We start from the raw sequence: 230686 nt of genomic DNA, 5'->3' as shown, positions 1-230686 counted from the left end.
TGGAGCGTCTGTTCCGCGATGACTTTGTCGATGGATCGCTGGAACAGCTGCTGCTGCTGCCCGCCCCGCTGCCGATAACGGTATTAGGGAAAGTGGCCGCTCACTGGGTGGTGACCGGACTGCCGCTGTTGCTGCTCTCTCCGCTGGCTGCGCTGCTGCTCTCGCTCGACTTTGCCCGCTGGCGCGCCATTGCGCTGACGCTGCTATTGGGTACGCCAACGCTGAGCCTGCTGGGCGCGATAGGCGTGGGGCTGACGGTCGGTTTACGACGCGGCGGCGTTCTGCTTAGCCTGCTGGTGCTGCCGCTGGCGGTGCCGGTACTGATTTTTGCCAGTGCAGCGATAGACGCGGCGGGACAGGGTTTACCGATTGACGGATTCCTGGCGATTCTGGGCGCCATGCTGGTCGCCAGCATTACGCTGGCGCCTTTTGCCACCGCAGCCGCGCTGCGCGTAAGCGTGCACTAACCGTATTTTTATAAAAAACACCAGAACGCTTTTTCTTTGAATGTGAGCAAAATAATAATGTGGAAATGGTTACATCAACAGGGCAAGCCTGACCGGCTCTACGGGTTATGCGGCCGGCTGTTCCCCTGGTTTGCCGTACTGGGGGTTGCCTCGCTCGGTTTAGGCTGGATATGGGGCTTCGGCTTCGCGCCCGCCGACTATCAGCAGGGCGACAGCTACCGCATCATGTATATCCACGTGCCCGCCGCGATGTGGTCGATGGGCATCTACGCCTCAATGGCCATCGCCGCGTTTGTCGGTCTGGTATGGCAGTGGAAAATGGCCGACCTGACGGCAGCGGCGATGGCGCCGGTTGGCGCGGTGTTCACCTTTATTGCGCTGGTTACCGGTTCGGCCTGGGGAAAGCCGATGTGGGGCACCTGGTGGATCTGGGATGCACGGCTGACCTCCGAACTGGTACTGCTGTTTCTCTATATGGGCGTGATTGCCCTGTCTAATGCCTTTGACGATCGTCGTATGGCCGGGCGGGCAGCGGGAATTTTGATCCTGGTGGGCGTGGTTAACCTGCCAATCATTCACTATTCAGTACAGTGGTGGAATACCCTGCACCAGGGCTCCTCCGGCATACTCCAGCAGGCCATTGACCCCAGTATGCGTACGCCGCTGCGCTGGTCGATTCTCGGTTATCTGCTGCTGTTTATCTCCCTGACGCTGATGCGTTTACGTAATCTGCTGCTCTTTACCGAGCGTCATCGCCCGTGGGTGGCTGACGTGGTGGCAAAAGGAGGGCAAAAACGATGACCCCCGCTTTTTCATCCTGGCCGGCGTTCTTCGCCATGGGCGGCTATGCCTTCTACGTCTGGCTGGCCGTCGCCTGTACCCTGCTCGCGTTGGGCGGGCTCGTGCTGCACACCCTGCTACAGCGCCGCTGGCTGCTGGCCGATATTCGTAAGCGCCAGTCGCGCGAACGCCGCGTCCGTGCGGCAAAAAGTCAAAAAGCCGCCGGTGAAGCGGCAGGAGATCAACCGTGAATACCCGTCGTAAAAATCGCCTGATGGTGGTGGTGGCGATCCTGGTCGGCCTTGGACTTGCCACTTCGCTGGTGATGTACGCGCTGCGTTCCAACATCGACCTTTTTTATACCCCCAGTGAAATACTGAATGGGAAAGGAGAGGATCACAGCAAACCCGAACCGGGCCAGCGTCTGCGCGTCGGGGGAATGGTGATGCCAGGCAGCGTGAAGCGCGATCCGAATACGCTACAGGTCTCGTTCAAACTGTACGACGGTAACGGCGTGATTAGCGTGACCTATTTGGGGATCCTGCCCGACCTGTTCCGTGAAGGGCAGGGCGTGGTAGCACAGGGGGTGCTGGAGAAGGGCAACCTGGTGAATGCCAAAGAGGTGCTGGCGAAGCACGATGAGAAATACACGCCGCCGGAAATTGAGGATGCAATGAAAAAGAACCATAAAAGTCCGGCCACGGCCTGGCAGACAGCCGCAGCGGAAGGCCAGTCATGATGCCGGAAATCGGCAGTTTCCTGCTCTGTCTGGCGCTGGCCCTTTCGCTGCTGCTGAGCATCTACCCCCTGTGGGGCGCGGCGCGTCAGGACGTCCGCCTTATGGGGCTGGCACGGCCGCTCAGCTATGCGCTGTTCGCCTGCATTGCCGCCGCCTTTATGATTTTGGTTCATGCCTTCGTCGTAAATGATTTCAGCGTGGCCTACGTGGCGGCCAACTCTAACACGCTGTTGCCGGTTTACTACCGGGTGGCGGCCACCTGGGGGGCGCACGAGGGATCGCTGCTGCTGTGGCTGCTGTTGCTCAGTACCTGGACGCTGTTAGTCGCGCTGTTCAGCCGGACCATGCCGCAGGATGCTATCGCTCGCGTACTGGCGGTGATGGGGATGATCAACCTTGGCTTTTTGCTGTTTATCACCCTGACTTCAAATCCCTTTACCCGCACGCTGCCTGATTTCCCTATTGACGGCAGCGACCTTAACCCGATGTTGCAGGATATCGGCCTGATCTTTCACCCGCCGCTGCTCTATATGGGCTACGTCGGCTTCTCGGTGGCTTTTGCCTTTGCTATCGCCTCGCTGATGGCGGGCAGACTCGACACCGCCTGGGCGCGCTGGTCGCGTCCCTGGACCACCGCCGCGTGGGTATTTCTGACCATGGGTATCGTCCTGGGGTCGGCGTGGGCCTATTACGAACTGGGCTGGGGCGGCTGGTGGTTCTGGGATCCGGTGGAAAATGCCTCCTTTATGCCGTGGCTGGCCGGGACGGCACTGATCCACTCCCTGGCGGTGACCGAAAAGCGCGGCACCTTTAAGGCGTGGACCGTGCTGCTGGCCATTACCGCCTTTTCCCTTAGCCTGCTGGGCACCTTCCTGGTGCGATCCGGCGTGTTGATTTCGGTGCATTCCTTTGCCTCCGATCCCGCCCGCGGCATGTTTATTCTCGCTTTCCTGGTAATCGTCATTGGCAGTTCACTCCTGCTCTACGCGATTAAGGGCAGCAAGGTGCGCAGCCGGGTGCAGAATGAAGTGTGGTCGCGCGAGTCCTTCCTGCTCGGTAATAACGTGCTGCTGATCGCCGCGATGCTGGTGGTGCTGCTGGGAACGCTGCTGCCGCTGGTGCATAAGCAGCTCGGACTGGGCAGCATTTCGATAGGGGAACCCTTCTTTAACAGCCTGTTTACCCTGCTGATGGCCCCGCTGGCCCTGATGCTCGGCGTGGGTCCGCTGGTGCGCTGGCGGCGTGACCAGCCGCAAAAGCTGTGGAAAAGGCTGGGCATTGCCGTGGCTGGTACGCTGGTGCTGTCGATTCTGCTGCCGTGGCTGATGCAGGATCGCATTGAGGCGATGGCCGTCGTCGGCCTGCTGATGGCGGTGTGGGTCATTTTCCTGACCCTGATGGAGCTGCACGAACGGGCGACGCATCGCCACCGCTTTTTTACCGGGCTGCGTCATCTCTCCCGCAGCCACTGGGGCATGGTGCTCGGCCATCTTGGCGTGGCGGTCACCGTTATCGGTATCGCCTTCAGCCAGAACTACAGCGTGGAACGCGATGTGCGGATGCGGCCTGGGGATACCGTGGATATTCACGATTATCACTTCACCTTCCGCGATGTACAGAAGATACAGGGGCCAAACTATACCGGCGGCGCGGGCATTATCGACGTAACCCGTCAGGGACATCACGAGGCGACGCTACAGGCGGAGAAACGCTACTACAGCGTGGCGCACACCATGATGACTGAAGCAGCGATTAGCGGCGGACTGACCCGCGATCTCTACGCTGCGCTGGGTGAAGAGCTGGATGACGGCTCCTGGGCAGTGCGCATCTATTACAAACCTTTTGTGCGCTGGATTTGGTTCGGCGGGGTATTTATGGCGGTTGGCGGCATTTTCTGCCTGCTCGACCCGCGCTATCGCTCACGCCGGAAGGCCGAAAGGGAGGCGACATGAATAAGAAGATACTTTACCTGCCGCTGGTGCTGTTTCTGCTGGTGGCCGCTGCGCTGATGTGGCAGCTGACGCGCAACGCCAACGGTGACGATCCCACGCTGCTGGAGTCCGCGCTGGTGGGCAAGCCGGTGCCGGTCTTTAAGCTGGAATCGCTTAACCAGCCGGGGACAACCTACGATCGCGCGGTGCTGACCGACGGCAAACCCGTGCTGCTTAACGTTTGGGCGACATGGTGTCCCACCTGCCGTGCAGAGCATCAGTATCTCAACGTGCTGGCCGCACAGGGCGTGCGGGTAGTGGGTCTGAACTATAAGGACGATCGCGGTAAGGCGATTAACTGGCTGAATACGCTGGGTAATCCTTACGCGCTAAGCCTGTATGACGGCGACGGTATGCTGGGGCTGGATTTGGGCGTTTATGGTGCCCCCGAAACCTTTTTGATTGATGGCAAAGGAATTATCCGCTACCGCCACGCGGGGGATATGAATGCCGACGTCTGGGCGAAGGAAGTGAAGCCGCTTTGGGATAAATACAGCAGGGAAGGTGTATGAAACGTGTTTTACTGATCGTGATAAGCCTGATTAGCCTGAGCGCGCTGGCCGGTAATATTGATACCTACCAATTCGCCTCGGTGGCACAGGAGCAGCAGTATCGCCATTTGACCGAATCGCTGCGCTGCCCGAAATGTCAGAACAACAGCATTGCCGACTCGAATGCAATGATCGCTGGCGATATGCGGCTGAAGGTTTACGAGCTGCTGCAGGCGGGGCAAAGCCCGGCGCAGGTCAGGCAGTATATGGTGGCGCGCTACGGCAACTTCGTGACCTACGACCCGCCGGTGATGCCGTCCACGCTGATCCTCTGGGCGGGCCCGGTGCTGTTTGTGATTATTGGCGCGCTGGTGATTATTCTGCGTAGCAGGAAGCGCCAGCTTACCGCCCCGCCACTGGATGATGCCGGGCAGAAGCGACTGGATGCGCTGTTGAAGAACAATGGGAAGCAATCATGAGTGCATTCTTACTAACCCTGCTGGTGCTGCTAATCGCGGCCTGCGGCCTGGTGCTGATTGCTGGTGGACGCAGGCATCCACCCCTGGCGGCGGAGCGCGATGCGCTAAATACGCGTTTTTACCGCCAGCGCCTGCGGGAGCTGGAAGAGGATGAAGCCCAGGGCGTGGTGGGTGAACGCGCGGAGATGATCCGTGAGCTGCAGCAAACGCTGCTGCTGGATATACCTGAGGATGAGCAGATCCACGCGCGCACCCTGAGCCGCTGGGTGCTGCTGCCTGGGATCCTGTTATTAATTGTCGTGACTCTGGGCTTTTATTTTAAAACCGGCGGCTTTGCCCAGGTGATGTCATGGCAGCAGGCACAGCTCGACCTGCCTGCGCTACGCGCCCAGGTGATGGATCCTAACGCCGAGCCTCTGAGTATGGACCAGCTGGCGCGGCTCGGGCTGGGGATCCGCACCTCACTGCAGAGCGATCCCAGGAACGTGAATGACTGGCTGATGCTGGGGCGTATTGGCATGGTGCTGAATAACGCGGCTACGGCGACACAGGCTTTCCAGCATGCGATGCAGCTTGCGCCGGATAACCCCGAGGTCAAACTGAGCTATGCTGATGTCCTGACGCGGTCGCAGGATCCGCAGAATCTCCGCCAGGCGGCGCAGATGCTGAGTGAAATGGCTAAGCAGGACGGGACGAATCTGCGGATTCTCAGTCTGTTAGCATTTAATGCTTTTGCCCGACAGGATTACGACCAGGCCATAGCAGAATGGCAAAAGATGTTACAATTGTTACCGGCTGACGATAAACGGTCGGACACAATACGGCGCAGCATTGAGCAGGCCCGCACCGATGCGGGCAGGCAGACAAGCCGACTGGCGCTCAACGTCACCCTGGCGCCGGAGGCAGAAAAAATGTTACCGGAAGGCGGAGTGTTGTATATTTCCGTTTCCGATGGTGTTTCTCCCGTCCCCGTGGCGGTAAAAAAAATGCCGTTAAGCCATTTTCCACTTACGCTGACGCTGGACGACAGCAATGCCATGATGCCGGAACGCCTGCTTTCCGCGCAGCATCAGGTTCTGGTTCGGGTGCGTATCTCACGCGATGGCAGTGCCAACCCACAGGCCGGAGACTGGTTCGGTACCAGCGCAGTAACGCCGTTTGACGGGCATCAGCAGCTGTCGATTGCGATTGGTCGGCAGCAGAAGTAACCGCAGGCGTTTGACTTCAGACTACAGGAAAAGAGATATGAGCTACCGTGTGACGGGTATCGCGCTGGCGAGCGTACTGCTGATAGGGTGCGCCAGCTCCCAGACGGCGGATGAGCCGCAGGGACGATCCGATCCGCTGGAAGGGTTTAACCGGTCAATGTTTAACTTTAACTATAACGTTCTGGACCCTTATGTGGTGCGCCCCGTTGCCGTTGCGTGGCGTGATTACGTGCCGATCCCAGCACGTACCGGTCTGAGCAACTTCCTCGGCAACCTCAGTGAACCTTCCACGATGGTGAACTATTTTGTTGAGGGTAAGCCCTATAAAGCGATGATCCACTTCAACCGCTTCTTCCTGAATACCGTGCTGGGGCTGGGTGGATTTATCGACGTCGCGGGGATGGCTAATCCCAAACTTGCTAAGGAAGAGCCGCGCCGTTTCGGCAGCACGCTGGGTAACTATGGTGTGGGCTACGGGCCATACGTGGAAGTCCCCGGTTACGGCAGCTTCACTCCGCGTGAAGACGCCGGTGGACTGGTGGATGATCTCTACGCACCGCTTAGCTGGCTGACCTGGTGGTTGTCAGCAGGGAAGTGGGCGCTGGAAGGGGTAGAAACCCGAGCTCAGCTGCTGGACTCCGATGCGATCCTGCGCAACTCTAACGATCCTTACGCCTTCGTGCGCGCAGCATATTTCCAGCGCCACGATTTCCTGGCCAGCGACGGTAAGCTGATCCCGCAGGAAAATCCGAACGCCTCGGCGATTCAGGGCGATCTCAACGATATCGACGCTAACTAAACCCTCCCGCACAGCGGCAGTGGAACGGCAGGGGAAACTCCCCGACCGTTCCTTGTCGCGCCCGTATTGACGGATTGCCTGAACCGCGCATCGGTGAAGGTCCCACTTTAAATTGACGCACGTTGAGCACAGGGAGCAGGGGAGAAGCGCGTTCTCCCCCCGACTGACTTCGTCTGTTGAAAGGTTAAATCAGAACTTGTAGTTAAAGTTTGCGCCGTACAGCCAGGCTTTGCCGGTAGAGTTGAAGGTGTAAGGCCCTTCTTCAACCGTGACGTGCTGGCCATGCATATAGGAGACGCCAACGTCGACAGAGGCATCCTGCGTGAAGGCGTAGGAGGCACCCGCGCTCAGCCACAGGCGATCCTGATCGGGAATGGAGATTGAACGCTTATCGGCAGGAACCGGGCTGTCATCAAAGGCAATACCGGTGCGGAACGTCCAGTTCTCGTCGTAGAAGTAGGAGGTGCCCAGCGCGATACGGTAAGCATCTTTGAAACCTTCATCTTTATAGAACAGCGTTTGGCCGCCGTTGCCGGTCGCTTTCAACTGCTGGAACTGGCTCCAGCTGGTATAAGCCAGACTGTAGTGGACGGCCCATTGTGGGGCGACTTTATGATAGCCGGAGACTTCCCACATTTCCGGCAAATCCAGGCTCAGCGAGCCGGGAATGGTATTGCCGTTGGTGCCGTAAGGCAGGCCGAGATTCAGCGCCTGGTTAATGGGATTGAGATAGCCCGGCACGCTGCTCTTGTAGTCGCCATCAAAATCGACTTTCACTTCAGAACGATAGGTAAAGCCAAAGCGGTTATCCTTATCCACTTCATAAAGAATGCCTGCGTTCCAGCCATAGCCCCACTCATCCCCTTTTAAGCGGGCGATCTGCGTATCCGCAGGGAGTCCAAGCGCTGAACCGGTTTCACCCGCATAGCGCTCAATTTTGGCACGGGCATAAACGGCATCGAAGCCCACGCCGAAGCTGAAATGTTCATTCAGACGATAAGCCGTGCTTAAATTAAGATTAACGGTCTGTAAATCGGTTTTACCGGCGTAAGGGCCTGCCGTGTAATCGCTATTATATTCCGTTGCCAGACCATAATTGGAGGTGGCGGAGGCGCCGAGCCACCAGCTATCGTTGAGCGGCTGAACATAATGAATATTCGGCACCCACTGGGTGGGGGCAATATTATTGGCATTCAGGCTGCGGCCCGTGGGGCTATTACCGTCAACCGAGACATCAGGGTCAATAAATACCGCACCGACGGAAAACATGGGCCGATCCATCAGCGCCATTGTGGCGGGGTTACGGCTGGCAGAGGCGGCGGTATCCCCCATTGCGCCTTCACCAGAATAGGCGCGTCCCAGACCAATAGCGGAAAACTCGTTAAGCTGAAAGCCGGCTGCTGAAACATTTGACGAGATAATTGCGACTGCCACCGCAAGAGAAGACTTATTAAACAGGGATTTATGGTTCATGACCACAACCTCATTATCGGGATTTTTTATTAAGCTCTGTTACATAACGTAACAGGGGATCGCGAATTGTAGGGGCTGATATACGGCTCACAAATCAGACCAGTTCCACAGTATAGGTCCGACCTGTGTCTAAGTAGCAATATTGTTTTATAAATATTGCAGAAATGATCATAAAAAAGAGATCTCTATTACAAATACCGCCGGATAACGTTTCAGGCCGCGTCAGTTTGCGGTAGATCAAATTTAACTGTGATTTTCATCACTAAACGCCGTTAATTCAGGCTGGCGTCAGACAAGCCTGAAAGAGAGGCGTAAACTCGGCGCAGACAATTAATAACGCGCTGCCCTGAGGCAGATAACTGGAGATCCTATGACGCATTCCATTAATAAATGCAGCGCCAATGAAACCGCGGCCTGCTGTTGTGTTGACGTTGGCACTATCATGGATAACACCGACTGCACGGCAAGCTGGAGTCAGCTGTATAACGATCAACAGCAGGCCGCTGCTATGCTGGCCCAGCTGACGGAAAAAGCCCGCAGCATTGAATCCGAACCCTGTGTTATCACCAGCCGCTATAGCGAAGCGCCAGAGGGCGTGCGCCTGGACGCAGACTTTACCTTTAGCTGCCAGGCTGAAACCATGATCTTCCAGCTCGGCCTGCGTTAAGTTCTTCGTGCCGGTGAGCGGCTGTCGCCTGCTCACCGGGGCACAAAGCGTGTGTTTCCTCTCATTTTTATCCCTCCCTCCGTGCACCTTGTAAAATCCTTGTTAACATTAGAGGTCTGACCTCTTTGGCAATGATGCCCGCGACCCTTTAACAGGTGATAAGAATGAGCAAAGCGCTACCTTTGCTAACGCGCAGCGGCGATCGCATCGCCATTACTCACGGATTACGCACTCCCTTTGCCCGGCAGGCCACCGCGCTTCACGGCATTCCCGCCGTGGCGCTGGGCCAGATGCTGATTAGCGAACTGCTCGCTCGCAGCGACTTTCCTCCCGAGGTAATTGAGCTGCTGGTTTTTGGTCAGGTGGTGCAGATGCCGGAGGCACCCAACATTGCGCGGGAAATCGTCCTCGGCACCGGGATGAGCGTCCATACCGACGCCTGGAGCGTCAGCCGCGCCTGTGCGACCAGCTTTCAGGCGGTAGCCAGCGTCGCGGAAAGCCTGATGGTTGGGCATATTCAGGCGGGTATTGCGGGCGGAGCCGATTCCTCTTCGGTCCTGCCCATCGGCGTGAGCAAAAAGCTGGGCAGGGTGCTGGTAGACCTCAGCAAGGCCAGGCACTTTTCGCAAAAAATGAAGCTAATCAGCCAGCTCCGGCCGCGCGATTTGCTGCCCGTTCCACCCGCCGTAGCGGAATACTCTACCGGACTGCGGATGGGCGATACCGCCGAACAGATGGCAAAAAGCCATGCGATTACCCGCGAGCAGCAGGATGCGCTGGCGCATCGCTCACATCAGCGAGCGGCGCAGGCATGGCAGGAGGGCAGGCTGAGCGATGAGGTGATGACCGCCTGTGTACCGCCCTGGCACGCTCCGTTTGCGCAGGACAATAATGTGCGGTTGAATTCAAGCCTTGCAGATTATGCAAAGCTGCGGCCTGCTTTCGATCGCCGCCACGGCACGGTGACCGCCGCTAACAGCACGCCGCTCACCGACGGTGCCGCCGCGGTGGTACTGATGAGCGAATCGCGGGCAAAATCGCTGGGCATTACACCGCTTGGCTACCTGCGCAGCTATGCCTTTACCGCTATTGATGTGCGCCACGACATGCTACTGGGACCGGCCTGGGCCTCACCGCTGGCGCTGGATCGCGCAGGCGTTACCCTCGGCGATCTGACGCTGATTGATATGCACGAAGCCTTTGCCGCACAGACGCTGGCCAATTTAAAAATGTTTGCGGATCCGCATTTTGCCCGCGATATTCTGAACAGACCCCAGGCGCTGGGGGAAGTGGATGACGAAAAATTCAACGTGCTGGGCGGATCGATTGCCTATGGTCACCCTTTTGCGGCGACCGGTGCGCGGATGATCACCCAGACGCTTAATGAGCTGCGCAGACGCGGAGGCGGCCTGGGCCTGGTCACCGCCTGTGCGGCCGGGGGCCTGGGTGCCGCAATGGTTCTGGAGGCAGAGTGATGGAAAATCCAACGGCGTTCACGCTAACCATGCGCACCGACAACGTGGCGGTGATCGCTCTGGACGTTCCCGGCGAGAAGGTGAATACGCTCAGGGCGGAGTTTGCCAGCCAAATCCGCGAGGTTATTGGCCGTGCCCGCGAAAATCCGCAGCTGGCCGGGATAGTACTTATTTCAGGTAAGCCGGACTCGTTTATCGCCGGGGCCGATATTGCAATGATCGCCGGATGTAAAACGGCGGGAGAGGCGGAAACGCTGGCGCGGGAAGGGCAAAAGGTGATGGCGGAGATTGCCGCGCTGCCGGTGCCGGTGGTGGCAGCGATCCACGGCGCCTGCCTCGGGGGCGGTCTTGAACTGGCGCTGGCCTGCAATCAGCGCGTCTGCACCCTGGATGATAAAACCCGCCTTGGCCTGCCGGAGGTTCAACTGGGCCTGCTACCCGGATCGGGCGGCACGCAGCGGCTACCCCGGCTTGTCGGTACTTCCGCCGCGCTGGATCTGATCCTTAGCGGCAAAACCCTGCGTGCCCGTCAGGCGCTGAAAATGGGGCTGGTGGATGAGGCGGTGCCGCAGTCTGTCCTGCTGGATACTGCGGTAAATCGGGTGTTGCAGGGGAGGACGCTGAAAAAGGCGCTGCCGCTGCGCCAGAGGCTGCTTAATGCGCCTGCCGGGCGGGCCTTACTTTTTGCCATCGCCGACAGACAGATCCGGGCCAAAACCCGGGGTAACTATCCGGCCACCGGCAAAATCCTCTCCGTGGTGCGTGTCGGCCTGCAGCACGGCAGCGGTAGCGGCTATGAGGCGGAAGCCAAAGCCTTTGGTCAGCTGGCGATGACGCCGGAGTCCGCCGCGCTGCGCAGTATTTTCTTCGCCACCAGCGAAATGAAAAAGGAGCCGGGAGCGGATGCGCAGCCTCATGAGATCGGCAACGTCGGCGTACTGGGCGGTGGGCTGATGGGCGGCGGGATCGCCTGCGTCGTGGCCTCGCGCGGCAGGCTGCCGGTGCGTATCAAAGATATCAACGGCGCGGGCATCAACCACGCGATGAAATACAGCTGGGATCGCCTGACTAAACAGGTCAATCAGCGGCGAATCAGCCCGGCCGAGCGACAGCAGCAGATGGCGCTTATCACGGGCAGTACTGATTTCTCGGGGTTCTCCCGGCGTGACGTGGTGCTGGAGGCGGTGTTTGAAGCGCTGCCCCTGAAGCAGCAGATGGTCGCGGAGGTGGAGGCGCACTGCGGCCCGAAAACGATATTTGCCTCGAACACCTCCTCTATTCCCATCGGCGATATCGCCGCCGGGGCGCAGCGGCCGGAAAATATTATTGGCCTGCACTTTTTCAGCCCGGTTGACAAAATGCCGCTGGTTGAGGTGATCCCGCATGCGGGTACCGGTGCCGAAACGGTTGCCACTACCGTCGCGCTGGCGAAAAAACTGGGCAAAACGCCAATTGTTGTGGCGGATCGCGCGGGTTTCTACGTTAACCGCATTCTGGCGCCCTATATAAATGAAGCGCTGCACTGCCTGCTGTCAGGAGAGCCGATAGAGGCGATAGATAACGCGCTGGTGCAGTTTGGCTTTCCGGTCGGTCCGATCCAGCTCCTTGATGAGGTAGGCATTGATATCGGTACGCATATTCTGCCCATTTTGACCGAGGCATGGGGAGAGCGTTTCAGCGCGCCCACAGCGGTAGAGGCAATCCTGAATGACGATCGTAAAGGTCGAAAAAATGGCCGGGGCTTCTATCTGTATGACGGCCGTCGGTTGAGCAGAAAAAAACGGGCCGATCCCGACATCTACAGGCTGCTTAACCTCACCCCCCGGGCACACCTCAGCCCTGAAAATATTGCCCAGCGCTGCGTGATGATGATGCTGAATGAAGCGGCGAGGACGCTGGATGAACAGGTGATCCGCTCTCCCCGCGATGGCGATATCGGCGCCCTGTTTGGCGTCGGCTTTCCACCCTTCCTGGGGGGGCCTTTCCGCTACATGGACAGGCTCGGTGCGGAAGAGGTGGTGCGGACCCTGGAGCGGTTGACACAGGTGCACGGTGAGCGATTTACCCCCTGCGAACGGCTGCGCGAAATGGCCCTGAGCCAGTCAAAATTCTGTCCTGACGGGAAGGATTTAAATAGCCATGCCGATTCAGCGGGTTAGATTTTTGCTCTCAGAAGGGGGATAATGGGGCTATTCTGCAAAGCGCTCATTTAGTAAACAATCGGTTGACTCGCATTAAGGCATTAGGGTACAACACAGCGTTCATTCACAGAATGAAGAGTCGGAGAGCTGTGTTTTCCGGCGTTTTTGTTTAACAACAGCGGTGCATTATGCAAGTTTTCATTATGCGTCACGGCGACGCGGCGCTCGATGCGGCCAGTGATTCAGTAAGACCTCTCACTCATTGCGGCTGCGATGAGTCACGCCAGATGGCTGTCTGGCTCAATGACCAGAAGGTGGATATTGAGCGGGTGCTGGTGAGTCCCTATTTACGCGCTCAGCAAACGCTGGCGACGGTGCGCGAGGCGCTGCCGCTGCCGGACGGGCAGGATGTGTTGCCGGAGCTAACGCCTGGCGGCGATCCGGCGCTGGTTGCCTGCTACCTTCAGGCATTAGCGAAAGAGGGCGTGCATTCCGCGCTGGTTATCTCCCATCTGCCGCTGGTGGGTTACCTCGTTTCCGAGCTTTGTCCCCAGGAAGCACCGCCCATGTTCGCCACCTCGGCTATCGCCTCCATTGAATACAATGCAGATAAAGACTGCGGGACGCTTGTCTGGCAGGTTAGCCCATCCAAGCTGGCAAAAGCGATGTAGTCTTCGGCAGCCCCGCCCCGCGCCGCTCAGAGAAGTTCGGGCGGCTGCCACTCTTCGATCTCAATCAATACCAGCAGTGCGGCATCGCCGCCGAACATCTTTGGTGCCTGGTGAAAGGCTGTGACCATCGGATGCTGCGCCAGCCACAGCGGCGTCTGCTGCTTAAGCACGTGTTTACCATGCCCATGCATCACGCTGGCACAAAAGATGTGCTCGCGGCGGCAGGCGGCAATCAGCGCGCCCAGCTCTGATTTAGCCTGCTTCTGCGTCAGCCCATGCAGATCCAGAAAAATCTCCGGCGTGTAATCACCCCGACGCAGCTTTTTCAGCTCGTAGTGGCTGACGTCGCTGCGTACATAACGCACCGGACCCTCTTCGGCCAGCAGCGGCTGGAACTCATCTGAAAAGTAGTGGCTGGCGTCAATTTGCTCTGACAGCAGGCGCCGCTGTGGTACCTCGCTTATCTTTTTGCGCACCGGCTTATGGACGATCGTATCCTGGGCCAGCTGACGCGTTCCAGTCATCAGCCCACGAAACAGGGCCAGGTCCTCGGTGCTGAGAGGTTTGTTTTTACTCATTTTCTGCCGTAATCCCGCTGAGTTGGACGCGGTTTATCCTGAATCCGCTGCAATAATACCTCCAGTCTACCTGACTTTTGCCATCTGAAAACAAATGTCAGCTTTTTCACGCTGCTGCGCTGAATTTAGCTGCGCTTCATGGCAAACTAGCGGCCAGAGAGTCGCCAGGCCTGTGGAGGGCACGTTGGACAAAATTTTCGTTGATGAGGCAGTCAGGGAACTGCACACCATTCAGGACATGCTGCGCTGGTCGGTCAGCCGCTTTTCCGCCGCCGGGATCTGGTACGGACACGGCACCGATAACCCGTGGGACGAAGCCGTCCAGCTGGTATTGCCGTCGCTTTATCTGCCGCTGGATATTCCTGAAGACATGCGCACTGCGCGGCTGACGACCAGCGAGCGTAATCTGATTGTTGAGCGCGTTATCCGCCGCATCAATGAGCGTATTCCGGTAGCTTATCTGACCAACAAAGCCTGGTTCTGCGGCCATGAATTTTACGTCGATGAGCGCGTACTGGTGCCCCGGTCACCGATTGGCGAGCTGATCAATGCGCGCTTTGACGGGATCGTCACCGATGACCCGCAACTTATTCTGGATATGTGTACCGGCAGCGGCTGTCTGGCCATTGCCTGCGCCTATGCCTTCCCGCTGGCCGAGGTGGATGCGGTCGATATCTCTACCGACGCGCTGGCGGTGACCGAGCAGAATATTGACGCACACGGGATGATGCACAACGTGACGCCCATCCGTGCCGACCTGTTCCGGGAGCTGCCGAAAACGCCTTACGATCTGATTGTGACTAATCCGCCGTACGTGGATGAAGAGGACATGGACGATCTGCCCGATGAATACCGCCATGAGCCGGTACTGGGGCTGGCGGCGGGCCGCGATGGGTTGAAGCTGGCGCGTCGTATTCTGGCCAATGCGCCGGATTATCTGAGCGAAAAGGGCGTGCTGATTTGTGAAGTGGGCAACAGCATGGTGCATATGATTGAACAGTATCCCGATGTGCCTTTTACCTGGCTGGAGTTCACCAACGGCGGGGACGGCGTGTTTATGCTGACGCGGCAGCAAATTATCGACGCTGCGCACCATTTCAGCATGTTTAAAGATTAAAAACCCTATACAGCATTGATAAGGCACCCCGCCGGAGGCCCTCACCAGAGGGTTTCCGGCGGCTAACAGTGAGCCTTTAAAACAGAATTAAGAGGTCAAGATGGCTGGTAACACGATTGGGCAGGTTTTCCGTGTCACCACCTTTGGGGAATCCCATGGGGTGGCGCTCGGCTGTATTGTTGACGGCGTACCGCCGGGAATTCCCCTTACCGAAGAGTGCCTTCAGCACGATCTTGATCGTCGCCGTCCCGGCACCTCACGCTATACCACTCAGCGCCGCGAACCTGACCGGGTCAAAATCCTGTCCGGCGTGTTTGAAGGCGTCACCACCGGCACCAGCATCGGCTTACTGATTGAGAATACCGATCAGCGCTCTCAGGACTATGGCGCCATCAAAGATGTCTTCCGCCCTAACCACGCGGATTACACCTACGAACAGAAATATGGTCTGCGTGACTATCGCGGCGGCGGGCGCTCCTCAGCGCGCGAAACGGCTATGCGCGTGGCGGCCGGGGCGATTGCCAAAAAGTACCTGGAAATGAAACACGGGATTGTGGTGCGTGGCTATCTGGCGCAGATGGGCGATGTGGTTTGTGAGCTGCGGGACTGGGATCAGATCGAACAGAACCCTTTCTTTTGCCCCGATCCGTCTAAGCTCGATGCGCTTGACGAACTGATGCGCGCGCTGAAAAAAGAGGGCGATTCCATTGGCGCTAAGGTCGCCGTAGTAGCCGGGAATGTCCCGCCAGGCCTGGGCGAACCGGTATTTGACCGCCTTGATGCTGACCTGGCCCATGCGCTGATGAGCATCAACGCGGTGAAAGGCGTGGAGATCGGAGACGGCTTTGCGGTGGTTAATAAGCGCGGGAGTGAGCATCGGGATGAGATCCGCGCGGACGGCTTTCAGAGCAACCACTCTGGCGGCATTCTCGGCGGTATCAGCAGCGGCCAGCAGATCCTTGCAACGATTGCCATGAAGCCCACTTCGAGCATTACCGTACCGGGTAAAACCATCAATCGCTTTGGCGAAGAGGTGGAAATGATCACTAAAGGTCGCCATGACCCCTGCGTGGGTATTCGCGCGGTGCCTATCGCTGAAGCGATGATGGCGATCGTCCTGATGGACCACCTGCTGCGCCAGCGTGCTCAAAACGCTGACGTGAAAACGGACATCCCACGTTGGTGACCCTGTGAAAAAAATTCTTTTCGCCCTGAGTGCGCTGCTGATTGGCACCGCCAGCTATGCCGCCACGCCCTGGCAATCTATTCGCCAGCCGATCCCCGGGGTGTCGCAGTCCATTGGCGCCTTTGCAAATGGCTGTATCGTAGGCGCGGAAACGCTACCGCTTAATGCCACCGGCTATCAGGTGATGCGTCAGGATCAGCGCCGCTACTTTGGTCATCCCGATCTGATCCTGTTTATCCAGCGGCTCAGCAATCAGGTGCATAACCTGCATCTGGGCGAGGTGATGATCGGGGATATGGGCATGGCGGCGGGCGGACGCTTTAGCAGCGGTCACGCCAGCCACCAGTCCGGGCTGGATGTGGATATCTGGCTACAGCTGCCTCAGACCCGCTGGAGTGAGCAGATGCTGCTAAAGCCGCAGCCACTTGATCTGGTCTCGGCCGATGGCAAAAGCGTTGTCGCCCGACACTGGCAGCCGCAAATCGACAGCCTTATTAAGCTGGCAGCGAAGGACAGCGACGTCACGCGCATTTTCGTTAATCCGGCGATTAAACAGCAGCTCTGCGCCGATGCCGGAGCGGATCGCGACTGGCTGCGCAAGGTAAGGCCCTGGTTTGGTCATCGGGCACATATGCACGTGCGTCTGCGCTGTCCGGCGGGAAGCCTGCAGTGTCAGGATCAGCCCGCTCCTCCGCCGGGCGACGGCTGCGGCGCAGAGTTGCAGAGCTGGTTTGCGCCGCCGAAGCCCGGCAGCGGGAAACCGGTAAAACGTGAGCCGCCGCCGCTTCCGGCCGCCTGTCAGGCACTGCTGGATAAACATCTTCTGTAAGGACAAAGAATGGACTGGTTTGTCGTCAGCCCGCTGCTGGTTGCGGGGCTGTTTTTTATCGCTATGCTGGCCGGATTTATTGACTCCATTGCCGGAGGTGGTGGGCTGCTGACGGTTCCGGCCCTGCTGTCGTTTGGGCTTTCCCCGGCGCAGGCGCTGGCGACGAATAAAGTACAGTCCGTTGGTGGCTCCTTCTCTGCCAGCCTCTACTTTGTCAGGCGTAAGGCGGTGGATCTCCGCGAGCAGAAGCTCAATATCGGCATGGCCTTTGTTGGCTCTGTACTGGGCGCAATCCTGATCCAGCATATCCATGCTGAACTGCTGCGTCAGGTCCTGCCGCTGCTGCTGATTGCTATCGGGCTCTACTTTTTGCTGATGCCGAAAGTGGGCGAAGAGGATCGTCATCGCCGGCTGCACGGTTTGCCTTTTGCGCTGGTGGCAGGAGGCTGTGTCGGCTTCTATGACGGTTTTTTCGGACCCGGCGCTGGCTCTTTTTACGCGCTGGCCTTTGTCACCCTCTGCGGCTATAACCTGGCCCGCTCCACCGCGCATGCTAAGGTCCTGAACTTCACCTCTAACCTGGGCGGCCTGCTGTTTTTTATGTTCGGCGGCAAGGTGGTGTGGGGAACCGGGCTGGTGATGCTGGTGGGGGCGATATGTGGTGCCAGACTGGGCGCGAGGATGGTGCTCAGCCGCGGACAGGCGCTGATCCGTCCAATGGTGGTCACCGTCTCTGCCGTAATGAGCGCCAAACTGCTGTATGACAGCCACGGCGCGGCAATTGCAGCCTGGTGTCACCAGCTATTTGCCTGAGATAATAACGGCGTTTGGGCCTGTCAGGGATGGCGCAGGCCGGTAACATTCTCCCTCCGACGCGCAGCAGCCATCCTGCGCGGATCTGTTCCAGAAGAAACGAATCATGAGAACGACACACGATTATTCACAGCTGATTGAGATTTTTGACCGCTGCTTTTATCAGGACTTTCAGACCCGCCTGATTAAAGGCGATGACGAACCGATCTATCTTCCTGCTGACGACGAGGTGAACTATCACCGCGTGGTGTTTGCTCACGGCTACTACGCCAGCGCCCTGCATGAGATTTCTCACTGGTGTATCGCCGGGGCCGAACGCCGCAAACTGGTTGATTTTGGCTACTGGTACTGCCCGGACGGACGCGATGCCACGACGCAAAGCCAGTTTGAATCCGTTGAAATTAAGCCCCAGGCGCTGGAGTGGCTGTTTTGTGTTGCAGCAGGGTTTCCCTTCAACGTAAGTTGTGACAATCTCAGTGGAGATTGTGAGCCGGATCGCATCGCTTTTCAGCGCAGGGTTCATGCACAGGTGATGACGTACTTTGAACAGGGCATACCCGCCCGCCCGGCGCGCTTTATTGCCGAACTTTGCACTTATTACTCAACGCCCCCGCTAACCGCGTCACAGTTTCCATGGCCGGAAGATCTGTGATGATGGGGGAAAGCAAGCAAGAGGAACGATATGATTGACGAATTTGAAGCGCGGATCCTGGCCCTGATCGACGATATGGTGGAGAGTGCCAGCGACGATGAGCTTTTTGCCAGCGGCTATCTGCGTGGTCATCTGACCCTGGCGGTGGCAGAGATCGAACAGTCGGGCGAACATACGCCGGAGGCCCTGCAAATTCAGGTGCAGCAAAGCCTGCAAAACGCAATCCAGGCCGGCGAGCTCTCGCCGCGCGATCAGGCGCTGGTGATTGGCATGTGGGACAATCTGTTTCTCCAGGCGCGTAAGTCTGCCTGATTAAGGAAAGGCTGTTAATTCTCATCTTTTACCCTTTGCTGAGAATTTGCATCCTTTCTGTTGGTATCACAAATCAGGTTTAGTCGAAGGTTTTCACCGCCTTTCCCTTCAGGAGCTTCCTGACCCAGTAACGGTTGGGATGCATCGCGGCCAGCGTATCGCGATCCAGCGGGATCGGTTCGCCGCATAGTTCGGCGGCCAGCACCTCGGCGGCGAGCGGGCCGCTGCATAATCCCCGCGACCCCAGCGCGCCCAGGACGAACAGGCCGTTATGCAGTGGGGCGTCTGATGCCTGGTCCTTATGCTGCGCCAGAGTGGCGTACTCCGCGAGCGTACGCGCATAGTCCGGCAGCGGCCCGCTCATCGGCATATGGTCGCGGGTGGCGCAGCGCACGCTGCTTCGGGCCTGGCCTGCGCTCACATCCACCTCCTCTGGCCACGCCTGATGGGGCAGACAGCGGATCAGCCGCTGGCGATTTTCCTGCTGATCGGCCTCGCGGTAGGCCGTTGAGCTGTCGGCGCGATGGTAGCTGGCACCGATGCAGTGATGCTGATTATGTCGATTAGCCGGTGTCAGGTAACCGTCGTAGCACAGTACCTGCTTTAGCTGCGCCAGCATGGGCGTGGTGGGAATATGGCTCACCTGGCCGCTAACCGGATAGGCGGGTAGTTTTTCACTTTGCGAAAAGGAGGCGAGTTCGTGTCCGGTCGCCAGCACGACAGTCGGAGCCTGCTGGCTCGGCAGGTCGGAAAAATTGAGCGTCCAGCGGCCATTCTGCTCCGTCAGCCCGGTCAGGCGGTGATTCCAGTGCAGCCTGAGCCCGCACTGTTCTGCCCGTTCAAGCAGCTGTGCCGTGAGCTGGGCGGGGGAAAGCCAGCCGCCCAGCGGGTAGGTCATGCCACCGCATCCTGTCTCAACGCCGCACAGCGCTTCGGCCTCCTGAGTATCAACCCTGCGGGCTATCTCATCCGGCAGCGCCAGGGTCAGCATTTTAGCGATTTTTTCCGCACTCTTTTCATCCCAGGCCAGCTGCGTGACGCCGCACCAGTCGTGATCGAACGACAGCGCAAGTGCGTCATAAAAGCGTCGGGCAAAGGTGAAGGCGGTGGGAAAAAAGGTCGCCAGCGCCGGGTCGTGATGATTAAGCAGCGGGTAGAGCGCGCCCTGGCGGTTACCGGAGGCGCCTGCGGCAGGCCGCGCGGCGGCGCTGTAGAGCGTGACGTTTTTACCGCGTCGCAGCAGCGCCAGGGCGAGCAGGGCGCTGGCTACGCCGCCGCCAATCAGCGCAATGTCGTCGCCTTCTGCCGCCGGGCGGGCGTACCACGGCTGCTGTTTACGCACGGGGGAGACCGCCTTCATCTCGCCGCAGGTCATCTCGCGTTTTGGGCCAAAACCTTTGCGCTTTCCTGCCTCAAAACCGGCATCGGTCAGGCCGCGTCGGACAAAACCCGCGGCGGTAAAGGTCGCCAGCGTACAGCCCTGACGCGCCAGCTTTGCCATGCAGGCGAACAGCTCCGGCGTCCACATATCCGGATTTTTTGATGGCGCAAAGCCATCCAGAAACCAGGCATCAACCTGCTGCGTCAGGCTGTCATCAAAAGTATGGATCAGCTGATTAATATCACCAAACCACAGATCGAGCGTGACGCGGCCCTCATCCAGCAACAGGCGGTGGCAGCCGGGCAGGGCAACGGGCCACTGTGCCTGTAGCGCGGCGGCATACTTCGCCAGCGTCGGCCAGCGGGACTGAGCACTGGTCAGATCGGCAAGATTAAGCGGATATTTCTCACAGCTGACAAAGTGTAAACGCTGTAATCTTGAGTCCGGATGCTGCTGCCTGAATTGATCGAACACCTGCCAGAGGGCTAAAAAGTTCAGTCCGGTGCCAAACCCCGTTTCCGCGGTAATAAACAGTGCTCTGGGATGGTGTTCAAATCGGTCGGGTATTTGGTTGCCGCCAAGGAAAACGTGTCGGGTTTCTTCAAGGCCGCTTTCGTTAGAAAAATAAACATCGCCAAATGCTCGGGATACAGGTGTACCTTCTTCATTCCAGCTCAGTTCAGCGTGCTCAATGGGGACATTTTTCACGGCAAAAGCTCAGTTATCAGGCAGTGCCGCGATTGTAACGGTGTGAGCCAGCTCGCGCAAATTTACAAAAGTAAAATGCTGATCGGACTTGTTCGGCGTACAACTGTAAGCTAAAGTGCTCCTCGAATCCTAATATAGAAGTTATGAGGTATTGAATGAAACGTGCAGTGATTACAGGCCTGGGAATCGTCTCCAGCATTGGTAATAACCAGGAGGAAGTTCTGACGTCCCTGCGTGAAGGTCGCTCCGGCATTACCTTCTCTCAGGAGCTAAAAGATTCCGGCATGCGTAGTCACATCTGGGGTAACGTCAAACTTTCTAAAGACGAAATCGCCAGCCTCATCGATCGCAAAAGTCTGCGCTTTATGAGTGACGCGTCCATTTATGCTTATATCTCTATGCTGGAAGCGGTTAAAGACTCTGGCCTGACCAACGAGCAGTACCAGAACAACCCGCGCGTGGGACTGGTTGCCGGTTCCGGCGGCGGTTCACCTTACAACCAGGCAGCCAGCGTTGACGGCATGCGCGCTAAAGGCCTGCGCGGCGTGGGTCCTTATATGGTTACCAAGGCGATGGCCTCCGGCGTTTCCGCCTGCCTGGCAACCCCGTTTAAAATTCACGGCGTCAACTACTCCATCAGCTCGGCCTGTGCGACCTCTGCGCACTGTATCGGTAACGCCGTTGAGCAGATCCAACTCGGCAAACAGGATGTGGTATTTGCTGGCGGCGGCGAAGAGCTGTGCTGGGAAATGTCCTGCGAATTCGACGCAATGGGCGCGCTCTCAACCCGTTACAACGAAACGCCTGAGCTGGCGTCCCGTACTTACGATACCAGCCGCGATGGTTTTGTTATTGCAGGCGGCGGCGGCATGGTCGTGGTTGAAGAGCTGGAGCATGCGCTGGCACGTGGCGCTCACATCTATGCAGAAGTGGTTGGCTACGGCGCAACCTCCGATGGTGCGGACATGGTTGCACCATCTGGCGAAGGCGCAATGCGCTGTATGCGACTGGCGATGCAGGGCGTGGATACCCCAATTGACTATCTGAATACGCACGGTACGTCCACGCCAGTGGGTGATGTGAAAGAGCTTGGCGCAATCCGTGAAGTGTTCAGCGATGCGATGCCTGCGATGTCAGCGACCAAAGCGATGACTGGCCACTCACTGGGTGCGGCAGGCGTTCAGGAAGCAATCTACTCACTACTGATGCTGGAGCACGGATTCATTGCCCCGAGCATCAACATTGACGAGCTGGATCCTGCTGCTGAGGGTCTGAATATCGTGACCAAACCGACCGAGCAGACGCTGAAGACCGTGATGTCCAACAGCTTTGGCTTTGGCGGCACCAACGCCACGCTGGTGATGCGCAAGCTGTAATCACCGTGGGTTGCAAAAAAAGGGAGAGTCCGTAAGGGCTGTCCCTTTTTTTATTGCCAGTCAGACGCTTTTTATTTAAGTTAACGCCTTCAACGTCGTCACGATGTTGCGTAAGCGTTTAACGTTAACCAACGCATCCGTTCCGCTGCTTCGGCATCGGCAACACGGGTGCGCCTAGTTAACGCACCCTTACGTTATTACAAGGAGAGGCGTGACACTATGTCTGCGGTTACTATCACATCCCCTGCCAGCGCGACGGTTTCGCTGGGCAGTATCTCATTCGCTGTATTCTTAACTTACCTTACTGCCGGGCTGGCGCTGCCGGTTATTCCGCTGTTTGTCCATCAGCAGCTCGGGCTGAATAACGTGATGGTCGGCGTGGCCGTCGGCATTCAGTTTTTCGCCACGCTGCTGACGCGCGGCTACGCGGGCAGGCTGGCCGATCAGCGTGGTGCAAAGCGATCGACGCTACAGGGCATGCTGGCCTGTGCGCTGGTTGGGGTCGCCTACGTACTGGCGGCGGTGCTGCCAGTACCGGTGATGGCAAAGTTTGCGCTGCTGGTGGTGGGCAGGCTGCTGCTGGGCTTTGGCGAAAGCCAGCTGCTTACCGGGAATCTGACCTGGGGCATGGGTCTGGTCGGGCCAAAGCGTTCGGGGCAGGTGATGTCATGGAACGGTATGGCGATTTACGGCGCGCTTGCGGCCGGTGCGCCGCTGGGATTATGGCTTCACAGTCAGTGGGGCTTTCTGGCGATGGGCATTGCAACGATTTTTTTGCCGCTGGTCGCTCTGCTGTTCAACGTCTGGGTCAAACCCGTGCCCACGCACGGAGGAGAACGTCCATCGCTGTGGAAGGTGATTGGGCAAATTCTGTCGCCGGGCTGTGCGCTGGCGCTCCAGGGGACGGGTTTTGCCGTTATTGGTACCTTTACCTCGCTCTATTTCGCCAGTCAGCACTGGGGCAATGCCGGGCTGGCGCTTACCGCGTTTGGCCTGGCTTTTGTTCTGGTCCGCGTCCTGTTTGGCGGATTGCCGGACCGCTTCGGCGGCGTGCGCGTGGCGCTAATTTCGCTGTTGGTTGAAGCCATTGGGCTGCTAATCCTGGGGTTTGCCAGTAGCGGAACGATGGCGCTGGCGGGCGCTGCGCTGACCGGCTGTGGCTGTTCGCTGGTATTCCCGGCGATGGGGGTTGAAGTGGTGAAGCGCGTCGCTCCCCAGGTACGCGGCACGGCGCTGGGCGGTTTCTCTGCCTTTCAGGATATCGCCTACGGTGCCAGCGGGCCGTTAACCGGGATCCTCGCAACATCTCTGGGCTACGGCTCGGTTTATCTCGCTGGCGCTACCTGCGCGCTGCTGGGTATTGCCGTAGTCATGACCGTCGGCCGTCAGTAGCGCAACCGCGCCAGCTTATCGACGGCATGAATAATCTCCGCTCGCGTCAGGGCGGAGAAACCGAGTAGCCAGCCCTGTGGCGGCGACGCTGAGGCATAAAGAGGCGACAGACGCGGTAGCAATAGCCCATCGGCGCGCGCCTGCTGCGATAATTTTTCTTCTTCCCCGCCGGTCAGGGTCACGGCCAGCTGTAACCCATTACCCCGGCTCATGATCTGCAGCTTGTCGCCCAGTTTATGCTGAATCTCATCCAGCAGCAGATTGCGGCGACTGGCGTAAAGCCTGCGCATTAATCGCACATGCGCCTGCAAATGACCGTTATGAATAAATTCGGCGGTGACGGCCTGCATTAATTGCGCACTGTGACCGTCCATCAGGCTGCGCAGTCGGCAAAGCGGATCGACAAGCGAAGAGGGAACAACCAGATACGCCAGCCTTAACGAGGGGAACATGACTTTCGAGAATGTCCCCAGATACAGCACGCGTCCGTCGTTATCAAGACCCTGCAATGAAGGTACTGGCGGCGCATCGTAATAAAACTCGCTGTCGTAATCATCCTCAATCAGCCAGCAATTATGCTCACGAGCCCATGCCAGCCATTGCAGCCGTCGATGGAGGCTCATGGTGATGCCGGTAGGATACTGATGGGACGGCGTCAGGTAGGCCAGTTTCATCCGCGTGTTTTCCGGAAGCACTGCCCCATCGTTATCAAGTGGCAGGCTGCGTTTGTCAGCCCCGGTGCTGATAAACGCATTACGCGCTCCCGGATAGCCGGGATCTTCCATTCCCACCCTGTCGCCTGGATCGCAAAGTAATACGGCCAGCATCTGCAGCGCCTGCTGAGAGCTGGTAACGATAATGACCTGGCCGGGATCGCATCTGACACCGCGCGATAGCGCAAGGTAGTTTGCCACTGCCTCCCGTAACGCTGGCAGCCCCTGAGGACAACCATAGCGCATCAGGGATTCGCCATTCTAACGAAGCGTTTGCGCGGTTATCCGCCGCCAGAGGCTATGGGGAAAAGCGCGGAGGTCCGGGGAACCGGCGGCAAATGCCTGGGGAAAGAGAGGATCGGTGCAGCCACCTGTTGCAACGATGCTGCGCCCCCGCGCAGACAGGCTAATTTTGGCGTCACCGGGCGCTTTTTTCTCCGCTCTGCCAGCCGGAAGTACAATCGCGACATAGGTGCCGCGTCCGGTTAAGCGATACAGATAGCCCTCACTCTCTAACTGGCTATAAGCGGCCTCCACGGTCACGCGTGAGATGCTGAGATCGCAGGCAAGCAGCCTTGATGAGGGCAGGCGGTCTCCCTTCTTTACTTTGCCACTGTTGATAAGCTGGCGCAGCGTTGCACAGAGTTTTTCTCGCAGGGTAAGGGCGGTCTGTGCAGCTAAAAGCGATATCAACGGCAGGGTAGTGAGCGCCACGGTGGTCTTATCCTCTGCATGAAATGGGTATCAGTATTAAGGCCATATCCCCGTATCATTACCTGATACCTTCAATAAAGGAAGTCACTATGTCTGGATCTGCCGTTCTGCAATTCCCGCCGCCCTCTGCCTCTCAAAGTGCAGGCTGGCTGCATGAAAAGCTTTCCCATTATACCGACGCCTGGGATCTCGCCCAGGATTTAGCCAATGGGATCCGGGAAATTATTGTGCTTGATGTACGATCCACCGAACAATATCTGGCCGGGCATATCTGCGGTGCGATAAGTTTCCCGCACCGGACGATGACGCATGAATCATTGCTACCGCTGGATCGTGACAAAGTCTATGTGACCTATTGTGATGGGATTGGTTGCAATGGTTCAACCAAAGGGGCCTGGAAGCTGGCGTCAGCGGGTTTGCGGGTAAAAGAGTTAATTGGCGGACTGGATTTCTGGCTGCGCGACGGTCATCCGCTGGTACAGGGGGAGGAGGCAGGGGGCTGGCCCACGCAGTCCCAGGTGCGGGACTGCGGCTGCTAACGGTCAGCGGTTAACTCAGAGAAGGACCCACAGCAGAAAGCCAACCAGCACCAGTACCGCGAAGGCCGTGAATACCGGGCGATTAACGATCGGTTGCAGTACCTGCGGCACATAGCCAAATAGCGGCGCCACAATCGGCTGGGGGTGGATCTCACTGTCCGCCAGCGGCTGTTCTCTCAGCCGTTCGGCTCGACGCGCAAACAGCAGATTCATCAAATCCTGTGCCTGGTACGGCGTTAATACTGCCTGCGGCGGTAGCTGGAAGCGCTGCTGACTGGCGTCTTCCAGCAGCCGCTGTTCTGCATGGTCAGAGGGCACTTTCAGCGAGGCCAGCAGCATTGGCAGCGTTGGCGCAGCGTGTTGACTCAGCGTTTGGCTAACCTGTAAATACTGGGTCAGGAGCGGAAAGAGACGCGAAGGGATCGGATCGCCGCTGTGCAGATTGACGACTTTGAGTACCGAAGCCCACAGCTTAACGGGCTGTTCGCCGGTCGCCGCCGCCAGTCGGGCAATCTGCTGGTTAAGCGTATGGTGTTCCGCAGGCAGCAGCGAACGATCGGTAATGCGGTTTTGCTGCGGCTGAGGAATAGCCATCTGACCATTTTGCAGCATCGTCAGCACCTGGCGCAGCTGATCGGGATTCAGCGAGCTAAGTACGGTATGACCAAACTGTTGACGAATAAAGTCGCTGACTGCCTGGCGATTGTTACCCGCGGGCAGCAGGTCGGTAAGCTGTTGAAACAGCTGGCGGGTGGCGTGGGTATTTTGTACCTGCGACAGACGTGTATTAAGAAACTGTTCGGCCGCGGGAAAGTGGCGCGCCAGCAGTCCTGCATCATTCTTTACACCGACTTCGTGGCGCATTCCTGCCCACAGCTCAGGCGATTTCAGCGCGCTGAGCGACATGATTTTTACAATCAGTCTTTCCAGCGTGGTGCGCTGCGCGGGAGACAGTGGCTGATCGCCCGGGCCAGTGCGACTGGCATCCGTTCTGGCATCGATCGTCGAGCGATCGCCGGGTATCGGCGCACCGGGGCCACTGAGAGGTTGCATGGCAAAAATCCTTCACTAAAGGTCTGTGTCCGGGGCGCGCCGGAAAGGTTGATTCACCATGATAACAATCCCGCTCTGCGATAGGTAGAGGCGAGGGGCTGCCAGGGCAATTATTTTCAGTACCGGGAAAAATGGGGCAGGTCTGCCAGCTGCGGGCAGACACGCACCGTCAGGGCGGGGGCGGGTTATTCCCATCTGCCCATGCCTTCCGGAACATCAGCGGCGTGCGCAGTCGCTGTGCCAGAATCACCCCCAGCAGAGTAATTCCCCCGCCAATATAGTGATAGCTGTGTAACTGTTCGTGCAGAAAAAGCACGGCAATAATGGCGGTAAAAATGGGGGCCAGATTCATAAAAACAGATGCCGTATTGGCACCCATACGCACCATGCCCTGGATCCACAGGAAAGGTGCCACCACAGAGGCCGGGATCCCGGCAAATAGCACCAGCGGGATATTATGCAGATTTAAGGAGACGTCCTGCGCCAGCAGAAAATTGGGCAGCAGCATCAGCACGCCGAACAGTATCTGTACGTAAAGGCTTTGCCAGCCCGGCAGGGCAATCGCCCAGCGCTTCGTCAGTACGCCGTAAAGGGCATACGAGGTGGAGGCCGCGAACATCATCAGCTCACCTTTACCCAGCCCCTGCGCCAGCAGCCGCTGAGGATGGCCCTCGCTGACCAGCCACACCAGCCCGCCAAACGAGAGCAGGCTACCGATGACGATCCCCATTGTGGGTGCCAGGCGCAGCAGTACAATTCCGATCAGCACGGTAAGCAGCGGGATCAGCGCGTTCAGTATCCCCATAAACAGTGCGCTAACGCTGTGCGCAGCGTAATAGGCCAGGCTTTGATACAGCACCATGCCCAGCAGTCCAAGAACCAGCAGCTTCCACCACAGCGGCTTAATCTGCTGACGATTGCGCCAGGCGCCGGGTAATACAAACGGCGTGAGCACCAGCAGGGCCAGCAGCCAGCGGTAAAAGGAGATGGCGGCGGGATCGATCGCGCCGGCAGAAACTTTGCTAACGATTGCGTTAACCGACCAGATTAATACGGCCAGCAGAGGGAACAGGAAATTCACAGGCAGCCCGGGATTACGTTCATCATGGTGACCAGTGTAACCTTCTCAGGTAGAGGACAGATACTGATAATCCGACTTTACCCTTACCGCAGAGGGCCGCCGCACCGAAGGCTTATCCCTTTAGCGGGTTTGTGGCAGAATGTCTGCCCTCACTGGCTTATGCAGGAAACCGATTGTGAAAATCCTCGTTGATGAAAATATGCCCTATGCCCGGGAACTCTTTAGCCGCACCGGTGATGTGGTGGCGGTTCCGGGGCGTCCCGTCCCCCCGGCAGCGCTGGATGATGCGGATGGACTGATGGTGCGTTCGGTCACTAAAGTGAATGCCGGGCTGCTGAGCGGTAAGCCGGTAAAATTTGTCGGCACCGCCACCGCTGGCACCGATCACATTGATGAGGTTTTTCTGAAAGAGCAGGGGATTGCCTTTTCGGCTGCCCCCGGCTGTAACGCCATTGCCGTGGTCGAATATGTCTTCTCTGCGCTGCTGCTGCTGGCGGAACGCGACGGCTTTCAGCTGACAGATCGGACGGTAGGTATCGTCGGCGTGGGTAACGTTGGCCGTCGTCTGCAGGCGCGGCTTGAGGCGCTGGGAATTCGTACCCTGCTGTGTGACCCGCCGCGCGCCGCGCGTGGCGACCCGGAGGATTTCCTGCCGCTCAACGCGGTGGTCGCCCAGGCGGACATAATCACCTTCCATACGCCGCTTTATAAGCAGGGTGAGTACAAAACGCTGCACCTGGCCGACGAGGCGCTGCTGCTGGCGCTGAAGCCCGGCAGCATCCTGATCAACGCCTGTCGCGGACCGGTGGTGGATAACGCCGCACTGCTGAAGGTTTTGCAACAGCGCAGCGATCTCAGCGTGGTGCTGGACGTGTGGGAACCCGAACCCGAGCTTTCCCTGCCGCTGCTGGAAAAAGTCGATATTGCCACCGCGCATATAGCCGGATACACCCTGGAAGGTAAAGCGCGCGGCACCACCCAGGTCTTTGAAGCCTGGACGGCCTGGCTCGGCCAGCCGCAGCAGGTGGCGCTGGATACGCTGCTGCCCGCGCCTGAATTTACCCATATTACCCTTAACGGCAGGCTGGATCAGGCAACGCTAAAAAGAGTGGTGCATCTGGTGTATGATGTGCGCCGCGATGATGCGCCGCTGCGGAAGGTGGCGGCTATACCGGGAGAGTTTGACCGGCTACGCAAAAATTATCTTGAGCGTCGTGAGTGGTCTTCACTGCGGGTAAGATGCGATGTGGAAGAGACGGCGCTTTTGCTGAAAAAACTGGGTTTTAATGCGGTTTTTCATCCGCTTTCCGCAGGCTGAACGCTGGCCGGACGGAATAGAATGCTTCTCCGGGCGGTACTGCACCGCCCTTAATTTTTTATGTCATTTCTGGAGTAAACCAACATGTCTGACGGCTGGAATATCGCGCTACTGGGCGCGACAGGCGCAGTAGGGAGAGCTTTACTGGAATTACTGGCTGAACGTCAGTTCCCGGTTGGTGAGCTGTATGCGCTGGCAAGCGAGCGCAGCGCGGGCGAAACGCTGCGCTACGAGGGCAAATCACTGCTGGTCACGGATGCGAATGAATTTGACTGGTCGCAGGTGCAGCTGGCCTTTTTCGTCGCCGGTCGTGAGGCCTCGGCACGTTATGCGGATGAGGCGGCGAACAGCGGCTGCCTGGTGATTGACTCCAGCGATCTGTTCGCGCTTGAGCCGGACGTACCGCTGGTGGTGCCGGACGTCAACCCGCAGGTGCTGGCCGACTACCGCAACCGCAATATCATCAGCGTTGCCGACAGCGTCACCAGTCAGCTGCTGTGCGCAATCAAACCGCTGGTTGATGTTGCTGGCCTTGGTCGTTTACAGGTCACCAGCCTGATTGCCGCCTCGGCGCACGGCAAAGCCGCCGTAGATTCGCTGGCGGGAGAAAGCGCCCGCCTGCTCAACGGCCTGCCGACGGAGGAAACGTTTTTCGATCGCCAGCTGGCGTTCAATATGCTGCCGCTGCTGCCTGATGCCGAGGGCAGCGTAGTGCAGGAGCGCCGCCTGGTCGATCAGGTGCGTAAAGTTCTTCAGGATGAAGGCCTGCCAATCACCGTTTCCACGGTTCAGGCGCCGGTTTTTTACGGCAACGCACAGGTAGTACATATCGAAAATCTGCGGCCCATGTCGGCTGAGGAAGCACGAGACGCGCTTGCGCAGGCGGAGGATATCCTGCTGTCTGACGAGGACGATTACCCCACCCAGGTCGGCGATGCCTCCGGGAGTGCTCAGCTCAATCTGGGATGCGTACGTAATGATTACGGCATACCTGAAATGGTGCAGTTCTGGTCAGTGTCAGACAACGTGCGTTTTGGTGGCGCGCTGATGGCGATTAAAACCGCCGAGAAGCTGGTGCAGGAGTATCTGTACTGATGTCAGACGCGGGACTGCCGCAGCCGTCACATAAAGTGGCGCTCGGCATTGAATATGACGGTAGCCGCTATTATGGCTGGCAGCGGCAGCAGGAAGTGAGAAGCGTCCAGGAAAAGCTGGAAAAAGCGCTGGCGGCGGTGGCGAATCATCCGGTCAGCGTTTTCTGCGCGGGCCGCACCGATGCGGGCGTTCACGGCACCGGCCAGGTGGTACATTTTGAAACCACGTCGGTGCGCAAGGATGCGGCCTGGACGCTGGGCGTGAATGCTAACCTGCCGCCTGACATAGCCGTTCGCTGGGTCAAAGCGGTGCCGGATGATTTTCACGCCCGCTTCAGCGCCACGGCGCGCCGCTATCGCTATGTTATCTATAACCGGCGTCTGCGCCCGGCGATCCTGCACGGCGGCGTGACCCACTTTTATCATCCTCTGGATGTTGAAAAAATGCAGCGTGCCGGTCAGTGCCTGCTGGGTGAGAATGACTTCACGTCATTTCGCGCGGTACAGTGCCAGTCGCGTACGCCCTGGCGCAACCTGATGCACCTGACCGTCAGCCGCTACGGAGCCTACGTGGTGGTAGATATCAAGGCGAACGCCTTTGTGCATCATATGGTACGCAACATCGTCGGCAGCCTGATGGAAGTAGGCTGTGGGAATCAGCCGGAAAGCTGGATGGCAGAACTGCTGGCGGCAAAAGATCGCAAGCTGGCTGCCGCAACCGGCAGGGCGGAAGGGCTCTACCTGGTGGCGGTCGATTATCCCGAACGCTATGATTTACCTCGTCCGCCGATGGGACCGCTGTTCCTCGTGGATTAATCCTGGTCCGAAGTATTAGGGAAACAAGTATGGAAATGATTCACACCCTGATTGATTTTATTCTGCACATTGATGTTCATCTACAGGCTATGGTTGCGCAGTACGGCATCTGGATCTACGCCATTCTGTTCCTTATCCTGTTTTGTGAAACCGGCCTGGTGGTTACGCCATTCCTGCCGGGCGACTCGCTGTTGTTCGTGGCGGGCGCGCTGGCGGCAATACCCGACAGTGCGCTGAATGTGCATATGATGGCGCTGCTGCTGTGCATTGCCGCCATTCTGGGTGACGCGGTGAACTACACCATCGGGCGTTTATTTGGCGACAGGCTGTTCAGCAACCCTTCGTCGAAAATCTTCCGTCGTAGCTATCTGGATAAAACGCATCAGTTTTACGAGCGCCACGGCGGGAAAACGATTATTCTTGCGCGCTTTGTTCCAATTGTTCGCACTTTTGCCCCCTTTGTGGCCGGTATGGGTAAAATGTCCTACCGCCACTTCGCGCTGTTTAATGTGACGGGCGGACTGCTTTGGGTGCTGCTGTTTTCCTACGCGGGCTACTTCTTTGGTAACCTGCCAGCGGTACAGAAGAATATTCATTATCTGATTGTGGCGATAATCCTGGTCTCTATTCTGCCGGGCGTCATAGAGGTTCTGCGTCACCGGCGTGCTGCAAAGCCGCCTAAATCGCAGTCGTAATGCATTAAACACGTGCCCGACGGCCAGATTTTTATCCACAGCGTCGGGCGGTTATGGTTTAATGAGCGACATTTACGGTCTGCGCTGCTGCTGCGGCGTGGAAAAAGAAAACTGGTTAAGCCAGGTTCAAACAGAAAGGTCATCAATGAGCTGGATTGAACGAATTCTCAATAAGAGCACAATCTCCCCAACGCGCAAATCCAGTATTCCGGAAGGTGTCTGGACCAAGTGTGACAGCTGCGGCCAGGTTCTCTACCGCGCCGAGCTGGAACGTAATCTTGAAGTTTGCCCGAAATGCGACCACCACATGCGTATGCATGGTCGCGATCGTCTGCACAGCGTGCTGGATGAAGGCTCGATGGTTGAGCTGGGCAGCGAGCTGGAGCCGAAGGATTTGCTCAAGTTCAGGGATTCTAAAAAGTACAAAGACCGTCTTTCAGCGGCTCAGAAAGACACCGGTGAAAAAGATGCTCTGATCGTCATGAAAGGCACGCTGTACGATATGCCCGTAGTCGCTGCTGCCTTTGAGTTCTCCTTTATGGGTGGATCGATGGGCTCGGTGGTCGGCGCGCGTTTTGTTCGTGCGGTTGAGCAGGCGCTGGAAGACAACTGCCCGATGATCTGTTTTTCAGCCTCCGGTGGTGCCCGTATGCAGGAAGCGCTGATGTCGCTGATGCAGATGGCGAAAACCAGCGCCGCGCTGGCAAAAATGCAGGCGCGGGGGCTTCCTTATATCTCCGTACTGACCGACCCGACCATGGGCGGCGTTTCTGCCAGTTTCGCCATGCTGGGCGATCTGAATATCGCTGAACCTAAAGCGCTGATCGGTTTTGCTGGCCCGCGCGTTATCGAACAAACCGTGCGCGAGAAGCTGCCGCCTGGCTTCCAGCGCAGCGAGTTCCTAATCGAAAAAGGCGCGATTGATATGATCGTGCGCCGCCCGGTGATGCGCTTTAAGCTGGCGACGATTCTGGCCAAGATGATGAATCTGCCAGAGCCGCATGAAGACGCCCCGCAAGAGGTGGTCGAAGATGCACCTCAGAGCCACGAGGCCTGATTGATTCCCGAAAGGGCGCAAGCCCTTTCCCCAATGCACCGTAACGTTGTGAACGGGACACATGGATAATCTTCCTCAAGCCACGTCGCCCCTGGCCACGTGGCTTCATTATCTTGAGAATTTACATTCTCAGGCTATCGAACTCGGGCTGGCACGCGTACAGCGCGTGGCTACCTCGCTCGACCTGCTTACCCCCGCCCCTTTTGTTTTCACCGTCGCGGGAACCAATGGCAAAGGCACAACCTGTCGTATGCTGGAAACGCTGCTGATGGCGGCTGGCTATCGCGTTGGCGTCTTCAGTTCGCCCCATCTGGTTCGCTATACCGAGCGCGTGCGTATTCAGGGCGAAGAGCTGGCTGAATCTGAGCATATTGCATCCTTTGTCGATATCGAGGCAGGGCGCGGTGAAACCTCGCTGACCTGGTTTGAATACGGCACGCTTTCCGCCCTGTGGCTGTTTAAACGTGCGGCACTTGACGTGGTGATCCTTGAGGTCGGGCTGGGTGGCCGTCTTGATGCCACCAATATTGTAGATTCGGATGTGGCCGTGATCACCAGCATCGCGCTCGACCATACCGACTGGCTTGGGCCGGATCGGGAAAGTATTGGTCGTGAAAAGGCGGGCGTGTTCCGTGCCGGCAAACCCGCCATCGTGGGCGAGCCCGATATGCCAGACACTATCGCAGAAGTGGCTGATTCACTGGGGGCGCATTTATTCCGGCGGGGTCATGACTGGTCATATACCGCCCAAGCGCACTGCTGGTCGTTCAGCGATGCACAGGGTACGCTGAGCGGGCTGCCGCTGCCGCAGGTGCCTTTACCCAATGCGGCGACGGCGCTGGCTGCGCTGCGTGCATCGCCGCTGAAAGTGGATGAGGCTATCCTGCGCGAATGGCTGGCTAAGGCCGTGTTACCGGGGCGCTTCCAGACCGTCGCACAGGGGCCACGGGTAATCCTTGACGTGGCGCATAATCCTCATGCGGCGGCTTACCTCGCCGAACGATTAGGCGAGCTGCCTGACGTCGGCAGGACCCATGCAGTGGTCGGTATGCTGCACGACAAAGACATCGCCGGTACGCTGGCCTGCCTCAGCCCGGTGATCGATAGCTGGTACTGCGCGCCTCTTGATGGGCCGCGCGGTGCCACGGCTGAACAGCTAATGGCGTATCTGCCCGCGGCGAAGGCATTTCCCAGCGTGGCTGACGCATATCACCAGGCACTGAAGCAGGCAGCGGAACAGGATATTGTACTGGTATGTGGCTCATTCCATACCGTAGCTCAGGTAATGGAAACGATAGAAGCGGAGAACGGCAGTGGCAAGTAAGTTTCAGAACCGTTTAGTCGGAACCATCATCATTGTGGCGCTGGGCGTGATCGTGCTGCCAGGGCTGCTGGACGGTAAAAAGAAGCACTATAAAGAAGAGTTTGCGGCAATCCCGCTGGTGCCAAAACCGGGCGATCAGCAGGAAACCGATATGGTTCCGTCGGTAACACAGCCGCTGCCCGCCCAGCCGCCGGAAGGTGCCGCGACGATGGGCAGCAACAGTGAGAACAGCTCACAGGCTGAGAGCGGTTCAACGGCGCCGCAGTCGGTAAACGAGCCGGATGTGGTCGCACCGCCTTCGGTCCAGCCATCTAAACCTGCCGCACAGCCGAAGCCGGTTGAAAAGCCGAAGCCTGTCGAAAAACCGAAGCCGGTGGAAAAACCGAAACCGGTTGAAAAGCCTGCGCCTAAGCCGGTTGAAAAGCCGCGGACCGCAGCAGAGGATGAATCCACCACTGTAGCGGAGTCGCGCCAGAAAGCGCAGCCGGAAGCCGCGCCGTCAGGCCAGGCCTGGGTCGTACAGCTGGGCGCACTGAAAAATGCGGCTAAGGTGAATGAGATCGTCGCGAAACTGCGTCTGTCCGGCTATCGGGCCTTTACTCAGCCCTCTACGCCGGTCCAGGGGCAAATCACCCGCCTTTATGTCGGCCCCGACGCCTCCAAAGCGAAAATGCAGGCCGCCGTTGGTGAGCTACAGGGAATTTCCGGACTGGGCGGCGTGGTTAAACCCTACAGCGCGCACTGATAACCTGCCTCGCAGACCTCCGGATCAGGGATAATCCCGGGGGCTGCGGGTCAGCTTAAATGCTCGCGGTATGAAGGAACCGCTTAAGCACGCTGGTGCTCGCGATGAAGGAGCAGTGTTAGCAACGTGGGTATTGGGGTACAGGAAACATTGAGGGCTCCTGTGAATTGCGCAGGGTTGTTCAGCGCCGCGGACTGTTAGTCTGTACCTGTTAATATAAAAGCCTCAGCCTTACAAAGCAGTTAATCGCGCGCCTGAGTCCCTTGCATTATCACTTCCAGTTGCCCCATTATTTATTATGAATCAAATGATTACTTTATCAGAGTGCAGCATCCTCATGAGTGGATGAGAGACGACATAAGTGCGTATTATTTTTGCGCAACATTTTAATTAAACTGGCAAAGGAAAACCGTACGCAAACGTTTTCTTTTTCTGTTAGAATTCGCCCCGAACTCCGGTTACGTCCTCTTTTTCTGCATAGTGAAGCACGTTTCTCACAGGCAACAAGAGGCGGGATCTGAGGCAGGGGCACAGTCGCTGGAAGAGTTCATGGTCTGGATAGATTACGTCATTATTGCGGTTGTCGGTTTTTCGGCACTGGTCAGCCTGATCCGCGGGTTCGTTCGGGAAGCTTTATCACTCGTCACCTGGGGATGCGCATTTTTTGTCGCCAGTCATTATTACGCCTTCCTGGCCGTCTGGCTCACTGGATTCAACGATGAACTGGTCAGAAATGGGATCGCTATTGCGGTGTTGTTCGTTGCCACGCTGTTAGTCGGGGCCATCGTCAACTACGTTATTGGTTCACTGGTTGAAAAAACCGGGCTGTCGGGTACTGACCGGGTACTCGGCGTCTGTTTCGGGGCGTTGCGCGGCGTGCTGATCGTATCGGCGATGCTGTTCTTCCTTGATACATTCACCGGCTTTTCTAAAAGCCCGGACTGGCAACAGTCCCAGCTGGTCCCCCAGTTCAGCTACATCATCAGGTGGTTTTTTGACTATCTGAAAAGCACGTCGAGTTTTTTGCCCCGGTAATTGAGCCGGGGTTGCGGCTTATGAGGAAATGACCCTATGTGCGGTATTGTCGGAATCGCCGGTTTTATGCCGGTCAACCAGTCGATTTATGACGCGTTAACGGTGCTACAGCACCGTGGGCAGGATGCCGCTGGCATTGTCACCATCGATGCACTGAATTGCTTCCGCCTGCGTAAAGCAAACGGTCTGGTTAGCGATGTATTTGAAGCCCGCCATATGCAGCGTTTGCAGGGGAATATGGGGATTGGCCACGTACGCTATCCTACTGCCGGAAGCTCAAGTGCTTCTGAAGCGCAGCCCTTCTACGTCAACTCGCCTTTCGGCATCACACTTGCGCATAATGGTAACCTGACCAATGCCCACGAACTGCGCCGCGCGCTGTTTGAAAGCGGTCGTCGTCACGTGAATACCACCTCCGATTCTGAAATCCTGCTGAATATCTTTGCGCAGGAGCTGGATCGTTTTCAGCACTACCCGCTGGAAGCAGAGAATATTTTTTCGGCGGTTGCGGCCGTGCATCAGCACGTTCGCGGCGCTTATGCCTGCGTGGCAATGATTATTGGCCATGGCCTGGTCGCTTTCCGCGATCCTAACGGCATTCGCCCGCTGGTTATCGGCAAACGCGGCATGCAGGACGGTCGCTGTGAATATATGGTGGCCTCTGAGAGCGTGGCGCTGGATACCCTGGGCTTTGAATTCCTGCGCGATGTGGCGCCGGGCGAAGCGGTCTATGTAACCGAGAAGGGCCAGCTTTTCACCCGTCAGTGCGCGGAAAACCCGAAATTCAATCCCTGCCTGTTTGAGTACGTCTATTTTGCCCGCCCGGACTCGTTCCTGGACAAAATCTCCGTCTACAGTGCACGGGTGCGCATGGGCACCAAACTGGGCGCGAAAATCGCCCGTGAGTGGGAAGATCTGGATATTGATGTGGTGATCCCCATTCCGGAAACCTCCTGCGATATCGCGCTGGAGATCGCCCGTATCCTCGACAAGCCGTATCGTCAGGGCTTTGTTAAAAACCGCTATGTCGGCCGCACCTTTATCATGCCGGGGCAGCACCAGCGCCGCAGCGCCGTGCGCCGTAAGCTGAACGCTAACCGCGCGGAGTTTCGCGGCAAGAACGTCCTGCTGGTTGATGATTCCATCGTGCGTGGGACCACCTCCGAACAGATTATCGAGATGGCCCGTGAGGCAGGCGCGAAAAAAGTCTACCTTGCCTCAGCGGCACCGGAAGTGCGTTTCCCTAACGTCTATGGCATTGATATGCCCAGCGCGACGGAACTGATTGCGCACGGACGTGAAGTGGAAGAGATCCGCCAGCTAATTGGTGCAGATGCGCTGGTGTTCCAGGATCTGGATGACCTGATCGAAGCCGTACGTGAAGAAAACCCGGATATCGTTCAGTTTGAGTGCTCGGTCTTCAACGGTATCTACGTGACCAAAGATGTCGATCAGCGCTATCTTGAGTATCTCCAGTCGTTACGCAATGACGATGCCAAAGCAATGGCGCGTCAGAATGAAGTAGAAAACCTGGAAATGCACAACGAAGGCTAATACCCTTAGCGAGAGTGCAACAGAGTTGATGGGCTGGAAGCGATTCCGGCCCATTTGTTTTTTTGGCGGGCGGGAGCTGGCCTTTCAATGATTAAAGCAGGTTAACCATGAAACGACTCATTATTGGCATTTCAGGCGCCAGCGGCGTGATTTATGGCGTTCGCACGCTGCAAATATTGCAGCAGGTCAGCGGGGTGGAAACGCACCTGGTAATGAGTCAGGCGGCGCGACAAACCCTGGCGCTGGAGAGCGATTATTCGCTGCGTGAGGTCCAGGCGATGGCCGATGTGGTTCACGATGCGCGCGATATTGCTGCCAGCATCTCCTCTGGCTCATTTAAGACCGAGGGGATGGCTATCCTGCCGTGCTCAATGAAAACCCTTTCCGGCATTGTTCACAGCTACACCGACGGGCTGCTAACCCGCGCGGCAGATGTGGTGCTTAAGGAGCGTCGTCGGCTGGTACTTTGCGTAAGGGAAACGCCGCTGCACCTTGGGCACCTGCGTATGATGACCAGCGCGGCCGAGTTAGGCGCAATCATTATGCCCCCCGTTCCTGCCTTCTATCACCGTCCGCAGCAGATTATGGATATTGTCGATCAGACAGTTAACAGAGTGATAGATCAGTTTGATATCGAACTTGATAAGGATCTGTTTACGCGCTGGCAGGGTGCATAAGATTCGCTTCCCTGCCCGATATTAGTGCAATAGCGGGCGCTGAATCGCATTTCGTGCATCTGCTGCACCAAAATGCAACATTGCCGCCGCTCCGCCTCAACAAATCTGCTATATATTTCCTCAGAATCCGGGCGCTTACGCTGTAACCGAGCGTGGCGACCGGACTGCGCAACCGTGGGGCACACCCGCGTAAAAGTGGCATGAAACCTGCAAATAACATTGTCCATAACGGCGCGAACAGATCATAACGCCATAATAAAAGTTCATCTTGAGGGTAATCTATGAAAAAGCAGGTCCTGGCTCTTTCTCTGCTGCTGGCTCTCTCTTCCGCAGGTAGCGCATTTGCTGCCGCACCGAAGACGCTGCGCATTGGTAACGATCCTACCTATGCCCCTTTTGAATCAAAGAATGCCCAGGGGCAGCTGGTTGGGTTTGATATCGATCTCGCTAACGAGATCTGCAAACGTATGGGGACCAAATGTACGTATGTAGAGAGCGATTTTGACGCGCTGATCCCCTCGCTTAAGGCGAAGAAGATTGATGCCATTATCTCTTCCCTCTCGATTACCGAAAAACGTCAGCAGGAGATCGCCTTCTCTGAAAAATTATTTGCAGCCAATGCCCGTCTGATTGCGCCTAAAGGTTCCAAACTGTTGCCAACAGTGGACTCGCTGAAGGGCAAAACTATCGGACTGCTTCAGGGTACCACGCAGGAAACCTATGCAAATCAGGAGTGGCGTCCAAAAGGCGTAACCATCACGCCTTATGCAAATCAGGACCAGGTGTATCAGGATCTGACGGCGGGTCGAATTGATGCGGCTTTCCAGGATGAGGTTGCCGCCAGCGAAGGGTTCCTGAAACAGCCTGCCGGTAAAAACTTTGCTTTTGCCGGTCCGGCGGTGAAGGATGAGAAGATCTTTGGCGTGGGAACCGGTATAGGCATGCGCAAAGATGAAACCGATCTGAAAGCGGCCATCGACAAAGCTTTTGAATCGATGCGCAAAGATGGCACCTACGACAAGCTGGCTAAAAAATATTTCGACTTTGACGTGTACGGCGGTTAAGAAAACCTGTCAGGGGGGCTTGCCGAAAATGGCGGCCCCTGTTTTACCTGCCTGCTGTCGGTAAAACGCGTAGTGAAATTTAAGACAGGAAATGCTTATGCTGTATGGATATTCTGATGTCATTTTCAGGGGCGCGCTGGTTACGCTTGAGCTGGCTCTCAGCTCGGTGCTGCTGTCGGTCATCCTCGGTTTAGTTGGTGCGGGCGCCAAACTCTCCTCTAATCGTCCACTGCGGATAATCTTTGAAGGCTACACCACTTTAATTCGCGGTGTGCCCGATCTGGTTCTGATGCTGCTGATTTTTTACGGCCTGCAAATTGCCCTTAACCAGCTTACCGACCTGCTGGGGCTTAGCCAGTTTGATATCGATCCGATGGTGGCCGGTATTATTACGCTCGGTTTCATCTATGGCGCGTACTTTACCGAGACCTTTCGCGGGGCCTGGATGGCGGTGCCAAAAGGGCAGGTGGAAGCAGCGACGGCGTTCGGCTTCTCCTCTTCACAGACTTTCCGCCGCATTTTGTTCCCGGCGATGATGCGTTATGCGCTGCCCGGTATCGGTAATAACTGGCAGGTAATCCTGAAAGCAACGGCGCTGGTTTCATTACTGGGGCTGGAAGATGTGGTTAAGGCAACGCAGCTGGCGGGAAAAAGCACCTGGCAGCCGTTTTGGTTTGCCATCGTGGCCGGCATTATCTATCTGATATTTACCACGCTCTCTAACGGCGTGTTGTGGTGGCTGGAACGCCGGTATTCGGTGGGTGTAAAAAGGGCTGACTTATGATCGATATTATTCAGGAATACTGGAAAGCCCTGCTGTGGACGGACGGTTATCGCTTTTCCGGCGTGGCGATTACCCTGTGGCTGCTGATTATTTCCGTTGTGCTGGGTGGATGTCTGGCAGTACTGCTGGCCATTGCCCGCGTTTCCCCCATCAGGGCGGTGCGCTTTCCGGTCTGGCTGTTTACCTATATTTTTCGCGGCACGCCGCTCTATGTTCAACTGCTGATCTTCTATTCCGGTATGTACACGCTGGAAGTGGTGAAGGGCAACGAATTGCTTAACGCGTTCTTCCGCAGCGGGCTGAACTGTACGCTGCTGGCACTGACGCTGAACACCTGTGCCTATACCACCGAGATCTTCGCCGGTGCGATCCGTGCCGTCCCTTATGGTGAAATTGAAGCGGCCCGCGCTTATGGCTTTTCTCCTTTTAAACTCTATCGCTGCATTATTCTGCCCTCCGCACTGCGCACCGCGCTGCCGGCCTACAGTAATGAAGTGATCCTGATGCTGCACTCCACGGCGCTGGCTTTTACCGCGACCGTACCGGACCTGCTGAAGGTAGCGCGGGATATTAATTCCGCCACCTATCAGCCGTTCGTGGCGTTTGGCATTGCCGCCATCCTCTACCTGATTATCTCGTATGTGTTGATTAGTCTGTTCCGCATGGCGGAGAAACGCTGGCTGGCGCACGTTAAACCCTCATCGACTCATTGAGCAAAACTATGGCCGAAAATAAATTAAACGTAACTGAACTGCATAAGCGCTACGGTGAGCATGAGGTGCTGAAGGGCGTATCACTGCGGGCTGACGCCGGTGATGTGATCAGTATTATCGGTTCATCGGGGTCGGGAAAAAGTACCTTCCTGCGCTGTATTAATTTTCTGGAGAAACCCAGCGAAGGGACGCTTTCTGTTAATAACCAGACCATTAACCTGGTGCGCGATACCGACGGTCAGCTTAAAGTGTCCAATAAGGAGCAGCTGCGGGCGCTGCGCACTAGTCTGACCATGGTGTTTCAGCACTTTAACCTGTGGAGTCACATGACGGTGCTGCAAAACGTTATGGAAGCGCCGATGCAGGTTCTCGGGCTGAGCAAGGCCGACGCGCACGATCGTGCCATCCGTTATCTGGAGAAGGTAGGGATTGACGAGCGCGCCCGGGCGAAATATCCGGTCCACCTGTCGGGCGGCCAGCAGCAGCGCGTGTCCATTGCGCGTGCGCTGGCGATGGAGCCAGAGGTGCTGCTGTTTGATGAACCGACCTCGGCGCTCGACCCGGAGCTGGTGGGCGAGGTGCTACGGATTATGCAGAAGCTGGCGGAGGAGGGCAAAACCATGGTGGTTGTCACCCACGAAATGGAGTTCGCCCGTCACGTCTCAAGCCATGTGATTTTCCTGCATCAGGGAAAAATAGAGGAGGAGGGGCCGCCGGACGAGCTGTTCAATAATCCCAAAAGCCCGCGCCTGCAGCAGTTTCTCTCCGGGGTGCTGAAGTAGACGGGTTTCGCACTGAGGTAACGGTTTTAGCTGAAAGTTAACAGGATCCTCCGCGCCGCGCGCCGGGATGATACGGAATGCGGCGCGGTTATCGCATAGCGACGAAAACAGGCATCCTGACGCCTGGGGCCAGTATGTGTGCGTATGCTGGCTGATACGGTGTTACCGTTCTGGTCGCGGTCCCTGTGGTTCAGACCACATTCTTAAGCGCCTCATCCAGCTGATACCAGCGGAAATCAAATCCCGATTCCTCCAGCCGCTTCGGTAGCACGTGCTGACCACCGAGTACCAATACCGATGACTCTCCCATTATCAGCTTTATCGCGCTGGCCGGGGTACGCATAAAGGCCGGGCGGTGCATTGCTTCTCCCAGGGTAGCGGCAAACTGTTCGTTGCGCACCGCGTAGGGAGCAACCATATTGAACGGACCGCGCAGGCTGCTGCTATCCAACAGCCAGAGAATAGCGCTTAGCATATCCTCAAGGTGGATCCACGGCATATACTGCTTACCGGTGCCGATCGGCCCGCCTATACCCAGCTTAAAGGGCAGCTTCATTTTGCTCAGGGCGCCGCCCTCTTTCGCCAGTACCACGCCGGTACGCAGCAGGCAGACGCGCGTCTGGTCACTTTCTGCCGCCAGCGCCAGCGACTCCCAGCGCGCGCAGAGCTGGTGTGTAAATTCGTCGTGACCGGGATCATCTTCGGTCAGTACCACATCGCCAGCATCACCGTAGTAGCCGGTGGCGGAACCGGAGATAAATACCGAGGGCGGTGTACTGCTGGCATGTATCAGGGCGGTAAGGCGCTCGGTTATCTGCCAGCGGCTTTCACACAGCCGCTGCTTCTGCGTGTCGCTCCAGCGCTTATCGGCGATGGGTTCGCCCGCCAGATTGATAACGGCGTCAACGGCGTTAAGATCGCGCTGCTGCTCCAGCCCTGACCACAGGTTGACCCGCTCGTCCAGCTTGCTGCGTGCGCTGGCCACATTACGGGTGACCACGCTGACGCTGTCGCCGCGCTGTAACAGGCGGGGGATAAGATGGCTGCCAATCAGGCCGGTACCGCCCGTCAGTAAAATGTGCATGCTGAGTGTCCTTTTAGAGTGGTGTTAATCATCTAACAGCCTGCTATTAGCTTAGGTGAATCTGACACAGGGTGCAGTAAAGCACATCCTTTTTGAGCAGAGAGCGTCACAGGTTTGAATTTCTCTTTTTTTCTGCGTGGTATTCCCACCGATCACGATTGCCTTCCAGTAAAAAAATGGGTAAACAGAATGCACACGCGATCTTCTCCGGAGCCGGGAATGAATTACCCTAACGTAACGTTGTGGTCAGATGCCTGTTTTTTTAGCCCCTATGTGATGTCCGTTTTCGTTGCACTCAGTGAGAAAGGCGTGCCCTTTACCACCCGGCGTATTGACCTGGCGAGCGGCGAGCATCTCTCTGCCGCATGGGGTGATATTTCGCTGACTCACCGTGTTCCGGCGTTACAGATCGATGACTTTGTGCTTTCCGAGTCCTCTGCCATTGAAGAGTATCTGGAAGCGCGTTTCCCTGCGCCAGAGTTTGAGCGCCTGTATCCGGGCAACCGTGAACAGTGTGCCAGGGCCCGCGAAATCCAGGCATGGCTGCGCAGCGATTTCTTACCTCTGCGGCAGGAGCGACCGACGGAAGTGCTTTTTGCTGCTGAAAAATTCCCGCCTCTCAGCGAGGCTGCAACGATCTCGGCCAACAGGCTTTTTTCAGGCGTCGGACGTTTACTGGTAGCAGGTCAGCAGAATCTGTTTGGGGAATGGTCAATTGTGGATACGGATGTGGCTGTGATGATTAATCGTCTGGCGCTTCACGGTGATCCGGTGCCAGATCGTCTGGTTGATTACGCCCATTTTCAGTGGCAACGCGCGTCCGTTCAACTCTGGCTGTCACAATCATTAAAAAACGCCGGTTAAGGACATCGAAGGATTATTAATTTTTGGTCGCTCGTGGCAAACTGCGCGGGCACGAATCAACGAGCGCAAAGCGCCAGAACGAATAAGGGTTACGGATGGTCGAGCAAGATCGCGGCACGGAATGGGTAGATATCGTTAACGAAGATAACGAGGTTATTGCACAGTCCAGCCGTGCGCAGATGCGGGCACAGTGTTTGCGCCATCGCGCAACCTATATTGTGGTACACGATGGGATGGGAAAAATTCTGGTGCAGCGTCGTACCGAGAGCAAAGATTTTATGCCGGGTATGCTTGATGCAACTGCCGGTGGGGTGGTGCAGAGCGGGGAGGAGATGCTTGAGTCGGCCAGACGCGAAGCCGAAGAAGAGCTGGGTATTGCCGCCGTTCCTTTCGCCGAGCATGGTCTGTTTTACTTTGAGGATCAGCACTGCCGGGTATGGGGAGGGCTGTTCAGCTGCGTGTCGCACGGGCCTTTTGCGATGCAGGAAGAGGAAGTTGATGAAGTTTTCTGGATGACGCCGGAAGAGATAACCGCCCGCTGCGACGAGTTTACCGATGATTCTTTAAAAGCTTTGTCACTTTGGTTGAGCCGTAATAACGAGCAGGGACGTACCCTGTCGCAAGCACAAGCATAGCGGTAGACGCTGTGTCGGTGGACAATGCCAGCGTTGGCTGGTTAGTTGTTTGGGCTGCGATACCTGCAATACCTGCAATACCTGCGATGCCGGTGGACAATCCCAGCGTTCGCCGGGCGTCCTCACGCCACGCTCCGCGTGGTGCCTTTGGCTCCGACTCCAGGCCGGACGGCCCGGTCGCGAGCGGGCGTCCTGCCCGCCGCTCCCTGAGTGCAGCATCCCTGCTGCCCTCGCCTGGCCTTACGTCTTCGCCGCAGCGCTGCGGATTGCCCGTCAACCGCAGGGATTGTCCACCTCTCAGGCTTCTAAGTTGCTTTAGATCGAACCATTTGTCGTTCCGCAATTACCTGAGCGACTTCAGGCGAAGCCCTGTTCGCATGCGGACTTTTGACCCCTTTCAATGACACTTACTTTCCTGAATTGCATAATTCATTTCGCATTAAACTTGGGGGAAATTTCCTGTACTCCCCGGAACTGCTTATACCCGCAACCAGAACAATACAAGAGGAGCAGACGGGTGGGGCCCGGTGACAGGCATTCCGATACCCTGCCTGTTGGCAGGCCGGTCGTGCAGGCTGCAATACCTGCGATACCGGTGGACAATCCCAGCGTTCGCCGGGCGTCCTCACGCCACGCTCCGCGTGGTGCCTTTGGCTCCGGCTCCAGGCCGGACGGCCCGGTCGCGAGCGGGCGTCCTGCCCGCCGCTCCCTGAGAGCAGCATCCCTGCTGCCCTCGCCTGACCCTCCGTCTTCGCCGCAGCGCTGCGGATTGCCCGTCAAACGCAGGAATTGTCCACCTCTCAGGCTGCTGAGTTGCTTTTAGTAAAACCCTTTAGTCTCCGCAGGTATCATCAGCACGACTTCCAGTTAAGCCCTAATAGCGCTCAGGCTTTGTAGCCCGCCCGGCCCACTAGCAGGTAATCCGGTAATGTGCTTTTGATAGCGCCTGCCCAGCCAATGGTACTGAATTTTTAGCACAGAAGTTTTCTTATTTGCAGAGTTCTTCCTCTTCCAAACCTGCCGAAAGAGTTTATGTTACCCCCGGAACCGCTCTTACCCGCAGCCAGCACAATGCAAGAGGAGCAGGCGGGTGGGGCCCGGGGACAGGCAATCCGCAGCGCTGAGTGGAGAGAGGAAGACCCGGATGGGCCAGCAGGGATGCTGGCACAAGGGCATGCCGGGACAGGGACGTCCCGTCATGCCCGGTCCGAAAGGTCGACGAACGAAGCGAAGGAACCGCGCCACGCGCGGCGCGAGGACCGCCAGGCACCGGGCCCTACCCGTAGGCGACCCCTACAACCTTCCCGCGCCTGACCCTACCCGTAGGCGATCCCTACAGCCTTCCCGCGCCTGACCCTGCCCGTCGGCGCCCCTCTGACCTTTGAGCATCGGATTCCACCCGTAGGCGACCCTTACAACCTTCCCGCGCCTGGTCCTACCCGTCGGTACCCCAGGCCTTTGCAGTCCGGGGCCCTCCAGGCGATAGCACTAAGCCCTTATCGCGCCATAATTCCCTCAGCCTGCTTCAAATGCAAAAAGGGCCAGCTCGCTGGCTGGCCCTTCGGGTAATGCGGATAACGATATTAATTAATGCACATTTACCTGATTAACCTGATGCGGCTGGCTTTTACGACCGGCCTTGCCCAGGAAACCTGCGATAACGGCTTCAATCAGCAGTATGATAAGTGTCACCCAGCTGGCTTTAGCCGTGGCAGAGGCTGCTTTATCACCGGCTTCACGCGCTTTCTGCTCAGCCTGTTTCTTCAACTCTTCATATTTCTGATACGCCTGCTGATAACTCTGCTGCGTCTGGGCAACGATCTGATCGACTTCCTGATCGCTTTTGCCTGTACGTGCTTTAATAATATTTTTCAGTGCATCAAGGTCAGCAGCCTGAAGCGTTGACTGATTGCGCTGAATAACGCCCTGGAACCAGTTGGCTAAATCAGTATCCGCTGACTGCTGATGCGTAGCGGTATTTTCAGCCTGGTTCTGTGCGTGATTTTTCTCATTGTTGGCATCCTGCTTGAGATTTTCAGGCTGCAACTCGGGTTTACCGGTCTGGCGCAGCGTGGTTTCAAGCTCATTCTGGATACTGTTAAGATCGATATTATTTTCCTGTAGCTTATCCTTTGCTGCCTGAGTGACAGAAGGCGCAACGGCAGAAATACCATTACCCAGTAAGCTGAAGCCAGAACCAATAACGCTGGCCGTGCCGCTTACCGCGCTGCTTAATACCGACACCACCAGCCAGACGCAAATCAGCGTATTAACTGCCCACATCAGCACGCCGTGCAGCGCGCCTTCACGCTGGGCCAGTCGACCGGTAATAAATGCACCCGCCGCAATAGAAATAAGCATTGAAAGGCCGGTCCAGATCAACGCGCCTTTACCGAGACCGTCCACTGGATTTTGTTCTTTAAGCGGGTCAATTGTCGTAGCACCAATTGCCGTACCTAAAATGGTGAGTAACAAATAAATAACGATGGAAATGATAACGCCTGCAAAAACGGCGCTCCACGAAATACGCTTAAGCTGTATACCCGTGTTTAATTCACTGTAAACCGGATGGATTTGAGTATCACTCATTGCGAAGTCTCCCTTAGTCGGATAGTTATTCGATGCCATAATCAAACATCGTTATTAATGACTTTATCTAATACGCCCTGCTGGTGATAAGCCTGGTCGCAATCGGTTGTTTCTACCAGAAAAAAAATAAAAAATTAAATTCTTGTTGGTAATTATTGAGTTAATGGAAGGTTGGATGAGGAAATGACTTTAGGGAGATGAATGTCTCAGGCGAAAATATAGGATTATGGAATGTTCTTAGGGGTATTTTGGGACTAAGATCGCCTTTTTGCCGCTAAAAGTTCACTCAACGGCTAAGCACGCTTTTTAATAAAAGGCGGGTCGAAAATGACCCGCCATAGAAAACTCAGATCCGATTAGCCTTCAGCCTGCTTTGACTGGATCGCAGTCAGCGCAATGGTATAAACGATATCGTCAACCAGCGCGCCACGTGACAAATCGTTGACCGGCTTGCGCATTCCCTGAAGCATTGGCCCGATTGAGATCAGATCGGCAGAGCGCTGCACGGCTTTGTAGGTGGTATTACCGGTGTTCAAATCCGGGAAGATGAACACGGTTGCCCGACCTGCGACCGGAGAATCTGGCGCTTTGGATTTCGCCACGTCAGCCATAATAGCTGCATCGTATTGCAACGGACCGTCAATAATGAGATCGGGACGCTTCTCCTTGGCAATGCGCGTCGCTTCGCGCACTTTCTCAACGTCGCTGCCCGCGCCGGAGTTGCCGGTAGAGTAGGAGATCATCGCCACACGAGGCTCGATGCCAAAGGCGGTGGCGGAATCTGCGGACTGAATGGCAATTTCTGCCAGTTGCTCCGGATTAGGATCCGGATTGATTGCACAGTCGCCATATACCAGTACCTGTTCAGGCAGCAGCATAAAGAAGATCGAAGAGACCAGCGAGCTGTTCGGGGCGGTCTTAATTAACTGTAGCGGCGGACGGATAGTATTCGCCGTGGTGTGTACCGCACCCGAAACCAGGCCGTCAACTTCTCCCCGCTCCAGCATCATAGTACCGAGCATCACGTTGTCTTCAAGCTGCTCCTGAGCGACGACTTCCGTCATGCCCTTGCTTTTACGCAGCTCGACCAGGCGCGGTACGTAATTCTCCCGCACGGCATCCGGGTCAACAATCTCGATCCCCTTGCCCAGCTCAACGCCCTGAACGGCTGCCACGCGCTGGATCTCATCCGGATTACCCAGCAGGATACAGGTCGCGATGCCACGTGCGGCGCAGATAGCTGCCGCTTTAACCGTACGCGGTTCGTCACCTTCCGGCAGGACAATGCGCTTGCCCGCCTCGCGCGCCAGCTCGGTCAGCTGATAGCGGAAAGCCGGAGGTGAGAGGCGACGGCTACGTTCGGAGGTTGCCGTCAGCGAGTCAATCCATTCGGCATCAATGTGGCTGGCGACATATTCCTGCACGCGCTCGATGCGCTGGGTATCGTCGGCAGGCACTTCAAGATTAAAACTTTGCAGGCTTAGTGAGGTCTGCCAGGTATTGGTTTTCACCATAAACACCGGCAGGCCGGTGGCAAAAGCACGTTCGCAAAGCTTACGGATCGGCTCGTCAATCTGATAGCCACCGGTCAGCAGTACGGCACCAATTTCCACGCCGTTCATCGCGGCCAGACAGGCGGCGACCAGCACGTCGGGACGGTCTGCTGAGGTCACCAGCAGAGAGCCGGGACGGAAATGCTCCAGCATATGTGGCAGGCTGCGCGCGCAGAAGGTCACCGATTTGACGCGTCGGGTCTGGATATCACCTTCATTAATCACATCGGCATTCAGATGACGGCACATATCAATCGCGCGCGTCGCGATCAGATCGAAACTCCAGGGGACGCAGCCCAGTACCGGCAGGGGGCTGTTGGCAAACAGCTGCTTCGGATCGATATTGGCGACGCTGGCCTTGGTGGAATCATCAAAAATTTCAGAAAGATCGGGGCGGGTACGTCCCTGATCGTCAACCGGGGCGTTCAGCTTGTTAATGATCACGCCGGTGATGCTTTTATTTTTGCTGCCGCCAAAGCTGCTTTGCGTCAGTTCAATGCGCTCTTTTAACTGCGCTGGCGAATCGTTGCCCAGCGACATAACAAAAACAATTTCGGCGTTCAGCGTTTTAGCTATTTCATAGTTCAGCGCGGAGGCAAACTGATGTTTGCGGGTCGGGACCAGCCCTTCAACCAGCACCACTTCGGCATCTTTCGTATTTTCATGGTATCGCTTGATGATCTCTTCCATCAGCACATCCTGCTGATTGGTGCCCAGCAGCGATTCGACGCGGCTCATCTGTAGCGGCTCGGCAGCAGGGATAGACGAGTTTTTTCGGATAATAAGGGTCGTCTGGTCGTGGGCATCACCACCGGTGCGCGGCTGAGCGATAGGTTTAAACACGCTGAGACGAACGCCTTTGCGTTCCATGGCGCGGATTACGCCGAGACTAATACTGGTGAGGCCGACGCTGGTGCCGGTAGGAATCAACATAATGGTACGAGACACGATAAACCTCTCTTGTTAACCTTTTATAACGGCGGCAGGCGGCGCTTGCTTCAGGGTCAGCAAGCCGAGACTTCTCTCTGCCACAGCTCCCGTTATACCGGGTATGTAGTTGTTAGTGTCAAAATTAATGCCGCCAGCCTGCGCTGGCGGAAGACGTGCTTATGCGGTGAGACGGCTGGCATCACGGGCGATGACCAGCTCTTCATTGGTTGGAATAACCAGAGCAGGCCGGGTGCCGTCTTTGCTGATAAAGCCGGATTTACCAAAACGCGCGGCCAGATTGCGCTCATGATCAACTTCAAAGCCCAGCAGGCTCAGCTTCGCCAGCGACAGCTCGCGCACCATCGCGGCATTTTCGCCGATGCCGCCGGTAAAGATTACTGCATCCAGTCGACCTTCCATCAGCGCGGTATAGGAACCGATATATTTGGCGAGACGGTGGCAGTAAACATCCATCGCCCGTTTGGCATCCTCTTTCACCTGGTAGTTATCTTCCACATAGCGACAGTCGCTGGTCACGCCCGTCAGGCCAAGCAGGCCCGACTCTTTAGTCAGCATCTTATTGATCGCGTCAACGCTCATGCCCAGCGTATCGTACAGGAAGAAGATAATGGCGGGATCGATATCACCGGAGCGGGTGCCCATCACCAGGCCTTCGAGCGGCGTCAGGCCCATGGAGGTATCCACGCACTTACCGTTACGAATGGCGGAGACGGAGCCGCCGTTGCCCAGGTGACAGGTGATAATATTCAGCTCATCGACCGGCTTGTTCAGCTTTTTGGCTGCTTCCTGAGTGACGTAGTAGTGGCTGGTACCGTGCGCGCCGTAGCGTCGGATGCCGTGCTCTTTATAGAGTGAGTAGGGCAGGGCATAGAGATAGGACTCTTCAGGCATTGTCTGATGGAAAGCGGTATCAAAAACCGCGACATTCTTATCAGAGAGGTGCGGGAAGTTTTTCATCGCCTCCTCAATGCCGATCAGGTGCGCCGGGTTGTGCAGCGGAGCGAAGGAAGAGGCATCTTTAATACCCTGAATCACATCACGATCGATAATGACCGAGTGCGTGAGTTTTTCGCCACCGTGAACAATGCGATGGCCGATTGCAGTAATTTGTGCTGACAGGGCGGTTTTTTGTGCCAGAATAGTTTTAACGATGAAGTTGAGGGCTTCGCTGTGCGCGGCACCTGCCCCCAGCGTGGCTTCCTGTTTGCCCTCTTCGATCTTCCACTTGATGCGTGCTTCGGGCAGGTGGAAACATTCGGCTAAACCGGAGAGGTACTCTTCACCGCTTGCAGGATCGATGATGGCAAACTTAAGCGAAGAACTGCCGCAGTTCAGAACCAGAACTAACTTACTCGACATGGAAGGTCCTATTAGTTAAAAGTGGCGAAAAAAACGCGATCGGGCTATCAGCGTGACGCATGAAAGCAGGACATTAATGATGAACAATATGCTCCTGGAAAATTTTGTCCGAAAGCAAAAAAATCTCAGAAAATTTACGCGATTTTTTGATTGTTGCCGCTTAAGTGCACATAAGCCCGTCAGGCGGCAGCAACCCTGCAACAGGTAGTCAACAAATGCGCACAGGATAACCAGAGAGCCCTTTAAAGACAAAATTTTTTGAAAAATGTCGTGTAAAGTTGTTTAAGCGTGTTATTAATTTTATCTCTTCAGAATTGAGGTCAGCTATGGCTAATGAATCAGGCAGCGTCGGTTGGTTTAAACTGTTCCAGAACGGGCAGTATTATATGAAGACGTGGCCAGTCGATAAGCGCCTCGCCCCAATGTTTCCTGAGAATAGAGTCACTCGCGCAACGCGTTTCGCCATTCGCTTTATGCCGCCGCTGGCTATCTTCTCTCTGACCTGGCAAATTGCCCTCGGGGGGCAGCTGGGACCGGCCATTGCGACCGCCCTGTTTGCCTGTAGCCTGCCTATGCAGGGACTGTGGTGGCTGGGCAAGCGCTCTGTTACGCCACTGCCGCCTGCACTGCTGAGCTGGTTCCACGAGGTTCGTGAAAAATTGCAGGCTGCCGGACAGGCCATCGCACCCGTTGAGGGTAAACCGACCTATCAGTCGCTGGCCGACGTGTTGAAGCGGGCCTTCAGACAGCTTGATAAAACCTTCCTGGACGATCTTTGATGCAATGGCGGGGTTAAGGCCTTAAAGCCACGAAAAACCCGGCCTGAATCAAAGAACCGTCACCTTGCCATACCGCCTGCAGGCGGGTTATGCGATCCTGAGTCATTCTTCCGATTTCAGTTTCTCTACCCCGATGCAGGAGTTCATAATGGAAATGACCGCCCCTCAACGCTTGATCCTCGCTAATCAGTATAAAATCATGAGCATGCTCGACCCGGATAACGCTGAGAGCTATCGCCGTCAGCAGACAATCATCGAGCGCGGCTACGGTTTGCAAATGCGCGAGCTGGATCGTGAGTTCGGTGCGCTGAGCGAAGCCCAGTGCCGAACGCTGATTGATATTATGGAGATGCATCACGCACTGCACGTTTCCTGGACTAATCTGAAAGATCCCAGCGTTATTGAAGCGCGCCGACTGATGTTTCATGGTTTTGACGCGGCCACCGAGGCGCAGTTGCTTGGCTATGTGCGGTTTATGGTGCACGTGGAGGGGCGTTATACGCACTTTGATTCCAGCCTTCACGGCTTTAATGCCCAGACGCCGATGTGGGAAAAGTACCAACGGATGCTGACTGTGTGGCACACTTGTCCAAGGCAGTACCATTTGAGTGCGAATGAGATCGCGCAAATCATCAACGCCTGAGTTGGGTAAGGAAGAGCGTAGTGAAGTGTAAAGGTTTTCTGTTTGATCTGGACGGCACGCTGGTGGATTCACTTCCGGTGGTCGAACGCGCCTGGACAGGCTGGGCATCGCGTCACGGTATTGCAGCGGATGACGTGCTGAATTTTATTCACGGCAAGCAGGCAATTACCTCACTGCGCCATTTTATGGCCGGGGCGTCGGACGAGGCGATTCAGCAGGAATTTTTTGCTCTGGAAAAGAGTGAGGCTGAGGATACCGACGGGATCACCGCCCTGCCGGGTGCCATGCAGCTTTTGGCTACGCTTGACGAACTGGACATTCCCTGGGCGATTGTGACATCAGGCTCATTGCCGGTGGCATCGGCCCGACGTAAGGCGGCGGGGCTGCCCGAGCCGGAAGTGCTGGTCACCGCCGAGCGGGTGCAGAATGGCAAGCCGGAGCCGGATGCGTATCTGCTGGGCGCTCAGCTGCTCGATCTGGAGCCGGAAGAGTGCGTCGTTGTCGAAGATGCCGCCGCCGGTATTCTCTCGGGACTGGCAGCAGGCTGCCATGTGCTTGCGGTCAATCCGCCTGCGGGCGCGCCGCGACTGGAAGATGTCGATATGCAGCTCAGCTCCCTTGAAGAGCTGATTGTGCATAAGAACCCTGACGGCAGCATTGATGTACACCGAAAGCACTAAGAGATGATTTAACCCCGCTTATGCGGGGTTTTTTTATGCCACAATCTGTACAGTTCCCGTTAACGTACAGAGGGTTGCCGTGAATAAAGAGCTTATCTGGGTAATCGGTTTATTGCTGGTGGCCGTGCTGTTATTCGCCAGTGGCCGATTGCGCATGGATGTCGTCGCGCTGTTGGTCATCGTTGCGTTTGTCCTCAGCGGCACGCTGACGCTCCAGGAAGCGACCCTGGGTTTCAGCGATCCTAACGTGATACTGATTGCTGCGCTCTTTGTGATTGGCGCTGGCCTGGTGCGCACCGGGGTAGCGATTAAAATGGGCGACTGGCTGATAAAAATGGCCGGAAGCAGTGAAACCCGCATGCTGGTGCTGCTGATGCTCACGGTGGCAGGGCTGGGCGCAATCATGAGCTCGACCGGCGTAGTGGCGATTTTTATTCCCGTAGTGCTCAGCGTGGCGGCGAAGATGAAGCGATCGCCTGGCCGCCTGATGATGCCGCTGAGTTTTGCCGGGCTGATTAGCGGCATGCTGACGCTGGTTGCAACGCCGCCAAACCTGGTGGTTAACAGCGAGCTGGTCAGGGAGGGGCTCAAAGGCTTCGGCTTCTTTGACGTCACGCCCATCGGGCTGGTCGCCCTGATGCTGGGCATCGGCTATATGCTGATCGCGCGCTTCTGGCTGGTGACTCCGCAGAGTGAGAGTGAGGCCATGCGGCACCCCCGGCGCAGCTGGCAGGACCTCATCCGCGACTATAAGCTGAGTGGGCGCGCCAGAAGGCTGGCAGTTCGGGCCGGTTCGCCGCTGATTGGCCAGCGGGTGGATGACTTAAAGCTTCGTGAGCGCTACGGTATTAACGTGGTCGGGCTGGAACGCTGGCGCAAGTTTCGTCGGGTGATGGTTCCCGTCAGCGGAACCACCGAATTTCGGGCGCAGGACATTTTGCTTGTTGATATCTCCGCTACCGGTACCGATTTACGCGAGTTTTTACGCGAACAGCGGCTTGAGCCAAAGATCCTGCGGGGAGATTACTTTTCAGATCGTGCGCAGGACGTAGGGCTGGCCGAGGTGCTGATCGTGCCGGACTCGACGCTGGCGGGAAAAACGCTGCGTGAAATCACGTTCCGTACCCGCTATGACACCAGCGTAGTGGGATTGCGCCGCCGGGGTCAGCTCTATGAAGGTTCGGTGATTGACTTACCGCTGGAGCAGGGGGACATCCTGCTGGTGATCGGCGACTGGAAGAAGATTCGCCTGTTACAGCAGCAAACGCGTGATGTGGTTATGCTCAACCTGCCCGCTGAGATTGACGACGTTGCCCCCGCTCACAGTCAGGCCCCCCACGCGATTTTTTCTCTGGCGCTGATGGTGGCGATGATGCTCACCGACGAGATCCCCAACGCGATAGCGGCGCTGATTGCCTGCCTGCTTATGGGGAAATTCCGCTGCATCGATATGGAGAGCGCCTACCGGGCCATTCACTGGCCCAGCATCATTCTGATTGTTGGGATGATGCCGTTTGCGCTGGCCCTGCAAAAAACGGGTGGGGTAACGCTTATCGTAGATGGGCTGATGGGCATTGCGGGGGGACGCAGCCCACATATGATGCTGCTTTGCCTGTTCGCACTCTGTGCAACCATTGGTTTATTTATCTCTAACACCGCCACGGCGGTGCTTATGGCCCCAATTGGAGTGGCTGCCGCTCATCAGATGGGCGTTTCACCTTATCCCTTTACGTTAATCGTGGCGGTGGCGGCCTCGGCTGCCTTTATGACCCCGGTCTCTTCACCGGTCAATACGCTGGTTCTTGGCCCGGGAGGCTACAAATTCAGTGACTTTGTGAAGGTCGGCGTCCCCTTTACCCTGCTGATTATGGTGGTCAGCGTAGTGATGGTGCCGGTGCTGTTTCCTTTTTAGCGCGTTAGCCGCCGCCTCCTTTTCATACCCGCCAGGCTTTATTAAAGAGATTCCTGGCTTATCTCATCAAGAGAGAGGCTGAAACTGGGTACGAAGACTTCGACAAAATAGTCCATCTCCGGGCTGTGACGCGCCGTCAGGGTTTTTTCCAGCCGCGCCTTAGCCAGCTGAAATTCGTGATTTCCCGCCGACAGCTCTTCCAGACATTTGAGGTAAGCGCACAGCGCGTCAGCCTGCTTAACAATCGCCGTCTCCTCTTCACTGTGCTGGTGTTCATCCAGCAGTGGGCGGTAGGCGGCCTGCAGCTCTTCCGGCAGCATATCAATCAGCTTCAGCTGGGCAATTTTCTCGATTTTTTTGTATTCGTGGGCGATCTGCGCGTTGTAATACTTCACTGGCGTCGGCAAATCGCCGGTCAGGACTTCGCTGGCGTCGTGATACATCGCCATCAGTGCGATACGCTCGGCGTTCAGATTACCGTCGAATTTTTGATTTTTGATCACCGCCAGCGCATGGGCCACCATCGCAACCTGCAGGCTGTGTTCAGACACATTCTCAGTCCGCACATTACGCATGAGTGGCCAGCGATTAATCAGCTTAAGACGTGAGAGGTGGGCAAAAAAATGGCTCTGGCTCATCGGGCGGTTTTCCTGTGCGTTAGCGACTGAGCCAGAGTGTCCCGGCCCTCGGTGCAAGTATACACCCTGCGCCAATCGGGCTGTAGGGATCGGACAGGCAAAGGCAAAGGCAGAGGCGGCTGACTTCTTCGGGCTAACGACAGCCGGAGGCGCCTCCGACTGCATTCGGCGGACGAATAGCATGTGAAGCACGTCAGGCGACACCGCGTCTGTCTGATGGCAGCCCTGGCCTACTGACGGTATCCTTCAAGGAAGCGACCAAATTTACCGATCGCCATCTCCAGATCGTTTACGTGGGGCAGGGTAACGATACGCACGTGATCCGGCCATGGCCAGTTGAAGGCGGTCCCCTGTACCAGCAGAACTTTCTGTTGCAGCAGGAAGTCCAGCACCATTTTCTGATCGTCGTGCAGATTAAACTTTTTGGCATCAATGCGCGGAAACATATACAGCGCGCCGTCTGGCTTCACGCAGCTGACGCCCGGAATATCATTGATCAGCTCCCAGGCACGCTGGCGCTGTTCATACAGCCTGCCGCCAGGAGCGATAAATTCGCTGATACTCTGGTATCCGCCCAGCGCAGTCTGAATGGCATGCTGAGCCGGGACATTGGCGCAAAGACGCATCGACGCAAGCATCTCCAGCCCCTCGATATAGCCCTTAGCATGCTTTTTCGGACCGTTAAGCACCATCCAGCCCTGACGGAAGCCCGCCACGCGGTAGGTTTTGGACAAGCCGTTAAAGGTTACTGTTAGCAGGTCCGGAGCCAGGGCGGCAATCGAATGATGCTGCGCGGCATCGTAAAGAATTTTGTCGTAGATCTCATCGGCGAAAATAATGAGATCGTGCTGACGCGCAAGTTCAACCACTTCCATCAGCAGTTCTTTGCTATAAACCGCACCAGTCGGGTTGTTTGGGTTAATAATGACGATCCCCCGGGTGCGCGGCGTAATTTTGCTGCGGATATCATCGAGATCGGGGAACCAGCCGGCCGATTCATCGCAAAGATAGTGCACCGCCTTACCACTTGAGAGCGAAACCGCCGCGGTCCAAAGCGGATAATCGGGCGCAGGCACCAGCATTTCATCACCGCTGTTCAACAGCGCCTGCATTGACTGCACGATAAGCTCGGAGACGCCGTTGCCGATATAGACATCTTCAACGGTCATGTCCCGCATATCGCGCGCCTGATAGTGTTGCACAATCGCCTTACGCGCCGAGTACAGGCCTTTTGAATCACAGTAGCCCTGCGCGCTGGGCAGGTTACGGATGACATCGACAAGGATTTCGTCAGGCGCCTCGAAACCAAAGGGGGCCGGGTTGCCGATGTTCAGCTTAAGGACTTTATTGCCTTCTTCTTCCAGACGTTTTGCTTCTTTCAGTACCGGACCACGAATGTCGTAACACACATTATCCAGCTTATCGGACTTATTAATTGGGTTCATTTTTCTCGCCTTAAACTCTCAGAGCCGCATTCCTGCCGTGGAAAATTAAAACCTGCACAATGTACTCCTGTCACCGGCACTTTTGAAGGGTGCTGAACGGCTTTAGCCCGCGATATCCATCAAATCCATATGAATGAACCGGGCCGGACAAGGTCAAAGGGAAGTATGGTTGTTTAGTGGTTAATTAATATCATAAATATTTAATCGTGCCGATCGGCGCATATGGCGTAAACCAAGGGCCGGAGGGGGATAAAATCAGCGGGTTTATTCATATGAGGCAAAACTTTTTTGGCAGTATTTGGTTAAGTATAGTGCATTGATGCATGCAGTTATTGTCCAAAAAAACTTTACTGGCTGTATAATAATTAATCACCGTGACATAATGGGTTGATGGATGTCTGAAGTGCAATTGTCGTTCCCTGGGTTCCTGCTCCAGGAATAAGTGTGTAAGAAATGATAAATTCTTATGGCGGAATGCTGATGTGATGGGGGTTGGCCAATAAAATCTTATTTTACTGATAAGAATAATCGCTTTTGGGCTTAAAAATTAATCGACAGTATGTCAGGATAATGTTCAGCGGACTTTGCACCGACTATGCAGGTGTTTCAGGTGGCATAATCAGCGTTTTTGTTGCCTTTAAGCTTAAGGGTTTCTTAATAGTAGCGTGAGAATATAGCAACTTTTAATCCATCAAGTTTTTGATGATTGCTTTACAATGCCGGGTGCGCAGTCTGGATAATTGTATCTCAACATACGCTGCCCTCCCTTAACCGCCTGGCTTTCTGATCCTTATGGGTCAGGGCCATATGCGTTAGAGATGTATCAGATCGAAGAACCTGTTACGGCTATTACCTAAAGATTTATCTCAGGTTTTAGCCAGGCAAGGTTGTAGGGTCTGCGATAAAAAGTAATGCGCCACTAATTTCGAACGCATTACCGATAGATTTCCTTGATACCAATTTGATATCTAAGGGAAAACACCAGGATAGCTGTTAATAAAAACTTATAAAGTGAAGAAAAAAATGACTAGTACAAATCGTCCCATCCTCAATCTTGACCTTGATCTATTGAGAACGTTTGTTGCCGTAGCCGATTTGAATACCTTTGCGGCCGCTGCCGCCGCGGTATGCAGAACGCAGTCAGCGGTCAGCCAGCAGATGCAACGCCTTGAACAACTGGTAGGCAAAGAGTTGTTTGCCAGACATGGCCGCAATAAATTACTGACTGAGCATGGTATCCAGCTGCTGGGCTATGCGCGCAAAATTTTGCGCTTTAATGACGAGGCCTGTACTTCTCTGATGTACAGCAATATTCAGGGCGTCCTGACTATTGGTGCATCCGATGACACCTCCGATACCATCCTGCCGTTTCTGCTGAACCGTGTGACCTCGGTTTATCCTAAGCTGGCTATAGATGTGCGGGTGAAGCGTAACCCCTTTATGATGGAGATGTTAAACCAGGGCGAAGTCGATCTGGTGGTCACCACTTCCAGCCCGATGAACTTTACCTGGCAGGTACTGCGTACTTCTCCAACATTATGGTACTGCGCAGCAGACTATATTTTTCAGCGCGGGGAAGCGATTCCGCTGGTACTGCTGGATGAGCCAAGCCCGTATCGTGACATGGCTATTGACCACCTCAACGAGGCGGGTATTCCATGGCGCATCTCCTACGTGGCCTCAACGCTGGCAGCGGTTCGTGCTGCGGTTAAGGCCGGGCTGGGTGTCACTGCACGCCCGGTTGAGATGATGAGCCCGGAACTGCGGGTAATGGGCGCGGCTGAAGGCCTGCCGGTACTGCCGGACACCGAATATTTACTCTGCCGTAACCCGGAAAGCGATAATGAGCTGGCTCTGGCGATATTTAATGCGATGGAGTCCAGTAACGATCCTTATAACCTCGCTCTGGCTGTGCAGGATAGCAGCGATCTTACCGACGACGCTGAATAGTCTTAAGTTAATTAGTCTTTCTCAACCTATTATTTATCTAAGATAAATAAGGGGAAACTGAGATAAATAAAGCCTTCCCGCGATGTAAAGTGGGAAGGCTTTTTTTTGGTGTGATTTTCTGCCCGTTTCTACCCGATTATCTGCAATAAACTTTCTGCCGCTTTACAGGCCTGTTCGGTCCGTTTTAAAACCCTGAAATGCCTCTGGTTAAACTTTTTTAAATGATTCCTCTTCTCAACTAGCGCCAGCCCGCGCGGCCCTGGCCCCTGGGGGATGAGTGGATTTTCTTCATAAAAGATAAAACTGTGTCCTGGATCAAAAAAATAACCCTGGTGAGGGGCAGGAAAAGCAGACAATTCCTGCGAGAATAGAGCGTGTTAAAACCTCGATCCATGCAGGGGAATACCCGCTACACTTTGTTCACAGGATGAGACTGACTCGATTTAGCTCACTTTCTGCGCATCATATGTTAAATAAATGCTGCGGGTGTAAATTAACGTGTGGATACTTTTGTCAAAGTTGACAAAAGGTTATAGAAAGGAGTAAAAAACCCCATAAAACTGCTGTCTTATCAAAAAAGACAGTAAAATTTATAAGGTTTTTTATTTTTTCCCTTGAATCGATGTGGTGGGTCAGCTGCCGAGACAGAGCAGTACGCCGGACATCACTGTGTGAGTGAAGCAGAAAGCATGTCAACTACTAATGGAATTGTTGCCCATCACTGGGCATTCGCCGTATTTCTCATTGTCTCCGTCGGTCTGTGCTGCGCGATGTTAGCCGGGGCCTGGTTTCTGGGCGGTAAAGCACGCGGACGCTATACAAATACCCCTTTTGAGTCCGGTGCCGCGCCCGTCGGTACGGCTAAGCTGCGCATGTCCGCCAAGTTCTATCTGGTGGCCATGTTCTTCGTCATCTTTGACGTTGAAGCCCTCTATCTATACGCATGGTCGACCGCCATTCGCGAAAGCGGATGGACCGGCTTTGTGGAAGCTACGATTTTCATTTTGGTACTGCTTGCTGGTCTGGTTTATCTGGTGCGTATACGTGCACTGGATTGGGCTCCTGCACCGCGCCGCATCGTGGTCAAGCCAACCACCATTTCGCATTCCAATCGTCATACGCAGTAACAGCGAGGCATTAAGATGGACTATACGCTCACCCGCGCCGACCCGAACGGTGAGAATGACCGTTATCCCCTGCAGAAACAGGAAATCGTCAGCGATCCCCTGGAAAAGCACGTTCACCAAAGCGTCTATATGGGCAAGCTCGAACACGCGCTGCATGACATGGTGAACTGGGGGCGCAAAAATTCTCTGTGGCCGTTCAACTTTGGCCTTTCGTGTTGTTACGTAGAGATGACCACGTCATTTACAGCCGTACATGACGTGGCGCGATTTGGTTCGGAAGTTATTCGTGCCTCGCCGCGTCAGGCGGACTTTATGGTGGTTGCCGGTACCTGTTTTACCAAGATGGCACCGGTCGTTCAGCGTCTATACGACCAGATGCTGGAGCCTAAGTGGGTGATTTCGATGGGTGCCTGTGCTAACTCCGGCGGCATGTACGACATCTACTCTGTGGTGCAGGGCGTGGATAAATTCCTGCCCGTTGATGTGTATATCCCCGGCTGCCCACCGCGCCCAGAGGCGTATATGCAGGCGCTGCTGCTGTTGCAGGAATCGATCGGCAAAGAGCGTCGTCCACTGTCATGGGTGGTTGGCGACCAGGGCGTGTATCGCGCCAATATGCAGTCCGAGCGTGAACGTAAGCAGGGCGAGCGCATTGCCGTTACCACGCTTCGTACGCCTGACGAAATTTAAAGAATGCCCGCAAAGGGCACTGCAGTTTATGGACGTGGCCTGAAAAACCCGGCGCATAAAAACCACAACCAGCGCAAGGCCCGTCCTGACGCCAATAATGAGCGCCTGCACGCAGGCCCACATGGTGAATAACTTATGACTGATTTGACCACGCAAGATCTCGCTCAGCCAGCATGGCAAACCCGCGATCACCTGGATGACCCGGTGATTGGCGAGCTGCGTAACCGTTTTGGGCCCGATGCCTTCACCGTTCAGCCTACCCGCACCGGCGTGCCGGTTGTGTGGGTGAAGCGTGAACAGCTGCTGGAAATCACGGAATTCCTGCGCAAGCTGCCGCAGCCTTACGTTATGCTTTACGACCTGCACGGCATGGATGAGCGTCTTCGCACCCACCGCGCGGGCCTGCCTGCCGCAGACTTTTCCGTGTTCTACCACTTCATTTCCATTGAGCGTAATCGCGACATTATGCTCAAGGTGGCGCTTTCTGAGAAAGATCTGCACGTCCCAACCCTGACCAAAATTTTCCCTAACGCCAACTGGTATGAGCGTGAAACCTGGGAGATGTTTGGTATCACCTTTGATGGCCATCCCCACCTGACGCGCATCATGATGCCCCAGTCGTGGGAAGGTCATCCGCTGCGTAAAGATTATCCGGCGCGCGCCACTGAATTCGACCCCTTTGAGCTGACCAAACAGACTGAAGATCTGGCGATGGAGCAGATGACCTTCAAGCCGGAAGAGTGGGGCATGAAGCGCAGCACCGCTAATGAGGACTTTATGTTCCTCAACCTCGGTCCTAACCACCCCTCAGCGCACGGGGCTTTCCGTATTGTGCTGCAGCTGGATGGCGAAGAGATCGTCGACTGCGTCCCGGATGTGGGCTATCACCATCGTGGCGCGGAGAAAATGGGTGAGCGTCAGTCGTGGCACAGCTACATTCCCTATACCGACCGTATCGAATACCTCGGTGGCTGCGTAAACGAAATGCCTTATGTGCTGGCGGTTGAAAAGCTGGCGGGCATTAAGGTCCCCGAACGCGTTGATGTGATCCGCGTGATGCTCTCAGAGCTGTTCCGCATAAACAGCCATCTGCTCTATATCTCCACCTTTATTCAGGACGTCGGCGCGATGTCACCGGTGTTCTTTGCCTTTACCGACCGCCAGAAAATTTACGACGTTGTGGAAGCGATAACCGGTTTCCGTATGCATCCCGCCTGGTTCCGCATTGGTGGCGTGGCGCACGATCTGCCAAAAGGCTGGGATCGGCTGCTGCGTGAATTCCTCAACTGGCTGCCGAAACGCCTGAAAGCCTATGAGCAGACCGCGCTGAAAAACAGCGTGCTGATTGGCCGTGCAAAAGGCGTTTCTGCCTACGGGATGGAAGAGGCGCTGGCCTGGGGAACCACCGGTGCTGGCCTGCGCGCTACCGGTCTGGACTTTGACGTACGTAAATGGCGTCCCTACTCAGGCTATGAAAATTTCGACTTTGAAATACCGATTGGCGATGGCGTCAGCTGTGCCTATACCCGCGTTATGTTGAAAATGGAAGAGATGCGCCAGAGCCTGCGTATTCTTGAACAGTGCCTGAACAACATGCCGGAGGGGCCGTTTAAGGCGGACCATCCGCTGACCACGCCGCCACCGAAAGAGCGCACCCTGCAGCATATCGAGACCCTGATCACCCACTTCCTGCAGGTTTCATGGGGCCCGGTTATGCCAGCCAATGAATCCTTTCAGATGATTGAGGCGACGAAAGGGATTAACAGCTACTACCTGACCAGCGACGGCAGCACCATGAGCTACCGCACTCGCGTGCGAACGCCGAGCTTCCCGCACCTGCAACAGATCCCTTCGGTGATCAACGGCAGCCTGGTATCCGATTTGATCGTATACCTCGGTAGTATCGATTTTGTTATGTCAGACGTGGACCGCTAACTATGCACCAGGAAAGAATTGCGATCGAAACGATCGATAACCACGACGCGTTTGTGCTGAGCGCGACAGAGCGTGATGCCATTGAGCATGAAAAGCATCATTACGAAGACGCACGCGCAGCCTCAATTGAAGCGCTGAAAATCGTGCAGAAACAGCGTGGATGGGTGCCGGACGGCGCTATCCATGCCATCGCTGAGGTGCTGGGCATACCGGCCAGCGACGTTGAAGGCGTGGCGACATTCTACAGCCAGATCTTCCGCCAGCCGGTGGGCCGTCATGTGATCCGCTACTGCGACAGCGTGGTGTGCCATATCACCGGTTTCCAGGGCATTCAGGCGGCGCTGGAAGAGAATCTGCACATCAGACCGGGTCAGACCACGGCGGATGGCCGATTCACGCTGCTGCCCACCTGCTGTCTGGGCAACTGCGACAAGGGGCCGACGATGATGGTGGACGACGATACGCACGTTCACCTGACGCCGGAAAACATCGTCAACCTGCTGGAGCAGTATCCATGACAGTCAGAGAGATCGTTCGTACGGCGGAAACGCATCCGCTGACCTGGCGCCTGCGCGACGATAAGCAACCCATCTTCTTTGATGAGTATCGCAGCAAAAATGGCTACGCCGGTGCCGACAAAGCGCTAAAGACGCTGTCTCAGGACGAAATCGTCGCGGCGGTAAAAGAGTCCGGCCTGAAAGGGCGCGGCGGCGCGGGCTTCTCCACCGGGCTGAAGTGGAGCCTGATGCCGAAAGATGAGTCGATGAATATCCGCTACCTGCTGTGTAATGCGGATGAAATGGAACCCGGCACCTATAAAGACCGCCTGCTGATGGAGCAACTGCCGCACCAGCTGGTGGAGGGGATGCTGATCAGCGCCTTTGCGCTGAAAGCTTACCGGGGCTACATCTTCCTGCGCGGTGAATATATTGAAGCGGCAGTGAACCTGCGCCGGGCGATTGCTGAAGCGACCGAAGCCGGTTACCTGGGTAAAAACATTCTCGGCACCGGTTTCGACTTTGAGCTGATCGTTCACACCGGGGCGGGGCGCTACATTTGCGGTGAAGAAACGGCGCTGATCAACTCCCTGGAAGGGCGTCGCGCGAACCCGCGTTCCAAGCCGCCTTTCCCGGCCTCCGCTGGCGTATGGGGCAAACCCACCTGCGTCAATAATGTGGAAACCCTGTCCAACGTGCCTGCCATCCTCGCCAACGGCGTGGAGTGGTACAAAAGCATCTCTTCCAGTGACGACACCGGTACCAAGATGATGGGCTTCTCGGGCCGGGTTAAAAACCCTGGCGTCTGGGAGCTGCCGTTTGGCACCACCGCGCGCGAAATCCTGGAAGATTACGCTGGCGGCATGCGCGACGGCCTGAAATTCAAGGCCTGGCAGCCGGGCGGGGCAGGGACTGACTTCCTGACCGAATCACACCTCGACCTGCCGATGGAGTTTGCCAGCATCGGTAAAGCGGGCAGCCGTCTGGGTACGGCGCTGGCGATGGCGGTGGACCATGAGATCAACATGGTGTCGCTGGTGCGCAATCTGGAAGAGTTCTTTGCCCGCGAATCCTGCGGCTGGTGTACGCCATGCCGTGACGGCCTGCCGTGGAGCGTCAAAATTTTGCGCGCGCTGGAGCGAAAAGAGGGGCAGCCGGGCGATATAGAAACGCTGCTGCAACTTTGCCGTCAGCTCGGTCCGGGAAAAACCTTCTGCGCGCACGCCCCGGGTGCCGTAGAGCCGCTGCAAAGCGCGATCAAATATTTCCGCGAAGAGTTCGAGGCAGGCATTGCCCCGCAGGTGTTCAGTAACGCCCACGCGATTGCGGGTATCCAGGCTAACCTGCTGAAAGCCCGCTGGTAAAAAAAGCTCACGCGTAACAAGAAGTGCGAAATAACCAAATTAATTGGCGTTGTAGCAAGGCAGCAAGAGAACGCATCCCCGGGAGCTTACATAGGTAAGTGACCGGGGTAAGAGAGCGCAGCTAACACCGCTACAACGTCAAGTAAGAAGGTTATTTAAGAATTGTGTTTAACGCTCGTATGAGCCTTACGGAAGCATGTTCACTATGGCTACAATACATGTAGACGGTAAAGAATATGACGTTGATGGAGCGGACAACCTGCTACAGGCTTGCCTCTCGCTCGGCCTCGATATTCCTTATTTTTGCTGGCACCCGGCGCTGGGAAGCGTGGGCGCCTGCCGCCAGTGCGCGGTGAAGCAATATCAAAATGCCGAAGACACCCGCGGTCGCCTGGTCATGTCGTGCATGACCCCGGCCTCTGACGGCACGTTCATCTCCATTGATGACGGTGAAGCGAAAGAGTTTCGCGAAAGTGTGGTGGAGTGGCTGATGACTAACCACCCGCACGACTGTCCGGTTTGTGAAGAGGGCGGCAACTGCCACCTGCAGGACATGACCGTGATGACCGGCCACAGCTTCCGTCGCTATCGGTTCACCAAGCGTACTCACCGCAATCAGGATCTCGGTCCGTTTATCTCGCACGAAATGAACCGCTGTATCGCCTGCTATCGCTGCGTTCGCTACTACAAAGATTACGCGGACGGTACCGACCTTGGCGTGTACGGCGCGCATGACAACGTCTATTTCGGTCGTCCGGAAGATGGCACGCTGGAGAGTGAATTCTCCGGTAACCTGGTGGAGATCTGCCCGACCGGCGTCTTTACCGATAAAACGCACTCCGAGCGCTATAACCGTAAATGGGATATGCAGTATGCCCCGAGCATCTGCCAGCAGTGCAGCGTGGGCTGTAACACCAGCCCGGGCGAGCGCTACGGCGAACTCAGGCGCATCGAAAACCGCTACAACGGCACCGTAAACCAGTACTTCCTGTGCGATCGCGGGCGTTTTGGCTATGGCTATGTGAACCTGAAAGACCGGCCACGTCAGCCCATGCAGCGTCGCGGTAATGACTGGATCGCCCTCAACGCCGAACAGGCAATGCAGGGCGCGGCGGACGTGCTGCGCCAGGCGAAGAAGGTTATCGGTATTGGTTCTCCGCGCGCCAGCGTCGAAAGCAATTTCGCTCTGCGCGAATTGGTTGGCGCTGAAAACTTCTCTACCGGCATCCCGGCCGCTGAACAGGCGCGGCTTGAGCTGATGCTGAATATTCTACGCGACGGCGGCATTCACACGCCTGCCCTGCGTGAAATTGAAAGCTATGATGCGGTACTGGTGCTGGGCGAAGACCTTACCCAGACCGGTGCCAGAGTGGCACTGTCGGTACGGCAGGCGGTGAAGGGCAAAGCGCGTGAGATGGCCGCCGCGCAGAAAGTGGCGGACTGGCAGATTGCGGCCATTATGAACATTGGACAGCATGCCAAACATCCGCTTTTTGTTACCAACGTCGATCGCACCCGCATGGATGACATCGCAGCGTGGAGCTACTGTGCACCGGTGGAAGACCAGGCCCGTCTGGGCTTTGCCATTGCACACGCGCTGGATGAAACGGCACCGGCGGTCAGCGATATCGATCGGGCGCTGAGCGGAAAAATTGATGTTATCGTCCAGGCGCTGGCCGGGGCAAGAAAGCCGCTGATTATCTCCGGCGTTAACGCAGGCAGCGAAGCCGTTATCCACGCGGCTGCCAATGTGGCAAAAGCGCTGAAGGGCCGTGGGGCGGACGTTGGCATTACCCTGCTTTCCGGTGCGGCTAACAGCGTAGGTCTGGGCCTGATCGGTGGGCAACCGCTGGAAGCGGCGCTGGACGAACTGGCAAGCGGCGCGGCGGATGCGGTTATCGTGATGGAGAACGATCTCTATCGCCATGCGCCTAAGGCCAGCGTGGACGCAGCGTTAAGCAATGCCGCTAACGTGATCGTGGTCGATCACCAGCGCACGGCGACCAGCGACAGGGCGGGGCTGATCCTCTCCACCGCCAGCTTTGCAGAGAGCGACGGCACCGTGGTGAATCAGGAAGGCCGCGCGCAGCGCTTCTTCCAGGTTTACGACCCAGCCTACTATAACGACAGCGTGCAGATGCTTGAAAGCTGGCGCTGGCTGCACTCATTGCAGAGTACTATCCGCAGCCGTGAAGTGGACTGGACCCAGCTTGACCATGTGATCGACGCCTGCGTTCAGGCGCTGCCGCAGCTGGCCGCGATCAAAGACGCCGCGCCGGATGCCAGCTTCCGTATTCGCGGACAGAAACTGGCGCGCTCCCCTGCGCGTTCCAGCGGCCGTACCGCCATGCGCGCTAACATCAGCGTACATGAGCCGCGTCAGCCGCAGGATAAGGACACCATGTTTGCCTTCTCAATGGAAGGTAACAACCAGCCCTCAGCCGCGCGTTCGCAGATCCCCTTTGCATGGGCGCCGGGCTGGAACTCCCCGCAGGCGTGGAATAAATTCCAGGCTGAAGTGGGCGGGAAATTGCGTAATGGCGACCCGGGCGTTCGACTGTTCGAGGCCGGTGAAGCACAGATGGACTGGTTCGACGTGGTGCCGGTCGCCTTTGCCGGTCAGGTGGGTCGCTGGCGCGTAGCGCCTTACTTCCACCTGTTTGGCAGCGAGGAGATGACGCAGCGTTCAGCGGTGATTCAGCAGCGTATGCCCGCACTGTATGCCATGGTTAACCCGGCAGATGCGGCAACGCTTGGCGTAAATGCGGGGGCCACCGTCGAGTTTAGCTGTGCCGGTGAAACCCTGCGTCTGCCGGTACGTTTCTCAGAAACGTTACAGGCGGGGCAGGTAGGGCTGCCGATTGGCCTGCCGGGTATTCCTCCCTTCCTGCTGGGTGCCAACATTGACAATCTGCAGGAGGCGGCACAATGAGCTGGCTGACACCGGAAGTTATTGACGTATTGATTGCTGTGGTTAAGGCCCTCGTGATCCTGTTTGTCGTGGTGGGCTGTGGCGCCTTTATGAGCTTCGGCGAACGCCGCCTGCTCGGCCTGTTCCAGAACCGCTACGGACCCAACCGGGTTGGCTGGGGCGGTTCGCTCCAGCTGGTGGCGGACATGATCAAAATGTTCTTCAAAGAGGACTGGACGCCGCCGTTTACCGACCGGGTGATCTTCACGCTGGCGCCAATGATCGCCTTTACCTCGCTGCTGCTGGCGATGGCTATTGTTCCCGTGACCTCAACCTGGATGGGGGCGGACCTCAATATTGGGCTGCTGTTCTTCCTGATGATGGCCGGGCTGGCAGTGTATGCGGTGCTGTTCGCCGGGTGGTCAAGTAACAACAAATACTCCCTGCTGGGGGCGATGCGCGCCTCGGCACAGACCCTGAGTTACGAAGTGTTCCTCGGCCTGTCGCTGATGGGCGTGGTAGCACAGGCGGGCTCGTTCAATATGGTCGACATCGTCAACAGCCAGCAGCATCTGTGGAATATCATTCCGCAGTTCTTTGGCTTTCTGACCTTTGCCATTGCGGGCGTTGCGGTCTGTCACCGTCATCCCTTTGACCAGCCGGAAGCGGAGCAGGAACTGGCCGACGGTTATCATATTGAATATGCCGGAATGAAGTTTGGCCTGTTCTTTGTGGGTGAATACGTCGGGATTGTTACCGTCTCCTCGCTGATGGTGACGCTGTTTTTCGGCGGCTGGAATGGTCCGTGGCTGCCACCGATCTTCTGGTTTGCGATCAAAACGGCGTTCTTCATGATGATGTTCATACTGATTCGTGCTGCGTTACCGCGCCCGCGCTATGACCAGGTGATGTCGTTCGGCTGGAAAGTTTGTCTGCCGTTGACGCTGTTGAACCTGCTGGCCACCGCCGCAGTGATTCTGTACAACGCGCAGTAAGGGGTAAGACAATGACATTAAAAGACATTGTGGTGGGTTTTGGCACCACGGTTCGCAGTATATTTCTGATTGGTATGAACGCGTTCGCGAAGCGTGAAACCATGATGTATCCGGAAGAGCCGGTTTATCTGCCGCCGCGCTATCGTGGACGCATCGTGCTGACGCGCGATCCCGACGGTCAGGAGCGCTGCGTGGCCTGTAACCTGTGCGCGGTTGCCTGTCCGGTAGGCTGTATTTCGCTGCAAAAAGCTGAAATGCAGGATGGCCGCTGGTATCCCGAGTTTTTCCGCATCAACTTCTCACGCTGCATTTTTTGCGGCCTGTGTGAAGAGGCCTGCCCGACCACGGCGATTCAGCTTACCCCGGACTTTGAAATGGGTGAGTTCAAGCGTCAGGATCTGGTTTATGAAAAAGAGGATCTGCTGATTTCCGGCCCGGGCAAATACCCGGAATATAATTTTTACCGGATGGCGGGTATGGCAATCGACGGGAAAGACAAAGGTCAGGCTGAAAATGAAGCCAAACCTGTCGACGTCAAGGGCTTGTTACCTTAAGGAGCCAGGCATGGAATTTGCGTTTTATCTTTGCGGACTGGTGGCGGTACTCACCACGCTACGTGTTATTACCCATAGCAACCCGGTGCACGCGCTGCTGTATCTGATCATCTCACTGCTGGCGATTGCCGGCGTATTCTTCTCGCTGGGTGCCTATTTTGCCGGCGCGCTGGAAATTATCGTCTACGCGGGCGCCATCATGGTGCTGTTTGTCTTCGTGGTGATGATGCTCAACCTGGGCGACAGCGTACAGGCGCAGGAGCGCCAGTGGCTACAGCCTGGCGCCTGGATAGGCCCCGGTCTGCTGTCGCTGGTACTGCTGGCGGTGATGATTTACGCCATCCTCTCCGTCCAGGATCGCGGTATTGCGGGGTCGATGATCGACGCGAAAGCGGTGGGTATCAGCCTGTTTGGCCCTTATGTTCTGGCGGTTGAACTTGCCTCAATGCTGTTGCTGGCGGGTCTGGTGGTGGCGTATCACATTGGCCGCGAAAAACGCGTGGGTGAGGTGTTAAGCAATCGCCCGGAAGACGCTGAAAATGCCAGGAAGGAGGAACACGCATGATCCCTTTGCAACATGGTCTGATTCTGGCCGCTATTTTATTTGTCCTTGGGCTGACCGGCGTGGTCATTCGCCGCAACCTGCTGTTTATGTTAATCAGTCTCGAAATCATGATTAACGCTGCCGCGCTGGCATTTGTGGTGGCAGGGGCATATTGGGGGCAGGCGGACGGTCAGGTGATGTATATCCTGGCCATCAGCCTGGCCGCGGCCGAGGCAAGTATCGGTCTGGCACTGCTGCTTCAGCTTCATCGCCGCAGTCAGAACCTCAACATTGATAAAGTGAGCGAGATGCGCGGATGAATCTTCTCTATTTAACTGTTCTCTTTCCGCTTATCGGCTTTTTGCTGCTGGCCTTCTCCCGGGGCCGCTGGTCGGAAAACCTGTCGGCGACGGTAGGTATGGGGTCCGTCGGTCTGGCGGCGCTGGTGACGATTTATGTCGGAATCGATTTTTTCAGTCACGGACAGGCGGTCTTTAACCAGGCGCTGTGGACCTGGATGCAGGTGGGCAACTTCACCATTAACGTTAACCTGACGCTGGACGGCCTGTCGCTGACCATGCTGTCGGTGGTAACCGGCGTGGGTTTTTTGATCCATATGTTTGCCTCCTGGTATATGCGGGGAGAAGAGGGCTATTCGCGCTTTTTTGCCTATACCAACCTGTTTATCGCCAGCATGGTGGTTCTGGTTCTGGCCGACAACCTGATGCTGATGTATCTCGGTTGGGAAGGCGTGGGCCTCTGCTCCTATCTGCTGATTGGCTTCTACTATACCGATCCGAAAAACGGCGCGGCGGCGATGAAGGCCTTTATCATTACCCGCGTCGGTGACGTGTTCCTGGCTTTCGCGCTGTTTATTTTCTACAACGAGCTGGGCACCCTGAACTTCCGGGAAATGGTCGAGCTGGCACCGGCGCACTTTGCCGCAGATAATCATATGCTGCAGTGGGCCACGCTTATGCTGCTCGGCGGCGCGGTCGGTAAATCGGCTCAGCTGCCGCTGCAAACGTGGCTGGCGGATGCGATGGCGGGTCCAACCCCGGTTTCCGCGCTGATCCATGCGGCGACCATGGTAACCGCCGGGGTTTATCTGATTGCACGAACGCACGGCCTGTTCCTGCTGACGCCGGAAGTCCTGCATCTGGTAGGGATTATCGGTGCGGTGACCCTGGTGCTGGCGGGCTTTGCCGCGCTGGTGCAGACGGATATTAAGCGGGTGCTGGCCTACTCAACCATGAGTCAGATTGGCTATATGTTCCTGGCGCTTGGCGTACAGGCCTGGGACGCCGCCATCTTCCATCTGATGACCCATGCGTTCTTTAAAGCCCTGCTGTTCCTCTCTTCGGGTTCGGTGATTCTGGCCTGCCACCACGAGCAGAATATTTTCAAAATGGGTGGCCTGCGTAAAAGCATCCCGCTGGTTTACGTCTGCTTCCTCGTGGGGGGCGCGGCGCTGTCGGCGCTGCCGCTGATCACCGCGGGCTTCTTCAGTAAGGATGAAATCCTGGCCGGTGCGCTGGCTAACGGGCATATCAACCTGATGGTGGCCGGTCTGGTCGGGGCATTTATGACCTCGCTCTATACCTTCCGGATGATCTTTATCACCTTCCACGGGAAAGAGAAAATTCACGCGCATGCGGGCAAAGGCATTACGCACCATCTGCCGCTGATCGTACTGCTGCTCCTTTCGACCTTTATTGGCGCGATGATTGTGCCTCCGCTCAGGGGCGTACTGCCAGAAACCACCGGGCTGGCGCATGACCGTGTGCTTCAGCTTGAGATCACCTCTGGCGTGGTGGCGATTGTCGGCATCCTGCTGGCTGCGGCGCTGTGGCTGGGCAACCGGACGCTGGTCACCCGTATTGCCAACAGCGCGCCGGGCCGCTTCTTCAGCACATGGTGGTTTGCCGCCTGGGGCTTCGACTGGCTGTATGACAAAGTTTTCGTCAAACCTTACCTGTTTGTCGCCAGACTTTTGTCACGCGATCCGCTGAATACGCTGATGAACCTGCCTGCTCTGTTCTCCCGCGTGGCGAACAAGGGGCTGGTGGTCAGTGAAAACGGCTATCTGCGCTGGTATGTCGCTTCCATGAGCATCGGTGCCGTCGTGGTGCTGGCGCTGCTGATGGTGGTTTAAAGGTTAGTGGCGGGGGAGGACTCGTACCTCGCCCTTTGATTTAAAGATATTGAAAATTACCTGAAGGTTGGGCGTCATCGGCGCAGTCAGTTTCGTCACCGCCAGCGCGCAGCACCCGCAGCATACTTTTGTATGTGAGGAGTGCGAGCACTGCCGGGGGCGAAAATGGCAAGCAAGATAGCCCATGCAGGTTCAGAAAAGGGAAACAAAACGCCATGTTATTACCCTGGCTTATACTCATCCCGTTCATCGGTGGCCTGCTATGCTGGCAGCTTGAGCGCATAAGCAGCAAACTGCCGCGCTGGATAGCGCTGATCTCGATGGGACTGACGCTGGTACTCTCGCTGCAGCTCTGGATGCAGGGAGGCTATTCGTTAACGCAGGCTGCGGGCCTGCCGCAGTGGCAATCGGAATTCCTCGTCTCCTGGATCCCGCGCTTCGGCATTAACGTGCATCTGGCGCTGGACGGTCTGTCGCTGTTAATGGTGGTGCTGACCGGCCTGCTCGGTGTGATGGCTGTGCTTTGCTCGTGGAATGAGATTGAAAAGTGGCAGGGCTTCTTCTACCTGAACCTGCTGTGGATCCTCGGCGGCGTGATTGGCGTGTTCCTTGCCATCGACATGTTCCTGTTCTTCTTCTTCTGGGAAATGATGCTGGTGCCGATGTACTTCCTGATCGCACTCTGGGGTCATAAGGCATCGGACGGTAAAACCCGTATTACCGCCGCAACCAAATTCTTTATTTATACCCAGGCCAGCGGTCTGGTGATGCTGATTGCCATTCTGGCGCTGGTCTTTGTGCACTACAACGCTACGGGCATCTGGACCTTCAACTACGAAGACCTGCTGAAAACGCCGATGTCGCACACCGTTGAATATGTGCTGATGCTCGGCTTCTTCATCGCCTTTGCGGTAAAAATGCCGGTAGTGCCGCTGCACGGCTGGCTGCCGGATGCGCACAGTCAGGCACCCACGGCGGGTTCGGTGGATCTGGCGGGTATTCTGCTGAAGACGGCGGCCTATGGTCTGCTGCGCTTCGCGCTGCCGCTGTTTCCACACGCCTCTGCGGAATTTGCCCCGATCGCCATGTGGCTCGGGATTATCGGCATCTTCTACGGCGCGTGGATGGCTTTCTCGCAGTACGATATTAAGCGCCTGATTGCCTATACCTCCATTTCGCATATGGGCTTCGTGCTGATTGCAATCTACACCGGCAGCCAGCTGGCGTTCCAGGGGGCGGTGGTGCAGATGATTGCTCACGGTCTCTCTGCTGCCGCGCTGTTTATCCTCTGCGGTCAGCTGTATGAGCGTCTGCATACCCGTGATATGCGCCAGATGGGCGGCCTGTGGTCACGCATCAAGTGGCTGCCGGGACTGTCGCTGTTCTTCGCCGTTGCCAACCTGGGGATGCCGGGGACCGGTAACTTTGTGGGTGAGTTTATGATCCTGACCGGCAGCTTCAGGTCCGTGCCGGTGATTATCGTCATCGCGACCTTTGGGCTGGTGTTCGCGTCCGTTTATTCACTGGTTATGATGCAGCGTGCTTACTACGGCGCACCCAAGTCTGAAACGCCGCTGCGCGGAATGTCGCCCAGAGAGTTTCTGATGATTATGGTGCTGGTGGTCCTGCTGGTGCTGCTGGGCGTTTACCCACAGCCGATTCTGGATACCTCTCATGCCGCTATGAGTAACATTCAGCAGTGGTATACCGCTTCAATTTTAACTACAAGGCCGTAACTCGCCATGACAATAACTCCTCAACAATTGATCGCGCTACTGCCGTTGCTGATCGTCGGATTGACGGTGGTCGTGGTAATGCTCTCCATTGCGTGGCGGCGCAACCACTTCGCCAATGCCACGCTGGCGGTGGTAGGTCTTAACGTTGCCCTGTTCTCGCTCTTTTTTGTGGGGCACGTCGGCGCGATGGACGTCACGCCGCTGCTGCGCGTGGATGGCTATTCGATGCTCTATAGCGGACTGGTGATCCTTGCCAGCCTGGCGACCTGCACCTTTGCCTACCCGTGGCTGGCGACCTATCCCGATAACCGCGAAGAGTTCTACCTGCTGGTGCTGATCGCAGCGGCAGGCGGTATCGTTCTGGCCAGCGCGAACCATCTTGCGTCGCTGTTTATCGGCATTGAGCTGATCTCCCTGCCGCTGTTTGGTCTGGTGGGCTACGCCTTCCAGCAAAAGCGTTCGCTGGAAGCCAGCATCAAATACACCATTATGTCCGCGGTGGCCTCCTCCTTCCTGCTGTTTGGGATGGCGCTTATCTATGCCGATTCCGGCAATCTGAGCTTTGTGGCGCTGGGCAAAAGCCTGAACGACGGTCTGCTGCATCAGCCACTGCTGCTGGCAGGGCTGGGCATGATGATCGTCGGTCTGGGCTTCAAGCTGTCACTGGTGCCTTTCCACCTGTGGACGCCAGATGTTTATCAGGGCGCACCCGCACCGGTATCGGCTTTCCTGGCAACCGCCAGCAAGATTGCCATTTTCGGCGTGGTGATGCGTTTATTCCTTGATGCGCCGGTAGCGGACAGCGAAGCGGTACGGTTGGTGCTGGCGCTCATCGCCGTTGCCTCGATCCTCTTCGGTAACCTGATGGCCATTTCGCAGACCAATATTAAGCGTCTGCTTGGTTATTCCTCTATCGCGCATCTGGGCTATCTGCTGGTGGCGCTGATCGCTATTCAGACTCACCAGCTGTCGCTGGAAGCGGTCGGGGTCTACCTGGCAGGTTACCTGTTCAGCAGCCTGGGTGCGTTCGGCGTAGTCAGCCTGATGTCCAGCCCTTACCGTGGGCCGGATGCGGATTCCCTCTACTCCTATCGTGGCCTGTTCTGGCATCGTCCGATTCTGTCGGCGGTGATGACGGTGATGATGCTGTCGCTGGCCGGGATCCCAATGACGCTGGGCTTTATCGGTAAGTTTTATATTATCGCGGTGGGCGTGGGGGCACATCTGTGGTGGCTGACCGGCGCAGTGGTAGTCGGGAGCGCTATCGGCCTCTACTACTATTTGCGCGTGACCGTCAGTCTCTACCTGAACCCGCCGGAGCTGTTGCAGCGTGATACGCCGGCAAACTGGGCGTTTACCGCAGGCGGCGTCGTGGTGCTGATTTCTGCCATCCTCGTACTGCTGCTGGGTGTCTATCCTCAGCCGCTGATTTCACTGGTGCAGATGGCGCAGCCCTTAATGTAATTCTCACCCTGCTGATAAAACGGGCTCCCCTGGGAGCCCGTTTTTTTTGCTTCCTGTTTTCCCTCTGTACACCTAACGCATTAAGCAAAAACTAAGCAAACTGGCGTATGTTGCCTGCTATTGCTAACGGTTAGTAAACAGACGTGCTTTAACCGCCGAACGACTGAACGCTTTCCCGGGCGCATCGTCTTAACCGGATACAGTAGTGGATGTCTGTAACAGACAACTCAGGCCGGAGAGATCCTTTGCTCAGATTGTTATTTTTGCTGATGGGCGCGCAGCTGCTAAAAGCACGCTGGCTGACGCTGGTCGGGGTCGCCCTGATCTGCTTTTGTTTGGGGATCGCTATCATTATTGATATTGCTCAGGATGGTTTGCTGTCGGTGCCGCTCAATATGCTGGCCTTACTGCTGATTGTTGCCGGGGCAGGGGAGTGTATAACGGCGCGGGTGGCCGATTTACGCATTGACTGGCCGGGGATGGCGAAAGGCTGCGCCTTTCTGCTAATCGCGTTTCTGATCTTCAGCGATCCCGCCGAGAATAATGTCACCGCCTCGCTGCTGTTCGGGGTGGCATTCCTGCTGGACGGCCTGTTCCGGCTGATTTCTACCTCGCTGATGCGCTGTCGACTCTGGCGCAGGAAGGTGATGCTGGGGCTGACGGAGATCGGCCTGAGCGGCGTGATCTTCAGCAACTGGCCTTTTCATCATCACATCACCGTTCCGCTCTGCTTTGCGCTGGTTCTGCTGGCCTGGGGAGCGGCAACCATGGCGATGGCCCTGCAGGTCTGGCGGCTGCCAGAAAACGCCTCGGTCACCAGCCTGCCGATGTACACCTCGCGCGGGCTGCGCCGCCCGCACGGTACGGCCTATGTCCATCCCCCGTTTCCGGACCGCGAACCGGCGGCTCCGCTCAAGGTGCTGGTGTGGACGCCGGTCGGATCGGCTGCGGTCACCGACCGGCGGTTAATTATCGATCGCTATCTTGCCGCGGTGGATCAGCACGGCATCATTTCAGCCGGTCATGCTGCGCTCTCCCTGGAGCAGGAGATTTACATCAGCCACTATCCGGTAAAGGATATCGATCGCAACTTCACGAACTTCCGCGCCGTACTGCGCGCAGGGGAAGAGTACGACGTGTCGGGCTGTTTTCTGCCCTCGCTCCAGCAGGAAATTGATGACTGGTGCCTGCCTGACCACCGTATCCATTTGCCGCGCTACAATGCAGAGGCCCTGCGAAACTACTGGCAAATTTACTCGTCAGATACCACCTATAACCTGACATCCCGCAACTGTTCAACCAGCGTTATGCAGGCGCTGGATGTGGCGATGGAGGGGATATTAAGCGATCGGGGTATGCGGGGATTTGCGCTCTTATTTGACCCGCAATTCTGGCTGCTGGGGCTGGTACGCAGCCGTGCGGAAGGCATGACCTGGACGCCCGGTCTGTTGATGGACTACGTAACGCTGCTTAAAAAAGTCACTGCGCCCGCAGCAGGACGCATACGGCAGAGTCGTTTCCGCAGGCGATTACAGCTAAAGTAGATGCCACTGGCTGAAACGGAGAAAACGCATGAAACCAGAGTGGCACGATCTGCATCACAGTGAACTGAGCACGGCGCAGCTCTACCAGCTGTTAGCCCTGCGCAGCGCGGTGTTTGTGGTTGAGCAAAACTGCCCCTATCAGGATGTGGACGGCATCGATCTGCTGGGTGAAAATCGCCATCTGCTGGGCATGCTGGATAACAAACTGGTCGCCTGTGCCCGCCTGCTGGCCCCGCAAACGGCCAGTGAACCGGTGAAAATTGGCCGGGTTATTGTTGCCAGTGAAGCGCGCGGATTGAGCCTGGGTAACCGGCTGATGGAGCAGGCCGTCGATTGCTGCGAACAGCACTGGCCACAGCACAAAATCTTTCTCTCTGCGCAGGCCCATCTGCAACGCTTCTATGCCGGTTTCGGGTTTACGCCGGTGAGCGACGCTTATCTGGAAGACAATATTCCGCATATTGATATGGAAAGATCAGCGGGGGCGTGAAGCGGTAAAATAAAAGGGCGAGAAAGCCTCGCCCTTTTCGTATCAGCCAGCGGTCATCTGGCGGTCATCCACGTACCGGCGCTTATCGGGCGGCGGCGGGAAGTACTGATAAAGCCAGGTTTCACTCAGCGTCTCATCCTTAGTGCGTAAGAACAGGCGCAGGTTTACCGGCTCGGTGGAGTCGCTGTTGGGGTACCAGTCAAACAGGATACGGTAGCCATCAATCGGCTCAACGTAGAGGATTTCCACCTGTTTGATGGTGCCTGACGTCACGTTTATTACCGGTTCAATCCCCTTTGGCGCAGCGGCTTTGAGATCGCCACCAACAAAGTCCACCGCGAAACGACGCGCCCAGACGTCAGGATAATGCTCGCCCGGAGCCCAACCTTCCGGGAAACCGCCCATGCCGGTGCGCGTGGCGTTTACGCGCGACAGGCCGCTGCGGACCGGCGGCAGGCCGCTCCAGTAAAGTTTGTAGCTAAAGCTATGCTCGCTGCCTGCCTTAATGGCATCGGCAGGACGCCAGAAGCAGACGATATTATCCAGCGTTTCACCCGTGGTAGGGATCTCCATCAGATTGATGGCCCCCTTGCCCCACTTGCCAACCGGCTCCACCCACAGGCTGGGGCGCTTGTTGTACCAGCCGATCACATCCTGATAGTCCTGAAAATCATGATCCAGCTGCAACATGCCGAAGCCGCGCGGATTTTCATCCTGGTAGGCGTTATAGGTCAGGCGCTGCGGATTGTTCAGCGGGCGGCAGATCCACTCGCCGGTGCCGGTCCACATCGCCAGACGATCGGAGTCATGGATTTGTGGGTGAATGGTATCGCACATGCGACGCTCATTATTGCCGCAGCTGAACATGGTTGTCATCGGCGCAATACCGAGCTGGTCAATATCCTTACGGGCATAAAGGTGGTTTTCCACCTCCATCACCACCCGCTTATCTTCGCAGTGGATAACAAACTTGAAGGCACCGGTACAGCTTGCCCCATCAAGAAGGGTATAGACGGTAAAGGTGGTGTCGCCCGCGGCCGGCGTTTCAAACCAGAACGCGGTGAAGTCCGGAAACTCTTCTTTACTGCTAAAGGTGTCAATGGCCACGCCGCGCGCGGACAGGCCGTACTGGTAAGTCTCGTCAACGGCGCGAAAGTAGCTGGCGCCGAGGAAGGAAACAATATCTTTACTGGCCAGTTCGGGTTTTTTGAAGGCGCGGAAGCCGGCAAAGCCCAGATCGGTTTTACCCTCAAGCTGATGGGTATCAACCTTCGCGTTGTTGTAGTTAAACAGCTCAGGCCGGAAGTGGATTTCACGCGCTTCACGGCTGGCGGCATCAACGGAGAACATGCGCAGGCGGCGCTTAAATCCCATCCCCACGTGGAAGAACTGTACGTCCAGCTCACGGTCAGGCGTGGCATTCCACAGCGAGTGGTTGGCGTCATACTGGATTTCGTTATAGGCCTGCGGCGTCAGCGTGGCCAGCGTTTCCGGCAGAGGCGCTGGCGCGCCGCTCCAGGGCTGTTTGGCCAAACTGGCGGCCATCTTTTTCAGCACGTCGAAATCAAATCGTTTCGCCGTGCCGTCGGCAATATCGGTGTCTGCCCAGGCGGCCTGAGCAAATAACGTTGATAAACCGGACATCCCGCTTACCGTAGCGAAAGCCATTGACGCTTTCATAAACATTCTTCGATTCATGCCAGAAGTCATTTCCTTTGCTGAACGGAGTGTGTAGAGCCTGTCGCGCACTGATGCACATCAGCTGCGTCACGACCCGAACGAAACGCAGCCTGCTTTACCCGAGTTGTGAGCAAGGTCACAGAGGGATACGACAGCGTAGCGGTTTGAAAATTCACTGCTGCGAAATTTATCAGATTAATCTAATCAAAGCAGTGTATTCCGTTTAATCCCGGTTTTTTTTAACTGGCGCATTATTCACCGGATCGGGCATTTTATCAGTCAATTCCTGGTCCATTTAAGCGGCAGAAGTTCTTAAAGTGTCTATAGTTAGTGAAGAAAATTAATTCGCACAAGGAGATGTTATGGCTACTAAAAATATTGAACCACAAGATACTCGTTTGGACGACGATCTGGCGCTGTTAACCCAAACGCTGGAAGATGTTCTGAACTCGTCAGGCGACGCGGCCGATCAGAAGTATGTTGAGCTGAAAGCCAAAGCGGAAAAATCGCTGAAAGAGGTGAAATCTCGCGCCAGCGATGCGGCTGATTCCTACTATGCTCGCGCTAAGCAGGCCGTTGACCGTGCGGATGAGTACGTTCACGACAAGCCATGGCAGGGTGTCGGCGTCGGTGCCGCGCTGGGTCTGGTTGTAGGTCTGCTATTGGCCCGTCGCTAAGGGTAACGGATTGACTGAACGGGCGTCTGAAAAGGCGCCCGTTTTTTTATGCTCAAAAAACCTGATTGCGAGTCTGAATTGGGTCTGGATCAAAATAGCTGAATGATTCACGCGTAAAATAGCGGCATTCTTCGCAGCCCGGGAAGACAGCCGTGTTAATTTTTGCCGCGATCCAGCATCTGCGTCAGCAGTTGCTTAAGATTACCGATAGCCGCCCCGGCTACGCCAGGCTGGATACCCTGCTACCTGCCGAAAGTGATGGACTTCGCTGGCTGGCCGCACAGGCCGTCTGGCCGCAGTTCTACTGGCAGCCGCGTGATACAGGCGAAACGCTTACCGCCTGCGGTGAGCTGATGCATGCAGAGTCGGCAGCAGATGCCCGTCAACTGCTTGAGACGTTGCCCCCCGGCTGGAAGCTGGTGGGCGCCAATGAATTTGGACTTACCCGCAGCTTTCTGTTTCTCCCCCGTCTGCTTTTGCAGGGGACCACCCTGAGCATTTTTCTGCATGATGCCGTCTCACTTCAGGCCGATGCGCAGCGGGCAATCGGCTTCCTCGATAGCCTCCTTCCTGCACGCGACGTCGGGGATCTCCCCGACCCGCTGAGCGGGCTTACGCATCTTCCGCAATGCCACGACTGGACCGGGCTGGTCGAACGCGCGCTGGCCTCAATTCAGCGAGGGGATCTGGATAAAGTGGTGCTGGCCCGCGCCACCGACCTGAGTTTTACCCGAGCGGTGTCGGCGGCGTCGCTGCTGGCCGCCAGTCGTGATATCAACCAGCACTGCTATCACTTTTTGCTGGCGCTTGAACCGGGCCGCGCCTTTATTGGATCCAGCCCGGAACGCCTCTATCACCGCCGTGAATTACGGCTCTTAACCGAGGCGCTGGCAGGAACCTGCGCCAATTCAGCGGATGGCGCCCAGGCCGACAGGCTGGCACACGAGCTGCTACAGGATGATAAAAACCTGCGTGAGAATGGCATGGTGGTGGAAGATATTTGCCTGCGCCTGCGATCGGTTACCGCCGGCCTGGATGTGCTGCCGGTAGAAACCCTTCGCCTGCGGCACGTTCAGCACCTTCGGCGCAGAATTCGCGCCAGCCTGGCGCGTGCGGACGACCTGCTGTGCCTGTCGCGCCTGCAACCTACCGCGGCCGTCGCCGGGCTGCCCCGTCAGCCCGCCAGATCGTTTATTGCCGCTAATGAACCCTTCCCTCGCGGCTGGTATGCGGGGTCGGTAGGCTATCTTTCCGCGGAGGTGAGCGAATTTGCCGTCGCACTGCGTTCAGCCAGGGTAGAGGGAAATCTCGTGCGACTGTATGCCGGGGCGGGAATTGTCGCCGGGTCTGAAGCGCAGAGTGAGTGGCAGGAGCTTAACCATAAGGCGGCGGGACTGGCTTCCCTGCTTAATGTCGATTTAACTGCGGGATCCTGCCTCAAATCAAAATAGTCGTGGCCTGCTGCTTTTATACTGCAAGCCTGGCTTGATTTCGGAGCGGGTTATGTCACATAGCACCTTCAACCGCCGCTGGGCGGGCGTTATCCTTGAAGCCCTTACGCGCCACGGCGTGCGTCATATTTGCATCGCTCCCGGGTCGCGATCCGCGCCCCTGACGCTCGAAGCTGCGGCGCATGCCACTCTGATTTGTCACACTCACTTCGATGAGCGGGGCCTCGGGCACCTTGCCCTGGGCCTGGCAAAAGCGCTGCGCCAGCCGGTGGCGGTTATTGTGACCTCGGGAACAGCCGCTGCTAACCTCTATCCGGCGATTATCGAAGCGCGGCTTACCGGTGAAAGGCTGGTTATTCTGACTGCCGACCGCCCCCCGGAGCTGATCGACTGTGGGGCCAACCAGGCCATTGAGCAGCCGGGGCTGTTTGCCGGGCAGGTCGCCGCCGCATGTAACCTTCCGCGCCCCACGCCGGATATTCCCGCCCGCTGGCTGGTTTCGGCGGTGGACGCGCTACTTGGTGAACATCGCTGGGGCGCGCTACACCTCAACTGCCCGTTTGCCGAACCGCTGTATGGCGGCGATCCTGATGCATTTAGCGACTGGCACGACGCGCTGGGCGACTGGTGGCATAGCGACCAGCCCTGGCTCAGCATGCCCGCGCGGTCCGCGATACCCGTTCAGCCGGAGTGGCCCACCCTGCGGCAAAAACGCGGCGTGGCGATCGCCGGGAAAATCACGCCGGAGGAGGGCATCGCGCTGGCGGCGTGGGCCAGCGCGCTGGGCTGGCCCCTGCTGGCCGACGTTCAGTCACAGTGCGGACAGCCGCTTGCCAGCGCTGAAGTCTGGCTGCGGCAGCCGGAAACGCGTGACATCCTGTCGGCGACTGAGGTGGTGGTGCAGTTCGGCAGTCACCTGACCAGTAAACAGCTTAGCCGCTGGCTGGGCGACACACAGCCCGATGCCTTCTGGCTGATTGAGTCGATGCCGGGCAGGCGCGACCCTGTCCACCATCGCGGCGTGCGCATTGTCGCTGACATTCTCCCCTGGCTGGCGGCCCATCCTGCCGTCACGCCAGCGTCAGAGCTGACGGGCAACTCTGCCCTGATGCCAAACCTCCGGCAGGACGCAGATTCCTCCCTGGAGCCAGATCCGCGGCACGATACCGATCCTCTCACGTCGCAGCGACCCTGGTACAGCAGGCTAAACGCGCGGGTGGCGCAAACGCGGGAAATTCTGCACCGGGCGCTCGACCATTTCGGCGAGGCGCAGCTGGCGCACCGGTTGCCGGCGCTGCTGCCTGAAAAGGGCAGCCTGTTCCTCGGTAACAGCCTGACCATCCGGCTGGCGGATGCCCTGGCGCAGCTTCCGGCGGGCTATCCGGTGTTTGCTAACCGTGGTGCCAGCGGCATTGATGGCCCGATCGCAACCGCCGCCGGTATACAACGCGGCAGCGGTCAGCCGCTGCTGGCCGTGGTGGGCGATCTCTCTGCGCTTTATGACATCAACAGTCTCGCCCTGTTGCGCCAGGGCAGTGCGCCGCTGGTGTTGATTGTGGTGAATAACAACGGTGGGCAGATTTTCTCGATGATGCCCACGCCGAAAGCCGAGCGTGAACGCTTTTTTGCCCTGCCGCAGCAGGTCAATTTTTCCGGCGCGGCGGCCCTGTTCGGCCTCGCCTATCATCAGCCCCGGAGCTGGGAGGCACTGCTGGCAGCGGTAGACAAGGGGTGGCAGAACGGCGCCGCCCTGATAGAGCTGCGGGTAGAGGAACAGGCCGCGGCGCAGTTTCTGGCTGAAGCCGGTAAGGACGCACAATGATCCTTCACGCGCAGTGGTGCGGTAAGCACGTTAGCGACAGGCCGGTACTGGTCTGGCTGCATGGTTTTCTTGGCAGCGGGGCAGAATGGCTAAGCGTGCAGCGCTACTTTCCTGACAGTCCCCAGCTCAGTATTGACCTGCCCGCACACGGTGGCTCCCGCGCGCAGCGGGTAGCCGATTTCGAGCAGCTCTCTGAACGTCTCACCGCCACGCTGCGCTTTCATCGGGTGAAACGCTACTGGCTGATCGGCTATTCGCTCGGGGGGCGCGTGGCGTTATACCACGCCTGCCGTCATGGCGGCAGCGATCTGCTGGGGCTGACCGTCGAGGGCGGGCATTTCGGGCTGACCAGCGATGAGGAGCGGCAGCAGCGACGTGAAAACGATCGGGCCTGGGCCAGGAGATTCCGCCAGCAGCCGCTGGAGCAGACCCTTGACGGCTGGTATCGCCAGGCCGTTTTTGCCGACCTCGGGGAACCTGATCGCCAGGCGCTGATCGCCCTGCGCCGCAACAATCATCCTCAGGCACTGGCGGAGATGCTGATAGCCACCTCACTCGCCGTACAGCCCGATTTACGCCCTGACATCGCGCAGCTCACCTGCCCGCTACAGTATCTCTGTGGAGAACAGGATCGCCGTTTCAGATCGCTGGCAGAGCAGGCTGGAATTCCATTTGAAACCCTCCCCGCAGCGGGCCATAACGCCCATCGGGCCAATCCCCAGGCGTTCGCCCGCCATCTGGCGCAGCGTCTTCCCGACTAAGGAATAATCATGATCTATCCTGATCCAGAAATGTTATCGGCACCGGTTGAATGGCTGGACTGTAGCGCCGGCTATGGCGATATCCGCTTTCACAAATCACCGGAGGGTATTGCAAAAATCACCCTCAACCGTCCGGAGGTGCGCAATGCCTTTCGGCCTCAAACGGTTAAGGAGATGATTAAGGCGTTAGACAATGCCCGTCACGATGAGCGGGTGGGGGTAATTATCCTCACCGGTGAGGGGAATGAGGCGTTTTGCGCGGGCGGGGATCAGAAAATTCGCGGCGACTACGGCGGCTATCAGGATGAATCGGGCGTACACCATCTTAACGTGCTCGACTTCCAGCGGCAGATCCGCACCTGTCCTAAACCCGTGGTGGCGATGGTGGCGGGCTACGCGGTGGGCGGTGGGCACGTGTTGCATATGCTGTGTGACCTGACCATCGCGGCTGATAATGCTCAGTTCGGTCAGACCGGGCCTAAAGTCGGCTCCTTTGACGGCGGGTGGGGCGCTGCCTATATGGCGCGTATCGTCGGGCAAAAAAAGGCGCGGGAGATCTGGTTCCTGTGCCGGATGTACAGTGCGCAGCAGGCGCTGGAGATGGGGCTGGTCAATGCGGTGGTCCCGCTGGCCGCGCTGGAACAGGAGACGGTAAGCTGGTGTCGCGAGATGTTGCAGAACAGCCCAATGGCGCTGCGCTGTCTGAAGGCGGCGCTTAACGCCGACTGCGACGGTCAGGCCGGATTACAGGAGCTGGCCGGCAATGCCACCATGCTGTTCTATATGACGGAAGAGGGGCAGGAGGGGCGTAACGCGTTCAATCAGAAGCGCCAGCCCGACTTCAGTAAATTTACGCGGAATCCCTGATGCGCCGCGCTGCGTTATTTCATTATGCGATCCCCCTTGAGGCGGGCACGGTTCTGCGGGACCGACGCATCAAAACCCGATCCGGCCTGCTGGTCAGGCTTGAGGAAGACGATCGCGAAGGATGGGGAGAGATCGCGCCGCTGGTCGGATTCAGCGCTGAGTCGCTGGACGAGGCGCGGCAGGACGCCATCGCGTGGCTGTCGCGCTGGTGCCGGGGTGAGCCGGACAGCGAAAGTCGGCTGTCTCGCTGGTGTCGGGGTGAGCTGGACAGTGAAAGTCGGCTACCGTCGGTTGCCTTTGGTCTGAGCTGCGCCCAGGCGGAATTATCCGGCGAGCTCCTGGGAGAGGGGAATTACGACAGTGCCCTTCTCTGCAATGGCGATCCCGATGAGCTTATCGACAGGCTGCGGCAACAGCGCGCTACGGTCGCCAAAATGAAGGTGGGGCTGTACGAACCGGTGCGCGATGGCGTAATGGTCAATCTGCTGCTGGAAGCGGTGCCGGGGCTGACGCTGCGGCTGGATGCCAACCGCAGCTGGTCGCCCGATAAAGCCGCCCGCTTTGCCCACTTCGTCGCCAGCGAATACCATTCTCGTATCGCGTTTATTGAGGAGCCGTGCCGTACGGCGGCAGAGTCTCGCCGCTTTGCCCTGGAGACGGGCATCGCCCTGGGCTGGGATGAAAGCGCGCGCGAGCCGGGTTTCACCCTGAAGGCTGAGCCTCATCTTCGCGCAGTCATCATCAAACCCACCCTGACCGGCAGCCTGCACGCCGTTCGCCAGCGCGTAGAGCTTGCACAGCGGGCGGGGCTGGTCGCGGTGATAGGCTCCTCGCTGGAGTCGAGCCTGGGCCTGACGCAGCTGGCGCGTATCGCCCGCTGGCTGACGCCGGATGCGGTGCCCGGGCTGGATACGCTTGCGCTAATGCAGCAGCAGCTTATCCGCTGCTGGCCCGGCAGCGCGCTGCCCGTTGTCTCGCAGGGTGAGCTGGAGAGCATATGGCAGAGCTGAATATGCCGCCCGTTGTCTCGCAGGGTGAGCTGGAGAGCATATGGCAGAGCTGAATATGCCGCCCGCTGTCTCGCAGGGTGAGCTGGAGAGCATATGACAGAGCTAACTGACTGGCCCTGGCTATGCTGGGCGCGACGTTATCCGCAGCGAGTTGCGCTCTGCTGCGGTGAACAGGGCTACGACTGGCATACGCTGGCCGCAAGGATTGAGCGTCTGGCCGTTGGGTTCAGCCAGCAGGGGGTACGCTGCGGCAGTGCCGTGGTGCTCCGGGGAGCGAACGGTGAAACGAGCCTGCTGGCGTATCTGGCGCTACTCAAATGCGGCGCGCGGCTGATACCGGTCAACCCCCGACTCCCTGCTGCCCAGCTGACGGCGATGCTCTGCGGCCTTGATGCAGAGTTTATCCTGACGGCTGAAAGAGAAATCGACTCCCCCCCTGCGTCCCTTTTTTTGCCCCCCGAAAGCGAAACCGATACTGCACTCCGTGTACTGACCCTGGCGGAGCAGGCGGGCGGGATCCCACACCCGTGGGATCCCGCCCACATCGCCACGCTGACCTTTACCTCCGGCTCCGGCGGCACCCCGAAGGCGGTCGCACACAGGTTCAGCGCGCATCTGGCCAGTGCGTCGGGCGTGTGTGAGCGGCTGGGGTTTACCGCCGAAGAGAGCTGGCTGCTCTCCCTGCCGCTGTTTCACGTTTCCGGACAGGGCATTCTCTGGCGCTGGCTGCTGATGGGGGGCGGGCTGGTGCTGCCGGGCGAACTACCCCTGTCCCGGGCGCTGGAAAACGCCACTTTCGCCTCGCTGGTGCCTACGCAGCTCTGGCGGGTGTTGCAGCAGCCCTCGCTGCCGGAAACGCTGCATACCGTGCTGCTGGGTGGAGCGGCAATACCGGCCTCGTTAACCTCGGAGGCGGAAGCGCGCGGCATCGCCTGCTGGTGCGGATATGGCCTGACGGAAACCGCCTCCACCGTGGCCGCTAAGCGGGCAGATGGGAAAGAGGGCGTGGGCCTGCCGCTTCACGGGCAGCGCATCCGCATTAATGACGGCCAGATCCAGATTCGGTCGGCGGCGCTGGGCTGCGGCTACTGGCGAAACGGTGGCCTGATCCCGCTGACGGACGAGGAGGGCTGGTTCTCTACCCGCGACAGAGGCGACTGGCGGGCAGGGGAGCTTCGGGTGTGCGGACGCATGGATAATCAGTTTTTCTCTGCCGGAGAAGGTATTCAGCCCGAGCAGATCGAGCAGATTTTGCTGGCGCATCCCGCTATTTCACAAGTTTTTATTGTGCCGCGCGAGGACGCTGAATATGGTCATCGCCCGGTCGCGCTGGTAGCAACAGAGGCCGCCACGCTGGCAGAGATTGCCGACTGGGCAGGCAGCAGGCTGGCCGGTTTCCAGCGGCCGGTAGCATGGTACAGGCTGCCCGATCTGAGCGGCGGCGGGGTTAAAATTTCAAGGAAGCGGCTTATGGCGTGGGTAGCGCTATGCGAAAGCGGGAGTAATGGAGGGTGATTTCTGCCCCTGCGACTGCCCAGCGGCCTCTTATTGATAAACGTCCTTCCCGCCCGGTCAGCGCACGATTGATGGAGGTTCTGGACCAGGTGAATAATTCCGGCCCCGGCAAGCTATAGTGAAGCTGGCGTTAATTGGCAAAACGACCTTGATATTTATCGCTAAAATTTCTGTTCCGTTATCGCTGTTTATAAATTTAACACGATATAGATTGACCTGCCACCACGATTAGATTCATCCAGAAATTCATCGCGAAAGCCCCCCCTGAAACTCTCAACCAATCCGTTCTGTGTTGGCTTGCGGCTGGATTAACCGTGGTTTCACGGCATGCTCAGAGGCTGTCACACCTCTAAAGCTGCCAGATACGCCGGTAACCAACGCGCCGGCGTTCCCGCGACAGCCACTTTGCCTCGTACATTATTTCCATGCTGCCAAACCTCCTGCGCCAGAGATAGAAAGTAGCGTCGTAGATAGCATGCTTACGGCAAAGCGTCCGGTGTTAAAATATGCAGCCAGAATGAAGCCGGTTATTTCTGATCAAGGCAGGCTTACGATTATTCTCACTAAGAACAAGATGCTTCTACTGTACTGTATTAATAAGCTCATTCTATGATGTGGTTCTTGAAAGGATAGGAGATAACGTGTTGGGCATCCCTGTAATACTGAATGACGTTATCTTTATATTATAGAATCCCCGAAGGTAATGTATGAGGGGGGTGTGCTGTTTATAATGATTGAGTTGTAATTTTCGGTAAAAATATATTTAAAAAGAGGGGGGGTGCTTTTCTGACAGGCCGGTGACGGATTTGTTTCTGTAGAACATAATTGAAAGTGACTTTAGCCTGTAATTTATTTCCCAGGGAAATTATTTTATAAATATTGAGGTTGTGCTCTAAATGAAAGAACTCAAGTTTTCTTCTGTAACGGGCGTGCTGTTATACGTCATTAGCCTGAATGCTCATTCAATTGCTATCAGTGATGAGATGTTTGAAAAAAACCATGGAAAAACTACTGATGTAAAAGGGACGATAAAGCAAGCATATGCACCTTTGGTTAAAAAAAGTAACATGCTTCCTTTTCAGGCTGTCGGAAGAACCACAGCCGGAGGATACTGTACCGCAACCTGGCTGGGTGAAGAGGGTGATAAAACCTATATTTTGACTGCAGCGCATTGCATTAGTAACAACAATGTATTAAGCGCGCCCTGGAACGGAACTTTCTATGACAGAAACGGTCAGGCTATTGCTTCTGGTGGGGTATCATATATCCATCCCTACCGGATAAATAGGCCTGAAGGTTTTGGCGGGGCATCAACTGATGTTTCCGTTATTGTTGCAAATAAAATAAAACCTATGCTTGACGACCGGGGGCAAAAAATCCAGGGGCCATGGCTTTATGACGGGGAAGATGAAATCAATAAAGTGGTTGATTTTGTTGGCTACGGTACCTGGGGGACCCAGAATGAACTTTACAATGATAATTATTTTTCAGAGCGTCGTGCCTGGGGACAGAGTTACATCAATGGTATATGGGAAGAGGAACATGGGATAGGAGCGTCTTTTCAACCGCAGAATAATCCTATGGCCTGGGCGGGCGTCCGCGCTGGTGACAGTGGTTCATCATGGTGGCAACAGCAAAAAGGCTTCTGGACCATTATTGCTACCACTAATGGTCAGGGCGGCAATAAGTCCACAGGAGCCAGAGTAAGTAAGTATATCTCCTGGATTAAATCTATCTATCCTGATGTGGCAACGCTACAGGATAAAATAACGTTAACAGCAGAGAATGTCGTTATTCTCCCGGATTTCTCCCGGGAATTAGATTTCGGTAGCGTGGCTTACGTCGTCCCGAATCAGCAGGATGCGCAGGGACCTAACGGCCTGATTAATACTGATGAAAAAGGATTCGCTCAGATAACTGTTCAGCTTAAGAGACAGGATGAACAACAAAGCTATAATGTTGTTTTCCGTGCATGGCGAAATAGTGGGTGTGGAGAAACGGCAATGAATAATGCTTATATCTGCGAAAATGGTTCCAGTGCATTAAATGTTCGCTATTACGCAGAAGATAATGCTGATTTACCTCCGGGTAAATATAGCGGTTCATTTAACATTGAAGCACAGGGTTGGGAGGAGAGTTCATATCACAATGTGTTGACATTAAAAGCGAGCATTGAGAAAGAAGATGTCACCGTTAATGAAAAACCCATTGCTGCGGTGAAATATCCGACTGAAGTTACTGGTGCAGCCAAAGTTACTTTAGACGGTACAGATTCCACCGACCCGGAAGGAAAGGTACTGAGCTATAAATGGGAGCAGATTTCCGGGCCAGCAGTCGCGATGACAGGGGCTAACCAATCTAAAGCAAACTTAACATTTAATAAAACGGAAAAAGAGACAGACCTAAGGTTTCGTCTGATAGTAAATAATGGCGAACAGGATTCTGATGCGTTTGACTTCACTATAAAACATAAGGTCGATAGGGTTGAAGATGTTGAGGGTACATGGAAGAGCTCTGCAACTTATAACGCCGGAGACACAGTCACCTGGCAGGGTAAAACCTACAAAGCGCGATGGTGGAGCAGAGGTGACAACCCAATAAGTCATGAGGTCTGGGAAAACACAAATAAAGCGGATAACCAGACCTGGAATTCAGGCAAAGTGTATAACGGTGGAGACACAGTCACCTGGCAGGGTAAAACCTACAAGGCGCGATGGTGGACCAGAGGTAACAATCCAATAAGTCATGAGGTCTGGGAAAACACAAATAAAGCGGATAACCAGACATGGAATTCAGGCAAAGCGTATAACGGTGGGGAAAGGGTACTGTGGGAAGGTCACGCCTGGATGGCTAAGTGGTGGACTAAGGGTATGCAGCCGGGTACCGACAATGTTTGGGAGAAAGTGAAATAGAGTATATTGGTAGTGACTTAGTGGGTTTGCCATGCACCCGTCTCTCAGCGGCATCGTCCACTTGTGTGAGGCCTCCTGGATCACCTTGTTGATATCTGTCGGCAGGTGAAAAACGTGGACAGATTGCCGCAGCTGGCTACCCAGCTGCGGCAATCTGTCTTTAGCGGTAAAACCACAATCACCCGAAATAACACGCCCGCCTTGTGGAGGTAAGCGGGAATCGCCGGAATTTCCGGCTCTCAAATTTGCTACCGCGCTGCGGATGATAGCTGTCTGAGTTTACCTGATTCAGTCAGTACGTCGGGCAAGCTCGACAACATTTACAGAGAATAGATTTGCACCACCAGGTTCGATTGAAAAGATGCTGAATGTCTGATCTTCTGGACTTCCCCAGGGCATAATAAATACCACTGAGCCTTCTCTTCCCGGCTCAGACTCAATGACAAAGCTAGCGTTATTTGGCAGAACGACCTTGATATTTTTCGCTAAAATTTCATTGCCGTCATCGCAGTTTATAAATTTGATACGAGATAGATTTGTATCTTTTGTCATTTAGCTCTTCCTGTTTATTGTACGAGCCAGCGTTCGGTAAACCATTGGGCGGGATAATGAAAAAAGTTCAGTAAGGTCGCTGGTCGGGTATTGATCGCTCCCGTGCTTCCAATTTTCCCTATTATTCACTATTCAGGACATGGGGTGATTTAAAGGACCTACTGCATGTACCATTCGGATCCTATCTGAAAAATCGCGGTCAATACGGGCAGGTGGCAGCAGTCTGCTTGTACTTTTCAAAACATCAAAGGATGCTCGTTGGTTGATCAATCCCCAATTCTTTAGCAGTCCCCGGTTATAACAGTAGCGGTCCGCATGACCGCTCAGGAGCAATTGCCAGTGATAGCGCATGTCAGGAGAGAGCGTCCGGCCATGCCGCAGAATGTTGGTCGTGCAGTTGTTCCAGATCGTGTGGTAATACTCAGGGTCACGACTGATGCGTGAAATGCGTAAAAGATAATCGTGCATGAGTGATGCGGAATGCCCTGCTGACAGGGACATGGGATAGAGATACATCCGCTCCTGCCTGCGGCAGAGGCGCTGTCCGATCAGATCCCGTTCATCGCCGGCCACGTAGATGACCGGATACGCATTCAGAAAGCCCCGCCATGCCGACCAGGGTTGCCCCTCCTGTCGCCGTGTTTCTACGGAAAATGCAAGGCGCTGACCGCTGCCCAGCCTAAAGCTCAGAAAGACGTGCGCGATGTGGCGGCTTCCCCAGTACGACAGCACAAGATCTGTAGATTGCACATCGCTCAGTGAAAACCGTCGCCGGTACCAGCCAGCAATGGCGGGACCGTCGGCCGGGTAGCGGAAGTTCCTGATGTGATGCAGCGTAACCTCATCGCCGCTGTGCCAGGTTACTGACGGAAGCCGGCTGTACTCCGGCAACCATTCTATGTTTCTTTTATTCACCAGCGCTTTTCCTTCCTTCACGGCTGTTTGCACCAGCCGAGTTGCCGAGCCAGCTCAGCCTAACCGGGTGAACCAGCCCGTGTAGTGCCCTGGAATAATCAAGAACCAGACCTGGTGTCCATGCCATTGTGGTCGCCCGTCGGCGCAGCTGTGCCGCTATCAGGAGTTCTGGACGCAGGAGAAGTCCCAGAAAAACAAACCATCCTCCTTTCCTGTAAAGCACGCCGTCCAACGCTGCCTCCAGCGCATACGCCACGCTGCTGGAACAGTTTCGCCAGGTAAGATTATATATTTCCTGCTGTCGGTAATGCGCGTCGAATGCCCTAAGCGACGATCTACTGAAAGAGTGAAAGCAGACCTGCCGATCCGCCTCGCACCAGGCGGCGGCCTCCGAGACGTAATCGTACTGGAACTTTCCGGGCACGTCATTTTCCCGCACAGCCCTGAGCATGCTGAAAAACTCAGACGGCGATCGGTCAATGTCCACTGCCGGATACAGGCTGATATAAACGTCCTCCATCTCCAGCGCGGCATGCCCGGTAGATATGACCCCGCCAGCGTCCACAGCAGCGATGTAACGCGTCATCACCGGTCTGGGCAGCGTATCGCGGCATGCAGAGCCCGCTGGCGTCCAAACCAGCACGCGCAGTTCCGGCTTATTTACTGCCGTGTTTGTCTGACAGGAAAGCGCTGGAGCCGTGACGGGCTTTGTATAATCGGTATCGCCTGGGGACTGAACGTCAAAAATCGTCACGCCAGGTGCCAGATTACGCATACGCAGTGAGAGCAGCAGACCATCTGCGGCACTGAGCAGCATCAGCACGCCGATGAACTGCGGTACGGTTCCATCATGGTGGGTAGGATAAGGCTGAAAAAGAAACACGGCATACAAAACCTGGCATACGCCGCCTGCCATCGCGCGCCGCCAGTGCGGATAGCGCACCACCCAGGCAGCGACCATCAGGAAAGCGCCGGACAGAAAGCAGACAAAACCGAGTATAATCGCCAGCAGCATATTGCTTCCTGAAAGCCCGGACAGGATCAGCAGGGCAACGGTACCCGTTATACCGCCCTTAAACAGATAGATACCGCGCTTCGCACCGACAGCACCGGAGGATGCAATGAGTGTAAACAGACTCTCGCACAGCATGATCCAGCCAAAAAGCGTCAGCGGGAAATAGCGCGCACCCAGCATGCCGTCAGTCAGCACCATCGCGCCAAACAGGCCCCATACCAGGACTGCTGCGGTGAACAGGTGTCTGTTACGGGCGATAAACTCACGACCACACAGCAAAAGTGCAATCTGCAGCATCTCAGCGGTCCTCCGTACGGGTCAGGGGGGAAATGCCCGTTACAGGCGTCCAGTAGCCAACAAGATATCCCCCCGAGGTGTCAGGCAAAAAAAACAGTCCCCGCTCGCGGACGGTGACGCTCTCTCCATCGGGCAGCAAGAGCCGGAAGACTATCGCTTCCTTTACCGGAATACCGGCGGTAGCCTGCTCCCAGCGTGATACCAGCATTTCACTGACGCCGGTCTCAAGGCTGCGCAGGAGACTGTCGCGATCGGCCAGTTGCGCCACCGTGCGGGCAAGTACCGGAGAAGCGTGCGGATCCCAGACCAGCCGACCGGTACGCGCGTCAAGCCGGAAGGCCGTTTCACCGTCATCATCCCCCATATGGCGCATTCCGACGCGCGCCTCCGGAAGCCGCAGCAGTAATCGGACGAAAATCGTCAGGACGGCCGTGCCGGAGAGGTAGCCCTGGGCGAGCAGTAGCGGCTCGCCGCGCCGCAGACCCTCTATAAAAAAAGGCCCTGCCTGCTGCCAGGAGAAGAAAATAGCAACAGCGCTTAGCGCCAGGAAGGCCAGCGCGCCGGCCTGCACCCCGGCCATAATCGGGACCGCAATGGTCAGCAGTATGGGTAAGCAGGCAAGGCCATAAATCAGCCCCGCGCTGGCTGCTTGTCCCGCCGGCAGGCGGAAAATCAACGCGGCTGCGATCGCAACAAGCATGATGCCTGTAAATGACTTTACGACGTCCCGCGTCGCCCGGCGGGCAGATTCCCACGTAATTCCCGTGAGCACCGTGGTGGCCACGATATTGCCACTGACGTTAGCTGCCCACCATAAGGCGGCGGTGCTGGTAAAGGGCTCCGCGTGGCGTGAAGCCAGCCACCCCGCCCCCGCTGCAGCGGCGAGTGCACTGATGATAAGAGTGCTGATAAGCCAGGCGCTGACTCTGCAAAAATCATCTCTTTGACGGCCAAAATACTGTACTGAGAGTGCTACCAGAAAGTCGCCGCTGAGTGAAATCAGGGAGATGATCAGGGAGGTTTCAAGCGAATGACGCATCAGCGTGTCAAGTCCGGTACGCAGAGTAAAAAGCATAATGTAAAGCGCGGGCCAGAAGCGGCGGGGCATGAAAAGGCATGCGCTGACAGCCGCTCCAGCCGGAAACCAGACCATTGCCACGCGGCTCTGCGGGTCGTCCAGTTTCAGTGACACGAACGCCAGTGTCAGATAGATGAGGCCCCAGAGCACAAGGGCATAAAAATACGTTTTTTCAGCAGATGGACTTCTGTTCATGACAGCCTTATCCGGATAATATCAGTGTATTCCTGTAGAATAATATAGCTGAATTATCGCCTTACCCATCACGTTCAGCCCCATACCTGCGGTGACGGGTAGGTCAGACTTCTAATCAAAGATGGGGGAGGCAAACACGGAGGCAGGATAGATGCCGAACCCGATAGCGTAAGTGATGCCCAGATTCATAACCTTAACAACCCGAGAAAGCCCATAAAACCGCAACAAAGGTGGGAAATCCGTGCCCTATCCTCTGCCCATCTACGCGCAGGATGCGCTGAAATTCGACGTTGTAATTTTCCCCGTTGCTTCATACAGTTAATTCACCCTACCCAAAAGCGGAAAAGATAATGATTAGAGTGGAGATGCTGGCAACGGGCGATGAAGTGCTGCACGGCCAGATTGTAGACAGCAACGCGGCCTGGCTGGCAGAGGTGCTGTTTCAAAACGGCCTGCCCATGACCAGCCGCCAGACCGTTGGCGACGATATCAACGAGCTGGTTACCGTGCTGACCGAACGCAGCAAGGTCGCCGATGTGCTGATTGTTAACGGCGGACTGGGGCCGACCAGCGACGATCTCAGCGCCCAGGCGGCGGCAAAAGCGGCGGGCGTGCCGCTGGTGATGCAGGAGGCGTGGCTGGCAAAAATGGAAGCCTTCTTTGCCGGGCGGGGGCGTAAAATGGCGGACAGCAACCGCAAGCAGGCTGAAATTCCTGCCGGGGCGGAAATGCTGGATAACCCGGTTGGTACCGCCTGCGGCTTCGCCATGCAGCTAAACCGCTGCTGGATCTTCTTTACGCCCGGCGTGCCCTCCGAATACAAGGTGATGGTGGAACAGCAGATTCTGCCCCGTCTGAAAGCACGATTTTCCCTGCCGGCACCGCCGCTCTGCCTGCGTATGACCACCTTTGGACGCGGCGAGAGCGACCTGGCCTCGGAGATCGAGCCGCTGCCGCTGCCGGAAGGCGTGGTGATGGGCTATCGCGCGTCCATGCCGATCATTGAGCTTAAGCTGAACGGCCCGGCCTCGAAACTGGCCGAAATGGAGCAGTTCTGGCAGCAGGTTCGCGCCATTGTCGGCGAGAGTGTGATATTCGAGGGGACTGAAATTCTGCCGGAACAGGTGTCCCGCCGTCTGAAGGAGCAGAATTTACGTCTGGCGGTAAGCGAACAGTTTACCGCCGGGCTGCTGCAGTGGCAGCTGGCCTCCGCGGCTGCGCCACTGGCGGCGGGAAACGTCCTGCCTGCGCGGAGTGAAACCCTGTCCGAAATTGTCGCGCGCGGTAGCCAGCTTGCCCGCGATACAGGGGCCGATCTCGTCCTGGTGGTCGGAGGGATGGAAGAGGGCATACTGGCTTTTGCGCTACACACGCCGGAAGGAAGCTGGGGCCAGACGGTAAAATTCAACGTTAACCGACACGGGCTCAAAGCCCGGCAGGACGTGGCGGCGATGATGGCGCTGAATATGCTGCGCCGCTGGATGAACGGCATGGAGGTTACAACGGGACACGGCTGGATTGACGTGGTCGGGACGCTAAAAGCCTGACGCGAAGCCTGATAATAACCGGCTCTGGCGGCCTGGGTCGCAATAGCCGGTTTACATCTCGATTTCGATATCGCCTTTGGCAAGGCAGCAGCAGGGGAGGATCTCGCCCTCCTGCACAAATGCCAGCGGGGTGGCGGCATAGCACACTTCACCTTTCAGCAGCCGGGTGCGGCAGGAGCCACAGTAGCCTTCCCGGCACTGATATTCCACGCGGATTTGATGAAACTCCAGCGCGTCCAGCAGCGAGCGATGCTCATCCTGGCAGTGCAGCTGCGTACCTGAGGTACGCAGCGTAATGATCGTTCCCGCCATTTTACAGCTGGAAGTCGTCGAAGTCGTTTGCGCCGACTTCAGAGTCAATCTGACCGACGAGGTAAGAGCTGACTTCCACTTCCTGTGGTGCCACCTGCACGTTGTCCGATACCAGCCATGAGTTAATCCAGGGGATGGGGTTTGAACGGGTCTTAAACGGCAGATCCAGACCGACCGCCTGCATGCGGATATTGGTGATGTACTCAATATACTGCCACAGGATATCTTTGTTCAGACCGATCATGGAACCGTCGCGGAACAGATATTCCGCCCACTCTTTTTCCTGCTGTGCAGCCAGCACAAACAGGTCATAGCACTCCTGACGGCATTCGCGCGCGATATCAGCCATCTCAGGATCGTCTTCACCGCTGCGCAGCAGGTTGAGCATATGCTGCGTGCCGGTCAGATGCAGCGCTTCGTCACGGGCGATCAGGCGGATGATTTTGGCGTTGCCTTCCATCAGTTCGCGCTCGGCGAAGGCGAAGGAGCAGGCAAAGCTGACGTAAAAGCGAATGGCTTCCAGCGCGTTAACGCTCATCAGGCAGATATAGAGCTGCTTTTTCAGCGCCCGCAGGCTGACGGTAATCGACTTACCGTTAACCTGGTGGGTACCTTCGCCCAGCAGATGCCAGTAGTTGGTCATCTCAATCAGATCGTCGTAGTACGAGGAAATATCCTTCGCGCGCGACAGGATCTGCTCATTGGTCACGATGTCATCAAACACAATGGCCGGATCGTTAACAATGTTACGGATAATGTGGGTATATGAGCGAGAGTGGATCGTTTCGGAAAACGCCCAGGTCTCGATCCACGTCTCCAGTTCGGGAATGGAGATCAGCGGCAGAAGCGCCACGTTAGGGCTTCTTCCCTGAATTGAATCCAGCAGCGTCTGATACTTCAGGTTGCTGATGAAGATATGCTTTTCGTGATCCGGCAGCCCCTGATAGTCAATGCGGTCACGCGATACGTCGACCTCTTCAGGGCGCCAGAAGAAGCTGAGCTGTTTTTCAATCAGCTTTTCAAAAATGTCATATTTCTGCTGGTCATAGCGGGCGACGTTAACCGGCTGGCCGAAAAACATCGGTTCATCCAGCTGATTGTTTTTATTCTGCGAGAACGTAGTGTAAGCCATTAGCATCTGTCCATCGTACGCGGGCCGATAAAACCAGTCCGTGAGAAGAGAAGAGGGGGGACAGGCTGCCCTGTCCCAGGGTTAACGATTAAATCTTGCAGGCACCGCTCTCGCAGCCGTCATCCTGAATGGAAGGGGCCAGATCGTCCTGCGCATCTTCCGCACCGTCGCGGGTGTTTTGATAGTAAAGCGTCTTCACACCAAATTTGTAGGCGGTCAGCAGATCTTTCAGCAGCTGCTTCATCGGTACGCGACCATTAGCAAAGCGCGTAGGGTCGTAGTTGGTGTTGGACGAAATTGCCTGGTCGATAAACTTCTGCATCAGGCCGACCAGCTGCAAATAACCGTCGTTGTTCGGCATATCCCACAGCAGCTCGTAGCTGTCTTTCAGGCGCTCATACTCCGGCACCACCTGACGCAAAATGCCATCTTTGGACGCTTTAATGCTGATATGTCCGCGCGGCGGCTCAATACCGTTGGTGGCGTTAGAAATCTGCGATGAGGTTTCAGACGGCATCAGGGCAGAGAGCGTGGAGTTACGCAGACCGTGGGTTTTGATCTCTTCGCGCAGGCTTTCCCAGTCCAGGTGCAGCGGCTCGTTACCGATCGCATCCAGATCTTTTTTGTAGGTATCAATCGGCAGAATGCCCTGAGAGTAGGTGGTTTCATTAAACCACGGGCAGGCGCCTTGCTCTTTCGCCAGATTGTTTGACGCCTTCAGCAGGTAGTACTGAATGGCTTCAAAAGTCCTGTGCGTCAGGTTGTTGGCGCTGCCGTCGGAGTAGCGTACGCCGTGCTTCGCCAGATAGTAAGCGTAGTTGATGACGCCAATACCCAGCGTGCGGCGGCCCATCGCGCCCCGTTTTGCCGCCGGGATCGGATAGTCCTGATAGTCCAGCAGGGCATCCAGCGCGCGCACCGCCAGCGTGGCCAGCTCTTCCAAATCGTCCAGGCTCTCAATCGCGCCCAGGTTAAAGGCAGAGAGCGTACAGAGGGCGATTTCGCCATCTTCGTCATTAACGTCCATCATCGGCTTGGTCGGCAGGGCGATCTCAAGGCAGAGATTAGACTGACGTACCGGCGCAATGCTGGGATCGAACGGGCTGTGGGTATTGCAGTGGTCAACGTTCTGAATATAGATACGGCCCGTTGAGGCACGCTCCTGCATCATCAGCGAAAACAGCTCGACGGCCTTAATCTTCTGCTTACGAATGCTGTCGTCCTGCTCATATTTGGTATACAGCCGCTCGAATTCGTCCTGATTGGCGAAAAAGGCGTCGTACAGGCCAGGTACGTCGGACGGGCTGAACAGGGTGATATCCTCGCCCTTCAGCAGGCGCTGGTACATCAGCTTATTGATCTGTACGCCGTAGTCCATATGACGTACGCGGTTACCCTCGACGCCACGGTTGTTTTTCAGCACCAGCAGGCTTTCCACTTCCAGATGCCACATAGGATAGAAGAGGGTGGCCGCGCCGCCGCGAACGCCGCCCTGCGAGCAGGACTTAACGGCGGTCTGGAAGTGCTTATAGAAAGGAATGCAGCCGGTATGGAAGGCTTCTCCCCCGCGGATCGGGCTGCCCAGGGCGCGAATACGGCCGGCGTTGATGCCGATACCGGCACGCTGAGAGACATATTTCACAATCGCACTGGAGGTGGCATTGATGGAATCCAGGCTGTCGCCGCATTCGATCAGTACGCAGGAGCTGAACTGACGGGTCGGCGTACGCACGCCGGACATAATCGGCGTAGGCAGTGAAATTTTAAAGGTCGAGATAGCGTCGTAGAAGCGCTTAACGTAGTCCAGGCGCGTCTCGCGCGGGTAGCCGGAGAACAGGCAGGCGGCGACCAGGATATAAAGGAACTGCGCGCTTTCGTAGATGTCACCGCTGACGCGGTTCTGCACCAGATATTTGCCTTCCAGCTGCTTCACCGCGGCATAGGAGAAATTCATATCGCGCCAGTGGTCGATAAAACCGTCCATCTGCTCGAACTCTTCCTGACTGTAGTCTTCCAGCAGGTGGCGGTCATACTTGCCGAGATCGACCATGCGCTTCACCTGGTCATAAAGCGTTGGCGGCTCAAACTGGCCGTACGCTTTCTTACGCAGGTGGAAAATCGCCAGGCGCGCGGCCATATACTGATAGTCGGGCGCATCGCGGGAGATCAGATCCGCCGCAGACTTGATAATCGTCTCATGAATATCAGAGGTCCTGATCCCTTCATAAAACTGGATGTGGCAGCGCAGTTCAACCTGCGAAACGGAGACGTTTTGCAACCCTTCGGCAGCCCAGTCAAGCACGCGGTGGATTTTATCAAGATTGATGCGTTCTTTGCGGCCGTCGCGTTTGGTGACAAGCAGACTCTGATTCATGTCGCGTAGTTATCCTGTCCGTAAGTCGAAAGTATCCCCCGGTTATACACAGCATCTTCAGATGTGAGTAACTCTGTGGATAAACACTATATATAGGGGGTCGGGGAAGTATTTGTATCAATATGGTGAGTATTTTAGATATTTATCCGCGCTTAACAAGGCTTGATTTTACCGCCATTTTACTGTTCAGAGGGGGGTATTTTTCCTAAGTCCTCGTTTATCAAGGCGTGCCGCCATGTCAACAGGTTGATCTTTTTTTTTGTTCTATGATCGGAAGCGGGTTTCCTGTTCAGTTGAGAAATGGCAGGGGTAACTTTGAGTGAAAACCGCTCGCTCGCGCCAGTCTGATTTTTGTTCGTCGCGGCCCTGGCGGTAAAAAAACAGATTTTTAGCCGGTCCGTTTTGGCAAACAATGCTATTGCCTCGGGTGAACGGCGGCATTATAAATGCCGCCAGTTGCCAGTTGCCAGTTGCCAGTTGCCAGTTGCCAGTTGCCAGTTGCCAGTTGCCGGTCGCAGAGCATAGCGGAGCTGAGCGCAGGACGTATTAACCTGCGAGGCAGTGCGTATGCACCATATAGTTAACGTCAACGCCGGGAGCGAGCTTAAAGCTGTTGGTCAGCGGATTATAGTGCAGCCCAATGATATGACGCTCGCGCAGCGGCGTTTCATCGACCCAGTTCAACAGTTCGGCCGGGCGAATAAACTTCTTAATATCATGAGTGCCGCGCGGCACCATACGCAGAACGTACTCGGCACCCACAATCGCCATCAGCCAGGACTTGCTGTTACGGTTTAGCGTAGAGAAAAAAACTTCGCCGCCGGGTTTGACCAGCTTCGCGCAGGCGTGAACCACCGAGCGCGGGTCGGGTACATGCTCCAGCATCTCCATACAGGTCACCACGTCATACTGCCCGGCGAACTGGTCAGCGTGCTCTTCCACGGTCTGCTGAACGTAATCCACCTTAACGCCGCTCTCCAGCGCATGCAGACGGGCGATCGCCAGCGGTTCCGCGCCCATATCCAGGCCGGTCACCTCCGCACCCTCGCGCGCCATGCTTTCTGCCAGGATGCCGCCGCCGCAGCCCACGTCCAGTACCTTCTTACCGAACAGGCCGTCGCTGTGCTGAGCAATATAGCCGAGGCGCAGCGGGTTGATGCGGTGCAGAGGTTTGAATTCTCCCTCCAGGTCCCACCAGCGCGACGCTACCGCCTCGAATTTGGCAATTTCTTTCTGGTCCACATTCGCCGTGGCGGCGTTCTGTTCTGCCTTCATTACCTGGTCACTCCCTTCAATGTTTGCCGCAAGTATATACCCTTCATCCCGCAAGTTGCAGCGGAGTTGCCTGCGCCCACCCGGTCCGTTTACCCGGCAGATGAAATATCCAACGCATCACGCCATGGCCCTGCCTGCCGTGGCCGCCGAAGTCGCCAGCAGCTCATTTAACGGAGAATCAGGAATGGAGGGCGTTAAAGCGCTCAAATCGACGCTTTCCGTTCACCACCAGGGCTAAAGGTGATATACTTTCGCACCTTAGAATCCGGGTATAACGTAGAGGGATAGCGGCTCCATGAGCGATCTAGCCAGAGAAATCACACCGGTTAATATTGAGGAAGAATTAAAGAACTCTTACCTTGATTATGCCATGTCGGTCATCGTTGGCCGTGCCTTGCCAGACGTTCGCGATGGCCTGAAACCAGTACACCGTCGTGTGCTCTACGCCATGAACGTGCTGGGTAATGACTGGAATAAAGCCTATAAAAAATCCGCCCGTGTCGTCGGCGACGTTATTGGTAAATATCACCCTCACGGTGACAGCGCCGTTTACGACACCATTGTGCGTATGGCGCAGCCGTTTTCACTTCGCTATATGCTGGTCGACGGACAGGGTAACTTTGGTTCCGTAGATGGCGACTCCGCCGCTGCAATGCGTTATACCGAAGTGCGCATGTCCAAAATTGCTCATGAGCTGCTGTCGGATCTGGAAAAAGAGACCGTCGACTTCGTGCCAAACTATGACGGCACCGAGCAGATCCCGGCCGTTATGCCGACCAAAATCCCTAACCTGCTGATTAACGGCTCGTCCGGTATCGCGGTGGGGATGGCAACTAACATTCCGCCGCACAACCTGACCGAAGTGATCAACGGCTGTCTGGCCTATATTGATGATGAAAACATCAGCATTGAAGGGCTGATGGCGCATATTCCCGGGCCGGACTTCCCTACCGCCGCCATTATCAATGGCCGCCGCGGCATTGAAGAAGCCTATCGTACCGGACGCGGCAAAATTTACATCCGCGCCCGTGGCGAAGTGGAAGTGGATGCGAAAACCAACCGCGAGACCATCATCATTCACGAAATTCCTTATCAGGTGAACAAAGCTCGCCTGATCGAGAAGATCGCAGAACTGGTGAAAGAGAAGCGTCTGGAAGGCATCAGCGCCCTGCGCGACGAATCAGACAAAGACGGTATGCGTATCGTCATTGAGGTGAAGCGTGACGCCGTGGGCGAAGTGGTACTGAATAACCTCTACTCGCTGACCCAGCTACAGACCTCCTTCGGTATTAATATGGTGGCGCTGCATCAGGGCCAGCCAAAGATTATGCCGCTGAAGGACATTCTGGAAGCCTTCGTTCGCCACCGCCGTGAAGTGGTGACGCGCCGCACTATTTTTGAGCTGCGTAAAGCCCGCGACCGTGCGCACATTCTTGAAGCGCTGGCCATTGCTCTGGCGAATATCGATCCGATCATTGAGCTAATCCGTCACGCTTCTTCACCGGCAGAAGCGAAAGCGGGCCTGGTGGCGCGTCCGTGGGATCTGGGGAACGTCTCGGCAATGCTGGAGCGGGCTGGCGATGACGCTGCCCGTCCCGAGTGGCTGGAAGATGAGTTCGGTATCCGTGACGGCCAGTACTACCTGACCGAGCAGCAGGCACAGGCAATTCTGGATCTGCGTCTGCAGAAGCTGACCGGCCTTGAGCATGAGAAGCTGCTGGACGAGTACAAAGAGCTGCTGATGCAGATCGCCGAACTGCTGCGTATTCTGGAAAGCTCAGAGCGCCTGATGGAAGTGATCCGCGAAGAGCTGGAGCTGATCCGCGATCAGTTCGGTGACAAGCGCCGCACTGAAATCACCGAAAACAGCGCCGATATCAATATTGAAGACCTGATCAACCAGGAAGACGTGGTGGTCACCCTGTCTCACCAGGGCTATGTGAAGTATCAGCCGCTGACCGACTATGAAGCGCAGCGTCGCGGTGGCAAGGGCAAATCGGCCGCACGTATTAAAGAAGAAGACTTTATCGACCGCCTGCTGGTGGCTAACACCCACGACACGATTCTCTGCTTCTCCAGCCGGGGCCGTCTCTACTGGATGAAGGTCTATCAGCTGCCGGAAGCCAGCCGTGGCGCGCGTGGACGTCCAATCGTCAACCTGCTGCCGCTGGAAGCGAACGAGCGTATCACCGCCATTCTGCCGGTGCGCGAGTATGCTGAAGGCTGGAATATCTTTATGGCCACCGCCAGCGGTACCGTGAAGAAAACGGCGCTTACGGAATTCAGCCGCCCACGCAGCGCCGGTATTATTGCGGTCAATCTGCGTGACGACGATGAGCTGATTGGCGTGGCGCTGACCAACGGTAGCGATGAAGCCATGCTCTTCTCCGCCGCCGGTAAAGTCGTGCGCTTTGCGGAGAACGCGGTGCGGGCGATGGGTCGTACGGCTTCGGGCGTGCGCGGGATTAAACTGTCGGAAGGCGATCGCGTGGTATCACTGATTGTGCCGCGTGACGATGGCGCCATCATGACGGTAACGCAGAACGGCTACGGTAAACGTACCGCCAACAGCGAATATCCGACCAAGTCCCGTGCGACGCAGGGGGTTATCTCCATCAAGGTTACCGAGCGTAACGGACCGGTGATTGGCGCGGTACAGGTTGTCGATAGCGATCAGATCATGATGATTACCGATGCCGGTACGCTGGTGCGTACGCGCGTTTCTGAAGTGAGCGTGGTAGGGCGTAACACCCAGGGTGTTATCCTGATCCGCACCGCAGAAGATGAAAACGTGGTTGGCTTGCAGCGCGTAGCGGAGCCGGTTGCCGAAGAAGAGCTGGATGCCATCGACGGCAGCGTGGCGGAAGGGGATGATGATATTGCCCCGGAAGTCGACAGCGAAGATGAAGCACCAGAAGGTGACGACGAGGAATAACGCCTCACCGCTTTGTTAAGGCGTCATACGGAAAAGCCGGTTCAGTTGAACCGGCTTTTTTTTGTACTATTAAAACCTCCCTTCATTGCTGCAACGTCATATTGATTCGGGTGCTCGCCTGAGAAATTGATCGCGTTAACGTTCCCAGCCACCGTAATAAAGGAAGAGGCCCTTTTACCCGTGACGGAAATACGCAGGATAATGCCTGAAGATGTAAATATTTTGTGAAATAAAGCTTAATTTCAGCGCCAGGTGACGCAGGGGGCGCTGGATTAAAGCAATTTAATGTTAATTCATTTAACGCAGGAGTTAATTTTCCGCTGGGAATGGTTAATTTAAAGTATATAACAGAATATAAATCTTAATATTTGAATTCCTCAAGTTATTATTCCGTTAAAAAGCAAATATCAGTATATTGATCTGGCAAGAGAGGGGTTCTCTCTTCGGTACAGCGAATAATATCGCTCAAGGCTACCGTCATTAACTCAAGGATTAATTATGTTCAACGTCAGGATCAAAACCGCCATTATTGTGCTATCCGCTGCCATGTCCGCTTCATCTTTTGCCGATGATACAGCGGTCAAAGCACCGACCGGTACTGACCAGGGTTCAGGTCGTATTCATTTTACCGGCACGGTAATTAATGCGCCCTGTTCCATTGCCGCCGGGGATGAAGATATCAACGTTGATATGGGGCAGATTGCTAATAAGGTGCTGGAAACCGGCAATAAATATTCGCAAAACGTTAACTACGTTATTCACCTGCAGGATTGCAGCCTGAGTGCGCAGACGGCGGGTAACGTACAATATCCCGCTATGTCTAAGGTGGCGGTCACCTTTACCGGTACGCCGGACGGCAGCAAGACTGACCTGCTGGCAAACACCGGTAGCGCACAGGGTGCGGGTATCCGCCTGATCGATGCCAATGGTTCTCTGCTCAAGGTCGGTGATACCTCAGCTGATATTCCACTGGCCAACGGCAACAACGAGCTTAAGTTTGCTGCGCGGGTGGAAGCCAATAGCCAGCCCGTGTCTACAGGTACCCTCGTATCGCAGGCGACCTACGCCCTGAACTATAAATAGCTTTTTTTAAGGGGAGGGAACTCCCCTTTATTTCACCGTTTTATCCATGCGCCACACCGGGTTTTCAGAGAATTATAAGAAGCGACTTTATTATGTTGTTTGCACCAGGACGAACATCAACAATAGCCAGAATACTGGCAGGGCTTGTTATTTATCTTACCGGATGCCTGGCGACCTTTTCCGCCAGAGCTGTAGAATTTAACCTTAATTTTGTGGATTCCAGCGATCGAAAGAATATAGATTTATCGCGCTTTCAGATAGCTAACTATATTGCACCAGGGGAATACCTGGTAGACGTATTACTGAACGGTCGGACGGTCAGCGATCGCCTGCTGGTTAACTTTATCCCTGAGGGGGAAGAGAAAAACAGTCGGGTCTGTTTGCCGCCCGATCTGGTTCAACGTTTTGACCTGACCCCAGAGGCCGCTGCGCGCCTGACCCTCTGGCATCAGGGGCAGTGCTCCTCGCTGGATCAGCAAAAAGAGGTCACTACGCGCTACGATCGTGAGAAGCAAACCCTCAATATAATTATGCCGCAGGCCTGGCTCACCTTTCATGATGAAAACTGGGTGCCACCGTCACAGTGGGATGAAGGGGTGAATGGCGCACTACTCGACTATAACCTTTTCGCCAGCACCTACCAGCCGCACCGCGGCACCAGCTCATCCAGCATCAGTAGCTATGGCACGGCGGGATTCAACCTCGGTCCCTGGCGCGCACGCGCGGACTATCAGTACCAGGCGTCGCGTCCGTCCGATGCGGCATCACGCGGCAAACTGAGCTGGAACCAGACTTACCTTTATCGCGCGCTTCCGGCGCTGGGGGCCAGGCTGACCGCCGGTCAGACTAACTTCAGTTCTGATATTTTTGAATCATTTCGCTTTGTCGGCGTCACGCTTAACAGCGATACGCGCATGCTGCCGCCCGCACTGCGCGGCTATGCGCCCCAGGTCACGGGCATTGCCAAAACTAACGCGAAGGTTAGCATCAGCCAGAATGGCCGCATCATATACCAAACCAACGTGTCGCCTGGCCCCTTTGTCATTCAGGATCTTACCGAAGCAGTGCAGGGCGCGCTGGACGTGGAAATTACCGAGGAGGACGGCAGCGTCACGCGCTATCAGGTCACGACCGCCAGCCTGCCATTCCTCACCCGTAAAGGCCAGGTACGCTTTAAAAGCGCCATGGGTAAACCTGCCAGCGGCAGCAGTAATCACGTGATACAGCCTGGTTTTTTCAGTGGCGAAATGTCATGGGGAGCATTAAATAATCTGTCGCTTTATGGCGGCCTTATCGCTACCACAGGCAGCTATCAGGCGCTGGCAATGGGGATAGGTCAGAATCTGGAGGATTTTGGTGCCGTCTCGGTGGATGCCACTCGCTCATCGGCCGTGCTGCCCCAGGCCGGCAAAGAGACCGGCATGAGCTATCGCGTGAACTACTCCAAACGCTTCGAGAGTACCGGTAGCCAGGTCACCTTTGCTGGCTACCGTTATGCAGACCGAACCTTTATGTCACTCGGGCAGTATCTCAACAAGGTGAACGGCAGCGGCTATTCCAGAGATGATAAGCAGACCTATACCCTCAGCGCCAACCAGTATCTGCCCTGGCCCGCGATCACGCTTTTTCTCTCGGCTACGCATAACGTCTACTGGAACGCCAGTTCAGGTAATAACTACAGCCTGTCGGTGAGCAAAATTTTCGATATCGGGTCCCTGAGAGGCGTATCAGCCACCCTGTCAGCCAGCAAGCTGCGCTATCAAACAACGGATGAGAACCAGATGTTTCTCTCACTCAGCCTGCCCATCTCTTCCGGGCAGCAGGTGAGCTACGACGCGCAGCAGGATCGGCGAAATGGTTTCTCGCAAACGGCCTCCTGGTACAACAGCCAGGATCCCAATAACAGCTGGCGCGTCGGCGTCGGTGGCAGTAGTCCCGATCTGCAACAGGGCAGAGGCGTTTTCCGCGCCAACTATCAGCATATGTCGCCCTGGGGCCAGCTGGGTCTGAACGGCAGTGTGAAAGACGATGACTATCGCTCGCTCAATGCTAACTGGTACGGATCGATCACGGCGACCGCCGCCGGGGCCGCCCTGCATCAGAGCAGCGCCGGAAGCGAACCCCGAATGATGATCGCAGCGGGTGTGCCGGGGATCCCCGTCAGCAACGGCGCATCGGTCACTAACCGTTACGGCATCGCCGTGGTCAATGGCTTCTCCAGCTACCAGACCTCTGATATCCGCATCGACATCAACCATCTGCCGGATGACGTGGAGGTTTATAACACGGTGGTGAGTAAGACGCTGACGGAAGGGGCGATCGGGCTGCGCCAGGTTCGGGCAGTCAAAGGGGAGCGCATGCTGGCGGTGATCCGTCGGGCTGACGGCAGTTATCCACCGTTGGGCGCAACGGTAATGGATAACAGCTCCGGCCTGGAAGCGGGCCTGGTTGGCGACGGCGGACTGGCCTGGCTTTCCGGTATATCGGGTGAAAAGTCCCTGACGGTTCAGTGGGGAGACGGGCAGCAGTGCAGGATCCAGGTTCCCACGCAGCAGCCAGAACCTGGGGCGCAGATCCTGCTGCCCTGTGTAAAAACGCAATAACGCAAAATCAGTTAAGGAAGAAGCGTGAAATATAATCGAACACTCTGTAGTGCCTTTTGCCTGTTAGCCGCCAGCCTCGCTGCCCCCGCTATGGGGGCACTGAATCTGGACCGCACGCGAATTATCTACAATGCCAGTGATAAATCAATCAGCGTCATGGTGGAAAACCAGAGTAAAGAGCTGCCCTATCTGGCCCAGGTCTGGCTGGAAAATGCGCAGGGAGAAAAAATCACTTCACCGCTGGTGGCACTGCCGCCGATGCAGCGGATCGATGCCGGGCAGAAGAGCCAGATTCGCGTCCTACAGCTACCGGCCACCGCTGCACTGCCCACCGACCGCGAGTCGCTGTTTTACTTTAACGTGCGTGAAGTCCCGCCCAAAAGCGGCTTAGCCAATGTTATGCAGGTGGCCATCCAGAGCCGGGTAAAGCTGTTTTATCGGCCCACTCAACTGCTAAAGCAGGTTCGTGACCACTGGCAGGATCAGTTGCAGGTAAGCCGCGTGGATAACGGGCTGAAGCTGGTCAACCCCACGCCGTTTTATATTACGCTGGGCTACCTCGGCAAAGACAACAAGGGCAACGTGCCGGGCTTTGACAGCCTGATGCTGGCACCCTTCACCACGAAAACATTAACGGGCAGCGGCTATGTCAGTCACCAGTACAGCATTGGTTATATGGATGACTACGGTGGCCTACAGGTTAACCCGTATCACTGCGACACCACTCTCTGCCAGCGGATAACGAAAACTCAGGACTCGCAGAAATGATGGATCTTCATCTGCACAATTTGATTACTCAGGAGGGGTGGGATGCACATGTCAGAGATTGTTAAACGCGTAGCGCACCAGCTGGCCCTGCTTTTGGGGCTTCTGCTGGTGTCATATCAGGCACTGGCGCTGGACTGCGTAGAAAAAGGCACCGGCATTGTCAACAAACCCGCTATTCCGGTTGGAAAACTGGCTATTCCGGCTAACGTGCCGCCCGGGACGAAAATCTGGGAGTCAAATGACATCAGCGTGACGGCGTACTGCGATAACGTGCTGGGTTCCATTACCGATATTGTCCATTTCTATTTTAATCCGAAATCCGAGTCTATCGGCCAGGGGCTGCTGCTGGGCGTAAGCTACAACGGCCAGGATCTGGAGCAAAACGAGCAGCGCCTCAGCACCAACAGCCCGCCGATCGTCAAAGGGCAAAACGTCACGGTAAACGTTACCTTTCGTTTGTATATCAAGGTCACCGGTAATCCACCGTCTGGCGGATACTATCAGGGTGCAGACCAGTTTACGGTTTTCCAGCTTGATGGCAGCCGGGGGATCAATAAAATGCCCGGCGCGAAGAACCTTAAATACAATCTCTCCGGGCTTCAGGGGATCCGCTTTCTGGCCTGCGGTTCGGATCTGAAGGTTTATCCGGAGTCACAGATCGTCGACTTCGGTATGCTGCAAAGCACGCAGCTCTCCCGGTCTGCCGGCGTATCGCTGCCCTTTGCGATTAAGGCCGTGAAGCAGGGGTGTATAGATAATTTTTCCCTCCAGGCTGAATTTTCCACCGCCAGCCCGCTGTGGGACAGCAAAGCCATTAACCTGGCAAATGGCACTAAGTTGATGCTTTTTAACGATAAAAATGAAGCCATTACCTTCAATCGCTATGACGATTTCGCCAGTCTCAATAATGTAAATGAGATTACTAAGCAGTTCACCGCCACGGTCAGCGCCATACCCGGTCAGGCGATTAAACTGGGACAATTTGATGCGTCAGTGATCGTTAAAATCAACTATTACTGAACCTGCAAGGGAAAACACATGCTCAGCAAGCAAAAAATGCGCGCGCGTGCGCTGGAAGAGCCGCAGGACGAGGGGGCAGAGCGCTATAGCGCCGGGGAAACTCAGATCCTGGCATTACTCATCTCGCTGCGCGAGGAAGCGGGGATAAGTAAAACCGAGCTTGCCAGACGTTTGGGCATCACCCCGCCCGCTATTAACCGGCTTGAAAAACGCCCTGCGCAGGCCAGTTTCAGCACCCTGGCCCGCTACGCGGAGGCCTGCGGATTTCGTCTTTACCTCAATTACATCTAGGTCAGTGCAGGGGGCTGAACACACAGAGGGCCACCGGCGACTGAGTTGTCTCTATCAGCATAGTATTGTCATCATACTTTCTCAGCAGCAGGGTATCGGTATGACCGGTTATAAAAAAGCTGTTTAGCAGTAGCAGCTTTGCCGTTCTGGCATCAACATTGTCGACGGCATCACTATTGATACGGCTGCTGGTGAGAGAGTATACCGCAGAGTCTTTACTCTCATGCACATAGTCATAGTAAACATTTCTGAGGATAGTATCCCTTTTGATCAGGCTATTATTCTTATCGCGTAAATAGCTCACGCCGCTCAGTGAAATAAGGATTTTATTGTTATTCAGGAACCTGAATGATAGCGAACTGACCATTTTTGCCTCCAGGTCATCATACCTGGCTTCGACAATCATATTTCCTCTACAGGAAATATTGATCGGGAATTCTTCCTGAATACCACGGGCTTTATTAAGGTAAATCACACATGCTATTGCAGAAAGATTAACTATCAAAAGTGCTGAAATAATAAGTAACCTGGAAGAAGGTCGTTTCTTATGGCTGAACATTTATGGTCCTGTCATTGTAATAATAACTCAGGCAAAGCGTTATCTTCTGGTGAGCATCTATATTACACTGTGCCATAAATTCTCGCGTCGAGCCGGTGTTTATCATTGAGGTCATTCTCTCGCTCTGAAATAATAAAACATTACCGGGGTGACAAACGATTTCTTTATTTTTAATAAATTCGGCAGCACGCTCAATAAAATCACCCCGACGGCCGGGCAGGAGTGGCGCGGTGCTATAAAGGGTACAGCCATTGAGTGTTGCCACCCTGAGCACGGCTTTGGGATCGTTTTTTCCTCCCCACAGACTCATGCCCCATACCAGCAACAGAGCAAAAATTAGGATGTTGATTAAATAATATATTCTGTAAGCATCCTTACCGGCACCTTTGGGTCTGTAGAATGCGGACTGCATTAAGCGTTTGCGCTCATTATCCCCCGGCATCGCCGAAAGTTCAGCAGCCTGCTCCGCAGGTGTAAACCTTATCTCGTCAGGATTATCTGCGGGCTTTTCCCCCACCGCGGCGCTATTGCAGACGTGATAGTCAGCGACAGGATGGTCAGCATCGTGATGCTCAGCAGGGTGATGGTCAGCGGCAGGGCAGTTGGCGGCGTGATGCTCAGCAGGGTGATGGTCAGCGGCAGGTCGGGCCGGGGTCGCATGATCATCTATTGCGTGGCGCTCCGCTACAGGTGATACAGGCGTCGCATCTTCAGCGCGACCTTCTGAGTCGGGGAGATCTGTATTTATGCTAATAGTCGGACTTAAGGCGGCAGAAAATTCGACTGAATTATTTTGTGCCACAGGCTGCTGCTGGCAGATAATTATTGTCCCTTTATGGATGATAAAGCCCACTCTGGGTACGGTAACAATAAATTCATCCTGATAGCCTAAGGTGACCATCACTTTTCTCAGCTTACTCACGCAGTGGTTCAGGTTGTTATTGCTGGCGTTCAGGCCGTAATCATCCCACACCTTTTTAAAAAAAGTTTCACGCAGAACCACTGTACCTGAATGGTCGATCAACAATTGTAAAACCCGACGTGCCGGGTTAGAAATTGCCACCCGACTTTCCGGGTTGTTTATCAGCGAAAGAGAATTATCCTCTGGATTAAAGATTATTTTATTGTTGATAAAATAAGCCATGCGTTCCCCTTTTACTGGTAATCCCTGTTGTGAAATTGTATAGCTGGCCCAGTAGCGGATTGATAAGAAATGCTAAGGATAAATTATTGAGACGTTAACGTTATAAGAATTAATTCAGAGAGGGAGTATAAACCTTTCCGTCACGAAATAGAATTTAATCGACCAGCCAGCGCAACCGCGGTAACGATAAACCGCATTTATTCGCCAGCATTTCTACATAACCGGTCGTGCATTGGGTGAAGGGCATATCCAGATTCTGCAGGAGAACGTCGCTGTTTGACGGAACCCGTCCGTGACGTTTTATTTTGTGCGCACCAGCCTGACAATTTGTGCGCAAAACCGCCGATTTTCTGGCGCTTATAACCGGCGCGATCTGGCTTTTTTCCTGTTCTGACGGTACTGTAGCGGCATCAAAATTCACACCATGCTGCAGCCGCCACTATAGGTTTCGCTTGAAATATCTTGTCTCGTTCAGAACCACGTTAAAGATCTCCCGCTATCTGTTTCGGGCGCTGGCGCTTATGCTCTGGACCCTGGGAGCGTTGCTGACCACTTTTTACATCATTAACGTCCTGCACGAGAAAGAGTCCCAGGTTCGCCAGGAGTTCAATGCTAACGTTGAGCAGGCGCAGTGGTATGTCCGCCATTCGGCAGACGTCACGCGTGAGCTTAAATTTATCGCCGAGAATCGGCTAAACGCCTCGGCCAACGGCCTTGATGTGCTCAACGGGGTGTTTCCGGGCAAAACCACGCTACCGCAGTTCTTTCCGCTCTATTCTGACTCTGACTGTAGCGGTATGAGCAATACCTGGCGCAGCTCGCTGGAGTCCCTGAGCTACTTCCTGCACTACTGGAAAGAGAATTTCTCCTCCGCTTACGAGCTTAACCGCGTCTTCTTTATTGGCGGAGAAAGCTTATGTCTGGCGGATTTTGGCGTCGGGAATGTCTCGGCCGACCGCGATCGCGCGATGAAAACCCTGCATGAGCGCATCCTGAAATACCGCAACGGCAATGATGAGGAGCGCAAAAGCAGCCTGTTCTGGATAGCGCCGTCCAGCCAGCCTGGCGTGGGCTATTACTATATGGTTACGCCCGTTTACGTCGCCAATAAAATGGCTGCGCTGCTGGGCATTGAGCAAACGATTCGCGTCGAAGATTTTGTGACACCGGGTAGTTTCCCGGTCAGCGCCACGCTCCTCGATCAGAGCAACCAGCGCGTGATGTCCTCTTCACCCTCCGCGCACCGGATTTCTCTGGATGATTTACCGGATGACAGCAGCTGGTTTGGCTATATCAACGGTTATAAACAGCTGGTGATGAAGAAGCAGCTGACGCCTTCCTCGCTGACCGTGGTCTATTCGGTGCAGACCAATGAGATGGTCGAAAAGCTGAAAATTCTGATTATCAATGCCATCCTGCTGAACGTGATCGGGGCCATACTCCTGTTTACCCTGGCCTGGCTGTTTGAACGCCGGATGTTTCTGCCGGCCGAAGATAACGCTCACCGTCTGGAAGAGCACGAGCAGTTCAACCGTAAAATCGTCGCCTCCGCGCCGGTTGGCATCTGTATTCTGCGCACCAGCGATGGTACTAACATCCTCAGCAATGAGCTGGCCCACAATTATTTGAGCATGCTGACGCAGGAAGATCGCCAGCGGCTGATTGAAATAATCTGCGGCCAGCAGGTCAATTTTGTGGATGTGCTGACCGGCAGCAATACCAACCTGCAAATCAGCTTCGTCCACTCTCGCTATCGCAATGAAAACGTGGCGATATGCGTGCTGGTTGACGTCAGCGCGCGCGTGAAGATGGAAGAGTCGCTCCAGGAGATGGCGCAGGCGGCCGAGCAGGCCAGCCAGTCGAAATCAATGTTCCTGGCGACCGTCAGCCATGAGCTGCGCACGCCGCTTTATGGCATTATCGGCAACCTCGACCTGCTGCAAACCCGCAGCCTGCCGCAGGGGGTAGAGTCGCTGGTGACCGCGATGAACAACTCCTCCAGCCTGCTGCTGAAAATCATCAGCGATATTCTCGACTTCTCGAAAATTGAGTCCGAGCAGCTGCGCATTGAGCCGCGCGAATTCTCACCCCGTGAGGTGATAACCCATATCGCCTCTAACTACCTGGCGATGGTGGTCAAAAAGCGCCTGACGCTATGGGTCTTTATCGACAGCGACGTGCCGGTATCGCTGGATGGCGACCCGCTCCGCCTGCAGCAGGTCATCTCTAATCTGCTTAATAACGCCATCAAATTCACTCATACCGGCGGCATTGTGCTTCACGCCTATGTGAAAGACGGCTATCTGGCATTCCGGGTCCGTGACACCGGTGTGGGGATCCCGGCGAAAGAGATCACCCGCCTGTTCGATCCGTTTTTCCAGGTGGGAAGCGGCGTACAGCGCCATTTCCAGGGAACCGGTCTGGGGCTGGCCATCTGCGAAAAGCTGATCAATATGATGGACGGCGATATTGAAGTCGATTCCGAACCCGGCATGGGTAGCCAGTTTGTGATACGCATCCCGCTGTATAAAAGTCAGGTGATGACGCCTGTCTACAATGAGGGGCTGCTGGGCAAGCGCTGCTGGCTTGAAGTTCGCAACGAGGCGCTGGCGGTCTTTTTAGAGAAGCTGCTGCGCGAGCACGGGCTTGACGTTCAGCGTCTGGAGGAGGGGAGCTGCGGCAGCGATGATGTGGTGGTAACGGACTACGACTTCCAGACCCAGACCGGCGCGCGCGGCATCATCCGCTTTGACGGCAGCCATAACGATGGTCCCCAGGAGCTTTCCGCTGGCCGCTGGGTCTATGGCACCACCACGCCTCATGAACTGCCGGTGCTGCTGGGGCGCATCTATCGCGTCGAAGTGGCGCTGCCGGATGCGCAAACCTCCCTGCCGGAGGCTAACGAGTCGGGCATTGGTAACGAAGATATCCTGATTCTGGTGGTAGACGATCACCCCATTAACCGGATGCTGCTCTCCGATCAGCTGGGATCGCTGGGGTACCGGGTGAAAACGGCGCAGGATGGCGTCGATGCTCTGAACGTGCTGAGCCGCAACGAGATAGATATCGTACTGACCGATGTGAATATGCCGAACATGGACGGTTACCGTCTGACGCAGCGCCTGCGTCAGCTGGGGCTGACCTTCCCGGTCGTGGGCGTTACGGCGAATGCCCTGGCGGAGGAGAAGCAGCGCTGTATGGAGGCGGGGATGGATAACTGTCTCTCCAAGCCGGTCACCCTTGATACGCTACAAAAGACGCTGGCCTTTTACGCCGAGCGGGTCAGAAAGAGCAGGGAAGGCTGACGAAGGCAAAAAAAAGGGTGGAGCTTAGCTCCACCCTTTATCGTTATGCCGAAGGGCTATCAGTCTTTCTCAATCGGCATGGTGCTGACGGAGGAGAGATAGTTCAGCAGCGCGATATCGTTCTCGACGCCGAGCTTCATCATCGCCGATTTCTTCTGGCTGCTGATGGTCTTAATGCTGCGGTTCAGCTTCTTGGCGATTTCAGTCACCAGGAAACCCTCGGCAAACAGGCGTAACACTTCGCTCTCTTTTGGAGAGAGACGCTTGTCGCCGTAGCCACCCGCGCTGATTTTCTCCAGCAGTTTTGCCACGCTGTCCGGCGTATATTTTTTGCCTTTCTGCAGGGCGGCCAGCGCCTTAGGCAGATCGGTGGGGGCACCCTGTTTCAGCACAATGCCTTCGATATCCAGATCGAGCACTGCACTGAGGATCGCCGGGTTATTGTTCATGGTAAGAACGATAATCGACAGGTCCGGATAGTGACGCTTGATATACTTGATAAGCGTAATGCCGTCGCCATACTTCTCGCCTGGCATCGACAGATCGGTAATCAACACGTTAGCATCAAGCTTGGAAAGATTATTGATCAGGGCCGTGGAGTCTTCGAACTCGCCGACTACGTTTACCCATTCAATTTGTTCGAGTGATTTACGAATACCGAACAGGACAATTGGGTGGTCATCGGCAATAATTACGTTCAGGTTGTTCATTTTATTGGTTACCTTGCTGCAGCAGATGGTTGACGTAAAGGTCAATCTCACTGGTGGTATTTTTAATGTTTGAATCGTCACACTCTTTAATGTGCAGTTCTAACGTTTCACAAAGCTCCTTGCCCGGTGTTAAATTGAGCATGGCAAACACGCCCTTGAGGCGATGCGCAGTCTGAGCAAGTGAACTCAAGTTCCTTTCCGCTGCCTCATTATACAATCTCTTGACATCATCTGGTACTGTATCAACAAAGAGCTGGAAATATCCTGGTGCAAAAAGCTGCACATCCTCCTGCCGATCGTTCTGGTCGGGGTCAGTGTCGTCCTGGGCCAGCTGAAGTTCAATAAGCTGAAGCAGCGCATCCTGCATCGCGCTGCTGATATTGAAGTTCACCCTGAACTTGTCTTTCGACAGTGCACTGTAGCCCGCTTCATCATCCGTGAGTAATAGCGACCACGGCGTCAGGCGCGCCGGATCGTCGGTTACCAGCACATCATGATCCTGACCGGAAAAACGTTCGTCAGGCGTGATGCAGCTGGCGCCCCAGTTTTCTAACTGATGGACGACAATTTTTCGGATATCGTCCACGGTAATATCAATAAGCGCGGTCACGCCCTCCAGCAGCTTCTCCTCCTGCGCCTGTAAATTCTCCTGTGGCGCGTGGACCTGAATGCTGTATCGCGTGCCGATATCTGGACGCGCAACAATCTCCAGGTGTCCCCCCAGCTGCTTGCAGAGCTGCTTGCAAAGGAAGAAGGCCAGCCCGGATGCCTGACCAAAGCGATCCTGCGTAGTTTCGCCGAGGAAAGGGAAGTCGGTATTGCCCATCTCATCCACGGTCAGACCCGATCCGGTATCGACCATTTCAATCGACAGGCGGTCAGGGCGATCGGCCGGAGAGGTCACTTCAATACTGATGCGTCCCCAGGTGGTACTGGTGATGGCGTAATGTAGCAGGGTTGAAAGGATTTTATACAGCGCCCGACGGTCGCCAAAGCGATTCTCATCAAGATTCAGACGATTACCTACTACCAGCGCCAGCCCCTTACGGCGCAGGGAGGGGAGGGCTTCTGACACCAGCTCATCGAGCAGGCTTTGCAGATTAAAGGCGCCCGCGTCCGGTGCCCAGTCGAGCGTTTCCAGACGATTAAGCAGCACGATATCATCCACCAGCCGACTCAGGGCCTGCGCCGACTCCAGCGCATCGCTAAGCTCATCGCTGGCGTGTGCCTCACCCGTAACCTGTAAACGCGTAATGACGTCCGCCAGCGGGCGGTTCAGCGCGTGGCCGAGATTTTGCAGTAGCTGCTGGCGGGTCTGATGATTCTTATCCAGTACCTGCTGGGCTTTTTGCAGCTTTTTATTGACCAGCAGTTCGCGATCCTGATCGCGCATCATAAACAGCTGGGTATTGGGTGAAAGCTGGCTGCGGGCATGGCGGATCTCATAGACCTCATTGTTGACGGTCGCCTGCAACACGCCCTGATGCTGGTCGGACATATTGATGATTTTTTGCAGGTTCAGATGCGGCAGCAGATGCTCAGCAATTTTATTGCTGATGATGGTGCGGTTATTGGCAAAATCGTAGACCAGCAGCCCCACCGGCAGGCTCCCGACAATCTCCTCGTTCAGCACCCGCAGCGAGTCCAGTTCGGCGCTCTGATTCTCACTCGGGCGCAGCGACTGCTTACGCAGCATAAACAGGCCGATAAACGACAAAATCAGCATGGCAAAGCTGGCCAGCAGCGGCCACATCAGGTTGTGCAGCGTATCCACCAGCAGGCCGGTAAGGGGCACCCGATAAACTAACTCCAGCGGCGTACTGGGGAGCGAGGCGGAGATTTCCACATTGGGGTTAGCCAGGGTTATCCGGGTACTCTGCGTCACGTCCCCGGCATCGCTAATTTCACTGCTTCCCGCCGCATCCTGCTTAAGCTGGAAGTTCTCCAGCGGCATATTCATCGGCACCAGGTCGTTAATCGGCAGATCGAAGGCCACCACGGTTGCCAGATGGCCCGGCTGGTTGAAGGTGGTTCGCACCGTAAAGTAGTGATCGTTCTGCCAGGCCAGACGACGCAGGGAGGAGAAACTTTCCCGCTCATCCAGCGCATTAGCCTGCTGGAGCATCTCCGCGCGCCGCGCATCGACAATATTGCTGATGGCGCTCTCTTTGTAGCGCGTTGCCATATCTTTAAGCGGCAGGGTAGAGATAAGGATCAGGCTGTTGTCCTGACCGTTAAGAAAGTACATCGACCAGGTGCTGTTTTCGGCGCCCCACAGGGTATCGAGATAGTTAGACATACGCTGCGTCATATCCAGCGTGCTGCTGTCGTGCGAGCCAAAGATTAACGCCTCGGTTTTACGCCGCGTTTTTTCAAGATAGTAGACGTCCGGGCGCAGCCGCGTCTCCTGCAGGCTGTTAGGCGGTGTTCCCGCCGCGCTGGCCGCCAGGTTCTCATAAATCTGCCAGGTGGCGAAGCGATAGGTATCTACGCGCTTTTGCATCGCGTGGGCGATATCCGTCATGGCATAGCGTTTATCCGTAAGCCAGCAGCTCACCGCGCTATGGATCATAAACCCGATGCCCAGCAGCAGGACCAGTATAAACACCACGAAGAAGCGCGTGACGTTACCTGAAGTTAGGGGAAATTTGTATGGCAGCATAGCGTAGCGTGAGATCTCAGTTAACGTGTTATCAGCCGGGCGCTGGCGGCGACGATGAGCAGCAGAACGGCAATCACACTAAAAGCCGCTGCCAGACCATATCCTTGCGAAATAAACCCTATCAGCGCCGGACCTGCCAGAATACCCGCATAACCAATAGTTGTCATTGACGAAATCGCCAGGTTAACCGGCATGACGCGTTGATTTCCTGCGGCACTGAACATAATCGGTACGGCGTTTGATGCGCCTAATCCCACCAGCACGAAACCGACGAGCGTCATGGTCGCACTGGGGATGAATACTGCCAGCAGCAAACCGCCTGCCGCGCACAGGGTGCCACAGCACAGCGTCGCCGTACGCCCGCAGAGACGAACGATACGGTCTCCCGTTAGCCTGCCCAGCGTCATGGCAACCGAGAACAGCGCGTAGCCCAGGCCGGCATGAGAATGCGGCAGGCCGCGCAGCTGGGTCAGAAACAGCGCGCCCCAGTCGAGAATCGACCCTTCGGTCAGAAACAGAATAAAGCAAAGTATCCCCAGAAACAGCACCCAGCCCTGGGGGAGCACGAACAGCGGCGCGCCCTGCTGATGAAGGCGCTGGCTGAGCAGGTGACGCTGGCACAGGGCGAAGAGAGCGATAAGCACGACGGCAATCAGTGCGACGGCCTGAACCGGCGAAAGCCCCAGCGCCAGGGCGGCGCTCACGCTACCGGCGCCCACAATGCCCCCCACGCTGAAAAAGCCGTGAAAGCCGGACATCATGGCGCGGCCGGAGGCTTTTTCCACTTCAACGGCCTGGATATTCATTGCCACATCAACCAGCCCGATAGCAGCGCCAAAAATCATTAGCGACAGCGAGAGCAGCAGGGGGGTGTCCAGCGTTGCCAGCAGCGGCAGCGCCAGCAATATAAACGCGCTGCCCAGCGCGATGATGCTGCGGCAGCCAAAACGGCCCACCAGCATGCCGGTCAGGGGCATCGCGATAAGCGAACCCAGCCCCAAAAACAGCAGAAGCGTTCCCAGGGCGCCGTCCGTGAGCTGCGCGCGATCTTTGGCATACGGCACCAGCGGTGCCCAGGCGGCCATGCCCATACCTGCAATAAAAAATACGGTACGCGTCGCCTGCCGGGTGGCACCCGCGCTGGCGCTGGCCTTTCGGACATCCCTGATGGTCATTGTTGTTTATCCGCCTGTTGCGAAGAGCGCTACTTTTTATCACATCCCGCCTTGTGAATGAAGAAAAGGCGACGGGGCAGCACGGGTATCGCCCGGACTGGCTAAATAGTGCGCATTTGCCTTAGGGCCAGCCTGTGCCGTCTATCACATTACCTTATAAATTATTTGGTGGATCGACGCGTCTCCCTCCCCGGTGGGCAGGAAAAAAAGCCAAACAGCGCCGTGAATTTATTCATTTAAGCGAAATTTTTCCCTAAGACAAATCAGATGATTACCGTAAATTTGTGGAAATAATGAGCGCATTTAGTTCCGAAATAAAACCGCAGGCTATGCTTTTCAATCAGTTTTTCTTATTATTTCGATAGATTTTTATCACGTTAGCTGGGCATATTCTTTCTTACTATCTGAAATGAAAAATTATAAATATTAAGACTACCTGTCCCATTTTACCGCGTTTTGCTGTTAATGATCTGCCAAAGATCGCTTGTATCCCAGGTGAAGACCGGTCTGATTTTCAGACTGGTGAAACTTTATGTTGCGATTAATGTGAAGATTTTCTTCATGTTTTTATTCGTAAACTTTAAAACTACATCTGGTGTATATGAGGTCTTATGGCTCTAATTAATGATGGCAGCGCTGAAATTCTTTCTCGCGACGACGGTAAACTCCTTTCACAAGCCACTGCGGGAACCTCGCATACCGTTCCGCTGAATCAACCGAGCGTGGTGAAGATTCACGGCACCCGAGCCATGGTTAACCAGTTTGACCGTCAGGGTAATGACCTGGTACTGCATATGCACGACGGTAGCGTGGTGCGCTATCAAAAATTCTTCCTGGATGACGTCGACGGTGACCACAGCGAGCTGGTCTTCGACGATGGGGTTAATCCCGCAGAGCATGCGCTTTTTCCAGTCACCAGCGAGCTGGGCGATCTCCAGACGGCGGTAGCGATGACGCCGCAGTACGAATCGCTGGGGTCGCTCGATACCTTATCCCTGGCCGATACCGGCGCAACCACCGGCGTGATGACCGCCGCCGGTATTGGCGCGCTGGGTCTGGCGGGGCTGGGCGTAGGTGCGCTGGCCAGCCGTGGTGGTAAAGGCGGCGGGGGCAACAGCGGCACGACGGGAGGGGGAACCGATGGCACCACACCGGGTGGAACGGATGGCACCACCCCTGGCGACGGCACGACGACGCCAGGCGGGGGCACCACCCCGATCACGCCCACCCTGACGATTGACCCTTTTACCGGCGATGCAATCCTCAGCCCGAGCGAAAAAACCAGCGTTCAGACCGTGACGGGCAGTACCACTAATGCCGAAGCCGGTAGCCTTGTCACCCTGGTACTCAATGGTAAAACCTACACCGCCAGCGTGGATGCTGAAGGGCACTGGAGTATCTCACTGCCGACAGCGGACTTAGCTGCGCTACCTGATGGCGCAAACACCCTTAGCGCCAGCGTCACCAATAACGAAGGTAACAGCGCCAGCGCCAGTGAAAATATCACCGTTGAATCCAGCGCGACCGTACCCGCCGCGCCCGGAATTACTATCGCCACCTTCGCCGGAGACGATGTGCTGGACGGTGCCGAAAAGGAGATGTCACAAACGCTCTCAGGCACCACGACCAACGTTCAGCAGGGACAAACAGTCACGGTCACCCTTGGCGGCCAGACCTATACCACAACCGTGGGCGCGGACGGCAGCTGGAGCCTCTCCGTGCCTTCCGCCGCCCTTGAGGCATTAGCCGATGGCTCTGAAACTATTGGTGCCAGCGTCACTAACGCCGCAGGCGTGACGGCGAGTGCCAGCCACGACTTTACCGTTCTCTCATCCTCCCTGGCCAGCATCAGCATTGACGTCGTGAGCGAGGATGGCTACCTCAGCGCCGCGGAGGCGCAGGCGCCTCTGGTTGTGACTGGTACGTCAACCGGGCTGGCGGCGGGCACGGTGATAAATGTCACCGTCGATCCCCAGCCAGCGAATACGTTTCTGAGGATCCTGTTGGTCGCGAACCCGGTGGATTCCCGGACCTATAGTGCAACCATTAACGCTGACGGAACCTGGAGCGTTACCCTTCCTCCCGAGCACCTGCAGCAGTTTTCAGTCGGTATACACCTGTTTAATGCCTCCGCAATGGCGGCAGACGGGACAATGGTACAAAACAGCACCCCCGCCACGCTTGATGTCAGAAACGTCATGCCGGATGCCACCCCGGAACAGCCCTTCGGCGATGACGTGCTGAACGCCAGTGAGGCGAGTGCCGGACAGACGATCACGGGCAACACCGGCGTAGCCGCGTCCGGCCAGACGGTCACCCTGACCCTGGGGGGCGTGAGCTATACCGGTACGGTCAACAGCGACGGCAGCTGGAGCCTTTCGCTGCCCGCCGACGCTCTGCAAAATCTGCCGCAGGGCAGGAATGAATTTACCGTGCTGGTCACCGACCCGGCGGGCAACAGCGCCACCACAATCACCCCATTTGACGTGATGACCGTGCCGCCGGTGCTCAGCGTCACGCTGCCCGACGGCCCGCTGAATCAGAGTGAGGTGACGCAGCCGCTGACCATCAGCGGCTCCAGCCCGGGCAGTGACACCGTGACCGTCACGCTGAACGGATTGACCTATACCGCCGCCGTCAATGCGGACGGCAGCTTCAGCGTCAATATACCCGCCTCCGACCTGCAACAGATCGCCGACGGGGATGCGACAATCGGTATTACGGCAACTGACCTGGCAGGTAACGCCACCGCGCAAACCGGCACGATTTCGATTGATACCCTCCCGCCTACGGTCTCCGTCGATACCATCTCCGGCGATGGTTACGTCAACGCCGGAGAGTTAGCCCTGCCGCTGCAAATCAGCGGCGTCACCGAGCCGGGAAGCCAGGTGCTGGTGCGGCTTGACGGTCTTGATTTGACCGCAACCGTTAATGCGCAGACCGGTGCCTGGTCCGTCACGCTGAGTGATACGGACAAGGCCGCGATCGCCGATGGCACCTATACCGTCACGGTGATCGCCACCGATCCGGCCGGCAACAGCAGTACAACTTACACCGACGTCACCTTTGCTACCCAGTTCGGCAATCTGCCTGCGCTGACCCTCAATCCGCTGACCGGCGATGGCGTGCTGGATGGTGCGGAGGTGGCGGTTAATCAGGAGCTGACCGGTACAGCCAGCCACGTTCAGGCTGGACAGCAGATTACGCTGGTGCTGGCCGGCGGGGATACCTTTACCGGCACGGTACAGGCCGGGGGCGGGTGGAGCATTACCCTGCCGTCTACGGTGCTGAGCGCCCTGGCGGAAGGAACCCAAAGCTTCACCGTCAGCGTCAGCGACGTGGCGGGTAACGGCACGACCGCCAGCGGGAGTTTTGTTGTGGCGACGGACAGCAGCGTCGCCACGCTGGCGTTCGCGCCGGTCAGCGGTGACAACGCGCTGAATGCGACCGAAGCGCAGTCCGATCTGGTGGTCAGCGGCAGCAGCACTGGCCTGGCGGAGGGAACCGCCCTGACGGTGACCTTCAACGGCGTGGATTATGCCACGACGGTTGCCGCCGGTGGCGGCTGGAGTGCGACGCTTCCCGCCTCCGCGCTGGATAGCCTGGCGAACGGCACCTACACGCTGGTGGTCACGGGTGTGGATGCGGGCAATAACCCGGTGACCAGCGAAAGCGATCTGCTGGTTCGCACGCAAATCAGCAATAATATCGAGATCGTAGCGCCCTTCGGCGACGGCATTCTGAACGCCAGCGAGGCGGCCGTGCCGCAGACCCTCACCGGTAACTCCGGGGTGGCCTGGCCGGACCAGGCGGTGAGCGTGACGATAGGCGGCATCAGCTATCCTGCCACTGTTAACGCGAGCACCGGCGCCTGGAGCCTGACGCTGACGCCGGACGTGTTGCAGGCGCTGGCGGAGGGCAGCCAGGAGATTACCGTCACGGTAACGGACTCGCTGGGCAACAGTCTCTCGTCCGTCACGCCGCTGACCGTGGACACTACGCCGCCTGCGCTGGCCATCACCGCCGTGGGTGACAATAGCGTTATCAACGGTGAAACCCATAACCTGCCGCTAACCGTAAGCGGCACGGCGGAGGCGGGCAGTACCCTGGTTGTTGAGCTGGATGGCGTAAGCTACCGCACGGTGGCGGATGGCAACGGGCAGTGGAGCGTGGATATCGCCGCCTCAACCCTGCAAACGCTGCCGGACGGTAAGTATGATATCAGCGTTACCGCGACGGACGCGGGCGGCAACATTGCCACCGCCCTGGCCCCCATCGCCGTCGATACCGTCCCGCCGGCCGTAACGCTGGCGGTCATATCCGGTGATGGCTACCTTAATGCGGCCGAGCATGCCGACGATCTGCTGCTGAACGGTACGGCAGAGGTCGGTTCCACCGTGGTGGTAAGCCTGAACGGCGTCAGCTATGAGGCCACCACTGACGGCAGCGGCAACTGGACCCTGACCGTCCCGGCTGCCGCCGTCAGCGTGCTGGCCGATGGTCGCTACGACATCACCGCGCAGGCTACCGACGCGGCCGGTAACGTTGCCACCGCCACGCAGCCGCTGGCGGTCGTGGCCGAGGCTGCTGACCTGCCGACCATCAGCGTATCCGCATTTACCGGCGATAACGTGCTGGACGGTGCGGAACAGGGGCTGTCACAGCCGATGACCGGTGCCACCACCCATGTACAGGAGGGGCAGCAGGTCAGGGTAACCATGAACGGCGACCAGTATACCGGCACCGTGCAGGCCGACGGCAGCTGGAGCGTGCTGATCCCGGCCAGCGCCTTTGTTCAGCTGGCAAACGGTGCGCAAAACTATACCGTCGACGTAACCGACATCGCCGGTAATCCGGCGAGCACCAGCGGCAGCTACAGCGTGGATAACACCTTCAGCGCCGTGGCGATTGGGGTGATCAGCGACGATAACATGCTGAACGCCGTTGAGGCGCAGAGCGATCTGGTCATTAGCGGCAGCAGCCGCTTTGTCTCGACGGGCGCACGGATCCTGGTGCGCTTTAACAGCGTTAACTACACCACCCTGACCGAGAGCGATGGCAGCTGGAGCGTCACCGTACCTGCGAGCGCACTGACGGGCCTGCCTAATGGCAACCTGACGGTCACGGCGACCACCACCGACATCAACGGCAATGAAATCACCACCACCCATAACCTGAACTCCAGCGTTAATCCTGACTTTACCCTCACGCTTGATACACCATTTGCTGACGGATCACTTAATGCCGCAGAGGCGGGTATCGATCAAACGCTGACCGGCACCACCGGCGTAACGGGCATTGGGCAGGCGGTAAGCCTGGTGGTCGGCGGCATCACCTATAACGGCACCGTCGATGCTAACGGTAACTGGTCCGTCTCGCTGCCTGGGGTGGCACTGCAAACGCTACCGGAGGGCAGCACGGCCCTGAGCGTGACCGCGACCGATTCCGCAGGCAACACCACCACGCTAACCAGCAGCTTTATCGTGGATACCATCCCACCAGTGCTGACGGTAGCGGCCATCTCTGAAGATTATCAGCTCAACCTCGCTGAACAGGGCCAGCCGCTCGCCATCAGCGGCACTGGCGAGCAGGGGGATACCATCAGCCTGACGCTGAACGGTGAGACCCTGACCGGAACGGTCTCCGCCACCGGCAGCTGGGATATTACCGTTTCACCTGCCGCGCTGCTGGCGCTGGCCGACGGCAGCTATGACGTAGTCGTGACCTCAACCGACGCGGCGGGTAACGCCACTACGCTGATCCGTACCCTGGTAGTCGATTTGACGCCGCCGGTGGTCACGATTAATGCCGCCTCGGAAGATGGCTATCTGAATGCGGCAGAAGGCACGCAGCCGCTGGTGGTCAACGGCACGGGCGAAGCGGGTAACACCATCAGCGTTGAGCTGAACAATGTGGCGTATTCCGCAGTGGTTGCCCCTAACGGGCAGTGGGCGCTGACCATTCCTGGCGAGGTGGTGAACGCGCTGAACGACGGCAGCTATACGCTGAACGTCACCGCCAGCGATGCGGCAGGCAATACCACCCTGACCAGCACGCCGCTGGTGGTCGATAAGTCTGCGCCATCCATCTTCATCTCTGACGTCACCGCAAATAACGTCATTGACAGTGCCGAGCAGCAGGTTGATCAGATCCTGACCGGTACCGCAACTAACGTCGAGGCGGGACAAACCCTGACCCTGACCCTTAACGGGCAGGATTACACCACCACTATTGAAACCGGCGGCGGCTGGCAGGTTACCCTCCCGGCGGCAGCGCTGGCGTTGCTGGCTAACGGTCAGCAAACCCTTAGCGCCACGGTGACCGATCTGGCTGGCAATACCGGTCTGAGCGAGAAAACCTTTAGCGTCGATAACACACTCAGCAGCATCGCCTTTGAGCCGCTGAGTGGCGATGGCTACCTCAACGCCGTTGAGGCAGAGTCCGCGCTGACGGTAAACGGAGTGACGGCTAACGTCGCGGGCGGCAGCACGGTGACCTTCACCCTGGGTGGGGTCAGCTACACCAGCGCCGTCAATGCGGATGGCAGCTGGTCGGTGACGGTGCCTGCGGCGGATCTGGCCGGACTGGCTGACGGACCGCAAACGGCCATCGCCAGCGTGACCGCCAGCAGCGGTATCACCTATACCTCGCAGGATACGCTGGACGTTTATATCACCCGCGTGCCAAGCCCGACGCTGCAAACGCCGTTTACCGACGGCACGCTGACCCATAACGAAGCCGATATTATTCAGACCCTGAACGGCACCACGGGTGAGCTGGGCAACGGGCAGACGGTTAGCGTGAATCTTGGCGGAACGGATTATGCGGCAACGGTCAACAGTTCCGGCGTCTGGACGCTGGCGCTGGATCCGCAGATCCTCCAGGCCCTGCCGCAGGGGCAAACTACCCTGGTGGTAACCGTGACCGACGTGGCGGGCAACACCGCGGCGCTTCCACCGGCGGCGGTGATCATTGCTACCACGCTACCGGCGGTCACTCTCGATCCACTGGCTGGCGGAGATGGCATTATTAATGCCGCTGAACAGGCCAGCCCGCTGGATATCAGCGGGACAGGCAGCGTGGGCGATACGGTTAACGTACTGCTGAACGGACAGCAATATACAACGGTAGTAGAAGACACCGGCCGCTGGGCGGTCACCGTTCCGGCAGCTGACCTGGCGCTGCTGGATGATGGCCCTTACGGCGTGCAGGTGACCGTAAGCGACGCCTTCGGCAATACCACGTCGCAAACTCTGCCGCTGGCCGTCGACACCTCAGCCCCGGCCTTTACGCTCGATCCCGTTACCGGTGACAACATTATTGACCAGGCGGAGCAGGGGCAGCCGCTGGATATTACCGGGACCGGCAGTGCTGGTGATACCGTCGCGGTGACGCTGGCAGGCGACACCTTCACCACCACGGTAGGCAGCAACGGGCTGTGGGCCGTGAATGTGCCTGCCGCCACGCTGGCTAACCTCACCGAAGGCGACAACACCCTGACCGTTGCGGTGACCTCAGTAGCCGGTAATGCCGCCACGCAGGATACCACCCTGCTGCTGGATACCACGGTGGATATTACCCTGATCGTTAACACCGTGGCGGGCGATGACGTTATTAACGCGGCCGAAGCCGCGCAGGGGATTACCGTCACCGGCAGCGTGCCGGATGAGACTACGGCGGTCACCCTGACCTTTAACGGCGTCAACTATACCGCCGCGGTCGGTGCAAACGGCCTGTGGACGGCGGCGATCCCCGCCAGCGCCCTGGTCGGACTGACCGACGGCGACTACGCCCTCACGGCCACCGCCACCGCGGCTAATGGCGGCTCGGTAACCGTGCCGCATGCTATTGCGCTGGACACCACGCCACCGACCTTTACCCTGGCGCCGCTGGCGGGGGATGGCGTAATTAATGCCACCGAACAGGGCCAGCCGCTGGTCGTCAGCGGCACGGGTGAGGTGGGCGATAGCGTGCGCGTCACCCTCAATGAGGCGGTCTATACCACCACGGTCAACGCTGACGGCAGCTGGTCGCTGCCGGTTCCTGAGGCGCAGGTGGCAGGTCTGACCAACGGCTTATATACGGTTGACGTGACGGTGAACGATGCCGCGGGGAATATCACCACGCAAAGCACTCCGCTGATTGTGGATCTGACGCCGCCGCTGCTGACTATTGATCCGGTGGCAGGCGATGGCCTGCTGAATGCGGAAGAGCAGACGCTGCCGCTTACCGTCAGCGGCATGGGCGAGCAGAACGCCACCATTACCGTGACCCTGGAAGGAACAGATTACACCACCACGGTGGGCGCCAACGGCCAGTGGGCGCTGGCGATCCCGGCGGCCGACCTGGCCGGGCTGACCAACGGCAATTATCAGCTGACGGTGGTGGCGACCAGCGCAGTGGGCAACGTGACCACCGGGGAAGCGCCGTTAACGGTGATAGCCGATGCCGCCACGCTGCCGACACTTTCGCTGGATGAATTCGCCGGTAACAATATTCTTGATGGCGCGGAACAGCAGGTGGATCAGCTTATTACCGGCACCACCACCTTTGTGCAGGAGGGCCAGTCCGTCACCGTCACTTTCAATGATGTCAACTACAGCGGCCTGGTGCAGGCCAGCGGTGCATGGAGCGTGCTCATCCCCGCCGCCGCACTGGCGGATCTACAAAATGGCAGCCAGACCTACAGCGTAACGGTGGGGGATATTGCAGGCAACGTCGTGACCGCAGTGGGTAATTACGCCGTGAATACTGCCCTCAGCGCGGTAGCGATCGAGCCGGTAAGCGGCGATGGCTATCTGAACGCCGCAGAGGCGCAGGGCGATCTGACCATCTTCGGTGCCACCAGCAACGTCCCGGCGGGCAGTACGCTCACGGTGACCCTGAACGGCACGGACTACCAGACTGAGGTGGCGGCAAACGGCAGCTGGCAGGTAGTGGTGCCCTCCGCCGTGCTGCTCGCACTGCCGGACGGGGCGCTCGCCGTTACCGCCAGCGCAACGGATGCGGCCGGAAATACGGTGACCAGCGATACGACGCTCAACATCGCCATTACCACCGTGCCCACCCTCACCATTGATACGCCATTTACCGATGGCACGCTGAACGCAGAGGAGGCCGCGACGACGCAGACGCTGACCGGCAGCACCGGCGAAACCGGCGATGGCCAGACGGTAAGCGTGGTGATTAACGGCGTGACCCTGACCGGTACGGTGGACGGTAACGGTAACTGGAGCGTCGATCTTCCGGGTAACGTCCTGCAGGAACTGCCCCAGGGTACTACCCCGGCGACGGTCACCGTAAGTGATGTGGCGGGTAACACGGCCACTACCGAACTGACCCTCACCGTCGACACCCTTCCGCCTGCGGTCACCCTCGCGGCCCTGGCCGGTGATAATATTCTTAACGCCGCCGAGCAGGGTAACGATCTGGCGGTCAGCGGGACCAGCGAATCCGGCGCGGCCATTGTGGTCACGCTAAACGGGGTGACCTATACCACCACCGTTACGCCAGCCGGCGAGTGGACGCTGACCATCCCTACGGCGGACCTGGTCGCGCTGGCCGACGGCAGCTATGCCGTCAGCGTGAGTGCGACCAGCGCGGCGGGTAACAGCAGCACCACGGAGACGACGCTGGCGGTGAAAGCGGCGGCAAACGATCTGCCGACGCTGACCATTGATGCCTTTGCGGGCAACGACATCGTGGACGGCGCGGAACAGCAAACCGATCAGTTGTTAAGCGGGACTGCTACTCACGTTGAACCGGGGCAGACGCTGACGGTGAGCCTCAACGGCCAGGTCTACACTACGCAGATTGCAGCCAGCGGCGCATGGAGCGTGGCGATCCCTGCCAGCGCTCTCGCTGCGCTGGACAACGGTACGGCAACGTTTAACGTGGCAGTCAGCGACGTGGCCGGCAATCCGGTTAATGTTACCCATGACGTCACCGTTAACAATCTGGCGGCGGGCATTGCCATCGATCCGCTGAGCGGTGATGGCTATCTGAATGCGGCAGAAGCACAGGATGCGCTGATCGTGAGCGGGGTGACGGAAAACGTCACCGCCGGCAGCACGGTGACCGTCACCTTCAATAACCAGACCTTTACCGGCGAGGTGGGCGCGAATGGGGTGTGGAGCATTATTATTCCGGCCGCCTCGCTGGCGGGGCTGCCTGACGGCGCGGCGGCGCTGACCGCCAGCGTGGTCGATGCGACGGGAGCCACCCTGACCCGCAGCGACACGCTGATTGTGCAGGTTAACGCCCTGCCGCTGGCAACGGCGGACACGCCGTTTGATGACGGCATCCTTAACGGCAGCGAAGCCGCCGTAACGCAAACTTTACATGGCACCACTGGCGTAACGGGCGATGGACAGGTCGTTTCGGTAGTCGTGGGTGACACGGCCTTTACCGGCACGGTTGACAGCAACGGCAACTGGAGCGTTGTGGTGCCTTCCACAGCGCTGCAGGCGCTGCCGCAGGGCGATAACGCACTTCAGGTAACCGTGGCCGATGCAGCGGGCAACAGCAATACGCTGGCGGTGCCGTTCGGCGTGGATACCGTACCTCCTACGCTCACGCTGAATACCCTCGCCGGAGACGGCGTGGTCAATGCCAGCGAAGCGGCTGCCGAAATCACCGTTAGCGGCGGCAGCGCAGGTGCGGAAGCCGGGCAGCTCATTACCGTTTCTCTCAACGGGCAGAATTACACCACAACGGTCGATGACGTTGGCAACTGGAGCCTGCAACTGCCAGCGGGTCTGCTACAGGCATCGCCTGACGGCAGCTATCCGCTGGTGGTCACGCTTAGCGACGCGGCAGGCAACACCGTGAGCGAGACCTCAGATTTGACCCTCTCCACCGCTGCGCTACAGCCGGAGATCGCCAACCCCTTCGTCAATGGCTATGTCAATATCGCCACTTCGCAGAGCGATCAGCTGCTGAGCGGGACGACCGGCGCTGACGGTGCCGGGCAGACGGTGGTAGTGAATATTGCCGGGACCGACTATGCGGCGAACGTGGATAACGCGGGCAACTGGACGCTCCCCGTCAGCGCCGCGACCTTGCAGGCGCTGGGCGAGGGCATTCAGCTGATTACCGTTACCGCGACGGACGCGCAGGGCAATACCGGCGTGGCGGACAGCTCGATCACCGTTGACCTGATTGCCCCGGCGCTGAATGTTAACGCCATCGCGGGCGACAACATTATCAATGCGGCAGAAATGGTGCAGCCGATATCCATAGGCGGTACGGCCTCGGTGAGCGAGGCGGGCCAGCAGGTTTCGATTTCCTTTAACGGCCAGACCTACCAGCAGGCGGTGCAGGGCGATGGGAGCTGGCTGCTGGATCTGCCCTCAGGCGTTACCCTGGGGCTGGCCGATGGCAGCTATCCGGTGATCGTTACGCTCACTGACCTGGCCGGAAACGTCACCACCCAGACGCTGAACGTCACCGTGGACGCCGCGACTGCCGATCTGCCGACTCTGACCGTCGGTACGGTATCCGGCGATGACTATATCAATCAGGCGGAGGCGGGCCAGGATCTCACTCTCTCCGGTACCACCACCAATGTGCCGGAAGGACAGACGGTTACGCTGACCCTGAATGCGGTGACCTACACGGCGACGGTACAGGCCGATGGCACATGGACCACCGTCGTCCCGGCCGCCGCAGTCGGCGCGCTGGCGGATGGCGCCCAAACGCTGAGCGCGTCGGTCAGCGATATCGCCGGGAACGTCGCCAGCGCCACGCATGATGTGACGGTGATTGCCCAGGCGGCGGATTTACCGACCCTCACGATCAATCCGGTCACCAGCGATGACACGGTGAACTATCAGGAAGCACAGAGCGATGTGACCCTCACCGGAATCAGCCAGCATATTCCTGCCGGTGACACGGTGACTGTGACGATGAACGGTAAGACCTATACCGGCACGGTTGACGCGGACGGGGCCTGGAGCGCAACCGTACCGGCTGCGGACGTGCAGGCGCTTGGTCAGGGAGGCAACAGCGTCACCGCCAGCGGCAGCGACGTGGCGGGCAATATCGCCACCTCGACCGAAAACTTTACGGTCAACACCACGCCGCCGTTACTGGATGCGCGGCTTGATGCGGGCACCGACGGCGTGCTGAACCTGGCGGAAGCCGTGGCGGGGCTGCCGGTCAGCGGCACCACCGGCGCGGGCCTGACGGTCAGCGTCACCCTCAATGATAAACTCTACAGTGCCACCTCAGACGCCGATGGCAACTGGAACCTGACCATTCCGGGCAGCGATTTGCTACAGCTGGCTGATGGTCAGGCCCAGGTGGGGGTGTCGGTCACCGACACCAGCGGCAACACCACCAGCAACATTCTTGCGCTCGGCGTGGCGGTGAATACCCTGCCGCTGCTGACGTTAGCGACGCCGTTTGTCGATGGCCTGGTGAATGCGGCTGAGGCGGCGACCGATCAGACTCTGAGCGGCGTTGCGACCAATCTGGTCGAGGGCACCGCGGTCACGGTGACGATAGGCACCCTGACCTTTAACGGCACGGTTAATGCCGACGGCAGCTGGAGCGCCACCGTTCCGGCAGATGCGCTGACCGCCCTTGGCGATGGCGCATTCCAGGTGGCGGTGACCAGTGCCGATGCCGCCGGGAATCCGGCGAGCGTCGGGGCCAGCGTTGAACTGCTGGTGAATACGCTGCCTGCTGCCACCATCAACACGCCGTTTATCGACGGCCTGCTAAACGCGGCGGAGGCCGGGGTCGATCAGGCAATAACCGGTACCACGGGTATTGTCGGTAACGGACAGACCGTCACCCTGACCATTGATGACAACAGCATCACGGCCACGGTCGATCAAAGCGGCAACTGGCAGGCAACGCTGACGCCGACCCTGGCGGCTACGCTCGGCAATGGCGACCACACGATCAGTGTGACCGTCACCGACCGGGCAGGCAATGCCAGCACCGATGAACTGGGCTTTAGCGAAATTGTGACCGGACTGCCTGCGCCAACCCTGATTACGCCCTTTACCGATGGCCTGCTCAATGCCACGGAGGCTGCGGCAGGTGGCGCGCTGAACGGCGTAACCGGTATTACCGGCCCACAGACGGTCAGCGTGATCATTAACGGCACCGCCTATCAGGCCGCCGTGGATACCACCACCGGCGACTGGAGTCTGGATCTGCCTGCCAGCGTGCTGGTGACCTTACCGGATGGCAACTGGCCGGTTAGCATCGTGGCAACGGATGCCGTCGGCAACGTCGGCACGGTGAGCGGCGGGCTGGTTGTGGACATCAATGCGCTGCCGGATGTGTCAATCCAGCTGCCGTTTGGCGATGGACAGCTCAACGTGGCCGAAGCGGCCGTGGCGCAGACTCTCAGCGGATCGACCGGCAAAATTGCGGCGGGGCAGAGCGTGACCGTCAGCATTGATGGCGGCACCGCGCTTGCGGCAGACGTCAGCGCCAACGGTGACTGGTCACTGACCCTGACGCCCGCGCAGCTCACCGCGCTGGGCAGCGGTACCCACAGCCTGGCGGTCACCGCCACGGATATCGCGGGTAACACCGATACCGCAGACCTGAACTTCAACGCGCTGCTCAGCCTGCCTGCGCCGGTGATTGATACGCCGTTTGGTGACGGCGTGCTCAATATCAGCGAGGCGGGTGCCGCCATCGTCCTGACCGGCTCCACCGGCGTGGTGGGGGCAAACCAGGGCGCACAGATCCATATTGATGTGGGGGGGCTGGTGTGGAACGGCACGGTGGACGCGGAGGGCAACTGGAGCGTTTCCCTGCCTGCCGGCGCGTTAAACGCCCTGGGTAACGGGACGCATACGCTCGATCTCACCGTCACCGATGGCGCAGGCAATACCAGCACGACCAGCCTTGACTTCACCGCCGCGCTGACTGCGCCCGTACCGACCCTGGACGTGCCTTTTGCCGACAGCTTCCTGAATGCGGCGGAAGTAGCGGCTGGCGCAACCTTAACCGGCACCACCGGGGCAACGGGTGACGGTCAGACGGTGACCGTTACGCTCGGCGGCACCAATTATACCGCCGCAGTTGGCACCGACGGTACCTGGACGCTGGATCTGGCCAGCGACAGCCTCACTGAGCTGGCGGAGGGGAACCAGGCCATTACGGTGCTGGCTACCGATGTGAATGGCAACGCCGCCACGGCAACCGGCAGCTTCGTGGTCGATACCGTCGCGCCCGCCATCACCATTAACCCGTTTACCGGCGACGGTACGCTGGACTATCTGGAAAGCCTGACCACGCAGACCCTGAGCGGCACCACCAGCGGTTCCAGCACCGGCGAAGTGGTCACCGTCACCGTCGGTACGGCAACGGTAAGCGGCTACGTGCAGGCGGACGGCAGCTGGTCGGTCAGCCTGTCTCCGGCGATCCTGGCGCAGCTGGGCACCACCGGTGATACCGGCACCATCGGCGTCACCGTTGCCGATGCGGCGGGAAATACCGGCACGGCGACGGCCAGCGTGGCGGTCGATCTGACCGTGCCAGAGGCACCGCTACTGACGCTGGCGCCGCTCTCGGATGACAACATTATCAACGGCAGCGACGCGGCAACCCTGACCATAAGCGGCACCTACGCCAATCTCCCCTCCACGGGCGGCGAAGTTTCCGTGACCATCAACGGCGTGCAACAGACGGAAACCTCAGCCGTCGTCGATGCGAATGGGACCTGGAGCATCACCGTTCCTAACGATGCCACCAACATTCCTGAAGGGACGCTGACGGTAACGGCCAGCCTGACCACCGATGACGGTACGACCTATAACAGTACCACCAGCGTGCTGGTGGATCGTACGGCACCGACCCTGACCATCAATGCCTTTGCGGGTGACGATGTGCTGAACGTTAGCGAGGCGGCGCTGGGTCAGACCGTTACCGGTACGGCCTCCGCCTCGGAAGCGGGGCGTGCGGTTAACCTCACGCTGAATGGCAAAAACTACAGCGCCGTGGTACAGGCGGACGGCAGCTGGTCGGTCGCGCTGGCCGCAGGCGATTTGCAGGCGCTGGGCCAGGCGGGCAATACGCTGGCCGTCAGCCTGACGGACGCGGCGGGTAATGTTGGCTCGGCCACGCATGACTTCCAGGTCGACACCGCCGCGCCGCTGATCCAGGTGGATGCCCTGTTAGGCACCAACGTGCTGAACGCGGCGGATATTCTGGCGACGCAGGTGGTGACCGGCACCGCCTCAGGTGCCGCTGGCCAGACCATTGGGCTCTATCTGGGCGATAGTTCGCCGCTGGCGACCGCCCTGGTTAACGCCGACGGCACCTTTAGCATCAGCCTGGCACCGGAGGTGCTGAGCAGCCTTAACGACGGCGCGCTGGTATTTGGCCTGCGGGTCAGCGATGCCGCCGGAAACGAGACGGATGCCACCCTGACGGTCAACAAAGTGGTCAATGCCGGGCTGACGCTGGTGGTGGATTCCCTGTTCGGGGACGGCTTCCTTAACGCGGCGGATACGACGGTGGCGCAGACCATTAGTGGCGTAGCCACCGCGGCGGGCATTGGCGCGACGGTATCGCTCACGCTGGGCGGCACCACGGTAACGGCAGATGTGGGTCAGGATGGCCGCTTTGCGCTGGTCGTGCCGCCGAGCCTGCTGGGGCTGCTGAGCGATGGACCGACGACGCTGGATCTGGTGCTCACCGATGCGGCCGGGAACACGCGTACCCTGCCGGAAACCATCACCACCCTGCTGGAAGCGCCGGTGCTGACCCCGCTCACCGGGCTGTTTGGCGGCGATAACCTGCTGAATATCGCGGAAGCCGCGGTGGCGCAGACCGTGACGGGAACGGTCTCCAACGCGGTGGCCGGTTCGGCGGTCACCGTAATGCTCGGCACCAAAGCCTACCAGACCACGGTGGGAACGGACGGCGGCTGGAGCGTCACGATTCCGGTACCGGATCTGAGTTCGCTGGCGGAAGGGACGCAATCCCTGAGCGTCAGGGTCGTTGATCCGGCGGGTAACGCCACCACCAGCGCGGTCGATATAGGCATTTTCACCGCGCAGCCTGCCATCACACTCAGCCCGATATTTGGCGACGGCATCCTCAATATTGCCGATGCGCTGGTTAACCAAACCATCAGCGGCACCGTCAGCAACGCTGCCGCAGGGAGCACCATTATTTTGACCATAGGCAACTCAAGCGTACAGGCGACGGTAGGACAGAACGGGGCGTTCAGCGCCACCGTCACGCCAGCTATTCTGGCTACGCTCACCGACGGTAACCTGACCGTAGGGGCCAGCCTGACCGATGCGGCAGGCAATACCGCCTCCACCACCGCAGGCCTGGCGGTTAAACTCACCGCCCCGACGGTCAGCATTAATACGCTGTTCGGCGACGGCCTGCTGAATCTGGCGGATGCGGCGCTCGGCCAGACGGTGACCGGAACAGTGACCGGAGCCGATGCCGGTTCGCGCGTGGTGGTCACGCTGGCGGGCACACCGTACGTGACCACCACGGCGGCTAACGGTACCTTTAGCCTGGCGCTGACGCCATCCGTGCTACAGGGGCTGGCCGACGGCAACCTGACGGCGGCCGTGAGCGTGACCGACAGCGCGGGTAATACCGCCAATGCGACCGCGGGGGCGGTTGTGGGGGTACACAATCTGCCAACGGTTACGCTGAACACGCTGTTCGGTGACGGCGTACTGAACCTGCTGGAGTCGCTGACCACGCAGACCATCAGCGGCACCGTCAACAACGTTGCCGCCGGATCCACGGTGACCATCAACCTTGGGAACAGTACGGTGACCGCCACGGTTGCGCAGGGCGGGACTTTCACCGCACAGGTGTCGCCGGCGATCCTCAGCACGCTGCTCGACGGTAATCTGACGGTCGGCGTCTCGGTAAGCGATGCGGTGGGTAATATCGCGACCGCCAGCAGCGGCGTGAAGGTAGGGACCCACACTACGCCAGCGCTGACGCTGAACACCATCTTCGGCGATGGCGTACTGAGTGCCGCCGATCTCACCACGGCGCAAACGATCAGCGGCACCGCCAGTAACGTTCCGGCGGGTGCGGCGGTTAGCGTCACGCTAAGTGGCATAACCTATACCACCACGGTAAGCAGTGCCGGGACCTGGACGCTGAACGTACCCAAAGCGGATCTCGCCGCGCTGGCTAACGGGACGCAGACGGTCAATGCCACGGTCAGTGACAGCTATGGCAACACTGCCACCGGCAGCGGTTCGCTGAGCGTGATTGCGCAGACGCCGCCAACGGTGGTGATTGCCAGCATCTTCGGTGATGGCCTGCTGAATGCGACGGACGCACTCAGCGCGCAAACCATCACCGGGACCACCACCAATGCGGAGGGATCTACCCTGACCGTCCGCGTCGGTTCGGCCACGCTGACCACCACGGTGGGTGCCAACGGTGCCTGGAGCGTGACGGTGCCCGTCGCCACGCTGGCTGCACTGCCGGACGGCACCGATACGGTAACGGCTTCGCTGACCAATGCGGCTGGCAATGCGGGCACCGCCAGCTCAAGCGTGCTGGTGGGTATCCATACGCTGCCAACCGTCACGCTGACTAACAGTTCGGTGTTTGGCGGCGATCACTACCTGAACCTCAGTGAGGCGAACGTTGCCGAAACTCTGAGCGGCACCTCGACGAATGCAGTCGGCAGCACCGTGTCAGTCAACGTGGCGGGGAATATCTACACCACCACGGTCGGCGCGGGCGGGGCATGGAGCGTCAGCATACCGTCTGGCGATCTGCGCAACATCGCTGACGGTAGCCAGACGGTCACCGTCACCCTCACTGATGCGGTAGGCAACACCTCCTCGGCCAACGAGAGCTTTACGGCGGTGACGCATAACCTGCCTTATATAGGTGTGAATGCGGTCACCAGCCTGGTTAGCGTACTGATTAACGGGCTGACCATCTCAGGCGGTACGCAAAACCTGGCTCAGGGCACACAGCTGAACGTCACGCTAAACGGCACCACGCTGCAAACCACCACCGATGCACGGGGGCTTTACAGCGTGAAGTTTGCAGGCGGGCTGCTCACGGCTCTCAGCCTCAGCAGCATCGTCACGGTGACGGCGGTGGATGTCGCGGGTAACCCGGCTTCCACCAGCACCACGCTGCTGCTGGGGTCGCTGCTGCCGGTGGCAGCCGCATCGACCAGTGCGGCCACGCTGCTGGCGGTGATGGCGGATGACTCCACCAGCGACACCTCCACTACGCATTCAGCCAGCACAACCAGCGAGGATAGCACCACCGCAGCGGCGCATACCACGGTGGTTCACTCCACGCTGGTGACCGACAGCGATACCAGCAGTACCGATAGCAGCACGGCCACCAGCGCGGCGGCGACGACCGGTAGTGCGGAGGAGAGCACAACGTCCACTACCGCCGCTGCCGACGACAGCAGCTACACCATCGGGGGCGTAGTGATTACCCTGGCGGACGGCACTACCGCTGAGGGCGCCTCGGTAACCGGCAGCAGCGGCGACGACACGGTCACCGTCAGTTCGCTGAACTTCACCCATATCGACGGCGGTGCAGGCACCGATACGCTGGTACTGGGTGGGGAGCATATGACGCTGGATCTGACGTCGCTGGGCATGAAGGTCGAGCATATTGAAATCATCGATCTGGGTAAGGCGGGTAACAATACCGTCAAGCTTAATCTGAGTGAGGCACTGAATATTACCGACAGCCAGACCGACGACCTGCTGATTAAAGGGGTTGAGGGCGATAAGGTCCAGCTGGCTAACGGTGATGGCGGCGTGTGGGCAACGGCAGGCCAGAGAACGGTAGACGGTCAGGTTTATGACATCTATCACAACTCTGCCCTTGACGCGGCCAATACGCTGGGCGACGTGCTGGTGCAGCATGCGCTCCAGGTCGTGGTGGCATAAGCTTAAACGCCCTGCACAAAACGCGGTTTTGTGCAGGGCTTCTTCCCTAAAGAGGAATTAATCAATGAGTTAGCAGGGGTGATCCGTCTCATAAAAAAGGAGGAAAAAAAAGGTGTAAGTTTTATGTAAGTAATATCGAAAATGCTTATCTAATTAAATTTTCAGTCAGGATGAATTTCCAGAATTTAGCCAATGGTAAAGGCGCTTGTTCAGGACTAGCTTGTCTTATGCCAGTGCTGATATAAGCAAAGGTTATGATTTTAACTTACTGACTTTAAGTTAAAAAATAACTTTGCGCCCGGATTCCTTGCTGAGAATGGTACTAAATATTATTTAAATTATCTGTGCTGGCGCTTGCCAGCAGCGGGCCGTTTTTATGCTGATAATTTTAACCATTTTCCCTGTTCAGGATTGATTGTCGATCCCAGAGTACCGGACAACAGCTGGCGCTGAAAAAGTGCCGACTGGCAGTACTGCAGGAAAACACCAGCTACGCTGTCGGTTTCCTGCCAATCAATGATGTCTATATCCGGCACAAAGGGGTCACCATGTCTACTTCAGAACAGAGTCGCGAGAAAAACGCGTCGCCAGCAGAGAGTGCGCAATCCGCACAGCAAAGGTTAGCGACTTCTCCATCAATTTCTGGCACCGATTCCATTACGCCTGATATCGCGCAGGTTAGCGCCAGCGAATCCGTTACGCCGGACACCGCGCCGGTGAGCGCCAGCGAATCCGTTACGCCGGACACCGCGCCGGTGAGCGCCAGCGAATCCGTTACGTCGGACACCGCGTCGGTCAGCGCCAGCGAATCCGTTACGTCGGACACCGCGTCAGTGAGCGCCAGCGAATCTATCACGCCGGTGAGCGCCGGTCATGCCACGCTGTCCGACGCGCAGGCGACGCCAGTCAGCGGGCTAACCCCGGCTAACGCTGCTGCGGCCACAGAGGGTGCGACCGTAGCCAGCGACAAGACGGTGGGGGAGGTGGCTGCCTTCGCCCTGGCCGCGGCTTCCGGACCTACGGTTAAGGTTAACCCCTTTACCGGCGACCGCGTGCTGAGCTCAGAGGAAAAACACTCGGCACAAATCCTGGACGGTACCAGTACCCATCTCGATCCCGGCACGACGCTCACGGTTGGTCTGAACGGTAATACCTGGACCACTACCGTAAACAGCGACGGCAGCTGGCGCGTGGAAATCCCCAGCGAGGTGTTACTGTCCTTACCGGCCGGTCAGGCGGTGTTGAGCGTCAGCTTTGCCAACGCGGTAGGGGGCACCTCGTCTGCCAATCAACGCATAACCGTTGAGGCGTCACTTCCCCCGGAAGCCACGCCAGCGCCTCATCCCACCATTGATACGCCGTTTGGCGACGGCTGGCTGAATTTTGGGGAGTTCCACAGTGACCAGCTACTGACCGGTACCGCCGGTTCCGTCAGTGCGGGTCAGCATGTGGTGCTCACCATCAACGGCACCACCTTCCCGGCCGAGGTCGATAATGCGGGCAACTGGTCGCTACAGGTGCGACTGGACGACATGGATGACCGTTTTAACCCCGGCGAAAACGAGATATCGGTGAAGGCGACGGATATGTGGGGGCAGACGGGCTCCACCACCGCCAGCTTTATGTTCGATATCACGGCCCCTTCGCTGAAAATCGATACCATGGCCGGTGACAATATGATCGACAGCAGCGAAATTAACGACCCGCTGATCGTATCGGGTACAACCGATGCCAGTGAGGCGGGCCGAACCGTCACCCTGATCTTTAACCAGCAGACCTGGACCACCACCGTTGAGGAAGATGGCCGCTGGCACTTTGAATTCGCCCCGGCGGTAATTCAGGCGATTGATGATGGCCACTACGGTATGAAATTTTCGCTATCAGATCAGGCGGGCAACCAAACCACCGCCTACACCAGCCTGGAACTTTACGGCTCCGACGAAACCCTGCCCACGCTTACCGTTGATCCCATTTCACATGACGATGCCCTGAATATCTATGAAGGGCAGTTTGGCATTGAAATCACCGGTACCTCTTCGCATCTGCCGAGCGGTACGGACATCGAGATAACGTTAAATGGCAAGGTTTATGAGGGGCGGGTAGGGGCAGCCGATGGCACATGGATGGCCTATATCAATGGGGACACGCTTGCGGCGCTGCACGATGGCAAATATACGCTGAACTTTTCCACCCTCGATCCTAACGGTAATGGAGCCAGTGCGACGCGTGATGTCTGGCTGATCACGCACTCCTCCAGTGAACCCCACTTTACGGTAAATGACCTGACCAACAGCGACGTCAGTCAACACGATGGGGCGACCTGGGTCACGGTGAACGGTACGGTACAGAGCGAATTCCCCATCATCGGCGCGTCACTGAATGTGGGCGACTACATGCTATATGGCCTGAACTTTGGCGAAAACGGTCAGTGGAGCGCGGAAGTCAACATCAACGATCTTAATACGCACGGGCTCAATACGATGCTTTTTACCGTCGCGGATATCGCCCGTAACTCGTTTGAATCCGTGCACCAGGTGAGTGCCGATATTGACACCAGCACCACCAACAGCGTGACCGCTTATGAAGCGCTGGAGGGTAACGGAGATGAGGTGAATGCCGCCTCCGCCGCGCTGGCGGATCAGGATGAAAAGGGTGGCGAGCCTGTGGCACATAACAGCATCACTGCGCTGCTGTCGACGCTCACCGGCACGCCGGTTACAGCGGTGAGTGGTGCAAAGCATGAGGTCACCAGTGAGCAGCACGCGCTGGCGGGTAAACCGGGGCTGCATGAGGCAGCACCGCTGGCGCACGCTTCGGCAGATGAGGGGGCGAAAGTCGACCTGACCACCGTCCGGCTTACCGGCGATCCCCAGGCGGAAGGGGGGATCTGGGCGACGCCAGCCGACAGGACGCTCGGTGTGCAGGCGGCCGATGCCAGCCATCATGCCCCGCTGGTCTCTGAGAATACGCTGGGCGATCTGCTAAATCAGCACACTTTCCAGGCATACGTGGTGTAAATCGGGTTTTACCCTGCATCGGAGCAGGACATTCCGATGCAGGACGTGTAAAGTTAAGTATATTTTATATTTATGTAAGTTTTTTGTGTGGGCTATTGTAGGAAAAGATGTTGGTTTAAGGGCCGTTTTTAAATCAACGAAAAAGCGCTAAAAAAACGCTATAGCTAAAATAACAGATGGATAGCGTCGGGATTTTTTCATTACACGACGCCACGTTGGCACTAAATTTTGCCCTATTCTCATGTGGATTACTGCGTAATCCTTTGTCACCAGGTACAGATTAGCGCCCTGCCGGGCGTTGGCTTACGTACGTCCGGATAAATATCGCTCCTGCGCTATTTGTCCGGCATCACATTATTTTTTCTAATGGGAAAGTGGTGTCAAAATGAAGAAGAAGTGGGTTTCACTCTGCGTGGCCGCGCTGTTCAGTACGCTGGGACAACATGCGCTGGCGGCGTCCGAACCCAAAGCCCAGTTTAACTGGCGGGCCGCTCCCAGTGAGGAGCAGGTCGCCACGCTGACGCTGCGTGACGCGATACTGCGCGCGTTTGCCCGCAATCCCAAAATTTCCGAGGCTGCCGCGCAAATCCGCGTGGGCGAAGCCGATCTGGATGCGGCAAAAAGCGCCTGGTATCCCCAGCTCTCACTCCAGGCCTCTGGCGGCCGTTCTCACCAGACCGACTCCTCGGGAAGCCTGAACAACAATGGCTCCGGCGGCATTACGCTCAGCCAGCTGCTGTACGACTTTGGCCGCACCGGCGGCGCGATAGATGAACAGCATAAGCTCTCGGAAGCCTACCGCTACGCGCTGTACGACACCATGACCACGGTCGCGCAGGACACGCTCCAGGCCTATCTGTCGGTGAAGCGCTACCGTGCGCTGGTGGAAGCCTCGCGCAATAACGTGGCCTCGCTGATGCGGGTCAAAGAGATCGCCAAAATGCGTGCCGACGCCGGGCTGAGTTCGCAGTCTGACGTGCTACAGGCGGAAACGCGCATCGCCGGGATGCATGCGACGCTGGAGCAGTATCGCGCCGGGGAACGCACCGCGCAGGCCCAGCTGACGGTGCTAACCGGCGTGGTCGCGGGCGATCTGCCCGAACTGCCGCAGTCGCTGCTTAACCAGCAGGTCACCCTCGATAAGATCGCCTATGAGAAAAGCGCCGCCGTACGCAGCGCCCAGGCCAAACAGGAGGCCGCGCTGGAGCGTGTCCATCAGGCCGCCTCCAACCACTGGCCAACGTTGAAGGTGGAAGCCGGACGCACCCGCTATCAAAACAGCCGACAGTCCTACTGGGACGATGAATTACAGCTCCAGGTAGAGGCACCGCTCTATCAGGGCGGGCTGGTCAGTGCGAAGACCCGCGCCGCAGAGGGCGACAGAGAGGCTGCCGTCGCGGCGATCCAGCAGTCGAAGCTGGATATCAATCAGCACGCCTCCACCGCCTACGCCGATATGATCGGCGCCCAGCAGCGGCAAACGGCCGGGGAGCAGCAGCTCGGCAGTGCCGATCACACCCGCGCGGTCTACGCCGACGAATATAAGCTCAACAAGCGCAGCCTCAACGATCTGCTGAGCGTCGAACAGGACGTGTTTCAGGCCGACAGCAGCCGCCTGACGGCACTGTATGACGGCTGGGACGCCACGGTTCGCTATGCCGCCGCGGTCGATAATCTGCTGGATATCATGGGCATCGATCGTGAAGCCTCCAGCGGGCAAACCCTTCCTTCGCTCTGACGCTGGCCGGGCACCTTAACAGAATAAGGCAGTATTATGAGTAAACAGACCGCAAGCACCGAGAACTGGATTGACGCAATGCTCCGCGTGGCGGCTCGGTTTGGCAAACCGGCAGATGGCAAAACGCTGCGCCAGCAGATGCGCTGGTTTGAGCACCTGGCACCCGGCCAGCAGCTGGAGCGTCTGGCTGGCCTGCTGGGCCTGCATATGACCATGATGCCGCGCGAAAAAATCCGCTGGCGGCAGGAGGTCACCCCGGTGGTCCTGATCATGGAAAATGGCAGCGTGGTGGTGGTAGAGGCCATCGACGCTGAAGGTCACGCGCGCTACTGGCTGAGCGACGGCGGCGATGTGGTACGCGAAAGTGAACTGACGCTGCTGCTGGCGCAAAGCCAGCCGCAGGTGGGCATTATTGGCGTGGCCGCGCGGGCGCGCGATGCGCGCATTGACGAGTTCGTTCAGCCCTATAAAAAGCACTGGTTCTGGGAAAACTTTCGCGGCATGGGGCGGCGGATCATGGAGATCTCGCTGGCGTCGATTGTGGGGAACGTGCTGGCGCTGGCGGGCATCCTGTTTTCCATGCAGGTGTATGACCGGGTGATCCCCGCGCAGTCGGAATCCACGCTGTGGGTGCTGTTCACGGGCGTACTGATTGCGGCCGCCATTGAGTATCTGATCCGCCTGATGCGCACCCAGGTTTCCGATCTGATGGGTAAGCGCATCGATCTTAAGGTGTCGTCGATGCTGTTCGCCCGCGCGATGAGCATTCGCAATGAGGCCCGACCCAAATCGACCGGCTCCTTTATTTCCCAACTGCGGGAAATTGACCAGGTGCGCGAGCTGCTGACCTCGACGACCGTCGGGGCCGCCGCCGATATGCCCTTTGTGATCCTGTTCCTGTTTATTATGGCGTTTATCGGCGGTCCGCTGGTGATCGTGCCGCTGCTGGCGATCCCGCTGATTGTCATTCCCGGGCTGCTGGTGCAGTTCCCGATGGCGAAACTGGCGAAAGAGGGGCTGCGTGAGGGCGCACTGCGCAACGCGGTGCTGGTGGAAACCATCGAGGGGATTGAAGACATTAAATCCCTCCAGGCGGAACCCTATTTCCAGCGCCAGTGGGAGCAGACCCATGAGGTGAGCGCGGCAATTGGTATGCAGCAGCGGCTGTGGGGCGCGCGGCTGACCGGCTGGGCGTCCACCGTGCAGCAGCTCACCTATGCGGGGATGCTGGTCTCCGGGGTCTATCTGGTGCTCAGCGGTGAAATTACTACCGGTACGCTGGTGGCCAGCAGCCTGCTCTCCTCACGCACCATCGCGCCGCTGATGCAGCTGACGATGGTATTTTCGCGCTGGCAGCACGCGAAAAGCGCCATGAACGGGCTGGACGAACTGCTGAAAAAGCCGCTCGACCAGCCGGAAGAGGGCGAAATGGCGCACTGCCCCACGCTCACCGGGCACTACGATCTGCGCGGCGTGCAGTACAGCTACGACGAGGAAAATGTCAAAAATGTGGTCACCGTTGGGCAGTTGCAGATCAAACCCGGCGAGCGGATCGCCCTGCTGGGCAAAGTGGGGGCGGGTAAATCGACGCTGCTGCGGATGCTGGCCGGGCAGGCGCTGGCCACCCAGGGTAAGGTGATCGTCGACGGGGTGGATATCCGCCGGATTGACCCAATCGATCTGCGTCGCCAGCTCGGCTGGCTGTCGCAGGATTCGCGCCTGTTCTTCGGCACGCTGAGACAGAATCTGATGCTGGGTAATCCCCACGCCAGCGAGCAGGAGATGCTCCAGGCGCTGCGTATCAGCGGTGCGCTCAGCCTGGTCCAGCAGGATGCGGCCAGTCTTGACCGCATTATCAACGAAGGGGGAAGGGGGCTGTCGGGCGGACAGCGCCAGATGGTGATGCTCAGCCGGATGATCCTCCGTCAGCCGCAGGTGGTGCTGCTGGATGAACCCACTGCCTCCATGGATGAGCAGCTCGAAGAGCACGTTATCCGTCAGATGCAGGGCTGGCTGGCCGGACGAACGCTGGTGCTGGTTACCCATCGCCCGGCGCTGCTCAAGCTGGTGGATCGTATCGTGGTCATGGATAACGGCCGGATTATTGCCGATGGCCCGCGCGATGAGATCCTGCGCGTCGCCTCACCACAGGCTGCTGGCAAGGGGGATGCGGCATGAGTTTGCTACTGATTGACCGGAGTATGAAACGCAACGAGCGCCGGACTTCCTCCGTTATCTGGCTGTGCACGGCGGCGCTGGCGCTGTTTTTCATCTGGGCGCACTTTGCCATTCTGGATGAGGTCACCGTGGGTACCGGCAAGGTCACGCCGCTCAGCCGCGCGCAGGTGATCGAAAGCCTGGACGGCGGCATCGTTGACCAGCTTAACGTCCATGAGGGGAACATTGTCGAGAAGGGGCAGGTGCTGGCCCGGCTCGATCCGACGCGTTTTCGCTCTAACTTTGGTGAGGCGGCGGCCAAAGCCCGCACGCTGGCGGCTTCGGCTGAGCGACTGCGCTCCGAGCTGACCGGCGCGCCGCTGCGGTTCAGTGAGCAGACGCTGAAAGAGCCGGCTCTGGTGGCCAGGGAAACCCAGCTTTATCAGTCGCGACGCCGAAATTTGAATGAAACCGTCAGCAATTTAACCCAGTCAATGAAGCTGGTGCAGGATGAACTGCGCATGACGGAGCCGCTGGTGGCGAAAGGGGCCGCCGGGCAGGTGGAGGTGATCAGGCTGCGGCGGCAAATCAGCGAGCTGCGCGGTAAAATTGATGAAGCAAAGAACGATTATGCGGTCAGGGCGCGTGAAGAGCAGGTGAAAAATAACGCCGATCTGGATGCACAGCTGGAGGTGCTGACCGGTAAAGAGGATCAGCTCACCCGTGCCACCATTTATTCGCCGGTACGCGGGATCGTCAAGGATATCCAGGTCACCACCGTGGGCGGCGTGCTCCAGCCCGGCGGCAAGCTGATGGAAATCGTGCCGCTGGAGGATCAGCTGCTGATCGAAACGCGCATCAATCCGCGTGATATTGCCTATATCCGGCCCGGCCTGCCCGCCACCGTCAAGGTGACGGCGTACGACTCATCCATCTATGGCGATCTGCCGGGCGAGGTGGAAACCGTCTCCCCCGATACCCTGCAGGATGAGGTAAAACGCGATCAGTACTATTATCGCGTTTACGTACGTACGCAGAAGGCGGAACTGGCGAACAGGGCAGGGCGTAAATTCCCTATTGTTCCCGGTATGGTGGCGAATGTTGAAATTAAAACCGGTCAGAAATCAGTTATGGATTATCTGATAAAACCGCTTAATAAAGTGAAGGAATCGCTGCGCGAGCGCTGATAATCTGCGGATAACCCCCCCGGAAATAAAAAAAGCCGAACGCAAGGTTCGGCTGAAATCAGGGTAAAGCAAAACATTCGGGGTGAATGAGGGTAATACAGAAATAAAATGATGATAGCGGAGTTATTGTATAACCGGATGGTCACTAATTTTTATCATTCAGTGCTCAGAAATTACATTTTAAAAAATGTAATAAAAACAAAGTCTTGATTTATTATTGATGGATTCTTGATAATCCGTGCCATCATTATTAGCGATACGTGCTGTGTAAAATTCCTGCGAAATTTACGTTTAGCAATAGATTGGTTACAGTATGAAACACATTCGGAAATTTGGTATCATTTTCTTTATAGATTATTACGCGCTGGTCACTAGTATGGGCTTTCAGCTGAATAACAAATATTCAGTAAGCAGTGGCAATTATAATATAACCAGAGGGTAATAATAGATGAAACGTCAAGTTCTCTCCCTGATGATTCCTGCAATGCTGGTAGCAGGTTCAGCAGGCGCGGCTGAAATCTACAACAAAGACGGAAATAAGCTTGATCTGTTTGGCAAAGTAGATGGCCTGCACTATTTCTCTGATAACGACAGTAACGACGGTGACCAGTCTTACATGCGTTTTGGCTTCAAAGGTGAAACGCAGATTTCAAACGAACTGACCGGCTATGGTCAGTGGGAATACCAGGCAGCACTGAATAACGCAGAATCTGAAGGCACCGCCAACAGCTACACCCGCGTAGGTTTTGCGGGTCTGAAATTCGGTGATTCCGGTTCACTCGACTACGGTCGTAACTACGGCGTGGCCTACGATATCGGCGCATGGACCGACGTACTGCCAGAGTTTGGTGGGGATACCTACGGCGCGGATAACTTTATGTTCCAGCGCGGTAATGGCATGCTGACCTACCGTAACAATAACTTCTTCGGCCTGGTTGACGGCTGGAACTTTGCCCTGCAGTACCAGGGTAAAAACAGCAGCGCCACCGAGTCGCCAAATGGGCGTGATACGCTCGGACAGAACGGTGATGGCTGGGGTCTGTCAACCACGTACGATCTCGGCTCCGGCTTTGGTATCGGGGGTGCGATGTTCAGCTCTGACCGCACCACGGAGCAGAACGGCGGCACGGCAGACCGTTCAACGATTCTGGGTCGGGGTGATAAAGCCACCGCGTACACCGGCGGCCTGAAATATGATGCCAACAGCATCTACCTGGCGGCGATGTATACCCGCTCTTACAATGCCACCCGCTTCGGGAGCACCCCTACGGATGACACCCCGAATGCGGCCTACGGCTATGCGGATAAAGCGGATAACTGGGAGCTGGTTGCACAGTACCAGTTCGACTTCGGTCTGCGTCCTTCCCTGGCGTTTGTCAGCTCTCGCGGCAGCGACATTCAGGGTTATGGCTCACAGAACCTGAAAAAGTATGTTGATGTGGGTGCGACCTACTACTTCAACAAAAATATGTCCACCTACGTTGATTACCAGATCAACCTGCTGGATGACAGTAAGTTTACCGACGCTGCGGGCATCAATACGGATGACATCGTTGCGCTGGGCCTGGTCTACCAGTTCTAAACTGGCTGGAGCGCAGCACCGCTGCGCTCCCTGTTTATTTTCCCTTCAAAGTACTCCGGTTGCCTTCTCGTTTTTCTTTTGCCCTTTATATTCACTCCCTGAACGTCTGCTCCTTCTCCTGCTGCTACTGCGAGACCGCATTAGCGACGATGTGGACGATAGAGCTGTTTGGTATGCGTTTGCTTGTAATGCTTATAGCCTGAAAAGATAATCAGCGCGGTGCATACGGCAAGGAGTAGAAAATAGATCATAGCGGATCTCCTCTGTATCCAGGGTTTTGCTGCTCTCAGAGAGCGGCGTCGGGCAACCATTCTGGTGAGCATTTTTATGATAATCAAGTCATTATCCCGGGCAGATAGCGGCAGAAAGGGCCGTTTTCGGACCAAAATTTACTAAAGGTTGTTAAGCTTTGATGAAGAAGAACACGCTGTATTATGCTGGTTTAGCAGCATTTATTACCCTTACCGGCTGTGACAATCAAAACCAGAGTCCTGCCGATCCGGGGCTGGTTCTTGAGGGACGCACAATGGGAACATTCTGGAGGGTTAGCCTGGCTGGCGTTGCGCCTGAGCGTAAAAATGCGCTACAAAAAGCGGTTCAGCAGCAGCTCGACGAGGACGATCGGGAGCTGTCGACCTGGAAACCCGATTCCGCTCTTTCCAAATTTAATCAGTATCGCGGCAGCGACCCGCAGCCGATCAGCGATAATATGGCGGACATCGTCACGCTTGCGCTGCGTATCGGGAAGAATACCGACGGTGCGATGGACATCACCGTAGGGCCGCTGGTCAATTTGTGGGGCTTTGGACCGGATAAGCAGCCGGTAAAAACCCCCACCCAGGCGCAGATTGATGCCGCCCGTGCGCTGACCGGCCTGCAGCATCTGCAGGTGATTCAGAAGGCTGAGGGTGCCTGGCTGCAAAAAGATTTGCCCGGCCTCTATGTTGACCTGTCAACGGTCGGGGAGGGGTTTGCCACCGACCATCTGGCTCGCCTGATGGAGAAAGAGGGCATTAACAGCTACCTTGTTTCCGTCGGGGGCGCGGTACTGACCCGCGGCATGAATGCGCAGGGACGCCCCTGGAAGGTGGCGATTCAAAAACCGACCGACAAAGAGAACGCGGTACAGGCCGTGGTGGACTTGCAGGGGCACGGTATCAGCACCTCGGGCAGCTACCTCAACTACTATGAACTGGACGGCAAGCGAATTTCCCACGTCATTGACCCCGTCAGCGGACGCCCCATTCAGCATAAGCTGGTGTCGGCGACGGTGATTGCCACTACGGCGCTGGAAGCCGACGGGTGGGATACCGGGCTGATGGTGCTGGGCGAGGAGAAAGCGAAGGCGCTGGCGCTGCGGGAAAAGCTCGCCGTCTATCTGATCGTTAAGCAGGGTGATGGCTTTGTAACCTGGATGTCGCCACAGTTTAAAGCCTTTATCCGGCAATAACCGGGGCAGCGCGCTGCCCTGAGGAGCCACCATGCTGGACTTTTTTAGTGAAGACGCCCCCTGGGCGGAGCCGCTGGCCGAGGGGGCCGTTATCCTGCGCCGCCGCGCGCGCGATGAGGCGGCGGGGCTGATGACGCTGGTCAGCGAGGTCTCGGCGCAAAACCCGTTTCATCACCGTATTACCCCTGGCGGCCATCGCATGTCGGTCGCCATGACCAACTGCGGGAACTTTGGCTGGTCAACCGACGCCAGGGGCTATCAGTATAGCGTTCAGGACAGCGCCACCGGCAAGCGCTGGCCGCCGATGCCGGAGCGGTTTCGCGCCCTGGCTGCCGCCTGTGCGGCAGAGGCCGGATTTGAGAGTTTTCAGCCTGACGCCTGCCTGATCAACCGCTACGAGCCGGGGGCGAAGATGAGCCTGCATCAGGATAAGGATGAAGAGGATCTCAGGCAGCCTATCGTTTCCGTTTCGCTGGGGCTGCCGGCGGTGTTCCAGTTTGGCGGCTTCGAGCGCGGTGATGCCGCTCAGCGGGTGCTGCTGGAACATGGCGACATCGTAGTGTGGGGCGGCCCGTCCAGGCTGCGCTTTCACGGCATTCTGCCGCTGAAGCCGGGTATCCATCCCGCCACTGGCGCATTCCGCTATAACCTGACCTTCCGTCGCGCTTTCCGTTAGCGGCAGAGGCTCAAGTGAGAATAGTTATTGATATCGTCCGGGCAGTCATTAAACTGCAGGCTGCGTAGACTTTACCTGGATGATGTCATGGAGTTGCTTCACGTTGTTTACCGTCAGTACCGCTGGCCGTTTCTGGGCGTCATTGCCCTCAGCCTGCTGAGTGCCGCCCTCGGCATCGGGCTGATCGCTTTTATCAACCGCGAGCTGATTGTGACCCTGGGTGCCTCACTGGCGGTGCTGCCGCAGTTCCTGGGGCTGCTGCTATTGCTGCTGGCGGTGACCCTCGCCTCTCAGCTTGCGTTGACGATGCTCGGTCACCATTTTGTCTGGCGTCTGCGCGGCGAATTTATCAAACGCATTCTGGATACCCAGGTGGAACGTATCGGGCAGATCGGCAGTGCGCAGCTGCTGGCGGGGCTGACCAGCGATGTGCGCAACATCACGATTGCCTTTGTGCGCCTGCCGGAGCTGATCCAGGGCGTTATCCTGACCCTCGGTTCTGCCGCTTATCTGGCCTGGCTCTCGCCCCGCATGCTGCTGGTTACTGCGGTCTGGGTCACGATAACCATTATTGGCGGCTGGCTGCTGGTCTCCCGGGTTTATCGCCATATGGCTAAGCTGCGCGAAACCGAGGACCAGCTCTACGCGGACTATCAGACCATCATTGATGGACGTAAGGAGCTGGCGCTTAACCGCCAGAGGGCGCGAATGATCTATGAAAACCTCTATCAGGAAAACGCCAAAAACTACCGTCACCATATCGTGCGCGCCGATACCTTTCACCTCAGCGCGGTAAACTGGTCCAACATTATGATGCTGGGCGCCATTGGTCTGGTCTTTTACATGGCGAATACCCTGGGCTGGGCGGACACCGCCGTGGCGGCCACCTACTCACTGACGCTGCTGTTTCTGCGCACGCCGCTGCTCTCTGCGGTGGGCGCGCTGCCCACGCTGCTCAGCGCCCAGGTTGCCTTTAACAAGCTGAATGCCTTCCGGTTGGCCGATTACCAGCCAGAGTTTATTGCCCCCGGCGAGGCGAAGCGCTGGCAGACCCTTGAGCTTAAGGATCTGGTTTTCCACTATGGCGATCGCGGTTTCCAGGTCGGGCCGGTTAGTATGACGCTCACGCGCGGTGAACGGGTCTTTTTGATTGGCGGGAACGGCAGTGGAAAATCGACGCTGGCGATGCTGCTGACCGGGCTTTATACGCCGGTATCCGGGCAGATCCTGCTGGATGGCGAGGTTATAGATGATTCAAACAGGGAGAGTTATCGCCGCCTGTTCTCAGCGGTATTCACGGACGTTCACCTGTTCGATCGCCTGATTGATGATAATGGCCAGGCCGCCGATCCTGTCAGGGTTGAGCAGTGGCTTGAGCGGCTGGAAATGCGCGACAAGATTAAGCTTAACGGTAACAAGGTGCTTAATCTGGCGCTCTCTAAAGGCCAGAGTAAGCGGCTGGCGCTGCTGCTGGCGGTGGCCGAACAGCGTGATATCCTGCTGCTTGATGAGTGGGCGGCCGATCAGGATCCGCATTTCCGCCGTATATTCTATCGTGAACTGCTGCCATGGCTGCATGAGATGGGTAAAACCATTCTCGCCATCAGCCACGACGACAGCTATTTCCTGCATGCCGATCGCCTGCTGGAGATGCGTGACGGTCGGTTGAGTGAGCTGACCGGGGAAGATCGCCAACAGGCTACGCTGGATGCGGTAAAACGCACCGGAACGCTGGGGGCCTGACGTCAGTCAGGCCGGGCTTTTATGGCGCCTGCGTAGCGTCATGGGCCCCCTCGACGATGACCCAGCTGAGCAGATGACTGGCGTCACTCAGCGTATGCCCGCTAAACTCGCATCCGGCGGGAAAGCGCGGGGAGAAATCCTTCAGCAGCCTGAGCGTTACGCGCTCTGCCTGCGGTGAGCAGGAGATAATCTCCGCGTCGCTAAAATGCATAAACTGTCGAAGCGACGGGAAAAGCGCTTTGTACAGGCTCTCCTTTAGTGAAAAGGCCGCGGTCAGCGCCGTGGCAAAGGGCAGGCCGCTCTGCTCAAGCTGCTGCCTTTCCTCCTCATTCACAATCGTGCTGGCCAGCTCCTGCGCGGTTTTGCCCTGCATCACCTCTTCACAGTCCACGCCGGGCAGCAGCGCGCAATCTGCCGACGCCAGCAGCAGGCTGACGCAATGCCGGGTATGCGACAGCGATCCGACGATGCCAGCGGGCCAAATCGGCGCACGCTGCGCATCATTGCTGAGAATATATCCCTCAATGCCATAGTGCGACAGCGCCTGTCTGACCAGATAGCGGCTGGCAAGATACTCCGCCTGACGCTTGTCGACTGCCCGCTGCAAGTGTGCGGGAAACGGTATATCCAGCGTGGAGAACAGCGTCGGATGGTAAACCTCCGGGCTGTATCCCAGTTGAAAAAGGGTTATGGCAGGGAAGTCGGGCAGGGCGGTGCGGACGATATCACCGAGAAAGTGCGCGTCGGGCACCACCGGAAAGGTGATATGTGCGTTTCCACAGCGAACGAGTGGCGTTTGAGATTGGAGTGTGTCGGCCACCGTGGGTCCCGTCTTATGAGCAGTGAAAACAGTTAACGGCATTATAGAGTAGCGCACCGCGTCTGATGAGGTTTTTTCCTGAGGCCAGAACGGGCATAAGCGTAAATCGCTAAGCTTATGCTGAACATAACGCCATGATCAATTATAGTTAAAGGGTATGGATATTAACCTTATCGGCTTTATGCCCGCACTTCTGCCCGTGGCTCTCTCCCCCGGAGCAAGCTTCACGCTGGTGATGAGCAGCGCTCTGGCGGGCGGGCGTAGGGGGCTATTCAGAACGCTGGCCGGAACGGCTTTGGGCATATACACTCACGCCCTGCTTATCGGACTTGGGATAACTGCTGTAGTTGTCTCATCTCCAGCCATTTTTGGTGCACTGAAAATAGCAGGGACAGCCTATCTCCTGTGGTTAGGGATTATGCTCATCCTCAGCGGCCTTACATCAAAGCCTGATAAACCTGATAACAGGCGTTCGTCCGTTACGGTGAAAGAGGCGTGGCTGGCTAACGTTCTTAACCCCAAAGCCATTATGTTTTATCTGACGGTGGTATCTCAATTTGCCGGAAAACAGGCGGGCATTAGTAACTATTTGACCCTGGCTTCCGTGCATGTGCTTGTTATGAGCATCTGGCTTATTGTCATCAGCCATATACTCATTTTTTCCGCAAGGAAAATTAATCCACTCAGGTTGAAAAGAACCATCAATACCGCTGGAGGGATGCTACTGATTACTTTTTCATTATATAGCCTGATGTGATGAATTCAGGCTAATTAATAAATCCGCAGACATTAAGTTAGATTTCCCACCCCGCCAGACGCCCCAGATCCATGACTGGACTGACCCCAGAGCAGCAAAAAGACATTATCTCACTCATCACGTTGGTTAAGAAAACAGGCGATGATGTAGCCCAATTCATCCAGGTACATGCTCTGTTGTTAAACGATTGATAGCAAAACATCGCTTAACTGATCATCCGGTAAACCTACAGAAAAGCGAATATTGAAATACATTTACTGTCGAGTGATTTAACATAAAAGATGTGAAAATTAGTTATGTTCCTTAACTCTAAGAGAAGAAAAAATGATTGCACCGCTTTGTTTTAATTATCATATAAATATTGAGCAGTTCGAAAACTTATTCGAAGACGATGTAAATAGCGAAACTCTTGATGTATTGAGTCAATCAGCCGCAGACGGCAACCTTGATTGTATTGATATTTTGCATAACCTTGCCCTTCGTAATGATGAGGCAGGTAACAGATCTGAGGATATCCTTTTTGATTTGTTTAGCGGAAAAACTCAGGGGAAGAAAGGGATAGACGAAGAGATTCAACTGGCCAGCCTTAGATTATATGAAATGACATGTAATAGTAAAGAAGCGAATGATCCAGATAGGAGTAAGTTTAATTCTCCCTCTAAACTGCTTTATATGGCGGGTTCTGCCTTAACTCATGCAACGCAGAAACAGGATGTAACCGCTATTTTCAGCGGCGGGAACAGGAGCCAGTCACCGTACGAGCAGTTTGTCGACCAGGATTTATGGAGTCGCGCTCGCATGCTGACAACGGATGAGATAAATGCTGCCATGTATGATGTAAATCAGGACGCTGATAATTTGTCATTAAACTTCCCCATTGGACTGATTGAGCCTGAAACAAACATAAATATGCTGTCTGAACAGATTGGTGAAAAAATAAAATCCAATAATATTTCTGATAAGCCGGAGGTTTTTCCAATAAATACAGGGGATCACTGGGTTATGTTTTCTTTGTATAAAGATGGATCCGATCATATAAATAAGTGTGTTGTATTTAATTCTTTGGGTGATTTAAATGGAAATACAAAAAATAACTTGATTGATTCAGCAAGAGCAGCAGGAGTGCCTAAAGAAAATATCGCATTCATTAATGGGAATATGCAGGAAAACGTGCCAAACGGATGTGGGGTATTTGTGGTTAAAGCGATAGAGTCACTCTCCAAATCCCCGGAGAAAAATCCAGTAGATACGATTAAAGAGTTCGTTGATGATTTTGCAAAATTATCAGCAGAAGATCAAACGACATTTAATATACAGACACGTCGTCAACTGTATGAATATAGCATCCTGTAGAGGTGCGTGGCAGAACTGACTAAATGACCGTCGCCCCTGCTGTCTGATGTAACAAGTGATATTCTCAGCCGGCTGAGCCGCAGGATTGCGATCCCGCGGCCGCCCTTTAAAGTATCCCGACAGCACACGATCGGAACGGCTGGTTTCGCTTGTCAGACTGACTGATGATAATGAGTATGCAGTCATGACGCATGAGATGGCGAGAATTCCCACTCGTTCTCTGGGGGCTGTGTTCTGCGATGCTTCCCCTTATCGTACCCAGATCAAAATTGCGATTGATTTTCTTACCTGATATTTTTTGCTCACCTGACCGCAGATAATATAATAGCAGCTAATATAGAAATCAGATAAAACGCAGTCGCAGTCATCCACATGGCGGATAAATACCTCATCCATGGCTGAATTTTTAAGTCATTCTCCTCAAAAAAAAATTATAAGCAGGGTCGTTTTGCTTGAGCAAAAAAATCTTCTGTTTCTTGCTCAATCTGATAAAAAATCTGCTCATGGGGAAAACACCAAAAAAAACCAACCATATGGTTAAATGAGGCAGGAGCGGGGAATGTATATTTTTCTTTGAAAAGTGAGACTAAATTTTCATAACGACGCTTATTGGCCAGGTAGAGAAAAAACGATATAAAAATAAGTAAACTGGCAAATAGTCCAAAGAACAATTCTGACCTGGCTAGTATATGTTCAATCACCGGTTGACTCCAAAAACATATTGACCAGTTTCTCACCTGCCACACTACCAGCGTAGCCTCCGGCGATTCATATCTCATTCACTATGCGATTGATAACGAGCAGGAGGCTGAGGGGATCTATCAGGCAGAAAGGGTTAAGTACGAAAAAAACATTCTCATGAAATCCCCCCCTTCCAAGAAGAAAAAGAGAAAGGGGGCCAGATTATAATTTAACGAGATGTTAACTATCTTGGTGGAGAGAATATGATCTTAGTTTCAATTTCGGCTTCATGAGTTAGTTCGTCAGTCTCATTGTTAAAATCTAGTATTACCATTTCAGGGTCGTATATGAAAAAAATCAGTTTCTTTAAATCTTTGTTATATTGATAACGTTTGATATCGATTAGAATTTGCTCAGCTAATAACCCTGGCTTCGAGTTTTTTCTGGGTGTCACATGCTTCAGTTCTATACCAGTATTTATATCCTGAATGAAAAAATCTATTCTTGAATTAGAACCTAGTTTTTCAGTAGTAAAGTATTCTTTACTTGCATTGGGAAAGATAATGAGTCATAAAGAGAAGAAAATATCTTGTAAATCTAATTCGTCTTCAATAGTTATGCACGGTCTATTATTATGTCTCCTGGTCATTTGAATGATAAATAAATGCAGGTTTGTAAGGAGTAATACTAAATATTCTTTCTTGATATTTAATTCTGTGTTATTCTCACTATCTTCTGCAGAACTCAGGAAGCTAAACATAACAGCATGATAAGACCTTAATATTTCTTCTTCAAAGTTGTTTGTGTATTTATTTTTGCTAAAATAAATTACACCGATAAGTACACATATCATAATTATCTCAGAAAATAGAAATAATATCAGAACCCCCCTGTTCAACCTTAATTCAAAAGTAGGCTCGTATTTGAATTTTTTAATTCTTTTAGCTGGTGTGACTTTATTGTCAACTTCGTAGTGTTCTGATAATTTATAATGAACATTTAGCATTACAGCTGGATTTACTGGCAAAAACGCAAATATGTCGCCTTCGGGTTCAATATTGCTAATCCCATCATTGAAATTTCTCAAGGTCATAAAGGCTTGCTCAGAATACTTCATTGCTTCTTTGTCAGTTACTACTGTTGCAATTATAGGGTTATTCAAATTATTGGGCAAGAATACACTTTGAATTAACACCAGATAACATAGTGCATATATTGTTATGCCAATAACAAACCCTATGATTCCATATCTTGTCATTCTTCTGGATTTTAAAATAAAATTAGCTGTATCATAAAGTTCTCCACTGGCTATAGACATACAGTTTGCACCCTAAAACATAATGTTATTAATTGAAGATGAAAATTAAATTTCCTTATTGTTTTTAATATTCCAACCTGACTGACTTTCTGCGCCTTTGCCGCCAGTAGAGGATTGCTCCCAATACTGGGTTTTGACTTTTGAAGCCTCAAATTGGTAGGACAATCCTATAAGGTCGCGATTTGTCGTACCTTGGAATGTTACGTTTGTGATCAATACGTCTTCCAAAGTGATACGACAGTACTCAATCTGATTGCCACCTGCTTTACAGACTGATAGTTCTACTTTACCGATATGCTTGCCATTTGAAACGTATCGCATGATAGCTGGTGTTGCTTTGTCGATTTGGGTCTGAACTGTTAGATCACGATACTGAACCTTACCAGCGCCGCCGCCGCCCCCAACTGACATATTACCAGGTTGCGTTGCACCCCATGTGAAAGAGTCTACGTTGATCCAGCCTTTGTGGTTGCTGTCCTGAGATTCACCTGTAATGCCGTCGATTTTTAAGAAGAGATCAGTACTCATGATTGGTCCTTTTTCTTTCACTTAGCAAAAATATCTGATTAAATAAAATTATAGATATACATAATGACACAAAGGCTCAGTCATGGACTACTGGAAACCGAACAGATTCGCAGATTACTTCCTAACAATGGCAAATGCAGAGGCAAATCAGCTACTTGCTCATGCCAATCACCTGTCTCTTATCTATCTTAAAGACGGGCTTAATCGCTTGCAGTTTCAGGACGAAGTTAAAGCTTTTGTGAATGCGCAACTTAACATAATCCGGTCCGGATCTTCAGATGAGCAGTGCCAGGAATGCATACAAAATCTGAAAAAGGAAAATGAATATCTAACGATTCAGGACAGAATGCTTCGTGCTGGTACAGCTGCTGTACATGCGTCAGTTGAGCTCGTTAAGAAGGGAGATATCTGGGGCTATGTGATAAATGGAGTAGGAGTAGTTCTAAGTGGCCTGCAGGTCATAGCCGGAGTATCGGTCATTGGCGCTTCCCTTGCTACCGGAACAATCATTGGAACTGCTTTTGGCGGAATGTTAGTTCTTCATGGATTAAACGGTGTTCAGGAATCAGTTGAGAATCTGATTTATGGCAAAAGCGATAGCGAAGGGCTGCTGAAGCAGGGCTATGTGGCTACTGCGGAATTTTTGGGCTTCGATCAAAAGGTCGGACAGATAGCCTATAGCTCAATGGATCTCGCGCTATCGGTGTATGGCATTGTTCGCCTGGTTCAGAAACCTGAGGCCTGGAGGCTTTTCTACTTCCTCAACACTGATTACGTTCGCGGTATCAAGGAAATGAGTAGAAAAGAGCTGTTTATTGAAGTTTATAACGACGGCATGGCAATCAAATCTATCAGTGATAATTATAATGAATGACCATGTTTTCTCATGAATCTGAACGCTTTAAATGCAGGTTTCAATGGAACGAAAACATACATGATTCCGAAACCTATTAAAAACGTAATTGAGTAAGAGACAAGGCTTTCATGAGTGCCATGGCTTAATGTGAAGATAAAGCCTGCGAAAAGTATGAGCAGCAGGATAATGGAAACAACAAATCTCTTTGAAAGTTGAGATAACAACCAAGGGTAGGGGTAGGCGTCTTTCTCAGCATGTTGACGAATCACGGAAATTTCTTTAGGTGTGAACCCTTCCTGTCGTAGAAGTTGTTCGATCTGTATTTTATTCATATCCATTATCTGTGAAACATGAGAACATGCCAAGATTGTAACCGATAAGCTATGCTTAACACAAACTAAAAGACCCCAGATTCGGAATAGAGGTCTTAGTCATTTAGTGTATTAGCTTAGTCTTGATCTGACTTTTTTAACTGGCAGCAGGCAATCTAATCTGAAAGTCTGTTTTAAGCAAAATTAGGACAGAACCGAGCCTGTAAATAATTCTGTGTAACTGCCAACGTATTAGAGGTGATCGCTCAGGCGGTCACCGAACTCGATAATAAAGCGACTCATCGCCAGCCGCCAGTTTCGGATCGGCATATTCCATTTTTTTGAAGCATCCCTGATCGCCAGATAAATGACTTTCCGCACCGAGTCATCCGTCGGGAACACCTTGCGTTTCTTTATTGCCTGACGGATCACGCTGTTCAGCGATTCGATGGCGTTCGTAGTGTAAATAGCTTTACGGATATCCGGTGGATAATTGTAAAACGTATTGAGATTTTCCCAGTGTGCATACCAGCTTTTACTGATTTGCGGGTATTTATCGTCCCAGCCCCCTGCGAACTGCTCCAGAGCCATTAACGCCGCCTCTTCTGTTGGAGCCTGATATACCGCTTTCAGCCCGCCAGTCACGGCTTTGTAGTCCTTCCACGACACGTATTTCAGGCTGTTACGCACCATGTGAATAATGCACAGCTGGATATGCGTTTGGGGATAAACGCTGTTTATCACATCCGGGAAGCCCTTCAGACCGTCCACGCAGGCAATCAGGATATCCTGAAGGCCCCGGTTTTTAAGCTCTGTCAGCACGCTGAGCCAGAACTTTGCGTCTTCGTTTTCTGCCAGCCACATGCCCAGGAGCTCTTTCTGGCCTTCGGTATTAATGCCCAGTGCGAGGAAGACGGCTTTATTAATCACGCTACCACCGTGGCGAACTTTTACAACAATACAGTCAAGATAAACAATGGGATAAAGTGCATCCAGGGGGCGATTCTGCCACTCTGTGACCTGCTCTTTAACCGCATCGGTGACTTTAGAAATCAGCGTGGGTGAAACATCCGCGTCGTACATCTCTTTGAAGGTGGCGACGATTTCTCGCGTGGTCATGCCTTTGGCGTACAGGGACAAAATCTGGCTGTCCATCCGGGTGATACGCGTCTGGTTTTTCTTTATCAGTTGCGGTTCGAAGGTGCTTTCACGATCGCGTGGCGTACTGATTTCAATCTCACCATCATCACAAAGCAAGGTTTTTGACGAGTAGCCATTACGGGTATTGGAGCCTGTTTTGGGGGCGTTCTTCTCGTGGCCGATGTGATCAGTCAGCTCAGCATTGAGCGCTGTTTCAACGGTAAGCTTTGTCAGCATACGGGAAAACTGATTGAGATCGGCTTCGGTTTTAAGGCCTTTAGCCAGTTCAGTCGCAAGGGCTCTGAGTTTCTTTTCGTCCATAAATTGCCTGTCTCCGTTGTTGGAGTGAAGATATCAAAAACAGGCAGATACACAATTTAAATTACAGGCTCCTTAGTCACGATCTTTGGATCATAAAGTAGAGTTGCTATTCTTGTAGCTGAGTATAATGTTAGATGCAAATAATTATCATACTTTTAAATCATGGTAATGATTTACTGAATCATTTTCCAATCCTGATGAAAAGCTGTAGTTGCCACTTGCTGACAGTTCAACATGCTTACCCCACCAAGACATCATATCTCTTCGTTGCTCCAGATATTGAGAGCGGTTGTAAGTTCTCCTGACCTCATTAGTATCAATGTGAGCCAGTGCTGCCTCAATGACGTCAGGCTGAAATCCCTTCTCATTAAGAATAGTTGAGGCTATGGATCTCATACCGTGCGCAACAAGGATATCTTTGAAGCCCATGCGCTTCAGTGCCATGTTAGCAGCCTGACTGTTCATAGGTTCAAACGGATTTCGGTAGCCGGGAAAAACGTGAGGTCTGTGTTTGCTGATAGGCTTCATAATTTCCAATACGGCTAGTGCCTGCTCAGACAATGGAACAATATGCATACGTTTCATTTTCATGCGCCCGGCAGGAATACGCCATTCTTTGGTTTCAAAATTGATCTCGTCCCACCGGGTCATTGCGGCTTCAGCTGGTCTTGTCATGGTTAGCAACTGCCATTCAATAAGGCAACGCGTTTGTCTGCCAATACTCGCAAATGCGAGATTCTTCATAAGCAGAGGTAGCTGTTCAGGTAAGAGGGCAGGGCGATGTTTTACTTTTGGCTTATGGAACGTCTTACCGATTTTTTTTTGCCGCTGGGTTTGAAGTGACTAAGCCAGAGTTCAAAGCGTAATCCATAACCTCATTAATAAGATGACTCAACCTTTTAACAGTTTCGAGTCTACCTGCCGCATGAGTTGGGCTAAGGGATCCGATGAACTGTTGGGCTGTAATGCTGGAAATAGGCATAGAGCCAATATGTGGGAACACATATTTACTTATTGAACGCCGGATATTGTTAAGAGTATGGGTTGTTAATCCGGCTGCCTCTTTGGTCTTAAACCACCCAGCTGCAACTTTTTCAAACGTACTTTCACTCACACTCTTCTGACGAAGCTATTCTGCCCTTTTGTGCTCTTGAGGATCGACGTCTTTGCTGAGAAGAGTGCGGGCTGTTTCACGATTTTGGCGGGCTTCGGAAAGCGAAACGGAAGGGTATGAGCCAAAGCTGATCATAGCCCGTTTACGAGTGAAGGGTTTGTAATAACGAAACCGCCAGAGTTTTGAGCCTCCGGGAGTTACCTGCAGTTCCAGACCGTCCCCGTCATAAAGAACCAATGCTCGTCCAGCAGCTTTGGCGTTCTTCACTTCGGTATTGTTTACGGGCTTGGTCTGTCTTGCCATAAACAGTCTCCATTCTGTTCCTCGGAAGGCTTAGGCATATCAAAAGGCAGTCTTAGAAACGAATGTCCATGAGTATGCCTAAATTAGGTGGATTCCACTGTATCAATCAGGATTTCACTAGACAACAGAAAACAGCAGATTTCAACAACCTACTGTTTAAACTGTTTTTTATGGTTCTCTCTGGGCTTCACCAGACAAAACGTTGGGATAATTTGGTCGGCACGAGAGGATTTGAACCTCCGACCCCTGACACCCCATGACAGTGCGCTACCAGGCTGCGCTACGTGCCGACACGTGGGCTTATAGTACTCATTTCATCTGCAATTGCAAGCGCCTAACGCGTTGACTGCTTTGAATTTATACAGTGCCAGCCATTAATCGGCGGTGAAACGTTTCTCATCGGTCAGCACCTGCAACAGCAGGGCGAGCTGAGGCTTATGATCTTTTAACCGATGCCCCTGGTTATCCCATGCCTTGTAGCTGCCGTTAGCATCCAACGCCAGCGTGACGGAAGGCGTGGTGATCACCAGCTGGCGATCGCTGTTGGCAATCACCCAGTCGCGCCGACGGGCAGCCGCAAAAAGATCCTCTCCCTGTGAATAGTCCGTGGCAGAGGTGCTGACGTGCAGAAGGCGCTGCATGAGGGTAGTCATAATATCCTGATGCCCGGTCAGCTTGTCCACCTGCTGCGCAGGGGTATTCGGCCAGTGAACCACCAGCGGCACCTGCAGATTGGACCGGTTACCCATACTGGTGTCGCCGTCCAGCGCAATGCCGTGCCGGGCGGTGATCACCACGACGGTTTTATCCAGCATGCCGTTATCTTTCAGCGTGGTCAGCACATTTTGAATCTGCGTATCCACGTCGGCTGCGCTGCGCGCGTAGCGGCGGGCGAACTCCTTCGCATTACCCGCTGGCTCCGCCATGCCCGACAGTGACAGCCAGGAGAACCACGGCGACGGACTGTTTTTCTGCCCGTCCAGCCAGCGCTGCCACTGTAGGGTGGTCTGCGAGTTCGGCTGACTTTTTGATGCAGGCAGAGAATAATCTGCCAGCAGTGCCTGACGGTAGAGCGGCGCATTGAAGCCGTCGGAGGCGAATAGACCGAACTGGTAACCCTGCTTGCTCAGCGCGCCAAACAGGGCAGAGGGGACGCGCGCGGAGAGCACGCCGTCCATATAGCCCGGTGAAATTCCGTAAAACAGGCCAAACAGGCCGCTGTCGCCGGTAAAGCCTGCGCTAAAGTGATGGGTGAAATTGACGTTTTCATCGGCAAACTGCTTCAGGTGCGGCAGACTTTTCGCCACTGAGGCCTCGTTCAATCCATCCACGGTGATCACCAGCAGGTTATTGCGCGTACCGGCGTCGCTAAAGGTGATGTTGTTTAGTGGATAGGTGACCGACAGTGCCTCAGGGTTACCCTGTTCCACCAGGCGTCGCTGATACTCCTGCGCATCCAGCAGGCCGTGCCGCTCCAGGAAGCGTCGGGCGGTCATCGGATAGGAGAGCGGCAGGTTGGAGCGCTGCATGGTTATAGGGCGATAGAAGTTCGCATCCGCCCAGATATACATCACATGGCTGGTAAAGAAGGCCGCGATAAACAGCAGCGCCAGCGGCTTACCAAAGTTGCGCCGGTTGAGGCTGCGAAGTTTTTGCCAGCTCCAGGTGGCAAACAGCATCTCGACCAGAAATATGGCCGGTACGCTGATAAACATCAGCTGCCAGTCGCGGGCCATCTCACTCTGGTCCGGGTTAACGACCAGTTCCCATACGACCGGGTTAAGGTGCAGATGAAACCGATTAAAGACCGCGCTGTCCACCAGAATCAGCGTCAGCCCGGCGGTCGCGATAATGGCAGAGAGAAAGCGCAGCAGCCGCTGGGACATCGCCACGAAGGTGAGCGGGAAGATAATCAGCAGATAGGCGGCAAACACAATAAAGCTGAAGTGACCAATCCAGCTGGTAAACGCATAGATGCGTCCTGCCAGCGAGGCGGGCCAGTCGGTAACAAACAGGTAACGGCTACCCAGAATAAAGGCAAAGATAATATTAAACAGGGCGAACCAGTGCCCCCAGCTAATCATCTGGGACACTTTTTCTCGGTAGGGCTGCCGATTTGTTACCATAGCAGAGTCTGAATCTTCACATTAATGGGCTTTATCATCACGTACCGAAGCCTGCAGCGCGTCGGCGAAGGAGCGAGCCAGCGTGCTGCGCTGAGCAGGCGATACGCTGTTATTAAGTAAATTAGTCACCATATTTCCCAGTACCATCAGGGAAAGATCGGTGGGGGCCTTGTCTTTTTCAAGTACGCTGGCCATTTCGGCGAGGAGTTTTTCCACGCGGGTGTCACTGTAACGGGATGATTGCGGCATAAGGTCGAGTTTATTCAGTGTTAAAGGGCGGCATCTTAACGTAAAAGTGCGATTTTTTCTGCTCTTTTATCGTCAACGCCCGGTTAAAGTTGTTGCCTGTTGATCGCCGTCGCACTCGGTGTTTGAATACGCGCCTACATCAAAAGGAGAGTTTACCATGAGTCTGGATATCGAGCAGATTGCTCTTCACCAGCTGATCAAGCGCGACGAGCAGACGCTTGAGCTGGTGCTGCGCGAATCACTGCTTCCCGCGAATGCTCCGGTCACCGCGATGATGGAAGAACTGCATCGTGTTTACAGCGCCAAGAACAAAGCTTACGGCCTGTTTAACGAAGAGAGCGAGCTGGCCGAGGCGCTGCGCAACTGCCGTAAGGGTGAGGATGATTTCCTCGCGTTCAGCCGTGCGGCTACGGGTCGACTGCGTGATGAGCTGGCAAAATATCCGTTTGCGGAAGGCGGCGTGGTGCTGTTCGGTCACTACCGCTATCTGGCGGTCGACTATCTGCTGATTGCGGTACTGAACAGCCAGAACAGCATGCGCGTGAATGAAGAGCTGGATATCAGCAGCACGCACTATCTGGATATCAACCATGCCGATATTGTGGCGCGTATCGACCTGACCGAATGGGAAACCAATCCAGAGTCAACGCGCTATCTTACCTTCCTGCGGGGAAGAGTAGGGCGCAAGGTTGCCGACTTCTTTATGGATTTCCTCGGCGCCAGCGTGGGTCTGGATACCAAAGCGCAGAACCGCGGGTTACTGCAGGCGGTAGACGACTACTGCTCTGAGGCCACTCTCGATAAAAATGAGCGGCAGAACTATCGGCAGCAGGTCTACAGCTACTGTAATGAACAGCTGCAGGCGGGCGAGGAGATTGCATTACAGGGGCTTTCTGAAGAGCTGGCGCCGCTCGGTGAAAAAAGCTTCCAGGCCTTTACGCAGGAGCAGGGATATGAGCTGGAGGAGAGTTTTCCGGCCGATCGCAGTACGCTGCGCCAGCTGACCAAATTTTCCGGCAGCGGCGGTGGGCTAACGATCAACTTTGACGCAATGCTGTTAGGCGAGCGCATTTTCTGGGATCCGGCAACGGATACGCTGACGATCAAAGGCACACCGCCCAACCTGCGTGACCAGCTCCAGCGCCGCAGTAGCGGCAAATAAAATCGCGGTTTGAGCAGAATCTTAGCCGCGGCGAACAACGTAACTGTTTGAGGGACGTTGTTCGCCGCGACAAACAGCGTCGCTATTGCAGGCAAAAAAAAACGCCGCATTACGCGGCGTTTTCTTCACAGGATTTCAAACGGGCGATTAAGCGCGAACGAAGTCGATGTGGTGCAGTTTTGGCTTGAACGGGTGACGCTGTACAGCCTGCACTTTTACTTTTGACTCTTTGCCATCAACAACCAGAGTCAGCACTTCGGTGTAGAACTCAGGCTTAACCTGCATGTTCATCACGTAGTCGTGGTCCAGTTCGATAGCAACAGCTGCTTCGTTACCGCCATAAATGATGGCCGGGAATTTGTTAGCTGTACGCAGGCGGCGGCTCGCACCCTTGCCCTGCTCTTTACGTTCTACTGCATTGATAGTGAACATTGTTCAATCTCTTTATCTGATTATCCTGCTACAGGCGACCCAGCAACAGGTTGGAGTGTTCAGCTTTGGCGAAAGCAAAAGCGGGGCGCATTATAGCCCAGGTTTCGCGCCAGCGGCAATGAATTAAACCGTCGTGGCGCTAGCGCAGCATATTGGCGCGGCGATAGCGCCCCTGGTAGTCGAATACTTTTTCCCGAATCTGCCAGAAATGGCGCTGCTTTCTCGCCACGATAAAGTCGGGCTGACGCAGCAGGGGCTGGAGGGCGACAATATCCGCTGCCGTTTTCCACACCAGCGGGACGCCGGGGGCGCGCTGGTGTGGGCGCAGGAAAATCTGCGCAAAGGCGGTACGCTGGGCGGGGGTGAAGAGCCGGAAGCGCTCGCTGACCTCGGTGGCTTCCTCATCATAATAGCGCACCTTCAGCCACTCTCCTTTTTCGTCGCTGCCGGTTTCCAGCACCATTGCCGCGCAGCGCAGAACCAGGGCGTCCTTAAGTTTGAGCGCCGCTTTTAGCATATCGTCGGCATCCACCAGCAGCGCATCACACTGATGACAGCGCCGGGCGGCAATATCGTTTTCCGCATTGCAGTGCGGACACTGTTTAAAGCGAAAGCGATAGTCGCACTGTTCACGATTGCCTTCGTCATCCTCCAGTACGCCCTGACAGCGGCGGCCAAAATGCTCAATTACGGTACCGTCCGGGGTCGTTTTACCCCAAAACGTATTGGCGAACCCGCAGGCGGGGCAGAATACCTGCACCGGCTTATTGTCACTTTTCCCTTTCGGCGAGCCCACCTCAGGCGTGAAAATATCGTGCGGGTTGCCGGCGTAATCCAGAATCAGGCAGTCGGTTTTTCCCGGGGAAAGGCGCAGGCCGCGCCCGACAATCTGCTGATAGAGGCTGACAGACTCGGTAGGGCGCAGGATGGCGATCAGGTCTACGTGCGGCGCGTCAAAGCCGGTGGTCAGTACCGCCACGTTAACCAGGTAACGCAGCTGTCGCGCCTTAAAGGCGGTAATCAGCGCGTCACGTTCGGCGGCAGGCGTCCCGGCGGTGATCAGGGCCTTACCCTCAGGCAGCAGGCCCAGCACCTCTTTCGCGTGTTCAACCGTGGAGGCAAAGATCATGACACCCTGACGGTCCTGAGCAAATTCCACAATCTGCTGAACGATATGCGGCGTAATACGCTGCTGTTGTTTCAGCTCACGGTTGAGGTCCGCTTCGCTAAAGAGACCGTTTTCACGGGCGGTCAGGCGGCTGAAGTCGTACTGCACCACCGGCATATCCAGTCTTTCCGGCGGCACCAGAAAGCCATGCTTCACCATATAGCGCAGCGGCAGCTCATAAATACAGTCGCGAAACAGCGCCCGCTCATCGCCGCGCACCATGCCGTGGTAGTGGAACTGGTAAATCCAGCCTTTCCCCAGGCGATAGGGCGTCGCGGTCAGGCCCAGCAGTCGCAGTCGCGGGTTGCTTAAGCGCAGGTGGTTCAGCACCTGCTGATACTGGCTGTCGTCGGCGTCGCTGATGCGGTGGCACTCGTCGACGATCAGCAGGGTAAACTCCCCCTCAAACTGCGACAGGTTGCGGGCCACCGACTGGACGCTGCCAAAGACCACTTTGCTGCGGCTCTGTTTTTGCTGCAGCCCGGCGGAGAAGATATCGGCTTCCAGCCCGTAGGCGAGGTATTTACCGTGGTTTTGCGCCACCAGTTCCCGGACGTGCGCCAGTACCAGCACGCGTCCCCGTGCCAGCCTGGCCAGTTCGGCAATAACCAGGCTTTTACCCGCGCCGGTTGGCAGCACGATAACGGCGGGCTGATGAGAACGACGGAAGTAGCTGAGCGTGGCATCAACCGCTTCCTGCTGATAGGGGCGCAGAGTAAACGACATGGTTTTCGGAGGATCTGGGAGCAAAACCGCATTATGACATGAAAGGCCGCTTCATGCCCGTCAGCCTCTGTGCCTCGACGCTAACTCCCTATATACTGAGGCGGTATCCGGGGGCGCTGTTCAGTCTCCCCGGTGATGGGCAGAACAGTCAGGATCCACGCGTTCTCTCTCTTCAAACGCTCCGCAGTCAGGAGCGTCGGTTTTCATATCTACTAAACAGGCAGTGCAGATTTAATGCGACTTGATAAATTTTTGTCTCAGCAGCTGGAAGTCAGCCGCGCCATCGCGGGACGCGAGATACGGGCGCGTAAGGTAACGGTTGATGGGGAAGTGGTACGGGAAAGTGCGTTCAGGCTGAACCCTGAAAGCCAGGTTGAGTATGATGGCAATCCGCTACAGCAGCAGCTCGGACCGCGCTACTTCATGCTGAATAAGCCGCAGGGCTACGTCTGCTCCACTGACGATCCCGATCACCCAACGGTGCTCTATTTCCTGCATGAGCCCACCGCTTATAAGCTCCATGCGGCAGGGCGACTGGATATTGATACCACCGGCCTGGTGCTGATGACCGACGACGGCCAGTGGTCACACCGTATTACCTCGCCTCGCCATCACTGCGAAAAAACCTATCTGGTGACGCTGGAGTCGCCGCTGGCGGAGGATACGGCGGCGCAGTTTACCGCGGGTGTCCAGCTGCATAACGAAAAAGACCTGACCAAACCGGCCCGGCTGGACGTTATCGACGAACATCAGGTGCGTCTGACCATCAGTGAGGGCCGCTATCATCAGGTAAAACGGATGTTTGCAGCGGTCGGCAACCGCGTGGTGGAGCTGCACCGTGAGCGCATTGGTGCGATAGCCATGGACGAGGATCTGCAGCCGGGCGAATACCGTGCCCTGACCGAAGAAGAAATTGCCAGCGTGGGTCTGCCGACCCGTTGATCATAACCAGAAGCTTGTGTGGGGTAGATGAGGGTGCGTAAGGAAAAGAATTCGTCGCTGGGGCTGGTGGTGATCCTTGGCCTGCTGGCGATGTTAATGCCGCTATCAATTGATATGTATTTACCTGCGCTCCCGCAAATTGCCCACGAGTTCGGGGTATCAGCGGGTAGCGTGCAGATGACGCTTAATCTGTATATCTTCGGGTTTGCTCTCGGGCAGCTGATTTACGGGCCGCTGGCGGACAGCTTTGGGCGTAAACCGGTCATTGCCGTGGGGACGCTGATTTTTGCCGTCGCCGCTGCCGCCTGTGCGCTTTCCCAGTCAATCGACCAGCTGATTTTTATGCGTCTGCTGCACGGCCTGTCGGCAGCGGCGGGCAGCGTGGTGATCAGCGCGCTGATGCGGGATACCTACTCGAAGGAAGAGTTTTCCCGCATGATGTCATTCGTGATGCTGGTCACCACCATTGCACCGCTGGTGGCCCCCATCGTAGGCGGCTGGATGCTGCTGGTCTGGAGCTGGCACGCAATCTTCTGGACCATCTCGCTGGCCGCGGTGGTCACCACCGTGCTGGTTGTCACCCAGATCAAAGAGACGCTGCCGCGTGAAAAGCGACAGAAATTCCATCTCCGTACCACCCTGAGAAATTTTTTGTCGCTGTTCCGCCACAAGCGCGTATTCAGCTATATGCTGGCCAGCGGCTTCTCATTTGCCGGGCTGTTCTCATTCCTCAACGTCGGGCCCTTTGTCTATATTGAGCTGAACCACATCAGCCCGCAGGATTTCGGCTACTACTTTGCCCTGAATATCGTCTTCCTGTTTCTGATGACGCTGCTTAACAGCCGCTGCGTCCGTCGATTTGGTCCGCTGGCGATGTTCCGGCTCGGGCTGCTGATACAGTTCAGCATGGGCGTGTGGATGGTGGTGGTTAGCGCGTTCAATCTGGGCTTTCTGCCGCTGGTGTTTGGTGTGGCGATGTTTATTGGCTGCGTGGCGATGGTCTCCTCCAATGCCATGGCGGTCATTCTGGAAGAGTTTCCCCATATGGCAGGCACGGCGTCATCGCTGGCGGGCACGCTGCGATTTGGCGTGGGCGCGCTGGTGGGTGCGCTGCTCTCGACGCTCTCCTTCCACTCGGCCTGGCCAATGGTGGGGTCGATCTTTATCTGTGCGACAGTCTCCGTTCTACTCTTCCTCTACGCTGCCCGACCGCGTAAAGGCGTAACGGTCTGATTGCACCCTTCCCACAGGTCAGGGGATGCTGAGTGTCGACTATGTTGCTTTAATGTGAATGTAACGCTGCTAAAATTTACCTATATGCAACAAAAATGGTTGTTATTCACGCCGTGACGCGGTAAATATAGCCTTGAAACGTGAGGCAACGCTCAAAAACGACCCTGCTCAGGTGATGCTGCCCTTGCTTTATCCTGCCGTGCAATATCTACCGTTGGTGAAAAAACGGCTGTTATAGCATTGCACTCGCTGTTGAACTGGGGAGTTTAGCTGACTATGTTACAACATTCTGTCGTACACCGATTACCGCAAAGCTATCGCTGGGGCACGGGATCGTCCGAACTCAGCGTAGAGCCGCTGACGCTGAATGGCGTCGCTGGCGATGACGATCTGATTGGCCTTAGCCTGCTCAGCCACCAGGGGGAGCAGGCATGGGATATCATGCAAATGATCAAAGAGGCACTGGCGGACATCAAGCTTGAGTGCGCCGTGGTAGAGTGGGACGGACAGCCCTGCCTGTTCGTGACCCGTCATGATGAAAGCGCCACCACCTGCCGCCTTAAGAACTTTGGCGTGGGGATTGCGGAAACATGGCGAAATCACTCAGTGCTATAAGCTGCTGCGTGTAGCGTTCTTTTGGGGCGGAGAATATCGCCTCACACTCTCCCTGCTCAATTACTTCACCCTGCCGCAGCACCACCACCTGATGACAGAGCGATCTGACCACCTGTAAGTCATGGCTGATGAAAATGTAGGCCAGCTGGCGATCGCGCTGCAATTTTTTCAGCAGCGTCAGGATCTGTTTCTGAACCGACCTGTCGAGCGATGAGGTCGGCTCATCAAGGATAATCAGCTCCGGCTGTAATATCAGCGCCCGGGCGATGGCGATGCGCTGGCGTTGCCCACCGGAAAACTCGGCGGGGTAGCGGTGCCGCGTCTCCGCATCCAGCCCCACCTCCTGCATCGCTGCAATCACGCGCGCCTCGCGCTGCTTTTCGCTGAGGGCAGGGTGATGAACCTGTAGCCCCTCGGCGATAATTTGCAGCACGTTTAGCCGGGGATTGAGTGAAGAGTTGGGATCCTGGAATACCACCTGGATTTTTGGCCGCACCGGCAGCATCTTTCGCCGATCCCACTGGTGCAGCGGCTGATTGCGAAACCAGATCTCACCCTGTGACGAAATAAGCCGCAGCAGCGCCAGCCCGGTGGTACTTTTGCCCGAGCCGGACTCTCCCACCAGCCCCAGACTTTCCCCGGGGCGAAGTACAAAACTGAGCGAGCGTAGCGCGTGATGGTAACCGGTGACCCGGCGCATCAGGCCCTGTTTGATCGGAAAGGCAACCTGAAGCTGACTGACGCGAAGCAGCGGGTCGGCGTGGCTGTCTGCCGGTTCGGGTCTGCCTTCCGGCTCAGCATTAAGCAGCGTTTGCGTATAAGGATGTAGGGGCGAGTCGAATAGCCGTCGGGTTGTATTGCTCTCCACGCCCTTGCCGTTATGCATCACCGTGACGTTATCCGCCAGCTGTCGCACAATGTTCAGGTTGTGCGTGATGAACAGCAGCCCCATATTCAGCTCCTGCTTTAGCTCGTTCAGCAGAGTCAGGATCTGCGCCTGGACTGAGACGTCCAGCGCCGTCGTTGGCTCATCGGCGATCAGCAGTTCGGGACGGGTCAGTAGCGCCATGGCGATCATGATGCGCTGACGCTCGCCTCCAGAGAGCTGATGCGGGAAATCTTTCAGCCGCCGGGCGGCGTCGCGAATGCCTACGCGATCCAGGCAGGTCAGCATTTCGGCACGCGCCGCCTCTCTGCGCATCGCGCGATGCAGCGAAAGTACCTCATACAGCTGCTTTTCGACGGTGTGCAGCGGGTTGAGCGACACCATCGGCTCCTGAAAAATCATTGCCATGCGGTTGCCGCGCAGGCCGCGTAGCGTGCGCTCGTCGGCGGTCAGTACGTTCTGTCCGGCAAAGTGTATGTCACCCTGCTGATAAACCACCGGCGGTGACGGGAGCAGGCGCATAATTGACAGGGCGGTGACGCTTTTTCCCGAGCCGGACTCGCCCACCAGGGCGCGCGTTTCACCCGCCTCCACGGAGAGCGACAGGCTGTCCACCACCCGCCTTTCGACCCCGGAGGCGCGGAAGGCGATGCTTAAGTCTTTCACAATAAGCAGGGACATACTCAGTGCACCTTACTGGGGTCGAAGGCGTCACGAACCGCCTCGCCGATAAAAATAAGCAGCGACAGCAGGATCGCCAGCGAGAAGAAGGCCGCAATCCCCAGCCACGGGGCCTGAAGATTGTTTTTCCCCTGCAGGAGCAGCTCCCCCAGCGAGGGAGAGCCCAGCGGCAGGCCAAAGCCGAGAAAGTCGAGCGAGGTCAGCGTGGTTATCGATCCGCACAGAATAAACGGCAGCCAGGTGAGCGTCGCGACCATGGCATTCGGTAGCATATGGCGTGACATAATGTGCCGGTCGCTGACGCCCAGCGCCTGCGCTGCACGAATATAGTCAAAATTGCGCGCGCGCAGGAATTCGGCGCGCACCACGCCGACCAGCTGCATCCAGCCAAACATCACGGTTATTCCCAGCAGCCACCAGAATCCCGGCTGGATGATGCTGGAGAGCAAAATAATCAGAAACAGCGTGGGCATACCGGACCAGACTTCAATAAAGCGCTGGCCCCATAAATCCACTCTTCCGCCGTAGTACCCCTGTAGCGCGCCTGCGGTGATGCCCATCACGCTGGAGATAAGCGTCAGCGTCAGGCCAAACAGCAGGGAAATGCGTGTGCCATAGAGGATCCTTGCCAGCACATCCCCGCCGTTGGCGTCGGTGCCCAGCCAGTTCTGCGCGGAGGGGGGCGAGGGGAAAGGGACGCGGGTGGCGAAGTTGATGGTGTTATCACCAAAACGGATCGGCGCCCAAACGGCCCAGCCGTGCTGGCTCAGGCGCGACTTAAGCCAGGGATCCTGATAATCCGCCGCGGTTGCCAGCGGGCCGCCAAAATCGGCTTCGGTATAATTCACCAGCAGGGGAAAATAAGTCTGCTGCTGGTAGCGGACAATCAGCGGCTTATCGTTTGCCAGCAGGTTAGCGCCCAGGCAGAGGATAAACAGCGCGATGAAAATCCACAGCGACCAGTAACCGCGTCGGTTATGGCAAAAACGCGCCCAGCGTGCCTGATTAACCGGGTTCAACCTTTTCATTAGCGCCCCTCAAAATCAATGCGTGGATCAACCAGCGTATAGGTGATATCGCTAAGGATATTCAACAGCAGGCCGATCAGCGTAAAGATGTAGAGCGTGCCAAACATCACCGGATAGTCACGCTGCAGGGTCGCTTCATAGCCCAGCAGGCCGAGTCCATTGAGGGAGAACATCACTTCAATCAGCAGCGATCCGGTAAAAAACATGCTGATAAAGGTGGCGGGAAACCCGGCGATAACCAGCAGCATGGCGTTGCGAAAGACGTGACGATAAAGGATTTTTTTCTCATCCAGCCCCTTCGCTCTGGCGGTTACCACATACTGTTTACGAATTTCATCGGTAAAAGCATTTTTGGTGAGCATCGTCAGGGTGGCAAAGCCGCCGATAACGGTGGCAAGTACCGGCAGCGTAATGTGCCACAGATAATCGGTAATTTTACCATACCAGGGGAGCGCGTCGAACCGGGCAGAAACCAGCCCGCGCAGGGGAAACCAGTCCAGGTAGCTGCCGCCCGCGAACAGCACAATCATCACGATGCCAAACAGAAATGACGGGATAGCATAGCCCGCAATGATCAGCGTACTGCTCCAGGTATCGAAGGCGCTACCGTTACGTACCGCCTTGTTGATGCCGAGCGGGATAGAAACCAGATAGATAATCAGCGTGCTCCACAGCCCCAGCGTCACCGAAACGGGCAGGCTCTGTTTAATGAGCTGAATAACCGAACTGCTGCGAAACAGGCTGTCGCCAAAGTCAAAGCGCGCGTAGTGCCACAGCATGTCGAAATAGCGCTGATACAGGGGCTTATCGAAGCCGTAGCGGCGGGTTATTTCGGCGATCACTTCCGGGTCCAGTCCCCGGGAACCGCGATACTGGCTGTCGCCGGGCATCGAATTCGGCGTGCCGCGCGCATGGCTGTCGGAAGCACCGCCCCCGCCTGGTAGTCCGGTGCTCTGACCGAACTCGATATTGGCCAGCGCCTGGTCAACCGGACCACCGGGTGCAATCTGCACAATAAAAAAGTTGATGGTAATAATCGCCCACAGCGTGGGGATGACCAGCAGCAGCCGGCGTAGCAGATAGGCACCCACTCTTTGCTCCTTAACGACGCTGTGCCGGCAGCTGCGCGGCTTTGTTGACATCATACCACCAGCTGTCAAAGCCCAGTGACCAGGCAGGGCGGATCGCCGGCATTGAGAACTTATTCCACCAGGCATAGCGATCGCGGGCGTTATACCACATCGGGATCATGTAATCATTCCACAGCAGGACGCGGTCCAGCGATCTTGCCAGCGGCAGCAGCGCGTTTTTATCCCCCTGGTGCTGAATGATCTGCTTTATCAGCGCATCAACTACCGGGCTGGCGACGCCCGGGGCATTATAGCTGGAGGCGAGATACGCCGAATCCCAGACCAGCCGCAGTGAGGGATCGGGGATGGGGAAAGCAAAGTAGCTGATGGGGCGCATATCATAATCACGACTGCGCGCACGGGCCAGATACTGTGAGCTGTCGACCTGGCGAAGGGTAAGCTGGATACCGAGCCGTGACAGCGCGTGCTGGAAGGGGAGTACCCACTGATTATTCTCCCCGCTGCGCAGCAGCAGTTCAAAGCTGAATGTCTTCCCCGTCTGCTGATTGGTTAGCTTCTGGTTTTTTATCTCCCAGCCTGCCTGTTTAAGCAGGGCCAGCGCCCTGAGAAGATTATCGCGGTCATACCCGCTACCGTCAGTATGGGGAGGGTGATAAATTTGCGTGAATACTTCATCGGGGATTTCTCCCTTAAAGGGCGCAAGGATCTCCAGCTCTTTTGCATCGGGATAATGCCGCGCGGCGTATTCGGTATTCTGGAAATAACTGTCGGTTCGACGGTACGCATTATAGAACAGCGCCTTATTCATCCATTCGAAATCGAATACCAGCGAAATGGCCTCGCGCACGCGGCGATCCTTAAACAGCGGCTTTTGCACATTAAAGGCCAGCCAGCGGGTATCCGTGGCGGCGGTGTTGGGCTGTTCATCCTTAATAATCAGATGGTGGTCAAAGTTGCTGCCGCGATATTGTGTGGCCCAGCTTTTAGCCGAGCTCTCGGCGCGGAAATCGAACGCGCCCGCCTTAAAGGCTTCAAAGGCAACGTTATCGTCAAGATAATAGTCGTAGCGGATCGTATCGAAATTGAAGCGACCTTTATTCACCGGCAGATTTGCCGCCCAGTAATCCTTCACGCGCGACCAGGTAACAGACTGTCCGACTTTCCAGGCGGTTATCCGGTAGGGACCGCTGCCCGGAGGTGGAGTGCGAAGCGGTTCATCCAGTCGGTGATGCTGCCAGAATTTTTCCGGGAATACCGGTAGCGACAGCAGCGACAGTACCCGATCTTTATCACCCACAGGCAGGTCAAACCGCACGGTCAGCGCGGAAATAGCCCGGGCAGTCACACCCTTATTCGCCACCCGAAACTGCGGTACGCCTTCCGTCATAAATTTGTTAAAGGTGAAGGCCACGTCGCGGGCGGTGATGGGGCTGCCGTCTTGAAAGCGAGCCAGGGGATTCAGGGAAACTTCCACCCAGCGATAATCATCAGGATAACGCGCAAACTCGGCAATCAGGGGATAATAGCTGGCGGCTTCATCCTCTGATGAGGTAAACAGCCGGTCATACAGCGTGTCAGTGCCCGCCGCAGGATTGCCGCGTGAGGCAAAGCGATTAAAGTTATCATAGGTGCCCACCGCCGAAAGCGTAATATTACCGCCCCTGGGCGCGGCGGGATTGGCATAATCGTAGTGGGAGAAATCGACGGCATATTTAGGCTCGCCGAGCTGTGCAAACGCGTAACTCTCATTAATATTCTCAGCCTGGGCCGTGGTCACCATGCAGCTGAAGAGTATAAAAGCAAAGCGCAATATCATAAAGTTACTTAGCTCCCACCGTTAATGCCAACATCCCGTTATCACGCCTGGCAGCAGGCAAAAAAAAACGCTGCCGCGGCAGCGTTTTCTCTCTCGTTTTTCGCAGACTTCAGGGGATCGAAATCAGCTTTGCGTTCGGGTCAGAACGCGCCGTGCCTCATGATAGCGATGCTTCCAGTAGTTGTCGTTCAGATTCGAGATCATCACGCCGCTGCTGGTTGAGGCATGGACAAAGTTATCGTTACCCAGATAAATGCCGACGTGGCGACCGGTTGAACCGGCGCGGAACAGCACTAAATCACCGGGGCGCAGCTTTGTACGCTGAATGCTTTTCCCTGTGTCTTCCTGCTCGTAGGTGGAGCGCGGCAGATCGAGACCAAACTGCTCACGGAAGGTGGTTTGTACAAATGCAGAGCAATCAATGCCGCGTTTGCTGGTGCCGCCCAGGCGATAACGAACGCCTTTCCAGACCGCATACTGGTCCATCAGTCGGGATTTAATATCCACGTTCTGAACCATTTTTTCGAATTCATCCTGAGACGCTTGAAGTAAAAAGCCGTCCTGGCTCTTAACTGCATGAGTATCAGTTTGTGCATTGTTGCTGCTGTTGGTCGAACTACAGGCTGACAGTAACGTCGCTAAGGCGACAGCAGGTAAAACCCGCCAGATATATCTCAGCATCGGTTGAGACTTGACCATTATGTTTGTGATCCCTTGAAGTCCTTAACGACGAAGTCGTCAGATATTACGAAACGGAACGAGATTAATTAGCGCACAGGGGTAAGACAATTCCTGAACCTCTAAAATGTGCCAGAGAGCACAGTTAAAAGTGTAAATTAAGGAAATATCTTACAGCGTTGGCCTAATCGAAAATGAGATTAACCGATTACAGACAGCATGGCGAGGGGTTTTAGCGTCTTTTTTATAGGTTTTAATGATGTGAAACATAAGAATATTAAAATGGCCGTTTTATCGGCAAATGTGCAGGAATCATGAGGGTAAAGAAGGTATTCAGGTGTTAAAGAGGGGCATGATGCAGAACGTAGTTAAATGTCGGTCTGAAAGCATTTTTTATGGCATAAACTGCTGCCAGGGCGGCACCCTCGTCGTTCTTTGTTCAGTTATTTCCGGCGAAGCGTTTATGTCTGTGAGCGAAGAAGGGTATTAAGCAGCACCGTAATAAATGAGATAAGCATTACGATGCTGCCTGCTGCAAAGCATTAACAGACTAATATTTACTTAGCGGGCTTATATTTTCCAGGTAAATAGCGATTAACCACATTGACCAGATAGTCGCTGGCCGGGGTTATTAACAGCCAGCTCATGCCGACCAGCACAATTGAAAGCGAACCCACCGCCACGTCAGTAAACCAGTGTGCCCCAATCATTATGCGGGGAGAGGCAAAAATCAGTACTATCGCTACCGCGATTAAAAAGGCGCGGCGAGTGAAATAGCGCAGCATAAAGCAGGCGAAAATCATCAGCATCATGCCGTGATCGCCGGGGAAGCTGTCCGCTGACGCATCTTTAGTCGGTATGCCGGTCAGGCGCGTGACATGATTAACGTCCGGGAAGAATTTAGTGGGGCTGGGGTGCGAAACCGGGATCAGATGGCCGAGCTGGTTAAGCACGACGGCAGCCAGCAGCATAGTAATACCGATGGCCAGCATGCGACGGCGGCCCTGAGGGGTTTCATGCAGCCAGAAGCTCAGGTAAAGCGCACCCATTGCTAACAGCGAGACGCCATCAAAAGCGCGATAGTTGGTAATGGCCACGAACCACAGCAGGGGTTTGCTGGTGACCAGTCTTTCATTGAACCAGTAGAAAATGCTTTTATCAATGTCAAACCAGAAACCGTGATGGGCGGGCAGGTACCATGAGAAAAATAGCGCCAGGCCAAGTGCATTAAGCACCAGGATGGAAAGTAAGCGTTTAGCAGTCATTTCGTCTTAAGGTTAAATTAAGAAATCGTAACGGCGTAGATTATTACACGAAAGTTAAACGAAGTTGCAACAAAGATGTTTGTAACGCGTTCCAGTCCGCTTCCGCTTCATGGATGACCTCAATGCGGCTGTCAGGTGGCGAAGACTGGCGGGTCTCGATATGAAAGTCGTCACCCTGACGATTAACGCTAACCAACCCTTCCTGGATGCGCATCACACCTTTAACCCGCGTGACCGGAGAGAGGCGTACCCATTCAAGCAGGCCGACGGTATCAAAAACCGTATCGCTGTCGAATACCCAGCCGCAGGCGAAATACCCCTGGCCCTGATTTAGCGAACGGCGCCACCGTGCATCAGGCTTTAGTGTTAGTGCGGCAAGGCCCGAAGCGGGCTGGCCATGATGATGGGCTGGCCGAGGAAGCGTCTGCTGGTTTTTACGCGGCTGGCGCAAAAGCTGCGCATCAATTCTGCCAAAGGAGGCGGTGATGACCGGACGGCTCAGTGGATCCTGCTGTTGCCATTCGTGCAGTGCCTGCCGGTCGGCATCAAGCCAGCGATCTTCCTTATTCGCGACGATAATATCGGCCGCCGCCAGCTGATCGCGGAAATTCTCGTTTTCAACGGTGCGCCTGTCGCTCAGCTGGCGCGGATCCAGCAGGCATAACGAGGCATCCAGCGTGAGCCAGGGGCGGTAAACATCCGCCGAGAGCATATCAAGGATCTGTTTGGGGTGCCCGAGGCCAGTGGGTTCGATCAGCAGGCGATCGGGCTGGGCCTGCTTAAGCAGCATATTCAGCCCAACCTGCATCGGCAGGCCGTTCACGCAGCACATGCAGCCGCCGGGGATCTCTTTCAGGATAGCGCCACTCTCTGCCAGCAGGGCCCCATCAATACCCACTTCGCCAAACTCATTAACCAGTATCGCCCATTTTTCGTCTGCCGGTTTTTGAGAAAGAAGATGCTGGAGGGTGGTAGTTTTGCCGCTGCCCAGAAATCCGGTGATTAAATTAACTCGTGCCATCTTTTCCTCTCTCTGCGCATTCAGCTAAAGGTGAATTAATCTTCTGCTCACCGATGCCGATAATTAACTTACCTGCCCACCAACGACTATCTTCAAAGTGCCAGCAGTTAATCGACGAGGTAACTATGAATGGCGTAAAAATTGCAGTGCAAATGACTGTGGTCAGTCTGCTCATCCCGCTATGGACGGAAACCGCTCTGGCAGGAGAGGCACAGGCCAGTGCAGGCTCTGGCATCATTACCTTTCAGGGCGCGATTGTGTCGCCCAGCTGCGAAATCGACCAGCAGTCCGACTTGATCAGAACATCCTGTTTTAAGCAGGGTAAAACCCAGGTCTACATCACGCATCCTGATGCGCAGGCGTTACCTGCTGAGCTGGGGCAAACGCAGGTGAAATGGCTCGATGCACAGCACAAAATGGGGATTATGACCGTCAACTACAATTAGTACGCCCGGGAATTGTTATAATATAACAAATTCGGCCGCGCGCAAGGACGTTGCCGAATTTATCGCGTACTGATTAGTCCGCACGGCTCATATAGCGGCGCTCGGGGATATGAATGCGTATTTTATCGCCGCTGCTCAGGTATTCAGGAACCTGAATAACCAGGCCGGTTATCATGGTGGCTGGTTTTGTTCTGGCGCTGGCAGAGGCGCCTTTAATACCCGGCGTGGTTTCCACGATTTCCATATCAACGGTTTGCGGCAGCTCGAGCGCCAGAATCTGGCCGTCCATGGTCAGGACCTGAATACCCGGGATCCCGCCCTCGGGCAGAAACAGCAGTTCCTCTTCAATCTGCTCTTTTTTAAAGATATAGGGCGTGTAGTCCTCGTCGTCCATAAAGACATACTCGTCCCCATCAATGTAGGAGAAAGTCACCTGACGTCGACTCAGAGAGATGGTGTCAATAATGTCATCGCCCTTAAAGCGCTCTTCCACTTTCATACCGGTACGGATATCGGTAAAACGCATTTTATACAGCGTCGATGCCCCGCGTGCGCTCGGGCTCTGAACGTCAATATCCTTCACTAACAGCAGCTTGCCGTTGAAACTTACGGCCATACCTTTTTTAATTTCGTTCGCTCTTGGCATATAAAAATCTCAGTAAAAAGGGCCAGGGAAAATTCTCGCGACAACTTACTCTTGCGCAAGGATTCAGGCAAGTGCTGAACGGCAGTCATGCAGGACACTTTTCTCAGAATGTCATTAAAGAATAGTATTCACTCAGGGCGCCTGCTATGTTCACGTTTTAAATGCCTGCCGCGCTGCCTGACGCTCCGTTACCGTTGATTTTTCCCCGAGGTCTTTTGATGGAATGTCGTACCGATTGCGGAGCGTGCTGCATAGCCCCTTCGATCTCCAGCCCCATCCCCGGCATGCCGCAGGGGAAGCCCGCGAATACGCGCTGTATCCAGCTTGCTGATAATTTCATGTGTAAGATCTTCACCTCGCCCCTGCGTCCCAGCGTATGCGGCAGCTTAAAGGCGAGGTCTGATATGTGCTTCACCCATCGGGACGAAGCCCTGACCTGGCTTATTCAGCTTGAAGCTGAAACGGCACCTTAACCTTTATTGCGTTCTCTGCCGCTCCACCTTGTTGCAAACCCCGGATGCGAGATGCAAAACCGAGACAGGGTGTGGATCCCTCCCTGGCGGCGGCCCCCGGCATTCTGCGATTTACCCGGCGCGAGAGGTGTCAGCTTAGCTTCAGCTGACCCGCTCCCGGAGAACGCTTTCTGCCCGATAATTCCAGAAAGAAGCGATAAAATGTGCGTGGCATCAAAAAATCGTTACCCAACCAGCGGTAAAACTTGCATCGCCGAGGCGAAGAAGAACACACTCATTGAAACGTTTCAGCGTTGTCCGTTCAGCGTGTTAGACCAGAGAGCGTACGCGGTTTCATAAATTAGCTGAAACGATTCAATCTAAGCAGCGAGGAGAACTATGTTCCAGCTTGAACTGTCCGCTATTCATCCCGGCGCCACTGCCGAAAACAAAGAGGATGCCATTCGTCAGGTTGCTGCCGCACTTACTCGTGCGGGCAACGTGGGAGAAGGTTACGTTGACGGTATGCTCGCCCGCGAGCAGCAGACCTCAACCTATCTGGGTAACGGTATTGCTATCCCTCACGGCACCACGGATACCCGCGATCTGGTGTTGCAAACGGGCGTCCAGGTGTATCAGTTTCCGCAGGGTATCGCCTGGGGCGAGGATCAGACCGCCTGGGTGGTGATTGGTATCGCGGCAAAGTCGGATGAACATCTCGCGCTGCTGCGTCAGCTGACCCACGTTCTCAGCGATGACAGCGTGGCCGAGCAGCTAAAAAGCGCCGATTCAGCCGAAACGCTGCGTAGCCTGCTGATGGGCGAAAAGCTGGCAGGGGAATTTAAGTTTGATACTTCGCTGATTACCACCGACGTTGCCACCGGCGATCTGATGACGCTTCAGGCGCTTAATGCGGGCCGCTTACAGCAGGCGGGGGCAGTCGATGCGACCTTTGTTAGCCGTGTCATCGCCTCCCGCCCGCTTAACCTGGGGCAGGGCGTCTGGCTGAGCGACAGCACCGAGGGCAATCTTGCCAGCGCGGTCGCCGTCAGCCGCAGCGCCACGTCCTTTGAGGTTGACGGTGAGAAAGCCGCGCTGCTGGTGACCGTGGCGGTCAACGATGACAGCCCGCTAAACGTGCTGAACTACCTCAGTGACCTGCTGATTAACCAGAAAGCCGATCGCCTGTTGAGTGCCGATGCAGCGGGTATTCTTGCGCTACTGACCAGTGAAGTCTCGGAACAGGCGGATGTGCTGACGGAAGAGTTCACCATTCGCAACGAACATGGATTGCATGCCCGTCCCGGCACCGCGCTGGTCACGGTGATCAAACAGTTTAATTGCGACGTCACCGTGACGAATCTCGACGGAAGCGGCAAGCCAGCCAATGGCCGGAGCCTGATGAAGGTTGTGGCGCTGGGGGTGAAGAAAGGTCACCGGCTGCGTTTTACCGCCAGCGGTGAAGATGCACCTCAGGCAATTAAGGCCATTGGTGAGGCAATTTCTGGCGGTCTTGGCGAGGGGGCATCATGAGCAGGCGCGTCGCCACAATCACCCTGAACCCGGCTTACGATTTGGTGGGTTATACGCCTGAAATCGAACGGGGCGAGGTAAACCTGGTAAAAACTACCGGTCTGCATGCGGCGGGTAAAGGGATAAACGTTGCTAAAGTGCTGAAGGACCTGGGGATCGATGTCACCGTCGGTGGCTTCCTTGGTAAAGAGAATCAGGATGGCTTTCAGCATCTGTTCAGCGAACTGGGTATTGCTAATCGCTTTCAGGTGGTCGAAGGCCGTACCCGTATCAACGTTAAGCTCACTGAGAAAGGCGGAGACGTAACGGACCTCAACTTTTCGGGGTTTGAGGTTACGGGGCAGGACTGGGAGCGTTTTACGACCGACTCACTCACGTGGCTGGGCCAGTTTGATATGGTCTGCGTCAGCGGTAGCCTGCCGGCCGGCGTCGACCCGGATGCGTTTACCGACTGGATGCGTGCGCTGCGTACCCACTGCCCCTGCATTATTTTCGACAGCAGCCGTGAAGCGCTGGTAGCGGGCCTTAAAGCTGCGCCCTGGCTGGTGAAGCCAAACCGACGCGAACTGGAGATTTGGGCCGGACGCAAACTCCCGACGTTACAGGAAGTAATAGAAGCGGCACATGCCCTGCGCGAACAGGGTATTGCTCACGTGGTGATCTCACTGGGTGCGGAAGGCGCACTGTGGGTAAATGCTTCAGGTGAATGGATTGCCAAACCGCCCGCGTGTGAAGTGGTAAGCACCGTGGGTGCCGGGGATTCAATGGTTGGTGGGCTGATTTATGGCCTGCTGATGCGCGAATCCAGCGAGCATACGCTTCGACTGGCTACGGCCGTGGCGGCCCTGGCCGTCAGTCAGAGCAACGTTGGCATTACCGATCGTACCCAGCTGGCCGCTATGATGGCGCGCGTCAAGCTGGAACCATTTAACTGACAGCAGGAGAAGCACAATGAAAACGCTGCTGATAATTGATTCTTCGCTGGGCCTGGCGACAGGTTATCTGGCAAAAAACATGGCAACCGCCGCTGCGGTGAAACTGGGCGTGACGCTGACCGACAGCCTGGCTGAGGCAGATCGGGTGATTGTGGCAGGAAAAAGTATCCCTGCCGACGCCAGCCTTGACGGGAAATCCGTATACGTTGCTGATATCGAACAGCTCATGCGCCAGCCAGACGCGGTGCTAACCACGGCGCAAAGCGAAGCTAAAACCTGGCACGCGCCAGCAGCCTCGCCAGCGCAGGCGTCAGCAGGTGCCCTAAGCGAACAGCGGGCAAAACGCATTGTCGCGGTTACCGCCTGTCCAACCGGCGTGGCGCATACCTTTATGGCAGCCGAAGCTATTGATACCGAAGCGAAAAAACGCGGCTGGTGGGTTAAGGTGGAAACGCGCGGATCCGTGGGCGCGGGCAATACCATTACGGCAGAGGAAGTGGCAGAAGCTGACCTGGTCATCGTGGCAGCGGATATTGAGGTGGATCTGGCGAAATTTGCCGGCAAGCCAATGTATCGCACCTCTACCGGACTGGCGCTGAAGAAAACCGCCCAGGAGCTGGATAAAGCGGTCGCGGAAGCGAAGCCTTATCAGCCTAAAGGGGGCAGTAGCTCAGCATCACAGGGTGAAGAGAAGAAAGAGGGCGCGGGCGCCTATCGTCATCTGTTAACCGGTGTCTCCTATATGCTGCCGATGGTAGTAGCGGGGGGGTTGAGCATCGCGCTGTCGTTTGCCTTCGGTATTACCGCCTTCAAAGAGCAGGGCACGCTGGCGGCGGCGTTAATGCAAATCGGGGGCGGTAGCGCATTCGCGCTGATGGTTCCGGTGCTGGCTGGCTTTATTGCGTTCTCCATCGCCGACCGCCCGGGCCTGACGCCGGGTCTGATTGGCGGCATGCTCGCTACCAGCATTAACGCGGGCTTCCTCGGTGGCATTATTGCCGGTTTTATTGCCGGCTATGCAGCAAAATTTATCAGCGCCAAACTCAGGCTGCCGCAGAGTATGGAGGCGCTCAAGCCGATTCTGATTATCCCGCTAATCGCCAGCCTGGTCACCGGCCTGCTGATGATTTACGTGGTCGGCACGCCGGTTGCTAAAATCATGGAAGGGCTGACCCACTGGCTGGCGAATATGGGAACGGCGAATGCGGTGCTGCTGGGTGCCGTACTGGGTGGCATGATGTGTACCGATATGGGCGGCCCGGTCAATAAGGTGGCCTATGCCTTTGGCGTCGGGCTGCTCAGTTCGCAAACCTATGCGCCGATGGCGGCAATTATGGCGGCGGGCATGGTTCCTCCGCTGGCAATGGGGCTGGCAACGCTGGTGGCGCGCAGGAAATTTAATAAAGGCCAGCAGGAAGGGGGCAAGGCAGCGCTGGTTCTCGGCCTGTGCTTTATCTCCGAAGGGGCCATTCCATTTGCCGCACGCGACCCGATGCGCGTACTGCCCTGCTGCATTGTGGGCGGCGCGCTGACCGGTGCCATTTCCATGGCGGTGGGCGCGAAGCTGATGGCACCGCACGGCGGCCTGTTTGTTCTGCTGATCCCCGGTGCTATCACCCCGGTTATGGGTTACCTGATGGCCATTATCGTGGGAACCCTGGTGGCGGGCCTCTCCTACGCGGTACTGAAGCGTCCGGAGTCGGAGCTGGCTAAAGCCTGATACTTCTCTGATGAAAAAAAGCGCGGGTAACCGCGCTTTTTTTATTGATCCCCCGACCCGCATAAACAACCCTAAACACGCTGGCAGAGAGTCGTCAGTAGACCTGCTTCTGCTCTGACCTGAGCCACGCAATCTCATCTTTCCAGATATCGGGATTTACCGTCTCCAGAATCAGCGGAATGCCATCAAAACGCGCATCTTTCATCAGCCAGCTAAATACCGTCTTACCAATATTGCCTTCACCCAGGCTGTGATGGCGGTCGACCCGGCTGGCGAATTCACTTTTAGCGTCGTTGAGGTGCATACCGCGCAGAAAATCGAAGCCCACCGTGCGATCAAATTCAGCAAAGGTGTCCACGCATGCCGCCTCCGTACGTAAATCATATCCTCCGGCAAAGGCATGGCAGGTATCAATACACACGCCGACGCGTGATTTATCCTCTACGCCATCGATAATCGCCGCCAGGTGCTCAAAGCGGAAACCCAGGTTGCTGCCCTGTCCGGCGGTATTTTCAATAACGGCAGTCACGCCCTGAGTCTGGTTCAGCGCAATGTTGATTGACTCGGCAATGCGCTTCAGACATGCCTCTTCATCAATCTGCTGCAGATGGCTGCCGGGATGAAAGTTCAGTAGCGACAGTCCCAGCTGTTCACAGCGGCGCATTTCATCTAAAAACGCCTCACGAGACTTATCCAGCGCCTCCTGCTGCGGATGGCCAAGATTAATCAGATAACTGTCGTGCGGCAGGATCTGCGCGGAGGTGAAATGGTATTTTTCACAGGCCTCGCGAAAGGCGGTAATCACTTCACTACTGAGCGGCGCGGCCCGCCACTGGCGCTGATTTTTAGTGAAAAGCGCAAAGGCCGTGGCTTCCAGTTCATGGGCGCGGATCACTGCTTTGTCTACGCCGCCCGCTGCGCTGACGTGGGCACCAATATATTTCATGCCATCTCTCCTGTTATTGGCCTCTTTTCAGGCTGCAATGATAACCGCAGGCGGTAAGCGATGACCACAGATGCTGCACGGTAAGTTATGACCACAGATGCTGTACGGTCAGGTTGATAATGCCCCCGCCGGCGATCAGCCAGATAAAAAGCAGTCCACCCAGCATAAGGGGTTTTGTACCGGCCTGCCTGAGGTCAGCAAACCGGGTGGTCAACCCCAGCGCCGCCATTGCGGCAGCCAGCAGCACATTATCGACCTGCGTAAGTCCGCTAACCAGCGAGGCGGGTAGCAGATGCAGCGAGTTAAGCAGTACGGCGACAATAAACAGCAGAGCAAACCAGGGAATTTGGATCCTGGTCTTTAGAGTGCCGCTCTGGCTGGCCGTACGTTTCACCCAGGCACTGAGCAGCAGCAGGAAAGGAGCCAGCATCATTACGCGCAGCATCTTCGCGATCACGGCAGCATTTTCAGTTTCCGGGCCGACGGCGTGTCCGGCAGCGACAACCTGTGCCACTTCATGCAGCGTTGACCCGGTATAAACGCCCCAGATTTCAGGCGTCAGACGCGGAAACAGGCTGTGCGCGTAGGGGTAGAGCAGGGGATAGATGAAAATCGCCAGGGTGCCGAAAATTACCACGGTGGCAACGGCGACGGCCACTTTCGCTGAATCAGCTTTGATCACCGGTCCCGTCGCCAGAATTGCCGCTGCGCCACAGATACTGCTGCCCGCACCGATTAGCCATGCAGACTCCCGATCCAGGCCCAGCAGGCGCCGTCCCGCCCAGCAGGCGATAAAAAAGGTTGAACCGAGGGTCAGCAGATCAATGGCGATGCCCCGAATGCCCACTTCCGTGAGCTGTTGAACGGTCAGCCGAAAGCCATACAGCACAATCCCCAGCCGCAGCAGACGCTGCTTTGTCAGCAACACGCCCGCATCACAGCGGGTCGCAACGCGAAAGTAGAGCGTGTTACCGAAAACTACCCCGACAATAATCGCCAGCGTTAGCGCACCCAGCCCGAGTGAGGCTATTACCGGCAGGGCGCTCAGCCAGGTGGCGGCTGCGGCGAGCAGCAGCGCCATCAGCAATCCCGGAATAAAGCGCTGCGGTCGCGCGGGGAAGGTAGGGAAAGTAAAATCAGTCATGGCTCGCTCCTTTTCAATATGCACAGCATGGAGAATGCTGGTTTAAAAGAGAAATAGATTATATATTTATTATTAACCACTATTAGAGATAGATTCAGAGCCATTATCAGATGGAGAGGGGGAAGTTATGCATATCACGTTAAGGCAGCTGGAGGTGTTCTGCGAGGTACTGAAAAGTGGATCCACCACTCAGGCCTCACAGGGAATGTCGCTGTCCCAGTCGGCCGTCAGCGCAGCACTGGCCGATCTCGAAGGGCAGCTCGGCGTCCAGCTGTTTGACAGGGTGGGCAAGCGACTGGTGGTGAACGAACATGGGCGGCTGCTCTACCCGCGTGCGCTGGCGCTGCTGGAACAGGCAATGGAAATAGAGCAGCTGTTTCGTGAGGATAACGGCGCCCTGCGGGTTTATGCCAGCAGTACCATCGGCAATTACCTGCTGCCTGGCATGATTGCCGGCTGGCGACGCGATTATCCTGATTTGCCACTTGAGCTGAGCGTCGGTAACAGCCAGGATGTGATTAATGCGGTCGCCGACTTTCGGGTCGATATTGGCCTGATTGAAGGCCCGTGTCACCGACCCGATCTGATAAGCGAACCCTGGCTGGAGGACGAGCTGGTGGTGTTTGCCGCACCCGATGCAGATATCTTCAACCAGCCCGTCACGCTTGATACGCTGGCCAGCGCCACCTGGATCCTGCGTGAAAAGGGATCGGGTACGCGAGAAATCGTCGATTATCTGCTGCTTTCCCATCTGCCGCAGTTCAGGCTGGCGCTGGAGCTGGGGAATTCAGAAGCAATCAAGCATGCGGTGCGTCACGGCATGGGCATCAGCTGCCTGTCGCGCCGGGTTATAGAGGAGCCGCTGGCGCTGGGAACGCTGCGCGAGGTGGCCATTCCTCTGCCCGAACTCAAGCGGACGCTGTATCGTATCCACCACCGGCAGAAACATCTTTCCCGACCGCTGCTGCGCTTCCTCAGCTACTGTATCGAATAGTGCCTGACCGCTGCTGCGCTTCCTCAGCTACTGTATCGAATAGTCCCAGACCGCTGTTGCGCTCCTCAGCGACTGTATCGAATAGTCCCTGACCGCGATATGCCTGCCCTGTCGCCTGCGTTATAAGTATTACCGTGGCATTGACGCGGGATAAGGGGCTGTTGCTTATAATTCCGGGCTGATCATGAACCTATCTTATAACGCGGTGGAATCACTATCCCTGCGGGGGGAGTTTGTTACAATCGCGCCTTATTTATCCAGGATACAGCATTTCAAGATGGTTAAGGACAAAAAAACAACAGAACAGCCTGCGCTAAGGCGTGAGTTAAAGGCGCGTCATCTGACGATGATCGCCATTGGGGGTTCAATTGGTACCGGCTTGTTTGTTGCCTCGGGTGCGACCATTTCCCAGGCGGGCCCGGGCGGGGCGCTGCTCTCCTATGTGCTGATCGGCCTGATGGTCTATTTCCTGATGACCAGCCTGGGGGAGCTTGCTGCCTTTATGCCGGTCACCGGCTCGTTTGCCACCTATGGCGCGAACTACGTTGAGGAAGGCTTTGGCTTCGCACTGGGCTGGAACTACTGGTACAACTGGGCTGTGACCATCGCTGTTGATCTGGTGGCATCCCAGCTGGTGATGACCTGGTGGTTCCCCGATACCCCCGGCTGGATCTGGAGCGCGCTATTTATGGGCGTGATTTTTCTGCTTAACTACATCTCGGTAAAAGGTTTTGGTGAGGCGGAGTATTGGTTTTCCTTAATCAAAGTCGTGACGGTCATTATCTTTATCGCGGTTGGCGTGCTGATGATCGCGGGCATTCTGCGCGGCGGTGAGAATGCCGGCTGGCACAACTGGCAGATCGGCGATGCACCGTTCTCCGGCGGCTTTTCAGCCATGATCGGCGTGGCAATGATTGTCGGCTTCTCTTTCCAGGGAACGGAGCTGATTGGCATCGCCGCCGGTGAGTCCGAAGATCCGGCGAAGAACATCCCCCGCGCCGTGCGCCAGGTGTTCTGGCGTATTCTGCTGTTCTACGTGCTGGCGATTCTGGTGATTAGCCTGCTTATCCCTTATACCGACCCGCGCCTGCTGCGTAACGACGTGAAGGATATCAGCGTAAGCCCCTTTACCCTGGTGTTTGAACACGCGGGCCTGCTCTCGGCGGCGGCGGTAATGAATGCCGTCATCCTGACGGCGGTGCTGTCGGCGGGTAACTCAGGCATGTATGCCTCCACCCGTATGCTGTTTACCCTGGCGCGGGAAGGAAAAGCGCCGCGTATTTTTGGCAAGCTGTCGAAAGGCGGCGTACCCCGTAATGCGCTGTATGCCACCACCGTGGTCGCCGGGCTCTGTTTTCTCTCCTCGATGTTTGGCAACCAGACGGTCTATCTCTGGCTGCTGAATACCTCCGGGATGACCGGCTTTATCGCCTGGCTGGGTATTGCCATCAGCCATTATCGTTTCCGTCGGGGCTATATCGCGCAGGGGCATTCGATCGCTGAACTGCCTTACCGCTCAGGCCTATTCCCGCTGGGCCCGATTTTTGCCTTTATTCTTTGTCTGACCATCACCCTGGGACAGAACTATCAGGCCTTTTTGCAGGATCGTATCGACTGGTATTCGGTTGCGGCCACCTATATTGGTCTGCCGCTGTTCCTGATAATCTGGCTGGGCTACCGGCTGACCAAAAAAACCCGTTTTGTGAAGTACAGCGAGATGGTATTCCCTTCCAGTAATCGCTAATTCAGACAGCGTGATACGCACAGGGCGCGGCTTCCGCGCCCTTTTGGTCACAGCTTCTTACTACTAATACCATTGATAACCATTATCATTTGCTTTATTGTTACGCCGCTGCTTCTCCTGCCTCAGCGCGAACAATTACAGGTATTAACCATGAGTGTGACCCACGACTCCATGCAGTACGTCGAAAAACAGCCTAAAGAGAGCGTAATGGGACGTTACCATCAGCTGCTTCGCTATCGCCTGCTGCTGATGGCCGTGCTGGTACTGGCTATTCTCGCTTCGCTTATGCTGGATTTTACGTTGGGTCCGTCCGGGCTTTCCCTGCATGATCTCTGGCGGACGCTGCTGTCACCGGAGAGTGTTGATGCCGGAACGCGCGTTATAGTCTGGGACATTCGCCTGCCCTATGCGCTGATGGCAGTGGTGGTAGGACTCTCGCTCGGCCTGGCAGGGGCAGAGATGCAAACCATTCTGAATAATCCGCTGGCCAGTCCGTTCACCCTTGGGGTGTCGTCTGCCGCTGCCTTTGGTGCCGCGCTGGCTATCGTACTGGGTATCGGCATTCCCGGCATTCCTGACCAGTGGTTTATTTCGGGCAATGCCTTCATCTTTGCGCTGATCGCCGCGCTGATGCTGGATGGCGTGACCCGCTGGACTCAGGTTGCCACCTCCGGCGTGGTGCTGTTTGGCATCGCGCTGGTGTTTACGTTTAATGCGCTGGTCTCCATGATGCAGTTTATCGCCAGCGAAGACACGCTACAGGGGCTGGTTTTCTGGACCATGGGCAGCCTGGCGCGTGCCTCCTGGCAAAAGCTGGGCGTGCTGACGCTGGCCTTTGCGATACTGGTTCCGTTCTCGATGATGAGTTCATGGAAGCTGACGGCGCTTCGCCTGGGCGAAGACCGCGCGGTGAGTTTTGGCATTGACGTGCGGCGTCTGCGGCTGGGGACGCTGCTGCGCATCAGTATTCTCTCTGCGCTGGCGGTCGCCTTTGTGGGGCCGATTGGTTTTATTGGCCTGGTGGCACCGCATATCGCACGTATGATCTTTGGTGAAGACCATCGCTATTATCTGCCTGCGAGTGCGCTGACTGGCGCGCTGGTGCTGTCCATGGCGTCGGTCGTGTCGAAAAATCTGATCCCCGGAGTGATTATTCCGGTCGGGATCGTCACTTCACTGGTCGGTGTGCCTTTCTTCCTGAGTATTATTCTGCGCCATCGGGGGACGGTCTGATGGACGGTTTAACGATCAGCGGTTTTCATGCCGGTTATCCGAAGCGCAGGGTCATCAGTAATCTGAATGTTCCCTGTTTACCACGTGGCAAGATCACCGTGCTGCTGGGGCCAAACGGCTGCGGTAAATCTACGCTGTTGCGGTCCCTGGCAGGTCTAAACCGCGCGCAGGGCGAACTGTGGGTCAATGGCTGTGAGCTGATGTCGCTGCCCTTCGCCCGTCGCGCGGAGCGCGTGGTTTATCTGCCACAGTCGCTGCCCGCAGGCGTTCATCTGCACGTGCTGGAATCGATTATTGTTGCGCAGCGCGCATCCGGTGGCCGCAGCAGCGCCGACAGCGAGGCGGAAGTGATGGCCCTGCTGGATCAGCTGGGTATTGCCCATCTGGCCTTATGCTATCTGGACCAGCTCTCTGGCGGTCAAAAACAGCTGGTAGGTCTGGCTCAGTCGCTTATCCGTCGGCCAGAACTTCTGCTGCTTGATGAACCGCTGAGCGCGCTGGATTTGAACTATCAGTTTCACGTGATGGATCTCGTTCGGCGTGAAACCCGCAGGCGAAATATCATTACCGTGGTCGTGGTACACGATATCAATATTGCGCTGCGTCACGGCGAACACGTACTGATGCTGAAAAACGGCGAGCTGATCGCTGACGGTACGCCGGAAGAGGTTATCACTCCGGCGAGCCTGGCAAGCGTCTACGGCGTAAGAGGACGCATTGAGCGCTGTTCTCAGGGTACGCCACAGGTGCTGATTGATGGTCTGGTCACCGCGCCGGTATTCTGATGCTTCAGATGCTTCAGATGCTTCAGATGCTTCAGATGCTTTAAGGGTAACGTTTAAGGTTACGCATCGTTACCCCAGCAGTAAGCGGGGCGCTTTCGCCCCGTATTAAAAAATAAACCGGTGAACCGGTAGCGGTAAAATTGGCTGTTTTAAGTGTGAGCAAAAGGACTGATAACACATTAAGCATTACCAAGGAGAAGGATATGTTCAGATTAAACCCTCTGTTACGCGGTGGGCTGTGCGCCTCCGCACTGGTTCTGACGTTCCCGGCTGCGGCTGAAGAACGTGATGAAAAAGAAGAGACGATGGTGGTCACCGCGTCCTCGGTAGAAGTGAATCTCAAAGACGCCCCCGCCAGCATCAGCGTCATTACCGCTGAAGATCTGCAACGCAGGCCCGTACAAAACCTCAGCGACGTGCTTCGCGACGTTCCCGGCATACAGCTCAATAACGAAGGCGATAACCGTAAAGGCGTCAGCCTGCGCGGGCTGGATAGCAGCTATACGCTGATTCTGATCGACGGCAAGCGGGTCAATTCGCGTAATGCCGTGTTTCGACATAACGACTTCGACCTGAACTGGATACCCGCCGATGCCATCGAACGTATTGAGGTGGTGCGCGGACCGATGTCCTCACTTTACGGCTCGGATGCGCTGGGTGGGGTAGTGAATATCATCACCCGTAAGGTAGGCAGGGCGTGGCATGGGACGCTGAGCGCCGATGCCACGGTGCAGGAGCATCGCGATCGTGGTGATAGCGAAAATGGCAATTTCTTTACCAGCGGGCCGATTGTTGAGGATCTGCTGGGCGCTAAAATTTACGGTAGCCTGGGCAGACGGGGAAAGGACAGTCAGCAGATGTCTTCCACTTCGGCGACGGGCTTGTCGCCGCGCATTGAGGGCTACACCACCCGCGATGCCAACGTGGAATTTACGCTGACGCCGACGGAGGATCAGGAGCTGACCCTGGGCTACGGCGTGAACCGTCAGGATCGTGATTCCGACTCGCTGGACAAGAACCGCCTGGAACGGCAGAACTACTCGCTGGGCCACAATGGCCGCTGGGGCGGGGTGAATACCGAACTGCGCTTTTACGGCGATCGGATAGACAACTATACCGGTAGCGATAATATCGTGGCGCAGAACAATGCGCTGGAAGGCAAGCTGGTTATGCCATTGGCCGATATCAGCCAGCTGCTGACCTTCGGGGGCGAAATGCGACACGATACGCTGACGGACCCGGTCAACCTGACGGGCAGTGGACGCACTTCTGCCAGCCAGTTTGCGCTTTTTGTCGAGGATGAGTGGCGAATTTTCGACGCGCTGGCGCTGACCACCGGTGTTCGTATGGATGATCATCAGACTTATGGCGATCACTGGAGTCCGCGCGCCTATCTGGTTTATAACGCCAGCGATACCCTGACGGTGAAAGGCGGCTGGGCCAACGCGTTTAAAGCGCCTTCGCTGCTACAGCTGAGCCCCGACTGGCAGGCGAACTCCTGTCGCGGCAGCTGCAGTATTGTCGGAAGCAAAGATCTTAAGCCAGAAACCAGCGAGAGCGTAGAGCTGGGTCTTTACTATGCGGGAGAGGACGGGCTGCTTGATGGCGTAACCGGCAGCATTACGGCTTTCCAAAACAATATTAGCGATATGATCAGCGTGGCGCGTACCGCCTCGAAAGAGCTGGCACCCGGCTACAGTAATTTTGTGGGGTTTGATAAGGACGGTAAGCCCATTTTCCGCTATTACAATGTGAATAAAGCGCGCATTACCGGCGTGGAGAGTGAGGTTTCTGTTCCCTTTACGGACGCGTGGAAGCTGACGCTGAATTATACCTACAGCGACGGACGCGATCTTAGCGATGGGGGCAATAAGCCACTGAAGGAGCTGCCGCTGCATACCGCCAACGGGACGCTGGACTGGTCACCGCTGCCGGACTGGGCATTTTGGCTACAGGCGAACTATTCGGGGCAGCGTCGGACCCTGAAGAACAACGGCGTGACGCCGGGCGGTTATATGCTATGGAACACAGGGGGGAGCTGGCGGGTCACTAAAGCAGTGAAGCTGAAAGCGGGGGTGATGAATTTGGGGGATAAGGCGCTGGAACGTGATAGCTATAGCTATAACGAAGATGGCCGTCGCTATTTCGCTGCGGTGGATTACACTTTCTAAGGCGTCCATGTGGCCCGCGCTGTAGGGTGTCGTCTGCTACGACGGCAGGCAGTGTGGGCTGGTTAGCGGGTCCGCTGCGGGGGCGGTGGGCCAGCGCAGCGTTCGCCGGGCGTCATGAAACTGCAATATCGGCTTTTCCGGTGGACAATCCCAGCGTTTGCCGGGCGTCCTCGCGCCAGGCTTTGCCTGGTGCCTTTGGCTCCGACGCCGGGCCGGACGGCCCGGTCGCGAGCGGGCATCCCTGCCCGCCGCTCCCTGAGTGCAGCATCCCTGCTGCCCTCGCCTGGCCCTCCGTCCTCGCCGCAGCGCTGCGGGATGCCCGTCAACCGCAGGGATTGTCCACCTCTCAGGCTGCTGAGCTGCTTTGAGTAAAACCCTTTAGTCTCCGCAGGTATCATCAGCACGACTTCCAGTTAAGCCCTAATAGCGCTCAGGCTTTGTAGCCCGCCCGGCCCACTGGCAGGTAATCCGGTAATGTGCTTTTGATAGCGCCTGCCCAGCCAATGGCACTGAATTTTTAGCACAGAAGTTTTCTTATTTGCAGAGTTCTTCCTCTTCCAAACCTGCCGAAAGAGTTTATGTTACCCCCGGAACCGCTTTTATACGTAGCGAGCACAATGCGAAAGGAGCAGACGGGTGGGGGCCGGTGACAGGCAATCCACAGCGCTGAGCGCAGGGAGGAAGACCCGGATGGGCCAGCAGGGATGCTGGCACAAGGGCATGCCGGGACAGGGACGTCCCGTCATGCCCGGTCCGAAAGGTCGACGAACGGAGCGAAGGAACCGCGCAACGCGCGGCGCGAGGACCGCCAGGCACCGGCCCCCACCCGTAGGCGACACCCCGGACCTTTGCCGCACCGGCCCCCACCCGTAGGCGACTACCCCGGACCTTTGCCGCACCGGCCCCCACCCCCAGGCGACTACCCCGGACCTTTGCCTGCCCAGGCGCGCAGGCGACACCCCGGACCTTTGCCGCACCGGCCCCCATCCTCAGGCGACAACCCGGACCGCCCAAAAAAAAGGGCTCCCCGATGGGAACCCTTTATACGCGCAAAACAACCTCGTTACGCCAGCAAATGCTCAGCGTGGAAGCGCAAATGATCCTCCACGAAACTCGCAATGAAGAAATAGCTGTGATCGTAACCCGGCTGGATCCGTACGGTTAACGGAAAACCCTTCTCCTGAGCAATCGCTTCCAGCCTCTCCGGGTGCAGCTGATCGGCCAGGAACTGATCGCTGTCACCCTGATCGATAAGCAATGGCGGCGTTGATGACGCCTGACGCATCAGCCAGCAGCTATCATACTCGCGCCATGCCTGCCGATCCTCGCCCAGATAGGCGCTAAACGCCTTCTGCCCCCAGGGCACCTCCATCGGGTTAACAATGGGTGCAAACGCCGACGCGGAACGAAAGCGTGTCGGATTACGCAAAGCCAGCATAATGGCACCGTGCCCCCCCATCGAATGCCCCATGATGGCCTGACGATCGCTAACGTGAAAATTACTGGCAATCAGTGCCGGTAGCTCCTCGTTAATGTAATCGTACATGCGGAAATGGGGCTTCCAGGGCGCTTCGGTCGCGTTCAGATAAAATCCTGCGCCCTGGCCCAAATCGTAACCCTCATCATTGGCTACGCCTTCTCCGCGCGGGCTGGTATCCGGCATCACCAGCACCAGACCCAAATCAGCCGCCACGCGCTGCGCACCCGACTTAGTGGCAAAATTCTCATCGGTGCAGGTCAGGCCAGCCAGAAAATAGACCACCGGCGGGGGCGCATCGCGCTTAGGGCCGGGCAGGAAAATACTGAACGTCATATCGGCGTTCAGGGTGGCAGAACGATGGCGATAGCGCTGCTGCCAGCCGCCAAACAGACGATGTTCTTCAAGTAGTTCCAGCGTGGACGCCATTAATCCTCCCGATTATTTACTGAAATGCACCACGGAACGGATCGACTTGCCTTCATGCATCAGATCAAACGCGTCATTGATCTCTTCCAGCGGCATCGTATGGGTAATAAAATCGTTCAGCTGGAACTCGCCGTCCATGTAGCGCTGAACGATGCCCGGTAGCTGAGTCCGACCCTTCACGCCGCCAAACGCGGAACCGCGCCAGACGCGCCCGGTCACCAGCTGGAAAGGCCGGGTTGAAATCTCTTCTCCCGCGCCCGCCACGCCGATAATCACCGACTCGCCCCAGCCTTTATGACAGCACTCAAGCGCTGAACGCATCACGTTAACGTTCCCGATGCACTCGAAGGAGAAATCCACGCCGCCATCGGTCATCTCAACGATCACTTCCTGAATCGGCTTATCATAGTCTTTCGGGTTAATCAGATCGGTTGCGCCCAGTTTGGTTGCCAGATCGTATTTGCTGGTATTGATATCAATACCGATGATGCGACCCGCCTTCGCCATTTTTGCGCCGATGATGGCAGACAGACCAATGCCGCCCAGACCGAAAATTGCCACCGTATCGCCTTCCTTCACTTTGGCGGTATTCATTACCGCACCCATGCCGGTGGTCACGCCACAGCCCAGCAGACACACCTCTTCAAGCGGCGCCTCTTTGCTGATTTTCGCCAGTGAAATCTCCGGTATCACGGTATATTCGGAGAAGGTCGAGGTGCCCATATAGTGGAAAATGGGTTTACCGTCCTTAAAGAAGCGGGTAGTGCCATCCGGCATCAGCCCTTTACCCTGGGTGGTACGGATGGCCTGGCAGAGGTTGGTCTTACCGGACAGACAGTATTTACACTGACCACACTCCGGGGTGTAAAGCGGGATAACGTGGTCGCCAACGGCTACACTGGTGACGCCTTCGCCCACGGCTTCAACAATACCGCCGCCTTCATGGCCGAGGATGGCCGGGAACACGCCCTCAGGATCCTTGCCGGAAAGGGTGTAAGCATCGGTATGGCACACGCCGGTTGCCACGATGCGCACCAGCACTTCGCCTTTTTGCGGTGGCATTAAATCAACTTCTTCAATTTTGAGTGGCTCACCGGCAGCCCAGGCCACGGCGGCGCGCGTTTTGATCATTTCCATAGTTATTCTCTTTAGTCGTTTCAGTGCATCAGGGGGATTATTAATTATGGACGAATTTCGTCAGGATCTGACGCATCGTCGATGTGCTCAATAATTAGCGACTTCAGTGCCTTTACGTTAGGGGTAAAGGCGTCACGCCGCCAGACCAGCCAGGTGTCGGTCTCGCTGACGTCAGCGGGCAGGGAATGACGCTGGACGCCCGCCCGCGCCGGAAGCTGCCCGAGAACCGATTCGGGCAGCAGGGCAAGCCCCGCGCCGCTGGCCACGCAGGCGAGCATCGCGTGGTAAGACTGTATCTCCATAAAACTGCCGGGCTGAATGCCGCTGCTGCGAAACCAGTTTTCGAAGCGCAGCCGATAGGAACAGCTGGGGCGAAAGGCAAACAGCGTTTCCCCCACGGCATCGGCGGGATGATGAATGGGCGTATGGCCAAGACCTGAAATCAACACCATCTTTTCATGGAAGACAATGCAGCTGTTAAGCTCGTCTGCCGTAATGGGACCATCGGCCAGCGCCGCAGCCAGCGTACCTTCGCGTACCCGGCTGATAACCTCGCCAGAGGTGCCGGTTATCAGCGACAGGGCCACGCCAGGGTAACGCTGATGATAAGCGGCCAGCAGCACGGGCAGGCGGGTCGCCGCCGTGCTCTCCATTGAGCCGAGGGCAAAATTGCCCCCCGGCTCGCCGTTATGCGCCATACTCATCGCTTCCTCACTCAGCGCCAGAATGCGCTGGGCGTAGCAGAGAAAATTATGCCCTACCGGCGAAAGGCGCAGGCGCTGCTTCTCGCGGATAAAGAGATCGGCCCCCAGTTCCTGCTCCAGCTGGCGCAGACGCGTGGTCAGGTTGGAGGGTACGCGGTGCAGCTGCTCAGCCGCGCGTGCCAGCGAACCCGTTTCTGCTACTGAACAGAACATTTTCAACTGCGTCAGATCCATGCCTTCTCTTTTTGTAAGCAAGTTGGTGATGATTATTCACTTTCCGTCAGTGTAGCGATCCTGCATCATACTGGCAACCCTTTGTCGGCAAGCTGTCGACGGGCGCAACTAACTTCAGGAGCGGGGATATGGCTTTTCGCGTGGCGCTAAGCGCTTTTTTATCACTGGTGGTTGCGATGGGGATTGGCCGCTTTGCCTTCACCCCACAGGTGCCGCTGATGATCGGCGAGCATCAGCTCTCCCTGACCAGCGCGGCGGTAGTGGCCGCCATCAACTATCTCGGCTATCTGTGCGGTTCTTACGATGCCATGCGCGCGACCCGACGGGTGGAGCGTCGTCTGAAGGTCGGCGTCTGGGGGGCGGTGGGGCTGACGCTGCTCTCAGCCTGCGTTGAAGGACCCTGGCTGCATGGCATCGTCCGCTTTCTGATTGGCTGGGCCAGCGGCTGGGCCATGGTGCTGATTGCCGCCTGGAGTAATGAACAGCTGCATAAATATGGCCGTGCCGGACTGAGCGCCGCCGTTTTCGCCGGGCCGGGAACCGGGATCTTTCTTAGCGGCATGCTGGCAGTCGTACTGCACGGTCAGCAGGTCAGCGCCGCTACGGCGTGGCTGGCCTACGGACTGCTGGCGCTGGTCCTGATTGCGCTTATTGCCCGCAACCTGCCGGGGCCCGGGGAGCTTCACCGTCCTGAAACGGCACCTGCGCCGCTGGTGCTGACGCGGGGTCTGAAAAAGCTGGTCTGGAGCTACAGTTTGGCGGGTTTTGGCTATATCCTGCCCGCGACCTTTCTGTCACAGATGGCGGTTTCGCGCTTTCCCGGCAGTCCCTTTGCCCAGTACGTCTGGCCGATATTTGGCGGGGCAGCGGTTATCGGCATTGGTCTTGGCATTCTCACCCGCCATTTTGGTCAGGCTAACGTCCGGCTGGCGATCGTGCTCTGGGCACAGGCGGCGGGGGTCTTTGTCGTCGAAATGATGCCGGGGATCGCCGGTCTGGCGCTGGGTGCGGTGCTGATGGGGGGCGGTTTTCTCTGCGTAGTGCAGCTTACCCTGCACTACGCCCGCGAGCTGGCGCCGCAGCATGCCCGCTATATGGCGGGTCTGTTAACCACTGGCTATGCGGTAGGTCAGCTGCTGGGGCCGCTGCTGTCGGCGCTTTCCACCCAGCTAACGCACCGGCTGGAGCCCGCGCTGTACGTGGCCGGGGTGGCGCTGCTGGTGGCCGGCGCGCTGGTCTGGAAGCGCGACCCGGCGGCGGCGTAAAAGACGCCACCCGCATCCTGAGTACCCTGTGCCTGAAGCTGCGTGAAACAGTTTCATCCCGGTTTAAATTGATTCACTGGATTAACGTCGCATTGTGTACCAGAATAGCGCCTCAGAATTTTTGCCGGTCCCGCCCGGGGCCGGAATAACACCCGCTGGAGAAAAGATCGCCATGGCTACGTTAAGTCAGGAAGCCGCACTGGTTCACGAAGCGCTGCTTGCGCGTGGACTGGAAACCCCGTTACGCTCGCCTGCGCGTGAAATGGATGACGAAACCCGCAAACGCCTGATCGCCGGTCATATGACTGAAATCATGCAGCTACTGAATCTGGACCTTACAGACGACAGCCTGGCCGAAACGCCGCATCGCGTCGCGAAAATGTACGTTAATGAGGTCTTCTCTGGTCTCGACTACGCCAATTTTCCCAAAATTACCGTTATCGAAAATAAGATGAAGGTCGATGAAATGGTGACGGTGCGTGATATCACCCTGACCAGCACCTGTGAACATCACTTTGTCATTATCGACGGTAAGGCCACCGTGGCCTACATCCCTAAGGAAAAGGTCATCGGCCTGTCGAAGATTAACCGCATCGTGCAGTTTTTCTCCTCGCGCCCGCAGGTGCAGGAGCGTCTTACCCAGCAGATTTTAGTGGCGCTGCAAACCCTGCTCGGCACCAATAACGTGGCCGTATCCATTGATGCGGTACATTACTGCGTGAAGGCGCGCGGCATTCGCGATGCGACCAGTGCCACCACCACCACGTCGCTGGGAGGATTATTCAAATCCAGCCAGAACACGCGGCAGGAGTTTCTTCGCGCAGTACGCCATAGCTGATGCCTGACGGGCCATCTGGTTTGCTTTAACACAGGACAGGCCTCATGCCGCGTATTCACACGCTGGATTTTATCCGTGGGCTGGCTATTTTGGGCATTCTTCTGCTCAATATCATCGCGTTTGGCCTGCCCCGCGCCGCCTACCTTAATCCGGCCTGGCACGGGCTGCCGCCGGATTATGACGCCTGGTGCTGGGCGCTGGTCGATCTCTTTGCCCAGGAAAAATTCCTTGCCCTGTTTGCCCTGCTGTTTGGTGCCGGTCTGCAGATGCTGCTGCCGCGCGGCAAACGCTGGCTCCAGGCGCGGCTCACCTGGCTGGTGCTGTTAGGTTTCCTGCACGGTACGCTCTTGTGGGACGGCGATATCCTTTTCGACTACGGGCTGATTGGGCTGGTGGTCTGGCGGATGATCCGCGATGTCTCCTCCAGCCGTCAGCTCTTCAATACCGGCGTAATGCTCTATCTGGTTGGCAGCTGTGCGCTTGTCGTGCTGGGGCTGGGAGCCTCTGTGCATCCCAACAGTAGCTGGCTCCCGGGCTTTGCCGACGTGCAGTACGAAACCTTCTGGAAGACCCAGGGGGGCTGGCCTGCGATTCAGAACCGGCTCGATCTCTTCTCATCCGGGCTGATGGCGCTGGCGGTGCAGTATGGCTGGCAGCTGGCCGGGTTGATGATGGTCGGCAGCGCCCTGATGCGCAGCGGCTGGCTGAAAGGCAGCTATAGCCTGGCACATTATCGTCGCACCGCCGCGATCCTCATCTCGCTGGCCTGGCTGATTGAGCTTCCCGCTATCGCTTTACAGTGGGCTTCCGGCTGGGAATTCCGCTGGTCCGGCTTTTTTCTGCAGGTTCCCCGTGAAATCAGCGCGCCGTTACAGGCAGTAGGGTACGCGGCGCTCTGTTTTGGCTACTGGCCCACATTGTCGCGCCTGAGGATAACCCGGGCAGTGAGCTGCGTGGGGCGTATGGCGCTAACCAACTATCTGCTGCAAACCCTGATATGCACCACCGTTTTTAACCGCCTGGGCTGGTTTAACCAATGGGATCGCTGGCAGCTGGTGGCGATGGTGCCTGCCGTCTGGCTGATCAACCTGTCGTTCTCCCTCTTCTGGCTGCGCCATTTCCGTCAGGGTCCGGTTGAATGGCTATGGCGCAGACTGACGCTGCTGAGCGGCGGGCGGCCCCTGACGACGGGCTATCCGGGAAAGGAGTAATGTCCGCATCGTCAGGAAGATGATGCCGCTCACAAAGGCAGGATAAAGCGTTGTAACCGTTTTCATCCCTGTGACGACTTTCACGTAGCCCCGCCGTTGATGCTGTAAGAATAGCCTCCAGTCAACCTGACATCTGGAAGGGCTATGCAACGACCATTCTCCCCGGGCAACTGCCCATGATGACCATTCGTGATGTCGCCCGCGCGGCGGGCGTCTCGGTGGCCACCGTCTCGCGCGTACTCAATAACAGCGCCATCGTCACGCAAAGCACCCGGGATGCGGTGTTAAAGGCGGTCGAGGGCCTCGGCTATCGACCCAATGCTAATGCTCAGGCGCTGGTTACCCAGGTCAGCGATACCCTTGGCGTTGTCGTGATGGACGTCTCCGATCCCTTCTTTGGTGCGCTGGTCAAGGCGGTGGATTCCGTTGCACAGCGCTGGCAAAAGCACGTGCTGATTAACAACTCCTATCATCAGGCAGACAAGGAGCGGCATGCCATTGAAGTACTGATCCGTCAGCGCTGTAACGCCCTGGTGGTGCATGCGAAGGCGCTTGAGAATGCAGAGCTGATTTCGCTGATGGACGAGGTGCCCGGCATGGTGCTGATCAATCGCGTGGTGCCGGGCTACGCACACCGCTGCGTCTGTCTGGATAACGTCAGCGGTGCGCTGATGGCCACCCGCATGCTGCATCAGCAGGGACATCAACGTATCGGTTATCTGGCCTCCAGCCACGGGATTGAAGATGTGCATCAGCGACGTGAGGGCTGGCGGCAGGGGCTTTTGGAGCAGGGCATTCTGCCGCCGGAAAACTGGATAGCCAGCGGTGAGCCGGATATGCAGGGGGGCGAAGCGGCAATGGTTGAGCTGCTTGGCCGCAACCTGCATCTGAGTGCGGTTTTTGCCTATAACGACAGCATGGCGGCAGGCGCGCTGGCCGCACTGAAGGATAACGGCATCCGGGTGCCGCAGGCGTTATCCCTGGTCGGCTTCGATGATATTCCCATTTCACGCTATACCGATCCGCAGTTAACGACGGTGCGCTACCCGATTATTTCTATGGCAAAGCTGGCGACAGAATTAGCACTCAGGGGCGCGGCTGGTGAGCTGGATGAAAGCGAACAGCACTGCTTTATGCCCACGCTGGTACGCCGTCATTCGGTAGCCTACTGCCAAAATGCGGAGCCGGTCACTAACTCAGGTGATTCCCTGGTGTAACCGTTTTCAATCTGTGAGTAAATTCACAGTTAATTAACATCCCATTCTCTATGATGGCTGCGACCTGACGGCAATGAAACATTATGTAACGCAGGTCAACCCTTATATGAAGGCGGTTTCTGGCGATGTGAAATAATTACTTACATCGCCATTCGGAAGTGGTACCGCAGGGGGAAGTCGTTTTTATTTAACAAATATTTGGCTTTGCTTAACGTTACGTCAACCTTAACGCCTCGCCGGGATCGCGCTGTTGCAGACCCGCGACGCCGCAGACCACCCTGTTTAAAACCGGAGATATTATGAAGAAGGCTTTCACCCTCACCGCCCTGGCTGCCAGCATGATGTTCGGTGCAGCGGTTCACGCCGCCGACACCCGTATCGGCGTAACGATATACAAATATGACGACAACTTTATGTCCGTCGTGCGTAAAGACATCGAGAAAGAAGCCAAAAACAGCGCGGGCATCCAGCTGCTGATGAATGACTCACAGAACAGCCAGTCCACCCAGAACGATCAGATCGATGTGATGGTCGCCAAAGGCGTTAAGGCGCTGGCAATCAATCTGGTTGACCCGGCAGCGGCGGCAGTGGTAATAGCGAAAGCCAAAGCGAATGATATTCCGGTGGTCTTTTTCAATAAAGAGCCGACCGCCAAAGCGCTGGCCAGCTATGACAAAGCGTATTACGTCGGGACCGACTCAAAAGAGTCCGGGGTGAAGCAGGGCGAACTGATTGAGAAACACTGGAAAGCCAATCCGTCATGGGATCTGAACAAAGATGGCGTGATCCAGTTCGTACTGCTCAAAGGCGAGCCTGGCCACCCGGATGCGGAAGCCCGCACCAAATATGTTATCGATACCCTGAATAAAGACGGCCTGAAAACCCAGCAGCTGCATCTTGATACCGCGATGTGGGACACTGCCCAGGCGAAAGACAAGACGGATGCCTGGCTCTCCGGCCCGAACGGCAACAAAATTGAAGTGGTCATCGCCAATAACGATGCGATGGCCATGGGTGCCGTTGAGGCGCTGAAAGCCCATAACAAATCCTCCGTACCGGTCTTCGGCGTCGATGCCCTGCCGGAAGCGCTGGCCATGGTGAAATCAGGCGCGATGGCCGGCACCGTGCTGAACGATGCCGGGAACCAGGCGAAAGCGACTTTTGAACTGGCGAAAAACCTGGCCGCTGGCAAGCCCGCAACCGAAGGCACCCAGTACAAGCTGGATGGCAAAGTGGTACGCGTGGCGTACGTGCCGGTGGATAAAGACAACCTGGCCCAGTTCTCTAAATAACTCAGATCTGAAGGGCGCAGCCCTCTGCGCCCGCTACCGGGGTGGCGATCGGGCCCGCCTGGTTTCACGCAACGATTAGCCAGGTAGAACTATGGCCAGTGATAAAGTGCAAACACAGCGTGAATATCTGCTGGAGATGACCGATGTCAGTAAGTCATTCCCGGGTGTGAAAGCGCTGGACCATGTAAATCTAAAAGTGCGTCCGCACTCCGTCCATGCCCTGATGGGGGAAAATGGCGCGGGGAAGTCGACGTTATTAAAATGCCTGTTTGGCATTTACAGCAAAGACGCGGGAACCATTTTTTTCCAGGGCCAGGAAGTTAATTTTAACAGCGCGAAGGAAGCGCTGGAAAACGGCGTGTCGATGGTGCATCAGGAGCTGAACCTGGTACTCCAGCGCACCGTAATGGATAATATGTGGCTCGGACGCTACCCGAAAAAAGGCATATTTGTCGATCAGGATAAAATGTATCGCGATACCAAAGCGATATTCGACGAGCTGGATATTAATATCGACCCGCGCGATAAAGTGATTACGCTGTCCGTCTCGCAGATGCAGATGATCGAAATTGCCAAAGCGTTTTCCTATGATGCAAAAATCGTCATTATGGATGAGCCGACCTCCTCGCTGACGGAAAAAGAGGTGAATCATCTGTTCACGATCATCCGTAAGCTGAAAGCGCGCGGCTGCGGGATCGTTTATATTTCGCATAAAATGGAGGAGATTTTCCAGCTGTGTGATGAGATAACCATCCTGCGCGACGGTCAGTGGATTATTACCCAGCCGCTGGAAGGGCTGGATATGGATAAGATTATAGCGATGATGGTGGGGCGTTCGCTCAATCAGCGCTTCCCGGATAAATCGAACGTGCCGGGGGAAACCATTCTGGAAGTGCGCAACCTCACCTCGCTGCGCCAGCCGTCGATCCGCGATATCTCCTTCGATCTGCGCAAGGGTGAAATCCTGGGCATTGCCGGACTGGTGGGGGCAAAGCGCACCGATATTGTCGAAACCCTGTTTGGCATTCGCGAGAAGTCCGGCGGCACCATCCGGCTGCACGGCAAAAAGATCAATAACCACAGCGCCAACGAAGCAATTAATCACGGCTTTGCGCTGGTTACCGAAGAGCGTCGCGCGACGGGCATTTACGCTTTCCTGGATATCGGCTTCAACTCCCTGATTTCCAATATTCGTAAATATAAAAACAGCGTGGGACTGCTTGATAATAAGCGCATGAAAAGCGACACCCAGTGGGTTATTGATGCCATGCGGGTGAAAACGCCGGGGCACCGCACGTCGATTGGCTCCTTATCGGGAGGGAATCAGCAGAAGGTTATTATTGGCCGCTGGCTGCTCACCCAGCCTGAAATATTAATGCTGGATGAGCCAACGCGCGGCATTGACGTCGGGGCAAAGTTTGAAATTTATCAGCTTATTTCAGAGCTGGCGAAGAGAGAGAAGGGCATTATTATTATCTCCTCCGAAATGCCAGAGCTGATAGGCATTACCGACCGGATTCTGGTAATGAGTAACGGCATGGTTGCAGGTATAGTAGACACAAAAACCGCTACGCAAAACGAAATATTACGTTTGGCATCATTGCACCTTTAATGAGGTAAGGGCTGTTACCATGAAAGCAGTTAATAAGAAAAGTGCGCTCACCTGGTTGAAAGAGGGCGGAATATACGTTGTATTACTGGTGCTGCTGGCGATTATTATCTTTCAGGATCCCACCTTCCTGAGCTTAATGAATCTGAGCAATATTTTAACCCAGTCGTCGGTACGCATTATTATTGCGTTGGGCGTTGCCGGGCTGATTGTGACCCAGGGTACCGACCTGTCAGCGGGTCGTCAGGTCGGCCTCGCGGCGGTTGTCGCCGCGACGCTGCTCCAGGCGATGGATAACGCTAATAAGGTATTCCCGCAGATGGATACGGTGCCGATCCCGCTGGTTATTCTCGCGGTATGCTTTATCGGCGGTATTATCGGGCTGGTGAATGGGCTGATTATTGCCTATTTAAAGGTGACCCCCTTTATCACCACCCTGGGCACCATGATTATCGTCTACGGCATTAACTCACTCTATTACGACTATGTGGGTGCCTCGCCGATTGCGGGCTTTGACGAGAAGTTTTCAACGTTTGCGCAGGGGTTTATCCGCTTCGGTGATTTCAAGCTGTCGTACATTACCTTTTACGCGGCTATCGCCATTTTCTTCGTCTGGGTACTGTGGAATAAAACCCGCTTCGGTAAAAATATCTTTGCCATTGGCGGTAACCCGGAAGCGGCTAAGGTCTCGGGCGTTAACGTTAATTTTAACCTGATCCTGATTTACGCCTTGTCGGGCGTGTTTTATGCCTTTGGCGGCATGCTGGAAGCCGGGCGTATTGGATCGGCGACCAACAATCTGGGCTTTATGTATGAGCTGGATGCGATAGCGGCCTGCGTGGTGGGCGGCGTCTCCTTCGCGGGCGGCGTAGGAACGGTAGCGGGCGTGGTCACCGGGGTGCTGATTTTCACCGTGATTAACTACGGCCTGACCTATATCGGCGTGAACCCTTACTGGCAGTACATTATTAAGGGCGGCATTATCATTTTCGCCGTGGCGCTCGACTCGCTGAAATATTCGCGGAAGAAGTAAAGCTCTCCTGCGCCCGCCACGTGCGGGCGTCGGGCAGAATGATGTCCTCACTGAGGGTCGTGCGGTTTTTTCTCCAGCTTTTCCTGTAGCTCCAGCAGCTGCTCCGGCGTCACGGCGGGGTAGCTCTGGGCATCTTCCGCCACCTCCTGTCTTGCCGGAATGGGCACCAGCGGGCCAAGAAAACGCGGTTCACGCTTCATCAGATACAAGTCTGCCAGCGCGCCCAGGCGGGCACCCACCTCACGTACGCGAATATTGATCATATTCTTCGGCGACGGCACCGCATAGCACTGGGCCTGAATCCCCATATGCAGGGCGATAAACAGCGCGCGCTCACAGTGAAAACGCTGGGTGATTATAATGAAATCGTTGGTATCAAACACTTTGCGGGTGCGCACAATCGAGTCCAGCGTGCGAAACCCGGCGTAGTCGAGCACGATATCTGCCGGGTCTACCCCTGCGGCAATCAGATCGCGGCGCATGGTCATCGGCTCGTTGTAGCTTTGCTGGGCATTATCACCGCTCAGCAGCAGGTAATTTACCTTGCCGCTGTTATAAGCATTAATCGCACCCTGAATACGGTAAAGGTAGTACTGATTAATGACGCCGGTCCGGTAGTACTTAGCGGTACCCAGAACCACACCCACCTGGCGGTGCGGCAAAAATTTAAGATCGTCGTAGACCCAGGGCGCGGTTTTGACGCTTATCCAGCGATCCAGGCCGAGCGCGGTCACTACCATCAGCGTAGCGATGATAATCAGACCATAAATCAAGCGTTTTACCATGCCGGACGTTGCTCAGCGTTGCTGCCTAAGGATGGGTCAAGGCTACTTTACCCGACGAAACGAAGCAAGCAGCGGTGCACCATATGGTGGCATTTCGCACAATGCGCGCCGGGGGGGAACAGAGGGCGGGAAAAAGCCGGGCGAGGGTAACGCCCGGCAGCAGGATCAGATTGACGTACGACGGTAGTTACGGTACTGCGGCAGCCAGAAGTTAGCGGCGATGGATTTCGACAGGACGTCTTCAGACGTCACTACCGCTACGCCTGCCAGCTGAGCAGCCTTGCCCACCGCCATGGCGATCACTTTCGATACGCCCTGAATATCCTTCACCTCAGGCAGTACCGGACCGCTGCCGTCATTGACCAGCGGAGAGCAGTCTGCCAGCGCGCGGCTCGCGGCCATCAGCATACTGTCGGTCACGCGGGTTGCACCGGAGGCGATGACGCCCAGGCCGATACCCGGGAAGATGTAGGAGTTATTACACTGGGCGATAGGATAGGTCTTCTCTTTCAGCAGCACCGGCGAGAACGGACTGCCGGTCGCGACCAGTGCTGCACCCTCGGTCCAGGCCAGAATATCCTGCGGCGTGGCTTCCACGCGTGACGTGGGGTTAGAGAGCGGCATCACAATGGGACGCGGACAGTGCTTGTGCATTTCCCGCACGATCTCTTCACTAAACAGGCCCGGCTGACCGGATACGCCAATCAGGATGTCAGGACGCGCATTACGCACCACATCCAGCAGCGACAGCGAGTCAGACGCGACATCCCAGTGCGTCAGTTTTTCACTCTTCTGTACCAGCTTCGTCTGGAAGTTGAGCAGGTTCGGCTGTTTATCGGTGAGCAGGCCAAAGCGATCGACCATATAAACGCGCCCGCGCGCCTCTTCGTCGCTCAGTCCTTCTGATTTCATCTGCGCGATAATCTGTTCGGCGATACCGCAGCCCGCAGAACCGGCACCGAGGAAGACCACCGTCTGCTCGCTCATGGTGCTGCCCGCTGCGCGACTGGCCGCAATCAGCGTCCCCAGGGTGACCGCCGCGGTGCCCTGAATGTCATCGTTAAAGCAGCATACTTCATCGCGATAGCGCTCCAGCAGCGGCATCGCATTTTTCTGCGCGAAGTCCTCGAACTGCAACACCACGTTTGGCCAGCGGCTCTTCACGGCCTGGATAAATTCGTTAACGAAGTTATCGTACTCTTCGCCGGTGATGCGCGGGTGACGCCAGCCCATATACAGCGGGTCGTTCAGCAGCTGCTGGTTGTTGGTGCCGACGTCCAGTACTACAGGAAGGGTATAGGCCGGGCTGATCCCGCCGCAGGCGGTATACAGCGACAGCTTACCAATTGGGATCCCCATACCGCCGATCCCCTGGTCGCCCAGGCCAAGAATGCGCTCACCGTCGGTGACCACGATCACCTTAACGTTCTGCTTGGTGGCGTTTTGCAGCATATCTTCAATGCTGCCGCGATTGGGGTAAGAGATAAACAGCCCGCGCGCGCGACGGTAAATTTCAGAGAAGTGTTCGCAGGCAGCACCCACGGTTGGGGTGTAGATAATCGGCATCATCTCTTCAAGATGATTGTCCAGCAGGCGATAGAACAGCGTTTCGTTAGTGTCCTGGATATTACGCAGGTAGACGTGCTTGTCGTTATCGTTTTTGAAATCCTCAAACTGTCGCCATGCGCGCTGGGCCTGTTCTTCAATGGTTTCCACCGTTTCAGGCAGCAGGCCGTTGAGGTTAAAATCGTTACGCTCTTCGACGGAGAAGGCGCTGCCCTTATTCAGCAGGGGGAATTCCAGCAGGATAGGGCCAGCGTAAGGGATATAGAGCGGTCTTTTACTTTCGTAGTCGAGTTCCATGCGGGTATTACTCATTCGAAGCGGGAAGATGTGGAACAATCCTAAAATAATTCATCTGAAAGTACAGCTTTTGTTAACAATTGATAACAAAAGCAGCAGCACTATTGCCGTTAAGGTGCGGCGCAATGGGCCATCTGGCCGCACCCACGGCGGGATAATGGGGTCAGGCCAGCGGTGTCACGGTCAGATGGTTACAGCCCAGCGCCCGAAGCGTTGCTTCGGTTGCCTGGTACTGAATCACCTTCGCCTCCGCTGATTCAGCCAGTACCGCCCGCCGGATTTGCTGCACGCTGCGCCCGGACAGGTTCAGCAAAATCAGCGCGGCCTGCAGCGGCGGGAGGCTGGGGTTAAATGCGGCGTTTTCCGCATAGGAACCGGCAAAAATAGCGCCGTCCGACGCCTCAAGCGCGACGCCGCTCCAGGCCTGGGTATAAGGCGCATGGCTGCGGTTAGCGGCCAGAAGGGCTGCCTGCGTCAGCGCATCGCCCGTTGGCTGAATCCCCTGATCAGTTTCATCCATCAGCAGGGTCTGGATCGCCAGGTCACGCGGCCCAAAGGCATCCGGCAGATAGTGGCCGAGCGTGGCGGTGTCGCGTCCTGGCAGATCGATTTTCAGCGCGGTTCCGCTGTTTAACTCATTCATAAACTGGCGGCAGTGACCGCAGGGCGTGTAGTTTACGGTGATCGCCTCCAGCTGCCGTTCGCCCATGAGCCAGGCGTGAGTAATCGCGCTCTGCTCGGCATGGACCGTCTGCTGCATGGTGGCGCCGCTGAACTCCATATTGGCACCGAACCACAAATGACCGCTTTTGCCGCGCGCGACCGCGCCGACGTTAAAGTCTGAAAGCGGGGCAACGGCGCAGGCGGCTGCCAGCGGCAGCAGGGCAAACGCCAGCTCGCGATCGTTCAGACCGCTAACATTTTTGATCTCTTCAACCTGCTGCGGGGTGAAAAAAGCCGCAAAATCATCACGGGAAAGTACAGGCAGCAGGGCGCTCTGCAGCGGCGTGGGCAGCGCGGTAAACGCTGCCTGGAAACGTGGGTGCATAACAGGCCTCTCTGGCAGATTTGGCCGCTTATTCTGGCGAGCCTCCGCAGCGTTGTATGTGATTTTGTTCACATTTACAATGTAATATGTGAAAAAGGATCTACAAATGCGGGACTTGCCGCAAGTTTACCGCCACAGGTGCATCATGATCGGGAAGATAAAGGGTGCCAGCAGCGAGGTAATGATGCCGCAGATCACCAGCGCCAGCGAACTGTAAGCCCCTTCCTGATAGTCCAGCTCGGCGCAGCGGGCGGTGCCCAGCGCGTGCGACGCGTTGCCAATGGCCAGTCCGCGCGACGCCTTACTCTTTATTTTGCACAGGTTAAGCAGCATATGACCAAAAACCGCACCCAGTACGCCGGCCATCAGTACGCAGATCGCGCTGATCGCCGGGATGCCGCCCAGGGTCGCGGAAACGGCCATGGCAATCGGCGTGGTGACGGACTTAGGCATAATGGTTGCCGCTATTTGCGGCGACGCGCCCAGCCAGAGGGCAATGGCCGTGCCGGAGATCATCGCGGTCATACTGCCGATAAAACAGACGCTGATAATCGACTTCCAGCGCGCCCGAATCTGATGCATTTGCTCGTAGAGCGGTAGCGCCAGTGCGACCACGGCGGGCTGCAAAAGCTGATTCAGCAGCGAGCTGCCCTGAAAATAGCGGGCGTAGGGCATCTTAAGCAGTACCAGCAGCGGCACAATCACCACGATGGACACCAGCAGCGGATTAACCAGCGAGATTTTCACCTTAGCGGCCAGTTTACGGGCTGCGAGGAACACCAGCAGGGTAAGCGGCAGCGACCACCAGATATCACTCATTTTCCGCCTCCGCTAATCCCGCTGTTCTGCCGTGCAGACGGTGTGAAATCAGGCCCACGGTCAGCAGAACCACAAAGGTGCTGACGACGCAGGAGATAACAATCGGGCCAAACTGCGCGCTCAATATCTGCGTGTAGTTCATTATGCCGACGCTGATGGGCACAAACAGCAGCGCCATATAGCGGATAAGCAGGTGGCTGCCGGGCCTGACCCACTCAACCGGCATAATCTGCGAGGCCAGCAGCGCAAAGAGGATCAGCATGCCGATGATACTGCCGGGAATAGCCACCGGCAGCAGGGAAGCGATGCCGTTTCCGGCGTACAGACAGAGGTAAATGATGATAAAGGCGCGAAGGTATCGCCAGATAATTGACAGTGCGCGATGCATGAGGAACTCCTGCTTTGATGAACGTGAATCCCATGATGGAGAATAAAGCGTAGTGTGACTCAGGCGGTGAGAATAAAAAAGGGGCGAACCCTGTCGCCCCTCAATGTGCATTATTCGACCCGGCCAGCCCGGGCTGAATAATGCCGCCGTACAGGCTTATTTAACCTGCATTCCCGGCTGCGCGCCGCTGTCCGGGCTGAGCAGGAAGATATCCTTACCGCCCGGGCCAGCCGCCATCACCATGCCTTCGGAAAGACCGAAGCGCATTTTACGCGGTGCGAGATTTGCCACCATCACCGTCAGGCGGCCCTTCAGCACCTCTGGATCCGGATAGGCAGCACGAATACCCGAGAATACCTGGCGCGTTTCGCCGCCCACGTCCAGCGTCAGGCGCAGCAGCTTGTCTGAGCCTTCAACCAGCGTGGCGTCCTGGATCAGCGCGATACGCATATCCACTTTGGCGAAGTCATCAAAGCTAATCGTCTCCTGAATGGGCGCATCGGCCAGCGGGCCGATTGGGGCGGGCTGGCTGGCGGCGGCATCCTCTTTGGAGGCTTCGATCAGCGCATTGACTTTATCCATCTCAATACGGCTGTAGAGCGCCTTAAAGGCTGAGATATCGTGGTCGAGCAGCGGCTGTTCGATACCCTCCCAGCTCAGGGTCTGGTTTAAAAACGCTTCAGCGCGCGCGCTCAGTGAAGGGAGCACAGGCTTCAGCCAGGTCATCAGCACGCGGAACAGGTTCAGGCCCATTGAGCAGATTGCCTGGAGATCGGCATCGCGCCCTTCCTGCTTCGCCACTACCCACGGCGCCTGCTCGTCTACGTAGCGGTTAGCCATGTCCGCCAGTGCCATAATTTCACGCACCGCGCGGCTGAACTCACGGCTGTTCCAGGCTTCGCCAATGCTGACCGAGGCATCGGTAAAGGTTTTATACAGCGCCGGATCGGCCAGTTCGGCGGAGAGCCGACCGTTGAAACGCTTGTTGATAAAACCCGCGTTGCGCGAGGCCAGATTCACCACCTTGTTGACGATATCGGCATTAACGCGCTGCACGAAATCTTCCAGATTCAGATCGATATCATCAATGCGCGAGGAGAGCTTGGCGGCGTAATAGTAGCGCAGGCTGTCCGCATCCAGATGCTGTAACCAGGTGCTGGCCTTAATAAAGGTGCCGCGTGATTTGGACATCTTCGCGCCGTTAACCGTCACATAGCCATGCACGAACAGGTTGGTTGGCTTGCGGAAGTTGCTGCCTTCAAGCATCGCTGGCCAGAACAGGCTGTGGAAATAGACGATATCCTTGCCGATAAAGTGATAAAGATCGGCGTCGGAATCCTTCTTCCAGAAGGCGTCGAAATCAATGTCTCCACGCCTGTCGCACAGGTTTTTGAACGAGCCCATATAGCCGATAGGTGCATCCAGCCAGACGTAGAAATATTTGCCCGGTGCATCGGGGATTTCAAAGCCGAAGTAGGGCGCATCCCGGGAGATGTCCCACTGATTCAGCCCCGATTCAAACCACTCCTGCATCTTATTCGCGACCTGCTCCTGGAGCGCGCCCGAACGCGTCCACGCCCTGAGCATTTCGCTAAACTCGGGCAGGTCGAAGAAGAAGTGTTCAGAATCGCGCATTTCCGGCGTCGCCCCCGACACCACGGACTTAGGTTCAATCAGCTCGGTTGGACTGTAGGTGGCACCGCATACTTCGCAGTTATCACCGTACTGATCGGCCGATTTACATTTCGGACAGGTGCCTTTCACAAAGCGGTCCGGCAGGAACATGCCTTTTTCCGGATCGTAAAGCTGTGAAATGGTGCGGTTTTTGATAAAACCATTTTCCTTCAGGCGGCCATAAATCAGCGAGGAAAGCTCCCGGTTTTCGTCGCTGTGCGTCGAATGGTAGTTATCATAGCTGATGTCAAAACCGGCAAAGTCGGTCTGATGTTCCTGACTCATTTCGGCAATCATCTGCTCGGGGGCAATACCCAACTGCTGAGCCTTCAGCATGATCGGGGTGCCGTGCGCGTCATCCGCACAGATGAAGTAAACCTGATTGCCGCGCATTCGCTGGTAACGAACCCATATATCTGCCTGGATATGCTCGAGCATGTGGCCGAGATGGATGGAACCGTTAGCGTACGGCAGGGCGCACGTTACCAATATTTTTTTCGCGACTTGAGTCATAGTAAGACTTGCTATACCTGTTTAAATAGGGGGGATAGATGGTAACCGAGTGTCGTCCCTGCGTAAACTGTACTGCGATCCCGATTCGGGATTTTGCCGGGCATCGCGCTGGCTTAAGCGACATCTGGTATGCTTAGCGATTACACCTCACACTGAAAAAAAGGAGCCGGGATGTCGTTAAACGCCCAGCAGCAGCACTCTCCGGAAGCGCTGCGCGCCATAGTGATGGGTATTCTCACCCACTTTGAACATCCAACGCTTCAGGCTAATCTCATCTCGCTTAAGGCGCTCCACCACTGCGCGCTGATGGATAATACCCTGCATATTGACCTGCTGATGCCTTTCGTCTGGAACAGCGGGTTTGAAGTACTGAAAGAGACGACCAGCGCCGAGCTGCTGCGTCTGACCGGCGCAGAGGCGATTAGCTGGCGGCTGAGCCACGAGGTTGCCACGCTAAAGCGGGTGAAAAACCAGCCGGGCGTTAAAGGGGTGAAGAACATCATTGCCGTCAGCTCCGGCAAAGGCGGGGTGGGGAAATCCAGCACGGCGGTGAACCTGGCGCTGGCGCTGACAGCCGAAGGGGCTAAGGTCGGGCTGCTTGATGCTGATATTTATGGCCCGTCACTTCCCGATATGCTCGGTACGCGGGACGAGCGGCCTACGTCGCCGGATGGCACCCATATGGCACCCATTATGGCTCACGGGCTGGCGACCAACTCCATCGGCTACCTGGTAACGGAAGATAATGCCATGGTGTGGCGCGGCCCGATGGCCAGCAAGGCGCTGATGCAGCTCCTGAATGAAACGCTCTGGTCAGAGCTGGACTATCTGATCCTTGATATGCCGCCGGGCACCGGAGACATTCAGCTGACGCTGGCGCAGAACGTGCCGGTTACCGCCGCGCTGGTGGTCACCACCCCGCAGGATATTGCTCTCGCGGATGCCCGCAAGGGGATAGTCATGTTTGAGAAGGTCAGCGTGCCGGTGCTGGGCGTGGTGGAAAATATGAGCGTACATATCTGTAGCAATTGTGGCCATGCCGAATCGATCTTCGGCAGCGGCGGGGCGGAGAAGCTGGTCAGCCAGTACCATACGCGTTTGCTAAGCCAGCTCCCGCTGCATATCACGCTGCGCGAGGATCTGGACGACGGTCTGCCCACGGTGGTGCGCCGTCCGGACAGCGAGCTGACTCAGCTGTATCGTCAGCTGGCGGGAGAGGTCGCCGCCCAGCTCTACTGGCAGGGTGAAGTGGTTCCGGCTGATATTGCCTTCCGCGCACTTTAACTGCACTTACAGGCTGATTAACTGCACTTACAGGCTGAGCCAGAGTCAGGTAAATTTACCTCGCTACGGCTGTTCCATCCTGACCCGGGCGGGTAACCTGTACCCGCAGGGGCGCATACCCGGATATGAGCGCCATTAGCCTGGCTTCATACCGCGTACAAAGTGCATCAGCCAGTACTCTCCCTGCTCGCTCTCGCCGTCGGCCAATATTCGCCAGCCGTGCTGCTGGTAAAAGGCCGCGGCGGCTTTATTCGCCTTCAGACACTTGAGTGCGCCGGTAGAGGTAAACCCGTTTTGCACCCTGGTCAGTAATGCACGACCCACACCGCGCCGCTGCGCGTCGGGATCGACAAACAGACTATGCAGAAAATTATCGTTCGGCAGCAGGGCGGCAAAACCCAGCCGGTGGCCGTTCTCCTCCGCGACCAGAATACGTTCGCCCAGCGTGACCCGGTCAAAGTCTTCCAGCCTCCAGTCGCTGCCGTCAAGCCAGGGCCAGTTAGCCCTGCGCGAGGCAAGGAACAGCGTACGCAGAAAAGGGCGATCGGCTTCGGTAAAGGGCCGCACATTTATCATTTATAATCCTGTTTTAGCCGGACCTTAGCCAGATGTCGGCCGCCAGCGGAACGACGTCCCCGAACGCGCCGTGCGCCCGGATGGCCCGGTGGGGGCGCTACCTGACCAGCTTGACGTGCCGTTCGCTGTCAAGCCCGGTTCCCCGGTAGTCGTAATCAATCTTACCGGCTTCAAACAGCTGATCCAGCAGTTTGAAATTATCCGGTGGCGTGACGTTGCAGCGGTGATTCAGAGTGGTGTCCAGAATCGAAAACGACGCATCGCCGCGTGAAATCTGTTTCAGGTATTGCAGCATCTTCAGTGCCGCCACGCTGATGCCATATTCTTCATTAAGCGGTCTAATCATGTACCTTCCCGTCTGCTGCCTGTCTGTCCGGCAGGGTGCCCCTCAGATTAGCGGAATGTCGGACTTTAGCAAAATGTGGGCGGGGATAAAGCATTTTTAATATGTAGTGGGGATGAGTGTTGGTGATCCGCTCAGTCTGCATGGCGTGGGCGCGTAAGTAAGGGGTGCCCGTACAGTCGTCGTGGTCGTGTGGCGTAAGGGGCCTGAAGGATCAGCGGAAGCCGACGGTATGAATAGGTGACAGAATGGCGTTTAAGCTAAATTTCTATTTATCATTAAACTCAAAAGGTTATATTTTAAGCACGTTATCGTTAACCTCAGAAGGTTGTATTTTAAGCACGTTTTCCTTCTCAGGTTTTTTATTTCACAGGGATCAATAAAATGGATTTAACACACTCTTTAGCCTCGATCTTTACAGCCTGCCTGTTAGCCTCGCTGCTGACGGGATGTAACGAAAAACGGCCAGAACGCGACAGCTTCTGCGGATCTGCGACTCCCCTTAATCTCGCAGTCAGGGCGATGGGGGAGGGGTTTCAGGAGGAGATCACGCCTCTGACGATAACTCAGCAGGTTAGTGGGGGCGAGTCACCCGACACCGCAACGGTAACGATCGAAGAAAGCGGACTCTTTGATGATTCGATAGCCAGTGAGAAAACGGTATTTTCTCTGGTGAAAAAAGAAGGCGTCTGGACTCTATTATCGCAGGAGAAATTGCAGAAGTGCCATCCGGAACGTGGGCACCAGGACTTCTCAGATCAACCCTGCGAATAAGGCCCTCAGCAGGGGATGCGTTGTTTTAAGAACGCGTCACGCCGGGCCATAAGTATACTGCTTTCTATATAATTGAAAAAAACGATATTGATAGGGGACGTTACCTTTCCGTGGCGTTTTCTACCCTAAATAGCCTGCGGCAGATTAGCCCTCCAGCTGGACGCTAACATTCGTCTTTATCGAACACCATTGCCTCTTTTCCCTTCACCCCAACGATGTTCCAGTCAATAAAAGGAATAACCGGCCTCAGGTGAGTTACCTATTCTGTCAACCGGCAACAACAAGGCGTTGATAGTCCCTGCTAGCTTGCCTTGCAAACGACACTTCTCGTATGCTGTGAAACGTAATAAGAAAATGATCAATGACTCGGGGTGTTTTTCCCAAACAGGAACTGGCTGAGAAATACCCGTTGAACCTGAAATAGATAATGCCAGCTGAGGCGCGCATTTAGTTCAGATAAATCTGGATGTTATTCCACTTTCCTTTTAAAACATCTAGTTATGAGATATGGTAAGGGGCTCTATATGGGATACAAAACTATATAAAATACGATTGACAGAAACGGAGCGATTTACGTTCAGTTTCGGCTTCCTGATAAGAAATTCATCAAAGAATCGCTACGCACAGATACCCATAAGCAGGCATCTGTCTACAAGGCGCAAATCTATCCGTTGATTTCACTTGTACAAAGTGGTGCCATGACTCGCGATGATTTGAAGGAGCGTAATACAATTCTAACTGGTGCATTCCTTGCCGTTGATAAAGTTTTGACAGCACAGATTGTCAATGATGAGCATAAGCGGGTTATCCGTGCTGAGCTTGATGAAATTTTGTATAATCTCCTCAAAGGTGATTATGAGGAAGTGACAAGGATCCCTAACATTGCTCATTTGCAGCAGGTCATTGGCCATGAGAAATCAGGCTCTGGTATCACTCAGCGCTATATTCACACTTTCCCGTTATCGACTGTATGCTACATCATAGATGTTCCGAACTGGCTTTGTCTCAAAAGCAGGGATAAGTTTAGAATGAGAAAAGAATCGTCAAACTTACTTATTAGATCATCCCTGATGCTGAGGATATCGCCTCGCTTTTTGTCGTTACGTTAAATAGGCTTTATGGATTCTATGGGATCTATGGAATTTATCAAACTTGCTTGAAAATAAAAAAGAGCTATTATAAGCTGGTTTAATCAATCAAAGGGATTTTGGTATGGATACAACTGAAGAGCTTAACGGGACATACTTTTATGCGGGAAGGTCTCAACCTGAGAGCCAATGAGCTGTTATTTATGATTTTCTGTGAAGAGTTTGCCGAACAGGTTGGTGTAAATGACTTTGCATCTATCGTTGCCATTGTTTCAGGACTCAATATCCTTTCAACAAGAGGAAAATTTGCAAGGGCAACGCCAGGAACCTCTCTTGCTTCTCGTGCCGCATGAAGAGCATTTCCTAAAGCAAAATTTCCCTGGGGAATTGAACTTCCATCGGTTGTTGGTGGTTACCCTCCACGGACTCTTAGGGTCATTTTGACCCATAAGATCAGTACTTTTACTGGTCGTGCTATCCCGGTAGTAGGGTGGATCCTACTTTCAAAGGATGTTGCTGAAATAACTTACCGTACGATAACGCATTACAATTCGGTTGCTCGTGGGACGGATAAAATATGGTAACGGAAACCGACGTTTTAGAGTTTTTCAGAGATGAGTTATCTGTCCCTTTTTCATGGAAAAATGGAAGGATTGCTCTTGAGATGGATACAGTTTTACAGGACTACGCCGAGTTAGATGAACTTCCATATGCCATAGACGATTACAGTGAGAAATTCAGTGTTAATATCTCAGCAATGAATATCCAGGCATACTATCCACCTGTAGAAGCTTCGCTATTAAGCAGGTTTTTCAGAAGAGGCCAGATTAACGATGAAATGAAGCAGAACAGAAAACCGCTTACTGTAAGAATGTTTGCTGAATCAGCTAAAATTGGCAAGTGGATGTATGATTAATTATGCATAAAAGTTATTTTTATAATTTTTTATTTTGACGACAATAAACGTTTTAAAACTCATATAGTCAATGGACTGGGGTATGAGATTAAGTTTGAATACCTGACATCTACTCGAAATCCTAATTTACCTTCTGTAATTTATAAGATAAAAAATGATAGGGTGAAGTTCCCTTTCATCTGCTTCAGATGACGATTCTCGTCCTCAGGATCTTTGATCTTTTTAATATCAGCGGCTTCCATCCCGCCAAATTTTGCTTTCCAGTGGTAATAACTGGCTTCGGAAATAGCGGCCTCGCGGCACACATCTTTAACGGTGCGTCCGGCTTCGACAGACTTCAGAACGGCGATGATCGGGTGCCCGGTGAATCGGATTTTACGCATAGCGATCTCCCCGGGGACATAATCAGTATGTCGGAAGATCTCTAAAAGTGAATGGGCCGTTTTGGTGGGATGCTTACAGTAAGGCAAGCTTGCTTTGCAAGCGCCACTTCCCTATGCTGCTGGCTTGAGAGTATGACTCGGGGTGCCGTTTCTTTCCAAAGAAACAGCTGAGAAAAACCCGTTGAACCTGAACTGGATAATGCCAGCGGAGGGAAGTCAGATGCCTGCGCGCATTCGCCTTTCTGCCTGCTGGCTGGGAGCGCGATAATGAACCAACCTGACGTACTTCACCCGGGCGAACCCGCCGCCTCACTTCTCCTGTTTTTCCCGCGCCTGCCGCGTATTATCACCCTGAATCCTGATGCCGCGTCTGACCTTGTCGCCTGCCTGTCGCCCGCCGGGGAGGTTGCATGAAGCGCATTAATGCACTGACGATTGCCGGAACCGATCCCAGCGGCGGGGCCGGTATTCAGGCCGATCTGAAAACCTTTTCGGCTCTTGGCGCCTATGGCGCCAGCGTGGTTACCGCGCTGGTGGCGCAAAATACCTGTGGCGTACAGTCGGTGATGCGCGTTGATGCGGACTTTGTGGCCGCGCAGCTCAGCTCGGTGCTGACGGATGTACGCATCGACAGCGTAAAAATCGGCATGCTGGCGGACAGCGATATTGTCGAGGTGGTGGCAAAGGCCCTTCGCGCGACAGATATTCGCTGGACGGTGCTGGATACGGTGATGCTGGCGAAAAGCGGTGATGCGCTGCTTTCCCCTCGCGCCGTTGCCACGATGCGTCAGAGCCTGCTGCCGCACGTGTCGTTGATCACGCCGAACCTGCCCGAGGCGGCTGCGCTGCTGGAGTGCGATATCGCCAGCACTGAGAGCGAAATGCGGCAACAGGGCAGGGCGCTGCTGGCGCTGGGCTGTCAGGCGGTGTTGATAAAGGGCGGCCACCTGCACGATAGCGAAAGCCCCGACTGGCTGCTGACTTCGCAGGGCGAACAGCGTTTTACCGCGCCCCGGGTGCCTGGACGCAATACGCACGGCACGGGCTGTACGCTTTCAGCGGCACTGGCGGCGCTTCGCCCTCGTCATGATGACTGGAGCACCACCATGCAGGAGGCGCGGCAGTGGCTTCAGGGCGCGCTGGAGCAGGCCGATACGCTGGAAGTCGGCCACGGCGCAGGCCCGGTACACCACTTTTATCGCTGGTGGTAGGGAGTGGCAATTTATGAGTACTGGGATCGTTCTGAAAAATGGAGTCAGCAATTTGCATTAGCAGACTGAAAGGGTCCAGGATGGTGGGTGTATGAAATCCACACAGAGGGCGAAAGCCGTTCGCCCTTCCACACGATCGATCAGGAGCTAACATGTTGGATATTGCACAGTTACTGGGTAAAGAAGCGGACTCTCTGTTACAGCACCGCTGTATGACTATTCCCGCGGAGAGTCTTTACCTGCCGGGCGCGGATTATGTTGATCGCGTGATGATTGATAACAATCGTTCTCCTGCCGTTCTGCGCAATATGCAAACGCTCTACAATACCGGCCGTCTGGCCGGAACCGGCTATCTCTCGATCCTGCCGGTGGATCAGGGAGTGGAGCATTCGGCTGGTGCCTCATTTGCCGCCAATCCACTCTATTTTGATCCGAAAAATATTGTTGAACTGGCCATTGAAGCAGGCTGCAACTGCGTGGCCTCAACCTATGGCGTGCTGGCCTCCGTTTCGCGACGCTATGCACACCGTATTCCCTTTATGGTGAAACTTAACCATAACGAAACCTTAAGCTATCCCACCCAGTACGATCAGACGCTCTACGCCAGTGTGGATCAGGCCTTTAATTTGGGCGCCGTTGCCGTGGGAGCAACCATCTATTTTGGTTCTGAGCAGTCGCGCCGCCAGCTGGAGGAGATTTCAGCGGCCTTTGAGCGTGCTCACGAGCTGGGCATGGTGACGGTGCTGTGGGCCTATCTGCGTAATAATGACTTCAAGAAAGACGGGGTCGATTACCACGCCAGCGCCGATCTGACCGGACAGGCCAATCATCTGGCAGCCACCATCGGTGCGGATATTGTTAAGCAGAAAATGGCCGAAAATAACGGCGGCTACAACGCCGTTAAGTTCGGCTCTACCGATGAGCGCGTTTACAGCAAGCTGACCAGCGATAATCCTATCGATCTGGTGCGTTATCAGCTGGCCAACTGCTATATGGGTCGCGCCGGGCTGATTAACTCGGGCGGTGCATCGGCAGGCGAAACGGATACCGCAGAGTCGGTGCGCACGGCGGTAATTAATAAACGTGCGGGCGGTATGGGACTGATTCTTGGACGTAAGGCGTTTAAGAAGTCGATGAAGGATGGCGTCGCACTGATTAACGCCGTGCAGGATGTTTACCTGGCAAAAGATATCACCATCGCATAATGCTTTCAGGGGATTGCGACAGTAAAAAAAGGGAGATAGCTCATCGGGCTATCTCCAACTCCTGAGGTGCATTCCGGCAGCGTCCGGGCGCCTGAACCGACGGTTCTCAGTGCACAGGCGGAGGAACCTGGCCTTTCATTATTTTGTTACACACTTGCGCGCAGCTAACGACACTACTCTGCATCCGGAAAGGATAAAATAGTGTTTTAGCACTTCGCGAGCCGTTGATAAAACGATGAAATGGTTAACAAAAAATGCGCTTTTGTTTGCAGCTAAAACCTGCGTCGCGGCATTTTTAGCGTTATATATTGCACTTGAATTAAACCTGGATAAGCCCGCCTGGGCCATGGTCTCGGTTTACGTCATATCACAGCTCTACTCCGCCTCCACCCTGTCAAAAGCGCTGTTTCGCTTCCTGGGGACCGTGCTGGGCGGTATCTTCATTTTCCTTGTCTACCCGATCACCGTCACCCATCCGCTGCTGTTCAGCCTCAGCGTATCGCTCTGGGTCGCCTGCTGTCTTTACCTCTCGCTTCATGACAGAACGCCAAAAAGCTACGTCTTTATGCTGGCGGGATACAGTGCCGCCATTATGGGCTTTGCCGATGTCACGACGCCGCTCTCCATTACCTATACCGTTATCTCGCGTATTGAAGAGATTACCGTGGCAATTGTTTGCAGCAGCCTGATTCATATGCTGGTTTTTCCGGTACGCATGCGCGATCTGCTGGAAAATAGCGTCGGTAACTGGTTTGAAAGCGCAAAGAAGCTGTGCAATGAGCTACTGACGACCGAATCAAAAGAACGCCCGCCGGAAAGGGAACATATTCTGGTGCAGATGGCGAACTATCCGCTGGCCGTTGAAACGCTGATTACCCACTGCGTCTACGAGGGAGACTCAGCCCGCAGGCTTATCCGGCTGGTCAGCGCGCAGTATCAGCACCTTTCTTATCTGATCCCCACCCTGACCGCGATTGAAAAACGCCTCAGCCTGCTGGCGGAACAGGGGATTGCCTTTCCTGATTTCGTCAGTGCCTCCTTTAGTCATTTTCTTAGCTGGCTCAACAGCCCGCAGCAGGGCGCAAGTGCCGTGGCGATACGCGAAAATATTGGCGATTCACAGGAAAAAATTCAGGCGCAGTACGCCGCTGGCGAAATGAGTGCGGAAGAGGCGTTGCTGCTGACGGGGCTGATGGAGCGGCTGCTCAACTTTGTGCGCATTGCCGAATCCTGGTTCGGGGCCAAAGAACGCGTCAGCCAGCTGGGGAATGAGAAAAAACGCGGCAGCGTTAAGCTGATACGCAAGCATGCCGACAAAGGTCTGATCCTGCTCTCCTCATTTACCGCCTTTGCCGCCACCATGATTGGCTGCCTGTTCTGGATAGGTACCGGCTGGAAAGATGGTGCGACCGCGCCAATGATGGCTGCCGTGGTCTGCTCCTTTTTCGCCTCGCAGGACAGTCCCATTGCCTCAATGAAGGTCTTTCTTAAGGGCGTGCTGTTCGCCATTGTTATCAGCATCGTCTACGTGGGGATCTTTATTCCGATGGCCACCAGCTGGGAGGCGCTGATTATCTGCCTGGCACCTGGCCTGATGGTACTCGGACTGATCATCGCTAACCCCTCCACCAATTTTATCGGGCTGATTATCGCCACCCAGATCCCTGGCTTTATTGGGATGACCCATCATCTCAAGCCGGATCTGCTGTCGATTATTAACGCGTCAATTTCGACCGTAGTGGGGATTGTACTGGCGGTTGTCGTCACGGCGATTATCCGCAATAAAAGACCGGCATGGTCCGCCCGTCGCGTATTGCGCCGGGGAATAAAGGAGCTGCTACAGTTTACGACGGAAATTAAAATTAACGCCTCGTCGCTGCTCTCACGTCAGCAATATGTCGCCAGCATGGTAGATAAAATTAATATTATTTTGCCGCGAAATAAGGTTGATCCGACCCCCGGCGTGGCGCTGGGCGGAAATTTGATCACGGAAATCTGGCTGGGCGTTAACTGCTATGACTTTTATGCTCGCCATCAGCAGCTGCTGAAGGAGAAGGGCGTGGAAGCGGATGGGGTGATGTCAGAAATTAATGACTATTTTAAAAAGCGGCTGCGGAATATTTACCTTGAGCCGCCACAACATTTGCTTCACGAGCTGGATCGGCAGCTGATAAAAACAGAGGCACTGTGTCGCGCAGACATCCGGCTGTTTAGCCCACTTTTTTACCTGTTTAATATCCGGCTGGCGCTCTACCCGATGCTCAGGTGGCCCGGGAACCGCCTGAGCGTGGCAGAGTAGCTATTTGCCGTTAGGGGTTTCCGGCGACATCTGGTATGCCGTTTCGACCTCTTCACTGCGTTTGCTATCCGTATGTTGCTGACGGGACCACACCGCATCCATCTGCTGTTTGGTCCCTTCCTCTAATTCAGTGGGGACAACGTTGCGATAGCGGGTAATTTCCTCCTTCACGACTTTGACGGTCAGGGCATAGACATGCTCCGGGTCGTACTGTTCGTGTGGGAAGGCAATTTTTGCATAGTCAAAGACGGCGGGTTCATCTTTCTTCCAGCGCTGCCAGGTTTCAAACATACGGTCATTAAAGCCGGTTAAAATGGGACCCGGGTTAATGGTAGCGACGTTAACATTGAACTCTTTCAGCTCTTTGTTCAGCGCTTCTGCAAAGGCTTCGAGCGCATGCTTGGAGGCAGAATAAGCACCTGCGAAGGGGTCAGTGGTGATACCCGCGACGGATGACATAAAGATTATCCTGCCTGACTTTCTTGCCACAAATTTTCTGGCGAAAAGCTGGGTCAGTAAGATAGTACCGAAGACGTTAACCTCGAACTGCTTACGCAGGTTCTCTTCGGGGATATCGACAACCGCGCCTCCTTCAGAAATACCCGCATTGTTGAGCAGAATATCAATGTCCCAGCGGGATGCCGCCAGCCTGTCATCGGCATCGGAGATGTCGAGTTTTTCAACGCGTAGCGTCACATTTTTTTTCGCAGCCTCTTGTTTAAGAGTGAAAACCTGGGCTTCGATCTCTACGGCGGCAATCACGTTAAATCCGGAAGCGGCGAGTCTGAATGCCACTTCTTTACCAAAACCGGTGCCCGCGCCTGTGATTAGAATATTCTTACTCATATCGTTCCCCTGTTTTATTGCAAAGGGGTAAGTGTAGGCGCTATTTTATTTTCTGCCACCACGCAACTTAAGCCTAAGGCGGTTTTATATAACAATATCTATATTATTACGGTGATAAACTTCCGGCAGATTTATAGATTACGGGGAAGGGAAATCAAATAAAGACGTCAGGATTTAAAATATAGCCGTGGTGTTGAATAATATTATTTCGGGTGTCTGAATGTTCCCGAATGTGTGGTCAATAGCCATATCAAACAGGGCAACAGCTTAAGACGGGGCGATAAGCAGGCTGCCGACGTGAGCTGACAGCGCATATTTATGGGCAGCCATTGAAATAAGCGAACGGCTGTCCATAAGACGTGCAGGCTAAATTACTGTTCCCGCTCCTGTTATACGCGCAGCCGGACTACGCGACAACGGGGAGCGGTGTACACTCGCGCGTCAGGCCAGCAGTTCGCAGGACGGCGGCAGGCGACAGTTAATGACGCCGGGGAGCACGTCAATGCGGAAGGTCGTACCGCTCAGCGGCTCGCCGTCCAGGTTAAAGGTCATCTCATGCGGCGCGGTGATTTCCAGCCACGGCAGCGAGGCGCGGATAATATTGGGGTTCTCATCGTCACCGCCGATAACCGAATTGAGCAGCGTGGGCAGGATCTCTTTCGAGGTGAAAATACTCAGCTCCAGCTTGCCATCGTTGATCAGCGCCGCAGGACACAGCCGCTGCCCCCCGCCTGCCTGGCGTCCGTTACCAATGCCAATCACCAGCGCATCGCCCTGCCAGTGAAAGTCGGGGCCGCTCAGTTCGCAGCTGTCTGCTTTCAGGGCATCCATTCGGGTCAGGCCGTGAATAAAGTAGGAGACGCCGCCAAGGGCCGATTTCAGCTTTGCGGGCGTTTCCGTGGTGATGCGCGCGCCAAAGCCGCCGGTGGCCATGTTGATAAAGTAGCGGGACTGATTAACCCGCGCCAGGTCGATTGGCGTTGCCTTGCCAACAATGGCCAGGCGTACGGCATTCTCCATTTCGTCAGGGATCCCGGCGCTGGTGGCGAAGTCATTTGCGGTGCCAAGCGGGATAATGCCCAGTATCGGACGCTGCGCGGCATCCAGACCGGCCAGCGCGGTAGCGATTTCATTTATCGTGCCGTCGCCGCCGCCCGCCACGACGGTGGTCGCCTTAAGGTCGACCGCCTCTCTGACGTAGCGCTCACCATCCCCGTACTCCCAGGTCACCCGGACTTCTATCGGCACACCTTCTTTACGGAGGGTTTCAATAGCGTCGCGGAGGGCAATATTTCCCGCACCTTTGCCGTTGAGAATCATCAGCGTAAGCGAATGTTTATCCATATTTTTTATCTCATCAGTCTGGCCAGAGGCCGCAGTTGCAACAGTTATAGCATATCCGCCGCCGCCGGGATAAGGAGCAGTCCGAAACCTGAAAAAAAGAAAAGCCCGCCGGGGGGAGCCAGACGGGCTGAAGAGGTGGTTCCTGGTCAATACTGCTGTTTAGAATTACTCATTTTAAGCAGTCCGCATTATAACGATTTAACGCAGCGGGGAGTGTGACCGGATTCTAATAAAAGTTCCTCAGGTAACAATTTGCTCCGCGGCGACCGCCGGGGTTCCACCCAGATTGCGCATCAGCAGGGCATACGCGAGATCGACCTCTTCCGGCACCGGGATCCAGACAAAGTGGCCGTTGCCCGGCGCAACCTGTACCGGCTGCGCACTTTTATTTTCCATTTCGGCCAGGCTGAATGTGACGTTCCCCTGCGGGGTCATCATTTCCAGGCTGTCGCCCACGCTGAACCGATTTTTGACATCCACCCGCGCCAAATTGCCGCGACGCTCGCCGGTAAATTCACCGACAAACTGCTGGCTGTCAGAGGCCGAATAGCTGCGGTCGTAGGTCTGATAACTGTCATGGCGGTGGCGGCGCAGAAAACCTTCGGTGTAACCCCGGTGCGCCAGGCACTCCAGCGTTTCCAGCAGCGAGGGGTCGAAGGGTTTGCCGGCGGCAGCGTCATCAATGGCGCGGCGATAAACCTGAGCAGTGCGGGCGCAGTAATAGAAGGATTTGGTACGGCCTTCGATTTTAAGTGAGTGGATGCCCATTTGCGTCAGGCGCTCAACGTGTGCCACCGCGCGCAAATCTTTGGAATTCATAATGTAGGTGCCGTGCTCATCCTCGAAGGCGGTCATATACTCGCCCGGGCGCATCGCCTCTTCCAGCGTGAAGACCTTATCGGTTGGCTGCCCCTCGCCCAGCACCGGCTCCACGTTGCGCACCGGAATGGGCTGATGCTGATGTACGATAGCGCCCGTCTCATCCTCTTTGCCTTCCTGCACCTTATACTCCCAGCGGCAGGCGTTGGTGCAGGTTCCCTGGTTTGGGTCGCGCTTATTGATATAGCCAGAGAGCAGGCAGCGGCCGGAATAGGCCATACAGAGCGCACCGTGGACAAATATTTCCAGCTCCATCTCCGGTACCTGCTGGCGAATTTCAGCAATCTCTTCCAGCGACAGCTCGCGCGAAAGGATCACCCGGGTCAGCCCCATCTGCTGCCAGAATTTAACCGTGGCCCAGTTCACCGCATTTGCCTGTACCGACAGGTGAATGTCCATCTGCGGAAACGCGTCGCGCACCAGCATGATCAGGCCGGGATCGGACATGATCAGCGCATCCGGCCCCATCTCCACCACCGGTTGCAGATCGCGAATAAAGGTTTTCAGCTTGGCATTGTGCGGCGCAATATTGACCACGACGTAGAATTTTTTACCCTGTGCGTGCGCTTCGCTGATGCCAATGGCCAGGTTTTCATGGGTGAATTCATTATTGCGCACGCGCAGGCTATAGCGTGGCTGGCCCGCATACACTGCGTCTGCACCGTACGCGAAGGCGTAGCGCATATTTTTCAGCGTACCGGCAGGGGAAAGCAGTTCCGGTTTGAACATGGTTGGATCCAGTCTGAGGTCAGAAATTCGTCGGGAAAGCGGCGTCGGGCCGCCTGTTGGATGGCCTGACAAAATGTGCGGGGATTGTAAAAGCTGGAGGGGGTAATGTAAATGGCGCCAGATCAAAGGTTGCGCGTCAACCTGGCGTCAGGCCACAGGGGTCAGATCAAACGGCCCGCATCCGCTTCCCAGCGGTAACCCATACCGTAAACCGCGCGAATAAACGGCTGATCGGCGTCAAGCGCCTCCAGCTTGCGGCGCAGATTTTTGATGTGGCTGTCAATGGTGCGGTCGGTCACCACCCGATAGTCATCATACAGCTGATTAAGCAGCTGCTCGCGAGTGAAGACCTGCCCCGGGGCCTGCGCCAGCGTCTTTAGCAGGCGAAATTCAGCGGGCGTCAGATCCAGCATGCTGTTATTCCAGCTGGCCTGGAAGCGGCCTTCATCAATCACCAGCAGGGAGGCCTGCTGGATCTCTTCTGGCGTACGGTGGCAGCGTCGCAGGATAGTTTTGACCCGCGCCACCACTTCGCGCGGGCTGAAGGGCTTACAGATATAATCATCCGCTCCAATTTCAAGCCCGAGCAGGCGATCAATTTCTTCAGATTTGGCGGTGACCATCATAATCGGCAGCTCGGTGAAGCGGCGCAGCTCGCGGCACAGCGTCAGGCCGTCAACGCCGGGCAACATCAGATCCAGCAGGATCATATCGGGGGGTGTGCGCCTTACCCATTCCAGCACCTCGTCGCCGCGCAAAATATGATGGGTGCGGTAATTGGCTGCCTGTAGGTAGTCCACCAGCAGCTGGCCCAGTTTAGGCTCGTCTTCAACCACTAAAATTAGCGGGTCTTGCTGTTCCTGATTCATAGCATCCTGCGGGGAAGAGGGTTCAGTTATCATGATAGGGTAAGTGTACCGTAATTTTCACGCCGCCCGCATCTGCGTGATCGGCCATAATGCGGCCATCATGCGCTTCAACAATATTCTGACAGATAGCCAGGCCCAGGCCCGAGCCGCCGCTGGCGCGATTGCGCGAACTTTCGGCGCGGTAGAAACGCGCGAATATCTGCTGGCGCTGCTCGTCGGTAATGCCGGGAGGGGTATCCTCAAACTGCACAATTCGCTGGCCCGGCAGGCTGCTGACGCTGATGGTCAGGCCGCCGCCCGCGTCGGTGTAGCGCAGGCTGTTCTCAATCAGGTTGGTCATCAGCTGCATCAGCCGATCGGGATCGCCAAACAGCGGGGCCTGCTCCGGCAGCCGGAGCGTCAGGGTCAGGCCGTGCGCGCTGAAGCGGCTGGTGAAGTTGCTCGCGACCAGCTCCAGCAGCGGCACCAGGTCAGTTTTACATTTGCGATAGGCCAGCGCCCCTTCATCCGAGAGCGAGAGCTGATGGACATCATCCACCAGCTTGGTGAGGGTAGCCACTTCTCCCTGTAGCGAGACGATGGATGCCGGCGTCAGCTGACGCACGCCGTCCTGTATCGCCTCCAGTTCGCCGCGCAGAATCGCCAGCGGGGTGCGCAGCTCATGGGAGATGTCGGCCATAAAGGCGCGGCGCATGCTTTCGTTTTTTTCCAGCGTACCGGCCAGTCGGTTAAAGTCCTGCCCCAGCCGGCCCAGTTCGTCGCGGCTGCTGGCCTGTACGCGGCTGGAAAAATCCCCGGCCGCCAGGCGGTGCGTACCTTCCACCAGCCTTTTGACCGGAGCCAGCAGGCCGCGCGACATCAGCCAGGTGACCAGCGCTGCCAGCAGCATGGTCAGGCCAACGATAATCCAGCTGGTGCGTTTCTGCTGCTGTTCAAAGTTGATATCGGCGCTGCGGGTCAGCCGCTCCGGGGGCGAACCTATGACCCAGCCGACAATATGCCCGTCGCTGGTGGTGATATTGCGGCGCGTGCCCTCCGGCGGTATCGGTCCGCGTGGGCCAATCATTACGTGATACTGCTGATCGATAATCCAGAACGGCGTTCGCCAGCCGTGCGGGGGCAGGTGAGTGCTGGCATCCGGGTTCTGCTCCAGCGAGTGCAGGATCTGGAAGACCAGCTTGTTGTTATGGCGAAGAAAATCCCAGTTGCCATGCTGCTCATACTGATCGGAGAGCGCATCGCTCAGCATCACCAGCCGCTGCTCGTTGCCTTTCTTGATATAGTCAATAAAGCCATGCTCAAAGCTGAGCCGCACCCCCAGGTGCATGGTTGCCACCACCAGCAGGCAGGTTGAAAATATTGCGGCAAACAGCTTGGCGGTTATGCCGATACGTAACTTCGTGAACATCACGATCTCCTCCTGCGATCCAGCCGCGCATTTTCACTCACATCTGTCGGCACCCGCCAGAACACCAGCGCCGGTAACGCAATAATGCCTGCCACGCAAAGCCAGGTATAGATAAAAGCCTGATGCATTACCGGCGTGTCGACCTGCGCGCTTTGACCAAATGCACCCAGGAGCAACCCGGCGAGGGTGACGCCGATGCTCATTGAGAGCTGCATCACCATCGACAGCAGGCTGTTACCGCTGCTGGCCAGATCGTCCGGCAGGGTTTTCAGCGTCAGGGTGTTCATGGCCGAAAAGCGGATGGCGTTTACCATCCCCTGTAGAAACAGCACCACCGGCAGCAGCAGGCTCCAGCCCAGCAGGGCCACCGCCGGGAAGAGCATCACGACCAGCGACAGGCCGAGCGTTGCGCCTGTCAGCACGTTGCGATAGCCGAAACGGCTGACAATCTGAACCACGATGCGCTTCATGCCCATGTTGCCGAGCACCATCGGGATCATCATCAACCCGGCATGAAAAGGGGTATAGCCCATGCCTACCTGGAGGAAAATCGGCGTCATAAAGGGCAGCATGCCGCTGCCAATCCGCCCCGTCAAACTGCCCAGCAGGCCGATGGCATAGACCGGCTGCGAAAAGAGCCGCAGGCTGAATAACGCTTTCTCATTACCCCGGGCGTGCAGGAGATAGAACAGTAGCGAAAAGAGTCCGATCGGCATTGAGAGACAGAGCAGCAGCGGAGCGTTGCCCAGCCCGCGCGGGCCATCCATCGCCAGCGTGAGGGTGGCCATGCCCACCGCCAGCAGGAGATAACCGATAAAATCGAAGGGCCGCGGCTGAAGTGAGGCGTTGGTGATAAGCCGCAGGGTGAGGATGGCGCCAGCCAGCCCGACCGGCAGATTAATAAGGAAAATCCAGTGCCAGCTGGCGTACTGTACCAGCAGACCCCCGAGTGCCGGACCGATCAGCGGGCCGACCTGGGCGGGCAGGGTAACGAAGGTCATCGCCGCCATATACTGTTCGCGCGGCACCAGCTTCATTACCGTCAGGCGTCCCACCGGTACCATCATCGCGCCGCCAATGCCCTGAATAATGCGCGCCGCAATCAGCTGATCCAGCGAGGTGGCCATGGCACAGAGCAGCGAACCCAGGCTGAACAGGATAATGGCGCTGAAAAAGACGTTTCGCACGCCAAAACGGTCAGCCAGCCAGCCGCTCACCGGCAGCATTACTGCTACCGTCAGCACATAAGAGACCACCACTGAATGCATATTCAGCGGGCTTTCATGCAGGCTCAGCGCCATTGAGGGCAGGGCGGTATTGACGATGGTGGTATCCAGCGTCTGCATAAAAAACCCGACGGCAACGATCCACAGCTGCCAGCGCACCTCGCGGGGAAGGGTATCCATTCGCTACTGGCTTCCTGAATCACGGCTGAGGGCAGAGGCGGCAGCCCCCTGTGCGCCCGGACGCTTCTTGCGGCGCAGCTTATCCATATAGAGATAGACCACCGGCGTGGTGTAAAGCGTCAATAGCTGGCTTACTATCAGCCCCCCCACCACGGTAATGCCCAGCGGCTGGCGCAGCTCCGCGCCGTCACCGGACGTGAGTACCAGCGGCAGGGCGCCAAACAGCGCGGCAAGGGTGGTCATCAGAATGGGCCGGAAGCGCAGCAGGCTGGCCTGGAATATCGCCTCACGGGCGCTAAGCTCGCCGCTGCGCTGGGCCTCCAGGGCGAAGTCCACCATCATAATGGCATTCTTCTTCACAATCCCAATCAGCAGCAGGATGCCAATTAGCGCAATCAGGCTGAACGGCGCACCAAACAGCTCCAGCGCCAGCAGCGCCCCCACGCCCGCTGAGGGGAGGGTGGAAAGAATGGTCAGCGGATGAACGTAGCTCTCATAGAGGATGCCCAGCACAATATAGACCGTGGCGATGGCCGCCAGGATCAGCCACAGCTGGCTGCTCTGCGACTGCTCAAAGACCTTCGCCGTTCCGGCAAAGCTGCCGCGAACGCTGGCCGGGACGCCCAGCGAGGTCATACTGCGCTCGATGGCGGCAGAGGCCTGAGAAAGGGAGACGCCCTCGGGCAGGTTAAATGAAATGGTCGAGGCGGCAGACAGCCCCTCATGGTTGACCGACAGCGGGGCATTGGCCGGTAGCCAGTGGGCAAAGTAAGAGAGAGGGATAGCCTTTCCGCTGCTGTTCACCACGTACATTAAATCCAGCGAGCCGATATCCTGGGTGTAGCGCGGATCCACCTCCATTACCACCTTGTACTGATTCAGGGGCTGGTAAATGGTGGAAATCTGCCGCTGGCCGAACGCGTTGTTCAGCAAATCGTTGGCCATTGAAACGTCGATGCCAAGACGCGCCATGGTTTCCCGGTCGTAGGTCAGCGCCATTTCTGCCCCGTTATCCTGTTGATCGGAATTCACATCTGCCAGCTGCGGCAGCGAGCTAAAGGCCTGGCGAATTTTTGGCTCCCACTGCCTGAGGTCGTCAAGGTTGTCGGAGAGCAGCGTATACTGATAGCCGGCATTGGACTCGCGCCCGCCCGCCCGGAGATCCTGCACTGCCATCAGATAGAGGCTGGCCCCCGGCTCTTTCGCCAGCTTCACCCGCAGCCGCGCAATCACCGCCTGGGCGCTTTCGGTGCGCTCGCTGAGCGGCTTAAGTGAAATAAACATCGCCCCGCTGTTGGTCCCGGCGGCCCCGGTGAAGCCCATCACGCTTTCGACCGCCGGGTCGGCGTGGACGATAGTCATAAAATCCGCCAGCTTGCCGCGCATTGCCTGAAAAGAAATGCTCTGGTCGGCCTGAATAAAGCCCAGCAGTCGCCCGGTATCCTGCTCGGGCATAAAGGTCTTCGGAATGGTCGCGTAAAGATAAACCGTCAGGCCGATGGTGGCGAGGAAGACCAGCAGCGTCCAGCGCGCATGGTTGAGCACAACGCTCAGTGAGCGACCG

At 56.2% G+C, this 230686-nt stretch carries 181 protein-coding genes, 1 tRNA gene, 8 pseudogenes and 1 riboswitch (2 of these 191 running past the window's edge); of the genes and pseudogenes, 119 read left to right on the top strand and 71 right to left on the bottom strand.

Annotated elements, in window-relative coordinates; all coding sequences use genetic code 11:
- The 9 genes in view from ccmB to mlaA are tightly spaced (at most 57 nt apart) and all read left to right on the top strand, a layout consistent with a single transcriptional unit that may run on beyond the window.
- On the top strand, positions 1-467 hold the 3' portion of the coding sequence (gene ccmB, locus AAGR22_RS15650) for a heme exporter protein CcmB (protein WP_067705802.1). 193 nt of this gene lie to the left of the window's left edge; only the last 467 of its 660 coding nucleotides appear in the window; the start codon falls outside the window, past its left edge; it ends in the stop codon at positions 465-467.
- A 57-nt stretch (positions 468-524) separates the two neighbouring features.
- Positions 525-1268 (top strand): heme ABC transporter permease, encoded by a 744-nt coding sequence (locus AAGR22_RS15645; protein ID WP_067705801.1) that lies wholly within the window; start codon positions 525-527, stop codon positions 1266-1268.
- Complete coding sequence (gene ccmD, locus AAGR22_RS15640; protein ID WP_067705800.1) at positions 1265-1498, top strand: heme exporter protein CcmD; 234 nt, start codon at positions 1265-1267, stop codon at positions 1496-1498. Before AAGR22_RS15645 ends, ccmD begins: the two co-directional genes overlap by 4 nt.
- Positions 1495-1986: a cytochrome c maturation protein CcmE gene (gene ccmE, locus AAGR22_RS15635; protein WP_345828415.1), complete on the top strand. Its 492-nt coding sequence runs from the start codon at positions 1495-1497 to the stop codon at positions 1984-1986. The genes ccmD and ccmE overlap by 4 nt, the downstream gene beginning before the upstream one ends.
- Positions 1983-3938: a heme lyase CcmF/NrfE family subunit gene (locus AAGR22_RS15630; RefSeq protein WP_345828413.1), complete on the top strand. Its 1956-nt coding sequence runs from the start codon at positions 1983-1985 to the stop codon at positions 3936-3938. Before ccmE ends, AAGR22_RS15630 begins: the two co-directional genes overlap by 4 nt.
- Positions 3935-4489, top strand: coding sequence for a DsbE family thiol:disulfide interchange protein (locus AAGR22_RS15625; protein ID WP_345828411.1), 555 nt, complete (start codon positions 3935-3937; stop codon positions 4487-4489). The genes AAGR22_RS15630 and AAGR22_RS15625 overlap by 4 nt, the downstream gene beginning before the upstream one ends.
- On the top strand, positions 4486-4947 hold the full coding sequence (locus AAGR22_RS15620; RefSeq protein ID WP_345828409.1) for a cytochrome c-type biogenesis protein: 462 nt from the start codon (positions 4486-4488) through the stop codon (positions 4945-4947). Before AAGR22_RS15625 ends, AAGR22_RS15620 begins: the two co-directional genes overlap by 4 nt.
- Positions 4944-6155, top strand: a complete 1212-nt coding sequence (ccmI, locus tag AAGR22_RS15615; RefSeq protein ID WP_345828408.1) for a c-type cytochrome biogenesis protein CcmI — start codon at positions 4944-4946, stop codon at positions 6153-6155. The genes AAGR22_RS15620 and ccmI overlap by 4 nt, the downstream gene beginning before the upstream one ends.
- Positions 6156-6192: 37 nt before the next feature.
- Positions 6193-6954, top strand: coding sequence for a phospholipid-binding lipoprotein MlaA (gene mlaA, locus AAGR22_RS15610; RefSeq protein ID WP_067705789.1), 762 nt, complete (start codon positions 6193-6195; stop codon positions 6952-6954).
- Positions 6955-7143: 189 nt separating this feature from the next.
- Here mlaA and fadL read toward each other — a convergent pair whose 3' ends face one another.
- A complete protein-coding gene (fadL, locus tag AAGR22_RS15605) occupies positions 7144-8427 on the bottom strand; it encodes a long-chain fatty acid transporter FadL (RefSeq protein WP_067705786.1) in 1284 nt (427 codons plus the stop codon).
- 370 nt (positions 8428-8797) lie between these two features.
- On the opposite strand from fadL, the gene AAGR22_RS15600 reads away from it, so the two are divergent.
- The 4 genes from AAGR22_RS15600 to sixA all read left to right on the top strand — a co-directional run bounded on the left by AAGR22_RS15600 (position 8798) and on the right by sixA (position 13381).
- On the top strand, positions 8798-9094 hold the full coding sequence (locus AAGR22_RS15600; protein ID WP_345828404.1) for a YfcZ/YiiS family protein: 297 nt from the start codon (positions 8798-8800) through the stop codon (positions 9092-9094).
- Positions 9095-9258: 164 nt separating this feature from the next.
- Positions 9259-10569 carry an acetyl-CoA C-acyltransferase FadI gene (gene fadI / locus AAGR22_RS15595; protein WP_067705784.1) on the top strand — a complete coding sequence of 437 codons (1311 nt, stop codon included), beginning with the start codon at positions 9259-9261 and terminating at the stop codon, positions 10567-10569.
- Entirely contained in the window at positions 10569-12728 is a 2160-nt protein-coding gene (gene fadJ / locus AAGR22_RS15590) for a fatty acid oxidation complex subunit alpha FadJ (RefSeq protein WP_345828402.1), read from the top strand. Before fadI ends, fadJ begins: the two co-directional genes overlap by 1 nt.
- A 170-nt stretch (positions 12729-12898) precedes the next feature.
- Positions 12899-13381 carry a phosphohistidine phosphatase SixA gene (gene sixA, locus AAGR22_RS15585; RefSeq protein WP_073981000.1) on the top strand — a complete coding sequence of 161 codons (483 nt, stop codon included), beginning with the start codon at positions 12899-12901 and terminating at the stop codon, positions 13379-13381.
- 26 nt (positions 13382-13407) lie between these two features.
- On the opposite strand, the gene smrB is transcribed toward sixA, so the two are convergent.
- On the bottom strand, positions 13408-13959 hold the full coding sequence (gene smrB, locus AAGR22_RS15580) for an endonuclease SmrB (RefSeq protein WP_345828401.1): 552 nt from the start codon (positions 13957-13959) through the stop codon (positions 13408-13410).
- Positions 13960-14143: 184 nt separating this feature from the next.
- Between smrB and prmB the strand changes: the two genes are divergently transcribed.
- The 6 genes from prmB (at position 14144) to AAGR22_RS15550 (ending at position 18868) form a co-directional block, all read left to right on the top strand.
- Positions 14144-15076, top strand: a complete 933-nt coding sequence (gene prmB, locus AAGR22_RS15575; RefSeq protein ID WP_067705779.1) for a 50S ribosomal protein L3 N(5)-glutamine methyltransferase — start codon at positions 14144-14146, stop codon at positions 15074-15076.
- A gap of 100 nt (positions 15077-15176) precedes the next feature.
- Entirely contained in the window at positions 15177-16262 is a 1086-nt protein-coding gene (gene aroC / locus AAGR22_RS15570; protein WP_067705777.1) for a chorismate synthase, read from the top strand.
- A 4-nt stretch (positions 16263-16266) separates the two neighbouring features.
- Positions 16267-17091 carry a penicillin-insensitive murein endopeptidase gene (gene mepA / locus AAGR22_RS15565; protein WP_067705775.1) on the top strand — a complete coding sequence of 275 codons (825 nt, stop codon included), beginning with the start codon at positions 16267-16269 and terminating at the stop codon, positions 17089-17091.
- 9 nt (positions 17092-17100) lie between these two features.
- On the top strand, positions 17101-17904 hold the full coding sequence (locus AAGR22_RS15560; protein ID WP_345828400.1) for a sulfite exporter TauE/SafE family protein: 804 nt from the start codon (positions 17101-17103) through the stop codon (positions 17902-17904).
- Positions 17905-18010: 106 nt separating this feature from the next.
- Positions 18011-18556: an elongation factor P hydroxylase gene (locus AAGR22_RS15555; protein ID WP_067705771.1), complete on the top strand. Its 546-nt coding sequence runs from the start codon at positions 18011-18013 to the stop codon at positions 18554-18556.
- A gap of 30 nt (positions 18557-18586) precedes the next feature.
- The gene (locus tag AAGR22_RS15550) at positions 18587-18868 is read left to right on the top strand and encodes a YfcL family protein (RefSeq protein ID WP_067705769.1); all 282 of its coding nucleotides are present in this window, start codon (positions 18587-18589) and stop codon (positions 18866-18868) included.
- A 79-nt stretch (positions 18869-18947) separates the two neighbouring features.
- On the opposite strand, the gene mnmC is transcribed toward AAGR22_RS15550, so the two are convergent.
- Positions 18948-20957, bottom strand: coding sequence for a bifunctional tRNA (5-methylaminomethyl-2-thiouridine)(34)-methyltransferase MnmD/FAD-dependent 5-carboxymethylaminomethyl-2-thiouridine(34) oxidoreductase MnmC (mnmC, locus tag AAGR22_RS15545; RefSeq protein ID WP_345828396.1), 2010 nt, complete (start codon positions 20955-20957; stop codon positions 18948-18950).
- Positions 20958-21112: 155 nt separating this feature from the next.
- Here mnmC and fabB point away from each other — a divergent pair, with 155 nt between their 5' ends.
- Both fabB and AAGR22_RS15535 read left to right on the top strand, forming a co-directional pair.
- A complete protein-coding gene (fabB, locus tag AAGR22_RS15540; RefSeq protein ID WP_067705765.1) occupies positions 21113-22333 on the top strand; it encodes a beta-ketoacyl-ACP synthase I in 1221 nt (406 codons plus the stop codon).
- Between the two features lie 219 nt (positions 22334-22552).
- Positions 22553-23725, top strand: a complete 1173-nt coding sequence (locus tag AAGR22_RS15535; RefSeq protein ID WP_345828394.1) for an MFS transporter — start codon at positions 22553-22555, stop codon at positions 23723-23725.
- Here the strand turns inward: AAGR22_RS15535 and AAGR22_RS15530 are convergent.
- Positions 23719-25152 (bottom strand): annotated as a pseudogene (locus AAGR22_RS15530) (PLP-dependent aminotransferase family protein). The gene AAGR22_RS15535 and the pseudogene AAGR22_RS15530 sit on opposite strands and share 7 nt — an antisense overlap.
- A gap of 89 nt (positions 25153-25241) precedes the next feature.
- On the opposite strand from AAGR22_RS15530, the gene AAGR22_RS15525 reads away from it, so the two are divergent.
- Positions 25242-25691, top strand: a complete 450-nt coding sequence (locus tag AAGR22_RS15525; RefSeq protein ID WP_345828392.1) for a rhodanese-like domain-containing protein — start codon at positions 25242-25244, stop codon at positions 25689-25691.
- Between the two features lie 15 nt (positions 25692-25706).
- On the opposite strand, the gene flk is transcribed toward AAGR22_RS15525, so the two are convergent.
- Positions 25707-26744, bottom strand: coding sequence for a flagella biosynthesis regulator Flk (gene flk, locus AAGR22_RS15520; RefSeq protein ID WP_067705755.1), 1038 nt, complete (start codon positions 26742-26744; stop codon positions 25707-25709).
- Between the two features lie 169 nt (positions 26745-26913).
- Positions 26914-27825, bottom strand: a complete 912-nt coding sequence (locus AAGR22_RS15515; RefSeq protein WP_345828389.1) for a DMT family transporter — start codon at positions 27823-27825, stop codon at positions 26914-26916.
- A gap of 139 nt (positions 27826-27964) precedes the next feature.
- Here AAGR22_RS15515 and pdxB point away from each other — a divergent pair, with 139 nt between their 5' ends.
- The 14 genes from pdxB (at position 27965) to hisP (ending at position 41483) form a co-directional block, all read left to right on the top strand.
- Complete coding sequence (gene pdxB / locus AAGR22_RS15510) at positions 27965-29143, top strand: 4-phosphoerythronate dehydrogenase PdxB (protein ID WP_345828387.1); 1179 nt, start codon at positions 27965-27967, stop codon at positions 29141-29143.
- Positions 29144-29227: 84 nt separating this feature from the next.
- Positions 29228-30238 carry an aspartate-semialdehyde dehydrogenase gene (locus AAGR22_RS15505; RefSeq protein ID WP_067705751.1) on the top strand — a complete coding sequence of 337 codons (1011 nt, stop codon included), beginning with the start codon at positions 29228-29230 and terminating at the stop codon, positions 30236-30238.
- Positions 30238-31053 (top strand): tRNA pseudouridine(38-40) synthase TruA, encoded by an 816-nt coding sequence (gene truA / locus AAGR22_RS15500; RefSeq protein WP_067705749.1) that lies wholly within the window; start codon positions 30238-30240, stop codon positions 31051-31053. Before AAGR22_RS15505 ends, truA begins: the two co-directional genes overlap by 1 nt.
- A 29-nt stretch (positions 31054-31082) precedes the next feature.
- Positions 31083-31748, top strand: coding sequence for a DedA family protein (locus AAGR22_RS15495; RefSeq protein ID WP_067705747.1), 666 nt, complete (start codon positions 31083-31085; stop codon positions 31746-31748).
- Between the two features lie 145 nt (positions 31749-31893).
- Positions 31894-32805, top strand: a complete 912-nt coding sequence (gene accD, locus AAGR22_RS15490; RefSeq protein ID WP_067705746.1) for an acetyl-CoA carboxylase, carboxyltransferase subunit beta — start codon at positions 31894-31896, stop codon at positions 32803-32805.
- A gap of 61 nt (positions 32806-32866) precedes the next feature.
- Positions 32867-34129: a bifunctional tetrahydrofolate synthase/dihydrofolate synthase gene (folC, locus tag AAGR22_RS15485; protein WP_345828382.1), complete on the top strand. Its 1263-nt coding sequence runs from the start codon at positions 32867-32869 to the stop codon at positions 34127-34129.
- Positions 34119-34874 (top strand): cell division protein DedD, encoded by a 756-nt coding sequence (gene dedD / locus AAGR22_RS15480; protein WP_345828380.1) that lies wholly within the window; start codon positions 34119-34121, stop codon positions 34872-34874. Before folC ends, dedD begins: the two co-directional genes overlap by 11 nt.
- A 549-nt stretch (positions 34875-35423) precedes the next feature.
- Entirely contained in the window at positions 35424-35909 is a 486-nt protein-coding gene (gene cvpA, locus AAGR22_RS15475; protein WP_067705742.1) for a colicin V production protein, read from the top strand.
- Positions 35910-35945: 36 nt separating this feature from the next.
- A complete protein-coding gene (purF, locus tag AAGR22_RS15470; protein ID WP_067705740.1) occupies positions 35946-37463 on the top strand; it encodes an amidophosphoribosyltransferase in 1518 nt (505 codons plus the stop codon).
- 107 nt (positions 37464-37570) lie between these two features.
- A complete protein-coding gene (locus AAGR22_RS15465; protein WP_067705739.1) occupies positions 37571-38140 on the top strand; it encodes a UbiX family flavin prenyltransferase in 570 nt (189 codons plus the stop codon).
- 281 nt (positions 38141-38421) lie between these two features.
- Entirely contained in the window at positions 38422-39204 is a 783-nt protein-coding gene (argT, locus tag AAGR22_RS15460) for a lysine/arginine/ornithine ABC transporter substrate-binding protein ArgT (protein ID WP_067705738.1), read from the top strand.
- A gap of 97 nt (positions 39205-39301) precedes the next feature.
- Positions 39302-39988, top strand: coding sequence for a histidine ABC transporter permease HisQ (locus tag AAGR22_RS15455; protein WP_067705736.1), 687 nt, complete (start codon positions 39302-39304; stop codon positions 39986-39988).
- Positions 39985-40701 carry an ABC transporter permease gene (locus AAGR22_RS15450; RefSeq protein ID WP_067705735.1) on the top strand — a complete coding sequence of 239 codons (717 nt, stop codon included), beginning with the start codon at positions 39985-39987 and terminating at the stop codon, positions 40699-40701. The genes AAGR22_RS15455 and AAGR22_RS15450 overlap by 4 nt, the downstream gene beginning before the upstream one ends.
- Positions 40702-40709: 8 nt before the next feature.
- Complete coding sequence (gene hisP, locus AAGR22_RS15445) at positions 40710-41483, top strand: histidine ABC transporter ATP-binding protein HisP (RefSeq protein ID WP_067705734.1); 774 nt, start codon at positions 40710-40712, stop codon at positions 41481-41483.
- Between the two features lie 190 nt (positions 41484-41673).
- Here the strand turns inward: hisP and AAGR22_RS15440 are convergent, their stop codons facing one another.
- On the bottom strand, positions 41674-42567 hold the full coding sequence (locus AAGR22_RS15440) for a TIGR01777 family oxidoreductase (RefSeq protein WP_345828373.1): 894 nt from the start codon (positions 42565-42567) through the stop codon (positions 41674-41676).
- A gap of 219 nt (positions 42568-42786) precedes the next feature.
- On the opposite strand from AAGR22_RS15440, the gene yfcF reads away from it, so the two are divergent.
- On the top strand, positions 42787-43431 hold the full coding sequence (yfcF, locus tag AAGR22_RS15435) for a glutathione transferase (protein WP_067705731.1): 645 nt from the start codon (positions 42787-42789) through the stop codon (positions 43429-43431).
- A 95-nt stretch (positions 43432-43526) separates the two neighbouring features.
- Positions 43527-44066: an NUDIX hydrolase YfcD gene (yfcD, locus tag AAGR22_RS15430; protein ID WP_067705729.1), complete on the top strand. Its 540-nt coding sequence runs from the start codon at positions 43527-43529 to the stop codon at positions 44064-44066.
- Positions 44067-45653: 1587 nt separating this feature from the next.
- Here the strand turns inward: yfcD and AAGR22_RS15425 are convergent.
- The 3 genes from AAGR22_RS15425 to ackA all read right to left on the bottom strand — a co-directional run bounded on the left by AAGR22_RS15425 (position 45654) and on the right by ackA (position 50518).
- A complete protein-coding gene (locus tag AAGR22_RS15425) occupies positions 45654-46655 on the bottom strand; it encodes a TIGR04086 family membrane protein (protein WP_345828370.1) in 1002 nt (333 codons plus the stop codon).
- A gap of 356 nt (positions 46656-47011) precedes the next feature.
- Positions 47012-49156 carry a phosphate acetyltransferase gene (pta, locus tag AAGR22_RS15420; RefSeq protein WP_197473327.1) on the bottom strand — a complete coding sequence of 715 codons (2145 nt, stop codon included), beginning with the start codon at positions 49154-49156 and terminating at the stop codon, positions 47012-47014.
- Positions 49157-49315: 159 nt separating this feature from the next.
- On the bottom strand, positions 49316-50518 hold the full coding sequence (ackA, locus tag AAGR22_RS15415) for an acetate kinase (RefSeq protein ID WP_067705721.1): 1203 nt from the start codon (positions 50516-50518) through the stop codon (positions 49316-49318).
- A gap of 326 nt (positions 50519-50844) precedes the next feature.
- Here ackA and yfbV point away from each other — a divergent pair, with 326 nt between their 5' ends.
- The 4 genes from yfbV (at position 50845) to AAGR22_RS15395 (ending at position 54532) form a co-directional block, all read left to right on the top strand.
- On the top strand, positions 50845-51297 hold the full coding sequence (gene yfbV, locus AAGR22_RS15410) for a terminus macrodomain insulation protein YfbV (protein ID WP_067705720.1): 453 nt from the start codon (positions 50845-50847) through the stop codon (positions 51295-51297).
- Between the two features lie 148 nt (positions 51298-51445).
- Entirely contained in the window at positions 51446-51940 is a 495-nt protein-coding gene (locus AAGR22_RS15405; protein WP_067705718.1) for a YfbU family protein, read from the top strand.
- Positions 51941-51960: 20 nt separating this feature from the next.
- Complete coding sequence (locus tag AAGR22_RS15400) at positions 51961-52620, top strand: sugar phosphatase (protein WP_067705716.1); 660 nt, start codon at positions 51961-51963, stop codon at positions 52618-52620.
- A gap of 79 nt (positions 52621-52699) precedes the next feature.
- Positions 52700-54532 (top strand): SLC13 family permease, encoded by a 1833-nt coding sequence (locus AAGR22_RS15395; protein WP_067705714.1) that lies wholly within the window; start codon positions 52700-52702, stop codon positions 54530-54532.
- Positions 54533-54573: 41 nt separating this feature from the next.
- On the opposite strand, the gene yfbR is transcribed toward AAGR22_RS15395, so the two are convergent.
- A complete protein-coding gene (yfbR, locus tag AAGR22_RS15390; protein ID WP_067705712.1) occupies positions 54574-55170 on the bottom strand; it encodes a 5'-deoxynucleotidase in 597 nt (198 codons plus the stop codon).
- 230 nt (positions 55171-55400) lie between these two features.
- On the bottom strand, positions 55401-56615 hold the full coding sequence (locus tag AAGR22_RS15385; RefSeq protein ID WP_067705710.1) for a pyridoxal phosphate-dependent aminotransferase: 1215 nt from the start codon (positions 56613-56615) through the stop codon (positions 55401-55403).
- Between the two features lie 1023 nt (positions 56616-57638).
- Between AAGR22_RS15385 and lrhA the strand changes: the two genes are divergently transcribed.
- From lrhA to AAGR22_RS15305, 16 genes and pseudogenes are all read left to right on the top strand, one after another.
- Complete coding sequence (gene lrhA / locus AAGR22_RS15380; protein WP_067705899.1) at positions 57639-58565, top strand: transcriptional regulator LrhA; 927 nt, start codon at positions 57639-57641, stop codon at positions 58563-58565.
- Between the two features lie 689 nt (positions 58566-59254).
- A complete protein-coding gene (locus AAGR22_RS15375) occupies positions 59255-59692 on the top strand; it encodes an NADH-quinone oxidoreductase subunit A (protein WP_067705708.1) in 438 nt (145 codons plus the stop codon).
- 15 nt (positions 59693-59707) lie between these two features.
- Positions 59708-60382 carry an NADH-quinone oxidoreductase subunit B gene (locus AAGR22_RS15370; RefSeq protein WP_067705705.1) on the top strand — a complete coding sequence of 225 codons (675 nt, stop codon included), beginning with the start codon at positions 59708-59710 and terminating at the stop codon, positions 60380-60382.
- Positions 60383-60503: 121 nt separating this feature from the next.
- Positions 60504-62317: pseudogene (gene nuoC, locus AAGR22_RS15365) on the top strand (NADH-quinone oxidoreductase subunit C/D).
- A gap of 2 nt (positions 62318-62319) precedes the next feature.
- On the top strand, positions 62320-62835 hold the full coding sequence (gene nuoE, locus AAGR22_RS15360; protein ID WP_067705701.1) for an NADH-quinone oxidoreductase subunit NuoE: 516 nt from the start codon (positions 62320-62322) through the stop codon (positions 62833-62835).
- A complete protein-coding gene (nuoF, locus tag AAGR22_RS15355) occupies positions 62832-64178 on the top strand; it encodes an NADH-quinone oxidoreductase subunit NuoF (protein ID WP_345828357.1) in 1347 nt (448 codons plus the stop codon). Before nuoE ends, nuoF begins: the two co-directional genes overlap by 4 nt.
- Before the next feature lie 205 nt (positions 64179-64383).
- Entirely contained in the window at positions 64384-67110 is a 2727-nt protein-coding gene (nuoG, locus tag AAGR22_RS15350; protein WP_345828356.1) for an NADH-quinone oxidoreductase subunit NuoG, read from the top strand.
- Entirely contained in the window at positions 67107-68084 is a 978-nt protein-coding gene (gene nuoH / locus AAGR22_RS15345; protein ID WP_067705697.1) for an NADH-quinone oxidoreductase subunit NuoH, read from the top strand. The genes nuoG and nuoH overlap by 4 nt, the downstream gene beginning before the upstream one ends.
- A gap of 11 nt (positions 68085-68095) precedes the next feature.
- Positions 68096-68638 carry an NADH-quinone oxidoreductase subunit NuoI gene (gene nuoI / locus AAGR22_RS15340; protein ID WP_067705696.1) on the top strand — a complete coding sequence of 181 codons (543 nt, stop codon included), beginning with the start codon at positions 68096-68098 and terminating at the stop codon, positions 68636-68638.
- A 10-nt stretch (positions 68639-68648) separates the two neighbouring features.
- Entirely contained in the window at positions 68649-69203 is a 555-nt protein-coding gene (gene nuoJ, locus AAGR22_RS15335) for an NADH-quinone oxidoreductase subunit J (RefSeq protein WP_067705694.1), read from the top strand.
- Entirely contained in the window at positions 69200-69502 is a 303-nt protein-coding gene (gene nuoK / locus AAGR22_RS15330; protein WP_067705691.1) for an NADH-quinone oxidoreductase subunit NuoK, read from the top strand. Before nuoJ ends, nuoK begins: the two co-directional genes overlap by 4 nt.
- Positions 69499-71337, top strand: coding sequence for an NADH-quinone oxidoreductase subunit L (gene nuoL / locus AAGR22_RS15325; protein WP_345828351.1), 1839 nt, complete (start codon positions 69499-69501; stop codon positions 71335-71337). Before nuoK ends, nuoL begins: the two co-directional genes overlap by 4 nt.
- A gap of 215 nt (positions 71338-71552) precedes the next feature.
- A complete protein-coding gene (gene nuoM, locus AAGR22_RS15320) occupies positions 71553-73073 on the top strand; it encodes an NADH-quinone oxidoreductase subunit M (protein ID WP_345828349.1) in 1521 nt (506 codons plus the stop codon).
- A 6-nt stretch (positions 73074-73079) separates the two neighbouring features.
- Positions 73080-74537, top strand: a complete 1458-nt coding sequence (gene nuoN, locus AAGR22_RS15315) for an NADH-quinone oxidoreductase subunit NuoN (RefSeq protein ID WP_067705685.1) — start codon at positions 73080-73082, stop codon at positions 74535-74537.
- 245 nt (positions 74538-74782) lie between these two features.
- On the top strand, positions 74783-76081 hold the full coding sequence (locus AAGR22_RS15310; RefSeq protein ID WP_067705683.1) for a hypothetical protein: 1299 nt from the start codon (positions 74783-74785) through the stop codon (positions 76079-76081).
- A gap of 28 nt (positions 76082-76109) precedes the next feature.
- Positions 76110-76571 carry a GNAT family N-acetyltransferase gene (locus tag AAGR22_RS15305; protein ID WP_345828346.1) on the top strand — a complete coding sequence of 154 codons (462 nt, stop codon included), beginning with the start codon at positions 76110-76112 and terminating at the stop codon, positions 76569-76571.
- Between the two features lie 42 nt (positions 76572-76613).
- Here the strand turns inward: AAGR22_RS15305 and AAGR22_RS15300 are convergent, their stop codons facing one another.
- Entirely contained in the window at positions 76614-78269 is a 1656-nt protein-coding gene (locus tag AAGR22_RS15300; protein WP_067705677.1) for a glucan biosynthesis protein, read from the bottom strand.
- A 344-nt stretch (positions 78270-78613) separates the two neighbouring features.
- Between AAGR22_RS15300 and elaB the strand changes: the two genes are divergently transcribed.
- The 7 genes from elaB to menE all read left to right on the top strand — a co-directional run bounded on the left by elaB (position 78614) and on the right by menE (position 86354).
- The gene (gene elaB / locus AAGR22_RS15295) at positions 78614-78928 is read left to right on the top strand and encodes a stress response protein ElaB (RefSeq protein ID WP_345828343.1); all 315 of its coding nucleotides are present in this window, start codon (positions 78614-78616) and stop codon (positions 78926-78928) included.
- Positions 78929-79080: 152 nt separating this feature from the next.
- Positions 79081-80379, top strand: coding sequence for an isochorismate synthase (locus AAGR22_RS15290; RefSeq protein WP_345828341.1), 1299 nt, complete (start codon positions 79081-79083; stop codon positions 80377-80379).
- Positions 80380-80431: 52 nt separating this feature from the next.
- Entirely contained in the window at positions 80432-82201 is a 1770-nt protein-coding gene (gene menD, locus AAGR22_RS15285; RefSeq protein ID WP_345828339.1) for a 2-succinyl-5-enolpyruvyl-6-hydroxy-3-cyclohexene-1-carboxylic-acid synthase, read from the top strand.
- Complete coding sequence (gene menH, locus AAGR22_RS15280; protein ID WP_345828337.1) at positions 82198-82962, top strand: 2-succinyl-6-hydroxy-2,4-cyclohexadiene-1-carboxylate synthase; 765 nt, start codon at positions 82198-82200, stop codon at positions 82960-82962. The genes menD and menH overlap by 4 nt, the downstream gene beginning before the upstream one ends.
- Positions 82963-82971: 9 nt before the next feature.
- Positions 82972-83829 (top strand): 1,4-dihydroxy-2-naphthoyl-CoA synthase, encoded by an 858-nt coding sequence (gene menB, locus AAGR22_RS15275; RefSeq protein WP_345828335.1) that lies wholly within the window; start codon positions 82972-82974, stop codon positions 83827-83829.
- Entirely contained in the window at positions 83829-84839 is a 1011-nt protein-coding gene (gene menC / locus AAGR22_RS15270; protein ID WP_345828334.1) for an o-succinylbenzoate synthase, read from the top strand. The genes menB and menC overlap by 1 nt, the downstream gene beginning before the upstream one ends.
- Before the next feature lie 93 nt (positions 84840-84932).
- Positions 84933-86354, top strand: a complete 1422-nt coding sequence (gene menE / locus AAGR22_RS15265) for an o-succinylbenzoate--CoA ligase (RefSeq protein WP_345828332.1) — start codon at positions 84933-84935, stop codon at positions 86352-86354.
- 352 nt (positions 86355-86706) lie between these two features.
- Here the strand turns inward: menE and AAGR22_RS15260 are convergent.
- A pseudogene (locus AAGR22_RS15260) lies at positions 86707-86850 on the bottom strand (IS3 family transposase); the annotation flags it as partial.
- A gap of 400 nt (positions 86851-87250) precedes the next feature.
- Between AAGR22_RS15260 and AAGR22_RS15255 the strand changes: the two are divergent.
- Positions 87251-89266: a carbohydrate-binding protein gene (locus AAGR22_RS15255; RefSeq protein WP_345828331.1), complete on the top strand. Its 2016-nt coding sequence runs from the start codon at positions 87251-87253 to the stop codon at positions 89264-89266.
- Positions 89267-89554: 288 nt separating this feature from the next.
- On the opposite strand, the gene AAGR22_RS15250 is transcribed toward AAGR22_RS15255, so the two are convergent.
- The 4 genes from AAGR22_RS15250 to AAGR22_RS15235 all read right to left on the bottom strand — a co-directional run bounded on the left by AAGR22_RS15250 (position 89555) and on the right by AAGR22_RS15235 (position 93318).
- Complete coding sequence (locus AAGR22_RS15250) at positions 89555-89818, bottom strand: hypothetical protein (protein ID WP_345828329.1); 264 nt, start codon at positions 89816-89818, stop codon at positions 89555-89557.
- Between the two features lie 132 nt (positions 89819-89950).
- Entirely contained in the window at positions 89951-90754 is an 804-nt protein-coding gene (locus tag AAGR22_RS15245; RefSeq protein WP_345828327.1) for a DUF4105 domain-containing protein, read from the bottom strand.
- Positions 90726-92045 (bottom strand): MFS transporter, encoded by a 1320-nt coding sequence (locus tag AAGR22_RS15240; RefSeq protein ID WP_345828326.1) that lies wholly within the window; start codon positions 92043-92045, stop codon positions 90726-90728. The genes AAGR22_RS15245 and AAGR22_RS15240 overlap by 29 nt, the downstream gene beginning before the upstream one ends.
- A 1-nt stretch (position 92046) precedes the next feature.
- Positions 92047-93318, bottom strand: coding sequence for an MASE1 domain-containing protein (locus AAGR22_RS15235; RefSeq protein WP_345828325.1), 1272 nt, complete (start codon positions 93316-93318; stop codon positions 92047-92049).
- A gap of 350 nt (positions 93319-93668) precedes the next feature.
- On the opposite strand from AAGR22_RS15235, the gene AAGR22_RS15230 reads away from it, so the two are divergent.
- Positions 93669-94865: a nicotinamide mononucleotide deamidase-related protein YfaY gene (locus tag AAGR22_RS15230; RefSeq protein ID WP_345828323.1), complete on the top strand. Its 1197-nt coding sequence runs from the start codon at positions 93669-93671 to the stop codon at positions 94863-94865.
- A gap of 51 nt (positions 94866-94916) precedes the next feature.
- Here the strand turns inward: AAGR22_RS15230 and yfaE are convergent, their stop codons facing one another.
- From yfaE to ubiG, 4 genes are all read right to left on the bottom strand, one after another.
- Complete coding sequence (gene yfaE / locus AAGR22_RS15225; protein WP_067705646.1) at positions 94917-95177, bottom strand: class I ribonucleotide reductase maintenance protein YfaE; 261 nt, start codon at positions 95175-95177, stop codon at positions 94917-94919.
- 1 nt (position 95178) lies between these two features.
- The gene (gene nrdB, locus AAGR22_RS15220; RefSeq protein WP_067705644.1) at positions 95179-96309 is read right to left on the bottom strand and encodes a class Ia ribonucleoside-diphosphate reductase subunit beta; all 1131 of its coding nucleotides are present in this window, start codon (positions 96307-96309) and stop codon (positions 95179-95181) included.
- Between the two features lie 88 nt (positions 96310-96397).
- Positions 96398-98683, bottom strand: coding sequence for a class 1a ribonucleoside-diphosphate reductase subunit alpha (nrdA, locus tag AAGR22_RS15215; protein ID WP_345828319.1), 2286 nt, complete (start codon positions 98681-98683; stop codon positions 96398-96400).
- 546 nt (positions 98684-99229) lie between these two features.
- Complete coding sequence (gene ubiG / locus AAGR22_RS15210; protein ID WP_345828318.1) at positions 99230-99958, bottom strand: bifunctional 2-polyprenyl-6-hydroxyphenol methylase/3-demethylubiquinol 3-O-methyltransferase UbiG; 729 nt, start codon at positions 99956-99958, stop codon at positions 99230-99232.
- A gap of 100 nt (positions 99959-100058) precedes the next feature.
- Between ubiG and AAGR22_RS15205 the strand changes: the two genes are divergently transcribed.
- From AAGR22_RS15205 to AAGR22_RS15175, 7 genes are all read left to right on the top strand, one after another.
- Positions 100059-100196: a hypothetical protein gene (locus tag AAGR22_RS15205; protein ID WP_156484986.1), complete on the top strand. Its 138-nt coding sequence runs from the start codon at positions 100059-100061 to the stop codon at positions 100194-100196.
- A 57-nt stretch (positions 100197-100253) separates the two neighbouring features.
- Entirely contained in the window at positions 100254-102893 is a 2640-nt protein-coding gene (gyrA, locus tag AAGR22_RS15200) for a DNA topoisomerase (ATP-hydrolyzing) subunit A (RefSeq protein WP_067705635.1), read from the top strand.
- Between the two features lie 546 nt (positions 102894-103439).
- Complete coding sequence (locus tag AAGR22_RS15195; RefSeq protein ID WP_231877617.1) at positions 103440-103976, top strand: fimbrial protein; 537 nt, start codon at positions 103440-103442, stop codon at positions 103974-103976.
- Positions 103977-104068: 92 nt separating this feature from the next.
- A complete protein-coding gene (locus AAGR22_RS15190) occupies positions 104069-106579 on the top strand; it encodes a fimbria/pilus outer membrane usher protein (RefSeq protein ID WP_345828317.1) in 2511 nt (836 codons plus the stop codon).
- Positions 106580-106603: 24 nt separating this feature from the next.
- On the top strand, positions 106604-107347 hold the full coding sequence (locus AAGR22_RS15185) for a molecular chaperone (RefSeq protein ID WP_345828316.1): 744 nt from the start codon (positions 106604-106606) through the stop codon (positions 107345-107347).
- Between the two features lie 48 nt (positions 107348-107395).
- Entirely contained in the window at positions 107396-108367 is a 972-nt protein-coding gene (locus tag AAGR22_RS15180) for a fimbrial protein (RefSeq protein WP_067705893.1), read from the top strand.
- An 18-nt stretch (positions 108368-108385) separates the two neighbouring features.
- On the top strand, positions 108386-108658 hold the full coding sequence (locus AAGR22_RS15175; protein WP_067705629.1) for a helix-turn-helix transcriptional regulator: 273 nt from the start codon (positions 108386-108388) through the stop codon (positions 108656-108658).
- Between the two features lies 1 nt (position 108659).
- Here the strand turns inward: AAGR22_RS15175 and AAGR22_RS15170 are convergent, their stop codons facing one another.
- The 3 genes from AAGR22_RS15170 to AAGR22_RS15160 form a co-directional block, all read right to left on the bottom strand.
- Positions 108660-109025, bottom strand: a complete 366-nt coding sequence (locus AAGR22_RS15170; protein WP_231877611.1) for a FidL-like protein — start codon at positions 109023-109025, stop codon at positions 108660-108662.
- Between the two features lie 178 nt (positions 109026-109203).
- Entirely contained in the window at positions 109204-110361 is a 1158-nt protein-coding gene (locus AAGR22_RS15165; protein WP_345828311.1) for a winged helix-turn-helix domain-containing protein, read from the bottom strand.
- Between the two features lie 154 nt (positions 110362-110515).
- Positions 110516-110782 (bottom strand): hypothetical protein, encoded by a 267-nt coding sequence (locus AAGR22_RS15160; RefSeq protein WP_345828309.1) that lies wholly within the window; start codon positions 110780-110782, stop codon positions 110516-110518.
- 31 nt (positions 110783-110813) lie between these two features.
- Here AAGR22_RS15160 and rcsC point away from each other — a divergent pair, with 31 nt between their 5' ends.
- The gene (gene rcsC, locus AAGR22_RS15155; protein ID WP_067705891.1) at positions 110814-113666 is read left to right on the top strand and encodes a two-component system sensor histidine kinase RcsC; all 2853 of its coding nucleotides are present in this window, start codon (positions 110814-110816) and stop codon (positions 113664-113666) included.
- 59 nt (positions 113667-113725) lie between these two features.
- On the opposite strand, the gene rcsB is transcribed toward rcsC, so the two are convergent.
- Genes rcsB through AAGR22_RS15140 form a run of 3 tightly spaced genes read right to left on the bottom strand, consistent with a single transcriptional unit; the run spans position 113726 to position 118213 of the window.
- On the bottom strand, positions 113726-114376 hold the full coding sequence (gene rcsB / locus AAGR22_RS15150; RefSeq protein WP_067705624.1) for a response regulator transcription factor RcsB: 651 nt from the start codon (positions 114374-114376) through the stop codon (positions 113726-113728).
- A gap of 1 nt (position 114377) precedes the next feature.
- Positions 114378-117038 (bottom strand): phosphotransferase RcsD, encoded by a 2661-nt coding sequence (gene rcsD / locus AAGR22_RS15145; RefSeq protein ID WP_345828306.1) that lies wholly within the window; start codon positions 117036-117038, stop codon positions 114378-114380.
- A gap of 20 nt (positions 117039-117058) precedes the next feature.
- On the bottom strand, positions 117059-118213 hold the full coding sequence (locus tag AAGR22_RS15140) for an MFS transporter (RefSeq protein WP_345828304.1): 1155 nt from the start codon (positions 118211-118213) through the stop codon (positions 117059-117061).
- A 611-nt stretch (positions 118214-118824) separates the two neighbouring features.
- Here AAGR22_RS15140 and AAGR22_RS15135 point away from each other — a divergent pair.
- A complete protein-coding gene (locus AAGR22_RS15135; RefSeq protein WP_345828303.1) occupies positions 118825-137106 on the top strand; it encodes an Ig-like domain-containing protein in 18282 nt (6093 codons plus the stop codon).
- A gap of 374 nt (positions 137107-137480) precedes the next feature.
- Here the strand turns inward: AAGR22_RS15135 and AAGR22_RS15130 are convergent, their stop codons facing one another.
- Positions 137481-137642: a hypothetical protein gene (locus tag AAGR22_RS15130; protein WP_156484984.1), complete on the bottom strand. Its 162-nt coding sequence runs from the start codon at positions 137640-137642 to the stop codon at positions 137481-137483.
- 12 nt (positions 137643-137654) lie between these two features.
- Here AAGR22_RS15130 and AAGR22_RS15125 point away from each other — a divergent pair, with 12 nt between their 5' ends.
- The 8 genes from AAGR22_RS15125 to AAGR22_RS15090 all read left to right on the top strand — a co-directional run bounded on the left by AAGR22_RS15125 (position 137655) and on the right by AAGR22_RS15090 (position 150656).
- Complete coding sequence (locus AAGR22_RS15125; RefSeq protein WP_345828302.1) at positions 137655-140123, top strand: Ig-like domain-containing protein; 2469 nt, start codon at positions 137655-137657, stop codon at positions 140121-140123.
- 385 nt (positions 140124-140508) lie between these two features.
- On the top strand, positions 140509-141861 hold the full coding sequence (locus tag AAGR22_RS15120; RefSeq protein WP_345828301.1) for a TolC family outer membrane protein: 1353 nt from the start codon (positions 140509-140511) through the stop codon (positions 141859-141861).
- Between the two features lie 36 nt (positions 141862-141897).
- Complete coding sequence (locus tag AAGR22_RS15115; protein WP_067705612.1) at positions 141898-144039, top strand: type I secretion system permease/ATPase; 2142 nt, start codon at positions 141898-141900, stop codon at positions 144037-144039.
- The gene (locus AAGR22_RS15110; RefSeq protein WP_067705610.1) at positions 144036-145205 is read left to right on the top strand and encodes an HlyD family efflux transporter periplasmic adaptor subunit; all 1170 of its coding nucleotides are present in this window, start codon (positions 144036-144038) and stop codon (positions 145203-145205) included. The genes AAGR22_RS15115 and AAGR22_RS15110 overlap by 4 nt, the downstream gene beginning before the upstream one ends.
- A 448-nt stretch (positions 145206-145653) precedes the next feature.
- A complete protein-coding gene (gene ompC, locus AAGR22_RS15105) occupies positions 145654-146787 on the top strand; it encodes a porin OmpC (RefSeq protein ID WP_067705608.1) in 1134 nt (377 codons plus the stop codon).
- A 412-nt stretch (positions 146788-147199) separates the two neighbouring features.
- A complete protein-coding gene (apbE, locus tag AAGR22_RS15100) occupies positions 147200-148237 on the top strand; it encodes an FAD:protein FMN transferase ApbE (RefSeq protein ID WP_345828300.1) in 1038 nt (345 codons plus the stop codon).
- Positions 148238-148268: 31 nt separating this feature from the next.
- Positions 148269-148913, top strand: a complete 645-nt coding sequence (alkB, locus tag AAGR22_RS15095; RefSeq protein ID WP_067705604.1) for a DNA oxidative demethylase AlkB — start codon at positions 148269-148271, stop codon at positions 148911-148913.
- A gap of 87 nt (positions 148914-149000) precedes the next feature.
- The gene (locus AAGR22_RS15090; RefSeq protein ID WP_345828299.1) at positions 149001-150656 is read left to right on the top strand and encodes a multidrug ABC transporter permease/ATP-binding protein; all 1656 of its coding nucleotides are present in this window, start codon (positions 149001-149003) and stop codon (positions 150654-150656) included.
- A gap of 19 nt (positions 150657-150675) precedes the next feature.
- Here the strand turns inward: AAGR22_RS15090 and AAGR22_RS15085 are convergent, their stop codons facing one another.
- Positions 150676-151476 (bottom strand): 4'-phosphopantetheinyl transferase superfamily protein, encoded by an 801-nt coding sequence (locus tag AAGR22_RS15085; protein WP_345828298.1) that lies wholly within the window; start codon positions 151474-151476, stop codon positions 150676-150678.
- A 157-nt stretch (positions 151477-151633) separates the two neighbouring features.
- Between AAGR22_RS15085 and AAGR22_RS15080 the strand changes: the two genes are divergently transcribed.
- The 3 genes and pseudogenes from AAGR22_RS15080 (at position 151634) to AAGR22_RS15070 (ending at position 153878) form a co-directional block, all read left to right on the top strand.
- On the top strand, positions 151634-152233 hold the full coding sequence (locus AAGR22_RS15080; RefSeq protein ID WP_345828297.1) for a LysE family translocator: 600 nt from the start codon (positions 151634-151636) through the stop codon (positions 152231-152233).
- 324 nt (positions 152234-152557) lie between these two features.
- A complete protein-coding gene (locus tag AAGR22_RS15075; RefSeq protein WP_345828296.1) occupies positions 152558-153586 on the top strand; it encodes an ElaD/SseL family deubiquitinase in 1029 nt (342 codons plus the stop codon).
- A 36-nt stretch (positions 153587-153622) separates the two neighbouring features.
- Positions 153623-153878, top strand: a pseudogene (locus AAGR22_RS15070) (CcdB family protein).
- Between the two features lie 139 nt (positions 153879-154017).
- On the opposite strand, the gene AAGR22_RS15065 reads toward AAGR22_RS15070, so the two are convergent.
- The 3 genes from AAGR22_RS15065 to AAGR22_RS15055 form a co-directional block, all read right to left on the bottom strand.
- The gene (locus AAGR22_RS15065; RefSeq protein ID WP_345828295.1) at positions 154018-154287 is read right to left on the bottom strand and encodes a hypothetical protein; all 270 of its coding nucleotides are present in this window, start codon (positions 154285-154287) and stop codon (positions 154018-154020) included.
- A 548-nt stretch (positions 154288-154835) separates the two neighbouring features.
- Positions 154836-155585 carry a hypothetical protein gene (locus AAGR22_RS15060; RefSeq protein ID WP_345828293.1) on the bottom strand — a complete coding sequence of 250 codons (750 nt, stop codon included), beginning with the start codon at positions 155583-155585 and terminating at the stop codon, positions 154836-154838.
- 45 nt (positions 155586-155630) lie between these two features.
- Complete coding sequence (locus AAGR22_RS15055; RefSeq protein WP_345828291.1) at positions 155631-156113, bottom strand: type VI secretion system tube protein Hcp; 483 nt, start codon at positions 156111-156113, stop codon at positions 155631-155633.
- 82 nt (positions 156114-156195) lie between these two features.
- Between AAGR22_RS15055 and AAGR22_RS15050 the strand changes: the two genes are divergently transcribed.
- Positions 156196-156987, top strand: coding sequence for a DUF4225 domain-containing protein (locus AAGR22_RS15050; RefSeq protein WP_345828289.1), 792 nt, complete (start codon positions 156196-156198; stop codon positions 156985-156987).
- Here AAGR22_RS15050 and AAGR22_RS15045 read toward each other — a convergent pair.
- The 6 genes and pseudogenes from AAGR22_RS15045 to AAGR22_RS15020 form a co-directional block, all read right to left on the bottom strand.
- On the bottom strand, positions 156975-157301 hold the full coding sequence (locus AAGR22_RS15045; protein ID WP_345828287.1) for a hypothetical protein: 327 nt from the start codon (positions 157299-157301) through the stop codon (positions 156975-156977). The two genes, AAGR22_RS15050 and AAGR22_RS15045, sit on opposite strands and share 13 nt — an antisense overlap.
- Before the next feature lie 231 nt (positions 157302-157532).
- A complete protein-coding gene (locus AAGR22_RS15040) occupies positions 157533-158741 on the bottom strand; it encodes an IS256 family transposase (RefSeq protein ID WP_345828285.1) in 1209 nt (402 codons plus the stop codon).
- Positions 158742-158888: 147 nt separating this feature from the next.
- Positions 158889-160158: pseudogene (locus AAGR22_RS15035) on the bottom strand (integrase domain-containing protein).
- Between the two features lie 213 nt (positions 160159-160371).
- Positions 160372-160448 (bottom strand) — tRNA-Pro (locus AAGR22_RS15030).
- 84 nt (positions 160449-160532) lie between these two features.
- On the bottom strand, positions 160533-162284 hold the full coding sequence (gene yejM, locus AAGR22_RS15025) for an LPS biosynthesis-modulating metalloenzyme YejM (RefSeq protein ID WP_345828283.1): 1752 nt from the start codon (positions 162282-162284) through the stop codon (positions 160533-160535).
- Between the two features lie 21 nt (positions 162285-162305).
- Positions 162306-162533 (bottom strand): YejL family protein, encoded by a 228-nt coding sequence (locus AAGR22_RS15020; RefSeq protein ID WP_067708690.1) that lies wholly within the window; start codon positions 162531-162533, stop codon positions 162306-162308.
- 157 nt (positions 162534-162690) lie between these two features.
- Here AAGR22_RS15020 and yejK point away from each other — a divergent pair, with 157 nt between their 5' ends.
- Entirely contained in the window at positions 162691-163695 is a 1005-nt protein-coding gene (gene yejK, locus AAGR22_RS15015; RefSeq protein WP_345828281.1) for a nucleoid-associated protein YejK, read from the top strand.
- Between the two features lie 147 nt (positions 163696-163842).
- Here yejK and rplY read toward each other — a convergent pair whose 3' ends face one another.
- Entirely contained in the window at positions 163843-164127 is a 285-nt protein-coding gene (rplY, locus tag AAGR22_RS15010) for a 50S ribosomal protein L25 (protein ID WP_067708683.1), read from the bottom strand.
- Between the two features lie 139 nt (positions 164128-164266).
- Entirely contained in the window at positions 164267-166021 is a 1755-nt protein-coding gene (locus AAGR22_RS15005) for a DEAD/DEAH box helicase family protein (RefSeq protein WP_345828279.1), read from the bottom strand.
- Between the two features lie 234 nt (positions 166022-166255).
- On the opposite strand from AAGR22_RS15005, the gene rsuA reads away from it, so the two are divergent.
- The 3 genes from rsuA (at position 166256) to AAGR22_RS14990 (ending at position 168811) form a co-directional block, all read left to right on the top strand.
- On the top strand, positions 166256-166963 hold the full coding sequence (rsuA, locus tag AAGR22_RS15000; RefSeq protein WP_067708677.1) for a 16S rRNA pseudouridine(516) synthase RsuA: 708 nt from the start codon (positions 166256-166258) through the stop codon (positions 166961-166963).
- A gap of 33 nt (positions 166964-166996) precedes the next feature.
- Entirely contained in the window at positions 166997-168196 is a 1200-nt protein-coding gene (locus AAGR22_RS14995) for a Bcr/CflA family multidrug efflux MFS transporter (protein ID WP_156485022.1), read from the top strand.
- Positions 168197-168466: 270 nt separating this feature from the next.
- A complete protein-coding gene (locus AAGR22_RS14990; RefSeq protein WP_197473350.1) occupies positions 168467-168811 on the top strand; it encodes a YejG family protein in 345 nt (114 codons plus the stop codon).
- On the opposite strand, the gene yejF is transcribed toward AAGR22_RS14990, so the two are convergent.
- The 7 genes from yejF to AAGR22_RS14955 all read right to left on the bottom strand — a co-directional run bounded on the left by yejF (position 168756) and on the right by AAGR22_RS14955 (position 177277).
- Positions 168756-170378, bottom strand: a complete 1623-nt coding sequence (gene yejF / locus AAGR22_RS14985; RefSeq protein ID WP_345828278.1) for a microcin C ABC transporter ATP-binding protein YejF — start codon at positions 170376-170378, stop codon at positions 168756-168758. The genes AAGR22_RS14990 and yejF overlap by 56 nt on opposite strands.
- Before the next feature lie 2 nt (positions 170379-170380).
- Positions 170381-171406, bottom strand: a complete 1026-nt coding sequence (locus tag AAGR22_RS14980) for a microcin C ABC transporter permease (RefSeq protein ID WP_345828276.1) — start codon at positions 171404-171406, stop codon at positions 170381-170383.
- On the bottom strand, positions 171406-172497 hold the full coding sequence (locus AAGR22_RS14975) for a microcin C ABC transporter permease YejB (protein WP_345828275.1): 1092 nt from the start codon (positions 172495-172497) through the stop codon (positions 171406-171408). Before AAGR22_RS14975 ends, AAGR22_RS14980 begins: the two co-directional genes overlap by 1 nt.
- Before the next feature lie 10 nt (positions 172498-172507).
- Entirely contained in the window at positions 172508-174313 is a 1806-nt protein-coding gene (locus AAGR22_RS14970; protein WP_345828273.1) for an extracellular solute-binding protein, read from the bottom strand.
- Positions 174314-174436: 123 nt separating this feature from the next.
- Entirely contained in the window at positions 174437-175012 is a 576-nt protein-coding gene (gene mepS, locus AAGR22_RS14965) for a bifunctional murein DD-endopeptidase/murein LD-carboxypeptidase (protein WP_067708656.1), read from the bottom strand.
- 536 nt (positions 175013-175548) lie between these two features.
- Entirely contained in the window at positions 175549-176256 is a 708-nt protein-coding gene (locus AAGR22_RS14960) for a phosphatase PAP2 family protein (RefSeq protein ID WP_345828272.1), read from the bottom strand.
- A 43-nt stretch (positions 176257-176299) separates the two neighbouring features.
- Positions 176300-177277: a GTP-binding protein gene (locus AAGR22_RS14955; RefSeq protein ID WP_345828270.1), complete on the bottom strand. Its 978-nt coding sequence runs from the start codon at positions 177275-177277 to the stop codon at positions 176300-176302.
- A 152-nt stretch (positions 177278-177429) separates the two neighbouring features.
- Between AAGR22_RS14955 and AAGR22_RS14950 the strand changes: the two genes are divergently transcribed.
- Entirely contained in the window at positions 177430-177723 is a 294-nt protein-coding gene (locus AAGR22_RS14950) for a hypothetical protein (protein ID WP_345828269.1), read from the top strand.
- Positions 177724-177796: 73 nt separating this feature from the next.
- Here AAGR22_RS14950 and yeiP read toward each other — a convergent pair whose 3' ends face one another.
- Together yeiP and AAGR22_RS14940 are read right to left on the bottom strand one after the other, a co-directional pair.
- Positions 177797-178369: an elongation factor P-like protein YeiP gene (gene yeiP / locus AAGR22_RS14945; protein WP_067708645.1), complete on the bottom strand. Its 573-nt coding sequence runs from the start codon at positions 178367-178369 to the stop codon at positions 177797-177799.
- 157 nt (positions 178370-178526) lie between these two features.
- Positions 178527-178709: a hypothetical protein gene (locus tag AAGR22_RS14940; RefSeq protein ID WP_231877654.1), complete on the bottom strand. Its 183-nt coding sequence runs from the start codon at positions 178707-178709 to the stop codon at positions 178527-178529.
- On the opposite strand from AAGR22_RS14940, the gene AAGR22_RS14935 reads away from it, so the two are divergent.
- The 4 genes from AAGR22_RS14935 to fruA all read left to right on the top strand — a co-directional run bounded on the left by AAGR22_RS14935 (position 178621) and on the right by fruA (position 183009).
- Positions 178621-178842, top strand: a complete 222-nt coding sequence (locus AAGR22_RS14935; RefSeq protein ID WP_231877653.1) for a YkgJ family cysteine cluster protein — start codon at positions 178621-178623, stop codon at positions 178840-178842. The two genes, AAGR22_RS14940 and AAGR22_RS14935, sit on opposite strands and share 89 nt — an antisense overlap.
- A 378-nt stretch (positions 178843-179220) precedes the next feature.
- The gene (gene fruB / locus AAGR22_RS14930; RefSeq protein WP_067708639.1) at positions 179221-180354 is read left to right on the top strand and encodes a fused PTS fructose transporter subunit IIA/HPr protein; all 1134 of its coding nucleotides are present in this window, start codon (positions 179221-179223) and stop codon (positions 180352-180354) included.
- A complete protein-coding gene (gene fruK / locus AAGR22_RS14925; protein WP_067708636.1) occupies positions 180351-181289 on the top strand; it encodes a 1-phosphofructokinase in 939 nt (312 codons plus the stop codon). The genes fruB and fruK overlap by 4 nt, the downstream gene beginning before the upstream one ends.
- Positions 181290-181305: 16 nt before the next feature.
- Positions 181306-183009 carry a PTS fructose transporter subunit IIBC gene (gene fruA / locus AAGR22_RS14920; protein WP_345828266.1) on the top strand — a complete coding sequence of 568 codons (1704 nt, stop codon included), beginning with the start codon at positions 181306-181308 and terminating at the stop codon, positions 183007-183009.
- Between the two features lie 94 nt (positions 183010-183103).
- Here fruA and nfo read toward each other — a convergent pair whose 3' ends face one another.
- Positions 183104-183955: a deoxyribonuclease IV gene (nfo, locus tag AAGR22_RS14915; protein WP_345828264.1), complete on the bottom strand. Its 852-nt coding sequence runs from the start codon at positions 183953-183955 to the stop codon at positions 183104-183106.
- A gap of 85 nt (positions 183956-184040) precedes the next feature.
- A complete protein-coding gene (locus tag AAGR22_RS14910; protein ID WP_345828262.1) occupies positions 184041-185099 on the bottom strand; it encodes a YeiH family putative sulfate export transporter in 1059 nt (352 codons plus the stop codon).
- A 127-nt stretch (positions 185100-185226) separates the two neighbouring features.
- On the opposite strand from AAGR22_RS14910, the gene yieE reads away from it, so the two are divergent.
- From yieE to AAGR22_RS14880, 6 genes are all read left to right on the top strand, one after another.
- Entirely contained in the window at positions 185227-186093 is an 867-nt protein-coding gene (gene yieE, locus AAGR22_RS14905; protein WP_067708623.1) for a DNA-binding transcriptional regulator YeiE, read from the top strand.
- 277 nt (positions 186094-186370) lie between these two features.
- Positions 186371-187837 carry an amino acid permease gene (locus tag AAGR22_RS14900; RefSeq protein WP_067708620.1) on the top strand — a complete coding sequence of 489 codons (1467 nt, stop codon included), beginning with the start codon at positions 186371-186373 and terminating at the stop codon, positions 187835-187837.
- Positions 187838-187987: 150 nt separating this feature from the next.
- On the top strand, positions 187988-189070 hold the full coding sequence (locus tag AAGR22_RS14895) for an iron ABC transporter permease (RefSeq protein ID WP_067708617.1): 1083 nt from the start codon (positions 187988-187990) through the stop codon (positions 189068-189070).
- Complete coding sequence (locus AAGR22_RS14890; protein WP_067708614.1) at positions 189070-189855, top strand: ABC transporter ATP-binding protein; 786 nt, start codon at positions 189070-189072, stop codon at positions 189853-189855. The genes AAGR22_RS14895 and AAGR22_RS14890 overlap by 1 nt, the downstream gene beginning before the upstream one ends.
- A 203-nt stretch (positions 189856-190058) precedes the next feature.
- A complete protein-coding gene (gene cirA / locus AAGR22_RS14885) occupies positions 190059-192026 on the top strand; it encodes a catecholate siderophore receptor CirA (protein WP_345828259.1) in 1968 nt (655 codons plus the stop codon).
- Positions 192027-192079: 53 nt separating this feature from the next.
- Positions 192080-192394 carry a hypothetical protein gene (locus AAGR22_RS14880; protein WP_345828257.1) on the top strand — a complete coding sequence of 105 codons (315 nt, stop codon included), beginning with the start codon at positions 192080-192082 and terminating at the stop codon, positions 192392-192394.
- 695 nt (positions 192395-193089) lie between these two features.
- Here the strand turns inward: AAGR22_RS14880 and fghA are convergent.
- The 3 genes from fghA to AAGR22_RS14865 are packed head-to-tail and all read right to left on the bottom strand — an operon-like array spanning position 193090 to position 196007.
- Entirely contained in the window at positions 193090-193932 is an 843-nt protein-coding gene (fghA, locus tag AAGR22_RS14875) for an S-formylglutathione hydrolase (protein WP_345828255.1), read from the bottom strand.
- Positions 193933-193944: 12 nt separating this feature from the next.
- Positions 193945-195069, bottom strand: a complete 1125-nt coding sequence (locus tag AAGR22_RS14870) for an S-(hydroxymethyl)glutathione dehydrogenase/class III alcohol dehydrogenase (RefSeq protein ID WP_067708605.1) — start codon at positions 195067-195069, stop codon at positions 193945-193947.
- 44 nt (positions 195070-195113) lie between these two features.
- Positions 195114-196007: a LysR family transcriptional regulator gene (locus AAGR22_RS14865; protein WP_067708601.1), complete on the bottom strand. Its 894-nt coding sequence runs from the start codon at positions 196005-196007 to the stop codon at positions 195114-195116.
- A 128-nt stretch (positions 196008-196135) separates the two neighbouring features.
- Here AAGR22_RS14865 and AAGR22_RS14860 point away from each other — a divergent pair, with 128 nt between their 5' ends.
- From AAGR22_RS14860 to mglC, 7 genes are all read left to right on the top strand, one after another.
- The gene (locus tag AAGR22_RS14860) at positions 196136-197272 is read left to right on the top strand and encodes a YbfB/YjiJ family MFS transporter (RefSeq protein ID WP_345828252.1); all 1137 of its coding nucleotides are present in this window, start codon (positions 196136-196138) and stop codon (positions 197270-197272) included.
- Positions 197273-197444: 172 nt separating this feature from the next.
- The gene (gene folE / locus AAGR22_RS14855) at positions 197445-198110 is read left to right on the top strand and encodes a GTP cyclohydrolase I FolE (protein ID WP_067708593.1); all 666 of its coding nucleotides are present in this window, start codon (positions 197445-197447) and stop codon (positions 198108-198110) included.
- Positions 198111-198154: 44 nt separating this feature from the next.
- Entirely contained in the window at positions 198155-199321 is a 1167-nt protein-coding gene (gene yeiB / locus AAGR22_RS14850; protein ID WP_345828250.1) for a DUF418 domain-containing protein YeiB, read from the top strand.
- Between the two features lie 176 nt (positions 199322-199497).
- Entirely contained in the window at positions 199498-200538 is a 1041-nt protein-coding gene (galS, locus tag AAGR22_RS14845) for an HTH-type transcriptional regulator GalS (protein ID WP_067708587.1), read from the top strand.
- A 296-nt stretch (positions 200539-200834) separates the two neighbouring features.
- Positions 200835-201830, top strand: a complete 996-nt coding sequence (mglB, locus tag AAGR22_RS14840) for a galactose/glucose ABC transporter substrate-binding protein MglB (protein WP_067708584.1) — start codon at positions 200835-200837, stop codon at positions 201828-201830.
- A 91-nt stretch (positions 201831-201921) separates the two neighbouring features.
- Positions 201922-203442, top strand: coding sequence for a galactose/methyl galactoside ABC transporter ATP-binding protein MglA (gene mglA, locus AAGR22_RS14835; RefSeq protein ID WP_345828247.1), 1521 nt, complete (start codon positions 201922-201924; stop codon positions 203440-203442).
- A 19-nt stretch (positions 203443-203461) separates the two neighbouring features.
- Positions 203462-204472: a galactose/methyl galactoside ABC transporter permease MglC gene (gene mglC / locus AAGR22_RS14830; RefSeq protein ID WP_067708577.1), complete on the top strand. Its 1011-nt coding sequence runs from the start codon at positions 203462-203464 to the stop codon at positions 204470-204472.
- Positions 204473-204519: 47 nt separating this feature from the next.
- Here mglC and sanA read toward each other — a convergent pair whose 3' ends face one another.
- The 6 genes from sanA to metG all read right to left on the bottom strand — a co-directional run bounded on the left by sanA (position 204520) and on the right by metG (position 211562).
- The gene (sanA, locus tag AAGR22_RS14825; RefSeq protein WP_067708574.1) at positions 204520-205257 is read right to left on the bottom strand and encodes an outer membrane permeability protein SanA; all 738 of its coding nucleotides are present in this window, start codon (positions 205255-205257) and stop codon (positions 204520-204522) included.
- Between the two features lie 165 nt (positions 205258-205422).
- Positions 205423-207120 (bottom strand): NAD-dependent malic enzyme, encoded by a 1698-nt coding sequence (locus tag AAGR22_RS14820; RefSeq protein ID WP_345828245.1) that lies wholly within the window; start codon positions 207118-207120, stop codon positions 205423-205425.
- 163 nt (positions 207121-207283) lie between these two features.
- Positions 207284-208168, bottom strand: coding sequence for a cytidine deaminase (cdd, locus tag AAGR22_RS14815; protein WP_067708571.1), 885 nt, complete (start codon positions 208166-208168; stop codon positions 207284-207286).
- A gap of 126 nt (positions 208169-208294) precedes the next feature.
- Positions 208295-208987 carry a CidB/LrgB family autolysis modulator gene (locus tag AAGR22_RS14810; RefSeq protein WP_067708569.1) on the bottom strand — a complete coding sequence of 231 codons (693 nt, stop codon included), beginning with the start codon at positions 208985-208987 and terminating at the stop codon, positions 208295-208297.
- Positions 208980-209375 (bottom strand): CidA/LrgA family protein, encoded by a 396-nt coding sequence (locus tag AAGR22_RS14805; RefSeq protein ID WP_345828244.1) that lies wholly within the window; start codon positions 209373-209375, stop codon positions 208980-208982. Before AAGR22_RS14805 ends, AAGR22_RS14810 begins: the two co-directional genes overlap by 8 nt.
- Positions 209376-209531: 156 nt before the next feature.
- Entirely contained in the window at positions 209532-211562 is a 2031-nt protein-coding gene (gene metG / locus AAGR22_RS14800; RefSeq protein WP_345828243.1) for a methionine--tRNA ligase, read from the bottom strand.
- Between the two features lie 171 nt (positions 211563-211733).
- Here metG and apbC point away from each other — a divergent pair, with 171 nt between their 5' ends.
- Positions 211734-212846, top strand: a complete 1113-nt coding sequence (gene apbC, locus AAGR22_RS14795; protein WP_345828241.1) for an iron-sulfur cluster carrier protein ApbC — start codon at positions 211734-211736, stop codon at positions 212844-212846.
- 135 nt (positions 212847-212981) lie between these two features.
- On the opposite strand, the gene AAGR22_RS14790 is transcribed toward apbC, so the two are convergent.
- The gene (locus AAGR22_RS14790; protein ID WP_345831612.1) at positions 212982-213419 is read right to left on the bottom strand and encodes a GNAT family N-acetyltransferase; all 438 of its coding nucleotides are present in this window, start codon (positions 213417-213419) and stop codon (positions 212982-212984) included.
- Positions 213420-213519: 100 nt separating this feature from the next.
- Positions 213520-213768 carry a hypothetical protein gene (locus AAGR22_RS14785; RefSeq protein WP_345828240.1) on the bottom strand — a complete coding sequence of 83 codons (249 nt, stop codon included), beginning with the start codon at positions 213766-213768 and terminating at the stop codon, positions 213520-213522.
- A 381-nt stretch (positions 213769-214149) separates the two neighbouring features.
- On the opposite strand from AAGR22_RS14785, the gene AAGR22_RS14780 reads away from it, so the two are divergent.
- The 4 genes and pseudogenes from AAGR22_RS14780 to AAGR22_RS14765 all read left to right on the top strand — a co-directional run bounded on the left by AAGR22_RS14780 (position 214150) and on the right by AAGR22_RS14765 (position 216543).
- Positions 214150-214539, top strand: coding sequence for a hypothetical protein (locus AAGR22_RS14780; protein WP_345828239.1), 390 nt, complete (start codon positions 214150-214152; stop codon positions 214537-214539).
- Between the two features lie 872 nt (positions 214540-215411).
- Positions 215412-215525 (top strand): annotated as a pseudogene (locus AAGR22_RS14775) (integrase); the annotation flags it as partial.
- A 226-nt stretch (positions 215526-215751) separates the two neighbouring features.
- A pseudogene (locus AAGR22_RS14770) lies at positions 215752-216211 on the top strand (STM2901 family protein).
- The gene (locus AAGR22_RS14765) at positions 216205-216543 is read left to right on the top strand and encodes a DUF1493 family protein (protein WP_345828237.1); all 339 of its coding nucleotides are present in this window, start codon (positions 216205-216207) and stop codon (positions 216541-216543) included. The pseudogene AAGR22_RS14770 and the gene AAGR22_RS14765 overlap by 7 nt, the downstream one beginning before the upstream one ends.
- Positions 216544-216719: 176 nt before the next feature.
- On the opposite strand, the pseudogene AAGR22_RS14760 reads toward AAGR22_RS14765, so the two are convergent.
- A pseudogene (locus tag AAGR22_RS14760) lies at positions 216720-216926 on the bottom strand (transposase); the annotation flags it as partial.
- A gap of 128 nt (positions 216927-217054) precedes the next feature.
- A riboswitch (TPP riboswitch) is annotated at positions 217055-217157 on the top strand.
- Between the two features lie 36 nt (positions 217158-217193).
- Here AAGR22_RS14760 and AAGR22_RS14755 point away from each other — a divergent pair.
- The 4 genes from AAGR22_RS14755 to AAGR22_RS14740 all read left to right on the top strand — a co-directional run bounded on the left by AAGR22_RS14755 (position 217194) and on the right by AAGR22_RS14740 (position 221641).
- Positions 217194-217340, top strand: a complete 147-nt coding sequence (locus AAGR22_RS14755) for a hypothetical protein (RefSeq protein WP_345828235.1) — start codon at positions 217194-217196, stop codon at positions 217338-217340.
- Entirely contained in the window at positions 217337-218137 is an 801-nt protein-coding gene (gene thiD / locus AAGR22_RS14750; RefSeq protein WP_345828233.1) for a bifunctional hydroxymethylpyrimidine kinase/phosphomethylpyrimidine kinase, read from the top strand. Before AAGR22_RS14755 ends, thiD begins: the two co-directional genes overlap by 4 nt.
- 152 nt (positions 218138-218289) lie before the next feature.
- Positions 218290-219342 (top strand): class I fructose-bisphosphate aldolase, encoded by a 1053-nt coding sequence (gene fbaB / locus AAGR22_RS14745; protein WP_067708539.1) that lies wholly within the window; start codon positions 218290-218292, stop codon positions 219340-219342.
- Between the two features lie 235 nt (positions 219343-219577).
- Positions 219578-221641, top strand: a complete 2064-nt coding sequence (locus AAGR22_RS14740) for an FUSC family protein (protein WP_345828230.1) — start codon at positions 219578-219580, stop codon at positions 221639-221641.
- Here the strand turns inward: AAGR22_RS14740 and AAGR22_RS14735 are convergent, their stop codons facing one another.
- From AAGR22_RS14735 to mdtC, 7 genes are all read right to left on the bottom strand, one after another.
- Positions 221642-222487, bottom strand: coding sequence for an SDR family oxidoreductase (locus AAGR22_RS14735; protein WP_345828228.1), 846 nt, complete (start codon positions 222485-222487; stop codon positions 221642-221644).
- A gap of 441 nt (positions 222488-222928) precedes the next feature.
- A complete protein-coding gene (gene yegS, locus AAGR22_RS14730) occupies positions 222929-223831 on the bottom strand; it encodes a lipid kinase YegS (RefSeq protein WP_067708530.1) in 903 nt (300 codons plus the stop codon).
- A 240-nt stretch (positions 223832-224071) separates the two neighbouring features.
- Complete coding sequence (yegQ, locus tag AAGR22_RS14725; RefSeq protein WP_345828226.1) at positions 224072-225439, bottom strand: tRNA 5-hydroxyuridine modification protein YegQ; 1368 nt, start codon at positions 225437-225439, stop codon at positions 224072-224074.
- A 161-nt stretch (positions 225440-225600) separates the two neighbouring features.
- Positions 225601-226308 carry a two-component system response regulator BaeR gene (gene baeR, locus AAGR22_RS14720; protein ID WP_067708524.1) on the bottom strand — a complete coding sequence of 236 codons (708 nt, stop codon included), beginning with the start codon at positions 226306-226308 and terminating at the stop codon, positions 225601-225603.
- Between the two features lie 22 nt (positions 226309-226330).
- The gene (baeS, locus tag AAGR22_RS14715; protein ID WP_067708519.1) at positions 226331-227716 is read right to left on the bottom strand and encodes a two-component system sensor histidine kinase BaeS; all 1386 of its coding nucleotides are present in this window, start codon (positions 227714-227716) and stop codon (positions 226331-226333) included.
- Positions 227716-229122, bottom strand: a complete 1407-nt coding sequence (mdtD, locus tag AAGR22_RS14710; protein ID WP_067708515.1) for a multidrug transporter subunit MdtD — start codon at positions 229120-229122, stop codon at positions 227716-227718. Before mdtD ends, baeS begins: the two co-directional genes overlap by 1 nt.
- Positions 229123-229125: 3 nt before the next feature.
- Positions 229126-230686 carry the 3' portion of a multidrug efflux RND transporter permease subunit MdtC gene (gene mdtC, locus AAGR22_RS14705; protein WP_345828223.1) on the bottom strand. It continues 1544 nt past the right edge of the window, so the window shows 1561 of its 3105 coding nt (coding positions 1545-3105); its start codon lies off the right edge, out of view; it ends in the stop codon at positions 229126-229128.

Source organism: Erwinia sp. HDF1-3R, from assembly GCF_039621855.1.
Lineage (GTDB): Bacteria > Pseudomonadota > Gammaproteobacteria > Enterobacterales > Enterobacteriaceae > Erwinia.
This window is presented reverse-complemented; position numbering and strand designations above follow the sequence as displayed.

What these genes read in the sequence shown, in the direction of transcription:
- AAGR22_RS15645 (WP_067705801.1), top strand. Translation starts at nt 525, where the DNA reads ATGTGGAAATGGTTACATCAACAGGGCAAGCCTGACCGGCTCTACGGG.
- ccmD (WP_067705800.1), top strand. Translation starts at nt 1,265, where the DNA reads ATGACCCCCGCTTTTTCATCCTGGCCGGCGTTCTTCGCCATGGGCGGC.
- AAGR22_RS15630 (WP_345828413.1), top strand. Translation starts at nt 1,983, where the DNA reads ATGATGCCGGAAATCGGCAGTTTCCTGCTCTGTCTGGCGCTGGCCCTT.
- AAGR22_RS15625 (WP_345828411.1), top strand. Translation starts at nt 3,935, where the DNA reads ATGAATAAGAAGATACTTTACCTGCCGCTGGTGCTGTTTCTGCTGGTG.
- AAGR22_RS15620 (WP_345828409.1), top strand. Translation starts at nt 4,486, where the DNA reads ATGAAACGTGTTTTACTGATCGTGATAAGCCTGATTAGCCTGAGCGCG.
- ccmI (WP_345828408.1), top strand. Translation starts at nt 4,944, where the DNA reads ATGAGTGCATTCTTACTAACCCTGCTGGTGCTGCTAATCGCGGCCTGC.
- mlaA (WP_067705789.1), top strand. Translation starts at nt 6,193, where the DNA reads ATGAGCTACCGTGTGACGGGTATCGCGCTGGCGAGCGTACTGCTGATA.
- fadL (WP_067705786.1), bottom strand. Translation starts at nt 8,427, where the DNA reads ATGAACCATAAATCCCTGTTTAATAAGTCTTCTCTTGCGGTGGCAGTC.
- AAGR22_RS15600 (WP_345828404.1), top strand. Translation starts at nt 8,798, where the DNA reads ATGACGCATTCCATTAATAAATGCAGCGCCAATGAAACCGCGGCCTGC.
- fadI (WP_067705784.1), top strand. Translation starts at nt 9,259, where the DNA reads ATGAGCAAAGCGCTACCTTTGCTAACGCGCAGCGGCGATCGCATCGCC.
- fadJ (WP_345828402.1), top strand. Translation starts at nt 10,569, where the DNA reads ATGGAAAATCCAACGGCGTTCACGCTAACCATGCGCACCGACAACGTG.
- sixA (WP_073981000.1), top strand. Translation starts at nt 12,899, where the DNA reads ATGCAAGTTTTCATTATGCGTCACGGCGACGCGGCGCTCGATGCGGCC.
- smrB (WP_345828401.1), bottom strand. Translation starts at nt 13,959, where the DNA reads ATGAGTAAAAACAAACCTCTCAGCACCGAGGACCTGGCCCTGTTTCGT.
- aroC (WP_067705777.1), top strand. Translation starts at nt 15,177, where the DNA reads ATGGCTGGTAACACGATTGGGCAGGTTTTCCGTGTCACCACCTTTGGG.
- AAGR22_RS15560 (WP_345828400.1), top strand. Translation starts at nt 17,101, where the DNA reads ATGGACTGGTTTGTCGTCAGCCCGCTGCTGGTTGCGGGGCTGTTTTTT.
- AAGR22_RS15555 (WP_067705771.1), top strand. Translation starts at nt 18,011, where the DNA reads ATGAGAACGACACACGATTATTCACAGCTGATTGAGATTTTTGACCGC.
- AAGR22_RS15550 (WP_067705769.1), top strand. Translation starts at nt 18,587, where the DNA reads ATGATTGACGAATTTGAAGCGCGGATCCTGGCCCTGATCGACGATATG.
- fabB (WP_067705765.1), top strand. Translation starts at nt 21,113, where the DNA reads ATGAAACGTGCAGTGATTACAGGCCTGGGAATCGTCTCCAGCATTGGT.
- AAGR22_RS15535 (WP_345828394.1), top strand. Translation starts at nt 22,553, where the DNA reads ATGTCTGCGGTTACTATCACATCCCCTGCCAGCGCGACGGTTTCGCTG.
- AAGR22_RS15525 (WP_345828392.1), top strand. Translation starts at nt 25,242, where the DNA reads ATGTCTGGATCTGCCGTTCTGCAATTCCCGCCGCCCTCTGCCTCTCAA.
- flk (WP_067705755.1), bottom strand. Translation starts at nt 26,744, where the DNA reads ATGCAACCTCTCAGTGGCCCCGGTGCGCCGATACCCGGCGATCGCTCG.
- pdxB (WP_345828387.1), top strand. Translation starts at nt 27,965, where the DNA reads ATGTCTGCCCTCACTGGCTTATGCAGGAAACCGATTGTGAAAATCCTC.
- AAGR22_RS15505 (WP_067705751.1), top strand. Translation starts at nt 29,228, where the DNA reads ATGTCTGACGGCTGGAATATCGCGCTACTGGGCGCGACAGGCGCAGTA.
- truA (WP_067705749.1), top strand. Translation starts at nt 30,238, where the DNA reads ATGTCAGACGCGGGACTGCCGCAGCCGTCACATAAAGTGGCGCTCGGC.
- AAGR22_RS15495 (WP_067705747.1), top strand. Translation starts at nt 31,083, where the DNA reads ATGGAAATGATTCACACCCTGATTGATTTTATTCTGCACATTGATGTT.
- accD (WP_067705746.1), top strand. Translation starts at nt 31,894, where the DNA reads ATGAGCTGGATTGAACGAATTCTCAATAAGAGCACAATCTCCCCAACG.
- folC (WP_345828382.1), top strand. Translation starts at nt 32,867, where the DNA reads ATGGATAATCTTCCTCAAGCCACGTCGCCCCTGGCCACGTGGCTTCAT.
- cvpA (WP_067705742.1), top strand. Translation starts at nt 35,424, where the DNA reads ATGGTCTGGATAGATTACGTCATTATTGCGGTTGTCGGTTTTTCGGCA.
- purF (WP_067705740.1), top strand. Translation starts at nt 35,946, where the DNA reads ATGTGCGGTATTGTCGGAATCGCCGGTTTTATGCCGGTCAACCAGTCG.
- AAGR22_RS15465 (WP_067705739.1), top strand. Translation starts at nt 37,571, where the DNA reads ATGAAACGACTCATTATTGGCATTTCAGGCGCCAGCGGCGTGATTTAT.
- argT (WP_067705738.1), top strand. Translation starts at nt 38,422, where the DNA reads ATGAAAAAGCAGGTCCTGGCTCTTTCTCTGCTGCTGGCTCTCTCTTCC.
- AAGR22_RS15455 (WP_067705736.1), top strand. Translation starts at nt 39,302, where the DNA reads ATGCTGTATGGATATTCTGATGTCATTTTCAGGGGCGCGCTGGTTACG.
- AAGR22_RS15450 (WP_067705735.1), top strand. Translation starts at nt 39,985, where the DNA reads ATGATCGATATTATTCAGGAATACTGGAAAGCCCTGCTGTGGACGGAC.
- hisP (WP_067705734.1), top strand. Translation starts at nt 40,710, where the DNA reads ATGGCCGAAAATAAATTAAACGTAACTGAACTGCATAAGCGCTACGGT.
- AAGR22_RS15440 (WP_345828373.1), bottom strand. Translation starts at nt 42,567, where the DNA reads ATGCACATTTTACTGACGGGCGGTACCGGCCTGATTGGCAGCCATCTT.
- yfcF (WP_067705731.1), top strand. Translation starts at nt 42,787, where the DNA reads ATGAATTACCCTAACGTAACGTTGTGGTCAGATGCCTGTTTTTTTAGC.
- yfcD (WP_067705729.1), top strand. Translation starts at nt 43,527, where the DNA reads ATGGTCGAGCAAGATCGCGGCACGGAATGGGTAGATATCGTTAACGAA.
- AAGR22_RS15425 (WP_345828370.1), bottom strand. Translation starts at nt 46,655, where the DNA reads ATGAGTGATACTCAAATCCATCCGGTTTACAGTGAATTAAACACGGGT.
- ackA (WP_067705721.1), bottom strand. Translation starts at nt 50,518, where the DNA reads ATGTCGAGTAAGTTAGTTCTGGTTCTGAACTGCGGCAGTTCTTCGCTT.
- yfbV (WP_067705720.1), top strand. Translation starts at nt 50,845, where the DNA reads ATGGCTAATGAATCAGGCAGCGTCGGTTGGTTTAAACTGTTCCAGAAC.
- AAGR22_RS15405 (WP_067705718.1), top strand. Translation starts at nt 51,446, where the DNA reads ATGGAAATGACCGCCCCTCAACGCTTGATCCTCGCTAATCAGTATAAA.
- yfbR (WP_067705712.1), bottom strand. Translation starts at nt 55,170, where the DNA reads ATGAGCCAGAGCCATTTTTTTGCCCACCTCTCACGTCTTAAGCTGATT.
- AAGR22_RS15385 (WP_067705710.1), bottom strand. Translation starts at nt 56,615, where the DNA reads ATGAACCCAATTAATAAGTCCGATAAGCTGGATAATGTGTGTTACGAC.
- lrhA (WP_067705899.1), top strand. Translation starts at nt 57,639, where the DNA reads ATGACTAGTACAAATCGTCCCATCCTCAATCTTGACCTTGATCTATTG.
- AAGR22_RS15375 (WP_067705708.1), top strand. Translation starts at nt 59,255, where the DNA reads ATGTCAACTACTAATGGAATTGTTGCCCATCACTGGGCATTCGCCGTA.
- AAGR22_RS15370 (WP_067705705.1), top strand. Translation starts at nt 59,708, where the DNA reads ATGGACTATACGCTCACCCGCGCCGACCCGAACGGTGAGAATGACCGT.
- nuoE (WP_067705701.1), top strand. Translation starts at nt 62,320, where the DNA reads ATGCACCAGGAAAGAATTGCGATCGAAACGATCGATAACCACGACGCG.
- nuoF (WP_345828357.1), top strand. Translation starts at nt 62,832, where the DNA reads ATGACAGTCAGAGAGATCGTTCGTACGGCGGAAACGCATCCGCTGACC.
- nuoG (WP_345828356.1), top strand. Translation starts at nt 64,384, where the DNA reads ATGGCTACAATACATGTAGACGGTAAAGAATATGACGTTGATGGAGCG.
- nuoH (WP_067705697.1), top strand. Translation starts at nt 67,107, where the DNA reads ATGAGCTGGCTGACACCGGAAGTTATTGACGTATTGATTGCTGTGGTT.
- nuoI (WP_067705696.1), top strand. Translation starts at nt 68,096, where the DNA reads ATGACATTAAAAGACATTGTGGTGGGTTTTGGCACCACGGTTCGCAGT.
- nuoJ (WP_067705694.1), top strand. Translation starts at nt 68,649, where the DNA reads ATGGAATTTGCGTTTTATCTTTGCGGACTGGTGGCGGTACTCACCACG.
- nuoK (WP_067705691.1), top strand. Translation starts at nt 69,200, where the DNA reads ATGATCCCTTTGCAACATGGTCTGATTCTGGCCGCTATTTTATTTGTC.
- nuoL (WP_345828351.1), top strand. Translation starts at nt 69,499, where the DNA reads ATGAATCTTCTCTATTTAACTGTTCTCTTTCCGCTTATCGGCTTTTTG.
- nuoM (WP_345828349.1), top strand. Translation starts at nt 71,553, where the DNA reads ATGTTATTACCCTGGCTTATACTCATCCCGTTCATCGGTGGCCTGCTA.
- nuoN (WP_067705685.1), top strand. Translation starts at nt 73,080, where the DNA reads ATGACAATAACTCCTCAACAATTGATCGCGCTACTGCCGTTGCTGATC.
- AAGR22_RS15305 (WP_345828346.1), top strand. Translation starts at nt 76,110, where the DNA reads ATGAAACCAGAGTGGCACGATCTGCATCACAGTGAACTGAGCACGGCG.
- AAGR22_RS15300 (WP_067705677.1), bottom strand. Translation starts at nt 78,269, where the DNA reads ATGAATCGAAGAATGTTTATGAAAGCGTCAATGGCTTTCGCTACGGTA.
- elaB (WP_345828343.1), top strand. Translation starts at nt 78,614, where the DNA reads ATGGCTACTAAAAATATTGAACCACAAGATACTCGTTTGGACGACGAT.
- menD (WP_345828339.1), top strand. Translation starts at nt 80,432, where the DNA reads ATGTCACATAGCACCTTCAACCGCCGCTGGGCGGGCGTTATCCTTGAA.
- menH (WP_345828337.1), top strand. Translation starts at nt 82,198, where the DNA reads ATGATCCTTCACGCGCAGTGGTGCGGTAAGCACGTTAGCGACAGGCCG.
- menB (WP_345828335.1), top strand. Translation starts at nt 82,972, where the DNA reads ATGATCTATCCTGATCCAGAAATGTTATCGGCACCGGTTGAATGGCTG.
- menC (WP_345828334.1), top strand. Translation starts at nt 83,829, where the DNA reads ATGCGCCGCGCTGCGTTATTTCATTATGCGATCCCCCTTGAGGCGGGC.
- menE (WP_345828332.1), top strand. Translation starts at nt 84,933, where the DNA reads ATGACAGAGCTAACTGACTGGCCCTGGCTATGCTGGGCGCGACGTTAT.
- AAGR22_RS15255 (WP_345828331.1), top strand. Translation starts at nt 87,251, where the DNA reads ATGAAAGAACTCAAGTTTTCTTCTGTAACGGGCGTGCTGTTATACGTC.
- AAGR22_RS15250 (WP_345828329.1), bottom strand. Translation starts at nt 89,818, where the DNA reads ATGACAAAAGATACAAATCTATCTCGTATCAAATTTATAAACTGCGAT.
- AAGR22_RS15240 (WP_345828326.1), bottom strand. Translation starts at nt 92,045, where the DNA reads ATGCTGCAGATTGCACTTTTGCTGTGTGGTCGTGAGTTTATCGCCCGT.
- AAGR22_RS15235 (WP_345828325.1), bottom strand. Translation starts at nt 93,318, where the DNA reads ATGAACAGAAGTCCATCTGCTGAAAAAACGTATTTTTATGCCCTTGTG.
- AAGR22_RS15230 (WP_345828323.1), top strand. Translation starts at nt 93,669, where the DNA reads ATGATTAGAGTGGAGATGCTGGCAACGGGCGATGAAGTGCTGCACGGC.
- yfaE (WP_067705646.1), bottom strand. Translation starts at nt 95,177, where the DNA reads ATGGCGGGAACGATCATTACGCTGCGTACCTCAGGTACGCAGCTGCAC.
- nrdB (WP_067705644.1), bottom strand. Translation starts at nt 96,309, where the DNA reads ATGGCTTACACTACGTTCTCGCAGAATAAAAACAATCAGCTGGATGAA.
- nrdA (WP_345828319.1), bottom strand. Translation starts at nt 98,683, where the DNA reads ATGAATCAGAGTCTGCTTGTCACCAAACGCGACGGCCGCAAAGAACGC.
- ubiG (WP_345828318.1), bottom strand. Translation starts at nt 99,958, where the DNA reads ATGAAGGCAGAACAGAACGCCGCCACGGCGAATGTGGACCAGAAAGAA.
- AAGR22_RS15205 (WP_156484986.1), top strand. Translation starts at nt 100,059, where the DNA reads ATGAAATATCCAACGCATCACGCCATGGCCCTGCCTGCCGTGGCCGCC.
- gyrA (WP_067705635.1), top strand. Translation starts at nt 100,254, where the DNA reads ATGAGCGATCTAGCCAGAGAAATCACACCGGTTAATATTGAGGAAGAA.
- AAGR22_RS15195 (WP_231877617.1), top strand. Translation starts at nt 103,440, where the DNA reads ATGTCCGCTTCATCTTTTGCCGATGATACAGCGGTCAAAGCACCGACC.
- AAGR22_RS15190 (WP_345828317.1), top strand. Translation starts at nt 104,069, where the DNA reads ATGTTGTTTGCACCAGGACGAACATCAACAATAGCCAGAATACTGGCA.
- AAGR22_RS15180 (WP_067705893.1), top strand. Translation starts at nt 107,396, where the DNA reads ATGTCAGAGATTGTTAAACGCGTAGCGCACCAGCTGGCCCTGCTTTTG.
- AAGR22_RS15175 (WP_067705629.1), top strand. Translation starts at nt 108,386, where the DNA reads ATGCTCAGCAAGCAAAAAATGCGCGCGCGTGCGCTGGAAGAGCCGCAG.
- AAGR22_RS15170 (WP_231877611.1), bottom strand. Translation starts at nt 109,025, where the DNA reads ATGGTCAGTTCGCTATCATTCAGGTTCCTGAATAACAATAAAATCCTT.
- AAGR22_RS15165 (WP_345828311.1), bottom strand. Translation starts at nt 110,361, where the DNA reads ATGGCTTATTTTATCAACAATAAAATAATCTTTAATCCAGAGGATAAT.
- rcsB (WP_067705624.1), bottom strand. Translation starts at nt 114,376, where the DNA reads ATGAACAACCTGAACGTAATTATTGCCGATGACCACCCAATTGTCCTG.
- rcsD (WP_345828306.1), bottom strand. Translation starts at nt 117,038, where the DNA reads ATGCTGCCATACAAATTTCCCCTAACTTCAGGTAACGTCACGCGCTTC.
- AAGR22_RS15140 (WP_345828304.1), bottom strand. Translation starts at nt 118,213, where the DNA reads ATGACCATCAGGGATGTCCGAAAGGCCAGCGCCAGCGCGGGTGCCACC.
- AAGR22_RS15135 (WP_345828303.1), top strand. Translation starts at nt 118,825, where the DNA reads ATGGCTCTAATTAATGATGGCAGCGCTGAAATTCTTTCTCGCGACGAC.
- AAGR22_RS15125 (WP_345828302.1), top strand. Translation starts at nt 137,655, where the DNA reads ATGTCTACTTCAGAACAGAGTCGCGAGAAAAACGCGTCGCCAGCAGAG.
- AAGR22_RS15120 (WP_345828301.1), top strand. Translation starts at nt 140,509, where the DNA reads ATGAAGAAGAAGTGGGTTTCACTCTGCGTGGCCGCGCTGTTCAGTACG.
- AAGR22_RS15115 (WP_067705612.1), top strand. Translation starts at nt 141,898, where the DNA reads ATGAGTAAACAGACCGCAAGCACCGAGAACTGGATTGACGCAATGCTC.
- AAGR22_RS15110 (WP_067705610.1), top strand. Translation starts at nt 144,036, where the DNA reads ATGAGTTTGCTACTGATTGACCGGAGTATGAAACGCAACGAGCGCCGG.
- ompC (WP_067705608.1), top strand. Translation starts at nt 145,654, where the DNA reads ATGAAACGTCAAGTTCTCTCCCTGATGATTCCTGCAATGCTGGTAGCA.
- apbE (WP_345828300.1), top strand. Translation starts at nt 147,200, where the DNA reads ATGAAGAAGAACACGCTGTATTATGCTGGTTTAGCAGCATTTATTACC.
- alkB (WP_067705604.1), top strand. Translation starts at nt 148,269, where the DNA reads ATGCTGGACTTTTTTAGTGAAGACGCCCCCTGGGCGGAGCCGCTGGCC.
- AAGR22_RS15090 (WP_345828299.1), top strand. Translation starts at nt 149,001, where the DNA reads ATGGAGTTGCTTCACGTTGTTTACCGTCAGTACCGCTGGCCGTTTCTG.
- AAGR22_RS15080 (WP_345828297.1), top strand. Translation starts at nt 151,634, where the DNA reads ATGGATATTAACCTTATCGGCTTTATGCCCGCACTTCTGCCCGTGGCT.
- AAGR22_RS15075 (WP_345828296.1), top strand. Translation starts at nt 152,558, where the DNA reads ATGATTGCACCGCTTTGTTTTAATTATCATATAAATATTGAGCAGTTC.
- AAGR22_RS15060 (WP_345828293.1), bottom strand. Translation starts at nt 155,585, where the DNA reads ATGTCTATAGCCAGTGGAGAACTTTATGATACAGCTAATTTTATTTTA.
- AAGR22_RS15055 (WP_345828291.1), bottom strand. Translation starts at nt 156,113, where the DNA reads ATGAGTACTGATCTCTTCTTAAAAATCGACGGCATTACAGGTGAATCT.
- AAGR22_RS15050 (WP_345828289.1), top strand. Translation starts at nt 156,196, where the DNA reads ATGGACTACTGGAAACCGAACAGATTCGCAGATTACTTCCTAACAATG.
- AAGR22_RS15045 (WP_345828287.1), bottom strand. Translation starts at nt 157,301, where the DNA reads ATGAATAAAATACAGATCGAACAACTTCTACGACAGGAAGGGTTCACA.
- AAGR22_RS15040 (WP_345828285.1), bottom strand. Translation starts at nt 158,741, where the DNA reads ATGGACGAAAAGAAACTCAGAGCCCTTGCGACTGAACTGGCTAAAGGC.
- yejM (WP_345828283.1), bottom strand. Translation starts at nt 162,284, where the DNA reads ATGGTAACAAATCGGCAGCCCTACCGAGAAAAAGTGTCCCAGATGATT.
- AAGR22_RS15020 (WP_067708690.1), bottom strand. Translation starts at nt 162,533, where the DNA reads ATGCCGCAATCATCCCGTTACAGTGACACCCGCGTGGAAAAACTCCTC.
- yejK (WP_345828281.1), top strand. Translation starts at nt 162,691, where the DNA reads ATGAGTCTGGATATCGAGCAGATTGCTCTTCACCAGCTGATCAAGCGC.
- rplY (WP_067708683.1), bottom strand. Translation starts at nt 164,127, where the DNA reads ATGTTCACTATCAATGCAGTAGAACGTAAAGAGCAGGGCAAGGGTGCG.
- AAGR22_RS15005 (WP_345828279.1), bottom strand. Translation starts at nt 166,021, where the DNA reads ATGTCGTTTACTCTGCGCCCCTATCAGCAGGAAGCGGTTGATGCCACG.
- rsuA (WP_067708677.1), top strand. Translation starts at nt 166,256, where the DNA reads ATGCGACTTGATAAATTTTTGTCTCAGCAGCTGGAAGTCAGCCGCGCC.
- yejF (WP_345828278.1), bottom strand. Translation starts at nt 170,378, where the DNA reads ATGTCCCTGCTTATTGTGAAAGACTTAAGCATCGCCTTCCGCGCCTCC.
- AAGR22_RS14980 (WP_345828276.1), bottom strand. Translation starts at nt 171,406, where the DNA reads ATGAAAAGGTTGAACCCGGTTAATCAGGCACGCTGGGCGCGTTTTTGC.
- AAGR22_RS14970 (WP_345828273.1), bottom strand. Translation starts at nt 174,313, where the DNA reads ATGATATTGCGCTTTGCTTTTATACTCTTCAGCTGCATGGTGACCACG.
- mepS (WP_067708656.1), bottom strand. Translation starts at nt 175,012, where the DNA reads ATGGTCAAGTCTCAACCGATGCTGAGATATATCTGGCGGGTTTTACCT.
- AAGR22_RS14960 (WP_345828272.1), bottom strand. Translation starts at nt 176,256, where the DNA reads ATGACTGCTAAACGCTTACTTTCCATCCTGGTGCTTAATGCACTTGGC.
- AAGR22_RS14955 (WP_345828270.1), bottom strand. Translation starts at nt 177,277, where the DNA reads ATGGCACGAGTTAATTTAATCACCGGATTTCTGGGCAGCGGCAAAACT.
- AAGR22_RS14950 (WP_345828269.1), top strand. Translation starts at nt 177,430, where the DNA reads ATGACTGTGGTCAGTCTGCTCATCCCGCTATGGACGGAAACCGCTCTG.
- yeiP (WP_067708645.1), bottom strand. Translation starts at nt 178,369, where the DNA reads ATGCCAAGAGCGAACGAAATTAAAAAAGGTATGGCCGTAAGTTTCAAC.
- AAGR22_RS14940 (WP_231877654.1), bottom strand. Translation starts at nt 178,709, where the DNA reads ATGAAATTATCAGCAAGCTGGATACAGCGCGTATTCGCGGGCTTCCCC.
- fruB (WP_067708639.1), top strand. Translation starts at nt 179,221, where the DNA reads ATGTTCCAGCTTGAACTGTCCGCTATTCATCCCGGCGCCACTGCCGAA.
- fruK (WP_067708636.1), top strand. Translation starts at nt 180,351, where the DNA reads ATGAGCAGGCGCGTCGCCACAATCACCCTGAACCCGGCTTACGATTTG.
- fruA (WP_345828266.1), top strand. Translation starts at nt 181,306, where the DNA reads ATGAAAACGCTGCTGATAATTGATTCTTCGCTGGGCCTGGCGACAGGT.
- nfo (WP_345828264.1), bottom strand. Translation starts at nt 183,955, where the DNA reads ATGAAATATATTGGTGCCCACGTCAGCGCAGCGGGCGGCGTAGACAAA.
- AAGR22_RS14910 (WP_345828262.1), bottom strand. Translation starts at nt 185,099, where the DNA reads ATGACTGATTTTACTTTCCCTACCTTCCCCGCGCGACCGCAGCGCTTT.
- yieE (WP_067708623.1), top strand. Translation starts at nt 185,227, where the DNA reads ATGCATATCACGTTAAGGCAGCTGGAGGTGTTCTGCGAGGTACTGAAA.
- AAGR22_RS14900 (WP_067708620.1), top strand. Translation starts at nt 186,371, where the DNA reads ATGGTTAAGGACAAAAAAACAACAGAACAGCCTGCGCTAAGGCGTGAG.
- AAGR22_RS14895 (WP_067708617.1), top strand. Translation starts at nt 187,988, where the DNA reads ATGAGTGTGACCCACGACTCCATGCAGTACGTCGAAAAACAGCCTAAA.
- AAGR22_RS14890 (WP_067708614.1), top strand. Translation starts at nt 189,070, where the DNA reads ATGGACGGTTTAACGATCAGCGGTTTTCATGCCGGTTATCCGAAGCGC.
- cirA (WP_345828259.1), top strand. Translation starts at nt 190,059, where the DNA reads ATGTTCAGATTAAACCCTCTGTTACGCGGTGGGCTGTGCGCCTCCGCA.
- fghA (WP_345828255.1), bottom strand. Translation starts at nt 193,932, where the DNA reads ATGGCGTCCACGCTGGAACTACTTGAAGAACATCGTCTGTTTGGCGGC.
- AAGR22_RS14870 (WP_067708605.1), bottom strand. Translation starts at nt 195,069, where the DNA reads ATGGAAATGATCAAAACGCGCGCCGCCGTGGCCTGGGCTGCCGGTGAG.
- AAGR22_RS14865 (WP_067708601.1), bottom strand. Translation starts at nt 196,007, where the DNA reads ATGGATCTGACGCAGTTGAAAATGTTCTGTTCAGTAGCAGAAACGGGT.
- AAGR22_RS14860 (WP_345828252.1), top strand. Translation starts at nt 196,136, where the DNA reads ATGGCTTTTCGCGTGGCGCTAAGCGCTTTTTTATCACTGGTGGTTGCG.
- folE (WP_067708593.1), top strand. Translation starts at nt 197,445, where the DNA reads ATGGCTACGTTAAGTCAGGAAGCCGCACTGGTTCACGAAGCGCTGCTT.
- yeiB (WP_345828250.1), top strand. Translation starts at nt 198,155, where the DNA reads ATGCCGCGTATTCACACGCTGGATTTTATCCGTGGGCTGGCTATTTTG.
- galS (WP_067708587.1), top strand. Translation starts at nt 199,498, where the DNA reads ATGATGACCATTCGTGATGTCGCCCGCGCGGCGGGCGTCTCGGTGGCC.
- mglA (WP_345828247.1), top strand. Translation starts at nt 201,922, where the DNA reads ATGGCCAGTGATAAAGTGCAAACACAGCGTGAATATCTGCTGGAGATG.
- mglC (WP_067708577.1), top strand. Translation starts at nt 203,462, where the DNA reads ATGAAAGCAGTTAATAAGAAAAGTGCGCTCACCTGGTTGAAAGAGGGC.
- sanA (WP_067708574.1), bottom strand. Translation starts at nt 205,257, where the DNA reads ATGGTAAAACGCTTGATTTATGGTCTGATTATCATCGCTACGCTGATG.
- AAGR22_RS14820 (WP_345828245.1), bottom strand. Translation starts at nt 207,120, where the DNA reads ATGGAACTCGACTACGAAAGTAAAAGACCGCTCTATATCCCTTACGCT.
- cdd (WP_067708571.1), bottom strand. Translation starts at nt 208,168, where the DNA reads ATGCACCCACGTTTCCAGGCAGCGTTTACCGCGCTGCCCACGCCGCTG.
- AAGR22_RS14810 (WP_067708569.1), bottom strand. Translation starts at nt 208,987, where the DNA reads ATGAGTGATATCTGGTGGTCGCTGCCGCTTACCCTGCTGGTGTTCCTC.
- AAGR22_RS14805 (WP_345828244.1), bottom strand. Translation starts at nt 209,375, where the DNA reads ATGCATCGCGCACTGTCAATTATCTGGCGATACCTTCGCGCCTTTATC.
- metG (WP_345828243.1), bottom strand. Translation starts at nt 211,562, where the DNA reads ATGACTCAAGTCGCGAAAAAAATATTGGTAACGTGCGCCCTGCCGTAC.
- apbC (WP_345828241.1), top strand. Translation starts at nt 211,734, where the DNA reads ATGTCGTTAAACGCCCAGCAGCAGCACTCTCCGGAAGCGCTGCGCGCC.
- AAGR22_RS14785 (WP_345828240.1), bottom strand. Translation starts at nt 213,768, where the DNA reads ATGATTAGACCGCTTAATGAAGAATATGGCATCAGCGTGGCGGCACTG.
- AAGR22_RS14780 (WP_345828239.1), top strand. Translation starts at nt 214,150, where the DNA reads ATGGATTTAACACACTCTTTAGCCTCGATCTTTACAGCCTGCCTGTTA.
- AAGR22_RS14765 (WP_345828237.1), top strand. Translation starts at nt 216,205, where the DNA reads ATGGTAACGGAAACCGACGTTTTAGAGTTTTTCAGAGATGAGTTATCT.
- AAGR22_RS14755 (WP_345828235.1), top strand. Translation starts at nt 217,194, where the DNA reads ATGAACCAACCTGACGTACTTCACCCGGGCGAACCCGCCGCCTCACTT.
- thiD (WP_345828233.1), top strand. Translation starts at nt 217,337, where the DNA reads ATGAAGCGCATTAATGCACTGACGATTGCCGGAACCGATCCCAGCGGC.
- fbaB (WP_067708539.1), top strand. Translation starts at nt 218,290, where the DNA reads ATGTTGGATATTGCACAGTTACTGGGTAAAGAAGCGGACTCTCTGTTA.
- AAGR22_RS14740 (WP_345828230.1), top strand. Translation starts at nt 219,578, where the DNA reads ATGAAATGGTTAACAAAAAATGCGCTTTTGTTTGCAGCTAAAACCTGC.
- AAGR22_RS14735 (WP_345828228.1), bottom strand. Translation starts at nt 222,487, where the DNA reads ATGAGTAAGAATATTCTAATCACAGGCGCGGGCACCGGTTTTGGTAAA.
- yegS (WP_067708530.1), bottom strand. Translation starts at nt 223,831, where the DNA reads ATGGATAAACATTCGCTTACGCTGATGATTCTCAACGGCAAAGGTGCG.
- yegQ (WP_345828226.1), bottom strand. Translation starts at nt 225,439, where the DNA reads ATGTTCAAACCGGAACTGCTTTCCCCTGCCGGTACGCTGAAAAATATG.
- baeR (WP_067708524.1), bottom strand. Translation starts at nt 226,308, where the DNA reads ATGAATCAGGAACAGCAAGACCCGCTAATTTTAGTGGTTGAAGACGAG.
- baeS (WP_067708519.1), bottom strand. Translation starts at nt 227,716, where the DNA reads ATGTTCACGAAGTTACGTATCGGCATAACCGCCAAGCTGTTTGCCGCA.
- mdtD (WP_067708515.1), bottom strand. Translation starts at nt 229,122, where the DNA reads ATGGATACCCTTCCCCGCGAGGTGCGCTGGCAGCTGTGGATCGTTGCC.